146 protein-coding genes, 1 tRNA gene and 2 pseudogenes are annotated in these 168,462 nt (G+C 59.2%); 74 read left to right on the top strand and 75 right to left on the bottom strand.

Translation table 11 applies throughout. The annotated features are described in order from the left end of the window. Nucleotides 1–102: 102 nt before the first annotated feature. Nucleotides 103–1,302: a tyrosine--tRNA ligase gene (tyrS, locus tag MO767_RS19625; protein ID WP_282481852.1), complete on the bottom strand. Its 1,200-nt coding sequence runs from the start codon at nt 1,300–1,302 to the stop codon at nt 103–105. A gap of 212 nt (nt 1,303–1,514) precedes the next feature. On the opposite strand from tyrS, the gene MO767_RS19620 reads away from it, so the two are divergent. After that, a complete protein-coding gene (locus MO767_RS19620; RefSeq protein ID WP_282481851.1) occupies nt 1,515–2,939 on the top strand; it encodes a peptidoglycan DD-metalloendopeptidase family protein in 1,425 nt (474 codons plus the stop codon). 3 nt (nt 2,940–2,942) lie between these two features. Further along, complete coding sequence (locus MO767_RS19615; RefSeq protein WP_282481850.1) at nt 2,943–4,034, top strand: anhydro-N-acetylmuramic acid kinase; 1,092 nt, start codon at nt 2,943–2,945, stop codon at nt 4,032–4,034. A gap of 80 nt (nt 4,035–4,114) precedes the next feature. On the opposite strand, the gene erpA is transcribed toward MO767_RS19615, so the two are convergent. Together erpA and argC are read right to left on the bottom strand one after the other, a co-directional pair. Continuing rightward, complete coding sequence (erpA, locus tag MO767_RS19610) at nt 4,115–4,465, bottom strand: iron-sulfur cluster insertion protein ErpA (RefSeq protein ID WP_007947969.1); 351 nt, start codon at nt 4,463–4,465, stop codon at nt 4,115–4,117. A 167-nt stretch (nt 4,466–4,632) separates the two neighbouring features. Next, the gene (gene argC / locus MO767_RS19605) at nt 4,633–5,667 is read right to left on the bottom strand and encodes an N-acetyl-gamma-glutamyl-phosphate reductase (protein WP_282481849.1); all 1,035 of its coding nucleotides are present in this window, start codon (nt 5,665–5,667) and stop codon (nt 4,633–4,635) included. A 135-nt stretch (nt 5,668–5,802) separates the two neighbouring features. Here argC and hemJ point away from each other — a divergent pair, with 135 nt between their 5' ends. The 6 genes from hemJ to coq7 all read left to right on the top strand — a co-directional run bounded on the left by hemJ (nt 5,803) and on the right by coq7 (nt 10,333). Then, nucleotides 5,803–6,231 (top strand): protoporphyrinogen oxidase HemJ, encoded by a 429-nt coding sequence (gene hemJ / locus MO767_RS19600; protein WP_282481848.1) that lies wholly within the window; start codon nt 5,803–5,805, stop codon nt 6,229–6,231. 33 nt (nt 6,232–6,264) lie between these two features. Next, a complete protein-coding gene (locus tag MO767_RS19595; protein ID WP_282481847.1) occupies nt 6,265–7,233 on the top strand; it encodes a nitronate monooxygenase family protein in 969 nt (322 codons plus the stop codon). Nucleotides 7,234–7,320: 87 nt separating this feature from the next. Then, nucleotides 7,321–8,286, top strand: coding sequence for a DUF805 domain-containing protein (locus MO767_RS19590; protein ID WP_282481846.1), 966 nt, complete (start codon nt 7,321–7,323; stop codon nt 8,284–8,286). A gap of 62 nt (nt 8,287–8,348) precedes the next feature. Beyond that, nucleotides 8,349–9,137 carry an SDR family oxidoreductase gene (locus tag MO767_RS19585; RefSeq protein WP_282481845.1) on the top strand — a complete coding sequence of 263 codons (789 nt, stop codon included), beginning with the start codon at nt 8,349–8,351 and terminating at the stop codon, nt 9,135–9,137. An 82-nt stretch (nt 9,138–9,219) separates the two neighbouring features. Then, nucleotides 9,220–9,558, top strand: coding sequence for a histidine triad nucleotide-binding protein (locus tag MO767_RS19580; RefSeq protein WP_008147240.1), 339 nt, complete (start codon nt 9,220–9,222; stop codon nt 9,556–9,558). A 127-nt stretch (nt 9,559–9,685) separates the two neighbouring features. Then, nucleotides 9,686–10,333, top strand: a complete 648-nt coding sequence (gene coq7, locus MO767_RS19575) for a 2-polyprenyl-3-methyl-6-methoxy-1,4-benzoquinone monooxygenase (protein ID WP_008147238.1) — start codon at nt 9,686–9,688, stop codon at nt 10,331–10,333. Between the two features lie 62 nt (nt 10,334–10,395). On the opposite strand, the gene speD is transcribed toward coq7, so the two are convergent. Then, complete coding sequence (speD, locus tag MO767_RS19570; RefSeq protein WP_282481844.1) at nt 10,396–11,190, bottom strand: adenosylmethionine decarboxylase; 795 nt, start codon at nt 11,188–11,190, stop codon at nt 10,396–10,398. A 182-nt stretch (nt 11,191–11,372) separates the two neighbouring features. Next, a complete protein-coding gene (locus tag MO767_RS19565) occupies nt 11,373–11,795 on the bottom strand; it encodes an OsmC family protein (protein WP_007941657.1) in 423 nt (140 codons plus the stop codon). A 231-nt stretch (nt 11,796–12,026) separates the two neighbouring features. Between MO767_RS19565 and crp the strand changes: the two genes are divergently transcribed. Beyond that, nucleotides 12,027–12,671 (top strand): cAMP-activated global transcriptional regulator CRP, encoded by a 645-nt coding sequence (gene crp, locus MO767_RS19560; RefSeq protein WP_008147233.1) that lies wholly within the window; start codon nt 12,027–12,029, stop codon nt 12,669–12,671. On the opposite strand, the gene MO767_RS19555 is transcribed toward crp, so the two are convergent. The 14 genes from MO767_RS19555 to MO767_RS19490 all read right to left on the bottom strand — a co-directional run bounded on the left by MO767_RS19555 (nt 12,668) and on the right by MO767_RS19490 (nt 28,494). Next, nucleotides 12,668–13,369 (bottom strand): lipoate--protein ligase family protein, encoded by a 702-nt coding sequence (locus MO767_RS19555; RefSeq protein WP_282481843.1) that lies wholly within the window; start codon nt 13,367–13,369, stop codon nt 12,668–12,670. The two genes, crp and MO767_RS19555, sit on opposite strands and share 4 nt — an antisense overlap. Before the next feature lie 170 nt (nt 13,370–13,539). Then, nucleotides 13,540–14,376: an indole-3-glycerol phosphate synthase TrpC gene (gene trpC / locus MO767_RS19550; protein ID WP_282481842.1), complete on the bottom strand. Its 837-nt coding sequence runs from the start codon at nt 14,374–14,376 to the stop codon at nt 13,540–13,542. After that, nucleotides 14,373–15,422 (bottom strand): anthranilate phosphoribosyltransferase, encoded by a 1,050-nt coding sequence (trpD, locus tag MO767_RS19545; protein ID WP_095127233.1) that lies wholly within the window; start codon nt 15,420–15,422, stop codon nt 14,373–14,375. Before trpD ends, trpC begins: the two co-directional genes overlap by 4 nt. Nucleotides 15,423–15,431: 9 nt before the next feature. Continuing rightward, nucleotides 15,432–16,025, bottom strand: coding sequence for an aminodeoxychorismate/anthranilate synthase component II (locus MO767_RS19540; RefSeq protein ID WP_033056198.1), 594 nt, complete (start codon nt 16,023–16,025; stop codon nt 15,432–15,434). A gap of 115 nt (nt 16,026–16,140) precedes the next feature. Continuing rightward, nucleotides 16,141–17,622 carry an anthranilate synthase component I gene (trpE, locus tag MO767_RS19535; protein ID WP_282481841.1) on the bottom strand — a complete coding sequence of 494 codons (1,482 nt, stop codon included), beginning with the start codon at nt 17,620–17,622 and terminating at the stop codon, nt 16,141–16,143. A 71-nt stretch (nt 17,623–17,693) separates the two neighbouring features. Then, nucleotides 17,694–18,512, bottom strand: coding sequence for a phosphoglycolate phosphatase (locus tag MO767_RS19530; protein WP_046045387.1), 819 nt, complete (start codon nt 18,510–18,512; stop codon nt 17,694–17,696). Then, nucleotides 18,509–19,183, bottom strand: a complete 675-nt coding sequence (gene rpe / locus MO767_RS19525; protein ID WP_282481840.1) for a ribulose-phosphate 3-epimerase — start codon at nt 19,181–19,183, stop codon at nt 18,509–18,511. Before rpe ends, MO767_RS19530 begins: the two co-directional genes overlap by 4 nt. A gap of 79 nt (nt 19,184–19,262) precedes the next feature. Next, the gene (locus tag MO767_RS19520; protein WP_282481839.1) at nt 19,263–20,411 is read right to left on the bottom strand and encodes an iron-containing alcohol dehydrogenase; all 1,149 of its coding nucleotides are present in this window, start codon (nt 20,409–20,411) and stop codon (nt 19,263–19,265) included. A gap of 219 nt (nt 20,412–20,630) precedes the next feature. After that, entirely contained in the window at nt 20,631–21,455 is an 825-nt protein-coding gene (locus MO767_RS19515) for an ABC transporter permease (protein ID WP_149629957.1), read from the bottom strand. A 12-nt stretch (nt 21,456–21,467) separates the two neighbouring features. Continuing rightward, a complete protein-coding gene (locus tag MO767_RS19510) occupies nt 21,468–22,715 on the bottom strand; it encodes an ABC transporter permease (protein ID WP_282481838.1) in 1,248 nt (415 codons plus the stop codon). A 169-nt stretch (nt 22,716–22,884) separates the two neighbouring features. Continuing rightward, nucleotides 22,885–23,928 (bottom strand): ABC transporter substrate-binding protein, encoded by a 1,044-nt coding sequence (locus MO767_RS19505; protein WP_033056205.1) that lies wholly within the window; start codon nt 23,926–23,928, stop codon nt 22,885–22,887. A gap of 52 nt (nt 23,929–23,980) precedes the next feature. Continuing rightward, nucleotides 23,981–25,105 carry an ABC transporter ATP-binding protein gene (locus MO767_RS19500; RefSeq protein WP_282481837.1) on the bottom strand — a complete coding sequence of 375 codons (1,125 nt, stop codon included), beginning with the start codon at nt 25,103–25,105 and terminating at the stop codon, nt 23,981–23,983. A gap of 359 nt (nt 25,106–25,464) precedes the next feature. Then, the gene (locus MO767_RS19495) at nt 25,465–26,094 is read right to left on the bottom strand and encodes a response regulator transcription factor (protein WP_003210977.1); all 630 of its coding nucleotides are present in this window, start codon (nt 26,092–26,094) and stop codon (nt 25,465–25,467) included. After that, complete coding sequence (locus tag MO767_RS19490; protein ID WP_282481836.1) at nt 26,095–28,494, bottom strand: sensor histidine kinase; 2,400 nt, start codon at nt 28,492–28,494, stop codon at nt 26,095–26,097. A gap of 73 nt (nt 28,495–28,567) precedes the next feature. Between MO767_RS19490 and MO767_RS19485 the strand changes: the two genes are divergently transcribed. Beyond that, nucleotides 28,568–29,560 (top strand): alpha/beta hydrolase family protein, encoded by a 993-nt coding sequence (locus MO767_RS19485; RefSeq protein ID WP_282481835.1) that lies wholly within the window; start codon nt 28,568–28,570, stop codon nt 29,558–29,560. A gap of 7 nt (nt 29,561–29,567) precedes the next feature. On the opposite strand, the gene MO767_RS19480 is transcribed toward MO767_RS19485, so the two are convergent. Genes MO767_RS19480 through MO767_RS19470 form a run of 3 tightly spaced genes read right to left on the bottom strand, consistent with a single transcriptional unit; the run spans nt 29,568 to nt 32,024 of the window. Further along, complete coding sequence (locus MO767_RS19480) at nt 29,568–30,335, bottom strand: TerB family tellurite resistance protein (RefSeq protein ID WP_282481834.1); 768 nt, start codon at nt 30,333–30,335, stop codon at nt 29,568–29,570. A 1-nt stretch (nt 30,336) separates the two neighbouring features. Next, nucleotides 30,337–31,008 carry an N-acetylmuramate alpha-1-phosphate uridylyltransferase MurU gene (murU, locus tag MO767_RS19475; RefSeq protein WP_282481833.1) on the bottom strand — a complete coding sequence of 224 codons (672 nt, stop codon included), beginning with the start codon at nt 31,006–31,008 and terminating at the stop codon, nt 30,337–30,339. Further along, nucleotides 31,005–32,024 carry a phosphotransferase gene (locus tag MO767_RS19470; RefSeq protein WP_282481832.1) on the bottom strand — a complete coding sequence of 340 codons (1,020 nt, stop codon included), beginning with the start codon at nt 32,022–32,024 and terminating at the stop codon, nt 31,005–31,007. Before MO767_RS19470 ends, murU begins: the two co-directional genes overlap by 4 nt. Nucleotides 32,025–32,154: 130 nt before the next feature. On the opposite strand from MO767_RS19470, the gene MO767_RS19465 reads away from it, so the two are divergent. The 11 genes from MO767_RS19465 (at nt 32,155) to MO767_RS19415 (ending at nt 46,354) form a co-directional block, all read left to right on the top strand. After that, entirely contained in the window at nt 32,155–34,971 is a 2,817-nt protein-coding gene (locus tag MO767_RS19465; protein WP_282481831.1) for an LPS-assembly protein LptD, read from the top strand. After that, nucleotides 34,952–36,268, top strand: a complete 1,317-nt coding sequence (surA, locus tag MO767_RS19460) for a peptidylprolyl isomerase SurA (RefSeq protein ID WP_282481830.1) — start codon at nt 34,952–34,954, stop codon at nt 36,266–36,268. The genes MO767_RS19465 and surA overlap by 20 nt, the downstream gene beginning before the upstream one ends. Then, nucleotides 36,265–37,254 (top strand): 4-hydroxythreonine-4-phosphate dehydrogenase PdxA, encoded by a 990-nt coding sequence (gene pdxA, locus MO767_RS19455; RefSeq protein WP_282481829.1) that lies wholly within the window; start codon nt 36,265–36,267, stop codon nt 37,252–37,254. The genes surA and pdxA overlap by 4 nt, the downstream gene beginning before the upstream one ends. Continuing rightward, nucleotides 37,251–38,069 (top strand): 16S rRNA (adenine(1518)-N(6)/adenine(1519)-N(6))-dimethyltransferase RsmA, encoded by an 819-nt coding sequence (rsmA, locus tag MO767_RS19450; protein ID WP_033056215.1) that lies wholly within the window; start codon nt 37,251–37,253, stop codon nt 38,067–38,069. Before pdxA ends, rsmA begins: the two co-directional genes overlap by 4 nt. A 121-nt stretch (nt 38,070–38,190) precedes the next feature. Then, nucleotides 38,191–38,571 (top strand): Co2+/Mg2+ efflux protein ApaG, encoded by a 381-nt coding sequence (gene apaG / locus MO767_RS19445; protein ID WP_282481828.1) that lies wholly within the window; start codon nt 38,191–38,193, stop codon nt 38,569–38,571. Then, nucleotides 38,571–39,452 (top strand): symmetrical bis(5'-nucleosyl)-tetraphosphatase, encoded by an 882-nt coding sequence (locus MO767_RS19440; RefSeq protein ID WP_282481827.1) that lies wholly within the window; start codon nt 38,571–38,573, stop codon nt 39,450–39,452. Before apaG ends, MO767_RS19440 begins: the two co-directional genes overlap by 1 nt. Before the next feature lie 33 nt (nt 39,453–39,485). Next, nucleotides 39,486–39,815, top strand: coding sequence for a thiosulfate sulfurtransferase GlpE (gene glpE / locus MO767_RS19435; protein WP_008147200.1), 330 nt, complete (start codon nt 39,486–39,488; stop codon nt 39,813–39,815). Nucleotides 39,816–40,111: 296 nt separating this feature from the next. Then, nucleotides 40,112–42,034, top strand: a complete 1,923-nt coding sequence (locus MO767_RS19430) for a PrkA family serine protein kinase (protein WP_008147199.1) — start codon at nt 40,112–40,114, stop codon at nt 42,032–42,034. A gap of 202 nt (nt 42,035–42,236) precedes the next feature. Then, entirely contained in the window at nt 42,237–43,508 is a 1,272-nt protein-coding gene (locus MO767_RS19425; protein ID WP_282481826.1) for a YeaH/YhbH family protein, read from the top strand. After that, nucleotides 43,505–45,067, top strand: coding sequence for a SpoVR family protein (locus MO767_RS19420; RefSeq protein WP_282481825.1), 1,563 nt, complete (start codon nt 43,505–43,507; stop codon nt 45,065–45,067). The genes MO767_RS19425 and MO767_RS19420 overlap by 4 nt, the downstream gene beginning before the upstream one ends. A gap of 63 nt (nt 45,068–45,130) precedes the next feature. Continuing rightward, nucleotides 45,131–46,354 carry a multifunctional CCA addition/repair protein gene (locus tag MO767_RS19415; RefSeq protein ID WP_282481824.1) on the top strand — a complete coding sequence of 408 codons (1,224 nt, stop codon included), beginning with the start codon at nt 45,131–45,133 and terminating at the stop codon, nt 46,352–46,354. A gap of 88 nt (nt 46,355–46,442) precedes the next feature. Here MO767_RS19415 and folK read toward each other — a convergent pair whose 3' ends face one another. Then, complete coding sequence (gene folK, locus MO767_RS19410) at nt 46,443–46,961, bottom strand: 2-amino-4-hydroxy-6-hydroxymethyldihydropteridine diphosphokinase (protein WP_282481823.1); 519 nt, start codon at nt 46,959–46,961, stop codon at nt 46,443–46,445. Then, the gene (folB, locus tag MO767_RS19405; protein ID WP_008008297.1) at nt 46,952–47,308 is read right to left on the bottom strand and encodes a dihydroneopterin aldolase; all 357 of its coding nucleotides are present in this window, start codon (nt 47,306–47,308) and stop codon (nt 46,952–46,954) included. The genes folK and folB overlap by 10 nt, the downstream gene beginning before the upstream one ends. Nucleotides 47,309–47,382: 74 nt before the next feature. Between folB and plsY the strand changes: the two genes are divergently transcribed. Further along, nucleotides 47,383–47,952 carry a glycerol-3-phosphate 1-O-acyltransferase PlsY gene (gene plsY, locus MO767_RS19400; RefSeq protein WP_282481822.1) on the top strand — a complete coding sequence of 190 codons (570 nt, stop codon included), beginning with the start codon at nt 47,383–47,385 and terminating at the stop codon, nt 47,950–47,952. A 34-nt stretch (nt 47,953–47,986) separates the two neighbouring features. Here the strand turns inward: plsY and tsaD are convergent, their stop codons facing one another. Then, nucleotides 47,987–49,012: a tRNA (adenosine(37)-N6)-threonylcarbamoyltransferase complex transferase subunit TsaD gene (gene tsaD, locus MO767_RS19395; protein ID WP_282481821.1), complete on the bottom strand. Its 1,026-nt coding sequence runs from the start codon at nt 49,010–49,012 to the stop codon at nt 47,987–47,989. Nucleotides 49,013–49,211: 199 nt separating this feature from the next. Here tsaD and rpsU point away from each other — a divergent pair, with 199 nt between their 5' ends. The 6 genes and pseudogenes from rpsU to MO767_RS19365 all read left to right on the top strand — a co-directional run. Continuing rightward, a complete protein-coding gene (gene rpsU / locus MO767_RS19390; protein ID WP_002551877.1) occupies nt 49,212–49,427 on the top strand; it encodes a 30S ribosomal protein S21 in 216 nt (71 codons plus the stop codon). A gap of 482 nt (nt 49,428–49,909) precedes the next feature. Next, nucleotides 49,910–51,877, top strand: a complete 1,968-nt coding sequence (gene dnaG, locus MO767_RS19385; RefSeq protein WP_056741298.1) for a DNA primase — start codon at nt 49,910–49,912, stop codon at nt 51,875–51,877. A 67-nt stretch (nt 51,878–51,944) separates the two neighbouring features. Continuing rightward, nucleotides 51,945–53,795, top strand: a complete 1,851-nt coding sequence (rpoD, locus tag MO767_RS19380) for an RNA polymerase sigma factor RpoD (RefSeq protein ID WP_282481820.1) — start codon at nt 51,945–51,947, stop codon at nt 53,793–53,795. 122 nt (nt 53,796–53,917) lie between these two features. Further along, nucleotides 53,918–57,664: an EAL domain-containing protein gene (locus tag MO767_RS19375; RefSeq protein ID WP_282481819.1), complete on the top strand. Its 3,747-nt coding sequence runs from the start codon at nt 53,918–53,920 to the stop codon at nt 57,662–57,664. 15 nt (nt 57,665–57,679) lie between these two features. Continuing rightward, a tRNA-Ile gene (locus tag MO767_RS19370) sits at nt 57,680–57,756 on the top strand. Between the two features lie 369 nt (nt 57,757–58,125). Then, nucleotides 58,126–58,328: pseudogene (locus MO767_RS19365) on the top strand (IS5/IS1182 family transposase); the annotation flags it as partial. Between the two features lie 222 nt (nt 58,329–58,550). On the opposite strand, the gene MO767_RS19360 reads toward MO767_RS19365, so the two are convergent. The 5 genes from MO767_RS19360 to MO767_RS19340 all read right to left on the bottom strand — a co-directional run bounded on the left by MO767_RS19360 (nt 58,551) and on the right by MO767_RS19340 (nt 62,724). Next, nucleotides 58,551–59,315, bottom strand: coding sequence for an ATP-binding cassette domain-containing protein (locus MO767_RS19360; protein ID WP_282481818.1), 765 nt, complete (start codon nt 59,313–59,315; stop codon nt 58,551–58,553). A gap of 23 nt (nt 59,316–59,338) precedes the next feature. Next, complete coding sequence (locus MO767_RS19355) at nt 59,339–60,049, bottom strand: ABC transporter permease (protein ID WP_129440640.1); 711 nt, start codon at nt 60,047–60,049, stop codon at nt 59,339–59,341. Next, nucleotides 60,046–60,774, bottom strand: coding sequence for an ABC transporter permease (locus MO767_RS19350; RefSeq protein ID WP_282481817.1), 729 nt, complete (start codon nt 60,772–60,774; stop codon nt 60,046–60,048). The genes MO767_RS19355 and MO767_RS19350 overlap by 4 nt, the downstream gene beginning before the upstream one ends. 55 nt (nt 60,775–60,829) lie before the next feature. Further along, nucleotides 60,830–61,612: a transporter substrate-binding domain-containing protein gene (locus tag MO767_RS19345; protein WP_282481816.1), complete on the bottom strand. Its 783-nt coding sequence runs from the start codon at nt 61,610–61,612 to the stop codon at nt 60,830–60,832. Between the two features lie 458 nt (nt 61,613–62,070). Further along, nucleotides 62,071–62,724, bottom strand: coding sequence for a peptidase M41 (locus tag MO767_RS19340; protein ID WP_134421228.1), 654 nt, complete (start codon nt 62,722–62,724; stop codon nt 62,071–62,073). Nucleotides 62,725–62,929: 205 nt separating this feature from the next. On the opposite strand from MO767_RS19340, the gene MO767_RS19335 reads away from it, so the two are divergent. The 10 genes from MO767_RS19335 to MO767_RS19290 all read left to right on the top strand — a co-directional run bounded on the left by MO767_RS19335 (nt 62,930) and on the right by MO767_RS19290 (nt 73,928). Next, a complete protein-coding gene (locus MO767_RS19335) occupies nt 62,930–63,391 on the top strand; it encodes an Lrp/AsnC family transcriptional regulator (RefSeq protein ID WP_007980298.1) in 462 nt (153 codons plus the stop codon). A gap of 221 nt (nt 63,392–63,612) precedes the next feature. Beyond that, entirely contained in the window at nt 63,613–65,295 is a 1,683-nt protein-coding gene (locus MO767_RS19330) for an NAD(P)/FAD-dependent oxidoreductase (protein ID WP_282481815.1), read from the top strand. 12 nt (nt 65,296–65,307) lie between these two features. After that, nucleotides 65,308–66,102: a carbon-nitrogen hydrolase family protein gene (locus MO767_RS19325; protein WP_282481814.1), complete on the top strand. Its 795-nt coding sequence runs from the start codon at nt 65,308–65,310 to the stop codon at nt 66,100–66,102. Nucleotides 66,103–66,150: 48 nt separating this feature from the next. Beyond that, nucleotides 66,151–68,583: a pyrroloquinoline quinone biosynthesis protein PqqF gene (gene pqqF, locus MO767_RS19320; RefSeq protein WP_282481813.1), complete on the top strand. Its 2,433-nt coding sequence runs from the start codon at nt 66,151–66,153 to the stop codon at nt 68,581–68,583. A gap of 155 nt (nt 68,584–68,738) precedes the next feature. Beyond that, on the top strand, nt 68,739–68,813 hold the full coding sequence (gene pqqA / locus MO767_RS19315) for a pyrroloquinoline quinone precursor peptide PqqA (protein ID WP_009045898.1): 75 nt from the start codon (nt 68,739–68,741) through the stop codon (nt 68,811–68,813). A gap of 75 nt (nt 68,814–68,888) precedes the next feature. Further along, nucleotides 68,889–69,800 (top strand): pyrroloquinoline quinone biosynthesis protein PqqB, encoded by a 912-nt coding sequence (gene pqqB, locus MO767_RS19310; protein WP_282481812.1) that lies wholly within the window; start codon nt 68,889–68,891, stop codon nt 69,798–69,800. 164 nt (nt 69,801–69,964) lie between these two features. Continuing rightward, the gene (gene pqqC / locus MO767_RS19305; protein WP_095127200.1) at nt 69,965–70,717 is read left to right on the top strand and encodes a pyrroloquinoline-quinone synthase PqqC; all 753 of its coding nucleotides are present in this window, start codon (nt 69,965–69,967) and stop codon (nt 70,715–70,717) included. Next, nucleotides 70,714–70,989 carry a pyrroloquinoline quinone biosynthesis peptide chaperone PqqD gene (gene pqqD, locus MO767_RS19300; protein ID WP_282481811.1) on the top strand — a complete coding sequence of 92 codons (276 nt, stop codon included), beginning with the start codon at nt 70,714–70,716 and terminating at the stop codon, nt 70,987–70,989. Before pqqC ends, pqqD begins: the two co-directional genes overlap by 4 nt. Continuing rightward, a complete protein-coding gene (gene pqqE, locus MO767_RS19295; RefSeq protein WP_282481854.1) occupies nt 70,982–72,136 on the top strand; it encodes a pyrroloquinoline quinone biosynthesis protein PqqE in 1,155 nt (384 codons plus the stop codon). Before pqqD ends, pqqE begins: the two co-directional genes overlap by 8 nt. Next, nucleotides 72,102–73,928 (top strand): S9 family peptidase, encoded by a 1,827-nt coding sequence (locus MO767_RS19290; protein ID WP_282481810.1) that lies wholly within the window; start codon nt 72,102–72,104, stop codon nt 73,926–73,928. The genes pqqE and MO767_RS19290 overlap by 35 nt, the downstream gene beginning before the upstream one ends. A gap of 65 nt (nt 73,929–73,993) precedes the next feature. Here MO767_RS19290 and MO767_RS19285 read toward each other — a convergent pair whose 3' ends face one another. Together MO767_RS19285 and MO767_RS19280 are read right to left on the bottom strand one after the other, a co-directional pair. Continuing rightward, nucleotides 73,994–74,152: a YqaE/Pmp3 family membrane protein gene (locus tag MO767_RS19285; protein ID WP_007904205.1), complete on the bottom strand. Its 159-nt coding sequence runs from the start codon at nt 74,150–74,152 to the stop codon at nt 73,994–73,996. Nucleotides 74,153–74,362: 210 nt separating this feature from the next. After that, nucleotides 74,363–75,646 carry an aminotransferase class III-fold pyridoxal phosphate-dependent enzyme gene (locus tag MO767_RS19280; protein ID WP_282481809.1) on the bottom strand — a complete coding sequence of 428 codons (1,284 nt, stop codon included), beginning with the start codon at nt 75,644–75,646 and terminating at the stop codon, nt 74,363–74,365. A 169-nt stretch (nt 75,647–75,815) separates the two neighbouring features. On the opposite strand from MO767_RS19280, the gene MO767_RS19275 reads away from it, so the two are divergent. After that, entirely contained in the window at nt 75,816–76,745 is a 930-nt protein-coding gene (locus MO767_RS19275; RefSeq protein WP_282481808.1) for a LysR family transcriptional regulator, read from the top strand. A gap of 227 nt (nt 76,746–76,972) precedes the next feature. Here the strand turns inward: MO767_RS19275 and MO767_RS19270 are convergent, their stop codons facing one another. The 5 genes from MO767_RS19270 to MO767_RS19250 all read right to left on the bottom strand — a co-directional run bounded on the left by MO767_RS19270 (nt 76,973) and on the right by MO767_RS19250 (nt 85,538). Beyond that, the gene (locus tag MO767_RS19270) at nt 76,973–78,751 is read right to left on the bottom strand and encodes an acyl-CoA dehydrogenase C-terminal domain-containing protein (RefSeq protein ID WP_282481807.1); all 1,779 of its coding nucleotides are present in this window, start codon (nt 78,749–78,751) and stop codon (nt 76,973–76,975) included. A 185-nt stretch (nt 78,752–78,936) separates the two neighbouring features. After that, nucleotides 78,937–80,733, bottom strand: a complete 1,797-nt coding sequence (locus MO767_RS19265) for an acyl-CoA dehydrogenase C-terminal domain-containing protein (RefSeq protein WP_282481806.1) — start codon at nt 80,731–80,733, stop codon at nt 78,937–78,939. A gap of 90 nt (nt 80,734–80,823) precedes the next feature. Next, the gene (locus MO767_RS19260) at nt 80,824–82,113 is read right to left on the bottom strand and encodes a GGDEF domain-containing protein (RefSeq protein ID WP_282481805.1); all 1,290 of its coding nucleotides are present in this window, start codon (nt 82,111–82,113) and stop codon (nt 80,824–80,826) included. Between the two features lie 155 nt (nt 82,114–82,268). Beyond that, the gene (locus tag MO767_RS19255; RefSeq protein ID WP_282481804.1) at nt 82,269–84,410 is read right to left on the bottom strand and encodes a cytochrome c peroxidase; all 2,142 of its coding nucleotides are present in this window, start codon (nt 84,408–84,410) and stop codon (nt 82,269–82,271) included. Nucleotides 84,411–85,310: 900 nt separating this feature from the next. Further along, nucleotides 85,311–85,538 (bottom strand): hypothetical protein, encoded by a 228-nt coding sequence (locus MO767_RS19250; RefSeq protein ID WP_282481803.1) that lies wholly within the window; start codon nt 85,536–85,538, stop codon nt 85,311–85,313. Here MO767_RS19250 and MO767_RS19245 point away from each other — a divergent pair. Next, nucleotides 85,537–87,288: a hypothetical protein gene (locus MO767_RS19245; RefSeq protein ID WP_282481802.1), complete on the top strand. Its 1,752-nt coding sequence runs from the start codon at nt 85,537–85,539 to the stop codon at nt 87,286–87,288. The two genes, MO767_RS19250 and MO767_RS19245, sit on opposite strands and share 2 nt — an antisense overlap. Before the next feature lie 83 nt (nt 87,289–87,371). On the opposite strand, the gene MO767_RS19240 is transcribed toward MO767_RS19245, so the two are convergent. The 7 genes from MO767_RS19240 to bioB all read right to left on the bottom strand — a co-directional run bounded on the left by MO767_RS19240 (nt 87,372) and on the right by bioB (nt 94,479). Then, nucleotides 87,372–89,177: a phenylacyl-CoA dehydrogenase gene (locus MO767_RS19240; protein ID WP_282481801.1), complete on the bottom strand. Its 1,806-nt coding sequence runs from the start codon at nt 89,175–89,177 to the stop codon at nt 87,372–87,374. A 277-nt stretch (nt 89,178–89,454) separates the two neighbouring features. Continuing rightward, nucleotides 89,455–89,751: a hypothetical protein gene (locus MO767_RS19235; protein WP_046045346.1), complete on the bottom strand. Its 297-nt coding sequence runs from the start codon at nt 89,749–89,751 to the stop codon at nt 89,455–89,457. Between the two features lie 120 nt (nt 89,752–89,871). After that, nucleotides 89,872–90,552, bottom strand: a complete 681-nt coding sequence (bioD, locus tag MO767_RS19230) for a dethiobiotin synthase (RefSeq protein WP_282481800.1) — start codon at nt 90,550–90,552, stop codon at nt 89,872–89,874. Continuing rightward, nucleotides 90,549–91,361, bottom strand: coding sequence for a malonyl-ACP O-methyltransferase BioC (gene bioC, locus MO767_RS19225; RefSeq protein ID WP_282481799.1), 813 nt, complete (start codon nt 91,359–91,361; stop codon nt 90,549–90,551). Before bioC ends, bioD begins: the two co-directional genes overlap by 4 nt. After that, complete coding sequence (locus tag MO767_RS19220) at nt 91,354–92,085, bottom strand: alpha/beta fold hydrolase (RefSeq protein WP_282481798.1); 732 nt, start codon at nt 92,083–92,085, stop codon at nt 91,354–91,356. Before MO767_RS19220 ends, bioC begins: the two co-directional genes overlap by 8 nt. Further along, nucleotides 92,078–93,256, bottom strand: a complete 1,179-nt coding sequence (gene bioF / locus MO767_RS19215) for an 8-amino-7-oxononanoate synthase (protein WP_282481797.1) — start codon at nt 93,254–93,256, stop codon at nt 92,078–92,080. Before bioF ends, MO767_RS19220 begins: the two co-directional genes overlap by 8 nt. 167 nt (nt 93,257–93,423) lie before the next feature. Continuing rightward, nucleotides 93,424–94,479: a biotin synthase BioB gene (gene bioB / locus MO767_RS19210; RefSeq protein ID WP_129440595.1), complete on the bottom strand. Its 1,056-nt coding sequence runs from the start codon at nt 94,477–94,479 to the stop codon at nt 93,424–93,426. Between the two features lie 92 nt (nt 94,480–94,571). Here bioB and MO767_RS19205 point away from each other — a divergent pair, with 92 nt between their 5' ends. The 5 genes from MO767_RS19205 to rarD all read left to right on the top strand — a co-directional run bounded on the left by MO767_RS19205 (nt 94,572) and on the right by rarD (nt 100,324). After that, nucleotides 94,572–95,312, top strand: coding sequence for a ComF family protein (locus MO767_RS19205; RefSeq protein WP_282481796.1), 741 nt, complete (start codon nt 94,572–94,574; stop codon nt 95,310–95,312). Between the two features lie 63 nt (nt 95,313–95,375). Beyond that, entirely contained in the window at nt 95,376–96,140 is a 765-nt protein-coding gene (locus MO767_RS19200; RefSeq protein WP_282481795.1) for a TOBE domain-containing protein, read from the top strand. A gap of 58 nt (nt 96,141–96,198) precedes the next feature. Continuing rightward, nucleotides 96,199–98,094: a PhoX family phosphatase gene (locus MO767_RS19195; protein ID WP_282481794.1), complete on the top strand. Its 1,896-nt coding sequence runs from the start codon at nt 96,199–96,201 to the stop codon at nt 98,092–98,094. Nucleotides 98,095–98,300: 206 nt separating this feature from the next. Then, a complete protein-coding gene (locus MO767_RS19190; RefSeq protein WP_282481793.1) occupies nt 98,301–99,275 on the top strand; it encodes a serine/threonine protein kinase in 975 nt (324 codons plus the stop codon). 161 nt (nt 99,276–99,436) lie between these two features. After that, on the top strand, nt 99,437–100,324 hold the full coding sequence (rarD, locus tag MO767_RS19185; RefSeq protein WP_282481792.1) for an EamA family transporter RarD: 888 nt from the start codon (nt 99,437–99,439) through the stop codon (nt 100,322–100,324). 215 nt (nt 100,325–100,539) lie between these two features. Here the strand turns inward: rarD and MO767_RS19180 are convergent, their stop codons facing one another. After that, nucleotides 100,540–101,058 (bottom strand): glycine cleavage system protein R, encoded by a 519-nt coding sequence (locus MO767_RS19180; protein WP_007947710.1) that lies wholly within the window; start codon nt 101,056–101,058, stop codon nt 100,540–100,542. A 477-nt stretch (nt 101,059–101,535) separates the two neighbouring features. Between MO767_RS19180 and MO767_RS19175 the strand changes: the two genes are divergently transcribed. Beyond that, nucleotides 101,536–103,713 (top strand): malate synthase G, encoded by a 2,178-nt coding sequence (locus tag MO767_RS19175; protein WP_282481791.1) that lies wholly within the window; start codon nt 101,536–101,538, stop codon nt 103,711–103,713. A gap of 71 nt (nt 103,714–103,784) precedes the next feature. Here the strand turns inward: MO767_RS19175 and MO767_RS19170 are convergent, their stop codons facing one another. Continuing rightward, entirely contained in the window at nt 103,785–104,231 is a 447-nt protein-coding gene (locus MO767_RS19170) for a response regulator (protein WP_282481790.1), read from the bottom strand. A 255-nt stretch (nt 104,232–104,486) separates the two neighbouring features. Between MO767_RS19170 and MO767_RS19165 the strand changes: the two genes are divergently transcribed. The 8 genes from MO767_RS19165 to MO767_RS19130 all read left to right on the top strand — a co-directional run bounded on the left by MO767_RS19165 (nt 104,487) and on the right by MO767_RS19130 (nt 113,533). Further along, on the top strand, nt 104,487–106,427 hold the full coding sequence (locus MO767_RS19165; RefSeq protein WP_282481789.1) for a putative nucleotidyltransferase substrate binding domain-containing protein: 1,941 nt from the start codon (nt 104,487–104,489) through the stop codon (nt 106,425–106,427). Beyond that, nucleotides 106,424–107,131, top strand: coding sequence for a 3'-5' exonuclease (locus MO767_RS19160; RefSeq protein ID WP_282481788.1), 708 nt, complete (start codon nt 106,424–106,426; stop codon nt 107,129–107,131). Before MO767_RS19165 ends, MO767_RS19160 begins: the two co-directional genes overlap by 4 nt. 274 nt (nt 107,132–107,405) lie before the next feature. Beyond that, nucleotides 107,406–107,924, top strand: a complete 519-nt coding sequence (locus MO767_RS19155; RefSeq protein ID WP_282481787.1) for an RNA polymerase sigma factor — start codon at nt 107,406–107,408, stop codon at nt 107,922–107,924. Beyond that, nucleotides 107,921–108,892 (top strand): FecR family protein, encoded by a 972-nt coding sequence (locus tag MO767_RS19150; RefSeq protein WP_282481786.1) that lies wholly within the window; start codon nt 107,921–107,923, stop codon nt 108,890–108,892. The genes MO767_RS19155 and MO767_RS19150 overlap by 4 nt, the downstream gene beginning before the upstream one ends. A 116-nt stretch (nt 108,893–109,008) precedes the next feature. Next, a complete protein-coding gene (locus tag MO767_RS19145; protein ID WP_282481785.1) occupies nt 109,009–111,438 on the top strand; it encodes a TonB-dependent siderophore receptor in 2,430 nt (809 codons plus the stop codon). 72 nt (nt 111,439–111,510) lie between these two features. Further along, nucleotides 111,511–112,641 (top strand): PepSY-associated TM helix domain-containing protein, encoded by a 1,131-nt coding sequence (locus tag MO767_RS19140; RefSeq protein WP_282481784.1) that lies wholly within the window; start codon nt 111,511–111,513, stop codon nt 112,639–112,641. Beyond that, nucleotides 112,638–112,817 (top strand): hypothetical protein, encoded by a 180-nt coding sequence (locus MO767_RS19135; protein WP_282481783.1) that lies wholly within the window; start codon nt 112,638–112,640, stop codon nt 112,815–112,817. The genes MO767_RS19140 and MO767_RS19135 overlap by 4 nt, the downstream gene beginning before the upstream one ends. An 86-nt stretch (nt 112,818–112,903) precedes the next feature. After that, on the top strand, nt 112,904–113,533 hold the full coding sequence (locus tag MO767_RS19130) for a glutathione S-transferase (protein ID WP_282481782.1): 630 nt from the start codon (nt 112,904–112,906) through the stop codon (nt 113,531–113,533). A 238-nt stretch (nt 113,534–113,771) separates the two neighbouring features. On the opposite strand, the gene creD is transcribed toward MO767_RS19130, so the two are convergent. The 5 genes from creD to MO767_RS19105 all read right to left on the bottom strand — a co-directional run bounded on the left by creD (nt 113,772) and on the right by MO767_RS19105 (nt 118,643). Then, nucleotides 113,772–115,142: a cell envelope integrity protein CreD gene (gene creD, locus MO767_RS19125; protein WP_282481781.1), complete on the bottom strand. Its 1,371-nt coding sequence runs from the start codon at nt 115,140–115,142 to the stop codon at nt 113,772–113,774. An 88-nt stretch (nt 115,143–115,230) separates the two neighbouring features. Beyond that, nucleotides 115,231–116,649, bottom strand: a complete 1,419-nt coding sequence (creC, locus tag MO767_RS19120) for a two-component system sensor histidine kinase CreC (RefSeq protein ID WP_282481780.1) — start codon at nt 116,647–116,649, stop codon at nt 115,231–115,233. Continuing rightward, on the bottom strand, nt 116,649–117,329 hold the full coding sequence (gene creB, locus MO767_RS19115; RefSeq protein WP_282481779.1) for a two-component system response regulator CreB: 681 nt from the start codon (nt 117,327–117,329) through the stop codon (nt 116,649–116,651). The genes creC and creB overlap by 1 nt, the downstream gene beginning before the upstream one ends. Nucleotides 117,330–117,403: 74 nt before the next feature. Then, nucleotides 117,404–117,910 (bottom strand): ATP-dependent zinc protease, encoded by a 507-nt coding sequence (locus tag MO767_RS19110; protein ID WP_282481778.1) that lies wholly within the window; start codon nt 117,908–117,910, stop codon nt 117,404–117,406. A gap of 181 nt (nt 117,911–118,091) precedes the next feature. After that, on the bottom strand, nt 118,092–118,643 hold the full coding sequence (locus MO767_RS19105) for a DUF2780 domain-containing protein (RefSeq protein ID WP_282481777.1): 552 nt from the start codon (nt 118,641–118,643) through the stop codon (nt 118,092–118,094). A 215-nt stretch (nt 118,644–118,858) separates the two neighbouring features. Between MO767_RS19105 and MO767_RS19100 the strand changes: the two genes are divergently transcribed. Genes MO767_RS19100 through MO767_RS19090 form a run of 3 tightly spaced genes read left to right on the top strand, consistent with a single transcriptional unit; the run spans nt 118,859 to nt 120,810 of the window. After that, on the top strand, nt 118,859–119,449 hold the full coding sequence (locus MO767_RS19100; RefSeq protein WP_282481776.1) for a fasciclin domain-containing protein: 591 nt from the start codon (nt 118,859–118,861) through the stop codon (nt 119,447–119,449). Between the two features lie 54 nt (nt 119,450–119,503). After that, nucleotides 119,504–120,139, top strand: a complete 636-nt coding sequence (locus MO767_RS19095; protein ID WP_282481775.1) for a sigma-70 family RNA polymerase sigma factor — start codon at nt 119,504–119,506, stop codon at nt 120,137–120,139. Then, on the top strand, nt 120,136–120,810 hold the full coding sequence (locus tag MO767_RS19090; RefSeq protein ID WP_282481774.1) for an anti-sigma factor: 675 nt from the start codon (nt 120,136–120,138) through the stop codon (nt 120,808–120,810). The genes MO767_RS19095 and MO767_RS19090 overlap by 4 nt, the downstream gene beginning before the upstream one ends. 61 nt (nt 120,811–120,871) lie before the next feature. On the opposite strand, the gene fdhA is transcribed toward MO767_RS19090, so the two are convergent. From fdhA to MO767_RS19050, 8 genes are all read right to left on the bottom strand, one after another. After that, nucleotides 120,872–122,071 carry a formaldehyde dehydrogenase, glutathione-independent gene (gene fdhA, locus MO767_RS19085; RefSeq protein ID WP_064680160.1) on the bottom strand — a complete coding sequence of 400 codons (1,200 nt, stop codon included), beginning with the start codon at nt 122,069–122,071 and terminating at the stop codon, nt 120,872–120,874. A gap of 87 nt (nt 122,072–122,158) precedes the next feature. Further along, nucleotides 122,159–123,016, bottom strand: coding sequence for a formyltetrahydrofolate deformylase (gene purU / locus MO767_RS19080; RefSeq protein ID WP_282481773.1), 858 nt, complete (start codon nt 123,014–123,016; stop codon nt 122,159–122,161). A gap of 87 nt (nt 123,017–123,103) precedes the next feature. Continuing rightward, entirely contained in the window at nt 123,104–123,736 is a 633-nt protein-coding gene (gene soxG, locus MO767_RS19075) for a sarcosine oxidase subunit gamma family protein (RefSeq protein ID WP_282481772.1), read from the bottom strand. Nucleotides 123,737–123,827: 91 nt separating this feature from the next. Next, nucleotides 123,828–126,845: a sarcosine oxidase subunit alpha gene (locus MO767_RS19070; RefSeq protein WP_282481771.1), complete on the bottom strand. Its 3,018-nt coding sequence runs from the start codon at nt 126,843–126,845 to the stop codon at nt 123,828–123,830. After that, the gene (locus MO767_RS19065; RefSeq protein ID WP_008147095.1) at nt 126,842–127,171 is read right to left on the bottom strand and encodes a sarcosine oxidase subunit delta; all 330 of its coding nucleotides are present in this window, start codon (nt 127,169–127,171) and stop codon (nt 126,842–126,844) included. Before MO767_RS19065 ends, MO767_RS19070 begins: the two co-directional genes overlap by 4 nt. Before the next feature lie 14 nt (nt 127,172–127,185). Further along, the gene (locus tag MO767_RS19060; protein WP_007947735.1) at nt 127,186–128,436 is read right to left on the bottom strand and encodes a sarcosine oxidase subunit beta; all 1,251 of its coding nucleotides are present in this window, start codon (nt 128,434–128,436) and stop codon (nt 127,186–127,188) included. A 23-nt stretch (nt 128,437–128,459) separates the two neighbouring features. Further along, entirely contained in the window at nt 128,460–129,713 is a 1,254-nt protein-coding gene (gene glyA / locus MO767_RS19055) for a serine hydroxymethyltransferase (RefSeq protein WP_282481770.1), read from the bottom strand. A gap of 168 nt (nt 129,714–129,881) precedes the next feature. Next, complete coding sequence (locus tag MO767_RS19050; RefSeq protein WP_282481769.1) at nt 129,882–130,613, bottom strand: TraX family protein; 732 nt, start codon at nt 130,611–130,613, stop codon at nt 129,882–129,884. A gap of 133 nt (nt 130,614–130,746) precedes the next feature. Here MO767_RS19050 and MO767_RS19045 point away from each other — a divergent pair, with 133 nt between their 5' ends. Both MO767_RS19045 and MO767_RS19040 read left to right on the top strand, forming a co-directional pair. After that, on the top strand, nt 130,747–131,787 hold the full coding sequence (locus MO767_RS19045) for a low specificity L-threonine aldolase (protein ID WP_282481768.1): 1,041 nt from the start codon (nt 130,747–130,749) through the stop codon (nt 131,785–131,787). A 255-nt stretch (nt 131,788–132,042) separates the two neighbouring features. Beyond that, entirely contained in the window at nt 132,043–132,867 is an 825-nt protein-coding gene (locus MO767_RS19040) for an NAD(P)-dependent oxidoreductase (RefSeq protein ID WP_282481767.1), read from the top strand. Between the two features lie 117 nt (nt 132,868–132,984). On the opposite strand, the gene gbcB is transcribed toward MO767_RS19040, so the two are convergent. Beyond that, complete coding sequence (gbcB, locus tag MO767_RS19035; protein WP_282481766.1) at nt 132,985–134,085, bottom strand: glycine-betaine demethylase subunit GbcB; 1,101 nt, start codon at nt 134,083–134,085, stop codon at nt 132,985–132,987. 286 nt (nt 134,086–134,371) lie between these two features. Between gbcB and gbcA the strand changes: the two genes are divergently transcribed. Continuing rightward, on the top strand, nt 134,372–135,667 hold the full coding sequence (gene gbcA, locus MO767_RS19030) for a glycine-betaine demethylase subunit GbcA (RefSeq protein ID WP_282481765.1): 1,296 nt from the start codon (nt 134,372–134,374) through the stop codon (nt 135,665–135,667). Nucleotides 135,668–136,348: 681 nt separating this feature from the next. Here gbcA and MO767_RS19025 read toward each other — a convergent pair. The 8 genes from MO767_RS19025 to MO767_RS18990 all read right to left on the bottom strand — a co-directional run bounded on the left by MO767_RS19025 (nt 136,349) and on the right by MO767_RS18990 (nt 146,088). Then, the gene (locus tag MO767_RS19025) at nt 136,349–137,548 is read right to left on the bottom strand and encodes a retropepsin-like aspartic protease (RefSeq protein WP_282481764.1); all 1,200 of its coding nucleotides are present in this window, start codon (nt 137,546–137,548) and stop codon (nt 136,349–136,351) included. Nucleotides 137,549–137,627: 79 nt separating this feature from the next. After that, nucleotides 137,628–138,194: a GNAT family N-acetyltransferase gene (locus tag MO767_RS19020; protein WP_282481763.1), complete on the bottom strand. Its 567-nt coding sequence runs from the start codon at nt 138,192–138,194 to the stop codon at nt 137,628–137,630. 21 nt (nt 138,195–138,215) lie between these two features. Beyond that, nucleotides 138,216–138,986 carry an electron transfer flavoprotein subunit beta gene (locus tag MO767_RS19015; RefSeq protein WP_282481762.1) on the bottom strand — a complete coding sequence of 257 codons (771 nt, stop codon included), beginning with the start codon at nt 138,984–138,986 and terminating at the stop codon, nt 138,216–138,218. 15 nt (nt 138,987–139,001) lie between these two features. Beyond that, entirely contained in the window at nt 139,002–140,222 is a 1,221-nt protein-coding gene (locus MO767_RS19010; RefSeq protein ID WP_282481761.1) for an electron transfer flavoprotein subunit alpha/FixB family protein, read from the bottom strand. Beyond that, on the bottom strand, nt 140,222–142,171 hold the full coding sequence (dgcB, locus tag MO767_RS19005) for a dimethylglycine demethylation protein DgcB (protein ID WP_282481760.1): 1,950 nt from the start codon (nt 142,169–142,171) through the stop codon (nt 140,222–140,224). Before dgcB ends, MO767_RS19010 begins: the two co-directional genes overlap by 1 nt. A gap of 170 nt (nt 142,172–142,341) precedes the next feature. Continuing rightward, nucleotides 142,342–144,402 carry a dimethylglycine demethylation protein DgcA gene (gene dgcA / locus MO767_RS19000; RefSeq protein ID WP_282481759.1) on the bottom strand — a complete coding sequence of 687 codons (2,061 nt, stop codon included), beginning with the start codon at nt 144,400–144,402 and terminating at the stop codon, nt 142,342–142,344. Nucleotides 144,403–144,417: 15 nt separating this feature from the next. After that, nucleotides 144,418–144,948, bottom strand: coding sequence for a DUF5943 domain-containing protein (locus MO767_RS18995; protein WP_008033249.1), 531 nt, complete (start codon nt 144,946–144,948; stop codon nt 144,418–144,420). Between the two features lie 162 nt (nt 144,949–145,110). Then, on the bottom strand, nt 145,111–146,088 hold the full coding sequence (locus tag MO767_RS18990) for a dipeptidase (protein WP_008033250.1): 978 nt from the start codon (nt 146,086–146,088) through the stop codon (nt 145,111–145,113). A 236-nt stretch (nt 146,089–146,324) separates the two neighbouring features. Here MO767_RS18990 and MO767_RS18985 point away from each other — a divergent pair, with 236 nt between their 5' ends. Continuing rightward, nucleotides 146,325–146,726 carry a lysozyme inhibitor LprI family protein gene (locus MO767_RS18985; protein ID WP_282481758.1) on the top strand — a complete coding sequence of 134 codons (402 nt, stop codon included), beginning with the start codon at nt 146,325–146,327 and terminating at the stop codon, nt 146,724–146,726. Nucleotides 146,727–146,730: 4 nt separating this feature from the next. On the opposite strand, the gene MO767_RS18980 is transcribed toward MO767_RS18985, so the two are convergent. Then, on the bottom strand, nt 146,731–147,969 hold the full coding sequence (locus MO767_RS18980) for a type II toxin-antitoxin system HipA family toxin (protein ID WP_282481757.1): 1,239 nt from the start codon (nt 147,967–147,969) through the stop codon (nt 146,731–146,733). Beyond that, nucleotides 147,966–148,262 carry a helix-turn-helix transcriptional regulator gene (locus tag MO767_RS18975; RefSeq protein ID WP_282481756.1) on the bottom strand — a complete coding sequence of 99 codons (297 nt, stop codon included), beginning with the start codon at nt 148,260–148,262 and terminating at the stop codon, nt 147,966–147,968. Before MO767_RS18975 ends, MO767_RS18980 begins: the two co-directional genes overlap by 4 nt. A 134-nt stretch (nt 148,263–148,396) precedes the next feature. Between MO767_RS18975 and MO767_RS18970 the strand changes: the two are divergent. After that, nucleotides 148,397–148,650, top strand: a pseudogene (locus MO767_RS18970) (helix-turn-helix transcriptional regulator); the annotation flags it as partial. Nucleotides 148,651–148,773: 123 nt separating this feature from the next. On the opposite strand, the gene MO767_RS18965 reads toward MO767_RS18970, so the two are convergent. Next, complete coding sequence (locus MO767_RS18965; RefSeq protein WP_282481755.1) at nt 148,774–149,745, bottom strand: tyrosinase family protein; 972 nt, start codon at nt 149,743–149,745, stop codon at nt 148,774–148,776. Between the two features lie 224 nt (nt 149,746–149,969). Between MO767_RS18965 and MO767_RS18960 the strand changes: the two genes are divergently transcribed. Continuing rightward, nucleotides 149,970–150,386, top strand: a complete 417-nt coding sequence (locus MO767_RS18960) for a DUF3010 family protein (RefSeq protein ID WP_282481754.1) — start codon at nt 149,970–149,972, stop codon at nt 150,384–150,386. Between the two features lie 121 nt (nt 150,387–150,507). Here the strand turns inward: MO767_RS18960 and MO767_RS18955 are convergent, their stop codons facing one another. Next, complete coding sequence (locus tag MO767_RS18955) at nt 150,508–151,467, bottom strand: GlxA family transcriptional regulator (RefSeq protein WP_282481753.1); 960 nt, start codon at nt 151,465–151,467, stop codon at nt 150,508–150,510. A 209-nt stretch (nt 151,468–151,676) separates the two neighbouring features. On the opposite strand from MO767_RS18955, the gene choX reads away from it, so the two are divergent. The 6 genes from choX (at nt 151,677) to MO767_RS18925 (ending at nt 157,022) form a co-directional block, all read left to right on the top strand. Beyond that, nucleotides 151,677–152,621, top strand: coding sequence for a choline ABC transporter substrate-binding protein (gene choX / locus MO767_RS18950; RefSeq protein ID WP_282481752.1), 945 nt, complete (start codon nt 151,677–151,679; stop codon nt 152,619–152,621). 74 nt (nt 152,622–152,695) lie between these two features. After that, entirely contained in the window at nt 152,696–153,583 is an 888-nt protein-coding gene (locus MO767_RS18945) for a 3-keto-5-aminohexanoate cleavage protein (RefSeq protein ID WP_282481751.1), read from the top strand. 143 nt (nt 153,584–153,726) lie between these two features. Beyond that, nucleotides 153,727–154,692 (top strand): L-carnitine dehydrogenase, encoded by a 966-nt coding sequence (locus tag MO767_RS18940; protein ID WP_102614905.1) that lies wholly within the window; start codon nt 153,727–153,729, stop codon nt 154,690–154,692. 152 nt (nt 154,693–154,844) lie between these two features. After that, a complete protein-coding gene (locus MO767_RS18935; RefSeq protein ID WP_282481750.1) occupies nt 154,845–155,321 on the top strand; it encodes a thioesterase family protein in 477 nt (158 codons plus the stop codon). A gap of 14 nt (nt 155,322–155,335) precedes the next feature. Further along, on the top strand, nt 155,336–156,499 hold the full coding sequence (locus MO767_RS18930) for a gamma-butyrobetaine dioxygenase (protein WP_282481749.1): 1,164 nt from the start codon (nt 155,336–155,338) through the stop codon (nt 156,497–156,499). 259 nt (nt 156,500–156,758) lie between these two features. Then, nucleotides 156,759–157,022, top strand: a complete 264-nt coding sequence (locus MO767_RS18925) for a hypothetical protein (protein ID WP_282481748.1) — start codon at nt 156,759–156,761, stop codon at nt 157,020–157,022. Nucleotides 157,023–157,124: 102 nt separating this feature from the next. Here MO767_RS18925 and MO767_RS18920 read toward each other — a convergent pair whose 3' ends face one another. Together MO767_RS18920 and MO767_RS18915 are read right to left on the bottom strand one after the other, a co-directional pair. Beyond that, the gene (locus MO767_RS18920) at nt 157,125–158,228 is read right to left on the bottom strand and encodes a GlxA family transcriptional regulator (RefSeq protein WP_123368585.1); all 1,104 of its coding nucleotides are present in this window, start codon (nt 158,226–158,228) and stop codon (nt 157,125–157,127) included. A 524-nt stretch (nt 158,229–158,752) separates the two neighbouring features. Next, nucleotides 158,753–160,129 carry an L-serine ammonia-lyase gene (locus MO767_RS18915; protein WP_046045295.1) on the bottom strand — a complete coding sequence of 459 codons (1,377 nt, stop codon included), beginning with the start codon at nt 160,127–160,129 and terminating at the stop codon, nt 158,753–158,755. Between the two features lie 435 nt (nt 160,130–160,564). Here MO767_RS18915 and MO767_RS18910 point away from each other — a divergent pair, with 435 nt between their 5' ends. From MO767_RS18910 to choV, 3 genes are all read left to right on the top strand, one after another. Further along, nucleotides 160,565–161,512, top strand: a complete 948-nt coding sequence (locus MO767_RS18910; RefSeq protein WP_046045294.1) for a choline ABC transporter substrate-binding protein — start codon at nt 160,565–160,567, stop codon at nt 161,510–161,512. A 66-nt stretch (nt 161,513–161,578) separates the two neighbouring features. Next, a complete protein-coding gene (gene choW / locus MO767_RS18905; RefSeq protein WP_282380591.1) occupies nt 161,579–162,424 on the top strand; it encodes a choline ABC transporter permease subunit in 846 nt (281 codons plus the stop codon). Then, a complete protein-coding gene (choV, locus tag MO767_RS18900) occupies nt 162,421–163,599 on the top strand; it encodes a choline ABC transporter ATP-binding protein (protein WP_282481747.1) in 1,179 nt (392 codons plus the stop codon). Before choW ends, choV begins: the two co-directional genes overlap by 4 nt. A 286-nt stretch (nt 163,600–163,885) precedes the next feature. Here choV and MO767_RS18895 read toward each other — a convergent pair whose 3' ends face one another. After that, the gene (locus MO767_RS18895) at nt 163,886–165,835 is read right to left on the bottom strand and encodes a BCCT family transporter (RefSeq protein WP_282481853.1); all 1,950 of its coding nucleotides are present in this window, start codon (nt 165,833–165,835) and stop codon (nt 163,886–163,888) included. 379 nt (nt 165,836–166,214) lie between these two features. On the opposite strand from MO767_RS18895, the gene betI reads away from it, so the two are divergent. Together betI and betB are read left to right on the top strand one after the other, a co-directional pair. Further along, the gene (gene betI / locus MO767_RS18890) at nt 166,215–166,808 is read left to right on the top strand and encodes a transcriptional regulator BetI (RefSeq protein ID WP_282481746.1); all 594 of its coding nucleotides are present in this window, start codon (nt 166,215–166,217) and stop codon (nt 166,806–166,808) included. A gap of 110 nt (nt 166,809–166,918) precedes the next feature. Beyond that, the gene (betB, locus tag MO767_RS18885) at nt 166,919–168,391 is read left to right on the top strand and encodes a betaine-aldehyde dehydrogenase (RefSeq protein WP_282481745.1); all 1,473 of its coding nucleotides are present in this window, start codon (nt 166,919–166,921) and stop codon (nt 168,389–168,391) included. Nucleotides 168,392–168,462 lie beyond the last annotated feature (71 nt).

Here is a 168,462-nt window from a genome sequence, read left to right as displayed (position 1 = left end):
TGCGTAACTCATTGTTTACCAAGGAGTTTTCCGTTTCGACTGCGCCGGAAGTGGGGCGAATTATAGACTTCCAGAATCTGCCGTCAACCCCTAACTTGAGCTTTATTCGGATTTGAGCGTAATACGCGCAAATGCCTTCTTCCCAGCCTGGCAAACATGGGTCGCACCCAGTACGTATATAAAGGTGCGATCGACAACCTCACCATCTATACGCACACCACCAGAACCCAGAAGGTCCCGCGCGACAGCCGAGTTCTTGACCAGGCCTGCCTTATTAAGGACAGCAGCAATCGGCATGTCTTCAGTAGCAGTCAATTCGATCTCTGGCAGATCGTCCGGCAGTTCGCCTTCCTTCATACGGTTACCCGCCGCACGGTGAGCATTGGCCGCAGCCTCTTCACCATGGAAACGCGCAACGATCTCTTCGGCCAGCTTGATCTTGATATCACGCGGATTGGCACCCGCCTCGACATCAGCACGGAATGCATTGATCTCATCCATGGAGCGGAAACTGAGCAATTCGAAGTAGCGCCACATCAGCGCATCCGGAATGGAAACCAGCTTGCCGTACATCACGCCCGGCACTTCCTGAATACCCACGTAGTTGCCCAAGGACTTGGACATCTTCTTCACACCATCCAGACCTTCGAGCAGCGGCATGGTCAGAATGCACTGAGCTTCTTGACCATATCCACGCTGCAGCTCACGCCCCATCAACAGGTTGAACTTCTGATCAGTACCACCCAGCTCGACGTCCGCGCGCAAAGCAACCGAGTCATAACCCTGAACCAGCGGATAGAGGAACTCGTGAATGGCAATTGGCTGATTGGTTGTGTAGCGCTTGTCAAAGTCGTCGCGCTCGAGCATGCGAGCTACGGTGTATTGAGAAGTCAGACGAATGAAATCGGCCGGCCCCATCTGATCCATCCAGGTGGAGTTGAACGCAACTTCGGTTTTCGCCGGATCAAGAATCTTGAAAACCTGGGTCTTGTAGGTCTCGGCATTCTCGAGTACCTGCTCGCGGGTAAGAGGAGGACGTGTCGCACTCTTGCCACTCGGATCGCCGATCATCCCGGTGAAGTCACCTATAAGGAAGATCACTTGATGCCCCAGCTCCTGAAACTGGCGCAGCTTATTAATAAGCACGGTATGACCCAAGTGCAAATCCGGCGCGGTCGGATCGAAGCCTGCCTTAATACGTAGCGGCTGGCCACGCTTGAGCTTTTCGATCAGCTCGGACTCGACCAACAGTTCTTCCGCACCACGTTTAATCAGCGCTAGCTGCTCTTCAACCGACTTCATAACAGACCCGCAAGGCTCGAATTCAAAGGGAACCAACCATACAAGATCGCGCGTCAAATACAAGTTTTGCCCGGCGCACGGACACCAATCCACAGATACAGTGTTCGCGGACTTGCTTCAGGGATGATTTGGTTATATTTTATACAGTTATTTCATCTTCATCATGTCATTCATCTTTTCCAATTCATCTTTTTCAAAGTCAAAAATTACCTATGATCAAAGAATCGTCTAAAGCGCCGCCGCTTTACCCGAAGACTCACCTGCTCGCAGCAAGTGGCATCGCCGCCCTTCTGAGCCTGGCGCTTCTGGTATTTCCTTCCAGTGATGTTGAAGCCAAAAAGACGACCCTGAGTCTTGAACTGGAAAGTCCTGCTGAACAACTGACACAAGATCAAGACGCTGTCGAAGCGGTCCAAGCCACAAATGAGCCAGCAGCGTCCCCTTTTGCGCAGATCGAAAACAGCGCCGAAGAACCTCAGGAAACCGCTCAGGCCGCACCCGCGCCAGCACCTGTGATCGAAGAAAAAAAGTCTCCAAACCACAGGGAAGTGATTGTATCTAAAGGCGATACCCTCTCCACCCTGTTTGAAAAAGTCGGCCTTCCAGCAGCTTCGGTGCATGAAGTGCTGGCCAGCGACAAACAAGCCAAGCAGTTCAGCCAACTCAAGCGCGGCCAGAAGCTTGAGTTCGAACTGAGCCCCGATGGCCAACTGAGCAATCTGCACAGCAAGGTCAGCGACGTCGAAAGCATCACCTTGACCAAGAATGACAAGGGTTATGTATTCAACCGCATTACCGCAAAGCCTACCGTGCGCTCGGCCTATGCTCATGGCGTGATCAACAGCTCGCTGTCGCAGTCCGCTGCACGCGCCGGTTTGTCCCACAGCCTGACCATGGACATGGCCAGCGTGTTTGGCTATGACGTCGACTTCGCCCAGGATATTCGCCAGGGTGACGAGTTCGATGTCATCTACGAACAGAAAGTCGTCAACGGCAAGGCTGCCGGCAATGGCCCGATCCTTTCCGCTCGCTTCACTAACCGCGGCAAGACCTACACCGCCGTGCGTTACACCAATAAACAAGGCAACAGCAGCTACTACACGGCTGACGGCAACAGCATGCGCAAGGCGTTTATCCGTACCCCGGTGGACTTCGCCCGTATCAGCTCGAAATTCTCTATGGGCCGCAAGCACCCGATTCTGAACAAGATCCGCGCTCACAAAGGCGTCGACTATGCAGCGCCGCGCGGCACCCCAATCAAGGCAGCCGGTGACGGCAAAGTGTTGTTGGCCGGTCGCCGTGGCGGCTACGGCAACACCGTGATCATCCAGCACGGCAACACCTACCGTACGCTCTACGGCCACATGCAGGGCTTTGCCAAAGGCGTGCAGACTGGCAGTAGCGTCAAACAAGGCCAGGTGATCGGCTACATCGGCACCACCGGGCTTTCCACCGGGCCGCATTTGCATTACGAGTTCCAGGTCAATGGCGTACACGTCGACCCACTAGGCCAGAAAGTGGCGATGGCCGATCCGATCTCAAAAGCTGAACGCTCACGTTTCCTCGCGCAGAGCCAACCGCTGATGGCGCGCATGGAACAAGAGAAATCCACGAAGCTGGCTTCGAGCAAGCGCTAAGTCATGACGTTCTATATAGGTGTGATGTCCGGGACCAGCCTCGATGGCCTGGACATTGCGTTGATCGAGCTGACTCCGACGATCAACCTGATTGCCACGCACTACACCCCAATGCCTGACGCCCTGCGCACCGAGCTGCTTGGCTTGTGCGCCAGCGGCCCGGACGAGATTGCCCGCTCCGCCATCGCCCAACAAAACTGGGTGAAGCTGGCAGCACAGGGCATTCACACTCTCCTCGACCAAAAAAACCTGAAGCCCGAAGACATTCGTGCGATTGGCAGCCACGGCCAGACCATTCGCCACGAGCCGGCGCGCGGCTTCACCGTGCAGATTGGCAACCCAGCCCTTCTGACCGAGTTGACCGGCATCACCGTGATCAGCGACTTTCGCAGCCGCGATGTTGCGGCTGGCGGACAAGGCGCCCCACTGGTTCCAGCCTTTCACGAAGCGTTGTTTGAAAAGCGTGCAGGCAATCGCGCGGTATTGAATGTTGGCGGATTCAGCAACCTCAGCCTGATCGAGCACGGCAAACCGGTAGCCGGTTTCGACTGCGGCCCAGGAAACGTTCTGCTGGATGCGTGGATTCATCAGCAACGCGGCGACAACTTTGATCGCGATGGCCAATGGGCTGCCAGCGGCAAGGTCCAACCGGTTCTGCTGAACGAACTGCTGAGTGATCCATTTTTCGTGACCAAAGGCCCCAAGAGCACCGGCCGCGAAGTGTTCAACCTGCCATGGCTGACACAGCATCTATCGAAACTGCCGACCATCGCCGCCGAAGACGTACAGGCAACCCTGCTCGAACTAACCGCCCTGACCATCGTCGAGTCACTGCAAAGCGCTCAATCAGATACCCAGGAACTGTTGATCTGCGGCGGCGGCGCGCACAATGCCACGCTGATGAACCGCTTGGCCAGCTTGCTGCCAAACGCCAAGGTCAGCAGCACCGCGGCTTACGGCGTAGACCCGGACTGGGTCGAAGCCATGGCCTTCGCCTGGTTGGCCCATTGCTGCCTTGAAGGCATCGCTGCCAATCGCCCGAGTGTCACCGGCGCCCGCGGCCTGCGCGTACTCGGCGCCATCTACCCTGCCTGACTCGCCATATCGAATCCCGGACAACAAAACGCCGCAGAGCCCTGAGGCCATGCGGCGCTTGGTGATGCGGTAACTTGCGATCAGATCGAGAACGACGAGCCGCAGCCACACGTGGTGCTGGCGTTCGGGTTCTTGATCACGAAGCGCGAACCTTCCAGACCTTCCTGATAATCCACCTCGGCTCCTGCCAGGTACTGGAAGCTCATCGGATCAACGACCAGACTCACCCCTTCGCGTTCGACGATGGTGTCGTCATCGGCCACTTCTTCATCGAAGGTGAAGCCGTACTGAAAACCTGAACAACCGCCGCCCGTAACGAATACGCGCAGCTTCAAGCGATCATTCCCCTCTTCATCGACCAGGCTCTTCACCTTGTGCGCGGCACCGTGGGTGAATTGCAAAGCCGTGGGGGTGAAGGATTCGACGCTCATGCTAACTATCTCCCGGCGTTACGCCGCCATAATGCGTGATGACGCGCATTATCCGCTTCTCCTAGAAAATTGGTCAACTATTGTTACGGTATATCAATCAACCCAATCGTAAGCCCGGAATGCAAAAAGGCCCGTCAGACGGGCCTTTTTGCTGAGCGGAACAAACCTTACGGCAGCATGCCTGCATGGGACAGACCCAAGCGCTCATCCAGACCAAACAGGATGTTCAGGTTCTGCACCGCCTGACCCGACGCACCTTTGACCAGGTTGTCGATCACCGACAACACCACCACCAGATCACCATCCTGCGGACGATGCACCGCAATACGGCAAACGTTGGCACCACGCACGCTGCGGGTTTCCGGATGACTGCCGGCCGGCATTACGTCGACGAACGGTTCGCTGGCATAGCGTTTTTCAAACAGTGCCTGCAGATCCACCGAGCGATCCACGACCGTCGCGTAGAGCGTCGAGTGGATGCCTCGAATCATTGGCGTCAGGTGCGGAACGAACGTCAGACCGACGTCCTTGCCCGCGGCACGACGCAGACCCTGGCGGATTTCCGGCAGGTGACGGTGACCTTTGACGGCGTAAGCCTTCATGCTTTCCGACGTTTCGGAGTACAGCGAACCTACAGACGCGCCACGACCGGCACCACTGACACCGGATTTGCAGTCAGCAATCAAACGAGTGGTATCGGCCAGACCTGCTTCTAGCAATGGCAGGAAACCCAATTGCGTAGCAGTCGGGTAGCAACCCGGCACAGCGATCAGGCGTGCCTGCTTGATTTGCTCGCGATTGACTTCCGGCAAGCCATAGACCGCCTCTTCCAGCAGTTCCGGCGCGCCGTGCGGCTGACCGTACCACTTGGCCCACTCATCGGCGTCTTGCAGACGGAAGTCCGCCGACAGGTCGATGACTTTGGTCCCGGCCGCCAGCAGTTCGCCAGCCAGCGCATGGGCAACACCGTGAGGCGTGGCGAAGAACACCACGTCGCAAGCGCCCAGCGTCTTGATGTCCGGAACGCTGAACGCCAGACCGTCGTAATGACCGCGCAGGTTCGGATACATATCAGCCACGGCCAGACCGGCCTCGGATCGGGAAGTGATCACTACCACTTCAGCTTGCGGATGCTGCGCCAACAGACGCAGCAGTTCGACACCGGTGTAACCCGTGCCGCCGACGATACCGACCTTGACCATAAACCTGCCCTCAACGAACCCACTGGAAAGCTGTCGATAATAGGGGCCGCGCGGCTCTGCGACAACCGCCAAGGTGACGTGCGGGCGGTCAACCCTCTACTATCTTCGCTACCGTGAACCTGGGAATAACTAAAAATGCTTTATCTGTGGCTCAAAGCGCTTCACATCGTCAGCATGGTCTGCTGGTTTGCCGGCCTGTTCTACCTGCCGCGCCTGTTCGTTTATCACGCCCAAAGCGAAGATACCGTGAGCAAAGAACGTTTCAGCATCATGGAGCGCAAACTTTACCGCGGCATCATGGGCCCGGCGATGATCGCCACCCTGGTATTTGGCATCGCACTGATCGCCCTCAACCCCAGCATCTTCAGCCAAGGCGCGTGGATTCACGCCAAGTTGACCCTGGTGGTGATCCTGATCGGCTACCACCACATGTGCGGCGCCCAGGTGAAACGTTTTGCCCGTGGCGAGAACACCCGCAGTCATGTCTTTTATCGCTGGTTCAATGAAGTGCCGGTTCTGATATTGCTGGCCATTGTAATTCTGGTCGTCGTTCGGCCGTTCTAACTCCAATCAGCACAACTCACCGGGGTACTTCCAATGTCGCTGCCCGCTCTGCTCGAACAACGCTTGCGTCTGCCAGTGGTGGCAGCGCCAATGTTCCTGATCTCCAACCCACAACTGGTGCTCGCCTGCTGCCGTAATGGCGTGGTGGGCAGCTTTCCTGCGCTGAACCAGCGCGAGAGCAGCGGCTTCAAGGCCTGGCTGGAAGAGATCGAAGCAGGATTGGCGGCATTGGAGAATCCGGCGCCTTATGCGGTGAACCTGATCGTCCACAACAGCAACCCGCGGCTGCAGGCGGACCTGGCGATCTGCATCGAGCACAAAGTGCCGATTGTGATCACCAGTCTCGGCGCTGTGAAAGAACTGGTCGATGCAGTGCACAGCTATGGCGGTCTGGTGTTCCATGACGTGACGACTCGTCGCCACGCAGAGAAAGCCGCCGAGGCAGGGGTCGACGGTTTGATCGCCGTGGCAGCAGGCGCCGGCGGACACGCCGGAACCTGGAGCCCGTTCTCGCTCATTGCCGAGATCCGCCAATTCTTCGACAAGACCCTGCTGCTGGCCGGTTGCCTGAACCACGGCCACGAGATTCTCGCGGCACAACTGCTCGGTGCGGATCTGGCCTACTTCGGTACGCGATTTATCGGCACCACCGAAAGTCATGCGCCTGACGCCTATAAAGAGATGCTGCTGACTTCCAGAGCCGCGGACATCGTCCATACTCCAGCGGTGTCGGGCGTACCCGCGAGCTTTATGCGTCAGAGCCTTGAGGCTGCGGGTTTCGACATGGCAGCGCTGCAAGGCAAAGGTGAGGTGGACTTCGGCTCCAAACTCAAGCCTGTAAGCGATGAAGCCAAAGCCTGGAAAACCGTTTGGTCCGCAGGCCAGGGTGTCGGCGAAATCGATGACCTGCCGAGTGTTGATCAATTGGTCGCTCGCCTTGATGCCGAGTACCGCAAAGCACTGGAGCTGGCGGCAGCGCTGCCCAAGCGCTGGCCACGCTGACAGGAAAACTTGGCCAGTCCATTTCCGGCTGGCCTTACACTCCACGCGCAATACTCCCTAAAACATTCGCGACAAGGATGCCTCGCAATGAGCGAAAACCGTTTCAAGATCGTGTTCGACGGCGCTCTGCTGCCAGGTGTTGACGTCACCACCGCCAAGCTCAATCTCGCCGAGTTGTTCAAAAGCGAAGTGGCTGCCATCGAGCGGCTGTTCAATGGCAAGCCGGTTGCACTCAAACGCGACCTGTCACAGACCGATGCTCAGACTTATCTCCAGGCGCTGACCAAAACCGGTATCGATGCCCGGATCGAATCCGAACCCTCGATCGAGCTGAACCTGGCTGACGTTCATGAACACACCCCTGCCGTCGCGGCAGATCCCGAATCCCCTTACGCACCACCCCAGGCTACCGTTGGCGAAGCCTTGCCTGCGTTTTCCACACTCAAGCCGTTCAGCTTCGACGGTCGCATCGGCCGCTTGCGTTATCTGGCCTGGACGATGTCGCTGACGCTGGTGACCCTTAGCGCTGGCTCATTGCTTGCTGTTTTCGCCCTGGCCCTCTTCAATACGGACTCGACCATTGCCCTCATTCTCGGATGCCTGCTGGCCTTGATCGGCTTCGTGGCGCTCGGTCTCGTCAGCATCCAGTTCAGTGTCCAGCGTCTGCACGATATCGGCTGGTCTGGCTGGCTCTGGCTGCTGACGCTCGTGCCGTTCGTGGGCGGCATCTTTCCGTTCGTGATGATGATCGCGCCGGGAAATAACACCGCTAATCGATACGGTGCGCCACCACCACCCAACAGCACCGCGGTCAAGATCCTCTCGTCACTGTGGCTGGTGTTTATCGCGATCCTGCTCATCGGCGGACTGACCGGTGGCCTCACTACCATCCAGAGCGAATACGAAAGCGCCACCCAGAGCAACTATGAAAGTGACTCCGTGACCACCGAAGAGATCGAAGATCAAACCGCCGTGGAAGCAGAGCCAGCACCAAATTCAGCCGACGATGCAGCCGAAGAAGCCCAGCCCCCTGTAGACTCTGCGAAAGAATGAACAGCGCTCCCCGCCCGTGACACCTGCGTCGCCGGCGCGGAGCTGTTGCGATGGAGAAATGCATGACCCGTTACGCTCTGATCACTGGCGCTTCCAGCGGCATCGGCCTGGCGATGGCCGAAGCGCTGGCCCGGCGCGGCCGCAGCCTGATTCTGGTGGCCCGTCAGCGTGATCAGCTGGAAAGTATTGCGATTGAACTGACTCAACGTTTTGGCGTGGAAGTATTGTTCCGAGCCTGTGACCTCGGCGAGCCGCTAAGGCTGTCCGGTTTTCTGCTGGAGCTGGAGGAAGGTGACCGACAGATCGATTTGCTGGTCAACTGCGCGGGCATCGGTACCTGCGGACCTTTCCTGGCTCAGGACTGGATGACCGAGCAGGACCTGATCGAAGTGAACATCCTCGCGCTCACTCGCCTGTGTCACGCGATCGGCAACAGTATGGCGCTGCAGGGCGGCGGGCAAATTTTGAATGTCGCCTCGGTGGCGGCGTTCCATCCCGGCCCGTGGATGAGTACTTACTATGCCAGCAAGGCTTATGTGCTGCACTTTTCCGAAGGGTTGCGCGTCGAACTGAAAAAATGCGCGGTCAAGGTGTCGGTGCTCTGCCCCGGCCCTACCCGCACGGCGTTTTTCCGCACCGCGCAATTGGACGCAAGCAAACTGGTCGACAGCAAAATGCTGATGAGCCCCGAGGAAGTCGCGCTCTATACCGTGCGGGCTCTGGAGAAAAATCGCGCCATCATTATTCCGGGTCGACGCAACCGCTGGCGCGCCTTCCTGCCGCGACTCGGCTCGCGCTGGCTGACCCGGACAATCGCCGGCATGGTCAACAAGGCTTACTGCCCGCGCTGATCGCACCCTCAAGGTAAAAGGCTGGGCTCGGGCATAACCCATGGTTACACTCAGGCCAGCCCAAACAACGGAGAAAAAAGCTGTGGATACTCTGTTCACCAAGATCATCAACCGGGAAATCCCGGCGAAGATCATTTACGAGGACGACCAGGTACTGGCCTTCCACGACATCGCCCCACAGGCACCGGTACACTTTCTGGTGATCCCGAAAAAAGCGGTGCGCACGCTTAACGACCTGACCGAGGACGACAAGGCATTGGCTGGGCATATTCTGTTCACCGCCCAGCGTCTGGCCCTGGAACTGGGTTGCGAAGAAGGCTTCCGCGTGGTCATGAATTGCAATCCACTGGGTGGGCAGACCGTCTATCACATACATATGCATGTATTGGGTCAGCGCCAGATGCATTGGCCGCCGGGCTGATTGCCGTAAGCCCTGTGGGGGTGGGCAATCCCGCTCCCACGCGCACCTGCGTCGCAATGACCCAGCGCAAACCTTCCCCGGCCGATTGGGTTAAACTGGCCGCCGAGATTCTTCCCGGAGGTCAGCCATGACTACCCAACGTCACTACTCGCCGATTGACCGCCTTCTGCTGCAAGCCGATGCCGCGATGCGTACCTTGCTGCCCTTCAGTGGTCAGCCGTACCGTCCTTCGCCCGCTATCGTTCAGCCGGATGCGCAAATGAGCGACGAAGACACCCGGCACGTCGCCGGTCTGATGCGCATCAACCATACCGGCGAAGTCTGTGCCCAGGCGCTGTATCAGGGGCAGGCCCTGACTGCCAAGCTGCCGCAAGTGCGCGCCGCCATGGAACATGCCGCCGAAGAAGAAATCGACCACCTGGTCTGGTGCGAACAACGCATAAAACAGTTGGGCAGCCACACCAGCATTCTCAATCCGCTGTTCTACGGCATGTCGTTCGGGATTGGTGCGGTGGCCGGGTTGATCAGCGATAAAGTCAGCCTGGGGTTCGTTGCTGCTACCGAGCATCAGGTCTGCAAACACCTCAACGAACACCTTGAGCAACTGCCAGCCGAGGATGAAAAGTCCCGGGCGATCCTCGAGCAGATGCGCATTGATGAAGAACACCACGCCGAAAGTGCGCTGGAGGCTGGGGGGTTCCGCTTCCCGGCACCGGTGAAGTTTGGCATGAGCCTGATGGCCAAGGTCATGACCAAGAGTACTTACCGGATCTGATCCCAAACACCGCGCACAAAAAAGGGAGCTTTTCAGCGCCCTTTCTTTTTGCTCGCAGAAAATCAGCTCGGCATGTTGCGCGCGTAGAAGATTTCCAGCATTTCGTGTTTCACACGCTCGGTCACCTGAGCACGCTGCTCAGGGGACAGGCTGCTGGTGGCGTCGCCGAACAGGTAGTTATCCAGTTCGAAGTTCTTCAGCAACATTTTGGTGTGGAACAGGTTTTCCTGGTACACGTTCACGTCGGTCATCTGGTATGCGTCGCGGGTGTCTTCGGAAAGGTAGTTCTGAATCGAGTTGATCTCGTGATCGATGAAGTGCTTGTTGCCTTCCACGTCACGGGTGAAACCGCGCACACGATAATCCACGGTCACGATATCCGAATCGAACTGGTGGATCAGAAAGTTGAGCGCCTTAAGCGGTGAAATGACGCCACAGGTCGACACATCAATGTCCACACGGAATGTCGCGATGCCATCGTCCGGATGGATTTCCGGGTAGGTATGCACCGTGATGTGGCTCTTGTCGAGGTGGGCCAGGATAATTTCAGGCAGCGGGCCCGGGGACTCTTCGACCTGACTGTCGGTAGGGGTCACCGGCTCTTCAGAGATCAGAATCGTGACGCTGGCGCCTTGGGGCTCATAATCCTGACTGGCAATGTTCAGGATGTTGGCACCAATGATATCGACAACCTCTGTGAGGATCTGCGTCAGGCGTTTCGCGTTGTACTCTTTATTGATGTACTCGACGTAAGCCTGTTGGTCTTGCGGGGTTTCCGCATAGCAGATGTCATAGATGTTGAAGCTCAAGGTCTTTGTCAGGTTATTGAACCCGTGGAGCTTGAGTTTGCTTTTCACCGTTAAAACTCTCTATGTATTGCGGCCCGGCCGCGTGATCAAGCATGCCCGTCAGATGCGAACAACGCACCCGCGTAGGACGGATTAACACCTCTTCGCGATTTTTGGTTATCTGTTCGGGTGCAGACGCGAGCTTCAGATCGCCAGAGTCTGCACTGACTTTATGATAGTTGAATGTCGATTCAACCGAGCTCGATGATCTCGTAGTCATGAGTAATTGCCACGCCAGCCGCACCCAGCATGATCGACGCCGAGCAATACTTCTCGGCAGACAGCTCGATGGCGCGTTTGACCTGGGCTTCTTTCAAGCCTCGGCCCTTGACCACGAAGTGCATGTGGATCTTGGTGAATACCTTCGGATCTTCGGTGGCACGCTCGGCTTCGAGGAAGGCTTCGCAGCTTTCAACGGCCTGACGAGACTTCTTGAGGATGCTGACCACGTCGAAATTGCTGCAACCGCCAACACCCAGCAGGAGCATTTCCATCGGCCGGACACCCAGGTTGCGACCGCCGGCATCGGGCGGACCGTCCATGACCACGACATGACCGCTGCCGGATTCGCCGAGGAACATGGCTTCGCCAGCCCATTGGATGCGTGCCTTCATCGCCAAGACTCCACTGTATAAAAAAGGGTCGCCAGCTTAGCACAGGGGCCTTGATTGACGGCGTCTCGCCTTCCTACGACGCAAGCCGTTGCGCTGTAGGTAAATTCTCGAATATTGCAGGAAGTGTCTGTTAAGCTGGCGCCAATTCACTGGCGCATAGCCAGCTTTGTAGCGACCTCAGCGACTCATAAGAAAACCAAACACACCGTGAAGTCTTTTCGGGATACAACCATGGTTGCTATTACCCCAACACCCAAAATCAAGAACCTCGACAAGCTGTTGATGCACTGCCAGCGCCGTCGTTATGCGGCCAAAAGCAACATCATTTGTGCCGGCGACCGCTCGGACACGCTGTTCTTCATCATCAAGGGTTCGGTCACCATCCTGATCGAGGATGACGATGGTCGCGAAATGATCATCGCCTACCTGAACTCCGGAGACTTTTTCGGCGAGTTGGGCCTGTTCGAACAGGCCGGCCTGGAACAGGAGCGCAGCGCCTGGGTGCGCGCCAAGATCGAATGCGAAGTCGCGGAGATCAGCTACGCGAAATTCCGCGAGCTGTCCCAACAGGATCCAGACATTCTTTACGTGCTCAGCGGACAAATCGCACAGCGCCTGCGCAACACCACCCGCAAAGTGGGTGACCTTGCATTCTTCGACGTTACCGGCCGCGTCGCACGCTGCCTCTTGGAACTGTGCAAGCAGCCAGATGCAATGACCCATCCCGATGGCATGCAGATCAAGGTGACCCGTCAGGAGATCGGGCGGATTGTCGGTTGTTCACGTGAGATGGTCGGTCGCGTACTCAAGGATCTGGAAGAACGCAACCTGGTGGACGTCAAAGGCAAGACCATGGTGGTCTTCGGTACGCGCTAAACCCTGAACATGTCTGCCAGCAACTGGCGGTACAACGTGTCGAGTCGCCCCAATGCATCAGGTGCTGCATATTTTTCATGAAGGGCAATGTGGCTCTCGGCGCGAACTCGCTGCTCCAGGCCACAGGCTTCATTGAAACGGTTAACCGCCGCAACCATCGACTCACGCTCGTTATCGAACAACAAAGCACCGTGCACCAACCCTACCGGACGCGTACCGCCCTTGCTCTGGCGCCAGCGTTGAGCCGTGCCGACCATCTTGCGCCCATCAAGGTTGACGTTGAAACGCCCATCACAGAACGCACCCTCTATTTCGCCCAAAGACGAAACGCCGCCCAGTTCATCGAGTAACTGACAAATCGGATCGCAAAGTCGGCGATAACCGGTTTCGATGCGGTTCTGGTCACCCTCGCTACGCGGTGGCGCGTAGACCAGTGCGATGTTGATCGTCGAGGCCGATTGCGGCACCGGCTCACCGCCGGTTTCACGCAACAATACCGGCCAACCTGCCGCAGCCGACACTTCGCACGCGGCCTCGAACCCAGGCAGACGATTCAACCGTCGCGGCATGACCAGCGCCTTATCACTGGGCTGCCAGAACAGCAGCCCAAACTCCGAATCGTCGGTGCACACATGGGCCAACAGATCCTGTTCGGCGAGCAGGCCGGCTTCGGTCGTCAGGGAGGTAATCAGGGTCATAAGGTATTCCGTCGGACGTTAGTCTGTGGTGCTTCTTATGCCGCCATCGTCGGAGCGCCGCCCGGAGCAAGCTCGCTCCCACATTTGATCTGGGCGCTCACAAATTTTGTGTCCACCAACGATCACTGTGGGAGCGAGCTTGCTCCGGGCGGCGTTCCGACGATGCTTTTTCAGTCGAGTGTAGAACCGCTCACCGCGATACCACGCTCAGGAAAGAACAGACGCTGCAACTCAGTGCCCGGGCTTTCGGCGCGCATGAACGCTTCGCCCACCAGGAATGCGTACACATCGCTGATTTCCATCAGTTCAACATCGGCCCGGTTGAGAATGCCACTTTCGGTGATCACCAAGCGGTCACGCGGAATACGCGGCAACAGATCGAGGGTGGTTTCCAGATTGACTTCGAAAGTGTGCAGGTTGCGGTTGTTCACGCCGACCAACGGAGTGTCGAGGGTTTTCAAGGCCCGCTCCAGCTCGTCGCCATCGTGAACTTCCACCAGCACATCGAGGCCGACGCTTTTGGCGACGGCAGCCAGCTCGGCCATTTTCACGTCATCCAGTGCGGAGACGATCAATAGCACGCAGTCGGCACCCAACGCTCGGGCTTCAATGATCTGGTACGGATCAATCATGAAGTCCTTGCGGATCACCGGCAGTTTGCACGCCGCCCGCGCCTGTTGCAGATACGCATCGGCGCCCTGGAAGTAATCGATATCGGTGAGCACCGACAGGCAGGTCGCGCCGCCCTTCTCGTAACTCTTGGCGATGTCGGCGGGAATGAAGTTCTCGCGGATAACGCCTTTGCTCGGTGAAGCTTTCTTGATTTCTGCAATGACCGCTGGCTGCTTGAGCTTGGCCTGAGCCAACAATGCCTTGGCAAAACCACGGGGTGCATCGGCCGTCTTGGCCAGACTTTCCAGCTCCGCCAGGCTTACGCGAGCGCTACGCTCAGCGACTTCCTGGACTTTACGGGCCAGAATGTTTTCCAGAACCGTCGGTACACTCATCCCTCATTCTCCACTTTGAATACCGCGGTAAATGCACCCAACTCCTCCAGTTTTTCCCGAGCGAGGCCTGTGTGCAGCGCATCGTGCGCCAGGGCAACGCCTTCTTTCAAACTGCTGGCATGGTCGGCGGCATACAGCGCGGCACCGGCATTGAGCACAATCATTTCCGCGGCTTTCTGACCGTTCTCGGTCTTGCGCTTGCCCAGGGCATCGCGAATCAGCTCCAGCGAGGCCGCCGGGCTATCCACTGCCAGACCGTGCAGACTCTGGCTCTTCATGCCCAGGTCTTCTGGCTCGACCCAATACTCGGTGATCTGGTCATCCTTCAATTCCGCCACAAAGGTTGGCGCCGCCAGACTGAACTCGTCCAGGCCATCCTTCGAGTGCACCACCAGCACGTGCTTGCTGCCCATACGCTGCAAGACTTCGGCCAGCGGCCGGCACAACGCCTGATTGAACACGCCCACCACCTGATGCTTCACGCCGGCCGGATTCGTAAGCGGGCCGAGCATGTTGAACAGCGTACGCAAGCCCAGCTCCCGGCGCGGGCCGGCGGCGTGCTTCATGGCGCTGTGATGGGTCTGGGCGAACATGAAACCGATGCCGACGTTGTCGATGCAGCGTGCTACCTGAACCGGCGTCAGGTTCAGGTAGATACCCGCCGCCTCCAGCAAATCGGCGCTGCCGCTTTTGCCCGAGACCGCACGGTTACCGTGCTTGGCCACCGTGCAACCGGCCGCCGCCACCACGAACGAGGAAGCGGTCGAGACGTTAAAAATGTTCGCGCCATCGCCACCGGTGCCGACCACATCGACGACGCCGTCGAGAGTCTTGAGCTCGACCTTGTCCGCCAGCTCGCGCATGACCGACACGGCGCCGACGATTTCGTCGATGCTTTCACTCTTCATGCGCATGGCCATCATGAACGCGCCGATCTGCGCATCCGTGCATTGACCGGTCATGATTTCGCGCATGACATCGCGCATCTCATCGGTGCTGAGGTCGAGCTGTTCGACGATACGGCTCAGGGCTGTCTTGATATTCATGAAAAGTCCTTAGCGCGTGCCGCCGGTTTGTTTGAGGAAATTAGCGAACAACTCGTGGCCCTGTTCGGTGAGGATCGACTCAGGGTGAAACTGGACGCCCTCGATGTTCAGTGTCTTGTGGCGCAGGCCCATGATCTCGTCGACCGAACCGTCTTCAAGCTGGGTCCAGGCGGTCAGCTCCAGGCAATCGGGCAAGGTTTCGCGTTTAACGATCAGTGAATGATAGCGGGTGACCGTCAGCGGATGGTTCAGGCCTTCAAATACACCTTTGTCCTCGTGGAAAACAGGGCTGGTTTTGCCGTGCATGACCTGACGGGCGCGCACCACATCGCCACCAAAGGCCTGGCCGATGGACTGATGCCCCAGGCAGACGCCCAGAATCGGCAATTTACCGCCAAAGTGTTTGATCACATCAATCGACACGCCTGCTTCGTTCGGCGTGCAAGGGCCGGGTGAAACGACGATCCGCTCAGGGTTTAGGGCTTCGATTTCGGCAATGGTGAGCTCATCGTTGCGCACGACTTTGACCTGGGAGCCGAGCTCACCGAGGTATTGCACAACGTTGTAAGTAAAAGAGTCGTAGTTATCGATCATCAGCAACATGGCTTAAGAACCTCTTGAATTCACTGACTTTAAATACTGCCTTCGAATGATTGTCCCCGCAGCGTCCAGCGCTTTGTCAGTCAAAGCGACATGTCATACGGGCAACGTTCTGCGGTCAGCTTTCCGGGGTTTGTTCAGCCAGGGCCACTGCACGGAACATCGCGCGGCGCTTGTTCAGGGTTTCTTCCCATTCCAGCGCCGGTACCGAGTCGGCAACGATGCCGCCACCGGCCTGCACGTGCAGTTCGCCGTTCTTGATCACCGCGGTGCGGATCGCGATCGCGGTGTCCATGTTGCCGTTCCAGGCGAAGTAGCCGACCGCGCCGCCGTAGACACCACGCTTGACCGGTTCCAGTTCATCGATGATTTCCATCGCGCGAATCTTCGGTGCGCCAGACAAGGTGCCCGCCGGCAGAATGGCCCGCAGTGCGTCCATCGCCGTCAGCCCGGCCTTCAATTGACCGGTGACGTTGGAAACGATGTGCATCACGTTGGAATAGCGCTCGATCACCATTTTTTCAGTGAGTTTCACCGAACCGATTTCCGAGACCCGACCGGTGTCGTTACGGCCCAGGTCGATCAGCATCAAGTGCTCGGCAATTTCCTTGTCGTCGGACAGCAGGTCTTTTTCCAGCGCCAGGTCGGCCTCTTCGTTAGCGCCTCGAGGACGGGTGCCGGCGATCGGCCGCACGGTGATCAGGTTGTCTTCGACCCGTACCAGCACTTCCGGCGAACTGCCGACGACGTGGAAGTCGCCGAAGTTGAAGAAGTACATATAAGGCGTCGGGTTGAAGCAACGCAGCGCCCGGTACAGATCAATCGGCGCGGCCTTGAAGTCGATCGACATACGCTGGGACGGCACGACCTGCATGCAGTCGCCGGCCAGGATGTATTCCTTGATGGTATCGACGGCTTTTTCGTAATCGTCCTGGGTGAAGCTCGAACGAAACACCGGATCAGCAGACTGTTGCTTGCTGAAATCCAAGCCACGGCGCGGGGTAATCGGCTGACGGAGTTTTTCCAGCAGCTCTTCCAGACGCGCCTGACCTTGTTCGAAAGCATCGTCTTGCGAGGGATCGGCCAGGACAATCGCGTGCATCTTGCCGGCGAGGTTGTCGAATACCACGACCGCGTCGGAAACCATCAGCAGAATGTCCGGCACGCCCAACGGATCAGGGTTCGGGCACTTGCCGAGACGCTTCTCCACATAGCGCACGCAGTCGTAACCGAAATAACCCACCAGACCGCCATTGAAACGCGGCAGGCCGGCGATGGTCGGCACGTTGTAACGGGCCTTGAACGCTTCGACGAACGCCAGCGGATCTTCAGCCTCATGACTTTCGATCTCGATGCCGTCATGGGTCACGCTGATGTGATGGTCATGAACCCGCAGCACGGTACGGCACGGCAGGCCGATGATCGAGTAACGGCCCCACTTCTCCCCGCCCTGCACCGATTCCAGCAGGTAAGAGTTAGGCTCGTCGGCCAGCTTCAGGTAGATCGACAGCGGTGTGTCGAAGTCGGCCAGGGTTTCGCAGGCAAGCGGGATGCGGTTATAGCCGGCAGCGGCCAAACGCAGGAATTCTTCGCGGATCATGGGGTAGCCTCGTGGCTTGAGGGTCTAACAGTCAGGTATGCAAACGCGCCGGTATGCCGGCCAGGAACAAGTCAGGCGCGCCAACGCCAGCGGGCCAGGGCCTTGATGACTTTCATCCAGAGTTTGCGAGTGACCACCACGATGGCGTTTCCAGAAGGGGGTTGAACAGCGTCGGGCAACGTTATCTCAGCGGCCGGATCCAGGCAACCGGGAATTAACTTGCGCAGATCGTCGATCACCAGCGCCGGCGACTCTTCGGCAATCGGCCGGCCGTGGTTATAGCCATAACTGAGCGCCACGCATTTGACCCCCGCCGCTTTCGCCGCCAGCACATCGCTGCGCGAATCGCCGACGAACAAGGATTGCGACGCCGGGATGTTGGTCATTTTCATCACGAAAAACAGCGCAGCCGGGTCCGGCTTTTTCTGTGGCAGGGTGTCGCCGCCGATGATCAAGCGGAAGTAACGACCGATTTTCATCTGATCCAGCAGCGGTGCGACGAAGCGCTCCGGCTTGTTGGTGATCAGCGCCATCTCGACACCCTGCTTGTGCAGCCATTTCAGGGTGTCGCGCACGCCGGGGTAAACCACCGTCAGCTCGTGACCGTCCTCGTAAAAGCCGTTGAACAGCTCCAGGGCATGCTCGGCCTCGACCTCATCGACACCCTCGGCGTCGATGTGGTTGGCCAAGGCCCGGCGCACCAGCGTGTGCACGCCGTTGCCCACCCACTCGCGTACCGATTCGATGCCGGCAGGTTTTCGCCCGAGTTTGAGCAGCATGTTATCCACAGCCGCTGCGAGGTCGGGGACCGAATCGATCAGCGTGCCATCCAGATCGAACATCACCAGCCGCGGCAGAGACCCCGGGAACAACTGCTCAAAGCCACTCATGGGCGGGCCAGCGCCAGTTCGGAACGCATCTTTTCAATCACCTCTTGGTAGTTCGGCGCATTGAAGATCGCCGAGCCGGCGACGAAGGTGTCAGCGCCAGCAGCGGCGATTTCACGAATGTTGTTCACGTTCACCCCGCCGTCGATTTCCAGACGGATGTCACGCCCGCAAGCATCGATCAGCGCCCGCGCTTCCCGCAGCTTGTCGAGGGTGCCGGGAATGAACTTCTGTCCGCCGAAGCCTGGGTTGACGCTCATCAGCAGGATCATGTCGACCTTGTCCATCACGTACTTGAGCACGTCCAACGGGGTCGCCGGGTTGAACACCAGACCCGACTTGCAGCCACCTTCGCGGATCAGTTGCAGGGAGCGGTCGACGTGCTGCGAGGCTTCCGGGTGAAAAGTGATGTAGGTCGCGCCGGCTTCGATGAAGTCACCGACGATCCGGTCCACCGGGCTGACCATCAGGTGCGCGTCGATCGGCGCAGTCACGCCGTACTTGCGCAGCGCGGCACACACCATCGGGCCGATGGTCAAGTTCGGCACGTAGTGGTTGTCCATGACATCGAAGTGCACGAAGTCGGCGCCAGCGGCCAGGACGTTGTCCACTTCTTCACCCAGGCGGGCGAAGTCGGCGGAGAGAATCGACGGAGCAATTACGAAGGGCTGCATGACGCACCTTTTTTGAGCAGAATCACGATGGCGCGCATTGTATACCTCATGCTTTGAAGCGCGCACCGTGACGCGATAATCAGTAAGCCGCCCGGTAGATCTTCTCGATATCGACGGCGCTCAATTTGCGCGGATTGTTGCGCATCAGGCGCTCAATTCCCGCCGCTTCCACGGCCATGGCCGGGATGGCGTCTTCGGGAACGCCGAAGCTGCGCAGGCCCGGCGGGATTTCCACCGCAGCGCACAACTCGGTCATCGCCTCTACGGCCTTGTCCGCCGCATCGTCGGTGCTCAGATGAGCGGTCTTCACCCCCATGGCCTCGGCGATATCTTGCATGCGCTCCACGCAGGCCATTTTGTTCCAGGTCATGACATACGGCAGCAGCAAGGCGTTGCTGACGCCATGGGCAATGTTGAAACGGCCGCCCAGCGGATATGCCAGCGCGTGCACCGCGCCGACCCCGGCATTACCAAACGCCATACCGGCCATCAGGCTGGCGGTGGCCATGTCTTCGCGGGCCTGGAGATTGGACGGATTGGCGTAAGCCTTCGGCAGCGCCTTGGCGATGAGCTTGATGGCGCCGATGGCCAGCGCGTCGGTAATCGGTGAGGCGTTGAGCGACAAATAGGATTCGATGGCGTGCACCAGTGCATCGACACCACTGGCGGCAGTGACACTGCGCGGACAGGTCAGGGTCATTTGCGGGCTGACCAGCGCCACGTCCGGTAATAGATAGTCGCTGACGATGCCTTTCTTCAGCTGCGCAACCTTGTCGGAGAGGATCGCTACGTTAGTGACTTCCGAGCCGGTGCCCGCGGTGGTCGGAATGGCGATCAGCGGCGGGCCTTTGCGCGGCACCTGATCGATGCCGAACAGATCCTCCAGCGCCCCGTGATAGCCGGCGTAGGCCGCGACACTTTTAGCGATGTCGATGGCACTGCCGCCGCCCAGGCCGATCAGTCCGTCGTGCCCGCCCTCGCGGTAGACCCGCATGCAGTCTTCGACAATGGCGATTTCCGGGTCTGGCAACACACGGTCGAAGATTTCGTAGGTTCGGTCGCCCAGATGCGCCAGCGCCAGCTCGACCGTGCCGGACTTGACCAGAGCAGCATCGGTGACGATCAGCGGGTTGTCGATATCCAGGCGTGTCAGTTCAACCGCCAGTTGCTCGATGGCACCTGCGCCGGTGATCAGTTTGTGAGCGATTTTGAAAGAGGAAATACTCATGTGCGCAGCCTCTTATAGATAGGGGAGCTGGGCACAAGAGTAGCTGGGGATTGGGGTTTGTCTGCTATTCAGGCCATGAATGACCCGCGCCCCCGAAAACCACACAAAACAACTGTGGGAGCGAGCTTGCTCGCGATAGCGGTGGTTCAGCCAAAATCATGTCGACTGATATACCGCTATCGAGAGCAAGCTCGCTCCCACAGGGGATGGCGTGAACCGTCAGACCTGCGCGGTACGCAGTTTTTCACTACGGCCGCGCAGCCATTCCAGGGTCAGCAGCAGGATCACCGAGAAGGCAATCAGCAACGTCGCCGCCGCTGCGATGGTCGGGCTGAGGTTTTCGCGGATGCCGCTGAACATCTGCCTTGGCAGGGTCGCTTGTTCAGGGCCGGCGAGGAACAGCGTCACCACCACTTCATCGAACGAAGTCGCGAAGGCAAATAGCGCACCGGAAATCACGCCAGGCGCAATCAGCGGCAAGGTCACCCGACGGAACGCCGTCAGCGGCGAAGCACCCAGGCTCGCAGCAGCGCGCACCAGATTCTGATTGAACCCCTGCAAGGTCGCCGACACGGTAATGATCACAAACGGCACGCCCAACACCGCATGCACCACGATCAGCGAGAAGAAGCTGTTACCCAGACCCAGTGGCGCGAAGAACAGATAGCTCGCCACACCGATGATCACCACTGGCACCACCATCGGCGAAATCACCAGCGCCATCACCAGCGCCTTGCCGGGGAAGTCGCCCCGCGTCAGGCCGATGGCCGCCAGCGTACCGAAAATCATCGCCAGAACGGTCGCCGCCGGAGCAACGATGATGCTGTTCTTCAGCGAGCGCATCCACTCGGCCGAAGCGAAGAAGTCCTGGTACCAGTGCAGCGAGAAGCCTTGCAACGGGTACACCAGAAAACTTCCGGAGTTAAACGACAGCGGAATAATCACCAGCACCGGCAGAATCAGGAACAACAGGACCAGCCCGCAGAGAATGCGCAAGCTGTAGAACCACACCCGCTCGATGGGCGACATATAAGGACTCAGCATTTCATTCTCCCCTTAGCTCAGGCGCAGGCGACTGGCGCCCACCAGCCAGCTGTAAATCAGATAAAGCACCACGGTCGCCAACAGCAGCAGCCCACCGAGTGCGGTCGCCATGCCCCAGTTGATGCTGGTGTTGGTGTAGAAGGCGACGAAGTAACTGACCATCTGATCGTTCGGGCTGCCCAGCAACGCCGGGGTGATGTAGTAGCCGATGGCGAGGATGAACACCAACAGGCAACCGGCGCCGACACCGGCATAGGTCTGCGGGAAGTACACCCGCCAGAAGCTGGCGAACGGGTGGCAGCCGAGGGAAATCGCGGCACGCATGTAGGTGGGCGAAATGCCTTTCATCACGCTGTAGATCGGCAGAATCATGAACGGCAGCAGGATATGCACCATGGAGATGTAAACCCCGGTGCGGTTGAACACCAGCTCCAGCGGTTTATCGATGATGCCCATCGCCATCAGGCCGCTGTTGATCAAGCCACCCGATTGCAGCAACACGATCCACGCGGCGACCCGCACCAGGATCGAAGTCCAGAACGGCAGCAACACCAGAATCATCAGCAAGTTGCTTTGCCGTGCCGGCAGGTTCGCCAACAGGTAGGCCAACGGATACGCCAGCAGCAGGCAGATCACGGTGATGACCAGCCCCATCCAGAAGGTCCGGGCGAAGATGTCGAGGTAGATTGCCTGATCGGGCGTGGCCGGGGCCACTTCGCCGAGGTCGTCGATACGGTGATCGACTGCCGCCAGCAAGTAATAAGGTGTGATGCTGCTGGTGTTGCGGCGCACGGCTTGCCAGTAGGCCGGGTCGCCCCAGCGCTCGTCGAGACCTTCCAGCGCTTCTTTATAAGAGGCCGGCTCGCTGGCGAACGGTAAGGCACGTGCAGTTTTGGTCAGCAGGCTGCGGTAGCCGGCCAACTCCATGTTCAAGCGCTTGGACAGGTCGCCCAAGGTCTGATTCTTGCGGGCTTCAGCCAGGTCTTCGCTGGCGGCCTTGTAAACCGGTTCAGCGGGCAGGCCTCGGCCATCCCAACTGGCGATAGCCGTCACGGTGCGCGGCATGCCGCCGACCACTTCCGGGTTACCGACACTTTTGTAGAGCAGCGCCACGATGGGCACCAGAAACACCAGCAACAGAAACAACACCAACGGCGCGATCAAGGCTTGTGCTTTCCAGCGGTTGATCCGCTCGGCGTGCTTGAGCCGCTGCTTCAAGGTGGGGTCGGTGCCCGCGTTCAGGGGAATGGCGGTGGCCATGGCGTACTCCGGAAATCTTTGATCGTTGCAGAGGCATACAAACAACCTGTGGGAGCGAGCTTGCTCGCGATGGGGGCATTACATTCAACATCAATGCTGACTGACCCACTGCTATCGCGAGCAAGCTCGCTCCCACAAGGATTGCGGTGTTCAAACCACAGGGTATTGCTTACTTCGCAGCCCAGGAATTGAAGCGCTGTTCCAGTTGCTCACCGTTGTCAGCCCAGAAGCTGACGTCGATCTGAACTTGGTTGGCGATGTTTTCCGGGGTGGTCGGCATGTCTTTGAGGACATCCTTGGCCAGCAGCGGTACGGCTTGGGTGTTGGCCGGGCCGTAGGCGATGTTTTCCGAGTAGGTCTTCTGCTGCTGCGGCATCACCGAGAACGCGATGAATTTCTTCGCCGCTTCAGCCCGTGCCTTGTCCAGACCTTTTGGAATCGCCCATGCGTCGAAGTCGTAGATACCGCCGTTCCACACGACTTTCAGGTTGCTTTCTTTCTGCACGGCAGCGATCCGGCCGTTGTAGGCCGAGCTCATGACCACGTCGCCGGAAGCGAGGTACTGCGGTGGTTGCGCGCCGGCTTCCCACCACTGGATGCTTGGTTTCAGCTCATCAAGCTTCTTGAACGCGCGGTCCTGACCATCCTTGCCGGCCAGTACTTTGTAGACGTCTTTCGGCGCAACGCCGTCGGCCATCAGAGCGAATTCCAGGGTGTACTTGGCGCCTTTACGCAGGCCACGTTTGCCCGGGAATTTCTTGGTGTCCCAGAAATCCACCCAGCTGGTCGGTGCGGAAGCCAGTTTGTCGGCGTTGTAGGCCAGCACGGTCGACCACACGAAGAAGCCCACGCCGCATGGCTGGATGGCGCCTTTGACGTAGTCTTCGGACTTGCCGAACAACTTCGGATCAAGCTGCTCGAACATGTCTTCGTCGCAACCACGGGACAGTTCTGGCGATTCAACTTCTACCAGGTCCCAGGACACGCTTTTGGTGTCGACCATGGCTTTGACTTTGGCCATCTCGCCGTTGTACTCGCCCGCCACGATCTTGCCGTTACCTGCCGCTTCCCACGGTGCGTAGAAGGCTTTGACCTGCGCTGCCTTGTTCGCCCCGCCAAAGGACACCACGGTCAGGTCCGGGCCCGCCGCCATTGCGTGTGCCGCACCGATCATGCCCATGACCAAAGCGGTGAATTTCAGGGATCTCAACATTTATTGTTCTCTCCACGTGCAGGGTTGGTGTTGTTGAAGCAGGGGGGGGCGATCAATGCGCCTCTAGAAGTGGGTCGAGCGCGCGAACGTGTTCGACCTGCCAGCCAAGCGGTACTACGTCGCCGACGGCCAGCGCGGGATCGAGCTCGGCAATCGGTTGTTTCACAAAAAAATCGGTCTTGCCGCAGACTTCCAGGCGAACCCGGACGTGGTCGCCCAGATAGATGAACTCCTCCACCCTCCCTGAGAAGCGGTTGACGCATTGATCGCTTGCGCCGTTGAGGCTAATGCGCTCGGGGCGAATCGACAGCGTGACGGGTTCGCCGGTCTTGCCGACGTTAACGGCCAGGGCTTCAACCTTTTCACCGCGACCCAGTTCCACGATGCAGCGGTCGCCGGTCTGGCTGTGCAAGCGGCCGTTGAGGCGGTTGTTCTCGCCGATGAAGTTGGCGACGAAGGTGTTTTTCGGCTCTTCGTAGAGGGTCCGCGGCGGCGCGATCTGCTGGATTTCGCCCTGGTGGAAGACTGCCACGCGATCGGACATGGTCAGGGCTTCGCCCTGGTCGTGGGTCACGTAGACCACGGTCACGCCGAGGCGCTGGTGCAGGTGCTTGATTTCCATCTGCATGTGTTCACGCAGTTGTTTGTCCAGTGCGCCGAGGGGTTCGTCCATCAGCACCAGTTGCGGTTCGAACACCAAGGCGCGGGCCAGGGCCACACGCTGCTGCTGACCGCCGGACAGTTGCGCCGGATAACGCTGGGCGAAGGTATCGAGCTGCACCATGCTCAGGACTTTTTTGACCTTGTCGCTGACATCGCTCTTGTTCAAGCCGCGCACTGTCAACGGGAACGCCAGATTCTCGGCGACCGTCATGTGCGGGAACAATGCGTAGTTCTGGAACACCATGCCGATGTCGCGCTTGTGCGGCGGCACGTTGTTGATGGAACGCCCGGCCAGCTGGATTTCGCCAGCGGTCGGTGTTTCGAAACCGGCGAGCATCATCAGGCTGGTGGTCTTGCCGGAGCCGGAGGGGCCGAGCAAGGTGAGGAATTCGCCTTTGCGAATCTCCAGGTTGAGGTCTTTGACGATCAGGTTCTCGCCGTCGTAGCTTTTTTGTACTCCACGAAAGCTGACCAGAATATCGCTGGCCCCTGCGTTTGAATCGACCTGGCTCATACCCACACCTTTGTTGTGATGACTGCTGTGGACTAAGCCTAGTGGACGCTGCCGACCACGCAAATCGGGGCGCAGGAGAGAATGGCCTCAGCGGGATGGAAGGTTGGGGGTAGGGATTGCCCTACAAGGATGGCGGGATTTGATCAGGGAAGCGACAAGCTTGAAGCTGCAAGCCGCAAGAACTGGCAATAGCGATTTGGTGGGATGTCGTAAATGGATATGCCACTGCTATCCCTGTGGGAGCGAGCTTGCTCGCGATGACGGAGTACCAGCCGACATAGATGTTGAATGTTAAGCCGCCATCGCGAGCAAGCTCGCTCCCACAGGAGATTGCAGTTAAGCCGTTGGATTGGGTGCGTTCAGAGAAGTTTGTGCTCCATGGCGTACTTCACCAGTTCCGCCAGGGAGGTGATGTTGAGTTTCTGCATCAGCCGCGCCTTGTGGGTGCTGATGGTTTTGCTGCTCAAGGCCAGTTGCTGGGCGATGTCGTTGACGTTGGCGCCCTGGGCCAGGCGTTCGAACACCGAGAATTCGCGCTCGGACAGCAACGAGTGCAACGGCCGCGAATCGGTCAGACCGACTTCGAAGACCATGCGGTCGGCCAGGTCCGGGTCGATGTAACGCCCGCCCGCCGCGACCTTGCGGATTGCCGTCAGCAGCAGCGCCGGATCGCTATCCTTGGTCGCATAACCCGCAGCGCCGACCTTCAACGCGCGGGCGGCCATTTGCGCTTCGTCATGCATCGACAACACCAGAATCGCCGGCGGATTGTTCAGCGCGCGAATCCGTGGAATCGCCTCCAGCCCGTTAACCCCAGGCATGGAGATGTCCAGCAAGACCACTTCGCAGGGAACATGACGCAAAGTCTCGAGCAACTGCTCGCCATTGCTCGCCTCCCCTACCACCAGCAAATCCTTGGCCAGGCCGATCAATTGCTTGATGCCTTCACGGACGATGGTGTGGTCTTCGGCTACCAGTACACGGATCACTTACTTCTCCTCATCCAGCGGCACTCGCACACTCAGGGTCGTGCCTTCACCCGGTTCACTCTCAAGCGACAATTGCCCACCCATGATCAACACCCGTTCGCGCATGCCGACTACCCCAAAGGATGTCGACCTACCGGTGGCGGGGACAAATCCTACGCCATCATCGCTGACGGTCAGACACAACTCGTTGCCTTCCAGTGCCAATGTCAGTTCGACAGTATGCGCCTGGGCATGGCGCATGACATTGGTCAGCGCTTCCTGAAGGATCCGGAACAGGCCAATCGCCTTGGCATCACTAAGTACCGGCAGGTTCTCCGGCACCTGCACCAGACACGGAATCTGCGTGCGCGCCTCGAATCGGCGGGCCTGCCACTCGATGGCCGAGGCAATTCCGGCGTCGAGAATCGGTGGCCGCAGCGCCGTGGCCACGTCGCGTACCAACTGGAACAGCTGCGCTATTAGCCGCTTCATGCTGTTCAAGCGTTCGTTCAGACCGGGGTCGAGCTGGGCGTAGGCCAGTTCGCACATGGAGGTTTCCAGCTTCAGCACGGTGAGCATCTGACCCAGCTCGTCGTGAACCTCCCGGGCGATGCGGGCCTTTTCCTCTTCCCGCACGCTCTCCAGGTGCGCAGACAACTCGCGCAGGTGCTCGCGAGAGCTGGCCAGTTCCAGTTCGATGCGCTTGCTCTCGCTGATGTCCCAGACAATCCCGTCCCAGACATAGGCGCCGTCTTCGAGTCGGCGGGTGACGGCCTTGATTTCGGCCCAGCGCTGTTGGCCCGAACGGGTGAGAATCCGTCCCTGCCACGACCAGTCACTGTCGGTATCCAGCGCATGGTCCTGGGTTTGGTGATAACTGGCCTTGTCGTCCGGGTGCACCAGGCTGCGCAGGCCTTTGTCGCGATGGGCCAGGGTCGCGGGTGAGTAACCCACCAGACTCTCGCTGCCTTCACTGATGTAGGCAAAGTCGATCTGCCCCGTCACCGGTGCCCGTTCCAGACGAAAGACCAGCCCTGGGACGTTGGCGGCGATCCCTTGCAGACGCGCCTCACTTTCCTGCAACGCGGCCAATGCACGACGGCGCTCGGTGACGTCGTTGAGGTAAACCACCAGGTATTCGCTGTCACGAAACCGCAAAAAACTCAGCGAAACATCCACCGGCAGATTGCTGCCATCGGCCCGAACACAATTGGTTTCGAAACTTTGCGGGCCGTCCTCGCTGGCCCGGGCGCGTTTCCACAGGTTCAGCCAGCGGTCCATGTGCAAGTCGGGCTCGAAGTCGATCAGCGGCCGATCAATGATCCCGCCCGCTGGATATCCCAGCATGGTTTCGGCTGCGCGATTGGCGTAGCGCACATGACTGTCCCAGTTGACCCAAAGGATGCCGACGGTGCTCTGGTCGATGGAAAACTGCGTGAGGCGCAAGGCTTCTTCGCTGGCGGCACGCAGGGCAATGTCTTCGCGCGCTGCCCGCAAACGATGCTCAAGACTGTGCTGCTGCCGACGCTGCCAGAACACGATGGCCATGCTGCTCAGCATCAACACCGCCAACAGCAGACAGAGGTTTTGCCAGAAACCCGGGGACTCGGTCAGGCGCGGGTATTTGGGTTGCAGCCATTGGTTGTGCAGCTGCTCCAGGTCTTTGGCCGGGATCGCCCGCAACGCGCTTTCGACGATGCCGGCCAGTTCCGGCCAATCCCGGCGCGTGGCCACCCGCAACAGTTGCGGCAAGCCGATATCACCGACCACCACCAGGCCGGCGAACTCAGGTTCGGCGGACAAACGCCCCAGCTGCGCTTCGTCGACCACGGCGTAACTGGCCTGCTGACTCAATAACAGTTGCAGTGCCTGGCGCTCGATCGGTACGCCTTGAAGGTTCAGGTGCGGGTAATTGCTGCGCAGGTAATCGGCGGTAGCGCCGGGCATGCGCACGGCGACGCGGGTCTGGCTGTCGAGTTTTTCCAGCTCGACCACGCCGGTGCTTTTCTGGTCACTGACCACCAGTTGCGGTACCCGCATATATGGGTCGGAAAACTGCCAGAGACGCAGGCCTCCGGGAGTTTGGGTCAGCCCCGGAGCGATGTCGATTTCACCCTCGCGCACGGCGGTTTCCAGCTGCGTCAGGTCGGAAAAGTTGCGCCAGCTCAGCTCGACTTTGAGCGCCTTGGCCAGCCACTTCATCAGCTCGACATTGACCCCGGACAAACGCTGCAAGCGGCGATCGTATTGGGCGTAGGGCACTTGCAACACCAGCCCCACGCGCAATTCGCCATGTTGCGCCAGCCATTGCTGCTGGCCCGCGGACAATTGCGCGACGTGCACTGGTGGCGCGGGAGCCGCCCAGCCCATCAAGGGAAACCACAAACAGCCGATAACCCACAGGCAGCAAAAACGCATCATCGAAGTCTCACACACTGACAAATACTGACCAACCCATTAGGCTGCCGGAATAACTTCTGGCCTGGAATATCCGATGCCCCCTGTCTACCGCCTGGCACTGCCAGCATTGTGCCTGTCGCTGATCCTGCCTTGCGCCTTTTCCGTCGAGGCTGCCAACCCGGCGCCTGCCACTACGGGAACACCCGCCGAAGAAAAACCGCTCGAGCGCCAACCGCTGCTTGAGCGTAGTCAGGAAGAAGCGTCTGCACTTGAGCGACAGATCCCGGCTCAGGAACAGCAGCAACTGCAAGCGGGCAGCGACACGTTTCTGGCCTTGTGGAAACCAGCCAATACCGCCGAACCCAAAGGCGCGGTGATTATCATCCCGGGCGCCGGCGAAACCGTTGACTGGCCGCAAGCAATCGGTCCATTGCGACGTAAATTGCCGGACGCCGAGTGGAGCAGCCTGAGTATCACCTTGCCGGACCTGCAAAGCGATGCCGTTGCGCCGCGTATCGTAGAAGTGGCACCCAAACCAAAAGCCGCTGACACCACCAGCAAAGACTCGACCACTGCAGCGCCCATCGAACAAGCGGCGGGCGGTGAAGCGGAGGTGGCGGACAAGGCGATCGCCGAAACCACCGAGGAACAGGCCAAAGCCGACGCCGAACGAATCTTCGCCCGCATCGACGCCGCGATTGCCTACGCCGAACAGCAAAGCGCTCGCCGCATTGTCGTGCTGGGGCATGGGACTGGCGCTTACTGGGCCGCGCGCTATCTGAGCGAGAAGCAGCCCTCGCAAGTGGAGCAGTTTGTGATGGTCGCCGCTCAGATGCCGGTGAAAGCCAAACCAGAGCTGGCCGAACTGACACCGACCCTGAAGCTGCCCACCGCAGACATCTTCTATATGGACAAGCCGCTGGATCGCAACCTGGCGCTGGCACGCTTGCAAGCCAGCAAACGTTTGAAGACTTCGGGGTTCAGCCAGGTTTCGCTCAAGGCTTTGCCGGGTAATTCCAAGGCTGAGCAAGAGCAGCTGTTCCGTCGGGTGCGGGGCTGGTTGAATCCACAGAGCGCGGTGAACTGATAGACAGCTACCGAAAATCCCGCCGCGCGCGAATCAATGTGTAGGCGCTATGCAGTTCGCGAGTCTTGTCAGTGGCTTCGCGCACCTGCAGCGCGGTCGCACCGCTGCCGGCGATCTTGTCCGGATGATGGCGACTCAGCAGGCGTCGATAAGCATGCTTGATCTGCGCCGGCTCGCTGGTCGCGGAAACGCCCAAAAGCCGCAGAGCGTCTTGATAGGTCAGCGCGCTGCTGGTCTGTGCAAACTTGTGCTGCTCGTAATCGGCCGACAGCGCCTGCACCTGCCGCGACGTCCAGCCCAGCCATTTACCCCACTGCCTGATCAGCTCTCGCTCAGCGTTACCGGCGCGGCCATCAGCCCAAATCATCCGCCAACAGGCGCGCAAGACGCCTTCGGCCGCATGGGGCTGAGCGCTCAACCGGCGCAAATAACCGCGCAACCGGTCATCTCCCGACTTGCCGCGATTGAACGCGGCAATGGCCCGACGCTGGCCCGACTCGGTCATTTCCAGCAAACGCATTTCCTGACGGGCCTGCTGGATGTGGCCTTCCACCACCCGTCCATCGCACTTGGCCAGACGCCCCAACAACACAAACAGCAGTTCATCGTTGCGCAGCACTGAGCGGCCACCGAGCTTTTCTCGTAAATGCGCCCAGCTCTGTATGTGCAAGTGCCGGTCCAGTACCTGCCCCAACAAGGCGCCAAGCATGGCCCCCGGAATGCTGGCGATGAAAAACCCCGCACCGGCTCCAATCAGAGTCCCTGGCCACAGCATGTCAGCGTCTCGCTTCTAACAGAGTTTCGACTTCAGCCAGACGCTCGTGAGTGCCAACATCCACCCAATGTCCATTCAAGTGCTCGCCGGTGACGAGCCCATCGGCCATGGCTTTGCGCAGCAGTGGTGCAAGTTTGAAGGCGCCGGCGGAGCAACCGTCGAACAGCTGCGGGTGCAGGACCGCGATGCCGCTGTAGGTCAGGGTTGCAGTGTCCGGGTGACCGTCGCGTACTTGTCCGTCGATCAGACTGAAATCTCCGGTCGGATGATGGGCAGGGTTATCCGCCAACACCAAATGCGCCAGCCCGGTGATGGGTTGGTGCAACACGCTGAAGTCGTAGTCGGTCCAGATGTCACCGTTGACCACCATAAAGGCCTCGTCACCCAGCAACGGCAGTGCGCGAAAAATCCCGCCTCCGGTTTCCAGTGGCTCACCTTCCGGCGAGTACTGAATACGTACGCCGTATTGCGAGCCATCACCCAGGTAGTTTTCGATCAGTTGGCCGAGCCAGGCATGGTTGATCACCACCTCGGTAAACCCCGCCACCGCCAGGGCTTTCAAGTGATACTCGATCAACGGTATACCGCCAGCGCGAACCAGCGGTTTCGGCGTGGTCAAGGTCAGCGGGCGCATGCGCTCGCCTTTACCTGCCGCCAGAATCATTGCCTTCATGCATTCGCTCCAGCACGCAGACTCATCATCAACACATCCAGCTCGGCCAGTTCAGGACGGCGGGCGATCACGGCGTCTATATAAGCAAAGAAGCGTGGCACATCGCCGAGATAACGCGGCTTGCCGTCGCGGTGGCAGATGCGGGCAAAGATGCCGATCACTTTCAGGTGCCGCTGCACGCCCATCAGGTCACTGGCCCGCAGGAAATCTTCGAAGTCGGGCTGAACCGGGATCCCTAGATCGCCCGCTTGCTGCCAGTAAGCTTCCAGCCAGCCGCGCACACGCTCCTCGGGCCAGCTGAGGAACGCATCCTTGAACAGGCAGGTTACGTCGTAGGTCACGGGACCATAGACTGCGTCCTGGAAATCCAGCACGCCGGGATTTGGCTCGCTGAGCATCAGGTTGCGCGGCATGTAATCGCGGTGCACCAGCACTTTAGGCTGGGCCAGTGCGCTGTCGATCAATAGCTCAGTCACGTTCTGCCAGAGTATTTGCTGCGCCGAGTCGAACTCGATGCCCAGCTCGCGCTTCACGTACCACTCAGGGAACAATTCCAGCTCGCGGCGCAGCAGCGCCACGTCATAACTTGGCAGTGGTGCAACCATCGGCAACTGCTGAAATGCCAGCAACGCTTGCAGGGCATCCTTGAACAAATTGTCGGCATTTTCGCTGTCGATCACGTCCAGGTAAGTCTTGTTGCCCAGGTCATTGAGCAAAAGAAAACCACGTTCGAGGTCTTCGGCATAAATTTTCGGAACATTTATTCCGGATTTCGCCAGCAGAAAAGCGATATCCACGAAGGGTTTACAGTTTTCCTGGGGCGGTGGCGCGTCCATCACGACGAAGCTTCTGCCCTCGCCTTCCCAGCGGAAATAGCGTCGGAAACTCGCATCGCTACTGGCCGCGGTCAACGTGGCCAGGGGTACGGCACCCCAACCCTGTTCTGCAAAGAGGGCAGCCAATTGCTCATCGAGCCAAACTTTCAGGTGTTGCAAACGTACATCTTGGTCAGGCATTGCAAGGGTCTCCGACGGCGCTAGCCGTCAAGCGGGTCATGCTTTATTATCCAGCATCTTTTTCAGACCATCGAGAGGCGTGCGGCCCACACCGCGGGCAGATGGCACGCAGGAAGCCCGGACTAATAAGATGGCATTGAAATCCCCCGCGTTTCGTAAAAAATTTCCGTTGTTGGTTACCGGCAGTCTGCTGGCCCTGCAACCTCTAGCCACTTCGTTCGTGGTCGCCGCGGAACAGTATGACTGCTCAGTCTCTGCTTCGGGTGCCTGGAACTGTGCGCCAAAATCTCCAGCAGCTGCGCTGCCACCTCGCCCCGTCCATGACGGCAGTGCGGCGGTAAGCACGAGCGGCGAGACTCCCGCTGACAGCGGTTTTAGTCAAGACACCGGTGCCAAGCCTGTGCTGGTGACTGATTCCAAGGGCCGTGGCCTGAAGTCGCGTAGCGAAGACTACAGTCACCTCGACTGGGTTCCGCGCGAGAAGCTCACTGCAGCGCAATTGGCCGAAACCGGTCCTTACTGCGCTGGTTCCTATATCGAACCGATTCGTCCTGGCATGAATGACAAGACGAATAAAAGTGACGCTCCAACCTTTCTCGGCGCCAAAGCCTCTCGTTATAAGCAGGATGAGCAGGTCGCGACCCTCGCGGGTGACGTGGTCATGCGCCAGGGCAGCATGCAGGTCGAAGCCGACGAAGCGAACCTGTACCAGGCCGAGAGCCGTGGCGAACTGAGCGGCAACGTCCGTATTCGCGACAACGGCGCGCTGATCGTGGGCGACCACGCCGACGTGCAGCTCGACACCGGTGAAGCCAAGGTCGACAACGCCGAATACGTGATGCATAAATCCCGTATCCGCGGTAACGCGCTGTACGCAAAACGTGCCGAGAACGCGATCATCCGCCTCAAGGATGGTACGTACACCACGTGCGAACCGGACAGCAACGCCTGGCAGCTCAAGGGCAACAACATCACCTTGAACCCGGCCACCGGCTTCGGTACCGCGACCAACGTGACGCTGCGGGTCAAGGACATTCCGGTCCTTTACACGCCGTACATCTATTTCCCGATCGACGACCGTCGCCAGTCCGGCTTCCTGCCGCCGACCATCGGCACCGGCACCGATACCGGCTTCATGCTGGTTACACCGTATTACTTCAACCTGGCACCGAACTACGATGCCACGTTGTACCCGCGCTACATGAGCAAGCACGGGCTGTTGATGGAAGGTGAGTTCCGTTACCTGACCCCGTCCAGCGAAGGTCAGTTCGGCGCCGCGTACCTCAATGACGAAGACACCGATCGCAGCAAGCAGACCGATTACCAGAAAAACCGCTACATGTATAACTGGCAGCACAAGGGCGGTCTCGACTCGCGCGTTCTGACGCAAGTCGATTACACCAAGCTCAGCGATCCGTATTACTTCCAGGACCTGCAAACCGACCAGATCGGGGTGAAAAGCGCTGACTTCGTGAACCAGCAGGGTTCCGTCACCTATCGTGGCGACAGCTACACCGCTCGTGTGAACGCCCAGGCTTATCAGCTCGCGACCGTTTCGGACATTACGCCGTACGACCGCTTGCCGCAGATCACTTTCAATGGTCAGTTGCCGACTCACCCAAGTGGCCTGAACTTCGACTACGAGACAGAAGTCGTACGCTTCGACCGTGATTTGAAGAACGGTAACTTCGTAAACGAAGATGGCACCGTCGAACCGCGTCTTGATAACAACGTTCAAGGCTTGGCACGTGCCAACGGCGACCGTTTGAATCTCAAACCGGCGATCAGCCTGCCGCTGGACTGGACTTATGGCTTCGTGAAGCCATCGCTCAAATACCAATACACCCAGTACCAACTGGATCTGGACGGTACCGGCAAGAGCCAGATCGCCGCCCAGGATCAAGCCGCAGCTGCAGCCGGGACTGAAAACTTCAATGGTAATTTCGGCAGCAGCCAGAACCGTGGCGTGCCGATTGCAAGCATTGACAGCGGCCTGTACTTCGATCGCAACACCCAATGGTTCGGCAAGAACTATCGCCAGACCCTAGAACCGCGCCTGTTCTACCTGTACGTGCCTGAAAAGGATCAGGAAGACATTCCGGTATTCGACACCAGCGAATACACCTTCAACTACGCGTCGCTGTTCCGTGACAACCGCTTCTCCGGCTCCGACCGCGTCGGCGACGAGAACAAACTGTCTCTGGGCATAACCAACCGCTGGATCGAAGACAATGGCTTCGAGCGTCAACGCATCAGCATCGGCCAGGCCATGTATTTCAAGGATCGCGAAGTCCAGTTGCCGGGTATCGATCCAAAAACTCGCGACGACGCGCATGCCAACGTTTCACCATATGCGCTGGAATACGAATATCGCTGGAACCGCGATTGGCGCACCACGGCCGATTACAACTGGGACCCGGACAGCCGCAGCCCACGCTCGGGCAGCGCGATGTTCCACTACCAGCCTGAAGACAACCCGAACAAGGTCATCAACGCCGGCTATCGCTATCGTAATGACCAGGTCCGTTACGACCAGAACACCGGTAAATGGCAAGTCGGCGGTGGTGACTACGGCACCCCTGGCCAACCTGGCTACGTGAAGGACTACTACAAAATTGAGCAGCACGACTTCTCGGTGATCTGGCCGATCGTGCCGCAATGGAACGCCATCAGCCGCTGGCAGTATGACTACAACCGTAACCGTACCCTAGAAGCTTTCGGTGGTTTCGAGTACGACAACTGCTGCTGGAAACTGCGCCTGATCAACCGTTACTGGGTTTCGTATGACGAGTTCAGTCAGAACGCCCCGGAAAACGAAAAAGGCGACCACGGCATCTTCCTACAAATTGTTCTGAAGGGACTCGGCGGCCTCACCGGCGCCAAAGTAGAGAGCTTCCTCGACAAAGGCATCCAAGGTTATCGTGAACGTGAAGACCAAGCTTTCTGATTGTCTGCGCCCGCTGATGCTGGGCGCGCTGTTCCTGGGTACCGCGGCGAACGCCGCGGTGCAGTCCATCGATAAAGTGGTGGCCATTGTCGATAACGACGTGGTCATGCAGAGCCAACTGGACCAACGCGTTCATGAGGTTCAGCAAACCATCGCCAAACGCGGCTCTGCTGTACCACCGGCCAACGTGCTGGATCAGCAGGTGCTTGAACGTCTGATCGTCGAAAACCTGCAACTGCAGATCGGCGAACGTTCCGGCATCCGCATTACCGATGAAGAACTGAACCAGGCTGTCGGCACCATTGCCCAGCGCAACAACATGTCCGTGGATCAATTTCGCGCCGCCCTGACTCGCGACGGTCTGTCTTACGACGACGCCCGTGACCAGATTCGCCGCGAGATGGTCATCAGCCGTGTGCGTCAGCGTCGTGTAGCCGAGCGCATCCAGGTTTCCGAACAGGAAGTGAAGAACTTCCTCGCTTCCGACCTTGGCAAAATGCAGCTATCCGAAGAATTCCGCCTGGCCAACATCCTGATTCCTACGCCGGAAAGCGCCAACTCCGACGCGATTCAGAATGCAGCCAAACAGGCAGACGCGGTTTACCAGCAGCTCAAGCAAGGCGCTGACTTCGGTCAGTTGGCAATCGCCAAATCCGCCAGCGAAACCGCACTGGAAGGTGGCGACATGGGCTGGCGTAAAGCCGGTCAACTGCCACCTCCGTTCGATCGCATGCTGAGCACCATGGCTGTCGGCGACATTACCCAGCCAATGCGCACACCGGGCGGTTTCATCATCCTGAAGATCCTCGACAAGCGTGGCGGTGAGACCCAGACACGCGATGAAGTGCACGTGCGTCATATCCTGGTAAAACCGAGTCCGATCCGCGACGAAGCAAAAACCAAAGCCCTGGCTCAGTCGCTCTACTCCCGAATCGAAGCGGGCGAAGATTTCGGCGAACTGGCGAAAAGCTTCTCGGAAGATCCGGGTTCCGCCCTCAACGGTGGCGATCTGAACTGGATCGATCCGAATGCATTGGTGCCTGAATTCCGCGAAGTGATGGCCAAGACCCCACAAGGTCAGCTATCCAAGCCGTTCCAGACCCAATATGGCTGGCACGTTCTGGAAGTCCTTGGCCGTCGCGCCACTGACAGCACCACCCAGGCCCGCGAGCAGCAAGCAATGACTGTATTGCGTAACCGCAAATACGACGAAGAGCTGCAAACCTGGCTGCGTCAGATCCGTGACGAAGCGTACGTAGAGATCAAACTCCCTGGTGCAGACCAGGCAGCGCAGTGAACCCCAAACGTTTCGCGCTGACACCCGGCGAACCGGCCGGCATAGGTCCCGACCTGTGCCTGCTGCTCGCCTCGCAAGCCCAGCCCCACCCCCTGATTGCCATTACCAGCCGCGACCTGCTCCTTGAGCGGGCCGTGCAGCTGGGTGTGGTTGTCGATTTGCTGCCGGTCACCCCGGACAACTGGCCGGATGTACCCGCGCCAGCCAACAGCCTGTATGTCTGGGATACACCGCTCAACGCCAAGGTCACTGCCGGGCAACTGGACAAAGCCAATGCGGCGTTCGTTCTCGAAACTCTGACTCGAGCTGGCCAAGGCTGCCTGGACGGGCATTTTGCCGGCATGATCACGGCCCCTGTGCACAAGGGCGTGATCAATGAATCCGGGATCGCCTTTTCCGGGCACACAGAATTTCTCGCCGACCTGACCCATACCGCCCAAGTGGTGATGATGCTCGCCACTCGCGGTTTGCGCGTGGCGCTGGTCACCACTCACCTGCCTCTTCGCGAGATTGCCGATGCGATCACGCCGGAGCGTCTGGAACGGGTCACGCGAATCCTGCACGCCGACCTACAAGAAAAATTCGGCATTGCCCGGCCACGCATCCTCGTGTGTGGGCTCAACCCCCACGCCGGCGAAGGCGGACACCTGGGCCATGAAGAAATCGACATCATCGAACCTACATTAGAGCGCCTGCGCGGCGAAGGAATGGACCTTCGTGGCCCCCTGCCCGCCGACACTCTGTTTACCCCCAAGTATCTGGAGCACTGCGATGCAGTGCTGGCGATGTACCACGACCAGGGCCTGCCTGTGCTGAAGTACAAAGGCTTCGGCGCGGCAGTCAACGTGACCCTCGGCTTGCCGATCATCCGCACATCGGTCGACCACGGCACCGCCCTGGACCTGGCCGGCAGCGGCAAAATCGATACCGGCAGCCTGCAAGTCGCCCTGGAAACCGCCTACCAGATGGCCGAGACCCGTTTATGACCGAGCATTACCAACACCGGGCGCGCAAGCGCTTCGGCCAGAACTTCCTGCACGATGCCGGCGTAATCGACCGCATCCTGCGCGCTATCCACGCCAAGCCCGAAGACCGCCTTCTGGAAATCGGCCCTGGCCAGGGTGCGCTAACCCAAGGCCTGCTAAACAGCGGCGCCCAGTTGGACGTGGTGGAACTGGACAAGGATCTGATCCCGATCCTCAACCAGCAATTTGCCAGCAAGAGCAATTTCAACCTGCATCAGGGCGACGCGCTGAAGTTCGACTTCACCAGCCTGAACGCCGCGCCGAACAGCCTGCGGGTGGTCGGCAACCTGCCGTACAACATCTCTACGCCGCTGATTTTTCACCTGCTGCATAACGCCAGTCTGATTCGCGACATGCATTTCATGCTGCAAAAGGAAGTGGTCGAGCGCCTGGCAGCAGGCCCAGGCGGTGGTGACTGGGGTCGCTTGTCGATCATGGTTCAGTATCACTGCCGGGTTGAGCATCTGTTCAACGTTGGTCCGGGCGCATTCAATCCGCCGCCCAAAGTCGATTCGGCCATCGTGCGCCTGGTGCCCCATGCGGTGCTGCCGCACCCGGCCAAGGATCACAAGCTGTTGGAGCGTGTCGTGCGCGAAGCCTTTAACCAGCGCCGCAAGACCCTGCGCAACACCCTCAAACTGCTGCTGAGCAATGCTGAAATCGAAGCCGCCGGCGTTGATGGCAGCCTGCGTCCCGAACAACTCGATCTGGCCGCCTTCGTGCGCCTTGCCGACAAGCTCAGCGAACAAGTCCTACAGACGCCCGCCGCCGACTGACAGGCAATGAGCGTTATCGGGTAGGACACCAGCCTTCATGTCTGGTTTACTACCCGATACTTGGCCTAGACTGAGTTCCATCAGCTACGCCCCGCGTTCCGCTTCGTTTAAGGCCTCTTGCATGTCCGATCCTCGTTACCAGGTCGACGTCAGCGTCGTCACCCGCTATCTGGCAGAACAATCGCAACCCGAGCAAAACCGCTTTGCCTTCGCCTACACCATCACCGTGCACAACAATGGCGAGCTACCGGCCAAACTGTTGTCGCGGCACTGGGTGATCACCGACGGTGACGGGCATGTCGAAGAGGTTCGCGGTGCGGGCGTTGTTGGCCAGCAGCCGTTGATCGACGTGGGCGAAAGCCACACCTACAGCAGCGGCACCGTCATGACCTCCAAGGTCGGCACGATGCAGGGCTCTTATGAAATGGTTGCCGACGACGGCAAACACTTCGACGCCATCATCGCCCCATTCCGTCTGGCTGTGCCCGGAGCCCTGCACTGATGGCAACGTACGCCGTCGGCGATCTGCAAGGCTGCCTTCAAGCATTGCAATGCCTGCTCAAGCAGGTCGCCTTCGACCCGACACGGGATCGTCTGTGGCTGGTAGGCGATCTGGTCAACCGTGGCCCGCAGTCCCTGGACACCTTGCGCTTCCTCTATAGCATCCGCGAATCGCTGGTGTGCGTGCTCGGCAACCATGACCTGCACCTGCTGGCGGCCGGGAAAAACATCGAACGCTTGAAGAAGTCCGACACCCTGCTCGAGATTCTCGCAGCGCCCGATTGCGCGGAACTGCTGGAGTGGCTGCGTCAGCAAAAGCTCATGCACTACGACGAACAGCGCGATGTCGCGCTGGTACATGCGGGCATTCCGCCCCAGTGGTCACTGCGCAAGGCCTTGAAGTATGCCGCCGAAGTCGAGACGGCATTGCGCGATGACAACCTGTTGCCGCCCTACCTCGATGGCATGTACGGCAACGATCCGGCGAAATGGGACAACGACCTCAAAGGCGTGACACGCCTGCGAGTGATCACCAACTATTTCACCCGCATGCGGTTTTGTACCGCCGAGGGCAAGCTTGACCTCAAAAGCAAGGAAGGCCTCGACAATGCGCCACCGGGCTACAAACCCTGGTTTCAGCACAAAGAGCGCAAGACCAAGGGCCTGAAGATCATCTTCGGCCACTGGGCCGCTCTGGAAGGCCGATGCAATGAGCCGGGCATCTCGGCCCTCGACACCGGTTGTGTCTGGGGCGGCGCCCTGACCCTCATGAATGTCGACAGCGGTGAACGCCTGTCTTGCAAATGCGACGAGCATGGCCTTGCCCTGCCGCCAGTCGCCGCACTTATCCCCGATCCATCGTCAGCTAGCGCCCCGCGCTAGACTGCGCTTTCAGCCGAGCCACAGGAGCCCGCAATGAGCGAATTCAAACGTATCCCCCCGGAACAGGCCCAGGCCCTGCGCGAACAAGGCGCGGTGGTGGTCGATGTTCGCGACCCAGCGACCTTTGCCGCACTGCACATAGCCGGTTCGAAGCATCTGGATAACCACTCCATCTCGGATTTCATCCGCGCTGCCGACCTCGACGCACCGACCGTGGTCGTCTGCTACCACGGCAATTCCAGTCAGAGCGCCGCTGCGTACCTCATTAGTCAGGGCTTCTCCGACGTCTACAGCATGGATGGCGGTTTTGAACTGTGGCGTACGACTTACCCTTCGGAAACGGCGCAAGGCACTTCCGAATAATTTTTTTGTAACGCGCAAGCCCCGGCCCCCGCGGGCTCGCGCGGTGGCAGACGAACGGTCTGCCACAACTAATTACGTATCTCGCCTTTACCTCCCGAATTCCCAACTATCCTTAAGCGCAGGCCATCCAAAACAGGGGAGAGCCGGTACACCGGCGCGCGGGTCATCGGGAGTAGCTTTCGGGGTAGTCAGCTTCGAAAGAGTTCTGGGGGGTAAACAGCGACTGCATATTCGGTCGCTGCCAGCATCGACTGAATGATCCGGCGTCGGCTCCACGTATCGAGCGAGGTGACGTCATGAGTATCTTTAGCCACTTCCAACAACGCTTCGAGTCCACACGCCAGGAAGAACTCTCGCTGCAAGAGTATCTTGAGCTGTGCAAAAGCGACCGCAGCGCCTATGCCTCCGCCGCCGAGCGTCTGTTACTGGCCATCGGTGAACCGGAGCTCCTCGACACCTCGGCCAACTCGAGGCTGTCACGAATCTTTTCCAACAAGGTAATCCGCCGCTATCCGGCCTTTGAAGACTTCCACGGGATGGAAGAATGCATTGACCAGATCGTGTCGTATTTCCGCCATGCCGCTCAGGGCCTGGAAGAGAAGAAACAGATTCTCTATTTGCTCGGCCCTGTGGGTGGCGGTAAATCGTCCCTGGCCGAGAAGCTGAAACAGCTGATCGAAAAAGTACCCTTCTACGCGATCAAGGGCTCGCCGGTATTCGAATCGCCTCTGGGTCTGTTCAACGCCACTGAAGATGGCGCGATCCTCGAAGAAGACTTCGGCATTCCACGGCGCTACCTCAACACCATCATGTCGCCATGGGCCACCAAGCGCCTGGCCGAGTTCGGCGGCGACATCAGCCAGTTCCGCGTGGTGAAACTCTATCCGTCGATCCTCAATCAGATCGCGGTAGCCAAAACCGAGCCGGGAGATGAAAACAACCAGGACATCTCGGCACTGGTGGGCAAGGTCGATATCCGCAAACTGGAGGAATACCCACAGAACGACGCCGATGCCTACAGCTACTCGGGCGCACTGTGCCGGGCCAACCAGGGCCTGATGGAATTCGTCGAAATGTTCAAGGCACCGATCAAGGTGCTGCACCCACTGCTGACCGCCACCCAGGAAGGCAACTACAACAGTACCGAAGGTCTGGGGGCAATTCCGTTTACCGGGATCCTGTTGGCCCACTCCAACGAATCGGAATGGCACACCTTCCGCAACAACAAAAACAACGAAGCCTTCATCGACCGGATCTACATCGTCAAAGTGCCGTACTGCCTGCGAGTCAGCGACGAAGTGAAGATCTACGACAAGCTCTTGTTCAATAGCTCCCTGGCCAAGGCTCACTGCGCGCCTGACACCCTGAAGATGCTTGCCCAGTTCACCGTACTCTCGCGACTGAAAGAGCCAGAAAACTCCAATATCTACTCCAAAATGCGCGTGTATGACGGCGAAAACCTCAAGGATACCGATCCGAAGGCCAAGTCGATCCAGGAATACCGTGACAACGCGGGTGTCGACGAAGGCATGAACGGCTTGTCGACCCGTTTCGCGTTCAAGATCCTGTCGAAAGTGTTCAACTTCGATCCTCACGAAATCGCTGCCAACCCGGTGCACTTGCTTTACGTGCTGGAACAACAGATCGAACAGGAACAATTCCAGGCGGAAACCCGCGAACGCTATCTGCGCTTCCTCAAGGAGTACCTGGCACCGCGTTATATCGAGTTCATCGGCAAGGAAATCCAGACCGCCTACCTCGAGTCTTACAGCGAGTATGGCCAGAACATCTTCGATCGCTATGTGCTGTACGCCGACTTCTGGATCCAGGACCAGGAATACCGCGACCCGGAAACCGGCGAAATCCTCAACCGCGTAGCGCTGAACGAAGAACTGGAGAAAATCGAAAAACCGGCCGGCATCAGCAATCCGAAGGATTTCCGCAATGAAATCGTCAACTTCGTACTGCGCGCCCGGGCCAATAACAACGGCAAGAACCCGACCTGGCTCAGCTACGAAAAACTGCGGGTGGTCATCGAGAAGAAAATGTTCTCCAACACCGAGGACCTCCTGCCAGTCATCAGCTTCAACGCCAAGGCCAGCAAAGAGGACCAGCAGAAGCACAACGACTTCGTCACACGGATGGTCGAGCGGGGCTACACCGACAAACAGGTACGACTGCTGTCCGAGTGGTACTTGCGGGTCAGAAAATCACAATAACCCGCTGCCGGTCAGACCGGTTGTCGTCAGCCAGAGGCCTGTGTACGCATTTTCTGTTACACAAACCTCTGGAAGGTGTTCGAAAGTCGGTAGCGAGGTTCAGTCAGCGTCCAAAAGCGCTTGGGGGAGCGTGAACATCCCTTGGCACCGTCGATGCTGCATAACCGCTCGCCCCTTTCAGGACAGCTTCTAAGGAGCAGTCATGAGCTATGTGATCGACCGACGTCTCAATGGCAAGAACAAAAGCACGGTGAACCGTCAGCGGTTTCTGCGGCGTTACCGTGATCACATCAAAAAGGCTGTCGAAGAGGCGGTCAGCCGGCGCTCCATTACCGATATGGAACACGGCGAACAGATCAGCATCCCCGGCCGCGATATTGACGAGCCGGTGCTTCACCACGGTCGCGGTGGCAAGCAGACAGTCGTGCACCCAGGCAACAAGGAATTCACCAGCGGCGAGCACATTGCCCGCCCGCCCGGAGGTGGCGGTGGCAGAGGCCCCGGCAAGGCCGGCAATTCGGGCGAAGGGATGGACGAATTCGTCTTCCAGATCACCCAGGAGGAATTCCTCGAATTCATGTTCGAGGACCTTGAGCTACCGAACCTGGTCAAGCGCAACCTGACCGGCACCGACACCTTCAAGACCGTTCGTGCCGGGATCAGTAACGAGGGCAATCCGTCGCGGATCAACATTATCCGCACCTTGCGCTCGGCCCATGCACGGCGAATCGCCCTGTCTGGCAGCAGCCGGGCAAAATTACGCGAAGCCAAGGAAGAACTGCTGCGACTCAAGCGTGATGAGCCAGACAACTTCGGCGATATTCAGGAAGTCGAAGCAGAAATCGAAAAACTCAGTGCTCGCATTCATCGCGTACCGTTCCTCGATACCTTCGACCTCAAGTACAACCTGCTCATCAAGCAACCCAACCCCAGCTCCAAGGCGGTGATGTTCTGCCTGATGGACGTGTCCGGCTCCATGACCCAAGCGACCAAGGACATCGCCAAGCGTTTCTTTATCCTGCTGTACCTGTTTCTCAAGCGTAACTACGACAAGATCGACGTCGTGTTCATCCGCCACCACACGAGTGCCAGGGAAGTGGATGAAGAAGAGTTTTTCTATTCTCGCGAAACCGGCGGCACCATCGTTTCCAGCGCCTTGAAACTGATGCAGGAGATCATGGCCGAACGCTATCCGAGCAATGAGTGGAATATCTATGCCGCTCAAGCCTCCGACGGCGATAACTGGAACGACGACTCACCGATCTGCCGCGACATTCTGATCAACCAGATCATGCCGTTCGTGCAGTACTACACTTACGTTGAGATCACCCCGCGCGAACATCAGGCCTTGTGGTTCGAGTACGAACGCATCGCCGAAGCCTTCTCTGAGACTTTTGCCCAGCAACAACTGGTCTCGGCCGGGGATATCTATCCGGTCTTCCGTGAACTCTTCCAGCGCAGGTTAGTGACATGACCGCCAAAGAGCAGAAGCGCCAACCCATTTCCACCGGTTCCGAATGGACGTTCGAGCTGATTCAGGCCTACGACAAAGAAATCAGTCGTCTGGCGGCTCGTTACGCACTCGATACTTACCCTAACCAGATCGAGGTGATCACCGCCGAGCAGATGATGGACGCCTATGCCTCCGTCGGCATGCCGCTGGGTTATCACCATTGGTCCTACGGCAAACACTTCCTCAGCACCGAGAAATCCTACTCTCGCGGCCAGATGGGGCTGGCGTACGAAATCGTGATCAACTCGGACCCGTGCATCGCGTATTTGATGGAAGAAAACACCATCTGCATGCAGGCGTTGGTCGTCGCCCATGCCTGCTACGGGCATAACAGTTTTTTCAAAGGCAACTACCTGTTCCGCACCTGGACTGACGCCAGTTCGATCATCGATTACCTGGTCTTCGCCAAGCAATACATCATGCAATGCGAGGAGCGCCACGGTATCGACGCAGTCGAGGACCTTCTGGATTCCTGCCACGCCCTGATGAACTATGGGGTCGATCGCTACAAACGACCCTATCCGATTTCCGCCGAAGAAGAACGTCGCCGGCAAAAGGATCGGGAAGAGCATTTGCAGAAACAGATCAACGATCTGTGGCGGACCATTCCAAAAGGTGCAGACAAGTACAGCGACAAGGACAACGCGCGCTTCCCCGCTGAACCTCAGGAAAATATCCTCTACTTCATCGAAAAACACGCACCGCTGCTGGAGCCATGGCAGCGGGAAATCGTACGGATCGTGCGCAAGATCGCTCAGTATTTCTACCCGCAACGTCAGACTCAGGTGATGAACGAGGGTTGGGCCACGTTCTGGCATTACACCCTGATGAACGACCTGTATGACGAAGGCCTGGTGACCGACGGCTTCATGATGGAGTTTTTGACGTCCCACACCAGCGTGGTCTATCAACCCGGCTTCGACAGCCCCTACTACAACGGCATCAACCCCTACACCCTGGGTTTTGCCATGTACCGGGACATTCGCCGCATGTGTGAACACCCGACCGAAGAGGACTACCGCTGGTTCCCTGAGATTGCCGGCACCGACTGGCTGTCGAGCATCAAGTTCGCCATGAGTAGCTTCAAGGATGAAAGCTTCATCCTGCAGTACCTGTCACCCCAGGTGATCCGTGACCTGAAGTTGTTCAGCATTCTTGATGACGACCAGAAGGACGATCTGCTGGTGCCAGCCATTCACGATGAGCCGGGCTACCGGATCATCCGTGAAACCCTGGCGGCACAATACAACCTCGGCAATCGCGAACCCAACGTGCAGATCTACAGCATCGATCGGCGCGGCGACCGCTCTCTAACCCTGCGTCACCAGCAACACGACCGCAAACCGCTGGGCGAGTCCACCGAGGAAGTGCTCAAGCACCTGCATAGGTTGTGGGGCTTCGACATTCACCTGGAAACCCTGCAAGGCGACCAGGTCATGAAAGTCCACCATGTTCCGCCCAGAAGCGAACACAGCGAGGGGGACTACGGCCGGTTGGACCTGGCTGTCATCCATCTTTGATCCTGTTTCTGCCTCCGGAGGTTCGACGCAAAGGTTATTCTGTCGGGCTAACGGAGGTTTTTTATGCAGATTTTTAAAGTCGGCGGTGCGGTACGCGATCACCTGCTGGGCAAGCCTGTCACAGACATCGACTGGGTTGTGGTTGGTGCCACCACTGAAGAAATGCTCGCCAAGGGCTTTCGCCCGGTGGGTGCGGATTTCCCGGTTTTTCTTCATCCCAAAAGCGGCGAGGAATACGCCCTCGCCCGGACCGAGCGCAAAAGCGGACGCGGTTACGGCGGCTTTACCTTTCACGCCAGCCCCGAAGTTACCCTTGAAGAAGACCTGATCCGTCGTGACCTGACCATCAATGCCATGGCTGAAGACGATCAACAGAACCTGACCGATCCTTACCACGGCCAGCGCGATCTAGAGGCGCGCTTGCTTCGTCACGTTTCCCCCGCATTCGCCGAAGATCCGCTCAGGGTTCTGCGCGTTGCCCGCTTCGCAGCTCGTTATGCGGGGCTCGGTTTCACCGTGGCGCCGGAGACACTGGAGCTGATGCGCCAACTCAGCGAATCAGGCGAACTGGAGGCCTTGACCGCGGAACGCAGCTGGAAGGAAATCTCCCGCGCTCTGATGGAAGACCAACCCCAGGTATTCATCGAAGTGCTGCGCGAGTGTGGCGCTCTCAAGGTATTGATGCCGGAAGTCGATGCCCTGTTCGGCGTACCGCAACCGGAAGCCCACCATCCGGAAATCGACACGGGCGTGCACATATTGAGCGTGCTGGAGCAAGCGGCGCGGCACAAACAACCACTTACCGTGCGCTGGGCCTGCCTGCTGCACGACCTCGGCAAGGGACTGACGCCCGAAGAGGAGTGGCCCCGACACATTGCTCATGAGCACAAGGGCCTGAAACTGATCAAAGCGGTCAACGAACGCTTCAAGGCGCCGAAGGACTGTCAGGAGCTGGCTCTGCTGGCGGGCGAATATCACACCCACGGCCATCGCGCCCTGGAGCTGAAGCCGTCGACTTTGCTGGAGTTGCTGCAGAGTTTTGACATTTACCGTCGGCCGCAGCGGTTCGAGGAATTTATCGCGGCGTGCGAGATGGACGCGCGTGGACGTAAAGGGCTGGAGCAGCGAAGTTATCCACAGGCTGATTATTTGCGGGGGGCGGCAAATGCTGCTCGGACCGTAGCGGTTCAGCCGCTGCTGGAGAAGGGATTCAAGGGGCCGGAGCTGGGCGAGGCGATCAAGCGCGAACGGCTCAAGGCGCTGAAGGCTTACAAAGAAAAAGCCTAAGCAAGGGCAAAAGATCGCAGCCTTCGGCATCTCCTACGGGGCGCAAATCAATCCATGCAGGAGCTGCCGAAGGCTGCAATCTTTTGCTTTACAGCAAATTTGAGGGCGTCAGCTGCTCACCGCGCCACTCGAACGCCACCGGCGCCAACACCTGATCAATCTGCGCCTCGCGCCACAAAGCCGCAAAACTCTTGCCTACACCTGGATGCACGCGATCCGGCGCAATCAGCGACAACGGCCACAGCACAAAGGCATTTTTCAGAATTTCCGCCCGCGGCAGTATCAAGCCATCAAAGTTGCCCACCAGATCGCCGAACAGCAGCACGTCGATATCCAGCGGCAACCCCTTGCGATCCGGCGCATAACGGCCGTTGTCTGCCTCGATGAATTTCAGCCGGCGATCCAGCTCCATCAGCGGCAAATCGGTAAAAGCCGACACCACAAAATTGAAGAATGGCCCGCTCTTGATTCCCACCGGCTGGCTTTCGAACACTGCCGAGCAGCGTATATCCACCAGGAAACCTGCCAAGGCTTCCAGGCCAGCCTGCAAATGGGATTCGCGCTCGATATTGCTACCGAGCCCGAGAAACACCTGAGTCAGCGACATCCGCGCTCGATCTCCACGCCCACACCACCCGTGGCAGCCGGGATGGCGCCTGGCTTGGTCAGCTTGAGGCGCATCCAGGTGATGTTGAATTCGCTCATCAGGACTTCAGCCAGACGCTCGGCGAAGGTCTCGACCAGCTGGAACTGCGCCTGCTCGGCAAAAGCCTGGATACGCGACGACACACTGGCGTAATCGAGCGCCAGAGTCAGGTCATCACCGGCGGCGGCCGGGCGATTATCCCAGGCGAAACTCAGGTCAAGACGCAAGCACTGTCGGATGCCTCGTTCCCAGTCATAGGCACCAATCACGGTGTCGACTTCCAGGCCCTCGATAAACACTCTGTCCAAGCACTTTTCTCCGCTGCACGACAAGGGCGCAATGCGCCGTTAGAATCAGGGCGTCCTTGCCCGGAATAGTTAGCATGTTTTGGTTACTGGCGACCCTCGCCTACCTGCTCGGCTCTCTGTCCTTCGCCATCTTGCTCAGCCGCCTGACCGGTAACCCCGATCCGCGAATGAGTGGCTCGGGCAATGCCGGCGCCACCAACATGTTGCGCCTGGCCGGCAAGAAACTCGCCGTCCTGACCTTGATCGGGGACCTCTTCAAAGGCCTGCTACCCGTACTGATCGCCGGCGTTGCGGACCTTTCGCTTCAAGAACAGGCCTGGATCGGCGTGTGTGCCGTTATCGGTCACCTGTTCCCGCTGTACTTTCGCTTTCGCGGTGGCAAGGGTGTCGCCACCGCTGCCGGCATGTTGCTGGGTCTCTACCCGCCCGCCGCGCTGCTGGCGGTTTGCGCCTGGCTGCTGACGTTCTACCTGACTCGCACCAGCTCACTGGCGGCCTTGATCGCCACACCGCTGACCCTGCCGTTGCTGGCCTGGCAGGAGCCGGCGGCACTGCTGCCCATGAGCGCAATCACGGGACTGATCGTCTGGCGCCACCGGGGCAATCTACGCGACCTGTTTGCCGGGCGCGAACGGCATTTTTAAATACCGGACATGAGCGCGGCCATCCCGCACATCATCACAGCGCCGACAATTGCTCCATCGGCCAACGCGCCTGCACGCTGATCGCCAGGCTTTCATGCTGACCGGCCTGCAAACGCTGGCAGCCGGCAAAGGCAATCATCGCGCCGTTGTCGGTGCAGAACTCCGGACGAGCATAAAAAACATCACCCTTCATGTCGCCGAGCATCTTCTCCAGTGAGGTACGCAGTGCCTTGTTGGCGCTGACGCCGCCAGCGATCACCAGACGCTTCATGCTGGCCTGTTTCAGGGCACGCTTGCACTTGATGGTCAAAGTCTCCACCACGGCCTGCTGGAACGCCAGCGAGATGTCGCAACGGGCTTGCTCGCTGTCGTCCCCGGCGCTGACGCTCTGCTGCCAGGTGTTCAGGGCGAAGGTTTTCAAGCCACTGAAACTGAAAGCCAGTCCTGGACGGTCGCACATCGGGCGCGGGAAAGTGAAACGTCCTGCAACCCCTTGTTCCGCCAGTCGAGCGATTTCCGGACCACCCGGATAATTGAGCCCCATCATCTTCGCGGTCTTGTCAAAAGCTTCACCGGCGGCATCGTCGAGGGTCTCGCCCAACAGCGTGTATTGACCGATCCCGTCGACCTGAACCAGCTGCGTATGACCGCCAGACACCAACAAAGCGACGAACGGGAATTGCGGTGGTTGCGACTCCAGCATCGGCGCCAGCAGGTGACCTTCCATGTGGTGCACACCCAGCGCCGGAATACCCCAGGCGAAGGCCAGCGCCTGAGCGCAAGAGGCGCCCACGAGCAAGGCACCGACCAGGCCAGGACCCGCGGTATAAGCGATCGCGTCGATCTCGGTCGGCACACAGTCAGCTTCGGCCAACACCTGACGAATCAAGGGCAGCATGCGTTTGACGTGGTCCCGCGAGGCCAGCTCCGGCACGACCCCGCCATAGGCGCGGTGCAGGTCGATCTGGCTGAACAGCGCGTCGGCCAGCAGGCCGCGCTCACTGTCATATAATGCGACACCAGTTTCGTCGCAGGAGGTTTCTAATCCCAGTACTAGCATGGGTTTGCGCCTTGTTTAGGCTGAATTCGAAGGCGCGCATAATAGTCGCCACGTGATGCCCCGACCAGCGGTTTTCGATCAGAGGCTTTGCATTCCGAGCGATGAGGGGTTAACATCCGCAACCCTTAAAAACCGACGTCTTCAAGTGCTCTTTTGCCACGAGGATGTTGACCCCGGTAATGAATGAAGGTAGCTCTGGATGCCAGCCGTCAAAGTAAAAGAGAACGAACCCTTCGACGTAGCTCTGCGTCGTTTCAAGCGCTCCTGCGAAAAAGCCGGTGTACTGGCTGAAGTTCGTAGCCGCGAATTCTACGAGAAGCCTACTTCTGAGCGTAAGCGCAAAGCAGCAGCCGCTGTTAAGCGTCACGCCAAGAAAGTTCAGCGCGAACAGCGCCGCGCCGTTCGTCTGTACTAATACACAGACGTTCGTAGCAAGCTTCTGCCAAGCCCGGCCCTCAGCCGGGCTAATGGCATTTGCGGAAAACGCTTGATGCTTCACCGTCAAAGCCGCACACGCGACCGAGACAAATCTGCTTCACAGCGTCAGACCTGGCTCTTCTGCCAGCGGTGCACGTCTTTTCTGACGAGCCTTCCAAGGCTACTGACGAGCACACCCACTGATTCCTCTCACGACGATCAGCCCAAGGCACCTTCTTGCGTGCCAGCTTATGAGCTATCCGAGGCCATCGACAGGCCGCAGCCGGATTCAGCGCAACACTTTCAAATAGTCGAATACTGATTGGTACTAACGTCAGTGGATTTTCGGCAGATACACTTCCCGACAGCGATTACGCAGACGACATTGGTCGAGCCGCACATTTTGCGCGCCTCAAACAACGACCCTCGCTCAGCCGCTCTTCGTTTCGGATCCATTGCAGCGCAGATGACGAGAACGCCATGGCCGGGCTAATTCCCCAGAGCTTCATTGACGACCTTCTGAACCGCACCGACATCGTCGATGTGGTCAGCTCGCGCCTGCAAATGAAAAAGGCCGGCAAGAATTACACCGCCTGCTGCCCGTTTCACAAAGAGAAAACCCCCTCCTTCAGCGTCAGCCCCGACAAGCAGTTCTACTACTGCTTCGGCTGCGGCGCTGGCGGCAACGCCCTCGGCTTCATGATGGACCACGACAATCTGGATTTCGTCCAGGCCGTCGAAGAACTGGCCAAAGCCGCCGGCATGGAAATCCCCCGCGAAGAAAGCGGGCGGCCGCACAAACCGCGGCAGCCGACCGATTCGCCGCTCTACCCGCTGCTCACCGCCGCCGCAGACTTTTACCGCCAGGCACTGAAAAGCCATCCATCGCGAAAAGCAGCTGTGGATTACTTGAAAGGTCGCGGACTGACCGGCGAAATCGCCCGAGACTTCGGCCTCGGCTTTGCCCCGCCCGGCTGGGACAATCTGTTCAAGCACTTGAGCAGCGACACCCTGCAACAGAAAGCCATGATCGATGCCGGCCTGCTGATCGAGAACGCCGAAACCGGCAAACGCTATGACCGCTTCCGCGATCGCGTGATGTTCCCGATCCGCGACAGCCGCGGGCGAATCATCGCCTTCGGTGGCCGGGTATTGGGCGACGACAAGCCGAAATACCTGAACTCACCGGAAACCCCGGTATTCCATAAGGGCCAGGAACTCTACGGTCTTTATGAAGCGCGCAAGAACAACCGCAACCTCGACGAAATCATCGTCGTCGAAGGCTATATGGATGTTATCGCCCTCGCCCAGCAAGGCCTGCGCAATGCTGTCGCGACTCTGGGCACCGCCACCAGCGAAGAGCACTTGAAGCGACTGTTTCGCGTCGTGCCCAACGTGCTGTTCTGTTTCGACGGCGATCAGGCAGGTCGAAATGCCGCATGGCGGGCATTGGAGGCTGCGCTGCCAAGCCTGCAGGACGGGCGGCGCGCACGCTTTCTGTTCCTCCCCGAAGGCGAAGACCCGGACACGCTGGTCCGCTCCGAAGGCACCGATGCCTTCCGCGCACGGATCAATCAGCATGCCCAACCATTAGCAGATTATTTTTTTCAACAGCTGACCGAGGAATCGGACCCACGCTCGCTCGAAGGCAAGGCCCACATGGCCACCCTCGCCGCGCCGCTGATCGACAAAGTCCCGGGTGCAAACCTGCGCATCCTGATGCGCCAGCGCCTGACCGAAATTACTGGGCTTAGCGGTGAAGCCGTGAGCCAACTGGTACAAAGCGCACCTCAGGAAGCTCCGCCGGCGTACGACCCGGGGATCGATTATGACGCCATGCCGGATTACAGCGACTACCATCAGCCGCAGGCACAAGAGATGTATGTGCCGCAGCAGGAATGGACGCCGAAGAAACCCGGCGCCGGCGGCAAAAAATGGGACAAAAAACCGTGGGACAAAAACGGCAAACGCGGTGGTGATCACGATCAACCCCGCGCGCCACGGGTGCCGGCCGCTGTAGAGCCGCCGACCCTGGCCGCCTTGCGCACGCTATTGCATCACCCACAATTGGCCGAGAAAGTCGAGGATGCCGGGCACTTTGCTGCCGAGGATCACACCAATACGCAATTACTGGTGGCCCTTCTCGAAGCCGTACAGAAGAATCCCAAGCTAAACTCATTTCAGCTGATTGCACGCTGGCACGGTACGGAGCAAGGACGTTTGCTCAAGGCGCTGGCGGAAAAGGAATGGCTGATTGACGGAGATAACCTTGAACAACAGTTTTTCGACACCATTACTAGCTTGTCAGCCCGCCAACGCGAGCGAAACCTGGAACAACTTCTCAGGAAAGCACGTCAAAGTGAACTGAGTGCCGAAGAGAAAAATCAACTGCGCGACCTATTAAGTCGCAATGTTTCCGCAACAAGCCCGACCTCAACTGGCGCGTGAGGTCATAGCTCAGGTATAATCCTCGGCTTGTTTTTTGCCCGCCAAGACCTTCAGTGGATAGGGTGTTATGTCCGGAAAAGCGCAACAGCAGTCTCGTATCAAAGAGTTGATCACACTTGGTCGTGAGCAGGGTTACCTGACTTACGCGGAGGTCAACGACCACCTGCCGGAGGATATTTCAGATCCGGAACAGGTGGAAGACATCATCCGCATGATCAATGACATGGGGATCAACGTATTCGAGGTTGCGCCAGATAAGGATTCCCTTATGCTGGCCGACGCCGATACCGACGAAGCCGCGGCCGAAGAGGCAGCAGCAGCGTTGGCAGCGGTCGAGACCGACATTGGTCGCACCACCGACCCAGTGCGCATGTACATGCGTGAAATGGGTACGGTAGAGCTCCTCACACGTGAAGGCGAAATCGAAATCGCCAAACGTATTGAAGAGGGCATCCGCGAAGTGATGGGCGCAATTGCGCACTTCCCTGGCACGGTTGACCATATTCTCTCCGAATACACTCGCGTCACCACCGAAGGTGGCCGCCTGTCCGACGTCCTGAGCGGTTATATCGACCCGGACGACGGCATTGCGCCGCCTGCTGCAGAAGTGCCGCCGCCTGTCGACCCGAAAGCCGTGAAAGCGGACGACGACACCGACGACGACGACGCTGAAGCCAGCACCGACGAAGAAGAAGAAGCCGAAAGCGGTCCGGATCCGGTCATCGCAGCTCAGCGCTTTGGCGCTGTCTCCGATCAGATGGAAATCACCCGCAAGGCGCTGAAAAAGCACGGTCGTGGCAACAAGCTGGCAATTGCCGAGCTGGTGCTTCTGGCTGAGCTGTTCATGCCGATCAAACTGGTTCCGAAGCAATTCGAAGGCCTGGTCGAGCGTGTTCGCAGTGCCCTGGATCGTCTGCGTCAGCAAGAGCGCGCGATCATGCAACTTTGCGTTCGTGATGCCCGCATGCCGCGTGCCGACTTCCTGCGCCAGTTCCCGGGCAACGAAGTCGACGAAAGCTGGACCGATGCACTGGCCAAAGGCAAAAGCAAATACGCTGAAGCCATTGGTCGCCTGCAACCGGACATCATTCGATGCCAGCAGAAGCTGACCGCGCTGCAAACCGAAACCGGTTTGACGATCGCCGAGATCAAGGACATCAACCGTCGCATGTCGATCGGTGAGGCCAAGGCCCGCCGCGCGAAGAAAGAGATGGTAGAAGCGAACTTGCGTCTGGTGATCTCCATCGCCAAGAAGTACACCAACCGTGGCCTGCAATTCCTCGATCTGATCCAGGAAGGCAACATCGGTTTGATGAAAGCGGTAGACAAATTCGAATACCGCCGCGGCTACAAGTTCTCGACTTATGCCACCTGGTGGATCCGTCAAGCGATCACTCGCTCGATCGCCGACCAGGCCCGCACCATCCGTATTCCGGTGCACATGATCGAGACGATCAACAAGCTCAACCGCATTTCCCGCCAGATGTTGCAGGAAATGGGTCGCGAACCGACCCCGGAAGAGCTGGGCGAACGCATGGAAATGCCTGAGGACAAGATCCGCAAGGTATTGAAGATCGCTAAAGAGCCGATCTCCATGGAAACCCCGATCGGTGATGACGAAGACTCCCATCTGGGTGACTTCATCGAAGACTCGACCATGCAGTCGCCAATCGATGTCGCCACTGTTGAGAGCCTTAAAGAAGCGACTCGCGAAGTTCTGTCCGGCCTCACTGCCCGTGAAGCCAAGGTTCTGCGCATGCGCTTCGGTATCGACATGAATACCGACCACACCCTCGAGGAGGTTGGTAAGCAGTTCGACGTGACCCGTGAGCGGATTCGTCAGATCGAAGCCAAGGCGCTGCGCAAGCTGCGCCACCCGACGAGAAGCGAGCATTTGCGCTCCTTCCTCGACGAGTAACAACAAAACCCCCGGCCCAGGCCGGGGGTTTTGCTTTTATACAGATTAAATCCCCTGCACCTCTCCCCCTCCGAATTGCCCGTCTACACTCGAAACATTCCCCGAGCCATAACGAGACCGTTATGCCCAGACTGCCGACCGTACTTTTTTTGCTGTCGCTATTGACCTGGACCGCAACGGCTGGCGCGCTGACTCTGACCGACGAAGAACGTAGCTGGCTGTCGGCTCACCCGGACTTGCGCCTGGGTGTCGATGCGTCATGGCCACCCTTCGAGTTTCGCGACGATCAGGGCCGCTATCAGGGTCTTGCAGCAGACTATATCGACCGGATCCGTCAACGCCTGGCCATCAAGCTCACACCCATCGAGCCGGTTAGCTGGACCGTCGTCCTGGAGCAGGCCAAACAAGCCAAGCTGGACCTGTTGCCCGGCATCATGTCGACCCCGGAGCGCCAGACTTACCTCTCATTCACCCGCCCCTACCTGGACTTTCCGATTGTCATCCTCGCCCATGTCGGAGGCCCCCAGCCACGCAAACTCGAAGACTTGTACGGTCTGAAAGTCGCCGTGGTGGAAAACTACGCACCCCATGAGCTGCTGCGCACCCACAATCCCGACCTCAATCTGGTCGCGATGCCCAACGTCAGCTCAGCGCTGCAGGCGCTGGCTACCGATGAAGTGGATGCGGTGGTCGGCGATCTCGCCTCCAGCGTCTGGAGCCTGCGTCAGCTCAAGCTCGACGGGCTCTACGTCAGCGGCGAAACCCCCTATCGCTATCAATTGGCGATGGGCGTGCCCCGGGACAACAAGATACTGGTCGGCATTCTGGATAAAGTCCTGGCGGACATGACCCCGGACGAAATCAATGAGATTCAAGAGCACTGGGTCGGCAACGTCCTCGATCATCGAACATTCTGGAACGATCTGCTGGTTTACGGTCTACCAGGATTGCTGCTGCTGATCATCGTCCTGGCGATAGTTATCCGGATCAACCGCCGGCTGAGTTCAGAAATTGCCCGGCGGGTCGACCTGGAGCAAGAACTGCGCAGCAGCGAATACCATTACCGCGGGCTGGTAGAGAGCCTTTCGGCCATCGCCTGGGAAGCGCGGATCAGCGATTTCACCTACAGCTACGTGTCCCCCCATGCCGAGGATCTGCTCGGTTACCCCTTGTCTCTTTGGCTGATTCCGGGCTTCTGGCGCAACATTATCCACCCGGCCGACCTGACCCGCGCCCAGACCTTCTGCGATCACGAAGTATCGGCCGGGCGCGATCACAGCCTCGATTACCGGGTCATCACCGCCGATGGCCGCTGCATTTGGGTGCGCGATATCGTCAGCCTGATCGAGCACGGCCATGAACCGGTGATGCGCGGGCTGATGATCGACATCAGCGAAGCCAAGCGCACCGAAGAGGCGTTGCGCCTGTCGGAACAGAAGTTCGCCTCGGTATTCCAACAATGCCCGGACATACTAGTCATCGCGCGACTCTCCGACGGCTGCCTGCTGGAGGTCAACGAAGCGTTCGAAGAACAGATCGGTCTCAAGGCCGAAGACGTCATCGGCCAGACGGCCACCGACCTGAACATCTGGGGCATACCCGGCGTCGGACCCGGCTTGTTGCAACGGTTGCAGGCCGGCAGCATCCGTAATCTGGAGATGCCCTTTCGCCGCAACAATGGCCAAGTGTTTACCGGCCTGATCTCCGCTGAGCCGTTCGACCTCGATACAACCCCTGCGCTGGTAGTGGTCGTGCGGGACATCAGCCAGCTCAAGGAAACCCAGCAACAACTGCAAACCTCCGAAGAGAAATTCGCCAAGGCCTTCCATGCCTCACCCGACGGCTTGCTATTGTCACGGCAGAGCGACGGTTTACTGATTGAGGTCAACGAGGGTTTCAGTCGCATTACCGGTTTCAACAGCGCGATGTCCGTGGATCGCTCTGTCCTCGAGCTGGGAATCTGGGTCAATCTCAACGAACGCAAACAGATGCTCGATCTGCTGCACCGGGACGGATTCGTCCGCGACTTCAGTTGCCATATACGCCGCAGCGACGGACAGATTCGCCTCTGCGAGGTGTCCAGCCGTCCGCTACCGATCGGCGATGAAGATTGCATGCTGACCATCGCTCGGGACATTACCGAGCGACACCTGATGCAGGAGAAGCTGCAGCAGGCCGCCACGGTATTCGAGAGCACCGCCGAAGGTGTATTGATCACCGACACCCAACAGCACATCAGCGCGGTCAACCGTGCGTTTACCGAAATCACCGGCTACAGCGAGAGCGAAGCATTGGGCCACACCCCTCGCCTGCTCGCCTCGGGCCTGCATGACAGCGCGTTTTATGCCGCCATGTGGCATCAACTGACCGCCGAAGGTCATTGGCAGGGCGAAATTTCCAACCGGCGCAAGAATGGCGAGCTCTATCCGAGCTGGCTGACCATCAGCGCGGTACGCAACCGGGATAAATTCGTCACCCACTTTGTCGCGGTGTTCGCGGACATTTCCAGCCTCAAACACGCCCAGGCCAAGCTCGATTACCAGGCACACCACGACCCGCTGACCGGGCTGCCAAATCGCACGCTGTTCGAGAGCCGATTGCTGACTGCGCTCAACAACCAACAGGAAAACGGCGGCCAGGGCGCGGTGCTGTTCCTGGACCTGGACCGTTTCAAACACATCAACGACAGCCTGGGTCACCCGGTCGGTGACCTGCTGCTCAAGGGCATTGCCGTGCGCCTCAAGGAGCAGTTGCGCGACATCGACACCGTCGCGCGCCTGGGCGGCGACGAATTCATCATCTTGCTGCCCGGGCTGCAGCAATCCAGTGACGCCGACAACATCGCGGCCAAATTGCTCAATTGCTTCGGCGCACCATTCCAGGCTGGCGAACATGAGTTTTTTATCAGCGCCAGTATCGGCACCAGCCTGTATCCCAAGGATGGCTGCGATGTCGCCACGCTGGTCAAGAACGCCGATGCGGCGATGTACCGCTCAAAGGCCAAGGGTCGCAACCGGGTCGAAAGCTACACCCGCGACCTCACCGCTCAAGCCAGCGAGCGAGTGGCACTGGAACATGAACTGCGACGCGCTATCGAGCGCAACGAACTGCACCTCCATTATCAACCGAAGATCAGCCTGATCGACCATCGCCTGGTCGGCGCAGAAGCGCTCATCCGCTGGCGCCACCCGACCTTTGGCGATGTGCCACCGGAGCACTTCATTCCGCTGGCCGAAGAAAACGGCATGATCCTGCAAATCGGCGATTGGGTTCTCGAAACCGCCTGTCGGCAGATGTTCGAGTGGAATCAGATTTACGAACCCGTCGGCCCGCTGTCGGTCAACCTCGCGGGCGCTCAATTGCGCCAGCCGAACCTGCTCGGCCGGATCGAACAATTGCTCAAGGACAACCGTCTCAAACCCGGTTTCCTGCAACTGGAAATCACTGAAAACTTCATCATGAGCCAGGCTGAAGAAGCGCTGGCAGTGCTGCATCAACTCAAGCACCTGGGCGTGCAACTGGCGATCGACGACTTCGGCACCGGTTACTCGTCCCTGAGTTACCTCAAACGTCTGCCACTGGACATTCTCAAGATCGACCAGTCTTTCGTCCGCGGCCTGCCGGATGATCCTCACGACGCAGCCATCGTTCGCGCCATTATCGCTCTGGGCCGCAGCATGCAATTCACCATCATTGCCGAGGGCGTGGAAACCCTCGCACAGCAGCAATTTCTCGCTGCCGAAGGCTGTGAACAGATCCAGGGCTACATCGTCAGCCTGCCCTTGCCACCGGAAGAATTTGCCGCGACGTTTCTTCGTATAGCCATTTCAGACTTTTCGGATAGCACAGCCGAGAAACCGTCGCTATAATCCGCGGCCTACTGAGGGCCTATAGCTCAGTTGGTTAGAGCAGAGGACTCATAATCCTTTGGTCCACGGTTCAAGTCCGTGTGGGCCCACCAAACAAGAAAGCCGCGCAATGCGCGGCTTTTTCGTGTTTGAGGCTTGGATTTTCGAAGCCGCTTCTTCTGTATGAATACGGAAAGTGTCCACCCTCCCGCCACGCCAGATCACAGTTTCAGCGTGTATTGCGCGTAAACCCATCCCTCAAGCTCATCACCGTTCAGTTCGACCGATACGTGAATCCAGGATCCGCGCTCTGCCTTAACCTCCAGACGTGTTCCCAATTTCGTACGGCCAAGCTCTTCAGACCGCTTGTTGGGGCCTGCACGGAGAATTAACGTATCCCTAAGGAAACTCTGAAAAAGATTTGCAAATTTGGTGAAGCACACGCTTCACACGAACTGAACGGTTGAGCTCCGACGAAACAGATGTCCTTCGCCGATGCCGAATATGCCGGTAAACGTAAGCAGACTCGCCGCGAGCGTTTTCTGATCGAGATGGATCAGGTGGTGCCCTTGAAGGGACTGGTTGCCTTGATTGAGCCGCATTATCCGAAGGGCGAAGAGACGAGACCACGATCCTCAATTTTCGTCGCTTGCTGGAAAAACATGAAATAGCCGGCGGAATTTTGCATGGCGAGGAAACGTACGTCTGCGGCGATGCCGGTTACACCGGTGTGGACAAGCGGCCTGACTGCCTGGACGACAGCCAAGTATAAATACTGATGCCTGCGTGATCGCTCGAAGCGAACACACTGCACCTTTCTGGACCCGTCCTGTTTGCTGGACGCCCAGTATCCATGCTCCTTTGATCGACCTACTAGTCTCTCAAAGGTGCATGGGATTATGGCGGCTTACTTCAGGTTGCCACTGAGAAACTGCTGCAGACGTTCGCTTTGCGGGTTGCCCAGCACTTCTTCGGGCACACCCTGCTCTTCCACCCGCCCCTGGTGCAGGAACAGCACTTGGTTCGACACTTTGCGGGCAAAGCTCATTTCGTGGGTAACCATGATCATGGTGCGACCTTCTTCGGCCAGCCCCTGAATCACCTTGAGCACTTCGCCCACCAGCTCCGGGTCCAGGGCCGAGGTCGGCTCGTCGAACAGCATGATCTCCGGTTCCATGGTCAGGGCCCGGGCGATGGCGACGCGTTGCTGCTGACCACCGGAGAGGAACGCCGGGTATTGATCGGCGACGCGCGACGGCAGCCCCACCTTGTCGAGATAGCGTCGGGCGCGCTCCTCGGCATCCTTCTTGCCGACACCCAGCACCCGGCGCGGGGCCATGGTGATGTTGTCGAGCACGGTCATGTGGCTCCACAGGTTGAAATGCTGGAACACCATCGCCAGGCGCGTGCGCAGGCGTTGCAGTTCATCGGCGTCGGCCACACGCATGCCGTGGCGGTCATGGACCATGCGAATCGGCTGGTTATCCAGGGTCATTGCGCCGTCATTGGGCGTTTCCAGGAAGTTGATGCAACGCAGGAAGGTGCTCTTGCCCGAACCACTAGCGCCGATCAGGCTGATCACATCGCCGGTTTTAGCGTTCAGCGAGACACCCTTGAGCACTTCGTGGTTGCCGTAGCTTTTATGCAGGTTTTCAACGGTCAGTTTGTACATGTGCGCAAACGTCCTCTACGGAATCAGTGAACCGGGGCAAGGAAAGATAGCCAGCGGCGCTCGGCCAGGCGGAACAAGCCGACCAGAATGAACGTGACGGCCAGGTAGATGACTGCGGCGATACCGAACGACTGGAAGGTCAGGAAGGTTGCCGAGTTGGCGTCTCTGGCGACCTTGAGAATGTCCGGCACGGTGGCGGTAAAAGCCACGGTGGTCGAGTGCAGCATCAGGATCACTTCGTTGCTGTAGTACGGCAACGAGCGGCGCAGGGCCGATGGCATGATGATGTAGGCATAGAGCTTCCAGCCACGCAGGCCATAGGCCTTGGCCGCCTCGACTTCGCCGTGGTTCATGCTGCGGATCGCCCCCGCGAAGATTTCCGTAGTGTAGGCGCAGGTGTTCAGGGCAAAGGCCAGAATGGTGCAATTCAAGGCGTCGCGGAAGAACGCATCAAGTACCGGCTGGGCGCGTACCGCAGCGAAGCTGTAGATGCCGGTGTAGCAAATCAGCAACTGGATATACAGCGGCGTACCGCGAAACAGGTAGGTGTAGAACTGCACCGGCCAGCGCACCCAGACACTGGACGACACCCGGGCAATCGACAACGGCACCGACACCACGAAGCCGAAGAAAATCGAGGCACTGAGCAACCAGAGGGTCATGGCCAGCCCGGTGATGTGACTGCCGTCCTGGTAAAGAAAGGGTCGCCAGTATTCCTGCAGTAGTTCGATCATCGTACGGCCTCCCGGGTACCTGCTGCGTAGAAGACATCCAGCCGGTGCAAGACGTAATTCGAAGCGGTGGTAATCACCAGATAGATCAAGGCCGCCAGCACAAGGAAGAAGAACAACTGATAGGAGCTTTTGCCCGCATCCTGGGCCACCTTGACCAGATCGGCCAGACCGATGATCGAGACCAACGCGGTGGCCTTGAGGATCACCATCCAGTTATTGCCGATGCCTGGCAGGGCGAAGCGCATCATTTGCGGGAACACCACGAAGCGAAAGCGCTGGGCGCGTGTCAGTCCGTAGGCGGTAGCCGCCTCCATCTGGCCGCGGGGTACGGCGAGGATCGCGCCGCGAAAGGTCTCGGTGAAATACGCACCGTAGATGAAGCCCAGGGTAATGACCCCGGCACTGAACGGGTTGATCTCGATATAGTCCCAGCCCAGCGCTTCGGTCAGGTTGGTCAGCCAGGTTTGCAGGCTGTAGAAAATCAGCAGCATCAACACCAGGTCCGGCACGCCACGAATCAGCGTGGTGTAGGCCTGCGCCGGGACGCGCAGCATAGCTGACCTGGAAAGCTTGGCACTGGCGCCGATCAGGCCGAGGACCACGCTCACCAGCAGCGACAGAAAGGATAATTTGACAGTCATCCACGAGCCTTGCAGCAACAGCGGGCCAAAGCCCTTAAGGCTGAAGCCGGAAAGCCCCAGAATCTGCAATAGGTATTCGAACATTGAGCAGCCCTTTGGCAATCAAGAAAGCGCCCATCCGGGGATGGGCGCAGGGTCGTTACTTGCCGCTGTAAAGGTTCAGGTCAGCGAAGTGCTTCTGCTGGACGGCGGCATAGGTGCCATTGTCGTGCAGAGCCTTGATGCCTTTGTCCAGAAGGGCCTTGAGTTCAGTGTTGCCCTTGGTGATGCCCACCGCCGTTTTCGATGGAAGCAGCTCGCTCTCGACCGGCTTGCTGACTTCAAAGTTGGCGCCTTGTGGCGACTTCAGGAAGCCCAGTTCGGCTTGCAGCATGTCCTGGATCGAAGCATCGAGGCGACCGGAGATCAAGTCCGCGTAAACCTGGTCCTGATTGGCGTAGGCCTGTGTCTCTACTCCGGCCTTGTCCAGCACGGCCTTGGCGTAGGCTTCCTGGATGGTGCCTTGCTCGTAGCCGACTTTCTTGCCCTTTAGCGTGGCCGGATCGGTGTCGATGGCGGCGCCTTTTTTGAATACCAGCCCGGTTGGGCCAGAGAACAACTCGCTGGAGAAGTCGATGACTTTTTCGCGGGCTGGTGTGGCGGTCATGGAAGAGATCACGCCGTCGAACTTGTTGGCCTTGAGGCCGGGAATCATGCCGTCGAAATCGCTTTCGACCCACTTGCACTTGACTTTCAGCTCAGCGCAAATCGCGTTGCCCAGGTCAATATCGAAGCCCACCAGGCTGCCATCGGCGGCTTTGGACTCAAACGGCGCGTAGGACGGATCGACGCCAAAGCGCAATTCCTTGTATTCCTTGGCCAGCGCGGAGCCGGCAGCCATGCAGAGAGCTAATGCGGAAAGGGTCAGAAATGTTTTTTTCATTGTTTTTATTCCTAAAGACCAACATGAGCGCTTGTGACACATGAGTGCTGTTATGGAACTCGTATGTCACTTTGGAAGAAGTAACACCCAACAGCTCGCGCTCCTGGTGAACGAGGAGGCAGAGCTCGCGGGGAAAGGAGTCTAGAAGCAAGCGAGTGCGACGATAAGACGCAAAGTGCATTAATTTGACGAATTATTGGTCATTATGACGAGTAATAGTGACCGTATGATGCGTCGACGCTAATTCGTTAGTCATGAAGAGCTGCTGCGACCGGAACAAATCGCACTGATTGCGAACCACCTCCATCACATCCACCATCGCTGTTAATGGCGGCAATCTTTGGCGTGCGTGCGGATCGCTGAAGTCGCGCGTACCCCACTGATTTGGGCCACGGCGACTCGACCAGGGTCCCTGATGCTGGGGGCGCTGCTGCTTTCGGCATACACGCAGATCGCCCTCAACTTTCAGAAGCAACAGTTAACGCCGGAATGGCCTGCACGGGCCGCAGGCGTTCAAGCATTTCACCCGTCAACACGACCTCATACGTATCCGCCGCCCTACCCCACTGCTCCACAATGACCATGCCGTCGACCAGCGCCCCCGCTAATTCGGAAATCGTATCGGCCAATTCCTCCACGATTTTTTGACTCCGCCCCCATACACGATCAGTGATCGCTTTAAGCTCAGCCGTTATGCCGTCCGACGACGCGGGATCCGTATCGGGGTAGGCGATGTTGCGTAGCAAGTGCCGTAACTCCCTTATCTTTGCGTAATCCTGTTCCGCCCCCAGCGCTCCTTTCAGGATGGCTGCCGCTTTCGACTTATCGACGGTTTTTTTTGGCGAATGTTTTGAAGCTAATGTCTGGCCCATAGCGCCAGCCAAGAGCACCACCATCCGGGCTTCCAAATACGCCTTCATCGCGTCCATCGAAGAAATGGACCGCGCCAAGGTGATGGAAGCTCCCCCTTGATGCCTCAAGTCCATGGTGACTGTCAGACTCACGCCGCCTGTTGCAAAACCCAAGGCGCGGGCTACGACGTAGTGCCCCATTTCGTGATGTGCAATCTGCAATGCATGGTCCCGCATTGCGGGAGGCATCTTGTTTGTCATTGCCATGGCCTCGCATCCCTCGATTTCGCATTCGACTACGACTGACTGTTGGTGTCCATCCTGTCGATCGCGCCTTGCTCAAGCCCAAGAAAAACCCGAGGTGTAGAAAACGGTATGCACGGTACTGAGGCTAGATCAACCATCCGCTGTGCGACATGTGCCTGTAACATACCAACCCATTGATCTGTGCCGCTGGAGACGACCCTTGCCTGACACTCGCCCGCCCGTTCTGGACGAAATCGATCGCCAATTGATTGCAGCCCTGCAGATCAATGCCCGCGAAAGCGTGGCCATGCTCGCGCGACAATTGGGCATCGCCCGCACCACCGTGACTTCGCGGCTGGCCCGGCTGGAAAAAGCCAAGGTGATCACCGGTTACGGCGTGCGTTTGGGTCAGCGTGTCGTGGATGGCGGCTTGCAGGCGTACGTCGGGATCACGGTGCAACCGCGCTCGGGCAAGGAAGTGTTGCGACGTCTCAGCGCGATGGCTCAAGTGCAGCAGTTGTGTGCAGTCAGTGGCGAATTTGATTACGTGGCGTGGCTGCGCACCGATTCACCTGAGCAGCTGGATCAGTTGCTGGATCAGATTGGCAGTGTGGATGGCGTGGAGAAGACAACTACGTCGATTATCTTGAGTAGCAAGATTGATAGGGGGCAGCCGGTTTGAGTTTTTGCCGATAGTTCTTTGGTGTCTGGGAGGGCCTAGTCGCGAGCAAACTCGGCTCCCACATTGACGGTGTGTAGCATTCCATCGTCACTCTGATCAAATAATTAGCAAAACGACGACACATTGCGTCTTATTAACGTGTTCTACGCTCTCTAGAATGGCTGCCATCTTTTCCTATACTCAGACGCGCATGCCGCGTCCGGTCGCCAGCAAGGTCAGCCATGAACAAGAAGAATCGCCATCCTGCAGACGGTAAAAAACCAGTCACCATTTTCGGTCCGGACTTTCCCTTCGCCTTCGACGACTGGATCGAGCACCCGGCCGGCCTGGGCAGCATCCCTGCGCACAACCATGGCGCCGAGGTCGCGATCGTCGGTGCCGGCATCGCAGGTCTGGTGGCCGCGTACGAATTAATGAAACTGGGCCTCAAACCCGTCGTCTACGAAGCCTCGAAAATGGGCGGCCGTCTGCGCTCCCAGGCATTCAACGGCGCTGAAGGCATCATCGCCGAGCTCGGCGGCATGCGCTTCCCCGTGTCGTCCACCGCGTTTTATCACTACGTCGATAAGCTTGGGCTGCAAACCAAACCTTTCCCGAACCCGCTGACACCTGCCTCGGGCAGCACGGTGATCGACCTCGAAGGCCAGACCCATTACGCACAGAAACTGGCGGATCTTCCTGCACTGTTCCAGGAAGTCGCCGACGCCTGGGCCGATGCACTGGAAGCCGGTTCGCAGTTCGCTGACATCCAGCAAGCAATCCGCGACCGCGATGTGCCGCGCCTCAAAGAGCTGTGGAACACCCTCGTTCCGCTGTGGGACGACCGCACCTTCTACGACTTCGTTGCCACCTCCAAAGCCTTCGCCAAGCTCTCGTTCCATCACCGCGAAGTGTTTGGTCAGGTCGGTTTCGGCACCGGCGGTTGGGACTCGGACTTCCCGAACTCGATGCTGGAAATCTTCCGTGTGGTTATGACCAACTGCGACGATCACCAACACTTGGTGGTCGGCGGCGTTGAACAAGTGCCATTGGGGATCTGGCGTCATGTGCCGGAACGTTGCGTGCACTGGCCGGAAGGCACCAGTCTCAGCTCCCTGCACAACGGCGCACCGCGTACCGGCGTGAAAAAAATTGCCCACGCCGCAGACGGTCGTTTTGCCGTCACCGATAACTGGGGCGACACCCGCGAATACGCAGCGGTGCTGACCACCTGCCAGAGTTGGCTACTGACCACCCAGATCGAATGCGACGAAACCCTGTTCTCGCAAAAAATGTGGATGGCCCTCGACCGCACCCGCTACATGCAATCGTCGAAAACTTTCGTGATGGTCGACCGGCCATTCTGGAAGGACAAGGATCCGGAAACCGGCCGCGACCTTATGAGCATGACCCTCACCGATCGCCTGACCCGCGGCACTTATCTGTTCGACAACGGCGACGACAAGCCGGGCGTGATTTGCCTGTCGTACTCGTGGATGAGCGACGCACTGAAAATGCTCCCGCAACCCGTGGAAAAACGCGTGAAACTGGCGCTGGATGCATTGAAGAAGATCTACCCGAAAGTCGACATCGCGGCGCGGATCATTGGCGACCCGATCACCGTGTCCTGGGAAGCCGACCCGCATTTCCTTGGGGCTTTCAAAGGCGCCCTGCCCGGCCACTATCGCTACAACCAGCGCATGTACGCGCACTTCATGCAGGCTGACATGCCGGCCGAGCAGCGCGGGATTTTCATCGCCGGCGACGATGTTTCGTGGACGCCTGCGTGGGTCGAAGGCGCGGTGCAGACCTCGCTCAATGCGGTGTGGGGAATCATGAAACACTTCGGCGGTGAAACTCACGCCGAGAACCCGGGTCCAGGAGATGTGTTCAACGAGATCGGTCCGATCGCCCTGTCCGAGTAAGAGGAATCCGAAATGCGCGTAGCCCTTTACCAATGTCCACCGCTGCCCCTGGATGTCGCAGGCAACCTGCAACGTCTGCATCAATTGGCGCTGGAGGCCAAGGGCGCAGATTTGCTGGTGCTGCCGGAGATGTTTTTGACCGGCTACAACATCGGCCTCGATGCCGTCAGCGTGCTGGCAGAAGTGCACAACGGTGAGTCGGCGCAGCAGATCGCGCGCATCGCCAAGACGGCCGGGATCGCCATTTTGTATGGCTACCCCGAGCGCACCGAGGATGGGCAGATCTACAACGCCGTGCAGTTGATCGACGCCAATGGCGAACGCCTGTGCAACTACCGCAAAACTCACCTGTTCGGCGACCTCGATCACTCGATGTTCAGCGCCGGACCGGATGAGTTTCCGCTGGTTGAACTCAATGGCTGGAAGCTTGGCTTCCTGATCTGCTACGACCTGGAGTTTCCGGAAAACGCCCGACGCCTGGCCCTGGCCGGCGCCGAGCTGATCCTGGTGCCGACGGCGAACATGATTCCCTACGACTTCATCGCCGACGTCACCGTCCGCGCCCGGGCCTTCGAAAACCAGTGCTATGTGGCTTACGCCAACTATTGCGGCAACGAAGGCGATATCCAGTATTGCGGCCAGAGCAGCATCGCCGCGCCAGATGGCAACCGCATCGCCCAGGCTGGCCTCGATGAAGCACTGATTGTCGGCGAGCTGGATCGTCAGTTGATGGTCGATTCCCGCGCCGCCAATCGCTACTTCCTTGATCGCCGCCCCGAGCTTTACAGCGAGCTTAACAAGCGCTGATCCATCGTTATCCGCTAGCATTGGCACTTCTCTGTTCTGGAAGTGCTCATGCCTGCGCTGAATCACCCTCGCCCTCACACTGAAACCCTGGCCAACGGCCTGCGGGTGACGCTGCGTCATGCTCCCGATTTGAAGCGCAGTGCTGCTGCGTTGCGCGTCGCGGCGGGCAGCCATGACGTGCCGGCGGCCTGGCCCGGGCTCGCGCATTTTCTCGAACACTTGCTGTTTCTCGGTACGGAGCGCTTTCCCGCAAGCCAAGGGCTGATGGCCTACGTCCAGGGTCATGGCGGTCAGGTGAATGCGCGGACGAGCGAACGCACCACGGACTACTTTTTCGAGTTACCGCCTCAGGCGTTTACCGGGGGACTGCAGCGCCTGTCGGACATGCTCGCTCATCCACGTATGAATCCGGACGATCAGCGGCGGGAACGGGAAGTGCTGCACGCAGAATTTGTTGCATGGTCTCGGGATACGACCGCTCAACAGCAATTCGCGCTGTTCGACGGTCTTTCAGCGGCGCATCCACTGCGGGCGTTTCATGCCGGCAACCGCTACAGCCTGCCGGTGCCGCAACCTGAGTTCCAGCAAGCCTTGCAGGATTTTTTTCAGCGGTTTTATCAGACCGGACAGATGACCTTGAGCCTGACCGGGCCGCAGAGCCTCGATGAGTTGAGGGCGATGGCTCAGCGCTTTAGCGCTGCTATTTCCGTAGGGGAAAAGGTTCCGCAACAAGCGCCTACATCGCTGATGGATTCTTCGGACAAAAGTTATCAACAAGCTGCAGCGCGTCGACTGGATCTGCTGTTTGCCTTCGAATCAATGCCCGATTCATCGCCCGAGGCGCTGGCGTTCCTGTGTCATTGGCTGAACGCCGCGAAACCCGGAGGCCTGCTGGCGCATTTGCGCGAGCGCGGGCTGGCTGACAGCCTGAAAGCTGCGCCGTTGTATCAGTTCGCCGGCCAGGCCTTGTTGCACATCGAGCTCACGTTGCCCGCCAAGGCGACGCCCGCCGGAATCCGCCAGCAGCTACTGGATTGGCTTGGATTCTTTGCCTCACAGCAACCCTGGGCCGGGTTGCGCGAAGAATACGCCGCCCTGCTGCAACGTCAGCAGCAAGTCAGCGGCGCCCTGCAACTGGCCCGACTGGACAGCGAACAGCGTGAAGCCGGGTTATCCGAATCAGGCATTGCAGCCCTCAAGGAAATCCTGAAACAAGTCGGCGCTGTGGATAACTTCACCGGCCAATGGCAACTGCCAACACCTAATCCGTTTTTACTCGCCGAGGCTCCGGCCTCGAGTGCCGGACTGATCCGCGGCCAGACCAGCAAACATCGAGGCCTGCGGACCTTTGCTCAGGATCGCTCACGCGGTCGTCGCGAACGTTCGCCCATGCAGTTCAGTCAGGCATTGCCGGATAACAGTGCCGAAGGTGCCGTTTACCTGCGCTGGCGTCTGGACTTGGCACCTCGCAGCAACCTTCACGCGAGCCTGGAAAACCGCCTTCAGCCGTTGCGTGAAGACGCGCGTCAGGCAGGTGTCGATTTTTCCTTCTGTGCGTCGGGCAATGAATGGCTGCTGAAAATGACCGGGTTGCAGGAGCCGATGCCGACCGTCCTCGAACACGCGCTGAAAGAACTGACAACACCTGATGCCGGCTTCTCGCAAGAAGAGCCGCCGAGCATCGCGTTGATGCCGATCCGACAGTTGCTTAAAGCCCTGCCTGATCATTGCCTTGAGCACTCCGCTGACTCGGACGATTTGATGCAGCTTTGGTCGAGCGCACGCTGGGATGGTCTGGCGACCGGCCTGTCAGCCCCGACACAAGCGGCGATGGGCCTTGCCTTGAGTCGTGTGCCTGGCACTGCGGACAATCAACTGACCCCGCCCTCCCCGATAAATGAGCAGCATCTGTGGAGCGCAGTCGATACCGGGTCCAGCGAACACGCCTTGTTGCTCTTCTGCCCAACGGCAACCGCAGACATCGCTGACGAAGCCGCCTGGCGCTTGCTGGCTCACGTCTGCCAAACGCCGTTTTACCAACGCCTGCGGGTAGAACTGCAGCTCGGCTATGCGGTATTCAGCGCCCTGCGGCAGATCCATGGGCAGACCGGGCTGCTGTTTGGCGTGCAATCACCCAGCGTCGCCCCTCTGGATCTGCTGGAACACATCGAACACTTCCTGAGCGGATTGGCCGGGATGATCGAAGACACCAATGACGAGACCTTCATCGACCAGCGCCAGGCACTGGCCGATCAATTCGATAGCGCGGCACTGCCCAATGCGCAGGCAGCCGAGCTGCTATGGCAGGGCAAACTGGCCGGCCGCTCGTCGGATTATCTGACTCAATTGCCCCAGGCCATTCTGAAGATCGACCGCGAAACGTTACTGGCCGCAGCACAACGACTGAATCAGGCCGAAGGCGGTTGGCGCTGTCTGGCTAGCGGACCGTGCCCGGCCTCGCCTTGGCAAGCGGCAAAATGATCATTACCGGTGCTGCAATTAGCTTTCTCAGAGATTCACGGCCAATCGCCCGGTAATTTTGAGTAACATAGCCACCTAACTATCTGAACATCTCCGGCTGGAGGTGGACTATATGTATAGGTCTCAACTGTCCCATCACCTGAAGGAGCGTTTCTATGTCCTGGTCCAAACCTGCTTACACCGACCTGCGTATCGGCTTTGAAGTCACCATGTACTTCGCAAGTCGCTAATCTTTTTGTAGCGCAGTGCAACGCCTCGGCTCGCCGAGGCGTTTTTATTTTCAGTTTTCGAATGATGGAGCGGCCATGTTTGTCCAGATTCTAGGTTCCGCCGCCGGCGGTGGTTTCCCCCAGTGGAACTGCAACTGCGTGAACTGCGCCGGTTTTCGCGATGGCAGCCTGAACGCCAAGGCGCGGACCCAGTCGTCCATCGCGATTTCCGATAACGGCGTGAACTGGGTGTTGTGCAACGCATCGCCGGACATCCGCGCCCAGCTCCAGAGCTTTGCCCCGATGCAGCCGGGCCGCGCCCTGCGCGATACCGGCATCAACGCGATCATCCTGATGGACAGCCAGATCGACCACACCACCGGCCTGCTCAGCCTGCGCGAAGGTTGCCCGCACCAGGTCTGGTGTACCGACATGGTCCACGAAGACCTGAGCACCGGTTTCCCGCTGTTCACCATGCTTACCCACTGGAACGGCGGGCTGACCTGGAACCAGATCGAGCTCGACCGCAGTTTCACCATCCCGGCCTGCCCAAACCTGCGCTTCACCCCGTTGCCGCTGCGCAGCGCCGCCCCGCCGTACTCGCCGCACCGTTTCAACCCACACCCGGGCGACAACATCGGCCTGATCGTCGAAGACCTCAACACAGGCGGCAAACTGTTCTACGCACCGGGCCTGGGCAAGGTCGACGCATCGCTGCTGGAGATCATGGCCGGCAGCGATTGCCTGCTGGTGGACGGCACGATGTGGGATGACGACGAAATGCAGCGCCGTGGCGTCGGCACCCGCACCGGTCGTGAAATGGGCCACCTGGCACAGAACGGCCCCGGCGGCATGCTGGAAGTGCTGGAACAACTGCCCAAGCAGCGCAAAGTGCTTATCCACATCAACAACACCAACCCGATTCTCGATGAGGATTCGCCTGAGCGTGCAGAACTGGCTCGGCGCAATGTTGAAGTGGCGTATGACGGCATGAGTATTGTGTTGTAGCGGATGGCACCATCGTCGGAACGCCGCCCGGACCAAGCTCGCTCCCACATTGGATTGGGTTACCACGCACAACCCTGTGGGAGCGAGCTTGGTCCGGGCGGCGTTCCGACGATGAGGCCAGACCAGACAACAAAGAATCCACCGGTCGTACCCGGAGAACCGAAATGACTGACACAGCAATGTCCCCCGCCGAGTTCGAAGCGGCCCTGCGCGCCAAAGGCGCCTACTACCACATCCATCACCCGTATCACGTGGCGATGTACGAAGGCCGGGCGACGCGCGAACAGATCCAGGGCTGGGTCGCCAACCGCTTCTACTATCAGGTGAACATCCCGCTCAAGGACGCCGCAATCCTCGCCAACTGCCCGGACCGCGAGATTCGTCGCGAGTGGATTCAGCGCTTGCTCGACCATGATGGTGCCCCTGGCGAAGACGGTGGCATCGAAGCCTGGCTGCGTCTGGGCCAGGCCGTCGGCCTCGACCCGGACCAGCTGCGCTCGCAGGAATTGGTGCTGCCTGGTGTGCGTTTTGCCGTCGATGCCTACGTTAACTTCGCCCGCCGTGCCAGTTGGCAGGAAGCCGCCAGCAGCTCGCTGACCGAACTGTTTGCGCCGCAGATCCACCAGTCCCGCCTGGACAGCTGGCCGCAGCATTACCCGTGGATTGATCCGGCCGGTTACGAGTATTTCCGCACGCGTCTGGGTCAGGCGCGCCGCGACGTGGAGCATGGCCTGGCGATCACTTTGCAGCACTACACGACGCGGGCCGGCCAAGAGCGCATGCTGGAAATTCTCCAGTTCAAACTGGACATTCTTTGGAGCATGCTCGATGCCATGAGCATGGCCTACGAACTGAAACGCCCGCCGTATCACAGCGTGACCGAGCAACGGGTCTGGCATAAAGGAATCACCTTATGAGTTTTGATCGCAGCAAGACCCCGGCCTGGCGTACCGGCTACCGCTTCCAGTACGAACCGGCGCAGAAAGGTCATGTGCTGCTCTACCCGGAAGGCATGATCAAACTCAACGAAAGCGCCGCGCTGATCGGCGGTTTGATCGACGGCGAGCGTGACGTCGCGGCGATCGTCGCCGAACTGGACGCACAGTTCCCCGGCGTGCCCGAGCTCGGTGACGACATCGAGCAATTCATGGAGGTCGCCCGTGCTCAGCACTGGATCGAACTTGCCTGATTGCGCGTCAGACAAGTTACCGCCCAAACCGGAAATCGGCCTACCGCTGTGGCTGCTGGCCGAGCTGACCTATCGCTGCCCGCTGCAATGTCCGTATTGCTCCAATCCGCTGGACTTCGCCGAGCAAGGCAAAGAGCTGAGCACCGAACAGTGGATCAAGGTGTTTCACGAAGCGCGGGAGATGGGCGCGGCGCAATTGGGCTTCTCCGGCGGCGAACCGCTGGTGCGTCAGGACCTCGCCGAGCTGATTGCCGAAGCGCGCAAGCTGGGTTTCTACACCAACCTGATCACCTCGGGCATCGGCCTGACCGAACAGAAAATCAGCGACTTCAAAAAGGCCGGCCTGGACCACATTCAGATCAGCTTTCAGGCCAGCGACGAGCAAGTGAACAACTTGCTGGCTGGGTCGAAAAAGGCCTTCGCGCAGAAGCTGGAAATGGCCCGCGCGGTGAAAGCCCATGGTTATCCGATGGTGCTGAACTTCGTGACCCATCGGCACAACATCGACAAGATCGACCGGATCATCGAGCTGTGCATCGCCCTTGAGGCGGACTTTGTGGAACTCGCCACGTGCCAGTTTTACGGGTGGGCACAGCTCAATCGGGTCGGTCTGTTGCCGACCAAGGAACAACTGGTCCGCGCCGAACGCATCACCAACGAATACCGCGCCAAACTGGAAGCCGAAGGGCATCCGTGCAAGCTGATTTTCGTCACCCCGGACTATTACGAAGAGCGCCCGAAAGCCTGTATGAACGGTTGGGGCAGTATCTTTCTGACCGTCACGCCGGACGGAACCGCCCTGCCGTGTCACGGTGCCCGACAGATGCCGGTGCAGTTTCCCAATGTGCGCGACCACAGCATGCAACACATCTGGTACGACTCGTTCGGCTTCAACCGCTTTCGCGGTTACGACTGGATGCCCGAGCCCTGCCGTTCCTGCGACGAGAAAGAAAAAGACTTCGGCGGCTGTCGCTGCCAGGCATTCATGCTCACGGGGGACGCGAGCAACGCCGACCCGGTGTGCAGCAAGTCGGAACATCACGGCGTGATTCTCAAGGCCCGCGAAGAAGCCGAGCACGCGACCCAGACCATTGAACAACTGGCCTTTCGCAATGAACGAAACTCACGACTCATCGCTAAAAGCTGAACCCTTCAGCGCTGCCAAGGCTGTTGCGGCCGGCATCGACTTCGCCGAGTTGCAGGTCGGCCCACATGGCTTGTTCTGGAACGAGTACCGCCCCGAGGATGCCGCCTGCCGAATCTGGCATTGGCGAGGCGGCCAGGCTCATTGCATGACACCCGCGGGTTTCAGTGTGCGCAGTCGCGTGTACGAATACGGCGGCGGCGCGTTCTGTCTGACCGATGACGGGATAGTGTTCGTCAACGAGGCGGACCAACAGCTGTATCGACAGTCGCTGGTCGGCGAGACACCTGAGTTGCTGAGCTCAGGCGACTGCCGATACGGCGACCTTCAGTTCTCAAACGGGCAGGTATTGGCGGTTGAAGAAAACCGCGATCGGCATCGTCTGGTGGCTATCGATGTGGCTGACGGGGTACGTCATCTGCTGGCCGAAGGCGCTGATTTCTATGCCGCGCCGACGTTGAGTCCCGATGCACAACGATTGGCATGGATCGAATGGAGCCGCCCGGATCAGCCATGGACCGCGACTCGCCTGATGGTTGCCGAACGCCAGAACGATGGCCGTTTTGCTCTGCCGCGTTGCGTGGCGGGCGAAGACGCTGAGGAATCACTGCAACAACCTAGGTTCGATGCAAGCAGTCGTCTGTTTTGCCTGACTGATCGCGGCGGCTACTGGCAGCCTTGGGTGGAATCGGCAGAAGGTTTGAGTCCGCTGCCGAGTGCCGCAGCGGATCATGGGCCGGCGCCGTGGCAGCTGGGTGGCAGCACCTGGTTGCCGCTGAGCGAAGGCCGCTATCTGGCGAGCTGGACCGAAGACGGGTTTGGCAAACTGGGGCTTTGTGGTGATGCCGGTGAAGATTTCACGGGCGATTACAGCCGCTTCCGCTCTCTCGCACTGGATAAGCAGTTCATTTACTGCATCGCTGCTTCGCCAGTCAGTTCGTCGGCAGTCATTGCCATCGACCGCCAGACCCGGCAGGTCAAAACACTGGCTGGCGGTATTGCACCGTTGCCTGCCGAACAGATCAGCGTCCCGCAAACCCTGCGCTACCCGAGCGGTTCGGGCGAGGCACACGGCTTCTTCTATCCTGCAATGACCAGTGACGCAAAACCGCCTCTGGTGGTGTTCATCCACGGCGGCCCGACTTCGGCCTGCTACCCCATGCTCGATCCGCGTATCCAGTACTGGGCGCAACGCGGCTTCGCCGTGGCCGACCTCAACTACCGTGGCAGCAGTGGCTATGGCCGGGCTTATCGGCAAGCGCTGCATTTGAGCTGGGGTGGAGTGGATGTGGAAGACGCTTGCGCAGTCGTCGCTCATCTTGCCGATCGCGGACTGATCGACGGCAACCAGGCGTTTATTCGCGGTGGCAGTGCCGGTGGTTACACCACCCTGTGCGCATTGGCCTTTCACAACGTCTTTCGCGCCGGCGCCAGCCTGTATGGCGTCAGTGACCCTGTGGCGCTGGGCCGGACGACTCACAAGTTCGAAGGCGATTATCTGGATTGGCTGATCGGCGACCCGGTGCAGGATGCCGAACGCTATGCCGCACGAACGCCGTTGCTGCATGCGGGCAACATTAGTGTTCCGGTGATTTTCTTTCAGGGTGAACTGGACGCCGTGGTGGTGCCGCAACAGACCCGCGACATGGTCACGGCGCTACAGGACAACGGTATTCTGGTTGAAGCGCATTACTACGCCGACGAACGCCATGGCTTTCGCAAGGCCGGTAATCAGGCCCACGCGCTGGAGCAGGAGTGGTTGTTTTATCGAAGGGTGATGGCGTTGGCGGACTGAGATCACAGTGTTTCATTCGCGGGCAAGCCTTGCCCACGAATGCAATCTATCTGACACCGCGAAACTTAGCGTTTGGCGATGATATACACCGCATGCACGATCCCGGGGATGTAACCGCATAGCGTCAGCAGAATATTCAGCCAAAACGCCCCGGCGAAACCGACTTGCAGAAACACACCCAGTGGCGGCAACAGAATGGCGATGATGATGCGAATGAAGTCCATGGGGTCAGCTCCTGATTTGAAGTTGGCTCGTGTGAGCCCTACAGCTAATCGACCTTTGCCGTTCGTCAGGGTTCAGTGCCATTACGTCCCAGGGTGAAACCTTTCCGGCGAAATCCTCAGACAAAAAAACGCCCCACGCCAAAAGAATCAGGCATGGGGCGATGCGTTATACCGCGAGACGGTTCGGGAATTCGTGTAGGGCGGGTCTGATCAGACGGCAATCCCTTTGCGGCACTGCAGTTGCGCAGTGCGCACGCGAGAGAAGGCGCGGGCCAGGCGCAGGAGCATTTTGTCGATGTTGGTTTTGCTGACGGTCAGGGCCGGGGTAAAGCGCAGGCAATCGGGCTGCGGAGCGTTGAGCAGCAAGCCTTCGTACAACGCCGCTTTGACGACGGCGTCAGCCGATTCGTCGGACAAGGTAAGACCCCATAACAGTCCTTGCCCGCGCAACTCGCCGTGACCATAGCGATGGGATAAACGCTGCAGACCTTCGCTCAGGTACTGACCGATTTCCCCCACATGATCGAGAAACCCCTTGTCCTGCACACTGTCGAGGACGGCAAGACCGGCAGCCGTCATCAGTGCATTGCCATGATGAGTGCCTGTCACTTCGCCGACCTCGAAACAGCAGGCCTTGCCCCGCGCCAGCAACGCCGCCAATGGCACGCCACCGCCCAGCCCTTTGCCGAGAACGACGATATCTGCCCGCACGCCGTAGGATTGTTCGGCGAGTAAAGTGCCACAACGCCCTAAACCGGTTTGCACTTCGTCGAAGATCAGCAGAATGCCCAGCTCACGGCACAGGCGCTCGACGCCTTTGAGGTAATGCTCGGTGGCCGGTATCACCCCGGCTTCGCTCTGGATTGGTTCGAGCATGATCGCCACGGTCTGGGCGTCGACGGCCGTATGCAAGGCCGCAAGATCATTGAACGGCACGTGACTGAAGCCCGGAAGCAATGGCTCGAATCGGTTAGTCAAATTCGAACTGTCCGACGCCGAAATCGTCCCCAGACTACGACCGTGGCAACCGTTGTTGGCCACGATGATCCGCGAAGCGCCGCCGCGATGCCGTTGGCCCCATTTGCGCGCCAGTTTGATCGCCGCTTCACAGGCTTCGCTGCCACTGTTGAGCAGGTACGCCTGATCACTGCCGGTGCGGGAGCACAGTCGCTCAGCAAGATTGAGCATGCTGCGGTTATGCAAGCCGAAACCGGGGTTGATCAGCGACTGAGCCTGCGCCGCGATGGCGTTGACCAGAACCGAAGGACTGTGTCCGAGGCTATTGGCCCCGCCACCCTGTGAGAAATCCAGATAAGCGCGGTCATCGCTGTCCCACAACCATGAGCCCTGGCCGCGCACGAATATCTGTTTCGGTCGCTCGACACTGGGCATCAGGCACTCGCTGGAAAGATTGTCGCCTTTGGACGGCAAGAAGGTGCCCACCGTCAGGTCATCAAGACTCGGAGAATTGCGCCGCAAGCTGAACAAGTTCATCTGATCAAACCTCGTGCGAGGTTTTTTGCCTTACCTATGTAAACACCATCGAAGCAAACGGTATTCATCGCGCTCTGTGGCCCTGTAAGCCTTGTGAATGCGGTTAGACTAGGCTCAGCCAAGGCCTTGAGCCATTTCGATTTCCCAGTATTTTCGATAAGCACACCTTATGGATTTCAAGCAACTGCGTTATTTCGTCGCGGTCTACGAAGAAGGCCATGTGGGCCGGGCTGCCGAGCGGCTTTCAATCTCCCAACCGGCGCTGTCCCAGCAGATCCGCCACCTCGAGCAAAACCTCGATGTGAGCCTGTTCGAACGCAGCAGCAAACGGCTGCTGCCAACCCTTGCTGCTCATACGTTGTACAACCATGCCCTGCCCTTGCTGGATGGATTGCAGCGGGCACGGGAAGCCTTGGGCAACTTCAAGGGCCAGGCACTGCGCACACTAGCCATCGGTGTATTGCAGACCGTCCATACCAGCCTGGTGCCGCAGATGCTCGAACGCGTGCGCAAGGCGCAGCCGCATTTGGTGGTGCAGATCTATGAACTGACGGGACTGGAAATCGAGCGGCGCTTGCTCAACGGCTCTCTGGACATCGGCATCAGTTACCTGCCGCCTCGTCAGCCGGGGTTGCACGGCGTAATGCTGTACGAAGACGAGCTGACCCTGGTCATCCCGGCGGATCACCCGTTGCGCGAATTCAAGAAAGTCTCGATGAGTCAGGCCGCCGAATTGCCGATGTTGCTGCTGGGTGAAGAGTTTCAAGTACGGCAGATCTGGCAGGCGCAATTGGCCAATCTGGGACGACGTCCGCAGGTACAGGCCGAACTGAACAACATGGCGGGGATTCTCGACAGCCTGCCGCACACGCGACTGGCGACGGTGTTGCCCGGGCGCTCGCAACAGGCACACGGCAACAAGGAACTGTTGTGGAAACCACTGAGCGAGCCGCGGGTGCCGCTGAAAGTCGGTTTGGTATGTCGGGATGTGCAGCGACAACAGGCCTCGCTGGCCTTGTTGCGTACGTTGCTGGAAGAAGTGATGAATGGCTCGGATGGGCGGTTGATCAGCCCGGCAACACTGGATGAGATGAGCTGAGCACTTTTCTGCAGGCAAAAGAAAACCCCGCCGAAGCGGGGCTTTGCAGACTGTTTCCCTGACATCCATTTCACTCCGCCGTCCTGGCAGAATCCTACGTGTCCGTGTTGTTGCTTTGCGCTTCCTGCGCGACGTCCATGTGAAGTAGATTAGCTGTGGATCCAATCTGCATCTATGGGAGAAGAGCAGCACGTCATGTAAGAGAATGCTTACATGACGTTACATTGTCAGAACTGGCCTGCATCCAGCAGGAACAACGACTCGCTGCCGGCCTTCACCGACGCGCTCAACGAGTGAATACGCGGCAGTAGACGTGCGAAATAGAAGCGCGCCGTGCCCAACTTGCTCGCGTAGAAATCGTCCTGCGCTTCTTTGCCAAAAGCGGCCTTGGCCATCAGTGCCCACATATAGGCATACGCCACGTAACCAAATGCTTGCAGATACTCGACCGAGGCGGCGCCGATTTCGTTCGGGTTGTTCTTCGCCCGATCCAGCAACCAGGCGGTCAGTTCGTCGAGGGTGGTCACCGCATCGTTCAGCGGCTTGGTGAACTCGGCCAGGTCAGCGCTGGCGGTCGCGGTGAAATGACGGATCTCGTCAGCGAACAGGTTGTAGAACGCCCCGCCGGTGCCGACGATCTTGCGTCCTACCAGATCCAGCGCCTGAATGCCGTTGGTGCCTTCGTAGATCTGGGTGATGCGCACGTCGCGCACCAGTTGCTCCTGGCCCCACTCACGGATGTAACCGTGGCCGCCGAAAACCTGCTGGCCGTGAATCGTGGTTTCCAACCCGAGGTCGGTGAGGAACGCCTTGGCCACCGGGGTCAGCAAGGCCACCAGATCTTCCGCGCGTTTGCGGGTCGTGGCATCTTCGCTGAACTTGGCGGTGTCCAGTTGCATGGCCACGTACGTCGAGAAGGCACGACCGCCTTCGTTCGAGGCTTTCATGGTCAGCAGCATGCGACGCACGTCCGGGTGGACGATGATCGGGTCAGCGACCTTGTCCTTGTTCTGCGCGCCGGTCGGCGAACGGCTTTGCAGACGGTCGCGGGCGTACTCGACGGCGTTCTGGTACGAGCGCTCGCCGGTCGCCAGGCCCTGGATGCCAACACCCAGGCGTTCGTAATTCATCATGGTGAACATCGCGGCCAGACCTTTGTTCGGCTCGCCGACCAGGTAACCGACCGCTTCGTCAAAGTTCATCACACAGGTCGCGGAGGCCTGGATGCCCATTTTGTGTTCGATCGAACCGCAGTTCGCTGGATTACGCGTGCCCAGGCTGCCATCGGCCTTGACCATGAACTTCGGCACCAGGAACAGCGAAATGCCTTTCGGCCCCGCCGGTGCGTCCGGCAGCTTGGCGAGCACCAAATGAATGATGTTCTCGGTCAGGTCATGCTCACCGCCAGTGATGAAGATCTTGGTACCGCTGACTTTGTAGGAACCGTCGGCCTGAGGGTCGGCTTTGGTGCGGATGATCCCCAGGTCAGTACCGGCGTGCGGCTCGGTCAGGCACATGGAGCCGGCCCAGACGCCGGCGTACATGTTCGGCAAGTACGCGGCTTTCAGCTCTTCGCTGGCGTGGGCGTTGATCGACAGGCAGGCGCCGGCGGTCAGCATCGGGTACAGACCGAACGACAAGCTGGCGGAGTTGACCATTTCTTCGACCTGCGCCGAAACAGCCTTGGGCATGCCCATGCCGCCGTAGGTCGGATCGCCGCCGACACCGACCCAACCGCCTTCAGCGTAAGTCTGATAAGCCTGTGGGAAACCTGCCGGCGTGGTGACGGCACCGTCCGCCCAATGGCAACCTTCTTCGTCAGCCGCACGGCTCAGGGGCGCGATGCTTTTGCTGGTGACCTTGCCCGCTTCTTCAAGAATGGCTTCGACCGTTTCAGCATCGACAGTCTCGGCCAGCGCTGGCAGCTCGGCCCATAGTTTGGCGACCTCGAAAACTTCATTAAGGACGAAGCGCATATCGCGCAGGGGCGCTTTGTAGTCAGCCATGGCAAACCTCGCAAGATCTAAACAGGTGATTCGTAGGAGTGGTGCTTTCGTTGGGTTTGAGTGTAACCCAACAACTTTTACGACACATAGGGTCAGCTCATGACCGTTTTGTTATTTTTAGTCACCGAAAGGCAAGCCATTAAAGAAGCCCGCAACTAGGCGGGCTCTTTTGTCGACTTGGAAAACTATAGTCCGAATAACTCTGCAGGCAGCTTCATCAAGCAATCGCTACCCGCCTCGATGGCCGCCCGATGAGCCGCCGTGCGTGGCAACAATCGCTTGAAGTAAAACTCGCTGGTCGCCAGTTTTGCCTGGCAGTAATCGGCCTCGCCGCTGCCCGAATCGAGCTGCGCCTGAGCGACCAGCGCCATGCGCAGCCACAGATAGCCAAGGATGATGTAACCGCTGTACATCAGGTAATCCACCGAAGCCGCGCCGACTTCATCCGGATTTTTCATCGCGGCCATGCCAACCTTGGTGGTCACCTCTCCCCACTGCAGATTCAGGTCGTTAAGCTGCGCCACGTAGCTCGCAAGTTGCGGATGTCCGGCGTTTGCCGCGCAGAACTTGTGAACGATTTTGGTGAACCCGCGCAGCAATTTCCCTTGGCTGCCGAGGACTTTTCTTCCGAGCAAGTCCAGCGCCTGAATGCCGTTGGTGCCTTCATAGATCGGTGCGATCCGGCAGTCACGAACCAACTGCTCCATGCCCCACTCGCGGATGAAACCGTGACCACCGAACACCTGCATGCCGTGGTTGGTCACTTCCAGTCCGGTATCGGTCATGAAGGCTTTGCAGATCGGCGTGAGAAACGCCAGCAGGTCTTCGGCATCCTGACGCGCCGTTTCATCCGGGCTCAGATGCGCCACGTCCAGCAACTGCGCGGTGAAATAAGTCAGCGCCCGATTGCCTTCGTTGAACGCCTTCATGGTCAGCAACATCCTGCGCACGTCAGGATGAACAATGATCGGATCGGCGGCTTTTTCCGGTGCTTTCGGGCCGGTCAGCGCGCGCATTTGCAGTCGATCATTGGCGTACTTGATCGCGCCTTGAAAGCTCGCCTCCCCGAGACATAAACCCTGCATGCCGGTGCCCAGACGAGCATGGTTCATCATGGTGAACATGCAGTTCAGACCCTTGTTCGGCTCACCGATCAAGAAGCCCTTGGCGTCGTCGAAGTTCAGCACGCAGGTGGCCGAGGCCTTGATGCCCATTTTGTGTTCGATGGAACCGCAGGAAACGCCGTTGCGCTCGCCCGCCTCACCCTCGGCATTGGGTAGGAATTTTGGAACGATAAACAGCGAAATGCCTTTGGTGCCGGCCGGCGCGTCCGGCAGTTTCGCCAGCACCAAGTGAATGATGTTTTCACTCATGTCGTGCTCGCCGGCGGAGATGAAAATCTTGCTGCCGGAAATCGCATAGTTGCCGTCGGCCGCAGGCACGGCGCGGGTTTTGATGATGCCCAGGTCAGTGCCGCAATGGGCTTCGGTCAGGCACATGGTGCCCGTCCATTGGCCAGCGGTGAGCTTGCTCAGGTAAGTCTGTTTCTGTTCTTCAGTGCCATGGGCGTGGATTGCCGACATCGCGCCGTGAGTCAGGCCGGGGTACATGCCCCAGGAGGTGTTGCTGGAGCCAACCATTTCGCTGATGACCAGCCCCAGCGAACTCGGCAAACCCTGGCCTCCGTAAACCGGATCAGCCGCCAGACCGTGCCAGCCACCTTCAACGTATTGTGCGAAGGCCTGTTTGAAGCCTGTAGGCGTAGTCACCACGCCGTTGTCGAAATGGCAGCCTTCCTCATCGCCGCTACGGTTCAGCGGTGCGAGAACGTTCTCACAGAATTTCGCACCTTCTTCGAGGATTGCATTGACCATGTCCGGGCTGGCATCGGTGGCGCCCAGCGCGGCGTAGTTGCTGTGAAAATCGAAGACGTGGTCGATCAGAAAGCGCATGTCGCGCAGGGGAGCTTTGTACTCAGGCATGGTCATTTCTCTGGCAGCAGATTCCCCAAACCTACTGCCGCGCGCCCGGCCTCACAATCACAGTCCAGACGCTGAATGCGCCATCATCACTCATTCAGTAGCGGCGTCCATGCGCACCGCGCCACGACGGGTCTGACCGAACGCCACCACACAGTTGCGCCCCGCCCCCTTGGCACTGTAGAGCGCCTCGTCCGCGGACTTGAGCACTTTTTCGGGGGTGCGTTGCTCCAGTCGTTCGGCCACGCCGATGCTGACGGTGACCGACACACTGGAGGCGCCCGAGCCTGCGCGACGTTGACGACCTTGCTGGTCATCCTGAGGACGGCTGTCCTGATTGCGCAGCTGAATGTTGTAGGTGGCGATGGACTCGCGGATGACTTCCAGGTGCGGCATACACTCTTCGAGGGTCTTGCCTGCGAATACCAGGGCGAATTCCTCGCCGCCGTAGCGATACGCCCTACCGCCACCACCGATTTTCGACAGCTTGCTGGCGACCAGTCGCAGCACCTGGTCGCCGACATCGTGACCGTGGGTGTCATTGAATTTCTTGAAGTGATCGACGTCGCTCATCGCCAGCACATAATTGCGCCCCAATCGCTGCATCCGCTCGTTCAAGGCGCGGCGGCCCGGCAGTCCGGTAAGTTCGTCGCGGAAGGCCATTTGATAGGCTTCATGGGCGACCGCTGCGGCAATCATCAACATCACCTGACTGCACATGATGTTCAGGGTGAACGGCAGGATGAATGTTTTCGGCAGTGCCCAGAACAACCCGAGCAAACCCACCAGTTGGGCGGCGTGCAAGGGTCTGGGGTTACGCCAGTATTGCCAGCTCAGCAGCAAGAACGAAGCGATGAACACCGGATACGACAGCTGGATCAGGCTCATCCACGCGCCATGCAACGCTGGCCAGCGAATTTCCGAGAGCCACATCAACAGCGCTTGTGGGTAACTTTGTTCGAGACCGAGCGCGACGCTACCGAACGCCAGCAACACAGCGAACCGCGCCACCATGTCTTGAAACAAATGAGTGCGTTCCTGCCACGCGGCGAAGATGCCGAACAGCAGCGGCAACAGCAGACAACACAAATGGAACACCACGGCTGCGTCTTCACGAACCTTGCCGTTGTCGCGGTAATAGTCAGTCTGGGTGTCGAGCAGGAAGTAGGCGATGTACACCGTGACCATCAGAAACAGCTCACGCTGACGTCGGTAAACCGCGCAGTAAGCACCGCCGAGCAACAACACCAGGGTTGGCAGTACGTTGAACAGCGAGGTGAAAAAGACGTTCAGATCCTTGATGTAGGCAGCCGCAAGCCCAGCGAGCAATAGCAGTAATGACGGTAGGAAATGACTGAAACGCACAGCGGAAGAACGCGGCAAGGGGTAGAACTCCGACCCGTCAGAACAATTGATGGCATTGTGCCTTGCTACTGTAACGGCAGAAGCCCTGACTTGCTGAGTGGTTTGCCGAGTTTTTTATAGGTACGTTACTGACCACAATTAAAGCGGCCAGTAACGCGGGTAGAGCCGTTCCATCAGAGGTCGTTGTAGTAAGGCTGTAACGGCCCCTCTTCGACTTTACGACCTTCTGCACCTACGGGTTTGAGCGTTATGAGCGCATCTTGTGCTTGCCGGGTGGTTATTTTTGGACTGACGGGGTGAAGTGTCACAGAGTTTTCATCTCCCACCTCGCCTTGTGGAATGACCAGCGATGGATGATCGAACGGAGCCTGCTCCCACGCGACTCGCGGATCAGTCAGCCCGACCTCCATGAATTTGACCAGAGCATCCACTTCATCGGGAGTCAGGTTCAGCGCCGTCATGTCTGGATCGAGGTTCGATGTGTTGTGCTGATTCACACTCGGATGATCGAATCCGCTGGTGTTGTTCGCCTCCGAGCCACGTCGGTCGCCGCCTCGGTTGTAGAACTCCATGACCTGTTTGAGCGTCGCGCGGCTGCCATTGTGGAAATAAGGCCCGGTCAACGCGATGTTGCGCAGCGTCGGGGTTTTGAATGCACCATCAACCGCATCGTGGAAGCCCACATTGGGCTTGAGCGTCGAGTCGCAGGGTAATCCCGTGCTCAGCAGCGCTTCAAAGGTGCACACATCAACGTCCAGTGGATCCGGCACAGTGCGGCCCTGCAGTTGGGTGTTGTACTCACGAGTGAACGACAGCGGGTTGCCCCACGCGTCCGATCCGCCGAGTGCCAGGTCCTCCGACGTCGGGCGCACACCGGTGTTGTAGAAGCCGTTGTCGTACAGCGCGATCAGGTTGTCAGCCATCACCATACGTTCGATCCGCTCACGGGGATGGAACAGCAATCGGCTGGCGGCGTTGGTCAATTCGGCGCCACCGTGACAACTGATGCACTTGCCTTTGCCGAGGAACAGATTCATCCCCTGGACTTGCTGGGCATTCATTGCCTGTTGATTGCCTTGCAGGTAGGCATCCAGCGGTGCCTGATCCGAGACCAGGGTGGCTTCGTACATCTGAATCGCCAGCCCGAAGAACAACGGGAAGTTAGCTTCCATCTGGGTATAAGGTACGTCGCCGAGTGAAACCTGCTTTGTGGCGTTCCAAAGTCGAGGATGGAAAGCGGCCTTGATCAATTCTCTGTAGGTAGGCCGGCGGGCACCGGAAACTGGGCCGAGCACCGAATCGGTGGATGAAATTCTCTGCTGTTTAAGCATCAACGTATCGAGCATGCGCCGTCCAATGTCCGCGAAGGTGCGACCGCCGCAGGACATTTCAACCGGACTGCCGGGTGGTCCCACGGCCTGCGAAGCGGCAGAAGCATCGTTGAGTGCCAGCCGCACCTTGGTCGCCACCCCGCTGCGATCGCTGGTGACGAAAATCCCGGCGTCAGGGTCGCGATTACCGAACGGCGAGAAGCCGTTGAACACGTTATTGGCCCGACCGTCCCAGAAGTTGCGAACGTTGAACGCGGCATTGATCACCGTCGGAGCATTGCGTCCCGTACTGCGCCGCACGTTGATGCCACCCACCTGGAAGATACCGTCCGGTTGCTGCGTGCACTTGTCGAAACGCGCTTGCCTGGGTTTGACGAAGTTGGCGTCAAACACCCCTTGCGAGCCAATCACATCGTCGGTCGAGTAGAGAATCGGCGAATTGCGATCCAGCGGATCGGCCAGCACGTGGGTCGGGAAGTCGGTTTTCTTGAGCGTGTAGTTCGGGCCACCCTTGCCGCCGGACAGGGTCGCGTAGGAAGAGACGTCGCCTGGAATATCGGAGGCTACAAACGGCTTGTTGAAGATCGACGCAACGTTTGCATGGGTGCTGGCCTGGCCCGGGTTGATCTGGTTGGTGATCCGGTGATCGACCCCGGCGTGAAAGTGGCAGGACGCACATGCCGTCGAGCCGTCGCTACCGATCTCCATGTCCCAGAAAAGCGCCTTGCCCAACAGAATCGCCGCCGAGCGATTGAGCACATAGTCGGTCATCAAATCGACTTTTCGCCCGCCTTCGGTGCCCGAGGGGTCGGGCGGCGTCATGCCGTGCAGCGATTGCAAAGTGGGGACATCAGGGACGGGTGTGACAGCTTCTGGCGCTGAAGCGGCGAGTGCCGTTTGGCAAGCCAGACTGACGGCGGTCAGGCTGACCGTGATCACGCAGGCCAAGCGGATAGTACGAAAGATGCTCAAGGGCTTCACCATGATGACATTCTCGATTCAGTACGGAGTAGCCAGGCTCCGGGATTGTCCTGTTGCGAGATAAACTTATGGCCGTGAATCTTGCTGCTCGCACGAGTAATCGCACCAACTCTAAATTTACTGAGGCGAGGCGAAGCCGAACTGGCAAAGTAATCTCTTGGCTCAGGTGTTATTGAAACGTGATTTTGACGCGCCGTGGAGCGCGTTTAATACAACTGTAGTTGTAACAGAAAATTTCAACAGTAAAAAAATAATTTTTTAACTCGATCGAGAGAGGTAAAGACTGTTAAACGAAGACACTGCGTAATTTATAAACAGCAATCGCACACCCCCCTCAATTCTGGCGTACTCCCCCCCCCATTATTGGGTGTCATTCCCCAACAGCACATGCCCAGCGCATCAATAACACATCGAACCCCACGTTATTTCAAAGGCTTAACGCTCATCTGCGCGTCTTTAATAAGCTGGCAGAGTAATTGCTAATTCATACAACGTAGGGGCAACGGGTATTTACGACTCTACTTATAAAGTCGAATTATTAGCGGAGGAACAATTAACAAAATACAAATGCCCCATGCGTGCGCAAGTTGCACCGCGTGAGCTATTCCTTTTATTTAATACCACAGAAAACGTGACGACAACTTCATCCATACACCTGCTTGCAAACCCTTTCCAGCCAGAGTACATATAGACAACCTTTCTCATTCAGCAACTTAGCCATTGGCCCGCAGCACTCCCTAATATGGGCATATATACCCCCCTATATTGGTGAATATCAATTCGGCAGCTATTCGTGCAATGCCACCCAAGACAGCGCAGCCCGCATTTTTAATGCGTTAACGATTGTTTGTGCCGATCAGGCACGACAACTGCTATGTACGCCTCAGGCTCAAGGAAAAGTCTCTAGCGATTGTGTCCGTAACCGGCCAACACATCGCTGATTGGAAGCATCCGAAGGGTGAGTGTTGATTGCGTACCGACCGTACCTAATGTCACAGCCACCTGCCCCTCTGGATCGAGCCAACTCGACGCACACGCCTTTCCGTCTTTCTTGCGCCGGATCCAGCGCATCAGCAAGTCTGCGAGTCGATTGGCCGGCAATTGGTCCTGCAAGATTTTGGAGAAAACCATGAGCTTTTCCGTATACACAACGACGCTCCCCATACCGTCCCTCAATAGACGATTCAACGGAATCTTCGGTCGCCATCCACTGCTCGCCGGTGCCATTGCCGTCGCACTGGCCGTGGGCGGGGGAAGTTTTGCGTTTGCCCAAGGCGGGACTGCCAAACCCGTCAAGGGCGCACCCTCGCCGTTCTCCACCCCAACCCTGCCCAATCCGACATTCGCAAACCCGGATGCGATTCATGGCTTCAACGTCACGGGCTTTATCCAGAACATGACCCTGGACCCCAGCAATGTGAATTGCCCTAATACCACCGATCCCGGTCGCTATGGGGGTACTGTCCAACTAAACGGCGTTACGATTACAGTCCCTTGCAATACAGTGCTCCAGATGCCGGCCAATACACTGACCTGGGCCGACTTTGTCCGGGGCGGATCGCTGGCGCTCAATAAAGGACCGTCTTCATACCCCTCGTTCGAGATCCATGTGGTGGGCAATACCGTCTCCAATAAGCAAATTGCCGGGCTCATCTTTGTCTCCCAGCAATCAGCCAACGCTGGCAGCGGCTACATCACACGGATCGACTACACCAACGGCAACGTCGAAGTTGACAGTGGAAACCCGCTGCAACCGACAATCATCCAGATCAACGATCCAAGTGGACGCTTTGGCCGCCCCCAGAGCCCTGACCCTCGCTTCTCCGTCGATGATGCCAACCCGACGATCCACGCCGCCACCGGCTACCCGATGTGCGTACCTCGCACGATTTCCGGGGACGACGCACTCTGCCCACAGAAAAATCGGCCAAAAGTGGTTACCCCCACGACCACCAACAACTGTCGGAACTTCAGCCAGGCTGGCGTAACACCTCCCGCGAGTGGAGAGCTTTCCCCACCGGTTGCAGGCCAGGTTTATTGCAGCCAGTTCGTCATGAAGAGATTCAGCGACGCTGCTCGCACGGCGACGGACCCCGACCCGACGCAACAGGCACCGTTCGAAGTCGGCGACTTCATCAGTTACGCGGGGACACTGTTCAAATCGACGACAGCCGGGGTCCCGGACTACATCTCTGCACACACGATTGAGGCAAACATCGGGATCTACACCCAACCGGGGTCGCAACCCAGCTACCTGGCTATCGGGGAGTTCGGAATCGGTACCGCTGACCCCGCGGCAACGGCCATCAACGGTGTAGCGCAGGAGACGCAAGATCGGATTTTCCTGGAAGCATCGACAACGGACATCAAAACCCCAGTCGACATTTATCTGATAGATGTCAATCCTTCGACGGGCATACAAACCAATCGCTGGATTACACCTTATGAGATGACGGGTGAATGCAATCCTGCCCAGACGCTTGCCGCGAGTTGCTTGGGTGTCTCGGGGGGGATCACGACCCAGAACACAGGACCTCAGCCACAACGTGCCAGGGTTCGTGCAACAAAGGCACCGACTGGGCTACTCAGCCAGCCGACCCGTACCTTGCGCGTTGTGGCACGGTCACTGTGCGTTCCACAGCTGACTGCCTCTCAGACCGCCGTGGACAGCTGCATTCAAAATGCCAGCCGGCTGACGGTGGCCAATGGTCTGATAGCGGGACAGTACGTGGCGCCAGTGTTTGAGTTCATTTTTCCGGAAGGCGTTAAGCCAGGCGATTCCGTCACCCCGAACGACTTCTGGCACCTGCCGTTCCTGCGTAACGGAGAAGGTGCAAGCACCCCGACTGGCGTCGGCCCTCTTGACCCAACCCCATGGTAAGTCCGGTCTGACACGTCAGGATGGAGCAAAAAAAACCGCCACTCCCAAAAGGAGCGGCGGTTTTTTTAGAGCGACGTTAAGGCTTAGTAGCCCAGATCGAAGTCTTCTTCTTTCATGTCCATCAGGTTGTTGGCGCCCGACAGCATGGTCACAACGTGAGTGCGGGTACGCGGCAGGATGCGCTGGAAGTAGAAGCGAGCAGTCTGCAGCTTGGCAGTGTAGAACGCCGTTTCGGTGGTACCGGCAGCCAGTTTTTCGGCAGCCAGACGCGCCATGTCAGCCCAGAAGTAAGCCAGGCAGGCGTAACCGGAGTACATCAGGTAATCCACCGACGCCGCGCCGACTTCTTCGCGATCTTTCATGGCCGCCATACCGACCTTCATGGTCAGCTCGCCCCACTCTTTGTTCAGCGCAGCCAATGGCTCGACGAACTCTTTGACCGCTTCGTTGCCTTCGTTGGTCTGGCAGAACTTGTGGACGATCTTGGTGAAGCTTTTCAGGGCTTCGCCTTGGGTCATCAGCACTTTACGGCCCAGCAGATCGAGTGCCTGGATACCGGTGGTGCCTTCGTACAGCATCGAAATACGGCTATCGCGAACGTTCTGCTCCATGCCCCACTCGGCGATGAAGCCGTGGCCGCCGTAGATTTGCACGCCGTGGTTGGCGGATTCGAAGCCGACTTCAGTCATGAAGGCTTTGGCAATTGGAGTCATGAAGGCCAGCAATGCGTCGGCTTTCTTTTTCTCTTCTTCGTCCACGCCGTATTTGACGATATCGACTTGCTTGGCAGTGAAGTAAACCATCGCACGGTTGCCTTCGGCGAAGGCCTTCATGGTCAACAGCATGCGACGTACGTCAGGGTGAACGATGATCGGGTCAGCGGCTTTTTCCGGCGCTTTCGGGCCAGTCAGGGAGCGCATTTGCAGGCGATCGCGAGCGTATTTCAGGCCGCCCTGGAAGCCGATTTCGGCGTGAGCCAGACCTTGCAGCGCAGTACCCAGACGGGCGGTGTTCATAAAGGTGAACATGCAGTTCAGGCCTTTGTTCGCCGGGCCGATCAGGAAGCCGGTGGCCGCGTCGAAGTTCATCACGCAAGTGGCGTTGCCGTGGATGCCCATCTTGTGTTCCAGGGAACCACAGGTCACAGCATTGCGTGCGCCGACCGAACCGTCTTCGTTCGGCATGAACTTGGGAACGATGAACAGCGAAATGCCTTTGGTGCCAGCCGGTGCATCCGGCAGACGTGCCAGCACGATGTGGACGATGTTGTCGGCCATGTCGTGTTCACCGGCCGAGATGAAGATCTTGGTCCCGGAGACTTTGTAGGAACCGTCGGCCTGAGGTTCAGCCTTGGTGCGCAGCATGCCCAGGTCGGTGCCGCAGTGCGGTTCGGTCAGGCACATGGTGCCGGTCCATTCGCCGGAAACCAGCTTGGTCAGGTAAGCCTCTTGCTGCTCAGGCGTGCCGTGCTCGGAAATGGTGTTCATCGCGCCATGGGACAGGCCTGGGTACATGCCCCACGACCAGTTGGCTTCGCCAACCATTTCGCTGACAGCCAGACCCAGAGATTCCGGCAGGCCTTGGCCGCCGTGCTCTACGTCGTGAGCCAGGCTTGGCCAGCCGCCTTCGACGAATTGTTTGTAGGCTTCTTTGAAGCCCGTCGGGGTTTTAACGCCGGACTCGCTCCAGGTGCAGCCTTCGGTGTCACCCACGCGGTTCAGCGGAGCCAGCACCTGCTCACAAAACTTGGCGCCTTCTTCGAGAATGGCGTCAACCATGTCTGGAGTTGCGTCTGCACAAGCCGGAAGGCTCTGATAGTGCGCTTCGTAGCCGAGCAGTTCGTCACGAACGAAGCGAATATCACGCAAGGGGGCCTTGTAGTCAGGCATAGCGATAAACCTCTGCTGATGTAACCGGGAATGAACGACCGCGTTGATTTGTTGTGGCGGTCAAACAGTTGTTTGAAACATACGTTTACGCCTAAATCTTGTCAAGCGCCGATCTTTTGCCGTTCGTCATCACCCGAGGCAAATACCAGACCCACAGCAACGCAACACCGTCGCCTGAGCAATACGCTGTGCAGAAGAGATTAGTTGAGCAAGAAGGACTTACGCAGAAAAACGCCGCGAATAGTCGCGGCGTTGAGGGAGCGGGTTCAGCGAGGGTTCAAGCGTAGGTATCAATCAGCGTACCGAGCATTTCATCGGACGCTTTGGCGACTTTGACACCCAGTTCAACCTGAAATTTGCCTTGGGACATCTCGACCATATTGCTGGCCAGGTCCGACTGCTGACTGCGATCTACCGAGCGCAGACGATCAACCTGAGCCTCGGAAGACTGGCTCGTCACCGAGCGCTCGATCGTCGTGTTGGCGATCTGGCCAGAGGCTTGATCGACACGGTTCTGCCCTGTCTGAATAGTGCTCAGACCGGCATAAAAAGCGGTGTTTCCTGAGATTTCCATGGGAGAACTCGTCCTATAAAGGATCAACAGCGGCCATTGAAACAGACCCACTGACAAAAGGCCCGACAAAAACACTAATGGCACAGTGCCTCGTCATAGTTAAAACCCCTGCCAGAAAACTCAGTCCAGAAGATCCAGTTGCAGATGCTCCGCCACCGCTTCAGCCGTCACCGACTTGAGTTTCGGCACTCGCCCCAGGCACGGTGCCGGAATCCGCTCAGCGAGTGTCGCGAGGTTTTCTTCCAGACGAGAAGTCTTCGCATCGATGATGTTGGCCACCCACCCCGCCAGTTGCAAACCGTCCTGAGCAATCGCCTCGGCCGTCAGCAGCGCATGGTTGATGCAACCCAGGCGCACACCCACCACCAGGATCACCGGCAGATCCAGCGCCATCGCCAGGTCCGACAGATTGTCCTGATCCGCCAAAGGCACTCGCCAGCCTCCAGCACCTTCGATCAAGGTGAAGTCCGCTTGCATATCGAGAATTTCCTGCATGGGCGTCAACAGTGATTGCACCGTCAGTGCCACGCCGGCCTCCCGCGCTGCCAGATGCGGTGCGATCGGCGGTTCGAACGCCATAGGGTTGACCTGTGCATAAGTCAAAGGCACCGAGCACTCCGCCAGCAACGCCAACGCATCGGCGTTGCGCAAGCCCTTGGGCGTCACATCGCAACCGGAGGCGACCGGTTTGCCCGCCGCCGTGCTTAAACCGGCCGACCGCGCGGCATACAGTAAACCCGCGGCAATGGTGGTCTTGCCGACATCGGTGTCAGTGCCGGTGATGAAATAGGCTGCGCTCATAAGGGTTTCTCCAACACGGCGTAGACCACTTGATAAGTCGCCGGCAATCCTTCGGCCTGACGAAACTGCTCATAAGCCTCGATCAAACCGAGGATCCGCGTCCTTCCGGTCAAACCACCCGGCCGACCGGGGTTCAAGTTGTGGGCACCCAGTGCCTTGAGTTCATGGGTCAGGCTGCGCACATCCGGGTAATGCAACACGTGCGGTCGGGTTTCCAGACTCGCGATTCTCAACCCACTGCCCGCGCAAAGCTGTTGATAAACCCCGAACTCGCGGAAGCGGTTGACGTGCACCATGCCATCCACCTGTCGCCAGCTGTCACGCAGCTCAAACAACGTGCCCACGCATAGACTAGCAAACGCGAAAATCCCGCCCGGTTTCAACACCCGATGCGCCTCACTGAGCACCGAGGCAAAGTCCGCACACCACTGCACCGCCAGGCTGGAGAAGATCAGATCGCAGGTCGAATCCTGCAACGGTAACCGCTCGGCATCGCCAGCGATGAAATGCGTTGCGCCACCCAACGGCCGGGCGTGATTGAGCATGCCTTCGGCGATGTCCAATGCCAATCCGTGACTTGCAGGAAAACGTTCGCCCAATGCACGGCTGAAATGCCCGGTGCCGCAGCCCAGATCCAGCCAGACACCTGGAACGAAGTCCTCTGGTAAGCGACTCGACAATTCACTGCCAACGTCACGCTGCAATTCGGCCACGCTGTCGTAGCTTGCCGCCGCCCGGGAAAAAGATGCCGCCACCTGGCGTTTGTCGGGCAAACCGCCGGGCAGGTTCGGAAGAGATAAATCAGTCATCACCGGACTCATGCAAAAAGGCCTGAATCGCCCCCGCCACACCGTGAGGGTCTTCCAGAAGAAACGCGTGACTGGCCTGCTCGATCAGACCGATTTCAACATCCGGCAGCAATGTCAGCAGGTCGCCCGCCGCTTCGGCTGGAACCAGTCCATCGAGGCCTGCAAACAAGTGCAGTTGCGGCCCGCGGAACGCCTGCAAAGCCTGGCGGGTATCCAGTTGTGCGAGCAACTCCAGGCCGCTCATCAGCACCTCTGCCGAAGTGTGTGGCGCGCCACCGAGCAATAGCCGGGACAACCCGCGCGGGTCTTCGGCACCCTGAGCGCAGAGCAGCGAGAAACGTTTCAACGTCATGCGAGGATCAGCCTTGCAGCCGGCCAGAAACGCATCGAAGGTTTCGGCAGGCATCGCGCTTGGCCATTGCTCATGAGCGACAAAAGAAGGATTGCTCGCCAGCGTCAGCAAGCCGCAGCAGCGATCGCCGCGCCGGGCCGCCAACGCTGAAGCGAGCATGCCGCCCAGCGACCAGCCGCCGAGCCAGGCGTCCTGAGGCACTGTCGAATCCAGCTCATCGAGCCAATCATCAAGATCGCTCGATTCCAGTTCCGGCAACGGTTCGATTTCGACCCGCAAGTGTTCATCCAGCCCTTGTAACGCCGCCGCCAAAGGCTCCAGCGGAGAAATTCCGAGGCCCCAGCCGGGCAGCAGAATCAGACGATCACGCATGGCTTGGCTCCGGTCCCAGTTGTTGAAAACAATCGGCCAGTCCATTTAACAATAGCTGCACCTGCGCCTCGCTGTGCGCAGCGGTCAGGGTCACACGCAGTCGGGCGCTGCCGGCGGGCACGGTCGGCGGGCGGATCGCAGTCACCATCAAACCGCGTTCACGCAGCATCTGCGACAGTCGAACCGCGCGCCCGGCATCGCCGATCATGATCGGCTGGATCGGCGTGAAGCTGTCCATCAACTCCAGGCCAATTTGCTCGGCACCGTGGCGGAACTGGCGGATCAGCGTTTTCAGATGCTCACGTCGCCAGTGCTCAGTGCGCAGCAACTCAAGGCTTTTCAGCGTCGCACAGGCCAGCGCCGGCGGCTGGCTGGTGGTGTAAATGTAGGGACGGGCGAACTGGATCAGGCTCTCGATCAGCTCTTCACTGCCAGCCACAAAAGCCCCCGCCGTACCGAAAGCCTTACCGAGGGTGCCGACCAATACCGGCACATCCTCCTGGCTCAGGCCGAAATGCTCGACGATCCCCCCGCCATTGGCCCCCAGCGGACCAAAGCCGTGAGCGTCATCGACCATCAACCAGGCGCCTTTGGCTTTCGCCTCCCGAGCCAACGCCGGCAGGTCAGCAATATCGCCGTCCATGCTGAACACGCCGTCGGTGACCACCAGGGTATTGCCGGTCGCCTTCTCAAGACGCTTGGCCAGACTCGCCGCGTCGTTGTGCAGGTAGCGATTGAAGCGCGCTCCGGACAACAGACCGGCATCCAGCAGGGACGCGTGATTGAGCCGGTCTTCCAGCACCGTATCGCCCTGGCCTACCAGCGCGGTGACCGCGCCGAGGTTGGCCATGTAGCCGGTGGTGAACAACAGCGCGCGCGGGCGACCGGTGAATTCGGCCAAGGCCTCTTCCAGCGCGTGATGCGGACTGCTGTGGCCGATCACCAAATGCGACGCCCCGCCGCCGACGCCCCAACGGGTCGCACCGGCGCGCCAGGCTTCGATCACTTGCGGGTGATTGGCCAGGCCCAGGTAGTCGTTGTTACAGAACGCCAGCAACGGCTGACCATCGACCACCACTTCCGGGCCTTGGGGGCTTTCGAGCAATGGGCGTTGGCGATAGAGATTTTCGGCACGACGGGTAGCAAGGCGTGCGGCGAGATCGAAAGACATGCAGGCCTCGTGGATCAGAATTCAATAGCGATCGCAGTACCTGTGGGAGCGAGCTTGCTCGCGATAGCAATTCAACATTCAACATAGATGATGGATGTCATGGCCTCATCGCGAGCAAGCTCGCTCCCACAGTGTTTTGCATTCCTTCAGAGGAATCGGTGGAGGCTTCAGACGGCAGCGTTATAAAACTGCTCGCTGCTCTTCTGCTCAACTAGCGCTTGTTCGATCGCTGCCTGGTGGACTTCGTCAGCGTGCTCTTCGCGCGCTTCCGGCAGAATCCCCAAGCGCCCGAACAGTTGCATGTCCTTGTCGGCCTGTGGGTTGGCGGTGGTCAGCAGTTTGTCGCCGTAGAAAATCGAGTTGGCACCGGCGAAGAACGCCAGGGCCTGCATCTGCTCGTTCATCGCTTCGCGGCCGGCGGACAGGCGCACGTGGGATTGCGGCATCAGGATACGGGCCACAGCCAGCATGCGGATGAAGTCGAACGGGTCGATATCGTCAGCATTTTCCAGCGGTGTACCGGCGACTTTCACCAACATGTTGATTGGCACCGACTCTGGGTGTTCCGGCAGGTTGGCCAGCTGGATCAGCAGGTTGGCACGGTCATCAAGCGACTCGCCCATGCCGAGAATGCCGCCGGAGCAGATCTTCATCCCGGACTCACGCACGTAGGCCAGCGTTTGCAGGCGCTCGCTGTAAGTGCGCGTGGTGATGATGCTGCCGTAGAACTCAGGCGAGGTATCCAGGTTGTGGTTGTAGTAGTCGAGGCCGGCGTCAGCCAGAGCGACGGTCTGGTCCTGATCAAGGCGACCGAGGGTCATGCAGGTTTCCAGGCCCATGGCTTTCACGCCTTTGACCATTTCCAGCACGTAAGGCATGTCTTTGGCCGACGGATGTTTCCACGCCGCGCCCATGCAGAAACGGGTCGAACCGATGGCCTTGGCGCGAGCGGCCTCTTCGAGGACCTTCTGCACTTCCATCAGCTTTTCTTTTTCCAGGCCGGTGTTGTAGTGACCGGACTGCGGACAATATTTGCAATCTTCCGGGCAGGCACCGGTTTTGATCGACAGCAGTGTCGACACCTGGACCCGATTGGCGTCGAAATGCGCGCGGTGCACCGTCTGCGCCTGAAACAACAGGTCGTTGAATGGCTGGACGAAGAGTGCTTTGACTTCGGCCAAAGACCAGTCATGACGCAGGGTTGCAGTGGTGCTGGCGCTCATGGGCGTTTCCTTTGTTTTATGCTTGGCAAGCGACTGGGGAATGGAATACCCACAGACGCGACACGGATGTTCGGCATATTTAAGGAAGACTCATGCGCTGTCAACCACGATACGAAGGACCGGTTTACATCTGGTTAAAAAACGACCAGCTCTGTTTGCTCTGCTCAGAACCCGCCGATGAATGCACGCCCATCTGCGGGGCCTGCGAAACGGAGTTGCCCTGGCTGGGCGATCAATGCCAAACCTGCGCTCTGCCGTTGCCCACCGCTGGTCTGACCTGCGGCCAATGCCTGAAACAACCGCCAGCCTTTGAACGGGTCGCTACGCCCTGGACTTACAGCTTTCCGGTGGACACGTTGATCACGCGCTTCAAACACTCTGCGAAGTGGCCGTTTGGTCGCCTGCTCGCCGAACTTCTCGCTCAGTTCCTCCAACATCGCTTCGATGAAGACCTGAATCGACCCGACGCGCTCATCCCGGTTCCACTGGCCTCAAAACGACTGCGTAAACGGGGCTTCAACCAGGCCGCGATGCTCGCCCGCTGGCTCAGCACCAGCCTCGACATTCCGTGCGATGAAACGCTGTTGCTGAGAATTCAGGACACCAGCGCCCAACAGGACCTGAATGCCGAGGCCCGCAAAAAGAACCTGCGCAACGCCTTCGCTCTGGCACCCGATGCATTCATCAACGGTCGTCACCTGGCGCTAGTGGATGACGTACTGACCACCGGCGCCACGGCGCAAGCCCTGGCTCGACTGCTGATGGACGCCGGCGCCGCACGTGTCGACGTCTATTGCCTGGCCCGCACACCCAAACCCGGCGATGCGCCCTGACTTGACTCCCGAGCCCCAACCCGCCAACGTCCTTCCCATCGCCACAGCCCAAAGCGTCTAGCCATGTCCTTGCCTACGTTGTTGTCGCAGCACATTGTCCGTCGTCCGCAGCGCATCGCGTTGCTGCAACACATCGCCGAACAGGGCTCGATCACCCGCGCCGCGAAAAGCGCGGGCCTGAGTTACAAAGCGGCCTGGGACGCCATCGACGAGCTGAACAACCTCGCACAAAAACCGTTGGTGGAGCGCAGTGTCGGCGGCAAGGGCGGCGGTGGCGCCAAACTCTCCAGCGAAGGCCAGCGCGTATTGCGCCTGTATCAAAAGCTGCAAGCCTTGCAGGCCCAGGTGCTGGAAGCCGCCGAAGATGCCAGCGACCTGGACCTGCTCGGCCGACTGATGCTCAGAACCAGCGCCCGCAATCAACTGCATGGCAAGGTCGTGGCAATTGAAAACCAAGGGCACAACGACCGGATTCGCCTTGAACTGGCCGAAGGCTTGAGCATCGATGCGCAGATCACTCACGACAGCACCCTGCGTCTGGAGCTGGAAACCGGCACCGAAGTGGTGGCGCTGATAAAGGCCGGTTGGCTGGAGTTGCTGGGCATCGATCAAGTGGCAACACCCGGCAATAACTGCCTGAAGGGCATCATCGAAGAAATTCTCGACGCCAAGGACGGCCCCAGCGAAGTGCGCATCGGCCTGCCCAACGGCCAGACACTCTGTGCTCTGGCCGAACCGCTGCACTTGAAAACCCTCGGTCTGGCCACCGATAAACCGGTGCGGGTGCAGTTCGCGCCATCCAACGTTTTGCTCGGTACACCGCTTTGAAACACAAGTGTCATTAACGCTCATTAAGGTGACTGCAAAAACCCGCAGGGAGCCTGATGTGAGCCTATTAGAAGACAACCAATCCACCGACCTCGAGAAAATGGTCGGCCTCAGCCGTCGAGGTTTCATCAGCGCAGGCGCCCTTTGCGGTGCAGCGATGTTCATGGGCGGCAACCTGCTGAGCCGCAGCGTGCTGGCTGCCAGCGCCGGCTCCAGCAAACTGTTGGGTTTTGACAGTATTCCCGCCGCCACCAGCGACGCCATTACTCTACCGCCAGGCTATAAATCTTCGGTATTGATCAGTTGGGGCCAACCCCTGCTGAAGAACGGCCCGGTGTTCGACCCGAGTGGCAACGGCACGGCCGAGCATCAGGAAGTCCAGTTCGGCGACAACAACGACGGCATGAGCCTCTTCGAGTTTCCCGATGATAAAAACCGGGCGCTGATGGCGATCAACAACGAGTACACCAACTATCGCTACCTCTACCCCCACGGCGGCATGCCGCAGTCGGCCGAAGAGGTGCGCAAGGCCTTGGCCTGCGAAGGCGTGTCGGTGATCGAGGTGCAGCGCAAGAACGGCCAGTGGCATTTCGTCCAGGGCTCGCGCTACAACCGGCGCATTCACGGCAACGCGCCGATCAGCCTGAGCGGCCCGGCCGCCGGCCACGCGCTGCTGATAACCAGTGCTGACCCGCACGGCAAAAATGTCCTCGGCACCTTCCAGAACTGCGCCAACGGCAAGACGCCGTGGGGCACGTACCTGACCTGCGAAGAAAACTTCACCGACTGCTTCGGCAGCAGCAATGCCGAACAAAAGTTCGACGCAGCGCAGAAACGCTACGGCGCGGTGGCGGCCAGCAAAGAGATCAACTGGCACCCACACGACGAGCGCTTCGACCTGGCGAAAAACCCCAACGAACTCAACCGTCACGGCTGGGTGGTGGAAATCGACCCGTTCGATCCGCAGTCGACGCCGGTCAAACGCACCGCCCTGGGTCGCTTCAAACATGAAAACGCCGCCCTGGCCGAAACCAGTGACGGTCACGCCGTGGTGTACATGGGCGACGATGAGCGCGGCGAGTTCATCTACAAATTCGTCAGCCGCGACAAGATCAACCACAAAACCCCCAAGGCCAATCGCGACCTGCTGGACCACGGCACTTTGTACGTGGCGCGCTTCGATGCGGGCGATGGCAATGCCGATCACCCAAAAGGCCAGGGTGAGTGGATCGAACTGACCCACGGCAAAAACGGCATCGACGCCAGCAGCGGTTTCTCCGATCAGGCCGAAGTGTTGATTCACGCCCGCCTCGCGGCCAGCGTGGTGAAAGCCACGCGCATGGACCGTCCGGAATGGATCGTCGTCAGCCCCAAGGATGGCCAGGTCTATTGCACGCTGACCAACAACGCCAAGCGTGGCGAGGACGGGCAACCGGTGGGCGGGCCGAACCCGCGCGAGAAAAACGTTTATGGGCAGATTCTGCGCTGGCGCACCGACCGTGACGATCACGGCTCGAAAAGCTTTGCCTGGGATCTGTTTGTGGTCGCGGGCAACCCGGGTGTTCACGCTGGTACGCCTAAGGGCGGCTCATCGAACATCACGCCGCAGAACATGTTCAACAGCCCGGACGGCTTGGGTTTCGACATGGCTGGGCGGTTGTGGATTCTCACCGATGGCGATTCGAGCAATGCCGGTGATTTCGCGGGCATGGGCAACAATCAGATGCTCTGCGCTGATCCGGTCACCGGGGAGATCCGCCGCTTCATGGTCGGGCCAGTGGGCTGCGAGGTGACAGGGATCAGCTTCTCGCCGGATCAGAAGACCTTGTTTGTCGGGATTCAGCATCCGGGAGAGAACGGTGGGTCGACGTTCCCTGAGCATCTGCCCAATGGCAAACCACGGTCTTCGGTGATGGCGATTTCCCGTGAGGACGGTGGGATCGTCGGCGCCTGATAAGGCCTCATCGCGGGCAAGCCCGCTCCCACACGGTCTGCGTGATGCACGCTATCTGTGGCACAAAGCAGATCCCTGTGGGAACGGGCTTGCCCGCGATGGCGTCAGCCAAAACAACACGCGACTCAAGCCCAACCACTAAAGACACCCCGTCTGCGCTACCATGCTTGGCCGGACGCGGCAGCCTGCTGCGCGCAGGAGTCAGCATGGCCCACCCGTTTGCAACCCTCACCCCAGACCTCGTGCTCGATGCCGTCGAAAGCATCGGTTTTCTCAGCGACGCGCGCATTCTGGCGCTCAACAGCTACGAGAACCGTGTCTATCAGGTCGGTATCGAAGACTCCGAGCCGCTGATCGCCAAGTTCTACCGTCCGCAGCGCTGGACCAATGAAGCGATTCTCGAAGAACACCAATTCACCTTCGAACTCGCCGAGTGCGACGTGCCGGTGGTCGCGCCGATGATTCACAACGGTGCCAGCCTGCACGAACACGCTGGCTTCCGTTTTACCCTGTTCCCCCGCCGTGGTGGCCGCGCGCCGGAGCCGGGCAATCTTGATCAGTTGTATCGCCTCGGCCAATTGCTCGGGCGCCTGCATGCGGTCGGCGCGACCAAGCCGTTCGAACACCGTGAAGCGCTGGGTGTGAAGAACTTCGGTCACGATTCGCTTAACACCTTGCTCGAAGGCAACTTCATCCCGAAAAGCCTGTTGCCGGCCTACGAGTCCGTGGCCCGCGACCTGCTCAAGCGGGTCGAAGAGGTCTACAAGGCCACGCCGCACCAGAACATCCGCATGCACGGCGATTGCCACCCCGGCAACATGATGTGCCGCGACGAGATGTTCCACATCGTCGACCTCGACGACTGCCGCATGGGCCCGGCGGTGCAGGACATCTGGATGATGCTGGCCGGTGATCGTCAGGAATGCCTCGGTCAGCTGTCGGAATTGATGGACGGCTACAACGAATTTCACGACTTCGATCCGCGGGAGCTGGCGTTGATCGAACCGCTGCGCGCCTTGCGCCTGATGCACTACAGCGCCTGGCTCGCCCGCCGCTGGGACGACCCGGCGTTCCCGCACAGTTTTCCGTGGTTCGGCAGTGAACGGTATTGGGGCGATCAGGTGTTGGCGTTGCGTGAGCAGTTGTCGGCATTGAATGAAGAGCCTTTGAAGCTTTTTTAGATTCAAGATCAAAAGATCGCAGACTTCGGCAGCTCCTACTGGCGCACACCTCCCCCCTGTAGGAGCTGCCGAAGGCTGCGATCTTTTGCTTTTCCGAAGCGGCATGTCTATACAACCGACTTACAATCCCCCTTTGTTAGCTGCCTAAGCAAGGATTCTGCATGCAAGCCGCCAACCCGCGTCGCGGGTACATCCTGGGCCTGAGTGCCTACATCATCTGGGGACTTTTCCCGCTCTACTTCAAAGCCATCGCCAGCGTGCCCGCCGTGGAGATCATCATCCACCGAGTGCTCTGGTCCGCGTTGTTCGGCGCCTTGCTGCTGATGGTGTGGAAACATCCGGGCTGGTGGCGCGAATTGCGTGATAACCCGAAACGCCTGGCGATCCTGGCCCTCAGCGGCACGCTGATCGCGGCCAACTGGCTGACTTACGTTTGGTCAGTGAATAACGGCCGCATGCTCGAAGCCAGTCTCGGTTACTACATCAACCCGCTGGTGAACGTGCTGTTGGGCATGCTGATCCTTGGCGAGCGACTGCGGCGCATGCAATGGCTGGCGGTTGGCCTGGCGACGGCCGGCGTCGCGCAGCAGGTCTGGCAAGTCGGCAGTCTGCCGTGGGTGTCGTTGGTGCTGGCGCTGACCTTCGGTTTCTACGGATTGATCCGCAAGCAGGCACCGGTCAAGGCGCTGCCGGGTCTGGTGGTGGAAACCTGGATGCTGGTGCCGATTGCCGTCGCGTGGTTGCTGTTCAATCAGACAGCCGCCAGTGCGCAGCCCGAGTTCTGGACCACATCCCAAGCCTGGTGGCTGGTAGCGGCCGGTCCGGTGACGCTGGTGCCGCTGGTATGTTTCAACGCGGCTGCACGGCATTTGCCCTACACCACGCTGGGCTTTCTCCAGTACCTGGCGCCGACATTGGTGCTGCTGCAAGCCGTGCTGCTGTTTGGTGAACACCTGTCGTCCAGCACTTTGGTGGCGTTCATCTTTATCTGGGCCGGCCTCGCGGTTTACAGCGTCGATGCGGTGATCAGCCTGCGTCGCCGACGCTGATCAGAAAACGTACAAACCTCTACAAGCCACGTCCTCCGTGGCCTGCATCAATCCTTCCCAAGGTTATCCACAACGTGATCCCCGGCGTTTGTGCGCAAGTCCCTGAAACTGCTGGTTTTTTGATCAAATCCTGAAGACCCCCGGCCGACGTGGCCTGGCGGGCTGTCTCTACAGGTTATCCACAGGCAGGTGCACGTATAACTTGGATAACCTGTTCAGGGTTCACTGCGCAGCACCAATTCGACCATCAAATCATCCGCCAGGGTTTCCAGGCGCGATTGCAGCACGTCCAGGGACAACGTCAGCGGTACTGCCAGAATCGCTTCAGCGTGGAACAAAGGCTCACTGCTCATCGGCGCCGGACGTACTTCGGTCACCAGACGCTCCAGGTTCACCCCCTGCTCACTTAGCAGACGGGTGATGTCGCGTACGATCCCCGGGCGATCATTGCCCACCAATTCCATGGCAATCGGTTTCCAGGTGCAGGATTGCTCGATGCCGCTTTCGGCGATCAGCACGCGAATGCCATGGGCGGACAACGCTTGTAGGGCATCCACCAATTCATCGTAGGCCTCTGCTGGCACGCCCACCCGAAGAATCCCGGCGAACTGCCCGGCCATGCGCGACATGCGGCTCTCCAGCCAGTTGCCGCCGTGCTCGGCGATGCATTGGGCAATGCGCTCGACCTGCCCAGGCTTGTCCGGAGCGAAAACAGTGAGTACGAGGTGGTCCATGGCGCAGCCCTCTTGTCATGACTTTTGTTATAGAAAAGCAAGTATAGGCAAGGGCCGGGAATCGGCTCGGCGTCTCAGAAAACCAAAGCCCCATAGCAGGGCAATGAAGATTATGTGTACAAGTTTTTATATTTAACTGGAACAATCTAATAGTTTTTTGAGAACATCCCGTACCCCGACGTGACCGCAATGCGTCATGGCGTCGCAGATCGACGTAATTAGTCTAATTTTCACAAGCGCAATTCATCATGTAGTATGCCGCAGCGCGCACTACATAACGTTGGATCGATGTCTGCCGCAGGTGCAGCCACAACCCTGAAAGCCCCGTCAGCAAGGCCTCAACGCCGTTGATTGGTCATAACCCAGCCGCCCGCAATGGCATGTACTGGTCAAAAGGTTTGTGGTTTAAATGCCAGAGGCTTCATTGTTAAATTGAAGAGCTGAAAAGCGAAATAGCTGAGCAGAGTGAGGCAAGCAATGACTGAACACGTTCAAGTCGGTGGCCTGCAGGTCGCCAAAGTCCTGTTCGACTTCGTGAACAACGAAGCCATTCCCGGTACCGGCCTCACCGCCGATAAGTTCTGGGCCGGTGCCGACAAGGTCATTCATGACCTGGCGCCGAAGAACAAAGCCCTACTCGCCAAACGCGATGATTTCCAGGCTCGTATCGACGGCTGGCACCAATCCCGTGCCGGTCAACCACACGACGCCGTGGCTTATAAAGCCTTCTTGCAAGACATCGGTTATCTGCTGCCAGAAGCGGCCGATTTCCAGGCAACGACGCAAAACGTCGATGACGAAATCGCCCGCATGGCCGGTCCACAGCTTGTGGTTCCGGTGATGAACGCCCGTTTCGCGCTCAATGCCTCGAACGCCCGTTGGGGTTCGCTGTATGACGCGCTCTACGGCACCGACGCCATCAGCGAAGCTGGCGGCGCGGAAAAAGGCAAAGGCTACAACAAGGTTCGCGGCGACAAGGTCATCGCCTTCGCCCGTGCCTTCCTCGACGAAGCGGCGCCATTGGCTGCCGGCACTCACGTCGATTCCACCGGCTACAAGATCGTTGACGGCAAACTGGTGGTCGCCCTTAAAGGCGGCAGCAATACCGGCCTGCGCAACGATGCACAGCTGATCGGTTTCCACGGCGATGCAGTCGCACCGACCGCGATCCTGCTGAAAAACAACGGCCTGCACTTCGAAATCCAGGTCGATGCCAGCACCCCGGTCGGCCAGACCGATGCTGCCGGCCTCAAAGACATCCTGATGGAAGCCGCGCTGACCACCATCATGGACTGCGAAGACTCCGTCGCCGCCGTCGATGCTGATGACAAAGTGGTGATCTACCGCAACTGGCTCGGCCTGATGAAGGGCGATCTGTCGGAAGAAGTCTCCAAGGGCGGTCAGACCTTTACCCGCACCATGAATGCCGACCGCACTTATACCGGTGTCGATGGTAAAGAACTGAGTCTGCATGGTCGTTCGCTGCTGTTCGTGCGCAACGTCGGTCATCTGATGACCATCGACGCGATCCTCGATAAGGATGGCAACGAAGTGCCGGAAGGCATCCTCGACGGTCTGGTCACCAGCCTCGCGGCCATCCACAGCCTCAACGGCAACAACTCGCGCAAGAACAGCCGCACTGGCTCGGTCTACATCGTGAAGCCGAAGATGCATGGCCCGGAAGAAGCGGCGTTCACCAACGAGCTGTTCGGTCGCATCGAAGAAGTACTCGGCTTGTCACGTAACACGCTGAAAGTCGGGATCATGGACGAGGAGCGCCGTACCACGGTCAACCTCAAGGCCTGCATCAAGGCCGCCAGCGAGCGTGTAGTGTTCATCAACACCGGTTTCCTCGACCGTACCGGTGACGAAATCCACACCTCCATGGAAGCCGGCCCGATGGTGCGCAAGGCGGACATGAAGGCTGAGAAGTGGATCGGCGCCTACGAGAACTGGAACGTCGATATCGGTTTGAGTACCGGCCTGCAAGGCCGCGCGCAGATCGGTAAAGGCATGTGGGCCATGCCCGACCTGATGGCCGCGATGCTGGAACAGAAAATCGCTCACCCGATGGCCGGCGCCAACACCGCCTGGGTTCCATCGCCGACCGCCGCCGCGCTGCACGCGCTGCATTACCACAAGGTCGACGTGTTCGCCCGTCAGGCCGAACTGGCCAAACGTGCACGCGCTTCGGTGGACGACATCCTGACCATCCCGTTGGCCGTCAATCCAGACTGGACCGCAGAGCAGATCAAGAACGAACTGGACAACAACGCCCAGGGCATTCTCGGTTACGTGGTGCGCTGGATCGACCAGGGCGTGGGTTGTTCGAAAGTCCCGGACATCAATGACGTCGGCCTGATGGAAGACCGTGCGACGCTGCGCATTTCCAGCCAGCACATCGCCAACTGGCTGCGTCACGGCATCGTCACCGAAGATCAGGTCATGGAAAGCCTCAAGCGCATGGCGCCAGTGGTGGACCGTCAGAACGCCAATGACCCGCTGTATCGTCCGCTGGCACCTGACTTCGACAGCAACATCGCCTTCCAGGCGGCGGTTGAACTGGTGGTTGAAGGCACCAAACAGCCGAACGGCTACACCGAGCCGGTTCTGCACCGTCGTCGCCGCGAGTTCAAGGCTGCCAATGGCCTGTAACTAAGCGCTGACGCCGGACAACAAAAAAGCCCTGATCGAAAGATCAGGGCTTTTTTGTTACAAATCGGTACCTACACATCCATTCCCAATTCATGTTTGACCAGCGCCAACAGCTTGCCGGTATCGACAGGCTTGAGCAGAAAGTCGACCACGCTCAAGTGCATCGCAGCGATCGCATCTTCCACGTCAGCGTCACCGGAAACAATGATGATCGGCATCGCCGCCCGAACCGACTCACGAACCTGACGAATCAGGTCCAGACCATCGACATTTCCCATCCGCAGATCGGTGATCACCAGGCCAATCGATGGCGTCGTCTCCAACATCTTGAGTGCCGTTTCGCCACTGGCGGCAGTCATGCAGCGCACTCCGTCCAGGGCCAGAATCTCCGACAGCAACTCGCGCGCGTCTTTATCGTCGTCGACGATCAGCACCCGCTGCGGCGGCAGATCAGGTTCCAGCATGACGTCACTCAGCGCCTTGCGCTCGGCGTCACTCAAAATATCGTGGTCGGACATGACTTACTCTACGTTTTCATTTCTATTCCCTAGCACATCCGTCAGACATCGCTAAGCAGGCCTTCAATGTGCACTTTGTCGGAAAAGTTTCCTATAGCCAATGTAGGAGGTTTTTCCCACAGCTGCGTCAGACATTTCCCAAATACCGACAGCTTCACTGCCTACCTAGACTTACGTCCAATGGGCACCCCGCGCGCAGGGGCCGACCATGGCTCAGTCATCCGACAACAACAATTCAAAAAAACGACTGCGGTAATGGTTATGAGTAAAGAGGACGCCTTCACACAGGCAGGGAAAACCGCGGTGTTGCAGAACATCCAGGGCACGTTGCAATTCCTTCAGCGTTTCCCGCCCTTCAATCAAATGGAACACGCCCACCTGGCGTACCTCGTCGAGCAGTGCCAGCTGCGTTTTTATGCGCCCGGCGAGAGCATCCTCAAGCCCGCCGACGGCCCGGTTGAGCATTTCTACATCGTCAAGCAAGGCCGGGTCGTGGGTGAGCGTCCCCATACGGCCAAGGGCGGTACCGAAACCACTTTCGAAATCACCACCGGTGAGTGTTTCCCCCTCGCCGCGCTGTTGGGTGAGCGCGCGACGCGTACCGAACATCTGGCCTCCGAAGACACCTTTTGCCTACAGCTGAACAAGCTGGCGTTCATCAAACTGTTCGCGCTTTCCAACGCGTTTCGCGACTTTGCCCTACGCGGCGTGAGCAGCCTGTTGGATCAGGTCAACCAGCAAGTCCAGCAAAAAGCCGTGGAAACCCTCGGCACCCAGTACTCGCTCAATACCCGCCTGGGCGAATTGGCCATGCGTCATCCGGTGACCTGCAGCCCGACCACTCCACTGCGTGAAGCCGTGACCCTGATGCATGAGCAGCAGGTCGGCAGCATTGTGGTGGTCGACGAACATAAAGCGCCGCTGGGGATTTTCACCCTGCGCGACCTGCGCCACGTGGTGGCCGGCGGCACTAACGATTTCAACGAAGCCATCGAGCGCCACATGACCCAGGCGCCGTTTTACCTGTCGCCGGACCACAGCGCCTTCGATGCGGCGATTGCCATGACCGAGCGGCACATCGCCCACGTCTGCCTGGTGAAGGATCATCGCCTGTGTGGCGTGGTTTCGGAACGTGATCTGTTTTCCCTGCAACGGGTCGATCTGGTGCATCTGGCGCGCACTATCCGCAGCGCCAAGAAGGTGGAGAATCTGGTCGCGATGCGCGGCGAGATCGGCCAACTGGTGGAGCGCATGCTGGCCCACGGCGCCTCTTCAACCCAGATCACGCACATCATCACCCTGCTCAACGACCACACCGTGTGCCGGGTGATCGAACTGACCCTCGCCGAGAAAGGCGACCCCGGCATTCCGTTCAGCTGGCTGTGCTTCGGTAGCGAAGGCCGCCGCGAGCAGACGCTGCACACCGATCAGGACAACGGCATTCTGTTCGAAGCCCGAGACGCGGCCCACGCCGCCGAGATTCGCGGCAAATTGCTGCCCATTGCCCAGCAGATCAACCAGAGCCTGGCGCTCTGCGGTTTCACCCTGTGCAAGGGCAACATCATGGCCGGCAACCCTGAGCTATGTCTGTCCCGGGCCGAGTGGTCACGACGTTTTGCGGCTTTTATTCGCGAGGCAACGCCGGAGAACCTGCTGGGTTCGAGCATCTATTTCGACTTGCGGGTGGTCTGGGGCGACGAGCAAGGTTGCGAGCAGCTGCGTCAGGGCATTCTCGATCAAGTGAATGACAACCGACTGTTCCAACGGATGATGGCCGAGAACGCCCTGCGCAACCGTCCGCCCGTAGGACGTTTCCGTGAGTTCGTACTGGCTCGCAAGAATGGCGAGAAAGCCACCCTGGATTTGAAAGTCCAGGGGCTTACGCCGTTTGTCGACGGTGCACGACTGCTCGCGTTGGCCCATGGGGTCGACGCGAACAACACGCTGGAGCGCTTTCGCCAACTGGTGGACAAAGAAGTGATTGAACGGCTGGACGGTGCCGCGTACGAAGAGGCCTATCACTTCATCCAGCAAACCCGCATGCAGCAACATCAGCTACAGACCCGGGAGAATCTGCCCTACTCCAACCGGGTCGACCCCGACAGCCTCAATCATCTGGATCGACGGATCCTGCGTGAATCCCTGCGCCAGGCACAACGCCTGCAAAGCAGCCTGGCCCTGCGGTATCAGCTATGAGCCTGTTTTCATGGCTGCGCCCGGCAGGTCCGAGCCTTCCCGGCGAACTCCAACAACGTCTGCAACGCTTGCCCTCGGCCGCAGAACTCAGCGAATGCAGCCTGCGCGAACAGCGCTGGGTGGTGCTCGACCTGGAAACGACCGGACTGAACCTGAACAGGGATCGAGTGTTGTCCATTGGCGCGGTGGTGATCGAGGACGGGGCCATCGACTTCAGCCAGCAGTTCGAACGCACGTTGCAATGCGCCGACATGAAGTTGGCGCCCAGCGTGTTGATCCATGGTCTGGGGCCGAGTGCGATTGCCGCGGGCAGCGATCCGGCTCAGGCCCTGGTCGAATTCATGGAGTTCGTCGGCGACAGCCCGGTGCTGGCATTTCATGCGCCTTTCGATCAACACATGCTCGGGCGCGCCTTGAAAGACCATCTGGGTTACAAGCTGCAGCATCCATTTCTGGATGTGGCCGATATCGCGCCGCTGCTTTGCCCTCAGGCGCACATTCGCGATGCCGGGCTGGATCAGTGGATCGACTGGTTCAAACTGGAAGTGTTCGAACGCCACAATGCCAGTGCCGATGCGTTGGCCACCGCTGAGCTGGCGTTGATTCTGTTCAGCCGGGCGCAGCAGTTGCAGATTCATAGCCCGTTGAATCTGCAGCAGCGGATGAATCAGTGGAAGCGGCGGCAGCGAGCGCCTTCTTTCTAACAGCCACCGCAATTCTTTGTAGCAGCTGCCGAAGGCTGCGTTCGGCTGCGAAGCAGTCGTCAACCCTGCCCGCGAGGTTCACCTGATGCACCGCGGTGACTGATTTTACGACTGCTGCGCAGCCGAACGCAGCCTTCGGCAGCTGCTACAAGGTGCCGTGCGGGTCAAAATCTGGTTTCCCCCACCCGACCAGCGCCAATTGCTTACCTCCCCCACCTCTGCCACAATCGCGAACAATTCTCGTTAGTTAATACTTCCCAATCGGTGATGCTGCGTGTCGTCAGTCCAAAGCCCTCAAAGTGAGCTCGTTGGTGCGTTGTATCGCGACCATCGCGGTTGGCTATTGGCCTGGCTGCGACGCAATGTGGCCTGTCCGCAACGGGCCGAAGACCTGAGCCAGGACACTTTCGTGCGTTTGCTGGGTCGTGAAGAACTCAAGGAGCCGCGCGAACCGCGCGCGTTTCTGGTGGCGATTGCCAAGGGGCTGCTGTTCGACTATTTCCGCCGCGCCGCGCTGGAACAGGCCTACCTCACTGAACTGATGCTGATCCCCGCAGGTGAACAACCGTCGGTGGAGGAACAGCAACTGATCCTCGAAGACCTCAAAGCCATCGACCGCCTGCTCGGCCAGCTCTCAAGCAAGGCCCGGGCAGCGTTTCTCTATAACCGTCTCGACGGCCTCGGCCACGCCGAAATCGCCGAGCGCCTGGGTGTGTCAGTACCGCGGGTGCGTCAGTATCTGGCCCAAGGCATTCGTCAGTGCTACATCGCGTTGTACGGTGAGCCGGTATGAGTCCGGTCAGCTCCAAACCCGTCTCGGCGCAGGTGCTGGATGCCGCGATTGCCTGGCAGTTGTCCCTGGACTCCGGCAACCCGGTGGATCGTGAAGAGTTCGCCAAATGGCACGCCGCCCACGAAGAACATGCGCGGGCCTGGCGCCAACTGGGCATGCTCGACCAGCGCTTCAGCGTTGCCAACGGCCCGGCCCGCACCGCGTTACTGCAATCGCGCGAAAGCATTCGCCGGCGCGTGCGCAAACTCGGCAGCGGCGTGGCCAGTATCGTTGCGGTGATCGGGCTGGCGTTGTTCGCCGGTGATCGTTATCTGCCGATCGACTATTGGCTGGCCGACCAACGCACCGCCACCGGTGAGCAACGCACCCTGCGCCTGACCGACGGCACGCTGATCAACCTCAACACCCACAGTGCCGTGGATGTGCGTTTCGATGAAAAACAACGGCGGATCATCCTCCAGGAAGGGGAAATACTCGTCGAAACCGGCCATGGCGACGCCCGGCCGTTTATCGTCGAAACCCGCGAAGGCAGCCTGCGCGCGTTGGGGACAAGGTTCCTGGTCAAGCGCGAAGAAGAAGGTACGCGCCTGAGCGTGCTGAAATCGGCGGTGGCGGCCCACCCCGAGTCGAGTCCTGAAGAGCAGATTCTGCGTGAAGGCCAGCAAGTCCTGATGCGCAGCAATGGCCTGGGGCCGATCGTCGCGCTCAACCTCGGCGCCGATGCCTGGACCCGCGGCATGCTGGTGGTGGACAACACACGGCTGGAAGACCTGGTCCATGAACTCGGTCGGTATCGACGCGGGTATCTTGGCGTTGCGCCAGAAATCGCCAACCTGCGAATCACCGGCAGCTTCCCCCTGCACGACACCGATCTGGCCCTGAGCGCCCTGCTGCCAACCCTGCCGGTGCAAATCGAACAGCACACGCCGTGGTGGGTGACGGTAGCGGCGAAGAATGAGATCAAGTGATCGCGCCACAAACGATCACTTACTGAATCGAAATTATTTCCAATCAGCCCTATCACTTTTGAATTCTCGTTCGGCACCTAGGCAATTGAGAAATATTTCCATTCAGGAGCCGCTGTATGTCCCGTTCGCTAGACACCTTGTTGCGCCCCAGTTTGCTGGCGATTGCCATTGCCCTTTGCGCCCCACTGGCCAGCGGTCAACTGATCGCCGCTGAACAGGCGTCCAGCGTTCGCGCCTACAACCTGCCGGCCGCGCCCTTGACCAGCATCCTGAACCAGATCGCCAGCCAGGCCGGCCTGGCGCTGTCGTTGAATCCTTCACTGGCAGCGGGCAAGACCTCGGCCCCGGTCAAAGGCCAGTTCGACGCAGCCGGCGCCCTGCGCGAAGCCTTGCGCGGCACCGGTCTGCAACTGGAACAGAGCAACGCTGGCACTTATAGCCTGGTGGCCGTGCCTGAAGGCGTGATGGCCCTGCCGGAAACCGCCGTCATTGGTGTGGAAAACACCGAAAGTGCCTGGGGACCGGTACAAGGTTACCTGGCGACCCGCACCGCCGCCGGCACCAAGACCGATACCGCGCTGGTCGAAGTACCGCGCTCGATTTCGATCGCCACCCGCGAGCAAATGGACGACCGCAATGTGCATAGCCTCGATGACGCCGTGCGCTACATGCCCGGCATCGTCGCCAGCAGTTACGGCAGCGACACCCGTGCCGACTGGTTGCGCGTACGGGGTTTCGAACCAACGCAATTCCTCGATGGCCTGCCCCTGCCAAAAGGCGTGTACGCCAACCCGAAACAGGAAACCTGGAACCTCGATCGCCTCGCCCTGCTGCGCGGCCCGGCCTCGTCGGTTTACGGCCAGACCCCGCCAGGCGGCTTGCTGGACATGGTCAGCCGTCGCCCCAGCGCCGAGTCGAACAATGAAATCCAAGTGCAATACGGCAGTGACAACCATCGCCAGATCAACTTCGCCAGCACCGGCAAGATCGACGACGAAGGCCAGTTCCTCTACGGTTTGAGCGGTGTGGTACGCGACAGCGGCACGCAGATCGACCACGTCGACAACAAGCGCTACAACATCGCGCCGGGCCTGACCTGGAACCTCGACGAAGACACCCGGTTCACCCTGCTGACGCAATTCACCCGCGACGATACCGGCATCACCAGCCAGTTCCTGCCGGTGCAAGGCACCAGGATTCATTCGCCGCTCGGCAAGATTTCCCATCACAAAAACCTCGGCGACCCTGACTGGGAATTCTACGACCGCACCTACTACGCGCTGGGCTACGCCTTTGAACATCGCTTGAATGATGTCTGGCAGTTCAAGCAGAACCTGCGCTACACCAAATCGGACCTGTCCTTCCAGGCCCTCACCCCCGGCGCCTACCCGTTCACCCAGGTCGATGCCGAAGGCAACGTTGGCCGCTCGAGTACCAGTGTCGACGAGGACATCAGCCAGTTCGCCGTGGACAACAACTTCCAGGGCGACTTCGCCACCGGCGACATCCACCACACCCTGCTGATCGGCCTCGATCACCAGCGCACCAACACCCACTACACCTCGATCTTCGGTGACGGTCTGACCACCAACGTCAACAACCCGATCTATGGCCAGCCCATCGTTCGTCCGCCGCGTTCGGCGGCGTTTTATGACTACGACCAGAAGACTTACCAGACCGGACTGTATGTCCAGGACCAGATGGCCCTCGACCAATGGCGTCTGACGTTGGGTGGTCGTGAAGACTGGGTCCACACCGGCACCAGGTTCTTCAACAAGGGCGATGCCACCAACACCGAGCGCGACAAGAACTTCAGCGGCAACGCGGCGATCAGCTACGTGTTCGACTCGGGCTTCGTGCCTTATCTGTCCTACGCCGAGTCGTTCCAGCCGACCAGCAACGCCACGGCATCGCCGACCGATTCGTTCAAACCGACTGAAGGCGAACAGTGGGAACTGGGCATCAAGTACCAACCGCCTGGCAGTAGCACCCTGCTGACCGCTGCGGTCTACGACCTGACCCAGAAAAACGTCTCCGTCACCACGACCAACGCGAACAACGTTTCGATCACCAACCAGACCGGTGAAGTGAAAGTCAAAGGTCTGGAACTGGAAGCCGTCTCCGACGTCACCGAGAACCTCAAAGTCATCGCCGCTTACACCCTGGCCAAATCCGACGTGCAGAAAGGCGATTTCAAAGGCAATCGCCTGCAACTGATGCCTAACCAGCAGGCTTCGCTGTGGGCCGATTACACCTGGCACAACGGCGTGTTGGACGGTTTCGGCATCGGCGCCGGCGCTCGCTACACCGGCAACACCTACGGCGACCAAGGCAATACCTCGCTCGGCAAGGCTGACGCCTACACCGTGTTCGACGCCGCGGTTCATTACGACCTGGGCCGTCTGGACAACAGCCTCAAAGGCGCCTCCCTTGCACTGAACGCCACCAACCTGTTCGACAAGGACTACATCTCCACGTGCGACAGTTTCTACTGCTACTACGGCGATCAACGCAGCGTCGTCGCCAGTGCCACTTACACGTGGTAATGGCCTGACCTGACACGCCCAAGTCCCGAGCCGTCCGACATGGACGGCTCTGGTATTTCTGAAGGCCATGAAATGAAAAGCAAAACAATTCGCCGCTGGTCCTGCGTCCACACCTGGACCAGCCTGATCTGCACCGTGTTCCTGCTGATGCTCGCGCTGACCGGCCTGCCATTGATCTTTCACCACGAGATCGACCACTTGCTGGGCGATGCCGCTGAATTGAAGGCAATGCCGGCGGACACCCCGCTGCTGAATTTGCAGCAGTTGGTGCAGGCGGCTGAAAAGCATCGTCCCGGCGAGGTCATGCAGTATTTCGGCTTTGACGAAGAAGAGCCCAATGCCGCGATTGCGATCATGGCGGCCACCGCCGGCACTGAACCGAATTCGTCTCACACCTTCATGCTCGACGCCCGCACCGGCGAAGCGCTGGAGATGCCGTCGGCCAATGGCGGCTTCATGATGATCATGTTGCGCCTGCACGTGGACATGTTCGCCGGCCTGCCGGGCAAGTTGCTGCTGGCGTTCATGGGCATTCTGTTCGTGGTGGCGATTGTCTCCGGGACGGTGCTGTACCTGCCGTTCATGCGCCGTTTGAAATTCGCCACCGTGCGTCAGGATAAATCCACCCGCCTGCGCTGGCTCGATCTGCACAATTTGATCGGCGTGGTGACTTTGACCTGGGCCTTGGTGGTCGGCGTCACCGGCGTCATCAGCGCCTGCGCCGACCTGCTGATCGCCGCGTGGCGCAACGATAGCCTGAGCGTGATGGTCGCGCCGTACCGCGACGTGCCGCCACTGACACAACTGGCGCCCGCGAGCGACTTACTCGACATCGCCAAGGAAGTCGCACCCGGCATGCAGCCGGACTTCATCGCCTTCCCCGGCACACGCTTCTCCAGCGAACACCATTACGCAGTGTTCATGAAAGGCAGCACTCACCTGACCTCGCACCTGCTGACACCGGTGCTGATCGACGCCAGTACCCTGCAAGTCACCGCCGTGGCCGAGCGCCCGTGGTACATGGACGCCATGGGCATGTCACAACCGTTGCACTTCGGTGATTACGGCGGCCTGCCGATGAAGATCCTCTGGGCGACCCTGGATGGGCTGACCATCATCGTCCTCGGTAGCGGGGTTTACCTGTGGGTGGTGCGGCGCAAGGCGGCGAAACCGGTGTTCGAGAACGCGGAGAGTCCAGCATGAGGCCGCGGCAGTCGAATTTCTGGAAGGTCTTCTCCACCCCTACAGTCATCGCCCTGCTCAGCGCGGCGGGTTTGTTTGCCGCGTTGCTGGGGGATGGCGTGTGGGACGCATTGAGCTGGTTGGGCCTGGGCGTTCCCGCAATCCTCGCCCTGCGCGGCCTGCTGCAAGGCCGCTAAAACAGGGGTTAGGCATTTACTTCGATCTTGAGCTCCCGGATCAACGCGCTATGCTGCCCGGCACTGCCCCATACCGAGACGCTGCCATGTCCGCCCCCAGCATGACCCTGTTCCACAACCCGCTGTCGCCCTTCGTTCGCAAAGTCATGGTGCTGCTGCACGAAACCGGTCAACAGGACCGCGTGGCGCTGCAAGACTGCGTGCTCACACCGGTCAGCCCGGACCTGATACTCAACGAAGACAATCCGCTGGGTAAAATTCCGGCCTTGCGCCTGGCCGATGGCAATGTCATCCATGACAGCCGGGTGATCCTCGATTACCTCGACCATCAGCACGTCGGCAACCCGCTGATACCGCGCGACGGCTCGGCCCGCTGGCGTCGCCTGACCCTGGCCTCCCTGGCTGACGGGATCATGGACGCTGCGGTGCTGATTCGTTACGAAGTCGCCCTGCGTGCCCCGGAAAAACACTGGGACGAATGGCTCGATGGCCAGCGCGACAAAATTCGTCGCGGCCTGGCATTGCTGGAAGCGGACGCGATTGCCGAGCTGACCAGCCATTTCGATGTGGCGGCGATCAGTGTTGCCTGTGCGTTGGGTTACCTGGATTTGCGCCATCCGGATCTGGAATGGCGCACGGTGAATCCGAAGCTGGCGTCCTGGTATTTTGAGGTGAGTCAGCGGCCGTCGATGGTGGCGACTATGCCGAAGGTTTAGATTTTCACTGGTTGTCCGGGCCTCATCGTCGGAACGCCGCCCGGAGCAAGCCCGCTCCCACAGTTGATCGGTTGTGTGCACGAATTTTGTGTCCACTGCAGATCCCTTGTGGGAGCGAGCTTGCTCCGGGCGGCGTTCCGACGATGGCACCACAGCGGATCCACTGGAAACATCACCGCAATCCGCGTCGCCAACTCTTTCCCTTCTCGCTGATCCTCGCGCAACCCCAACCACCGGCTCATTCCACAGCCCCGATATCAAACGCCAGCGGCTTGGCCGACTTCTGCCCTACCCCATACCAGTCCAGCTTGCGGGTCAGCACCATAAACACGCCCAACAACCCGAACAACAGCAGCGAACCCATCAACAACGCGTAATCCTCGGCACTCAGCAAGCCATAGAGCAAGCCATACAACGCCGCCAATCCTGCCGAAAAACTCAAGCCGTGACGCACACTGCGCAGCACATGGCAGACATAAAAACCGATCAACAACACACAGCCGCCCGCCGACAGCAGGTACGCCAGGGCAAAGCCGATGTGCTCGGACAGCGACAGCAACAGCAGGTAGAAAAACGCCAGGGCCACGCCCACCAGCGCGTACTGCACCGGGTGTACCGCCAGGCTTTTCAGCACTTCGAAGAGGAAGAACCCGGCGAAGGTCAGGACGATAAACAGCAACGCATATTTGATCGCCCGATCACTCTTCAGGTACTGATCCACCGGATCGATGAAGCTCACCCCGAAACTGCGGCCGGTGTAGGCTTCGCAACCGTCGCCGGATACGCAGCTGCTCAAGGCCTCTTGCAAATTGGTGGAGAAAAACGAGGTCTGCCAGTTGGCGGTGAAACCCTGATCGCTGACTTCACGCTGGGCCGGCAGGTAGTTGCCGATGAAACTCGGATGCGGCCAATTGGCGGCCAGCGAAACCTTGCTGGTCTTGCCTACCGGGAGGATCTGTAACTGACCAGTGCCTTGCAAACGCAGGTCAAAACCGAAGGCCAGTTCCGTGGCTTGCTTCGCGTTGAGCGCCGGCAGGGTGACATGCACGCCTTCCCCCAACCAACCCACCTGACTGCCGGGAACGAAGTCGAGTGTCTGGCCATTGAGCTCAAGTTTCAGGGCGTTTTCGATGCCGCGAATGTCGCTGATCCCGACCGCCAAAAACGGTTGGTCAAACTGGTAATCGGCGAAATCCTCCTTGATACCCAATTGAGCCGGGACCGAAAAATGCCCGCTGATGCGGTTGTCCGCATGAAACAGACGCGCCTCATAAATGCCCCGAGAACGCAGTTCCGTCTGGACCTTGCAGTCGAGCTCGAAGCGCTCCGGGAGGAAATACAAACGGCCGCGTTCTTCACCCACTTCCTGGTAACGCTGGTTGGTTTTTTCATTGAGCTTCCAGCTGCGCACCACTTTGCGATACGGCACCACCATCAGCGGCCCGCTCAGTTGCTGGCTGAAGCTGGAACTACGGGCGATGTCTTCGAGGACACCATCGCGCAGTTGCTGGCGGTCCTGGATCACGCCGTTAATCATCAGAAGCGGGATCAGCAACAACAGAATCAGAAGGGCAATTGCCCCGAGTTTTAGGGTCAGGCTGCGGTTCATGGGACTCTCCCTGTTTGGATGGGGAGAGTCTGGGATCGGTGTGTGGGTAATTTATGGGAGGAATGTGGAGAGTGTGTGGAGACTGACGCTAAGGCAGGTGCAACATGACCTGTACGCCGTCGTCGACATTACCGATGCTCACCGCTCCACCATGCAACTTGATCACTTCTTCAACAAAATTAAGCCCCAACCCCGTGCTCTTGCGCCCACTGTCCGGTCGCGGCAGGGAATAGAAACGCTCGCTCAGTCGCGGCAGCGCATAGTCGGGAATCGCCTCAGCCTGGTTGAACAACCTGAACTCAATTTGCTCCCCAATGCGCTCAGCACTGAATCGCAGCAAGCCCTGAGCCGGGGTGAAATCCAAAGCGTTCTCCAGCAGATTGCCCAGCGCCTGACGCAACAGGAACGGTTCACCGGTCAGCACCAGGTCCGCTGCAATGCTTTGTTCCACCCGCAACTGCCTGCCTTCGATGCGCGCCGCCTGAGCGTTCAGCAATTCATCGACCAACTTCGCCAGCGGCACCGCCACCTGCTCCTCCAGTCCTTGGCGTTGCTCGACCTGGGCCAGATTCAACAGACGTTCGATCAACTGCTGCATCCGCGCGCTTTCACTGTCGATGTTGCTGACAAAACGCTGCTGCTGGGCCAGCGGCATCTCGCCTTGCAGCAACTCCGCCGCGCCGCGAATCGCCGCCAGTGGGCTTTTCAGTTCGTGGGTCAAGGTGTGCACGTAACGCTCGACATAGGCTTTGCCTTCAAGTTGCGTGCGCATCTGCTCCACCGCCGTCGCCAGTTGCTCCAGCTCACCGCCACGGTAGTGCGGAACCTCGACCCGTCGGCCTTCACTGACTGCCTGAGCGTAAGCAGTCAGCCGCCGCAGCGCCGCGCTCAACCACCACGACAACAGCGCGCCAAACAGCAGACCGAGGCCAATCAACCCGCCCCCCCAGGCAAGCAATCGCCGTTCGGTGCGATCAACGTAAGGCTGCAACGAGCTATTGGGTTTGGCGACGGTGACCACGCCAATGATCTGGCCGTTGTCGCGAATCGGCGCGCCGACATGCATGACCGAGGAGTTAGGATCGTCCGGATCGCTACGGCTGGAACGAGCGCCGTATTCGCCACGCAGGGTCAGTAAAACGTCATTCCAGCGCGAGTAATCCTGCCCCACGGCCACACCGCTGGAGTCCAGCACCACAACGCCCTTGGCATCGGTGACGTAGATCCGGTGATTGACCTGATTCTTCTGCAAGCCCCAGATGCTCGCCTTCGGTTGCCGCTCACCATAAGCCTTGAGCAGTTCGGGCCAGCGGTTCTGATTCAGGGTGCCGGCCTTGAAGTCATCACGCAGGATTTCGGCCATGAGATTGGCGGTGTCGACCAGGGTTTCTTCGGTGGACTGGCGCACGCCGGGACGGATTTCCTCCATCACGGTGTTCAGCACGAAGTAACCGGTCAGGCCGATAAACAGCACATAAACCAGAAAAATCCGAATCCCCAGCGGCATCAGCTACGCCCCGGGCTGTAGCTGTAACCGACGCCGCGATGGGTCTGGATCGGTTCCGCGTCGGCCTTCACCAGACGCAATTTGGCGCGCACGCTTTTGATGTGGCTGTCGATGCTGCGCTCGTAACCGGCATCGGCGGCGACGCCCAGCGCATCGAGCAATTGCTCGCGGCTGAAGACGCGTTCGGGTTGGTCCAGCAGGCATTGCAGCAGACGGAACTCATGGCGAGTGAGGGTTAGAAACTCACCGCGGTAGCTGATCTGCACCCGTTCGCTGTCGATGCGAAACAGCGCCGATGCCACTTCGGCGGTCGCTCGCGGCGCCATGCGTTTGAGAATCGCCCGGACCCGCGCCGCCACTTCCCGTGGGCTGAACGGCTTGACCACGTAATCGTCGGCACCGATTTCCAGGCCCACGACGCGATCGATTTCAGCATCACGGGCACTGAGGAAGATCACCGGCACTTCGCTGAAACGCCGCAACTGCTTGCAGGTCTCGAAGCCGCTGATGTCCGGCAGACCAATATCGAGAATGATCAGGTCTGCCGGGGTCTGGCGCTGATACTCAAGCGCAGCAGCGCCAAGGCTCGCCCAGGTGGTGGTGAAGCCCTCGCCCTGCAAGGCGAAAATCAGGGTGTCGGCAATCGCCGCTTCGTCTTCGACAATCAGGATATGAGGCATGGCGTCCGAGCCCGGGAGTTAAGTGGGCGAACGGTGCCCCAAGGCTCACGTCACGTCAATGAGACCACTTGAAATCAGCAGTCGGGTTTGTCCGCCGTAAAGCGCCGTGCCGGGTTCACTGCCGCGCCGAACTCACGCAAGGCTTTGGCACCGATCAACAAAGGGTAGTTAAAGCTGCTGCGGTCGGTGAGGTTGACCTCCACGGTGCGCTTGACGTTGCCCAGGCACAGTTCCAGATCGACCACCGGACGTTTGGTGGGTGCGACGGCTTCCTTGTCATCATCGTCTTCTTCGGAGCGGGTCTTGATCTTGCTGATCCGCGCGACCTTGTGTTCGTAGACCTTGTTGCTCGCGCCTTTGGTGGCGAGGCGGAAACGCACCCACTCGTCGCCGTCACGGGTAAAGGTTTCGATGTCTTTGGCCGAGAGCGACGCGGTCAGGGCGCCGGTGTCCATCTTGGCCTTGAGGACTTCGCCACCGATTTCCGGCAGCGCGATGTATTCGTAGCGCCCGTACAGGGTCGGCTCAGCGGCCAGGACCGGCAGGGCCACGAGGGAAAGCAGTGCAAGGAGGGATTTCACGTAATGGGCTTCCTTGAGAAGTGGGCGGCGGGATTTTAGACCGTTGTTGAGTAGATCGTTCCCAGGCTCTGCGTGGCGATCGGTGTAGAGAGGTTAGCGGTTAAAAGGTGAAACATTCGTCGTCACCGATTTGGCCTATCGCCTGAGCGCATCGACGCGTTGCGCGCCGAGCGCCGCTGAATCAGGTACCGGTGCCTGCGCCCCAGATCCCGCCCAGGTTTGTCAGCAGCGAACCGCCGACGCCCTGCTGACCGAAAAATTGCAGAAGCACGGGGGCAAACAGGCCGATCATGCTGGTGTCCATGCCCAATGCGCTGAAGGCACTGTTCAGGTCGTTGGCGTTATTTACGTTGCCCAGGACGTTGTCCAGACCTGCCGTTGTACCGGACGAGCCAAGCAAGCCGCTGAGGACGCCCAGTCCACCGCCACCGGACAGTAAGTCGATTCCGGGCACGCTTTTGGCCAACTCCGAGTAGTCGGTCGAACTCAATTGATTCTTCGCCAGACCGAGCATCGCCCCGGCACCGCCAATGGCTTGTTGTGACGTCACGTTCAATTGGCTGAGCGCACTCAGCAGATCGGCCGTCTGCGCGGTCGACGCGGGCGCGGCGGCGTCATCGTCCTGCGTGCCGGAGATGGCATTGGCCGCATCGAACAGGTTGAACTGAGCAAAGACCGGACTGGCCGCCAGACACATCAGCGAAGCCAGTGCAAAACCGCGTGAAATCTTCATCCAGACATCCTCAGGGGCCATGAAAACCGCCCGGCAATGGGCGGCGAAAAATCCTGTTTTGGACTGGTATCCAAGGGGATTGTTCCCAGCCTTGGCGAGCCCCTGACGAACAGTCGAAAAAGAATTGACCGACGCTGCATCCAGTCTGGCCCCGCCCGCGTATATCAAGCACGGACAGACACTCCTGGCCGATTCCCTTCACGAGGATCATCACCATGAAATGCACTTCGATCAAAACGCCGTTGATTGCCAGCCTGCTGACCCTGGCCCTTGGCGGCGGATTCGCCATGAACACCGTGCAAGCGGCAGACACGAGCCACGCGGTCATCGTCGGCGGCCAGAGCATGATGCCGAGCAAGGACATCATCGATAACGCGGTGAACTCCGCCGACCACACCACCCTCGTCGCCGCCGTGAAAGCCGCTGGCCTGGTGGATACCCTCAAGGGCAAAGGCCCGTTCACCGTGTTCGCCCCGGTCAACTCGGCCTTCGCTGCGCTGCCGGCCGGCACTGTCGATACCCTGCTCCAACCCGCCAACAAGGCGACCCTGACTCACGTCCTCACCTACCACGTGGTCGCCGGGAAACTCGACATGATGACCCTGGCCGAGAAGATCAAGGCCGGTGGCGGCAAGGCCGAACTGACCACCGTCGCAGGCGGCAAGCTGTGGGCGATGATGAACGGCCCGCACAACATCACGATCAAGGATGAAAAAGGTGACGTCGCCGACATCACCACCTATGACGTGTACCAGTCCAACGGCGTAATTCAGGTCATCGACAAAGTACTGATGCCGAAAAGCTGAAGGATGCCGCCGACCCTGCGCATCGGGGTCGGCAGTTTTCCGAGGTGACCGCCCGTGAATGGAACAACCGCGCACAGTGAACTAACCTCTGCCTGCAACCGGCACCTCACACAGCCCACCTCGATTGCCTGGAGAACTGCTATTCCCACCGCCGACGCCGATCAGCTCAGGCAGCTTCTGGCCCAGTGTTCACTGGGCGACCGCCGCGCTTTCGAGACGCTTTACCGTAGCGTCGGCCCACGGCTGCATGGCGTAGCGCTGCGTTGCATGGGGCGACCGGACCTGGCTGAAGAAGTGCTGCAGGAAAGCTTCGTACGCATCTGGAACAACGCCTCGCGCTATGAGGCGCATTTGTCGGCGCCGCTGACCTGGATGATCAACATCACCCGTCATCAGGCCATCGATCAGTTGCGCAAACACCGCGACCGGCCGTTAAGCGACCTTGAAGAACAGGCGCTGGTGGATGAAAGCCCATCGGCCCACGAACAGCTCAGCAGTGCCCGTGAGGCCAACGCCTTGAACCGCTGCCTGGAAAGCCTTGAAGGTATGCAGCGTCAATCGATCACCGTGGCTTACTTTCAGGGGTTGTCCTGCTCTGAACTCGCCGATCACCTGGCCGCGCCGTTGGGCTCGGTGAAATCCTGGATCCGCCGCGGTATGGAGCGACTGCGCAGGTGCCTTGAATCATGAACTATCAAACCCCGACCCTGCGCCGCGCCCTCGCCGCCGATTACGCCATTGGCTTGATGCCTTCTGCTGCTCGTCGGCGTTTCGAACAGTTGTTGCTGGAAGACGCAGCATTGCGCGCGGAACTGGCGCAGTGGCAGCAAAGCCTGGTCAGTTTGACCGAAGCGCTGCCCGAGCAGCCAGTGCCGGAACGGGTGTGGGAAGGCATCACCGCGCGAATCGAACCTCAACTGCTGCACATGCCGGAAAAACGTCGACTCTGGAGCTGGTTGCGAGTGACGGCTGCAGTTTGCTCGCTGGTGATCGCCGTGACGCTGGGTGTGATCTATAACCGCGACAGCGCGCGTTACAGTGCCACGCTGCTGACGGCCGACGCGCAACCGGCGCTAAAGGTTGAAGCGCACGAGAACTACCTGAAGGTCGAGCCCCTGACTCTGGCGGCGGTTGATCCGGGGCGAAGTCTGGAGTTGTGGGCGATTCCGGCGGATGGCAAGCCGATTTCCCTTGGTGTGATTCCGGCTGACGGTAAGGGACGCGTAGAGTTGAGCAATGCGCAGAAGACGCTGATCGGCAAGCCGATTGCGCTGGCGGTGAGCCTTGAGCCGAAGGGCGGTTCGCCTACGGGGCAACCGACTGGGCCGGTGTTGTATCAAGGGGCGTTGGCAGCCCTTTAATGATCGATCCAGCCATAAAAAACGGCGACCCGAGGGTCGCCGTTTTGCTTTGCGTGAAGCCTTACGCTGCGCTGAACAGTTTGTGCGGATCGATCACAAACTTCTTCGGCACGCCCGCGTCGAACTCGCCATAACCACGTGGCGCGTCATCCAGGCTGATGACTTCCACGCCAACGATGTCGGCAATATGGATACGGTCCCACATGATCGCCTGCATCAGCTGGCGGTTGTACTTCATCACTGGCGTCTGGCCAGTGTGGAAGCTGTGGGATTTGGCCCAGCCCAGACCGAAGCGGATGCTCAGGCTGCCCATCTTCGCGGCGGCGTCGACTGCACCCGGATCTTCAGTCACGTACAGGCCAGGGATACCGATTTTGCCCGCCACGCGAACAACGCCCATAAGGGAGTTGAGCACGGTAGCCGGAGCCTCGTGTTTCACGCCGTCATGGCCATGACCGCGCGCTTCGAAGCCTACGGCGTCGACGGCGCAATCCACTTCTGGCTCGCCCAGCAGTGCAGCGATCTGTTCGTGCAGCGGGGTGTCCAGGGACAGGTCGGCAATTTCGAAACCCTGAGCCTTGGCGTGCGCCAGGCGGACGGTGTTGACGTCACCGATGATCACCACCGCCGCGCCCAACAGGCGAGCGGAAGCGGCGGCGGCCAGACCGACAGGACCGGCACCGGCGATGTAGACGGTGCTGCCTGGGCCGACGCCGGCCGTCACTGCGCCGTGGTAACCGGTCGGCAGGATGTCGGAGAGGCAGGTCAGGTCACGGATTTTTTCCATTGCGCGATCGCGGTCCGGAAGTTTCAGCAGGTTGAAGTCGGCATACGGCACCATCGCGTATTCAGCCTGACCGCCAGTCCAGTCGCCCATGTCGACATAACCGTAAGCACCGCCCGGACGCGCCGGGTTAACGCTCAGGCAAACACCGGTGTGCATTTCCTTGCAGGAACGGCAGCGTCCGCAAGCGACGTTGAACGGAACGGACACCAGGTCGCCGATTTGCAGGTTCTCGACGTCGCTGCCCTTCTCGATCACTTCACCGGTGATTTCGTGACCCAGTACCAGACCGGTTTGAGCCGTGGTACGACCGCGCACCATGTGCTGATCGGAACCACAGATATTGGTGGACACTACGCGCAGGATGACAGCGTGATTAATCTTCCTGCCGCGCGGGTCCTGCATTTTTGGATAGTCGATTTTCTGTATTTCGACCTGGCCGTTGCCGAGATACACGACACCACGATTACCGGACATGCTTTCACCTCGCTGTTGTTTTTATGTAGCGGTCGCGTCGCCATGGATCGGCGGCGCGTTGATTGCTCGGGTAGATCACTTTGGCAGTTAAAGAACAACCGTTCTGTTCGCGTTCAAAAACACTCGTCGTTCAATGTGATAACCAACAGCCCGTGCCAGGGTCAGCCCTTCGATATCCCGCCCTTTGGCGATCAAATCTTCCGGGTAATGACTGTGGTCCACGGCTTCTACGCCCTGGGCGATGATCGGGCCTTCGTCCAGGTCGTTGTTGATGTAGTGCGCCGTGGCGCCGACCAGTTTCACGCCCTTGTTGTAGGCCTGGTGATAGGGCTTGGCGCCCTTGAAACCCGGCAGCAGGGAGTGATGGATGTTGATCGCCTTGCCGTCGAGTTTGCGGCACAGCTCGGGCGACAGGACTTGCATGTAACGAGCAAGGATCACCAGTTCGGCGCCGGACTCTTCGATCACCTGCCAGACCTGACGCTCCTGGGACGGTTTGTCGTTCGGGTCCAACGGGAAGTGGTAGTACGGAATCTGGTGCCAGTCCGCCAACGGCTTGAGGTCCGGGTGGTTGGAAACCACGGCGGCCACGTCCATCGACAATTGGCCGATGCGCTGGCGGTAGAGCAAATCGTTGAGGCAGTGATCGGCCTTGGAAACCATGATCACAACTTTTGGCCGATAGTTCGGCTCGGTCAGCTCGAAGACCATGCCAAAGGCTTGACCACGTTCGGCCAAACCAGCGCGGAAGGCTTGTTCGTCGAAGCCGGCGGGCTGACGAAATTCCACACGAATGAAAAAACGGCCCGAAAGCCGATCATCGAAGGAATGGTGCTCGGTGACGTAGCAGCCCTGCTCGAACAGAAAGCGGGTCACCGCGTCCACGGTGCCGAGAACGCTTGGGCAGTCGGCGGTCAGAATCCATGTGTCTGGGGCGCGGCTCATAGTGCGGTGACTCCTGCTGCAACATCGTGATCAGAGAGAACTCTGTGGCGAGGGGATTTATCCCCTCGCCACAGTTGGGAACGATCATTACGCCTGGACGCTAAGCCCATATTCAGCGGCCGCATCCTGCAACCACAACCACCAGTAATCCGAGAAGCTGCGACGAATCAGCAGTTCCCAAGTGTCTTCGGCGGTATGGCGGATCACCAGTTGCGACTTGGCAAACACGGTTCCCACAGCCTTGCCGACCGGGAAGCTGTTGGGGTGCACGTCGTAGCTGGTGGACTTCATCAGCACCTGGCGCACATTCGGGCCGCTCAGTTCGAGGAGCTGCTGGCCGCCGCTGACGTTGGTGATCGCGATGTGCAGATCGCCCAGCGCTTTACGCAGTTTCTGCTCGGAGGCAAATTCTTCACCAGTCGGCACGATCAGCAGCCATTCATCCGGCCCCATCCATTGCAGGCTGGTTTCGCCTTTGACGACGACGGTCAGCGCACCCGGCAATTCGATACCGAGGGCTTTGTGCACACCGGCAGCGAAGGCAGCATCGTGACCATCGCCACGAATGGTCAGGTGGCCGAGGAGTTTTTTCTCACGCACGATCACGCCGGCGCTTTTACGGCCCTTGCCCACCAGGCTTGGCAGGCCTGCGTGATGCAGCGACGACTCGGCCTTGGCCCCAGTGGTTGGGCGTTGTTGGTAAACATTGGCTGCGGTCATAAAGCACCTGTCCTGAATTCTTTTTGTACTCCCTGTGGAAGCAGCGTTGCCGCCATCGCGAGCAAGCTCGCTCCCACAGGGAATCGCTGTGTCAGACGTTCTGGCGATCGCCTTTCGGATCGAAGAACACCGAAGAAACGATTTCCGCTTCGATCACGCTGCCATCGGCCAGCGGTGCGAACACGCGCTCACCGATCCGCTTCAAGCCACCCTTCACCACACCCATGGCAAACGAATAGCCGAGGGAGTTGTGCAAGTAGCTGGAGGTCACGTGACCGACCATGGTCATCGGGATCGCCTGCTTGGTGTTGAACACCAGTTGCGCCCCTTCCGGCAGCCATTTGGTCGGATCGATCGGCTTCAGGCCCACCAACTGTTTACGTTGATCACGCACGCAGTCTTCACGGTTCATGCCGCGCCAGCCAATCCACGAGAATGGTTTGGTGCGACCGACACACCAGCCCATGTTCAGGTCGTCCGGGGTCATCGAGCTGTCGGTGTCCTGACCGACGATGATGAAACCCTTCTCGGCCCGCAGCACGTGCATGGTTTCGGTGCCGTACGGGGTCAGGTTGTATTGCTTGCCGGCCTCGACGATTTTTTCCAGAACGCCCATGGCGTAGTCGGCCTGCACGTTGACTTCGTACGACAGTTCACCGGTAAACGAAATCCGGAACACCCGCGCCGGCACACCGCCGACCAGGCCTTCTTTCCAGGTCATGAACGGGAAAGCTTCGTTGCTCAGGTCGATGTCGGTGACTTCGCTGAGCAGCTTGCGGCTGTTCGGCCCGGACAAGGTCATGGTTGCCCAGTGATCCGTCACGGAAGTGAAGTACACCTTCAGCTCTGGCCATTCGGTCTGGGAGTAGATTTCCAGCCATTGCAGCACGCGTGCCGCGCCGCCCGTGGTGGTGGTCATCACGAAATGGTTGTCGGCGAGACAGGCGGTTACACCGTCGTCGAAGACCATGCCGTCTTCTTTGCACATCAGGCCGTAACGCGCCTTGCCCACGTCGAGCTTGGTCCAGGCGTTGGTGTAGATGCGGTTGAGGAACTCACGCGCATCCGGGCCCTGAATGTCAATTTTGCCCAGCGTCGAAGCGTCCAGCAGGCCGACGCTGTCGCGCACGGCTTTGCATTCGCGTTTCACGGCGGTATGCAGGTCTTCACCGTTTTTCGGGAAGTACCACGGACGTTTCCACTGACCGACGTCTTCGAACTCGGCGCCGTTCTTCACGTGCCAGTGATGCAGCGCGGTGAAACGCACCGGCTCGAAGATGTGCCCACAGTGACGGCCGGCCACAGCGCCGAAGGTGACCGGCGTGTAGTTCGGACGGAACATGGTGGTGCCCATCTGCGGGATGGTCACGTTCAGCGAACGGGCGGCGATGGCCAGACCGTTGACGTTGCCGAGCTTGCCCTGGTCAGTGCCGAAGCCCAGTGCGGTGTAGCGTTTGACGTGCTCGACCGACTCGAAGCCTTCGCGTGTCGCCAGTTCGATGGCGGCTGCGGTGACGTCGTTTTGCAGGTCGACGAATTGCTTCGGCGCACGTGCGGTGTTCTTTTCGTGTGGAACCTGGAACAGCGCCAGTGTTGGCTCTTCCAGACGGCTCAGGGCTTTCGGCAAGGTGCCTTCGACCACGCTGAAACCGGCTTCGCTGGCTGCGCGAGCGCCGCCTTCAAAACCATCGGCCAGGGAATCGCCGAGGCCATAGACGCCGTTGATGCCACCGACGCATACGCGTTTCTGCGGTGCTTCGCCCGGTACGAAACCGAGGATGTCTTCACGCCAGATCGGCTTGCCGCCCAAGTGCGACGCCAGGTGAACCACCGGGCTGTAACCGCCGGAGCTGGCAACCAGGTCGCATTCAAGCCACTCACCAGGACTGGTCACGGCGTGCGCTTTGACATCGATCGCGGCAACGCGAGCGGCGGTCACGTGCTTGCTGCCACGGGCCTCGATCACGGCGCTGCCGGTCAGGATGCGAATGCCTTTGGCGCGTGCTTCTTCAACCAGCGCACCACGCGGGTTGCTGCGGGCATCGGCGATGGCCACGACTTGCAGGCTGGCGTCGAGCCAATCCAGAGCAACGCGATAGGCGTGATCGTTGTTGGTCGACAGCACCAGTTTTTTGCCCGGTGCCACACCGTAGCGACGAATGTAAGTCGACACAGCGCCGGCGAGCATGTTGCCCGGCACGTCGTTGTTGCCGTAAACCAGCGGACGCTCGTGAGCGCCGGTCGCCAGCACGACACGCTTGGCGCGAACCCGGTGGATGCGCTGACGGACCTGGCCAATCGGAGCACGGTCGCCGAGGTGATCGGTCAGGCGCTCGTGAATGGTCAGGAAGTTATGGTCGTGGTAACCGTTGACCGTGGCGCGCGGCAACAGCAGCACGTCCGGGGTGTCTTTGAGCTCGGCGATGACGCTGGCGACCCATTCGGCGGCCGGTTTGCCGTCGAGGCTTTCGCGGGAATCGAGCAGGCTGCCGCCGAACTCTTCCTGTTCATCGGCGAGGATTACGCGCGCACCGCTACGGGCTGCTGCCAGTGCAGCGGCCAGGCCAGCGGGGCCACCGCCGACGATCAGCACGTCGCAGTGCTGGTTCATGTAGTCGTAGGTGTCCGGATCGTTCTCGGTCGGCGAGCGGCCAAGACCGGCGGCCTTACGAATGTACTTCTCGTAAGTCATCCAGAACGATTGCGGGTACATGAAGGTTTTGTAGTAGAAGCCCGGCGGCATCAGCTTGCCGCCGACCTTGCCGAGAATCCCCATCATGTCGTTGTTCACGCTCGGCCAGCCGTTGGTGCTGGTGGCGACCAGACCTTGATACAGCGCTTGCTGCGTGGCGCGCACGTTCGGGATCTGCGTGGCTTCGGTCGCGCCGATCTGCAGCACGGCGTTCGGCTCTTCGGCACCGGCGGCAAAGATGCCGCGCGGACGGGAGTATTTGAAGCTGCGACCGATGATGTCGACACCGTTGGCCAACAAGGCTGCGGCCAGGGAATCACCTTCAAAGCCTTTGTAGCTCTGGCCGTTGAAGGTGAAGCTCAGCACTTTGTTGCGGTCGATCCGTCCGCCGTTGGACAGGCGATTGATCTGGCTCATACCTTCTCTCCCAGAGCCGTGGCGGCCGCTTTCGGGCTATCGGTCTTGTCGGTGAATTGTGGCTTGGTGCCGATCTTGTAGGTTTCGAGAATCTCGTAGGTCACGGTGTCACGAGTGGCGTTGAAGTACTGACGGCAACCGGCGACGTGATCCCACAGTTCGTGGTGCAGACCGCGAGGGTTATCGCGGAAGAACATGTAGTCGCCCCACTCCTCGTCGGTGCAGTTGGTCGGATCCAGAGGGCGCGGGATGTGCGCCTGGCCGGATGCGTGGAATTCCTCTTCGGAGCGCAGTTCGCCGCAGTGAGGACAGAAGATATGCAACATGGGGATTTCTCCTGTTAGTGGGCAACCGCAGCAGCGCCGTGTTCATCGATCAACGCACCGTTGTGGAAACGGTCGATGGAGAAAGGTGCAGCCAATGGGTGCATTTCACCCTTGGCCAGACTCGCGGCAAACACGTTGCCCGAGCCAGGTGTTGCCTTGAAGCCACCGGTGCCCCAACCGCAGTTGAAGAACATGTTCGGTACCGGGGTTTTCGAAATGATCGGGCACGCATCCGGCGTGGTGTCGACGATGCCGCCCCACTGACGGTTCATGCGTACGCGGGACAACACCGGGAACATCTCGACGATGGCTTGAATGGTGTGCTCGATCACCGGGTACGAACCACGCTGGCCGTAGCCGTTGTAGCCGTCGATACCGGCGCCGATCACCAGGTCGCCCTTGTCGGACTGGCTGATATAACCGTGTACGGCGTTGGACATGATCACGCTGTCGATAATCGGCTTGATCGGCTCGGACACCAGCGCTTGCAGCGGGTGCGATTCGATCGGCAGACGGAAACCGGCGAGTTTGGCCATGTGACCGGAGTTACCGGCGGTCACGACACCGACGCGCTTGGCACCGATGAAGCCTTTGTTGGTTTCAACACCGATGCACACACCGTTTTCCTTGCGGAAGCCGATCACTTCGGTCTGTTGAATCAGGTCCACGCCCAATGCGTCAGCGGCACGGGCAAAGCCCCACGCCACGGCATCGTGACGGGCCACGCCGCCGCGACGCTGGACAGTTGCGCCCATCACCGGGTAGCGAGTGTTCTTGGAGCAGTCGAGGTACGGAATCTCGTCGGCCACTTGTTTGGCATCGAGCAACTCGCCGTCCACGCCGTTGAGGCGGTTGGCGCTGACCCGACGCTCGGAATCACGAATGTCCTGCAGGGTGTGGCACAAGTTGTAAACGCCACGCTGGGAGAACATCACGTTGTAGTTCAGGTCCTGGGACAGGCCTTCCCACAATTTCATCGCGTGTTCATACAGGTGCGCCGACTCGTCCCACAGGTAGTTGGAGCGAACGATGGTGGTGTTGCGCGCGGTGTTACCGCCGCCCAGCCAGCCTTTCTCGACCACGGCCACGTTGGTGATACCGTGCTCTTTGGCCAGGTAGTAGGCGGTCGCCAGACCATGCCCGCCACCGCCGACGATGACCACGTCATAGACCTTTTTAGGGGTCGGCGTGCGCCACATCTTCTGCCAGTTTTCGTGATGGCTGAGGGAGTGTTTGAAGAGGCCGAAGCCCGAGTAGCGTTGCATAGTCATTTACTCCAAAACCGCGCTCAGCGATAAACCGGGAAGTCCGCGCACAGGGCCGAAACTTGCTGCGCAACATTGGCCTCGACATCGGCATCGCCGAGGTTGTCGAGGATGTCGCAGATCCAGCCGGCCAGCGTGACGCACTGGGTAACCTTGAAGCCGCGAGTGGTCACAGCCGGGGTGCCGATACGCAGGCCGGAGGTCACGAACGGCGACTGTGGATCGTTCGGGACAGCGTTCTTGTTCACGGTGATGTGGGCGCGACCGAGTGCTGCATCCGCCTCTTTGCCGGTGAGGCCCTGACGGATCAGGCTGACCAGGAACAGGTGGTTATCGGTACCGCCGGACACTACATCGTAGCCGCGTTTGATAAATACGCCGGCCATGGCCTGGGCGTTGTCGATCACTTGTTGTTGGTAAACCTTGAAACCAGGCTCCAGCGCTTCCTTGAAGCACACCGCTTTACCCGCGATCACGTGCATCAGCGGGCCGCCCTGGGCGCCCGGGAAGACTGCGGCGTTGAGCTTCTTCTCGATTTCTTCGTTGGACTTGGCCAGGATCAGGCCGCCACGTGGACCGCGCAGGGTCTTGTGGGTAGTGGTGGTGACCACGTCGGCATACGGCAGCGGGTTCGGGTACAGGCCGGCAGCGACCAGACCGGCAACGTGGGCCATGTCGACGAACAGCAGCGCACCGACCTTGTCAGCGATCTGACGGAAACGTGGGAAATCGAGGGTCTTGGAGTAAGCAGAGAAGCCGGCGACGATCATCTTCGGTTTGCATTCGACAGCCAGGCGCTCGACTTCGTCGTAGTCGATCAGCCCGGTTTTGGTGTCAATGCCGTACTGCACGGCGTTGTACAGCTTGCCCGAGGACGACACTTTGGCGCCGTGGGTCAGGTGACCACCGTGGGCCAGGCTCATGCCGAGAATGGTGTCGCCAGGCTGGATCAGGGCCAGATACACAGCGCTGTTGGCTGATGAGCCGGAGTGCGGCTGCACGTTGGCGTAGTCGGCACCGAACAGTTGCTTGGCGCGTTCGATGGCCAGCGCTTCAACTTTATCGACATGCTCGCAGCCACCGTAGTAGCGCTTGCCCGGATAGCCTTCGGCGTATTTGTTGGTCAGGCCACTGCCTTGCGCTTCCATGACGCGTTTGCTGGTGTAGTTCTCTGACGCGATCAGCTCGATGTGATCTTCCTGGCGTTGCTCCTCGGCATTCATCGCCGCCAGCAGTGCATCGTCGTAACCCTGGATCTGGTCTTGCTTGCTGAACATCGCGTCTCTCCCAGCGGCATCTATGCGCCATTCGTCTCGGTAAGGCACTGGTGTTTCGACAGTGCCCTTTGAATGCGATGGTATGACCGGCGCAGACAGGCCAAATGCCTACGGACGCCACGCAAAGGTGCGTTTACGACATAGGCAGGCGCACAGGGACAAATGAGCTCAACCAGACAACCGCGCCAACCCTTCGCGCAGGGCCAGCAACAGCAGGAAATGCGCGGGATAGAGCGCGTACGCCCAGCGACGCATCGCTGGTGGTGGCTTAAGCCGACCCGCGTGACGCAGCAAAAGCACGCCGGCCAATGGCGCGATCAGACAAGCGGCGATGCCGAGGATGGCTCCAACATTGTGAAACCGTGCGGAGGAATACAGCACTGGCCACTGATTGGCCGCCAGACAGACAAGCCCCGGCAACAGGCTGAAGTACCAGGACCGCTTGATCACCAGCAACATCGCCAGCGGCAACAACACGCCGAAGAAGCCGAACATCAGTCGCTCCGGGAACAGCGCCGCCAGCAGCAAGGCGCCTGCAGCCAACAGTCGCGTTTGCAGGGTTCGATCCTGCCAGCCACGGGCCACCAGCAATCCCAACACCAACGTGGGCAGCACGTTCAAGGTGTGGGGATCAGGAATGTACATCCGGTAGGGAATTTCGCTGATGGCGCTAAACAACAGCAACCAGCCCAGGTAACGCCACTGACCGTCAGTCCTCACCGCTCCGGCCCGGGCCAGGTTTGCGGCCATCGCCAAGCAGAACCATGGAAACGCCAGTCGCCCCGGCACATACAGCAGATCGACGGAATAACCGACATATCGCAGGTGATCGAGCACCATACTCAACAGCGCCAGCCACTTGAGCAGATCCAGTGCCCCATCCCTTTGCGTCATGTGCATAATTGCCCGTCGTCTTTGTAGTTTTCTGTCAGACGCATCGCGTGTGCTCCCCGGATGATCTTCGGTAAAGTGCGCACCATCATTGACCACGAGTCGCTTCACCATAAGCGCCTCGACCACGGAAAGCAGGGCCATGACCGATAAGAGCCAACAATTCGCCAGCGACAACTATTCCGGTATCTGCCCTGAAGCCTGGGCTGCCATGGAACAGGCCAACCACGGCCACCAACGCGCCTACGGCGACGACGAATGGACCGCACGCGCGTCCGACGATTTCCGCAAACTGTTCGAAACCGACTGCGAAGTATTCTTCGCCTTCAACGGCACCGCCGCCAACTCCCTGGCCCTGTCGTCGCTGTGCCAGAGTTACCACAGCGTGATCTGCTCGGAAACCGCCCACGTCGAAACCGACGAATGCGGCGCACCGGAGTTCTTTTCCAACGGTTCCAAGCTGCTCATCGCCCGCACTGAAAACGGCAAGCTGACCCCGGAATCGATCCGCGAAGTGGCCCTCAAGCGCCAGGACATCCACTACCCGAAACCGCGCGTCGTAACCCTGACCCAGGCCACCGAAGTCGGCAGCGTCTACACCCCGGAAGAAATCCGCGCCATCAGCGCCACGTGCAAAGAGCTGGGCCTGAACCTGCACATGGACGGCGCGCGCTTCTCCAATGCCTGTGCGTTCCTCGGCTGCACGCCGGCAGACCTGACCTGGAAGGCCGGCGTCGACGTGTTGTGCTTCGGCGGCACGAAAAACGGCATGGCGGTGGGGGAAGCGATTCTGTTCTTCAACCACAAGCTGGCTGAAGACTTCGACTATCGCTGCAAACAGGCCGGGCAACTGGCCTCGAAAATGCGTTTCCTGTCGGCACCGTGGGTGGGGATTCTGGAAAACGACGCCTGGCTCAAATACGCCCGCCACGCCAACCACTGCGCGCAGCTGTTGGCGGAACTGGTCAGCGACATTCAGGGCGTGGAACTGATGTTCCCGGTGCAGGCCAACGGCGTGTTCCTGCAACTCTCGGAACCGGCCATCGCCGCACTGACCGCCAAGGGCTGGCGCTTCTACACCTTCATCGGCAACGGCGGCGCACGCTTCATGTGCTCGTGGGACACCGAAGAAGAACGCGTACGGGAACTGGCGACGGATATTCGCGAAGTCATGTCCCGCTAAGCCCCCCGCCAATCTGCCGCAACAAACCCTTTTATCAGCTGGCGAAGCCTGCGTTCGGCGGCCAGCCGCCGTAAAACCATACAGCGCGGTGTGCATGACACACCGCTTCGCCTGATCTCACGACGGCTGCGCCGCCGAACGCAGGCTTCGCCAGCTGCTACATAAAAGCCCCTCCCTGATTGCGCCGGACTCTTGGTCTACATTGACTGGCGAGCTGTTCGATCCGCTCAGACAACAATAATCAGGAGCGCACGCATGTCATTGAAAGGCAAAACCCTGTTCATTACCGGCGCCAGCCGCGGGATTGGTCGTGAGATTGCGCTGCGGGCTGCGCGGGATGGGGCCAACATTGTGATTGCCGCCAAAAGCGCCGAGCCGCACCCCAAGTTGCCGGGCACGATTTTCAGCGTGGCCAAGGAAGTCGAAGCCGCGGGCGGCAAGGCGCTGGCCTTGCAGGTGGATGTGCGTGATGAAGTCGCGGTGCGTGAGGCACTGGCCAAGGCCAACGAGCATTTCGGCGGCATTGATGCGCTGATCAACAATGCCGGCGCGATCAAGCTGACCGGGGTTCAACACATCGAACTCAAGCGCTTCGACCTGATGCACCAGATCAACACCCGCGCCGTGCTCCTGTGCAGCCAGGCCGCCCTGCCCTATCTGAAGAAAACCAAGGGACACATCCTCAACCTGTCGCCGCCGTTGAACCTGGCGACGAAATGGTTCGCGCAATACAGCCCCTACACCGTGACCAAGTACGGCATGAGCATGCTGACGCTGGGCATGAGCGAGGAATTTGCCAGTTACGGCATCAGCGTCAACTCGTTGTGGCCGCAGACGATGATCGCCACCGCCGCCATCGAATTTCAGCTTGGCTCGCGCGAATCCTTCAAACATGCACGAACGCCGGCGATCATGGCGGATGCCGCTTACGCGATTCTGAGCAGCAGCGGGCGCAGCATCACCGGTCGGTTACTGATAGATGAAGAGATTCTGGGGGAACACGGGGTGACGGATTTTGAGGGGTATCGGTTTGAACCGGACTCCAGCGACAAGCTGATTCCGGATCTGTTTGTCGACTGAAACACCGTACCTGTGGGAGCGAGCTTGCTCGCGATAGCGGTAGGTCAGCCAACATAGATGTTGAATGTACCGCCGTCATCGCGAGCAAGCTCGCTCCCACAGGTTCCGCGGCGTGTATCAGAATTCGATGCGCACGTCGCCCTTCGGCACGCTGCAGCACGAAAGAATGAACCCTTCCGCTTCGTCTTCCTCGGTGATCCCGCCGTTGTGGTCCATCTCGACCTCGCCACCCAGCTTCATCACCTTGCACGTCCCGCAAATCCCCATCCCGCAAGCCTTCGGAATCAACAGCCCCAACTTGGCAGCGGCGGCGTGAACGGTTTCCCCCGGCCCCACACGAATGCTTTTCCCGGACGCGGTGAATTCCACCTGGTGCAGGTCCGCCACGTCGATGTCCGGTGCGTCTGCGGCGATTTCGGCTTGCTCCACCGCATCGGCACGGGCTTCCGCTGGCGTAGCGCCGAAGGATTCCTCGTGATAACGCGCCATATCAAAGCCGACCGCTTCGAGCATGCGCTTGACCGCGTTCATGTATGGCGTCGGGCCGCAGCAGAACACTTCGCGCTCCATGAAGTCCGGGGCCATCAGTTCGAGCATCTTGTGGTTCAGGTAACCGCGATAACCGGCCCACGGCTCGCCCAGACCATGCTTCTCGCAGATCAGGTGCAGGCTGAAGTTATCGATTCGCGACGCCATGTGTTCCAGCTCGCGGTGATAAATGATGTCTTTGGGCGAACGGGCGCTGTGGATAAACACCATGTCGACGTTGCCGTTGGTGTCGTAGAACCAGCGCGCCATCGACATGACCGGCGTGATACCGACGCCACCGCTGAGGTACAACACCTTCGGCGCGGTGAAGTCCATGGCGTTGAACAACCCGACCGGCCCGTGCACGGCCAGCTCCTGGCCTTCATGCAGCGTGTCGTGCAGCCAGTTGGAGACCTTGCCGCCCGGTACGCGCTTGATGGTCACCGAAAAGCTGTAAGGCACCGACGGCGAGCTGGAAATGGTGTAGGAGCGCATGATCGGCACGCCTTCGATTTCCAGCTCCAGGGTGACAAACTGCCCCGGCTTAAAGAAGAACAGGATCGGCTGGTCGGCCATAAAGCAGAAGGTGCGCACATCCCAGGTTTCCTGGATGACTTTGACGCAACGGACGATGTGTCGACCATTGGCCCAGGTCTGGGTGGTTACCGGATTCAGGAAGCTGTTGGACATGCTGTTCTCCACCGCCGATGGTCGGCCTTATGTTGGCGATTCTGCGTAACGTGCGAACCACCCATTTACCTATCTGCGACATTCACATACTTATCGCGACCAGCCCACATCTACCGGGGGTTGCGCGTCGGGAACAGATTGGGCCATGTCGCCCATGGATAAGGTTCTGGCGTGCGCCGGCCCCACACTCGCTCCACACAAAGACGATTCCTTTACAGCCTTGCGTAGCAAACCGTATCAGCCACTATTTCGCCGGCCACACAGAATGGCCTTGAGGATCAAATCGATGGACGTCACCGCAAAAATCAGCCTGGGCGATCCGCTGGAACCCGCTCGCAAGGCCACCGCGCAGATGCTGCAAGAGCGCGAACGCACTTTCTCGCTGCCGCAGCCGTTTTACTCTGACGAGCGGCTGTTTGATATCGATATGCAGGAAATCTTCCAGAAAGAGTGGTTGATCGCCGGCATGGCCTGCGAAATCCCGACCAAGGGCAACTACCTGACCCTGCAAGTCGGCAAGAACCCGATCATTGTGATTCGCGGCGCCGAAGGCGTGATACATGCGTTCCACAACGTCTGCCGCCACCGTGGTTCGCGGCTGTGCACCAGTGAAAAAGGCAAGGTCGCCAAACTGGTCTGCCACTACCACCAGTGGACCTACGAACTGGACGGTCGCCTGCTGTTCGCCGGCACCGAAATGGGCGCCGACTTCGACATGAAGGAGTACGGCCTCAAGCCGGTGAACGTGAAGACCGCTGGCGGTTACATCTTCATCAGCCTGTCGGAGAACCCGCCAGCCATTGATGACTTCCTGTCGACGCTGAACCATTACATGGAACCGTACGACATGGAGAACACCAAGGTGGCGATTACCACCACCTTGATGGAAAAGGCCAACTGGAAACTGGTGCTGGAAAACAACCGCGAGTGCTACCACTGCAACGCGTCGCACCCGGAACTGCTGAAAACCCTGCTGGAATGGGACGACGTCACCGACCCGCGTGCCGATCAGGCCTTCAAGGACCACGTCGCCGCCTCCGCCGCTGCCTGGGAAGCCGAGAAGATTCCTTACGCCCACGCCAGCTTCGGCCTGCGTAACCGCATCGTGCGCATGCCGCTGCTCAAGGGCACCGTGTCGATGACCCTGGACGGCAAACAGGGCTGCGCCAAACTCATGGGCCGGATCAAAAACCCGGACCTGGGCTCGATGCGCATCCTGCACCTGCCGCACTCGTGGAACCACTGCATGGGCGACCACATCATCGTGTTCACCGTGTGGCCGATCAGCGCGCAGGAAACCATGGTCACCACCAAGTGGATCGTCCACAAGGACGCGGTCGAAGGCGTGGACTACGACGTGGAGCGCATGCGCAAGGTCTGGGATGCGACCAACGACCAGGACCGTCGCCTGGCCGAAGAAAACCAGCGCGGCATCAACTCCACCGCTTACCAGCCAGGGCCTTACTCCAAGACCTATGAGTTTGGCGTGGTGAACTTTGTGGACTGGTACAGCGAGCGTTTGCTGAACAATCTGGGCGCGGAACCTGCGCCTTACCTCAAAGGGGTTCCGGTTCAAGGCTGACCGATCCGCTGAGACAAAAAACCGCGAACATGTTTCGCGGTTTTTTATTGTTCAAATTTCGATCAATCGCTTTAGAGCTGCCGCTGGCATGGGGCTGTAGAGGTTCGCGAACAAGTTATCCACAACTTCGCCCACAGCAAATGGGGACAAGTGCGGATTTACGAAAAACTTTCTCCACAGAAACTGAAGAAAATCCGTGACTTATCCAGAAGCAGGGTTTTGAACAGCGATTGGTTGTTTTTTGATCGAAATCTTGTAAGGCACGTTATACGTGGCTTGCAGAGGATGGCGAACACCTTATCCACAGAAGCGCCAACAGACTTTGGGGGCAACTTGGCCAGATCTGTGGAAAACCGTCGGAAGACGCGATAAATCGGGATTTGCGTGAGGTTTATCGATTTAAAACGATGATTTGGTCGTTTTTTGATCACATGCCTGATAGGCCCGGTTTATATGGCCTGTAGAGGACAGCGAACATCTTATCCACAGATGCGCTAACAGAGATTGGGGGCAAGTATTGGTTCGCGTACAAAGTTATCCTCTGGAAAAAGCCTGAAAAAACCGCAAGTTAGGCTGGTTGTTTTTTGTACGAAGAGTCGCAGGGCTTGATTTGTATGGGGTGTAGCGATGGGCGAACATGTTATCCACAGAAGCGCTAACAGGGATTGTGGGTAACCACGATCAGCTCCTGTTGAAACACGACCTGCCCGAGTCGATGTCCAGATTCAACTCATGGTCATTGAATGCACCCCACCCAAGCAAAAGCGAAGGCACGTATTTACCCAGCAACAACGACGGAGGAATCGTAAAGTCCGGGTAGTAGTTGTAGGCGATCGATTGGATATGGCCCGACAGGCTCAATTCACCCTTGAAGGTTTGGGAACGCGGCTTATCGGTGACATGAATGGGTGAGTTACCCGGCGAGGACGACGTCAGGTAATCCGCATTGCCGGTGTCGATAATCACCGGCATGGCTCGACGATCCAGGCGTGCGGCAGTAATCAGCCGTTGATTAATGTCCATACGCTCGTAGTCAATTCGTGAATCACATCGTGCAGCAGGTTCGGCGTTAAGCTCCAGGGCCTTCTGGGTGATCCTTAAACGCCCCAACTTACCGATCAGATCAAGCCCCAGTAAGTTATCCCGGTCACTGACAAACACCAGGACATTCCTGAACTCGCTTGTGCCTATCTTTAAAGAATCAAAGATCCCGAGCTTGGCTGACAGGTCACGTTCACCATAAAACGTGCTGTAGTCGTAGTGAGAGTCGGTTAATAACCTGATTCCCATCCGCTTCGCGGTTTCGTCGTTGACCCGGGTTTGTGGTGCGCCAGTGTCGAGAATGAAACGCGACGAGACACCATTGGCCGCTTTGACATCGAGGTAGGGCAGCACCTCGCCAGTCACGTGACCGTCACTGGCATAGGGATGAATCACGAGCACTTCGTGCCGCGTCGTTCTTTTCACCGAGAAATCGGCGAGCGAACTGAGTGTCGCGAGGGATTCGCTGCCGAACATGGAAAACATCGCGTTGAGCTCAGGGTCATTCGCGATGGCCTGAGCATGACGACGTTTGATCGCCAGATAGTATTCGGGAAGCTGGTTCGCGGTTTTGGCCTCGAACATTCGGGCGAAAACAGACACAGAACAATTCAGGTTGTCTTCAGCATCCAACACCTTGTCGCATTGCTGTTTCAGCTGCGCCAAAGATGCTTTTTGCCCCTGTTCAGATTCTAACCATGTGGAGAAATCCGGAGCTGCCAGCCGGGTGTCGGCCACCGCACTGGTGGCTGCACACATAAAAAATGCCAGCAGCATCAGGGACGACTTTAAATTCACGCCGCAGAACAGACATGCTTCACGCCGACTGACCGCTTTCATGTCCAACCCATTCTTGAAAACGAGTTTTATGAACTAGCGCTGCGGCAATCCTGAGCAGCTCATAGAGAAATGTAGCTCACTAGGGCCTATACATCAGATACGCCTCCCCCGTGACCCGAATCATCGGATGGGGCGTGATTTGGCAGGTATCGACGACACGAAAGCCATGTCGCTCGTAAAACCGGTGGGCGCCGGTGTTGGCGGCGTAGTCGATCAGGCTCAAGCCATTGAGCCCAAGCTGGTTGGCGCGGTCGTAAGCGTAGGCGAGGAATTGCTTGCCCAGGCCCCGATTTCGCCAGCCTTCATGCAGCGCCAGGCTGGAAATGTAGAGGGTGTCGGGGATTTCCATCCTGGCATACGGCGCCAGGACCGGATCGGTCACTGGAGGCGCCAGCGGATCGTGACGCATCACGTAGCAGTGCATCATGCCAATGACGTTGCCCTGTGCCTCGGCAATGAGGCAGTTCTGCCAGGAAAAATCCACGCCTTCACGGGCATACCGACTGGCGCCCACGTCCAGTAGATCTTGACCGGGTTGCGCCAGTTGGCTCCAGATGTAATCCGCAGCGCCTTCTGATGAAATCTGAAACAAGCGAGCAATCTCCCGCGCATCACTGCGCAGAGCCGAACGAAACTCTACTGCCATTTACCTGCCCCCACAGGACCGCTAGCGGACCACGCCTTCTTCGATCAGTAACTTGAGAATCGCCTCAGCCCCAGCCTCGGCGCTCAACCCTTTAAGCACCTGCCCGCCCCCACCGCTGGCTTTGGCCGTCGCAGCTTTCATCCGGTCCGCGCCGCTCTTGGCCTTGATCACCTTCAAGCGTTTAGGCCGTGGCTTGGCCGGTTGCAGGGTGGCGACCGCCAGCAGTTCATCGTCGATCACTTCGACTTCATCTGCCTGCAACACCCCGCGTCGGGCCGGGCCGTAGGCGCTCTGCCGAGGCTTCGGCGCGGCGTTATCCACAGTCGCAAGAAACGGCAGTCGCACTTTCAGGCGACGGCGCTGACCGCGCGGCAAGGCTTGCAGCACCAGCGCTGAATTACCGTCGATGGATTCAACTTGAGCCAGCCCGACTACCAGCGGCCAGCCCAGGCTTTCGGCCAGCAAGAACGGCAGCATGCCCGAGCCTTCGCCGGTTTCCGCCTGGCTGCCGGTCAGCACGACCTGCGCCCCGGCGTCACGCAAATACGCGGTCAATGCCGGCAGTGCATCGGCGCCTGAAGGTTGTTCAAGCACGTGCAGCTGTTCCAGGCCCATGCCCAAATAAGCGCGCAACGCCGGTTCCGTGACGTCGCCGGCATGCAGCACTTGCAGGTTATCCCCAGCCAGCTGCAGGCCCAGCTCCACCGCCCGCGCATCCTGCTCCGCACGACGTGGCCGGCCAGAGGTCGGGTGCGCGCCGATGGACACCAGGCTGATGATTTTCGTGCTCATAACCCTTTCCTTCCCTTAAGCCGCATCGCGCTTGGCTTCATTTCGGTAAGCCTCTACCGCATCGATCAAGGCTTGAAGAATCTCGGCACTTTCGCCGATCACCGACAGGTCGGCCCGTTTGATCATGTCGCAGCCAGGATCGAGGTTGATCGCCACCACCTTGTCGCAGGCACCGATGCCTTGCAGGTGCTGGATCGCCCCGGAAATCCCCACCGCCACGTAAACCCGCGCGGTGACCCAGGTGCCGGACGCGCCAACCTGACGGTCGCGGGCCATGAAGCCATCGTCCACCGCCACTCGAGAGGCGCCTTCGGTAGCGCCCAACGCTTCGGCGGTCCTGTGGAAAAGTCCCCAGTCCTTGACCCCGTTGCCGCCGGAGAAGATGAACTCGGCTTCGGCCATCGGAATCGCCGCCGGGTCCACCGCCACCGCGCCCAAATCCTCGATGCGCGAGAGACTGCGGGCCACGGCTGTGGATAACTCCACCGGCAAGGCTTCGTGACGGGTTTCGCTGACCGGTTCTGCGCATTCGACGGCAGCCAGAATCAAGCGTGCCACTGGGCGCGCAAGGTCTTGCAAACCGGCACCGGCGCGGCCGATGCATTCCTGATCCTTGACCTGCCACACCCGCGTGGCCGGGCGTTCGCCCAGTGCGGCGGCAAAGCGTCGACCCAATTCACCACCGCCGCTGCGGCTGTCCGGCAGCAGCCAGTGACGCGGGCTGAACTGGTTATCCACAGCCCGCAGGCCCTGGACCCTTTGTTCCTGTGCATAACCGCTGAATTCTTCGCCATCCAGCACCAGCAAGCGATCGACGCCCGCCGTAGCAAATGCGTTTTCCTTGTGCTCGCCAAACACCACGGCCAACACCGCGCCGTCCTTGCCGGCCAATTGGTGAGCCAGGCCCAGCAAGTCGCGATCGTGGCTGCTCAAGCGGCCACCGACCATGTCCGGCACTACGCTGATGTAAAACGCAGGTGCAGGCACTTGATGCAGCGGCAATTGCACTTCAACCGCAGCAGTGCGTTTGGTCGCCCCGCCCTGCTGAGCGCCGCTGCGGTCAATGCGTTTGATGCCGTTGGGGCCGATAAAACCGATGCCGTGCAGGTTCTTGCGGATGACACCGTTAGGCCCCATCCAGCTGTGTTGCGCCGGTTGCATGGCCGCGTGCAGCGGGTGCAAGCGGTTACGGGCGATCCATTCGGCGCGTGGGTCGCGGCGGATAATGTCGCTCATCAGTGGGCCTCCGCAGGTTCACGTTGGGCCGGTTTGGTCGGCTTGCTCGGGGCAGCGTCTTCGAGCAACGCGTCCGCCACCAGCTCGGCGATGTCCTTGATCAGCGGTCGAGGTTCGACCACGCCTTCGAGCATCGCGGTGCACTGTGGACAACCCACGGCCACCAGTTCGGCACCGGTTTCGCGGATGTCTTCCATGCGCATGTCGGGGATCCGTTGCTTGCCCGGAATGTCGGTGATCGGCGCACCGCCACCACCGCCACAGCAGCGCGAGCGGAAACCGGAGCGTTGCATTTCCTTGATCTCGATACCCAGGGCGCGCAGCACTTCACGCGGCGCCTCGTATTCGCCGTTGTAGCGGCCGAGGTAGCACGGATCGTGATAAGTCACGCTGCTGCCTTTGTGCTGGCCGAGGTTCAGGGCGCCAGCGCCAATGATTTCCGCCATGAAGGTGCTGTGGTGCTGCACGAGGTAGTTGCCGTCGAAGGCGCCGTACTCGTTTTTCAGCACATGAAAGCTGTGCGGATCGCAGGTGACGATGCGGTTGAAGCTGTACTTGGCCAGGGTCTGGATGTTGCGCTTGGCCAACAGCTGGAAGGTGGCTTCGTCGCCCAGACGTCGGGCCACGTCACCGCTGTCGCGCTCTTCAAGCCCCAGCACTGCGAAGTCGACCTTGGCCGCTTTCAGCACTTTGACGAAGGCGCGCAAGGTGCGCTGGTTGCGCATGTCGAAGGCACCGTCGCCGACCCAGAACAGCACGTCGACGGATTTCTTCTCGCTCATCAGATTGAGGTTCAAGTCCGCCGCCCAGTTCATCCGCCCGCCCGGGGCGAAGCCGCCAGGGTTGTCGGTGGCGATCAGGTTTTCCAGGACCTCGGCGCCCTTGTTCGGTGTCGCACCTTTTTCCAGGGTCAGATGGCGGCGCATGTCGACGATGGCGTCAACGTGCTCGATCATCATCGGGCATTCTTCGACGCAAGCGCGGCAAGTGGTGCACGACCACAAGGTTTCAGCGTCCACCAGACCGTTGACGATCGGTTGATGCGGGTTACCGGCGTGTTCGCCAATCGCTTTGCCTGGATAGGGGCTGCCAGCGAATTTGGCGTCGGTGCCACCGGCCAGGCCAACGACCATGTCTTGTATCAGTTTTTTCGGGTTCAGCGGCTGGCCGGCAGCGAACGCCGGGCACGCGGCTTCGCATTTACCGCACTGCACGCAGGCGTCGAAGCCCAGCAGTTGGTTCCAGGTGAAATCCTTGGGTTTTTCCACGCCCAGTGGCGCGGTCGGGTCGTTCAGGTCCAGCGGCTTCAAACCGGTGGAACGGCCACCGCCAAAACGCTCGGCGCGACGGTGCCAGGCCAGGTGCAGGGCACCGGCGAAGGCGTGCTTCATCGGCCCACCCCAGGTCATGCCGAAGAACAGTTCGCTAACACCCCACAGCACGCCGACGCCGAGGATCGCAGCCACCACCCAACCGCCGAAGTTTTCCGGGAGGATGCCGGCGACCGGCAGGGTCAACAGGAAGAAGCTCGCAGAGAACGCCAACAGGCTTTTCGGCAGGCGCATCCATGGCCCTTTGGAAAGGCGAGCCGGTGGGTTGCGACGACGCAGGAACATGAAAATCGCACCGACGAACATCACCGCCGAGGCAATCAACAGGGCAACACCGAGAATGCGATTGTGCAGGCCGAAACCGTGAACCAGGATCGCCAGCACAATGGACGCCACCGCACCGCCAGCCGTGGCGACGTGAGTGTTGGCGATGTATTTGTCCCGCGCGACGACGTGGTGCAAGTCGACCATGTAGCGCTTGGGCATGGCGAACAGGCCGCCGATCAGGTCGACTTTCGAAGCCCGGCCTCGGCGCCACATAGCCACCCGCCGCAACGCGCCAAGGGCAGCGAGGCCCAGGGCTGCGAACAACAGGATTGGAAGAAGGGTGTTCAACATGGTGGAGCTCCCAAAGACCTGGGGTCTTGCAGGCACAGAAACCTGGGTGTCTTGCTCGATCCCTGTGGGAGCGAGCTTGCTCGCGAAAGCGGTGGGTCAGTCGATATCAATGTCGGCTGACAGATTGCATTCGCGAGCAAGCTCGCTCCCACAGGGTTATCCACAAGCCGTTAGAAATCCTTACAGAGCCGCAGCGCGTCGTAGATCGCCGCGTGGGTATTGCGCTGCGCCACGCAGTCGCCGATGCGGAACAGTAAGTAGCCGTCGCCCGGTTGGCTCAGCGAAGGTTGCGGCTTGATCGCGAACAGGGCCTCGATGTCCATCTGGCCTTTGTTGCGCGACGCTTCCTTCAGCGCGTAATAGATTTCTTCGTCCGGACGCACGCCGTTTTCGACGACGACCTGGTCCACCACCCGCTCCTCTTTGGCGCCGGTGTATTCGTTTTCCAGCACCGCCACCAGCTTGTCGCCTTCGCGGTAGACCTTCTCCAGCATCATGTCCCCGGTCATGATCACTTCTTTCGGGTACATGCTGCGGTAGTAGGTCGGGAACGAGGTGCCGCCAATCGCCACACCCGGTTTGATGTCGTCAGTGACGATCTCGACCTGGCTGCCCTTGTCGGCGAGGAAGTCGGCGGTCGACATCCCGGTGAACTCGCAGATGGTGTCGTAGACCAGCACGTTCTTGCCCGGTGCGACCTTGCCATCGAGGATGTCCCAGCTGCTGACCACCAGGCCTTCAGCCGCGCCCCAGTGCTCGTTCTGCTCCAGGAATGGATGGCCGCCGACGGCGAGCACCACCACGTCCGGACGCAGGTCGAGGATGGTTGCCGTATCGGCCGCCACGCCCAGGCGCAGGTCGACTTTCAAACGCGCCAATTCCAGCTGGAACCAGCGGGTAATACCGGCGATCTGGTCCCGTTGCGGGGCTTTCGAAGCGGTGGTGATCTGCCCGCCGATGAATTCTTTCTTCTCGAACAGGGTCACGTCGTGGCCACGTTCGGCGGAGACGCGAGCGGCTTCCATCCCGGCAGGGCCGGCACCGACCACCACAACCTTGCGCTTCACACCGGTCGACTTCTCGATGATGTGCGGCACGCCCATGTATTCACGGGAGGTCGCGGCGTTCTGGATGCACAAGACGTCCAGGCCCTGGTATTGACGGTCGATGCAGTAGTTGGCGCCGACGCATTGTTTGATCTGGTCGACCTGGCCCATTTTGATCTTGGCGATCAGGTGCGGGTCGGCGATGTGGGCGCGGGTCATGCCGACCATGTCCACGTAACCACCTTCCAGAATCCGGGTCGCCTGGTTCGGGTCCTTGATGTTCTGCGCATGCAAAACAGGGGCCTTGACCACTTCCTTGATACCGGCGGCCAAGTGCAGGAATGGCTCCGGTGGATAACTCATGTTCGGAATTACGTTGGCCAGGGTGTTGTGGGTGTCGCAACCCGAACCCACCACGCCGATGAAGTCGATCATGCCGGTGTCGTCGTAGTACTTGGCGATCTGCTTCATGTCCTCGTGGGACAAGCCGTCCGGGTGGAATTCATCACCGCACAGACGAATGCCGACGCAGAAGTCCGGGCCGACTTCCTTGCGCACCGCTTTAAGGACTTCCAGGCCAAAACGCATACGGTTCTCGAAGCTGCCGCCCCATTCGTCGGTACGTTTGTTGACGCGAGGGCTCCAGAACTGGTCGATCATGTGCTGGTGCACGGCCGACAGTTCGACGCCGTCCAGACCACCAGCCTTGGCGCGGCCAGCCGCGGTGGCGTAGTTGCCGATCACCCGCCAGATTTCTTCCGGCTCGATGGTTTTGCAGGTCGCGCGGTGCACCGGTTCACGGATGCCCGACGGCGACAGCAGGGTTGGCCAATGCTCGCCGTCCCAGCGGGAACGACGGCCCATGTGGGTAATCTGGATCATGATCTTGGCGCCATGCTTGTGCATGGCATCGGCCAGGTTCTGGAAGTGCGGAATGATCCGGTCGTCGGCCAGGTTGACCGACTTCCACCAGCCTTGCGGGCTGTCGATGGCCACACTGGAGGAGCCGCCGCAAATCGCCAGGCCGATCCCGCCCTTGGCTTTCTCTTCGTAATACTTGACGTACCGGTCGGTGGTCATGCCGCCGTCGGTGGCATAGACCTCGGCGTGCGCGGTGCTGAGCACGCGGTTGCGGATGGTCAGTTTGCCGATCTGGATCGGCTGGAACATTGCTTCGAAAGCCATGGCGGGTTCCTCGACTTACAACGGCTTGACGGTGAACAGGCCGTCGTCGTGGCCTTCTTCGGAGCCACCGTAAACCTGTTCGGCAACGGTGCGGATCTTGCTGCCACGGGCTTGCAGAATCTGGTCCATGGCACCGGCAAACCAACCGGTGAACATGTAGTCGACCTTGCGCCCGACCTTGCCGTAGACGTAGACGAACGCCGAGTGTTCGAGCTTGACGCTGGCAGTGCCCTTGTCGAGGTCGATGTCCTGGATTTTGAACAGGCCCCAGCCGCGCTGCGACAGGCGCTTCATGTAGTGTTCGAACACCGCAACGCCTTCCAGGCCGTGGCATTCAGCTTCTTTTTCACACCAGTGCCAGGCGGATTTGTAGCCGGCCTTGTAGAGGATTTCGGCGTAGGCGTCGGCGCCCAGCACTTCCTCGATGCCCATATGGTTGTTGACGAAGAAGTGACGCGGTACGTACAGCATTGGCAGGGCGTCGGAGGTCCAGACACCGGTTTCGCTGTCGACTTCGATAGGCAATTGCGGGGCGATCTTGGCCATGGAAACTTAACTCCAGAAAAATTCGTTGTGTTGTCGTGCCGTAGCAGCTGTCGAGCCTGCGAGGCTGCGTTGGGCGGCGAAGCGGCCCCCGAGGGCGGTCCTGCGGACCGCAACGCAGCCTCGTGCCTCGGCAGCTGCTACAGCGTTCGTTTGAAAAAGGGGTTACTCGCCCCAGACGTCCTTCAAGACGTTGACCCAGTTCTCGCCCATGATCTTGCGGACCACGCGCTCGGAATGGCCGCGCTTGAGCAGGGTTTCGGTCAGGTTCGGGAACTCGCCGACGGTGCGGATGCCCAGCGGGTTGATGATCTTTCCGAAGCTGGTCAGGCGGCGGGCGTAGCCCTTGTCATGGGTCAGGTATTCGAAGAAATCCTGGCCATGGCCCTGGGTGAAGTCGGTGCCGATGCCGATGGCGTCTTCACCGACGATGTTCATGGTGTATTCGATGGCTTCGGCGTAGTCGTCGATGGTCGAATCGATGCCCTTGGCCAGGAATGGCGCAAACATGGTCACGCCGACGAAACCGCCGTGATCGGCGATGAACTTCAGTTCTTCATCGGATTTGTTGCGCGGGTGAATTTTCAGACCCGACGGCAGGCAATGGGAGTAGCAGACCGGTTTCTTGGATTCGAGGATGACTTCTTCGGAAGTTTTCGAACCCACGTGGGACAGGTCGCACATGACGCCAACGCGGTTCATCTCGGCGACGATTTCGCGACCGAAGCCCGACAGGCCGCCATCACGTTCGTAGCAACCGGTACCGACCAGGTTTTGGGTGTTGTAGCACATCTGCACGATACCGACGCCCAGCTGCTTGAAGACCTCGACGTAGCCGATCTGGTCTTCAAAGGCGTGAGCATTCTGGAAGCCGAAGAGGATGCCGGTCTTGCCCTGCTCCTTGGCCTTGCGGATATCGGCGGTGGTGCGCACTGGAATCACCAGGTCGCTGTTTTCGCGGATCAGCTTCTGGCTGGCGGCGATGTTGTTGACGGTGGCCTGGAAGCCCTCCCACACCGACACGGTGCAGTTGGCCGCGGTCAGACCGCCTTTGCGCATGTCTTCGAACAGCTCACGGTTCCACTTGGCAATAATCAGACCGTCGATAACGATGCTGTCGGCGTGCAATTCGGCTGGGCTCATCAGGCTGTCCCCTATTAGCGATTCATGCGCCGAATCGTGTGTCGGCGCTTTGGGGCCAGCATATGCCTGAGGGAGGGGGCAGCCGGGTGCAAAAACGACAGGGGGTTTGCCGAAAGCGTCAATCTGCGACAAAGGGTCGTCGCCGGACGTCATGGGCCACCTGTTCAAGGGCCTGCGCATGAGCCAGAATTCGCGGCATTACTGGATGCTTTACTGGAATAAGGGGCGGCGGCGCAATGAAATCGATCTTCCTGGCTTTGGCACTGATAGCGACCGGAGTACACGCGGCTGAAGAGTCCGACGACAACCCCTGCGACAAAGTCGAAAACGAGGTCCAGACCCTGGAATGCTCGGCCTTCAGCAGAACCACCGCCGAACAGTTGCTCAAAGACAACTATCAGGGCCTGAACGAGCGCATGCAAACGGCCTACAGCAAGAACCCGGCGCAACTGAGCGACATCACCGCCAAGCTCAAGGCCGCACAACAGCAGTGGCTGAAGACCCGAGATTCCGATTGCGCGGTTGAGGCGTTTCCGGCGACGACCGGTAGCAAGGCGTTCACCATTGCGCAGAATGATTGCGTGGCGCGGATGAGTGACGAGCGGTCGGAGTTTTTGGAGTCGATTGGGCAGGAGTGAGACGTCAGAGTGCCTGCCACACTGACTCAAGAGCGGTCAGCATTTTTTTGCTCGCCGCTTTATCGATCTCCAGATTGTCGCAACAGATAACCCACCCGGAAAAAGCATCCAGCGTCTGTTCGATGTAGCGTTCGGGGTCAAGGAAACTGAAAGTCTTGCACACCTCAATAAGAGCCTTGCGTGTGGGTATGCCTTTTCCCGCGAATGCAGTGGTGTGTTCATTGCCGCGTCCTGCTGTACTGGAAAAGGTCAGGTCGTAAGCCGGAGCCATTTTCCAGCCGTCCTTGCCGCCAAAAAACGAGAAGTTCTTCGCGTGATCGTCGTGGTTATGAGCGAGAGCGTTGAAGACCATCAATCTGGTCATTTTCTCGACCTCGGTCGCATCCCTGGTCATTGCCCAGGTCGCTCGCAGTAAATCACTGTAATCGAGGCTTGGCGCACGGAAGTCAGCATATAGAATCGCCGCAGCTGTAAGCATGTGGCGCTTGGAACCTACTTCTCGATCGAAGCGTTTCGTGGCGAAGAATTGCTCGACCCCCTTGTTGGTTTCTACCTGAAAAAGCTTCGACTCGGAAATTTCGACCCCTGCCCGATGGGCTATCAGAGCATAAGCCTGCTCAATAGCGCCGCTATCACGATGCTCTTCTTCGCAGCGAAACTTGATCAACCAGTGCTCATAACCCTTGGGCATTTCACCGAATGACGAAACAGCGCGGCATTTGTCCGGCGACAGACCAATCACTGCTTTGGGCCGAGCACCACCGGGGGACCCACCCGCCAGTCGCAGAGAATTGATGACCTCGTCAGCGCTGCCTGAAAGTATCGTTTGTGATGCTTCATAGAGGGCGGCCAGATCGAGGTCTTCGTCAGCTTCAATGGTTTCCAACATCGGCACATACTCAAGCGCCCCCATGCTTCGGTTGCCCATATAGGCCAGACGATCCAGTGGTCCGATCGCGTGGCGCTCGATTCTCAACTGACTTCGGAAGAATCGATCCATGAGCAGCGATCCCCAGCCATCGGGCAACGAATCGTTGAAGGCACCGTGCAGGCCGTCGAACAGCATCGGATCAGCCGCCCTCTGGGGTTTTACCGAGAAATCCATATGAAACGGCGCAAGGTTGAATCCTTTCGCCAACCAGCCCGGATCATAAGAAAAGAACACACCCTGACGAGTAATTGCGACAAGTTCGCCGACTCGTGATCCTTGAAGCATGACGCTGAGTGCGTTGACGGATTTCATTGTCGGCCACGAGCCCTTTCGTAGTTTTTCAGCTCTTCGAGTGTCAGCGATTGAGCCGAGGCGAACAAATTTGTCAGCGGCTCCTCCGCCCCGAGGCAGATCGAAATCAGCAACAAGCCATCCAGAGAGATCTTCCCGGTCGTCTCAAAGCGCTTGATATTGGACTCGGGGACGCCTGACTTTTGCGCGAGCGTGCGCCGCGAAAGGTTCTTGCTGAGCCTCAGACGCTTGGCGTTCCCGGCAATCTGTAAAGCGATCTCTCCGGGGGAGTAGAGAATATGGGTAAGGGCCACGAGTCGACCTCATCTGGAGTGTGAGGAAGTGTAGCAGCGCAAGAAACAAATTTCTTTTAATGGTCTATAAATGGTCCTTTATAGTAATTATTGTCATTTAATGGATAATATTTTGACTTTAAAAATACACGATCGCGCAGTATGCGGCGCAGAATATTGGGCCCAACCTGATCCTTCACGAGGTGATAAATCGCATTGTCGACGGGGCGCAACGCCTGACCGGGCCTGGCGCGAGCACTTGAACCTTACCCGGGATGAGGTGGCCAAACGCATGGGCATCTCTCAACCGGCCTTCGCTCAACAGGACACGGCCACCAAGCCACGCAAGGCGTCCCGTGAAAAAATTGCCGCGGTGCTTGGCATCAACGCCAATCAGCTCGGGCTGTAAGAATGGAGCAACAAGATCGCGGCCTTCGGCAACCCCCACGCCGACGCCGACGCATTCTCCTGCAGGAGCTGCCGCAGGCTGCGGTCTTTTGACCCTCCTGCCGATTTACTGATTTGGCCCCTGTCATGGCAGGAAGGGCGATTTATTAACTCGCCGAGGTATCGCCATCACGCTTGGTGCCTGCTCGTACTCGTAATCCAACGCTTTAATGTCCATGACCTCGCTGATCTTCAGCGTCCAGGGCTTGAGCACGTCATTGTAATTGTGGCCCTCGGGGCCGTTTGTCAGCGGTGCGTAGTGCGGTGCCCATTGATCGTTGTCTTGAGCCATCCGCGCTTGCCAGTCGGCCCAGACTTTGTCGACGAAACAGTGGTGAAGAAAGAACACTGGATCATCCGGGGAAGTCATCGGCAGCATGTTGCCCCCCACCCAGAGATGAACCCGATTATGTAACTGGGAACTCGTGGTTTTGACCTGAGGGTCGCCTCGTTGGGTGATCCAGCCCTCCAGGCGGTTTCTGAAACCGCGCACGCTATGACTGGAGTCGTACGGCGGCGTGTCATACAGACTCTCACGCTTTGCCATCTGCAAATCTTCAGGGGTTGGCAATGAGTCCGCCACCAGGCCGAACTGCCTCTTCAATCCCGGACCCGGCAGATCGTCATCAGGATATGACGGGACGTGCCACTTCCCGTTCTTGTAGGCAAACGGACCGCTCGCCACTCGCCAGTCGTCGCTCTTCACACCATTGCCGCCCATGAAGTCGTCTTTCCACACAGGAGCATTCAGCGGATCGGCGACATCTTGTGTCCAGTCCCAGTAGGGAATGGTGATAGAGGGGTCGATGGCCTGAAGGTCCGCTTCAAACTGGAGCAGGAACGCTCGATGCCACGGCAGGAATGAGGGACCTCGATGTGCACCGTTTCTGTAGTCGGGGTCATTCGGCTCATGCGGTAGAACGGTGGGCACCATGACCTGATGATGCTGATGCACATACTGATCGTATTGCCCCGTGGCCTTTAGCTGAAGACAAGCGTCGACAAATTTCTGCTTTTCAACGTCAGTCAACGAACGAATATTTTTCCGTAGTTTCATCTGACCCGATCCTTGAGTGATTAACGAGCTGATGGCCCTGATAAGAACCTGTGTCGATTGAACATAGGCAAGACTCTGATCGGCGTCTACTGTCAGAAATAACAGGTCAATGCGATCTCCCGACCAACGGTCAGCCTCTGGCGGCAGCCACGCTGCGAGATGACTTCATACCTCAACTGCGTCAACATCAAGATCATCCGTTTCGCTCATAGGGACATCAGTTCATGAAAATCTGCGGCATCGAAATCAAAGGCAGCGAAGCGATCATCGCCGTGGCCTCCCTCGACGATCAGGTGTTGAGCCACGTCGCTCTGGCCACAAAGAAAATTGCCCTCGACGATGACGACGAAGCCGCGAACGTCAAAGTGTTTGCTGCTCAGGTGGCGTCGTTTGTGCGCGAGAACGCCATCGATCGGATTGCGATCAAGAAGCGCAGCAAGAAAGGCGAATTCGCCGGTGGGCCGACCACCTTCAAGATTGAGGGCGTTTTTCAGTTGCTGGAGAGTTGCGAGGTGACGTTGCTGTCGCCGCAGACGATTAATGCGCAGAACAAGAAGTTCGACTTTGCACTGCCGGATACGTTGAACAAATATCAGCATGAGGCTTACAAGGCGGCCTGTTCTGCCCTGATGAAGAAATAACACCCAAGCAGATTCCCCTGTGGGAGTGAGCCTGCTCGCGATAGCGGTCCGTCATTCAAGTTGATGTTAATGATCCACCGCTATCGCGAGCAGGCTCGCTCCTACAGGGGATCTTCTGTGTTCAGACGAGTTCTCGCCCGTCACCCAGCCGTCGGCGATCTTCCCGCGGACACCGTTCAAACCGCGCCCGGTAACTGCGGGTGAAATACGACGGCGATTCAAACCCGCACGCGATACTCACTTCCAGCACACTCATGTCCGTCTGCCGCAACAACTGCCGTGCCTTCTCCAGCCTTAATCGCAGGTAGAAATTGCTCGGTGTGTCGTTCAAGTGCAGGCGAAACAATCGCTCCAACTGCCGTCGCGTCACCTTGATCGATTCGGCCAATTCCAGCGTGCTCAGCGGCGGTTCGCTGTGCTGCTCCATCTCGCCGATCACGTGTACGAGCTTCTTGTTGCTGATGCCATAACGCGTGGCGACTTCCATGCGCTGGTGGTCTTTGCGCGGGCGGATACGGCCGAGTACGAATTGTTCGCTGACCTGGATCGCCAGTTCCGGGCCATGGGCCTGACTGATGAGGTCGAGCATCAGGTCGATGGACGCGGTGCCGCCGGCAGAGGTGATGCGCCGGCGGTCAATCTCGAACAGCTCCTGAGTGACGCTGAGCTGTGGATAGGACTCCTTGAAGGCGTCGATGGCTTCCCAGTGCAGGGTCAGGCGATGGCCGTCGAGCAGGCCGGCTTCGGCGAGGACGAAACTGCCGGTGTCGATGGCGCCGAGGGTCACGCCTTCGTTGTCCAGGCGGCGCAGCCAGTGTTCCAGCGCCGGGGTTGCGAATTTCAGGGGTTCGAAGCCGGCAACCACCAATAGCGTTGCGCCTTTCTTCAGCGGTTCCAGCGCCGCGTCGGCGTTGACCGACATGCCGTTGCTCGCCAGCACCGCCCCGCCGTCCGTGCTGAGCACATGCCAGCGGTACAGCTCGCCGCGAAAGCGATTGGCGACCCGCAACGGCTCGATGGCCGAGATAAATCCAATCGCCGAGAAACCCGGCATCAACAAGAAGTAGAAATCCTGGGACATGGAGCGCACTCGACTGGCAGGTAACGAGAGGGCGGGAAGCGTGTGGACGTTGATACGCCACTTGCAAGAGGCATTCAAGAGCGCAGGTCGCTGCAGTGCAAGAGCTGGTCGCCGCAGTGCGCTTTAGCGGGCCTCAAGCTGCGTAACTTGGCATCACCGGCGCACAAAGACGACCGGACCCACAATAACGAACTGCCGAGGAACCTGAGATGAAACGACTGATCAGCAGCTGTGTTCTTGCACTCAGCGGTACCGCTTTCCTGAGCGCCAGCGTCATGGCGGCCGAACCTGCTTCATGCCAGAACGTGCGCATGGGCGTCGTGAACTGGACCGACGTGATCGCCACCAGTGCCATGACCCAAGTCCTGCTCGATGGCCTCGGCTACAACACCAAACAAACCAGCGCTTCCCAGCAAATCATCTTTGCCGGGATCCGCGACCAGCGCCTGGATTTGTTCCTGGGCTACTGGAACCCGCTGATGACCCAGACCATCACTCCGTTCACCTCGGCCAATCAGGTCAAGGTGCTTGAGGCGCCAAGCCTGAAAGACGCCCGCGCCACTCTGGCCGTACCGACGTATCTCGCCGACAAGGGCCTGAAAACCTTCGCCGACATCGCCAAGTTCGAGAAAGAACTGGGCGGCAAGATTTACGGCATCGAGCCTGGCTCGGGTGCCAACACCCAGATCAAGGCGATGATCGCCAAGAACCAGTTTGGCCTCGGCAAGTTCCAGCTGGTCGAGTCCAGTGAGGCCGGCATGCTCGCGGCGGTGGATCGCGCCGTGCGCCGCAAAGAGGCCGTGGTGTTCTTCGGCTGGGCGCCGCACCCGATGAACGTCAACGTGAAGATGACGTACCTCACCGGCAGCGACGACGCCCTGGGCCCGAACGAAGGCATGGCCACGGTCTGGACCGTCACCGCACCGAAATACGCCGAGCAATGCCCGAACATCGGTCGTTTGCTGAGCAACCTGACGTACACCGCCGAAGACGAGAGCCGGATGATGCAGCCGCTGCTGGATCACAAGGACGCCTTCGAATCGGCCAAGCAATGGCTGAAGGATCACCCACAAGACAAGCAACGCTGGCTCGAAGGCGTGACCACCTTCGATGGCAAGCCAGCCGCTGAAAACCTGCAACTGACGACCAAATAAACCCGATTGAACCACCGACTCGCAGCCCGACCGGGCTGCGAACGGAATCATCACGCCTGCAAGGAACCCGCCTCATGAACCACGACGTCATCATCACCTGCGCACTCACCGGTGCTGGCGACACGACCAGCAAGAGCCCACACGTGCCGGTCACCCCGAAACAAATCGCCGCGGCCGCCGTGGAAGCCGCCAAGGCCGGCGCCACTGTCGTTCACTGCCACGTGCGTAACCCCGAAACCGGCAAATTCAGCCGTGACGTAGCGCTGTACCGCGAAGTGATGGAGCGCATCCGCGAGGCGGACGTCGACATCATCGTCAACCTCACCGCCGGCATGGGCGGCGACCTGGAAATCGGCGCGGGCGAGAACCCGATGGAGTTCGGCCCGAACACCGACCTGGTCGGCCCGCTGACCCGTCTGGCCCACGTTGAAGCGCTACTGCCGGAAATCTGCACCCTCGATTGCGGCACCCTGAACTTCGGCGACGGCGACACCATTTACGTGTCCACCCCGGCGCAACTGCGCGCTGGCGCCAAACGCATTCAAGAGCTGGGCGTGAAGGCCGAGCTGGAAATTTTCGACACCGGCCACCTGTGGTTCGCCAAGCAGATGATCAAGGAAGGCCTGCTCGACGACCCGCTGTTCCAACTGTGCCTGGGCATCCCGTGGGGTGCGCCGGCCGATACCACCACCATGAAGGCCATGGTCGACAACCTGCCGGCCAATGCGGTCTGGGCCGGCTTCGGCATCGGTCGCATGCAAATGCCGATGGCTGCGCAAGCGGTGCTGCTCGGCGGCAACGTGCGGGTCGGTCTGGAAGACAACATCTGGCTGGACAAAGGCGTACTGGCGACCAACGGCCAACTGGTCGAACGCGCCTCGGAAATCCTCAGCCGTCTCGGCGCCCGTGTTCTGACGCCGGCGGAAGGCCGGGCAAAAATGGGCCTGACCAAGCGCGGCTAAACCCCAAACACAAAACCCTGTAGGAGCGAGGCTTGCCCGCGAAGGCGGTTTTCCTGCCGCGAGAGATCCGTTGGATATACCGGCCTCTTCGCGGGCAAGCCTCGCTCCTACAGGGGTTACCGAAATTACTTTAGGACGTCGCCATGAGCTTTATCACCGAAATCAAAACCTTCGCAGCCCTGGGCAGCGGTGTCATCGGCAGCGGTTGGGTGTCTCGCGCCCTCGCCCACGGCCTCGACGTGGTGGCCTGGGACCCGGCGCCCGGTGCCGAAGCCGCGCTGCGCAAACGCGTCGCCAATGCTTGGGGCGCTTTGGAGAAACAGGGCCTTGCACCAGGCGCATCGCAGGATCGGCTGCGCTTTGTCGCAACTATTGAAGAATGCGTTCGCGACGCGGATTTCATTCAGGAAAGCGCCCCTGAGCGACTGGACCTGAAATTGGAACTGCACGCCAAGATCAGCGCGGCGGCCAAGCCCAATGCCTTGATCGGCTCCAGCACTTCTGGCCTGTTGCCGAGCGAGTTTTACGAGAGTTCGACGCACCCGGAACGTTGCGTCGTCGGCCACCCGTTCAACCCGGTTTACCTGCTGCCGTTGGTGGAAGTGGTTGGCGGAAAAAACACTGCGCCGGAAGCCGTTCAAGCGGCAATGAAAGTCTACGAATCCTTGGGCATGCGTCCGCTGCATGTGCGCAAGGAAGTACCCGGTTTTATCGCCGACCGCTTGCTCGAAGCGTTGTGGCGTGAAGCGCTGCACCTGGTCAACGACGGTGTGGCGACCACCGGTGAAATCGATGATGCGATCCGTTTTGGCGCGGGTCTGCGCTGGTCGTTCATGGGCACGTTCTTGACGTACACCCTGGCGGGTGGCGATGCGGGCATGCGGCACTTCATGGCGCAATTCGGGCCGGCGTTGCAGTTGCCATGGACGTATCTGCCAGCACCGGAACTGACCGACAAGTTGATTGATGATGTGGTTGATGGCACCAGTGATCAGTTGGGCACGCACAGCATTTCGGCGCTGGAGCGCTATCGTGATGATTGCTTGCTGGCGGTGCTGGAGGCGGTGAAAACCACCAAAGAGAAGCATGGGATGGCGTTCAGCGAGTAATGAGCCAGCAGGATCGACCCCATCGTCGGAACGCCGCCCGGAGCAAGCTCGCTCCCACAAGGACCGCGTAAAACCTGTGGGAGCGAGCTTGCTCCGGGCGGCGTTCCGACGATGGGCGCCATCCAGTCACCACACCATTTGGATCCCTCATCATGCCCACCCTCACCACCTACCAAACCAAAATCATCCCCGAATGGGTCGATTACAACGGCCACCTGCGCGACGCCTTCTACCTGCTCATCTTCAGCTACGCCACCGACGCGCTGATGGATCGTCTGGGCATGGACAGCAACAACCGCGAAGCCAGCGGCAATTCGCTGTTCACCCTCGAACTGCACCTCAATTACCTGCACGAAGTGAAGCTCGACGCCGACGTCGAAGTGCACACCCAAATCATCGGCCACGACAGCAAACGCCTGCACCTCTATCACAGCCTGCATCTGGTGGGCGACGACAAGGAGCTGGCAGGCAACGAGCAAATGCTGCTGCACGTCGACCTCGCCGGGCCGCGCTCCGCACCGTTCAGCGAAGACACTTTGAGCAAGCTGCAAGCCATCGTCGCCGAGCAAACCGACCTTCCCTCCCCCGACTACATTGGCCGAGTGATCGCGTTACCCCCTAAAAAATAACAAGGAGATCGCCATTGAACACCGCCGCCGCTTTTGCCGACTTCCGTACCTACCCGTTGATCAGCGCGTTGACCGCCGCATACACCCTGGCGGACCGAATTCAAGTGAAGTGGGCCGATAAACGTGTCAGCCCGTTTCATCATCAGTGGCTGCGGGACAACTGCCCGTGCCCGCTGTGCGTCTACACCGTAACCCGCGAGCAAGTGCTGGAAATCGTCGACGTCGCCGAAAACCTGAACCCCTCGCACATCAGCATTGATGCCGAAGGCTGCCTGCACATCGATTGGCAGGACGGCCATCTCAGCCGCTTCGATCCTGGCTGGTTACGGGCCCACGCCTACGATGACGAGTCCCGCGCTGAACGCCGGGCATCCAAGCCCAAAAGCCAGCTCTGGAACAGCAACCTGACGCTGCCGGTGTTCGACTACCAAGCGTTGATGAACGACAACGACGCCTTGCTGCAATGGCTGCTGGCCGTGCGCGATATCGGCCTGACCCAGGTCCGCGGTGTGCCCACCGAGCCGGGCTCGTTGAAGTTGATCGCCCAGCGGATTTCCTTCATCCGCGAGAGCAATTTTGGCGTGTTGTTCAACGTGCAATCCAAGGCCGATGCCGACAGCAATGCCTACACCGCTTTCAACCTGCCGCTGCATAGCGACCTGCCAACCCGGGAGTTACAACCGGGGCTGCAATTTCTGCATTGCCTGGTGAATGACGCCGAGGGTGGCGAGAGTATTTTCGTCGACGGTTTTGCCATTGCCGAAGCCTTGCGCGATGAAGATCCCGAGGCGTTCAAAAGCCTTTGCGAAATCCCCGTGGAGTTCCGCAACAAAGACCGCCACAGCGACTACCGCTGTCTCGCGCCGATCATCGCGCTGGATGCCTTTGGGCAGGTGTCGGAAATCCGCATGGCGAATTTTCTGCGTGGGCCGTTCGATGCGTCGGTCGAGCAGATGCCCGCGCTCTATCACGCCTACCGCCGCTTTATTGCGATGACCCGGGAAGCGCGATTCCGCGTGATGACGCGGCTAAACTCCGGCGAAATGTGGTGTTTCGACAACCGCCGCACCCTCCACGCCCGCAACGCCTTCGACCCCGCCACCGGCGCCCGGCATTTTCAGGGTTGCTATGTCGACCGTGATGAATTGTTGTCGCGGATCCTTGTCCTGCAGCGTTAAATCCCAGCCAAAAAAAACCCCGATCAAGCCGTGACAGGATCGGGGCAGAGGTGGGTACTGTTGAGGAGCCGTTGCGCGAGGGTGACCAAACCTTCGTGAAGCCAGCTGATCCCAGTGTGCCCACTCTCCTCCTGCGCAAGTTAGCCGAAAACGACCTGTTCATAGGTATTGCGGCCATTGCGACAAATCGTCCTTGCCGCCACTCCGTACCCCTACGAGAATCGAACCACGACACCGTTCCCTGAAGAAGGATTGCGTCATGATGCACGCCGATTTGATTGACCAGGAAGACCTGTTGGGCCAGCTCAAGGCGTTGGGATTTGCAGTACCCCCTGGCGCAACCGCCGAGCAGGCCTGCGAATGCGCGGTACGGGGTTTGAACAACGAACGGGCAATGGAACTGCGGACCATGGTCAAGCAGATGTACACCAGCAGCGCGACCATCCTGCCGGCCGTGCGCCAGGCCATCGAAAAGCAATTGCTGCCCGCGTTGGCGGAGTATCAACAGAGCCGTAGCGCCTGACCTGTGGCGAGGGGGCTTGCCCCCGTTCGGCTGCGCAGCAGTCGTAAAGCTTTTAGGGCCGCTTCGCGACCCAACGGGGGCAAGCCCCCTCGCCACAACGGTCTAGAGCCTTACGCTGGCGAACGTCGACTCATTGCGCGCCTGACTCAACGCCGACAACGGTCCGGACAACGGTGACAGCACCAGTGCTTGCGGCAGCGGCATCATCGCCACTTGTTGCGTGGTGTTGGAACCTACGCGCTCGTCACGTGGCGGAATGCCGAAGTATTCGCGGTAGCACTTGGAGAAGTGCGGCGTGGACACGAAGCCACACACCGACGCCACTTCGATGATCGACATCGGCGTTTGCTTGAGCAGCTGCCGGGCGCGGATCAAGCGCAGCTTCAGGTAATAACGCGATGGCGAGCAGTGCAGGTATTTCTGGAACAGCCGCTCCAGCTGACGTCGTGACACGGCGACATACACCGCCAGTTCGTCGAGGTCGATCGGCTCTTCCAGGTTGGCCTCCATCAGCGCGACGATTTCCTGCAACTTCGGCTGGTTGGTGCCGAGCATGTGCTTGAGCGGCACACGCTGGTGATCCTGTTCGTTGCGGATGCGCTCGTAGACAAACATTTCCGAGATCGCGGCTGACAGTTCACGGCCATGATCGCGGCTGATCAGGTGCAGCATCATGTCCAGCGGCGCGGTGCCGCCGGAGCTGGTGAAACGGTTACGGTCGAGGGTGAACAACCGGGTGCTCATGGCCACACGCGGAAACGCTTCCTGCATAGCGGCCAGGCATTCCCAGTGCACGCTGCAATCGAAACCGTCCAGCAAACCGGCGCAGGCCAGGGCCCAGCTACCGGTGCAGACCGCACCCAGACGCTTGGACTGACGCGCCTGGCTTTGCAGCCATGACACGTGTTCACGGGTAACAGTGCGTTGAATACCAATACCGCCACAGACAATGATGGTGTCCATGGGAGGCGCTTTGTGCATGGAGGCGTCGGGGGTGATCTGCAGACCGTCACTGGCCCAGACCTGACCACCGTCGACGGTCAGTGTGGTCCAGCGATACAGCTCGCGGCCGGACAGTTGGTTGGCCATGCGCAGGGGTTCTACTGCGGAGGCCAGAGAAATAAGCGTGAAATTGTCCAGCAGCAAAAAGCCGATGGATTGAGGCGCACGGTTCTGGGGTTGGGCCCCGGAGTTGAACGTCGTCATCGCGGTATCTCCTCACACAAAGCGGGTGATGGCCTCAGGCGGAGGCTCTTGTTATTGCCATCGTTCTCGCGTGGGAGACGGGCTTTGTAATGACAGAGCAAATGCCATGCCTAAAGTTGAATGGCCGTTCAATAACTCCTGAAAACGACGTCGCGGCGCGTCTATATAAGCCGCGCCGCGAGTGGGGGTTATAAGTGCCATTATCGGTGGGAGGTGCTCTGCCCCGTTGGGCGTGAGCAAATCGGTAGCACTTGTGGGAACAGGGCTACAGCGACCCGGTGAGGAGTGTCACCGCAAGCACAGGTGACAGGCGGTAATGGCCAACTTGGATCCCGGATCTCGAGGAAGTGGCTTATCTGTAAGCGACGCGCCAAAACGTGGCGCGTTTTGATTCCGGTGCTCACTTAGCGCGCAGTTTTGACTGGTCTGACGCTATCGCGAGCAAGCTCGCTCCCACACTGGATTTGCGAACGACGCAGATCAAATGTGGGAGCGAGCTTGCTCGCGATGCAGGCGACGCGGTCTCAGCACTCAACCGCGCTAACCGCCAACCCACCGCGCGATGTCTCTTTATATTTGTCATGCATGTCCGCGCCGGTATCACGCATCGTGCGGATCACCCGATCCAGCGAGATAAAGTGCTGACCGTCGCCACGCAGCGCCATCTGCGCCGCGTTGATGGCTTTCACCGCGGCAATCGCATTGCGCTCGATGCACGGCACTTGCACCAGCCCACCCACCGGGTCGCAGGTCAGGCCAAGGTTGTGTTCCAGACCGATTTCCGCCGCGTTACACAGCTGCTCCGGTGTGGCACCCAGAATCTCCGCCAGCCCGGCCGCCGCCATGGCGCAAGCCGAACCAACCTCGCCCTGGCAACCGACTTCCGCACCGGAAATCGAAGCGTTCTTTTTGCACAGAATCCCGACCGCTGCCGCACTGAGGAAATAGTCGACCACGTTGGCGTCGGTCACCACCTCGCTGAACTTCATAAAGTAGTGCAGCACCGCCGGAATGATCCCCGCCGCGCCATTGGTCGGTGCCGTCACCATGCGCCCGCCAGCCGCGTTTTCTTCGTTGACCGCCAGGGCGAACAGGTTGACCCACTCCATGGCGCTCAAGGTCGAGCCGATCACATTAGGCTTGTTCAGTTCTTGCAGGCTGCGGTGCAGTTTGGCCGCGCGACGACGCACATTCAGGCCGCCGGGCAAGATGCCTTCGTGCTTGAGGCCTTGTTCGACGCAATCCTGCATGGCGCGCCAGAGTGTCATCAGGCCGGCGCGGATTTCCTCTTCGCTGCGCCATACCTTCTCGTTGGCCATCATCAATTCGGCGACGCGCAGGTTGTGCTGCTTACAGAGGCTGAGCAGCTCGGCGGCACTGGAAAAATCGTACGGCAACACCGTGCGATCCAGGTCCACCACACCGCTGGAGGCTTGTGCTTCATCGACGACAAAACCGCCGCCGATGGAGTAGTAGGTGTCGCGATGCAGCTCGCCGTCATCACCTTCGACGATCAGCGTCATGGCGTTGGGGTGGAACGGCAGGTTCTCGTCGATCAGCCGCATGTCCCGGGCCCAGATGAACGGGACCGACAAACGACCATCGAGCAACAGCGTGTGGGTTTCGCGCAGGGTTTCGATGCGAATGCCGATTTGCGACGGATCGATCGCGTCCGGCCACTCGCCCATCAGCCCCATGATCACTGCGTTGTCGCTGCCGTGACCGATGCCGGTGGCCGATAAAGAACCATAAAGCTGAACTTCGACGCGCCGTACTTGTTCCAAAAGACCCTGCTCACGCAAACCTTGCACGAACAGCGCGGCGGCCCGCATGGGTCCCACGGTGTGCGAACTGGAAGGGCCGATGCCAATTTTGAACAGGTCGAAAACACTGATAGCCATTACTGCCGAACTCCTGGATGTGCCAACTCCAGACGCAAAAGCGCCCAGTGACGGAGCTGCTACGCTCAAGCTGCAATCCGCCGAGATGGCCGCATCATCAGGCTTTTGTCATGTCGTTCGACGTCTCACACCGACGCACTCATGCCCACTAACGCCGCGAGCGTTTTACGCAGCGTTTTCGCCGTTTTTTTGCGGATCAGAGGGTTAAAGGGGGCTGAAAAAAGCTGTAAACGACGTCACCGACACTGGATGCGACCATCCCTGTACTGGTTACGACGCACCCTGTAGGCGTCAGATTTTCACTGGTACATGATCGTATCGACTCGATTGCAAGGCGCCGTGGTAGAGATGTCTCCAAAACGCCATCCAACCGCAACCTATAAGTGCGGTGGTCCAGTCGGAACACTGCCAAAAAAAACACCCAGGAGTCCATCCATGAAAGGTTCCCCGTCGTTGTTGTTGGCCGCCATGCTGAGTCTGCCGTTATTGGCTCAAGCCGCAGAACCCGCTCAGTGCAGCACCGTAAACTTCTCCGATGTCGGCTGGACCGACATCACTGTCACCACCGCCACCACCAGCGTCGTCCTCGATGCCCTCGGCTACAAGACCAAAACCACGATGATTTCCGTACCGGTGACCTACAAGTCCCTGGCCGACGGCAAGAACATGGACGTATTCCTGGGTAACTGGATGCCAACCATGGAAAACGACATCAAGGCCTACCGCGATGCCGGCACCGTGGACACCCTGCGCGCCAACCTGGAAAACGCAAAATACACACTCGCCGTCCCCGAAGAGTTGTATAACAAAGGTCTGAAAGATTTCGCCGACATCGCCAAGTTCAAGAAAGAACTCGACGGCAAGATCTACGGTATCGAACCAGGCAACGACGGCAACCGCCTGATCCAGAGCATGATCGACAAGAACGCCTTCGGCTTGAAAGACGCCGGCTTCAAGGTGGTCGAGTCCAGCGAGGCAGGCATGCTCTCGCAAGTCGATCGCGCCCAGCGCCGCAACACCGCCGTGGTGTTCCTGGGCTGGGAACCACACCCGATGAACACGCGTTTCAAGATGAAGTACCTGACCGGCGGTGACGACTATTTCGGCCCGAACTTCGGCCAGGCAACCATCTACACCAACACCCGCAAGGGCTATGCGCAGGAATGCAGTAACGTCGGTCAGCTGCTGAAAAACCTGCAGTTCACGCTGAACATGGAAAGCACCCTGATGGGCAACGTCCTGGACGACAAAATGAAGCCTGACGCGGCCGCCAAGGCCTGGCTGAAAAAGAATCCACAGGTCCTCGATACCTGGCTCGCTGGCGTGACCACCATTGACGGTAAACCAGGCCTGGAGGCCGTGAAAGCCAAGCTCGCGCAGTAATCGCTTACGCCGGGCGAGTTCGCTCGCCCGGGCTGTTTATTTCCTTGCATGCGGACGTTCACTACCATGCTGATTGATCAGAAAATACCTTTAGGCCAGTACATCGCGGGCTTCGTTGAATGGTTGACGCAACACGGCGCCAACACCTTCGACGCAATCGCCGTGTCACTGGAAACGATGATCCACGGTGTGACTTTTGCGCTGACCTGGTTCAACCCGCTGGCATTGATCGGCCTCATCGCACTACTGGCACACTTCATTCAACGAAAGTGGGGCCTGACCGTTTTTGTCATCGCCTCCTTCCTGCTGATCCTCAATCTGGGGTACTGGCAGGAAACCATGGAAACCCTTGCCCAGGTGTTGTTCGCCACCCTGGTCTGCGTGGTCATCGGCGTGCCGTTGGGCATTGTCGCCGCGCATAAACCGATGTTTTACACACTGATGCGTCCGGTGCTCGATCTGATGCAGACCGTACCGACCTTCGTGTACCTCATTCCTACCCTGACCCTCTTCGGTCTGGGTGTGGTCCCGGGTCTGATTTCTACGGTGGTGTTCGCGATTGCCGCACCTATCCGCCTGACTTACCTGGGTATTCGCGATGTTCCCGCAGAATTGATGGACGCCGGCAAAGCCTTCGGCTGCTCGCGTCGTCAACTGCTCGCACGCATCGAACTGCCCTACGCCATGCCAAGCATCGCGGCCGGTATCACCCAGTGCATCATGCTGTCGTTGTCGATGGTGGTGATCGCGGCACTGGTAGGCGCCGACGGCCTGGGCAAACCCGTGGTCAATGCACTGAACACTGCTGATATCGCCCTGGGCTTCGAAGCGGGCCTGGCGATCGTACTGCTGGCGATCATGCTCGACCGTATCTGCAAACAACCCGAAGCCAAAGTAGGGGGTGACGCATGAGCATTATTCGCTTCGAAGACGTCGATGTAATCTTCTCCAAAGACCCGCGCGAGGCCCTGAAACTCCTCGACCAGGGCATGACCCGTGACCAGATCCTGAAAAAGACCGGGCAGATTGTTGGCGTTGAAAAGGCCAGCCTGGACGTCAAAAAGGGTGAAATCTGTGTACTGATGGGCCTGTCCGGCTCTGGCAAGTCCAGCTTGCTGCGTTGCATCAACGGCCTCAACACCGTCAGCCGCGGCAAGCTGTTCGTCGAGCACGAAGGCAAGCAGATCGACATCGCTTCCTGCACCCCGGCGGAACTGAAAATGATGCGCACCAAGCGCATTGCGATGGTGTTCCAGAAGTTCGCCCTGATGCCTTGGCTGACCGTTCGCGAGAACATCAGTTTCGGCCTCGAAATGCAGGGTCGTCCTGAGAAAGAACGCCGCAAACTGGTGGACGAGAAGCTTGAGCTGGTGGGCCTGACCCAGTGGCGCAACAAGAAGCCCGACGAGCTCTCCGGCGGCATGCAGCAACGTGTGGGCCTGGCCCGCGCGCTGGCGATGGATGCCGACATCCTGCTGATGGACGAACCGTTCTCGGCCCTCGACCCGCTGATCCGCCAAGGCCTGCAAGACGAACTGCTGGAACTGCAAAGCAAGCTGAACAAAACCATCGTATTCGTGAGCCACGACCTCGATGAAGCCCTGAAGCTCGGCAGCCGTATCGCAATCATGAAAGACGGCCGCATTGTTCAGTACAGCGTGCCGGAAGAGATCGTGTTGAACCCTGCGGACGATTACGTGCGGACCTTCGTGGCCCACACCAACCCGCTGAACGTACTGTGCGGTCGCAGCCTGATGCGCACCCTGGACAACTGCAAACGCATCAACGGTTCGGTGTGCCTGGATCCGGGCGGCGATTCGTGGCTGGACCTGGCGGAAGGCAACACCATCAAGGGCGCTCGTCAGAACGGCGCAAGCCTGGATCTGCAGAACTGGGTGCCGGGTCAAGCGGTAGAAGGGTTGGGTCGTCGGCCAACGGTAGTGGATTCGAACATCGGCATGCGCGAAGCGCTGCAGATTCGTTACCAGACCGGCAACAAACTGGTGCTGCACGACAACAACAAGGTGGTCGGGATTCTCGGGGACAGTGAGCTGTATCACGCACTGCTCGGCAAGAATCTGGGGTAAGGCAACACACACAAAAACGCCGCGAGAGGATCGCGGCGTTTTTGTTAGTGCAGATATTTGACAGTGAACACAGACCACAGTGGTGAGGGGATCTCTGTGGCGAGGGGATTTATCCCCGTTCGGCTGCGCAGCAGTCGTAAAACCGGCCAGCGCGATTCATCTGATGTACCGCGGTGTCTGGTTTGGGGCCGCTTCGCTGCCCAACGGGGATAAATCCCCTCACCACAGAAATCCCTCACCACAATAAGAGCTGCGGTGCATTCACTGCACCGCATCACCTCAAGTCTCAGCTATAGACACGGCCAAGGAGCTGCCGATGGCTTTCAAACTGATCGAGCACGTCACGGGTGATCTGATCCGAAGTGAAGCCCATCAGGTCGTAGTCCTGGCTGCCGTTGTGCAAGTACACCTCGGCGCGGTAGTAACGTGCACGCGGTTCATCAGCACTTTCAGCCGACACCGTGTCGCTCGCCGCCGCCAGATAGCCGTCCAGGCTTACTTCGTAGACAAAAGGGTTGCCCTCTTCCATCTCGATCCGCAGGCCCATGCAACGCTTGGCCTTGCCCAGCAACGTTTGCACGTCCAGACCCTTGCCACGCAATTGCACCACGGCCTCTTCCAGCGCCGGGCTGACTTGCTTGTCCATGAAACGCTGAACAATCGACTGATTCGGCTGCAAGTCCAGCTGCGTCAAACGCTCGCTGAAACCACGACGACCGCGCGCAGCCAGCTCCGCTTGCTCCTGTTCGATCTGCACGTCCTGGCGCATGGCCTTGTGCAGGCCAAACATGAAGAACACCAGCACCACCGAGAACGGCAGACCGGCGAGCACCACCATGGTTTGCATGGCTTCGAAGTTACCGGCGAACAGCAGGCCGATGGTCACCAGCGTGATCACTGCCGACCAGAAGATCCGCAGCCAGTGCGGGGCGTCTTCGTCGACGTTACCGCCCTTGCAGGAAAGGTTGGCCATCATCACCGCGCCGGAATCCGCCGGGGTCAGGAACAGCACGAAGCCGACAAAGATCGACACGCCGATCACGATTTTCGACGCCGGGTAGTGTTCAAGCAGTTGGTAGATCGCCATCGACGGCTGTTCAAGCGCCGTCTTCCCGAGCTCCACCGCCCCATGGTTCATCACCAGGTCCAGGGCCGAGTTACCGAAGATCGACAACCATGCCAGGGTGAAACCCAGTGGAATCAGCAGCACGCCGGCTACCAGTTCACGCACCGTGCGACCACGGGAAATACGCGCGATGAACATGCCGACGAATGGGGCCCAGGAAATCCACCAGGCCCAGTAGAACAGGGTCCACAGGCCCAACCAGCGGTCAGACTTCTCGCTGTCGCCTTCGTACACATAGAGGTCGAAAGTCTTCAGCACCACGCCGTTCAGGTAGTCGCCGACGTTTTGCACGAAGCCGTTAAGCAAGTGCAGGGTCGGGCCGAACAGCAACACGAAAATCAGCAGGCCACTGAACAGCACGATGTTCAGGTTGGACAGACGGCGAATACCGTTTTCCACGCCGGACACTGCCGCGATAGTTGCCACGGTGCTCATCACGATGATCACGATCAGCAGATTGGTATTGTTGTGTTCCATGCCGAACAGGTTTTCAAGCCCCGACGACACCTGCAGCGAACCAATCCCCAGGTTCGTCACCAGACCCAGCAGTGTCACGAACATGCCGAAGCCGTCCACCGCGTGACCCGCCGCGCCTTTGACCCAACGCTCACCCACCAGCGGATACAGCGCCGAACGCAACGCCAGCGGCTGGTTATGACGGTAAGCAAAGTACGCCACGGCCAGACCGACCAATGCGTAGATCGCCCAGCCATGCAGGCCCCAGTGCAGGAACGTCAGCTGAACCGCCTGACGTGCAGCGAGGTTGCTGCCGGCAACGCCTTCCGGCGGATTGAAGTAATGGTCCAGCGGCTCGGAGGCACCGAAGTACAACAGCGAAATGCCGATACCCGACGAGAACAGCATCCCCGCCCAGGCGCCGTAGCTGAAGTCAGGAGTGTCGTCCTTGCTGCCCAACTTGAGCTTGCCGTAGGACGAAAACGCCAGGCCGACCACGAAGACCAGGTAAGCGGCGATCACTACCATGTAGTACCAGCCGAAGCTGCGGGACAACCAGGCCTGGGCAATACCGAGCAATCTGCCGGCCTCTTGCGGGGCGATGATCAGAATGGCGGTCAACAACAGGATCAACGCGGTAGAGGTGTAAAACACCCAACCGTTGACCGTCACCTTCTCGGGTGGGGTCTTTATAAGAGAGGCAGAACTCATGGCACAGATGCTCCGGGCAGTGCGGGAGAAGAACACAAGGCAACGCGATACCCGACCAATCGGTTGGTTGGCAGCCGACCAGCGGGTGATATAAAGACACCCCGAAAAAAGCCCGAAGCCCGGGAGCGCCGGTGCGCGTGGGGTTCGAGCGTTTTCGGATGTCGTTTTTCCGCCAACTACACGTAGGAAAAACCTGTAGGCAGCGACGAATTGTCGCAGATCTTATTCTTTGTTGATTGAACGTTCAATCAAAACAAAATAGACTGGCCTTTAAGCCGATAGACGTTTTACGTCCGCCGGAAGGCCTAAGGAGATGTGCAAGATGCCCAAGGTCGGTATGCAACCCATCCGCCGCCAGCAGTTGATCGAAGCCACATTGCAGGCGGTAGATCAGGTCGGAATGGGGGACGCCAGCATTGCGCTGATCGCCCGTTTGGCCGGTGTCTCGAATGGCATCATCAGTCACTATTTTCAGGACAAGAACGGCCTGATCGCCGCCACGATGCGGTATCTGATGAGCGTCCTCAGCGAGAACGTCACCGCGCGCCGCCAAGCGCTGGCAGATGACAGCCCACGGGAGCATCTGCAGGTGATTATCGAAGGCAACTTCGACGCCAGCCAGGTCAATGGCCCGGCAATGAAAACCTGGCTGGCCTTCTGGGCCACCAGCATGCACCAGCCGTCATTGCACAGGTTGCAGCGGATCAACGATCACCGTCTGTATTCCAACCTGTGCTGCCAGTTCCGCCGTGTATTGCCGCTTGATCAAGCGCGCAGTGCAGCCCGAGGTCTGGCAGCCCTCATTGACGGTTTGTGGTTGCGCGGCGCGCTGTCGGGAGATGCTTTCGACACCGGGCAGGCGCAACAGATCGCTTACGAATACATGGATTTCCAATTGGCCAAGCAGGTGAGTTAGAGCACACATAAAACGCTCAGCCCCTGAACTGCTGCTGATCGGTGTTGCCACAACCATATGGCATCACCCCAGTGGCCTACGCCAACCACTTATGCACTTGCGAGGACACTATGGCCCGTTTCGAACTGCAAAAACTTTACATCGATGGCGGTTACTCCGACGCCAGCAGCGACGCCACCTTCGAAGCCATCAACCCGGCAAACGGTGAAGTCCTCGCAACCGTACAACGTGCGACCAAGGACGACGTTGAGCGCGCGGTGGTCAGCGCCGAAAAAGGTCAGAAAATCTGGGCCGCCATGACCGCCATGGAGCGTTCGCGCATCCTGCGTCGTGCCGTCGACATCCTGCGCGAGCGCAACGATGAACTGGCCGCTCTGGAAACCCTGGACACCGGCAAGTCGTTCTCCGAAACCAAGTACGTCGACATCGTCACCGGCGCTGACGTGCTGGAGTACTACGCAGGTCTGGTTCCGGCCATCGAAGGCGAGCAAATCCCGCTGCGCACCACTTCTTTCGTCTACACCCGTCGCGAGCCGTTGGGCGTCGTAGCCGGTATCGGCGCGTGGAACTACCCGATCCAGATCGCCCTGTGGAAATCCGCCCCTGCCCTGGCGGCCGGTAACGCGATGATCTTCAAGCCTAGCGAAGTCACTTCCCTGACCACGCTGAAACTGGCCGAGATCTACACCGAAGCCGGCGTTCCGGCTGGCGTGTTCAACGTGCTGACCGGCAGCGGCCGTGAAGTCGGCACCTGGCTGACCGAACACCCACGCATCGAAAAAATCTCCTTCACCGGCGGCACCGACACCGGCAAGAAGGTCATGGCCAGCGCTTCCGCTTCGTCGCTGAAAGACGTGACCATGGAACTGGGCGGCAAATCCCCGCTGATCATCTTCGACGACGCCGACCTCGATCGCGCCGCCGACACCGCCATGATGGCCAACTTCTACAGCTCCGGTCAGGTCTGCACCAACGGCACTCGCGTGTTCGTGCCGAGCCACCTGAAAGCCGCTTTCGAAGCCAAGATCGTTGAGCGCGTTGCGCGCATCCGCGTCGGCAACCCGCAAGACGAGAACACCAACTTCGGTCCTCTGGTCAGCTTCGCCCACATGGAAAGCGTGCTGGGTTACATCGCCAAAGGTAAGGAAGAAGGCGCTCGCGTTCTGTGCGGCGGCAGCCGTCTGACCGAAGGCGAATTCGCCAAAGGCGCGTTCGTGGCACCGACCGTGTTCACCGACTGCACCGACGAGATGACCATCGTTCGCGAAGAAATCTTCGGCCCGGTGATGAGCATCCTGACCTACGAAACTGAAGAAGAAGTGATCCGTCGCGCCAACGACACCGACTTCGGCCTGGCCGCTGGCGTCGTCACCAAAGACCTGAACCGCGCTCACCGCGTGATTCATCAACTGGAAGCCGGTATCTGCTGGATCAACGCCTGGGGCGAATCCGACGCCAAGATGCCGGTTGGCGGCTACAAGCAGTCGGGCGTGGGTCGTGAGAACGGCATCAGCTCGCTGAACAACTTCACACGCATCAAATCGGTACAGGTCGAACTGGGCGATTACGCCTCGGTTTTCTAAGCCCCGGCTGAAAACTCTGTAGCAGCTGCCGAGGCACGAGGCTGCGTTGCGTGTCCGCAGGACCGCCCCCA

Origin of the sequence: Pseudomonas sp. UYIF39, from assembly GCF_029963765.1 — a bacterium.
Taxonomy (GTDB): Bacteria; Pseudomonadota; Gammaproteobacteria; order Pseudomonadales; family Pseudomonadaceae; genus Aquipseudomonas.
The sequence above is the reverse complement of the archived record's forward strand: the minus strand, read 5'-3'. Positions and strand labels throughout refer to the sequence as shown.

Bases quoted from the DNA above. Each gene is read 5' to 3' on its own strand.
- tyrS (WP_282481852.1), bottom strand. From the start codon at position 1,302: ATGAAGTCGGTTGAAGAGCAGCTAGCGCTGATTAAACGTGGTGCGGAA.
- MO767_RS19620 (WP_282481851.1), top strand. From the start codon at position 1,515: ATGATCAAAGAATCGTCTAAAGCGCCGCCGCTTTACCCGAAGACTCAC.
- MO767_RS19615 (WP_282481850.1), top strand. From the start codon at position 2,943: ATGACGTTCTATATAGGTGTGATGTCCGGGACCAGCCTCGATGGCCTG.
- erpA (WP_007947969.1), bottom strand. From the start codon at position 4,465: ATGAGCGTCGAATCCTTCACCCCCACGGCTTTGCAATTCACCCACGGT.
- argC (WP_282481849.1), bottom strand. From the start codon at position 5,667: ATGGTCAAGGTCGGTATCGTCGGCGGCACGGGTTACACCGGTGTCGAA.
- hemJ (WP_282481848.1), top strand. From the start codon at position 5,803: ATGCTTTATCTGTGGCTCAAAGCGCTTCACATCGTCAGCATGGTCTGC.
- MO767_RS19595 (WP_282481847.1), top strand. From the start codon at position 6,265: ATGTCGCTGCCCGCTCTGCTCGAACAACGCTTGCGTCTGCCAGTGGTG.
- MO767_RS19590 (WP_282481846.1), top strand. From the start codon at position 7,321: ATGAGCGAAAACCGTTTCAAGATCGTGTTCGACGGCGCTCTGCTGCCA.
- MO767_RS19585 (WP_282481845.1), top strand. From the start codon at position 8,349: ATGACCCGTTACGCTCTGATCACTGGCGCTTCCAGCGGCATCGGCCTG.
- coq7 (WP_008147238.1), top strand. From the start codon at position 9,686: ATGACTACCCAACGTCACTACTCGCCGATTGACCGCCTTCTGCTGCAA.
- MO767_RS19565 (WP_007941657.1), bottom strand. From the start codon at position 11,795: ATGAAGGCACGCATCCAATGGGCTGGCGAAGCCATGTTCCTCGGCGAA.
- crp (WP_008147233.1), top strand. From the start codon at position 12,027: ATGGTTGCTATTACCCCAACACCCAAAATCAAGAACCTCGACAAGCTG.
- MO767_RS19555 (WP_282481843.1), bottom strand. From the start codon at position 13,369: ATGACCCTGATTACCTCCCTGACGACCGAAGCCGGCCTGCTCGCCGAA.
- trpC (WP_282481842.1), bottom strand. From the start codon at position 14,376: ATGAGTGTACCGACGGTTCTGGAAAACATTCTGGCCCGTAAAGTCCAG.
- trpD (WP_095127233.1), bottom strand. From the start codon at position 15,422: ATGAATATCAAGACAGCCCTGAGCCGTATCGTCGAACAGCTCGACCTC.
- MO767_RS19540 (WP_033056198.1), bottom strand. From the start codon at position 16,025: ATGTTGCTGATGATCGATAACTACGACTCTTTTACTTACAACGTTGTG.
- trpE (WP_282481841.1), bottom strand. From the start codon at position 17,622: ATGATCCGCGAAGAATTCCTGCGTTTGGCCGCTGCCGGCTATAACCGC.
- MO767_RS19530 (WP_046045387.1), bottom strand. From the start codon at position 18,512: ATGAGTGGCTTTGAGCAGTTGTTCCCGGGGTCTCTGCCGCGGCTGGTG.
- rpe (WP_282481840.1), bottom strand. From the start codon at position 19,183: ATGCAGCCCTTCGTAATTGCTCCGTCGATTCTCTCCGCCGACTTCGCC.
- MO767_RS19520 (WP_282481839.1), bottom strand. From the start codon at position 20,411: ATGAGTATTTCCTCTTTCAAAATCGCTCACAAACTGATCACCGGCGCA.
- MO767_RS19515 (WP_149629957.1), bottom strand. From the start codon at position 21,455: ATGCTGAGTCCTTATATGTCGCCCATCGAGCGGGTGTGGTTCTACAGC.
- MO767_RS19510 (WP_282481838.1), bottom strand. From the start codon at position 22,715: ATGGCCACCGCCATTCCCCTGAACGCGGGCACCGACCCCACCTTGAAG.
- MO767_RS19505 (WP_033056205.1), bottom strand. From the start codon at position 23,928: ATGTTGAGATCCCTGAAATTCACCGCTTTGGTCATGGGCATGATCGGT.
- MO767_RS19500 (WP_282481837.1), bottom strand. From the start codon at position 25,105: ATGAGCCAGGTCGATTCAAACGCAGGGGCCAGCGATATTCTGGTCAGC.
- MO767_RS19490 (WP_282481836.1), bottom strand. From the start codon at position 28,494: ATGATGCGTTTTTGCTGCCTGTGGGTTATCGGCTGTTTGTGGTTTCCC.
- MO767_RS19485 (WP_282481835.1), top strand. From the start codon at position 28,568: ATGCCCCCTGTCTACCGCCTGGCACTGCCAGCATTGTGCCTGTCGCTG.
- MO767_RS19480 (WP_282481834.1), bottom strand. From the start codon at position 30,335: ATGCTGTGGCCAGGGACTCTGATTGGAGCCGGTGCGGGGTTTTTCATC.
- murU (WP_282481833.1), bottom strand. From the start codon at position 31,008: ATGAAGGCAATGATTCTGGCGGCAGGTAAAGGCGAGCGCATGCGCCCG.
- MO767_RS19470 (WP_282481832.1), bottom strand. From the start codon at position 32,024: ATGCCTGACCAAGATGTACGTTTGCAACACCTGAAAGTTTGGCTCGAT.
- MO767_RS19465 (WP_282481831.1), top strand. From the start codon at position 32,155: ATGGCATTGAAATCCCCCGCGTTTCGTAAAAAATTTCCGTTGTTGGTT.
- rsmA (WP_033056215.1), top strand. From the start codon at position 37,251: ATGACCGAGCATTACCAACACCGGGCGCGCAAGCGCTTCGGCCAGAAC.
- apaG (WP_282481828.1), top strand. From the start codon at position 38,191: ATGTCCGATCCTCGTTACCAGGTCGACGTCAGCGTCGTCACCCGCTAT.
- MO767_RS19440 (WP_282481827.1), top strand. From the start codon at position 38,571: ATGGCAACGTACGCCGTCGGCGATCTGCAAGGCTGCCTTCAAGCATTG.
- glpE (WP_008147200.1), top strand. From the start codon at position 39,486: ATGAGCGAATTCAAACGTATCCCCCCGGAACAGGCCCAGGCCCTGCGC.
- MO767_RS19430 (WP_008147199.1), top strand. From the start codon at position 40,112: ATGAGTATCTTTAGCCACTTCCAACAACGCTTCGAGTCCACACGCCAG.
- MO767_RS19425 (WP_282481826.1), top strand. From the start codon at position 42,237: ATGAGCTATGTGATCGACCGACGTCTCAATGGCAAGAACAAAAGCACG.
- MO767_RS19420 (WP_282481825.1), top strand. From the start codon at position 43,505: ATGACCGCCAAAGAGCAGAAGCGCCAACCCATTTCCACCGGTTCCGAA.
- MO767_RS19415 (WP_282481824.1), top strand. From the start codon at position 45,131: ATGCAGATTTTTAAAGTCGGCGGTGCGGTACGCGATCACCTGCTGGGC.
- folK (WP_282481823.1), bottom strand. From the start codon at position 46,961: ATGTCGCTGACTCAGGTGTTTCTCGGGCTCGGTAGCAATATCGAGCGC.
- plsY (WP_282481822.1), top strand. From the start codon at position 47,383: ATGTTTTGGTTACTGGCGACCCTCGCCTACCTGCTCGGCTCTCTGTCC.
- tsaD (WP_282481821.1), bottom strand. From the start codon at position 49,012: ATGCTAGTACTGGGATTAGAAACCTCCTGCGACGAAACTGGTGTCGCA.
- rpsU (WP_002551877.1), top strand. From the start codon at position 49,212: ATGCCAGCCGTCAAAGTAAAAGAGAACGAACCCTTCGACGTAGCTCTG.
- dnaG (WP_056741298.1), top strand. From the start codon at position 49,910: ATGGCCGGGCTAATTCCCCAGAGCTTCATTGACGACCTTCTGAACCGC.
- rpoD (WP_282481820.1), top strand. From the start codon at position 51,945: ATGTCCGGAAAAGCGCAACAGCAGTCTCGTATCAAAGAGTTGATCACA.
- MO767_RS19375 (WP_282481819.1), top strand. From the start codon at position 53,918: ATGCCCAGACTGCCGACCGTACTTTTTTTGCTGTCGCTATTGACCTGG.
- MO767_RS19360 (WP_282481818.1), bottom strand. From the start codon at position 59,315: ATGTACAAACTGACCGTTGAAAACCTGCATAAAAGCTACGGCAACCAC.
- MO767_RS19355 (WP_129440640.1), bottom strand. From the start codon at position 60,049: ATGATCGAACTACTGCAGGAATACTGGCGACCCTTTCTTTACCAGGAC.
- MO767_RS19350 (WP_282481817.1), bottom strand. From the start codon at position 60,774: ATGTTCGAATACCTATTGCAGATTCTGGGGCTTTCCGGCTTCAGCCTT.
- MO767_RS19345 (WP_282481816.1), bottom strand. From the start codon at position 61,612: ATGAAAAAAACATTTCTGACCCTTTCCGCATTAGCTCTCTGCATGGCT.
- MO767_RS19340 (WP_134421228.1), bottom strand. From the start codon at position 62,724: ATGACAAACAAGATGCCTCCCGCAATGCGGGACCATGCATTGCAGATT.
- MO767_RS19330 (WP_282481815.1), top strand. From the start codon at position 63,613: ATGAACAAGAAGAATCGCCATCCTGCAGACGGTAAAAAACCAGTCACC.
- MO767_RS19325 (WP_282481814.1), top strand. From the start codon at position 65,308: ATGCGCGTAGCCCTTTACCAATGTCCACCGCTGCCCCTGGATGTCGCA.
- pqqF (WP_282481813.1), top strand. From the start codon at position 66,151: ATGCCTGCGCTGAATCACCCTCGCCCTCACACTGAAACCCTGGCCAAC.
- pqqB (WP_282481812.1), top strand. From the start codon at position 68,889: ATGTTTGTCCAGATTCTAGGTTCCGCCGCCGGCGGTGGTTTCCCCCAG.
- pqqC (WP_095127200.1), top strand. From the start codon at position 69,965: ATGACTGACACAGCAATGTCCCCCGCCGAGTTCGAAGCGGCCCTGCGC.
- pqqD (WP_282481811.1), top strand. From the start codon at position 70,714: ATGAGTTTTGATCGCAGCAAGACCCCGGCCTGGCGTACCGGCTACCGC.
- MO767_RS19290 (WP_282481810.1), top strand. From the start codon at position 72,102: ATGAACGAAACTCACGACTCATCGCTAAAAGCTGAACCCTTCAGCGCT.
- MO767_RS19285 (WP_007904205.1), bottom strand. From the start codon at position 74,152: ATGGACTTCATTCGCATCATCATCGCCATTCTGTTGCCGCCACTGGGT.
- MO767_RS19280 (WP_282481809.1), bottom strand. From the start codon at position 75,646: ATGAACTTGTTCAGCTTGCGGCGCAATTCTCCGAGTCTTGATGACCTG.
- MO767_RS19275 (WP_282481808.1), top strand. From the start codon at position 75,816: ATGGATTTCAAGCAACTGCGTTATTTCGTCGCGGTCTACGAAGAAGGC.
- MO767_RS19270 (WP_282481807.1), bottom strand. From the start codon at position 78,751: ATGGCTGACTACAAAGCGCCCCTGCGCGATATGCGCTTCGTCCTTAAT.
- MO767_RS19265 (WP_282481806.1), bottom strand. From the start codon at position 80,733: ATGCCTGAGTACAAAGCTCCCCTGCGCGACATGCGCTTTCTGATCGAC.
- MO767_RS19255 (WP_282481804.1), bottom strand. From the start codon at position 84,410: ATGGTGAAGCCCTTGAGCATCTTTCGTACTATCCGCTTGGCCTGCGTG.
- MO767_RS19245 (WP_282481802.1), top strand. From the start codon at position 85,537: ATGAGCTTTTCCGTATACACAACGACGCTCCCCATACCGTCCCTCAAT.
- MO767_RS19250 (WP_282481803.1), bottom strand. From the start codon at position 85,538: ATGGTTTTCTCCAAAATCTTGCAGGACCAATTGCCGGCCAATCGACTC.
- MO767_RS19240 (WP_282481801.1), bottom strand. From the start codon at position 89,177: ATGCCTGACTACAAGGCCCCCTTGCGTGATATTCGCTTCGTTCGTGAC.
- MO767_RS19235 (WP_046045346.1), bottom strand. From the start codon at position 89,751: ATGGAAATCTCAGGAAACACCGCTTTTTATGCCGGTCTGAGCACTATT.
- bioD (WP_282481800.1), bottom strand. From the start codon at position 90,552: ATGAGCGCAGCCTATTTCATCACCGGCACTGACACCGATGTCGGCAAG.
- bioC (WP_282481799.1), bottom strand. From the start codon at position 91,361: ATGACTGATTTATCTCTTCCGAACCTGCCCGGCGGTTTGCCCGACAAA.
- MO767_RS19220 (WP_282481798.1), bottom strand. From the start codon at position 92,085: ATGCGTGATCGTCTGATTCTGCTGCCCGGCTGGGGCCTCGGAATTTCT.
- bioF (WP_282481797.1), bottom strand. From the start codon at position 93,256: ATGTCTTTCGATCTCGCCGCACGCCTTGCTACCCGTCGTGCCGAAAAT.
- bioB (WP_129440595.1), bottom strand. From the start codon at position 94,479: ATGAGCGCCAGCACCACTGCAACCCTGCGTCATGACTGGTCTTTGGCC.
- MO767_RS19205 (WP_282481796.1), top strand. From the start codon at position 94,572: ATGCGCTGTCAACCACGATACGAAGGACCGGTTTACATCTGGTTAAAA.
- MO767_RS19200 (WP_282481795.1), top strand. From the start codon at position 95,376: ATGTCCTTGCCTACGTTGTTGTCGCAGCACATTGTCCGTCGTCCGCAG.
- MO767_RS19190 (WP_282481793.1), top strand. From the start codon at position 98,301: ATGGCCCACCCGTTTGCAACCCTCACCCCAGACCTCGTGCTCGATGCC.
- rarD (WP_282481792.1), top strand. From the start codon at position 99,437: ATGCAAGCCGCCAACCCGCGTCGCGGGTACATCCTGGGCCTGAGTGCC.
- MO767_RS19180 (WP_007947710.1), bottom strand. From the start codon at position 101,058: ATGGACCACCTCGTACTCACTGTTTTCGCTCCGGACAAGCCTGGGCAG.
- MO767_RS19175 (WP_282481791.1), top strand. From the start codon at position 101,536: ATGACTGAACACGTTCAAGTCGGTGGCCTGCAGGTCGCCAAAGTCCTG.
- MO767_RS19170 (WP_282481790.1), bottom strand. From the start codon at position 104,231: ATGTCCGACCACGATATTTTGAGTGACGCCGAGCGCAAGGCGCTGAGT.
- MO767_RS19165 (WP_282481789.1), top strand. From the start codon at position 104,487: ATGGTTATGAGTAAAGAGGACGCCTTCACACAGGCAGGGAAAACCGCG.
- MO767_RS19160 (WP_282481788.1), top strand. From the start codon at position 106,424: ATGAGCCTGTTTTCATGGCTGCGCCCGGCAGGTCCGAGCCTTCCCGGC.
- MO767_RS19150 (WP_282481786.1), top strand. From the start codon at position 107,921: ATGAGTCCGGTCAGCTCCAAACCCGTCTCGGCGCAGGTGCTGGATGCC.
- MO767_RS19145 (WP_282481785.1), top strand. From the start codon at position 109,009: ATGTCCCGTTCGCTAGACACCTTGTTGCGCCCCAGTTTGCTGGCGATT.
- MO767_RS19140 (WP_282481784.1), top strand. From the start codon at position 111,511: ATGAAAAGCAAAACAATTCGCCGCTGGTCCTGCGTCCACACCTGGACC.
- MO767_RS19135 (WP_282481783.1), top strand. From the start codon at position 112,638: ATGAGGCCGCGGCAGTCGAATTTCTGGAAGGTCTTCTCCACCCCTACA.
- MO767_RS19130 (WP_282481782.1), top strand. From the start codon at position 112,904: ATGTCCGCCCCCAGCATGACCCTGTTCCACAACCCGCTGTCGCCCTTC.
- creD (WP_282481781.1), bottom strand. From the start codon at position 115,142: ATGAACCGCAGCCTGACCCTAAAACTCGGGGCAATTGCCCTTCTGATT.
- creC (WP_282481780.1), bottom strand. From the start codon at position 116,649: ATGCCGCTGGGGATTCGGATTTTTCTGGTTTATGTGCTGTTTATCGGC.
- creB (WP_282481779.1), bottom strand. From the start codon at position 117,329: ATGCCTCATATCCTGATTGTCGAAGACGAAGCGGCGATTGCCGACACC.
- MO767_RS19105 (WP_282481777.1), bottom strand. From the start codon at position 118,643: ATGAAGATTTCACGCGGTTTTGCACTGGCTTCGCTGATGTGTCTGGCG.
- MO767_RS19100 (WP_282481776.1), top strand. From the start codon at position 118,859: ATGAAATGCACTTCGATCAAAACGCCGTTGATTGCCAGCCTGCTGACC.
- MO767_RS19090 (WP_282481774.1), top strand. From the start codon at position 120,136: ATGAACTATCAAACCCCGACCCTGCGCCGCGCCCTCGCCGCCGATTAC.
- fdhA (WP_064680160.1), bottom strand. From the start codon at position 122,071: ATGTCCGGTAATCGTGGTGTCGTGTATCTCGGCAACGGCCAGGTCGAA.
- purU (WP_282481773.1), bottom strand. From the start codon at position 123,016: ATGAGCCGCGCCCCAGACACATGGATTCTGACCGCCGACTGCCCAAGC.
- soxG (WP_282481772.1), bottom strand. From the start codon at position 123,736: ATGACCGCAGCCAATGTTTACCAACAACGCCCAACCACTGGGGCCAAG.
- MO767_RS19070 (WP_282481771.1), bottom strand. From the start codon at position 126,845: ATGAGCCAGATCAATCGCCTGTCCAACGGCGGACGGATCGACCGCAAC.
- MO767_RS19065 (WP_008147095.1), bottom strand. From the start codon at position 127,171: ATGTTGCATATCTTCTGTCCTCACTGCGGCGAACTGCGCTCCGAAGAG.
- MO767_RS19060 (WP_007947735.1), bottom strand. From the start codon at position 128,436: ATGCAACGCTACTCGGGCTTCGGCCTCTTCAAACACTCCCTCAGCCAT.
- glyA (WP_282481770.1), bottom strand. From the start codon at position 129,713: ATGTTCAGCAAGCAAGACCAGATCCAGGGTTACGACGATGCACTGCTG.
- MO767_RS19050 (WP_282481769.1), bottom strand. From the start codon at position 130,613: ATGCACATGACGCAAAGGGATGGGGCACTGGATCTGCTCAAGTGGCTG.
- MO767_RS19045 (WP_282481768.1), top strand. From the start codon at position 130,747: ATGACCGATAAGAGCCAACAATTCGCCAGCGACAACTATTCCGGTATC.
- MO767_RS19040 (WP_282481767.1), top strand. From the start codon at position 132,043: ATGTCATTGAAAGGCAAAACCCTGTTCATTACCGGCGCCAGCCGCGGG.
- gbcB (WP_282481766.1), bottom strand. From the start codon at position 134,085: ATGTCCAACAGCTTCCTGAATCCGGTAACCACCCAGACCTGGGCCAAT.
- gbcA (WP_282481765.1), top strand. From the start codon at position 134,372: ATGGACGTCACCGCAAAAATCAGCCTGGGCGATCCGCTGGAACCCGCT.
- MO767_RS19025 (WP_282481764.1), bottom strand. From the start codon at position 137,548: ATGAAAGCGGTCAGTCGGCGTGAAGCATGTCTGTTCTGCGGCGTGAAT.
- MO767_RS19020 (WP_282481763.1), bottom strand. From the start codon at position 138,194: ATGGCAGTAGAGTTTCGTTCGGCTCTGCGCAGTGATGCGCGGGAGATT.
- MO767_RS19015 (WP_282481762.1), bottom strand. From the start codon at position 138,986: ATGAGCACGAAAATCATCAGCCTGGTGTCCATCGGCGCGCACCCGACC.
- MO767_RS19010 (WP_282481761.1), bottom strand. From the start codon at position 140,222: ATGAGCGACATTATCCGCCGCGACCCACGCGCCGAATGGATCGCCCGT.
- dgcB (WP_282481760.1), bottom strand. From the start codon at position 142,171: ATGTTGAACACCCTTCTTCCAATCCTGTTGTTCGCAGCCCTGGGCCTC.
- dgcA (WP_282481759.1), bottom strand. From the start codon at position 144,402: ATGGCTTTCGAAGCAATGTTCCAGCCGATCCAGATCGGCAAACTGACC.
- MO767_RS18995 (WP_008033249.1), bottom strand. From the start codon at position 144,948: ATGGCCAAGATCGCCCCGCAATTGCCTATCGAAGTCGACAGCGAAACC.
- MO767_RS18990 (WP_008033250.1), bottom strand. From the start codon at position 146,088: ATGAGCCCAGCCGAATTGCACGCCGACAGCATCGTTATCGACGGTCTG.
- MO767_RS18985 (WP_282481758.1), top strand. From the start codon at position 146,325: ATGAAATCGATCTTCCTGGCTTTGGCACTGATAGCGACCGGAGTACAC.
- MO767_RS18980 (WP_282481757.1), bottom strand. From the start codon at position 147,969: ATGAAATCCGTCAACGCACTCAGCGTCATGCTTCAAGGATCACGAGTC.
- MO767_RS18965 (WP_282481755.1), bottom strand. From the start codon at position 149,745: ATGAAACTACGGAAAAATATTCGTTCGTTGACTGACGTTGAAAAGCAG.
- MO767_RS18960 (WP_282481754.1), top strand. From the start codon at position 149,970: ATGAAAATCTGCGGCATCGAAATCAAAGGCAGCGAAGCGATCATCGCC.
- MO767_RS18955 (WP_282481753.1), bottom strand. From the start codon at position 151,467: ATGTCCCAGGATTTCTACTTCTTGTTGATGCCGGGTTTCTCGGCGATT.
- choX (WP_282481752.1), top strand. From the start codon at position 151,677: ATGAAACGACTGATCAGCAGCTGTGTTCTTGCACTCAGCGGTACCGCT.
- MO767_RS18945 (WP_282481751.1), top strand. From the start codon at position 152,696: ATGAACCACGACGTCATCATCACCTGCGCACTCACCGGTGCTGGCGAC.
- MO767_RS18940 (WP_102614905.1), top strand. From the start codon at position 153,727: ATGAGCTTTATCACCGAAATCAAAACCTTCGCAGCCCTGGGCAGCGGT.
- MO767_RS18935 (WP_282481750.1), top strand. From the start codon at position 154,845: ATGCCCACCCTCACCACCTACCAAACCAAAATCATCCCCGAATGGGTC.
- MO767_RS18925 (WP_282481748.1), top strand. From the start codon at position 156,759: ATGATGCACGCCGATTTGATTGACCAGGAAGACCTGTTGGGCCAGCTC.
- MO767_RS18920 (WP_123368585.1), bottom strand. From the start codon at position 158,228: ATGACGACGTTCAACTCCGGGGCCCAACCCCAGAACCGTGCGCCTCAA.
- MO767_RS18915 (WP_046045295.1), bottom strand. From the start codon at position 160,129: ATGGCTATCAGTGTTTTCGACCTGTTCAAAATTGGCATCGGCCCTTCC.
- MO767_RS18910 (WP_046045294.1), top strand. From the start codon at position 160,565: ATGAAAGGTTCCCCGTCGTTGTTGTTGGCCGCCATGCTGAGTCTGCCG.
- choW (WP_282380591.1), top strand. From the start codon at position 161,579: ATGCTGATTGATCAGAAAATACCTTTAGGCCAGTACATCGCGGGCTTC.
- choV (WP_282481747.1), top strand. From the start codon at position 162,421: ATGAGCATTATTCGCTTCGAAGACGTCGATGTAATCTTCTCCAAAGAC.
- betI (WP_282481746.1), top strand. From the start codon at position 166,215: ATGCCCAAGGTCGGTATGCAACCCATCCGCCGCCAGCAGTTGATCGAA.
- betB (WP_282481745.1), top strand. From the start codon at position 166,919: ATGGCCCGTTTCGAACTGCAAAAACTTTACATCGATGGCGGTTACTCC.